We start from the raw sequence: 220348 nt of genomic DNA, 5'->3' as shown, positions 1-220348 counted from the left end.
TCGTCGTAGGTCATCGGGTCGTCGATGTCCCAGCCCGCCATGGTGTCGAGGAACAGCGCCAGGTCGGCGATGTTGCGCGCCATCGGCCCCTGCACCGACAGCGGCGACCACAGGTCTTCCTGCGCGCCGCGCGTGACGCGCCCCGGCGAGGGCCGCAGCCCCACCACGGAACAGTAGGTCGCGGGACGGCGCAACGACCCGCCATGATCGGACCCATGCGCCAGCCAGACCTCTCCGGTCGCGAGCGCCACCGCCCCGCCGCCGGTCGACCCACCGCAGGTGAGCGACGTGTTCCACGGATTGCGCGTGCGCCCGAACACCTCGTTGAAGGTCGAACCGCCGGCGCCGAATTCCGGCGTGTTGGACTTGGCGATGACGATGCCGCCGCGGCGTTCGATGCGCTCGACCACCGGGTGGCTGCGGTCGGGGACGTGGTCGGCGAAGATCGGGCTGCCGAAGGTGGTGCGCACGCCAGCCACCTCCGTCAGGTCCTTGATCGCAACCGGCAGGCCGCCGAGCCAGCCGGGTTCGCCCTCCGCCTCGCGCCGCTGCCCGCGCATCAGCGCCTTCGCGTGGTCGCGCGCGCGGTCGAGGCACAGCGTCGGCAGTGCGTTCACCTCCGGCTCCACGCGCGCGATCCGCGCGGCGGCGGCGTCGATGAGGTCGAGCGGCGTGATCTCCCGCGCGCGCAGCTTCGCCACGGCCTCGGTGGCGGTCAGGCGGATCAGGTCGTGGGTCATGCAGCGATGGCTCCGGCTGTCGGGCAGGTCACGGGACGGTTCCACGCAGGCGCCAGGCGACAGCTCGATGCCTTGCCAGCGGCGCCGCGCATCCCGCCATCGCATGCCTCCTGCGTGGTCGCGCCGGTTCCCTCGCGGGATGGCGCTGCGATAGCCTGCACCGGCCAGGAGCATCGCGCCATGTACACGCCAGCCGCCTTCCGCGAGGACGACCCCGCCATCCTGCACGCCGTGATGCGCGCGGCGCGCCTGGCGCTGCTGGTCAGCGCCGCGCCCGATGGCGGCGCGCCCGAGGCGACCCACCTGCCGCTGCTGATCGATCCTGACCAGGGCCCGCACGGCACGATCGTCGGCCACCTGGCCAAGGCGAACCCGCAATGGCGGTCGCTGGCGGCTGGTGCGGCGGCGCGCGCGATCTTCCCGGGGCCGGAGGCCTATGTCTCGCCCTCCAACTACGCCAGCAAGGCCGAGCATGGGCGCGTCGTGCCGACCTGGAACTACGTGGCGGTCCACGCCATCGGCCCGGTCGAGGTGATCGAGGACGCCGCGCGCCTGCATGCGCTGGTCAGCCGCCTGACCGACCACCACGAGACCCCGCGCGCGCAGCCCTGGGCCGTGGGCGACGCACCGGAGCCGTTCATCGCCGGGCAACTCAAGGGCATCGTCGGCATCGTGCTGCGGATCGAGACACTGATCGGCAAGCGCAAGCTCAGCCAGAACCGCAGCGCCGCGGACCGCGATGGTGTGGCGCGCGGGCTGGCGGCCAGCGACGATGCGGCCGACCGCGCGCTGGCGCAGGCGATGGCGGCCGAACCGAGCGACTGACGCCCTGCAGGGATGGGACGTTCGGTCGCGAAGCACCCTGCCCGGCCAGGCATACGCAGGCTGCGGCCCCTTGGATGCATCCTGCCGGCGACACACCCCGCGGCGGACGCGGGACGCGGCCGGGATCAGTCCTCGAGCCGCTTTTCGATCCGGGCCAGCGTGATGCGGATGCGGCGGACCATGTAGCCGATCTCGCCGATCGCGATCAGCGTCAGCGCAGACAACAGGCCGGCCGCTCCGTAGAGGATGCGCGGGCGGCTCCACTCCGGTCCGAGCACCGGCGTTCCCTGCAGCATGAGCACGAGGCAGGCGATCACGCCCGCGCCGCCGAACACCTGCAAGGCGCGGAAAAAGACCACCATCACGTCCCCCGGCGCGCCAGCGCCGCCTCCAGCGTGTTCTCGAGCAGGCAGGCGATCGTCATGGGACCCACGCCGCCCGGCACCGGCGTGATGGCACCCGCGACCGTCAGGGCCTCGGCATAGGCAACGTCACCGACCAGGCGCCCGTCCGCCAGGCGGTTGATGCCGACATCGACGACGACAGCGCCGGGGGCGATCCAGTCGCCGCGGACCATCTCCGCCCGCCCGACGGCCGCGACCAGCACCTCGGCGCGGCGGCATTCGGCGGCGATGTCGCGGGTGCGGGAATGTGCGACGGTCACGGTGCAATCGGCACCCAGCAGCAGCTGCGCCATGGGTCGGCCGACGATCTGCGACCGGCCCAGCACCACCGCGCGCGCGCCGCGCAGGTCGATGCCAGACTCTGCCAGGATGTGCATGACCCCGCGCGGCGTGCAGGGCACCAGGCCTGGCTGCCCCGCCGCGAGACGGCCGGCATTGATCGGATGGAAGCCGTCCACGTCCTTCGCCGGATCGACGGCGGCGATCGCGGCCTCGGCGCGGATCTGCGCGGGCAGTGGCAATTGCACCAGGATGCCGTCCACCGCCGGGTCGGCGTTCAGGCGCGCGATGGTGGCGAGCAGCGCGGCCTCGGTCGTGTCGGCGGGCAAATGGATGGTGGCGCTATCGAAGCCGGCCTCGGCCGCCGCGCGATCCTTGTTGCGGACATAGACGCCCGAGGCCGGGTCGTCGCCCACCCGCACCACGCGCAGGCCGGGTTGGAAGGACAGCGTGGCGACGCGTGCGGCCAGGCCCGCGCGCAACCGCGCGGCGATCGCCTTGCCATCCAGGATGCGCGCGGTCACGCCAGTGCCTCGAGCCGCGGGCCGAGCAGGCCGGCATCGCCGGCCACGTGCAGTGTCTTCTCGCGGCTGGTCGCGCCGTGGGCCACCTCGACCGCCGAGGCGGCGACACCGAGGGCCGCAGCCAACGTGGCGCAGGCGGCGCGGTTGGCGCGGCCATCCTCCGGCGCCTCGGTCACCGCCAGCGACAGCCGCGGCCCGTCCGCCGCCGCCTTGAGCCCACCGAGGCCCGGCCGGCGCGCCTTGGGCTGCACCTTCACGCGCACCGTCACGCCCGACGCATCAGCGCGCCAGAAGGCCATCAGAATCGATAGACGCCGAGGGCCGGCGCGATCGATGTCGCGAGCAGGATGCGCAGCGCCTGCAGCGCGATGATCAGCACCAGCGGCGACAGGTCGACCCCGCCCAGGTTCGGCAGGCGCTTGCGGATCGGCCGGAGCGCGGGTTCCGTCACGCGGTAGAAGAAATCCGCCACCGTCCAGACGAAACGGTTGCGGCTGTCGAGCACGTTGAAGGCCAGCAGCAGCGACAGGATCGCCGAGATGATCAGCGCCCAGACATACAGGCTGAGCGCCGTGTCGAGCAGCCAGAACAATGCTTGCATCGGTCCTCCGTGACCTTCCCTGCACCGGTCGCCGTGACCTTGCGCGCAACCTAGTGAGCGGCCCCCCGGCGGGCAAGGCGGCGGGGTTGCGTGATGGCGGGTTGACTTCGCGCGGGGGCTGGGGCACTCAGCCGGCCTCTCGCGGGTCGGGGCTGTAGCTCAGTTGGGAGAGCGCGTCGTTCGCAATGACGAGGTCAGGGGTTCGATTCCCCTCAGCTCCACCACCCGCGGGACTTTCCGAACATCAGGCTGACGACGAGCACGTCACGGCAGCAACGCGTACCCCGACGCGGCCAGGGACAGGAACACGCCGCCGGCCAAATGCAGCGCCGCCATCCCCCAGGACAGCGGTCGCCGCAGGTCCATCCACCAGCCCGGGGCGATGCCCTCCGCCACCAGCCGGCGGTCGGTCGGCAGCAACGCCGCGAAGACCACCCCCAGCACCAGCAGCCCCGTCGCCGGCGGTACCAGCAGCGCCGGCCAGGCCATCAGCGACGGCAGCACTGACAGCACGAGCAGCCGCGGCGCCACCGTCTCCGCGCGCGCCACGAGGCCCCACCAGGCACCGCCCACGAAGCTCGCGATCACCGCACCATAGGCCAGCCCGGCTTTCGCGATGATGTCGCGCCAGTCGGGCAGCAGCAGCAGGCCCGCGATCATCGCCACGGTCGGGATCAGCCCCGCGAGGCCAAGGTGGCGCGCCGCGCGCGGAAGGGTCGATTCGCTCATCGCTCCTTTCTGCGCGGCCGGGCCCGCCGCTGCCAAGCGATTACGCGCGGATCCAGGTCTCGGAGAAGGCCAGCATGGCGGTCGAAATCGACTGCCCCGCGATCTCGCGCGGGATCGGCGCGCCAGGCCGCACCTTGGCGTTCACCGTCACGCTCGCACTCGCGCAGCCCACGAACACGGATGGCATGTGGTGGGCGCCGGTGGCGGAGGTCGCCGGCGTCAGCGCGAAACAGAACGGCTTGCCCAGGCCCGACCAGGTCAGCGCCACCGTCAGGTCCGCCCCGCGCACCGTCTCGGAATAGGTGGTGATGGCATCGCCGCTGGTGCGCACGCTGTCCAGCTTCGCGTAGCGCAGGCCGGCCAGCCCCGGCAGGTTCCGCCAGGCGCCGAAATGGCTGACGTAGTCCGCCACCAGCCAGCGCGCGAGCGGCTCGTTGTCGGTCAGGCAGATGTTCTGCCCCTCGGCCAACTGCGGATCCAGCATCAGCACCAGCGCGTGCCCGCGCCCATGTGGGGAGAGCACGACGCGGAAGAAGGACGCCAGCGTGGTGAAGGGCCCCGCGGGGTCCTCCTTCAGCGAGATGCCCGGGTTCTCGCCCGACCATTCGACGGTGCCGGGGAAGATGTGCGTGTCGGCCATGGCGTGTCTCCTTCGGATTCGGCCCGCAGGGTGGGCCGCGCCGGCCGCGGGATCAACGGGCGGGCGGGACGATGATCCGCAGGTCCGGCGTGTCGCGGCCCGCCGCCGCTTCCGCCAGGTCGCGCACCAGGCGGTCGGCGATGCCGATGCGGTAGTGCTGCGGGTCCCAGTAGTTGGTGCCCTCGCGCGTGATGCTGCTCGGGAACATGAAGTCGGCCAGGATGGTGCCGGGCCGCGCACGGGCGATAGCCGCGATGTCGCGCCGGCAGGCGGCCCAGCGCCGTTCCTCGAGCGTGCCGGGCTGCGGCTGCAGCGAGACATGGTAGGGCACCAGGAACAGCAGCACGCGCGTCGAAGGCGGCAACGCGGCCAGGCGTTCGGCCAACAGCGCATGCTGCGGGAAGTCGAAGACCGGCGTGCCGGCAGGCGCGGGCTCGGATGGCGGCGGCACCAGCCCGGCGGCGGCGCGCGGCGCGTCGTAGCGCGCATCATCGGGCAGGAAATCCGCCCAGCCGTCGCGCCCGTAGCGCGGGCGCGCCAGGCCCAGCATGGCCAGCGCCTGCTTGCCGGCTTCCTCGGCGGCGAAGGGGTTCAGGATCTCGGCGTAGCCACGCCAGAGGTTCGCCCCATACATCCAGTCCGGAAAGGGCCGTGGCGTCAGGCGGCGCAGCGGGCCGCTCTCGCACCACACCATGTCGAGTCCCACCAGCACGGTGCGCGGCGCGGGGTGCGAGCGCGTGAACAGTGCGAGGATCTGCGACTGTTCCCACGCCGTGCCGCTGTTCATGGACAGGTTGGCGAAGCGCCCGCCGAAGGCTTGGTCCAGTTCCGGCGGGCGCAGCAGCCGTGCAGATGACGTGCCGATGACCACCGAATCGAAGCGCGGGTCGCGCGCCAGCATCGGGTAGGAAAAGCGCTGGTTGGTGGTGACCGTCTCGCGCGGCAGCGGCAGCCTCAGCGGCAGCATGCCCCAGGGGTCGACCAGCGCAATGAAGGCATAGACGACCACGACCAGCGTCGCGGCGGTGCCGAGCAGCCGCCGCACGAAGCGCGCCCAGCGCGCCGGGTCTTCAGAACTGGAAGTAGATGAACTCATTCGGGATCCGACCGCCGATCAGCAGCAGCATCAGGAACAGGACCACGCCCACCGCCGCGCCGACCACCGGCACCGGCCGCAGCCGCTCCAGCGCGGCCACCTGCGATGTCGGCCCGAGGACGGCGGCGATGCATCCCGCAACCATCGCGACAGTCTGCGTCGTGTCCATCACCACCGCCCCGCGCACCAGCGGCAGGCCCGCCAGCGCTTCGAACATGCGCGCGGCGGAGGGGAAGTCCGGCGCGCGGAACAGCACCCAGCCCGCCATGACGAACAGCAGCGTCAGCAGCCAGCCCGCCACCCAGGGCAGGCGCAGCCCAGCGCGGTTCCAGGCGCTGTTGATGGCGAGTGCGGCGCCATGCAGCCCGCCCCAAACCACGAAGGTCCAGGCTGCGCCGTGCCACAGCCCGGCGAGCAGCATGGTGACAACGACGTTGACCGCCTGGTGCGCCGCCCCGGCCCGGTTGCCGCCCAGCGGAATGTAGAGGTAGTCGCGCAGGAAGCGCGACAGCGTCATGTGCCAGCGACGCCAGAACTCGCGGATCGACGCCGCGCGATACGGCGCATCGAAGTTCACCGGCAGCCGCAGCCCGAACATCAGCGCGAGGCCCAGCGCCATGTCGGAATAGCCCGAGAAGTCGAAATAGATCTGCAGCGTATATGCCAGCGTACCGAGCCAGGCGTCGGAGGCCGCCAGCGCCTGCCCAGCCGCCGCACGGCCAAAGGCGGCATCGGCCACGGGGGCGAGCGTGTCCGCGATCGCGACCTTCTTCACCACGCCGATGGTGAACAGCACGAAGCCGCGTGCCAGGTTCTCGGCCATCTCGGGCCGGCGCGGGTCGAGCGCGAATTGCCAGATCACCTCGTTGTGGCGCACCAGCGGCCCGGCCACCAACTGCGGGAAGAAGCAGACGAACAGGAAGAAGTCCGACAGGTTGTACGTCTTGGCCTGGCCGCGCTTGAGGTCGACCAGGTAGGACACCTTCTGGAACACGTAGAAGGACACGCCGAGCGGCAGGATGATGCTCCAGGCATCGTGCCGCCCGCCCAGGATCCAGGCGACGTTGTCGGCGATGAAGTTGGCGTATTTCACCCAGGCCAGCACGCCAAGGTTCAGCACGATCCCGGCGTCAGCCCACCAGCCGCGCGGGTTGCCCGCATGCGCGCGCGCCAGCAGCCAGTTGATCAGCGTGAGGCCGACCAGCACCGGCACGAAGCGCAGGTCCCAGAAGGCGTAGAACACCAGCGATGCCAGGATCACCCACACCTGTCGCGCCAGGCGCGTGGGCGCGAGATACCACCCCAGCAGGGCGACCGGCAGCAGGCCGAGAATCAGCGCCTGGGAGTTGAACAGCATGGACCGTCAGCGCCCCGGGCCCTGGCCGCGATAGCAGGGGTTGCGCTGCGCGATGGTGCGCAGGTTGGCCGGCAGCGGTGCCATCTCGTTGCGCGCCATGCGTTCGCGCGCCGCGCGCGACCAGTCCGCCGGCGCGATCGACGGATTGTCGAAGGACCCGCGCACCTGCACCGGGATGTCGAGGGCGAAGAAATCCGTCGTGTCGGATTGGCTGCCAATGATGAGGTCGAGCGTCTGCCGATTCAGGTCGAAGGTCGCCAGCCCGCTGATCGTGCCGGTGCCTGCACGGATGCGTAGCGGGGCTGCCCGCCCGGCGCCGGCATTGATGTCCACCGCCGCCAGCAGGCAGCTGATCGGCGTGGTGCCCTGGGAGGTGCGGAACAGCGCCCGTACGTCGGTGGACGCCATCTCGATCACCTCGCGCGCGATGGTGCCGCCGGTCATGGAGACGACGGCGGAGATGCGCGCCTCGCGCGTCACGGCGTTCACGCTCGCGGCCTCGCCGCCCGCCACGATGTCGGCGGAGATCCGCCCTGCCACAGGCAGCGCGCGCAGGCCGAAGGCGCGGCGCAGCGTGTCGATGTCGCCCTCGCGCAACGTGATGTCCGCGCGCACGCGCGCGCCGCGCGGTGCCGGCAGCAATTCCGCCGATCCCGCCATGCGCGCGCCGAAGGCGGTCACGCGCGCCTCGTGCAGCGTCATGCGGCCGGGCGCGACCTCGAGCCGTGCATGCGCATCTGTGCCGCGCAGCCGCGCATAGGTCAGCTCGCGCGTCGAGGCCTCGATGTCGAACAGCGGGTCGGGCCGCTGCGGCACCACCAGCGGGATATCGGCATCGCCGCGGCCCTGCGCGCCGTCATCCGGGCCGAGCAAGCGGTTCACGTCAAGGCTCGCGACATGCACCCGTGCGACGATGCGATCGGGGCTGCCGGCACTGCCCTCGGCGAGTTCCAGCAGCGCCGCCCTGACGTCACTGCCATCCAGCGTGCCCGTCGCATCGCGCAGCCGCCACAGATCGCCCTGGCGCGTGAAATGGCCCGCCAGGTCCACCGGCACATCCGGGCCGGCATTCGCGCCGGCCCCCGCCATCGCCAGGATCGCATGCGGGTTGGAGGCCGCGAGGGTCAGCCTGCCATCCAGCCCATCGAAGTTCAGCGGATCGGTGCCGGTGCCCTCGAACAGCATCGCCGTATCGCGCGCCGTGGCGCGCAGGGTCATGGGGAAGGGCGTGGCCGCGTCGTGCAGTTGCGCGAAGCTGCCGAGGCCACCCTCCAGCACCACCGGCACGGCGTTGTAGCTGCCCTCGGCCCGAAGCGTCACGGGCGCGGCGGCGTCGGCGGCGCCGAAGCTCGCGGTGTCGAGCCGCGTCGTCAGCCGCGCACCGCTGGTGGTACGGAAAACAACCTCGCTGCCGGTCATGCGGAAGTCGAGGATCGTGGGCAGGTCGCGCGCCGGCGGTTCGGGCGCCGGCGGTGTCGCGGGCCGCGGGCCGAAATGCCAGTTGGCGCGACGATCGGCGGCGCGTTCCAGCAGCAGCGTGAAGCCATCGGCATGCAGCCGCCGCACCAGGACGGTGCCGCGCAGCAGGGCGGCCAGGTCGATCTCCGCCTCGGCGGTGGCGAGTTCCATCATCGCCGGCGCGCTGCCGCCCTCGATGTTGTCCAGCCGCACGCCGCGGACGACGATGGCGATGCTGCGCCCGGGCGTGACGCGCAGGCTCTCGATGGTCAGGCTGCGCCCGAGCGAGGCCGTGGCCCGCGCCGACGCCATCGCCGCCAGGTCGATCCGCGGCAGCGCCACGATGAGCGCCGCCGCCGCCAGCAGCGGGAGCGCCAGCACGACGCCGATGATCCACTTGACGCGACGGCCCATCCGCCCGTGCTCCCGACAAGGCCCCGGCACGACAACGCGCCGCATGCTGCCGCGTTGCCCCTGCCGGGCCGAGCCGCGCCATACACCAGCCAGCGGCGCGCGGCTATTCCGCGACCAGGTTCAGCCGGCGGATCAGCGTGGCCCAGCGCTCGCCCTCCCGCCTTGCGCGTGCGGCGAAGACCTCCGGCGGTTGCGGGTCGGCCGGGTCGGCGCCGACGCGCGCATAGGCGGCGCGGACGCGTTCGTCCGCCAGCGCGTCCTGCAGGGCTGCATTCAGCCGCGCGATCACCTCGGGCGGCGTGCGCGCCGGCACCGCCAGGCCGAAATAGGACGACGCCTCGAACCCCGGGATTGTCTCGCTCATGGGTGGCACGCCTGGCCATTCGGGACGCGGGCCGGGCGTGGTGACCGCCACCGCGCGCACACTCTCGGTGCGGCGCAGCGCCTCGCCTTCCGGCAGGCCGAGACAGCGCGCCTGCACCCGCCCCGCGATCAGGTCGGTCATGGCATTGGTGGTCTGGCGATAGGGCACGTGCACCATGTCAAGGTTCAGCCGCGCGCCGACATCCTCCATGATGAGGTGCGTGATGGCGCCCACGCCGGCCGAGGCGAAGTTGAACTTGCCGGGATTGGCGCGGATCCAGTCCACCACCTCGGTGAAGTTCCGCCCGGGGACGGAGTTGTGCACGATCAGCAGGTTCGAGGTGGTGCAGAACATGCCCACCGGCGTGAAATCCCGCGCGGAATCATAGCCGAGGTTGCGATACAGCAGCGCGTTCAGCCCGCTGTTGGTGCCGAGCGTCGCGACCAGCACGGTGTAGCCATCGGCCGGTGCGCGCGCGACCGCCTCGGCGGCGGTGTTGCCGGCCCCGCCCGGGCGGTTGTCGGGCAGCACCGGCTGGCCGAGGCGCTGTGCCAGCGCCTCGGCCGTCACGCGGGAGACGATGTCGGTCTGCCCGCCGCCGCCGAAGGGGATCACCAGGCGGATCGGCCGGTCGGGCCAATTGGCGCTGGCGATGCGCGGCGCGGCCAGCAGCGCGCCGCTGCCGATCAGCAGGGCGCGGCGCCGGGCGCTGACGTGGGCGATGGGCATGGCGGTCCTCCGGTGATTGTCGTTGTTGGCCGGGAGGCTAGCGCGACTTCGTCGCGCACGTCAGGGGCGGTGGCGGCACGGCCGCGGGCGTGGGCCCGCATGGCGCGCGACACGATGCAACATGCAGGGCGCGGCGCAGACGCGCAGGCTGCGCGCCGGTCGCGAAGCGCGCATCCCGCGCGACAGTCGACAGGCGCGCATCCTGCGCGACAGTCGACAGGCGCGCATCCTGCGCGACAGCCTCAACCGTTCGGCGGGCGCCCCCGCGCAACCTCCGCCACAAGGTCGTGCAGCGCCTGCGCCACCGCCTCCGCACGCTGGCGTGCATCTGGTGCGTCGCTTCTCAGCGCCGCCGCGCGCACCGGCGCGCCGAAGGCCACGCGCACCGGGTGCCGCCGCGGCAGGCGCGCATCGCGCGGCATCGCCTCGAAGGCGCCGGCGATATGCGCGGGGATCACCGTGACGTCGTCCATGCCGTCCAGAACCAGGCCGATGCCGGGCAGAAAGCGCTGCAACTGCCCATCGGGCGAGCGCCAGGATTCCGGAAACCACACCAGACCATCCTCGCGTGCGAGCACCGCCCGCGCCATCGCGATCGCCTGCGCCGGCGCGCGTTCCTCTACCGGAAACACCTGGAAGGTGCGGCTGAACCCGCGCGCGACGCGGTTCACGAACAGCCGCTCCGCCGCACCCGACCACCACAGACGCCGCGCCACGCCGAAGGGCAGCGCGGCCGCGACCAGCCCGGGGTCAAGGTCGCTGACATGGTTCGCCACGATGACGAAGGGCCCACTGCGCGGGACGGAGTCCGCGCCGGTCGCGCGCAGGTCGAACATCGCCCGCCCGATGCCGCGCGCAGCCGCCCATCCGGCCACGCGCAGCGGGAACACCAGCGGCGAGGGCGGCGTGGTGGCGGCGGCGACCTCGGCCGCGGCCAGCGCGGGGTCGCGCGGCGCGGGTGCGGGAGCGCCATCGCTCGCGCGTAGCAGCAGCGCGCGAATGGTCGTCATCTCCGCCATCTCGTCCTCGGTCAGGCGCAACCCGGTCCGGGCCTCGATCTCCATCGCGAGCGAGAGCCATTCCAAGCTGTCGATGCCCAGGTCGAGCGATGGGCTGGCATCGGGCGCGACCGGCTTGCCGGGATAGCGCGCCTTCAGGATCTCCCACACCGCCGCGGCGCCCGGCATCGCCACCAGCGCGGCATCCGATTCGTTCAAGGGCTGCGGCGCGGCGGCGGTGCGGCCGGCCAGCAGGTCGTCGTACAGCGCCGGCAGGCGGAAGCGCTGGATCTTGCCCAGGCGCGTGCGCGGCAACGCCTCGCGCGCCAGCACGTAGCCGGCCAGACGCTGGTAGGATGGCAGGTCCTGGGCAGCGGCGGTCAGTGCCACGCGCAGCACGTCCTCGGGCCTGGCAGCGCCGGCGCCGCGCAGCGCAGCCGCGTCGGGCAGCACGATCGCGACCAGCGCGCCGTCGCGCTCGAGCACCGCGATCTCGCCGATCGCGGGATCGGCGGCGTAGGCGGCCTCGACCTCCTCCGGCATCACGTTCTTGCCGCCGCCCAGCACGATCAGTTCCTTGCTGCGGCCGGTCACGTGCAGGAAGCCGTCGGTGTCGACGCGCCCCAGGTCGCCGGTGCGGAACCAGCCATCGGTGGTGAAGGCGGCCGCATTGGCCTCGGGATTGTCGCGATAGCCGTCGAAGACGTTCGGGCCGCGCAATTCGATCTCGCCGATGCCGAGCGCATCGGGCTGCGCGATGCGCACCTGCGTGCCCGCGGCGATCGGCCGGCCTTCCGATCCCACGCGCTGGGCGGCGGGCGTATTGCCGGTGAACAGGGATGCGGTCTCGGCCAGGCCGTAGCCGCTGGCCACGCGCCAGCCCAGCGCCTCGAGCATCCAGGTGCTCTCCGCATCCAACTTGGCACCGCCCGAGACCATCAGGCGCAGCTCCGGCGCCATCTGCGCATGCAGGGTGCCGAACAGTCGCCGGCCGACATCCATGCCACCCTTGCGCAGGGCGGTGGCCACTTCCAGCAGCCCGGCGAAGACCAGCGCCGCGGCCCGCCCGCGCGCGGCGATGCGCGCCTGCAACCCCGCCAGCAGCGCGACATACAGCCGCGGCACGCCGATCATGATGGTCGCGCGCCCGCCCTTGAGCGCCTGCACCAGCAGCGGGCCGGTCACCGCCTCGGGCAGGATGATGGTCGCCCGCGCGGCGATCGGCGTCATCAACCCGACAAGGAAGGGATAGACGTGGTGCAGCGGCAGCGGCACCAGCATGCGGTCGCCGGCGCCGATCAGCCCCTGCGCCAGCACGCCCTGCAGGTTCGCGGTCAGGTTAGCATGCGTCAGCGTGAACAGCTTGGGCGCGCCGGTGGTGCCCGAGGTCGCGACGATCAGCGCGGCATCGCCCGGGGCGGGATCGGGCAGCGGGCCGGGGGCGGCGGCGCGCAGCGCGTGCCAGCCATCGGCATCGGCCGGGCGGTCCACCAGCACCACGCGAAGGCCGTCGCGCCGCTGGAGTTCAGCGGCATGCGCGGCCGAGGCGAACAGCCAGCGGCAGCCGGCGCCGGCGATGATGGCCTCGGCGGCCGCGGTCTCGGTCAGGTCATCGATCGCCATGGGCAGCGCACCGGCGGCGGCGATCGCCAGGCGCACCACGATCCAGTCCGGTGAATTCGGTGCATGGATCGCGACCGCTTCGCCAGGCGCCAGGCCGGCGGCGCATAATCCGGTGGCGAGCAGCCGCACCTGCCCCGCGATCGCGGCGGCGGGCCAGGGGGTGGCGGCATCGCCCTGCATCGTCACGATGGCGGGCGCGTCGCCACGGGCTTCGAGGGCCGCGATCAGGCGCCCTGGCGTCCAGCACGGCGTCGGCTCCATCGCTCTCCCCTGGCCTGCGTCGTCGTGACTTACCGGCCGAAGCGCCCCGGAATCCAGCCCTTCGCGCAGCATGCCGACAGGGCGTCACAAATGATTCCTTGGAATCGCGGGCCCAATGGCTTACATAGCCGTCTGTCAGCTTTGTTTGGTCCTGCTGCGCTCTCTCCGGTCGTCTTCGAACGAGCCCCGAGCCCGCCGCCCGCTCCCTACAGAAGATTGATCCGGCGCACGGTACCGTGCGGCGGCGGCAACACGCATATACGGAACTTCTCCATGACGACCGGCACCATCAAGTGGTTCAACGCGACCAAGGGCTACGGCTTCATCCAGCCCGAGGACGGCTCCAAGGACGTCTTCCTGCACATCTCCGACGTCGAGCGTTCGGGGATCGGCACGCCGCAGGAAGGCGACAAGCTCGAGTTTGACCTGCAGAAGGGTCAGCAGGGCAAGACCTCGGCGACCAACCTCCGCCGCGCCTGAACGGGCCGGGCGGCGCCCCCGGGCGCCGCCACGATCCGCCACCGGGCCCAGCATGCCCCGGCCATCGGCCGGGCGCGACGCATGGGCCCGCCGGCCCCCGACGGGCCGGCACCCCGGCCGACACAGCGGGCGGTTGAACCGCCTGCCCAGGCCGCCATCCCCCGACAGGCGTGCGCTGCCCCAATGCGGGCTGCGCCACCCAAGAATCAACGAGACGACACAATGAATATCCATGACCAGGCCGCCCGGCGCACGACGCGTACGGCGCCGACCACCCCCGCGCCCAGCCAGGGTGCCCCCGAGCCGGGCGGGCTCTCCGCCGCCGAAATTCGCAGGATCGTCCTCGACATCCTGGGCTGACCGCGCGACACAGGCACCCCCACGACACAGGACAGCAGAAAGACACGATGCAAGGTCTGAAGCGCGACGATCACAATTCCCGCCGCGAAGCCGCGGAAAAGGCCCGCCAAGCGATGATGGAGCGCTTCCGCGCCCAGCCCCGCCCGGATGATCCCGTGGTGCAGGAACGCCTGGCCGCCCAGCGCGCGGTCGCCGAAGCCCGCGAGGCCCGCCGCCTGGCCCGCGAGGCCGAGCGCGCCGCGCAGTTGAAGGCCGAAGCCGAGGAAGCGGAGCGTCGCGCCATCGCCGAAGCTGCCCGCCAGGCCGAACTGGCCCGTGAGGCCGCAGAACAGGCGCGGCGCGATGCCGAGGCCGCCCGCGAGGCCGCCGCCGCCGCCATGGAGGCCGAGGAACGCGCCGCCCTCCTCGACGCCGAGAAGAAGGCCCGCGCCCTGGCGCTGGCTGCCGAGCAGAAGGCGCTGCGCGACGCCCGCTACGCCGCCCGCAAGGCGCGGCGCAAGTAACACCCCCGAACGGGCAGCGCCGGGCAGCCGGCGCTACCCGCCGCCGCAGGGGGCGATCATCATCACGACCGTGGCGGCGCGATGCGCCCGCCGCGCCACAGGAGCCCCCGATGGCCGACCATGACACTGCCGAGGCCGCCGCCGCGAAGCCGGCGGCGAGCATCGAGGACGACATCGCCTACCTGGCGAAGCGCCACCGTGTCTCGCCCGCCATCGTGCGCGAGATCATCCGCCGGTCCGGCGCGACCGAGCGGTCGTCGATCGAGCGCGAGATCGCCAAGGGCAAGGCACGGCGCTAGCCGAGCCCGCCATCGCGCCGCCCCGGATGCGGCGCGGATGGGTGTGACACGAGCGGCTCGCGCAGGTTCCCGGGCAGTGCATCCGGTTCGATGGCATCATGCGGCCGGATGCCGGCTCAGCCCGCGCGCCTATCCACAACCTGTGCCCGCGCGCCTCGCCGCGGCATCCGCCCGCGCGCCTCGCCGCGGCATCAGCCCGCGCGCCTCGCCGCGACGCGTCGCGCATGGCATCCTCCCTGCCGACCGGAGGATGACCATGGCCGAGACCAACCTGCAGATCCTGCTCAAGCGCCGCCCCGTGGGCGCGCCGGTGCCCGAGGATTTCGACATCGTCGAGACGCCGATCCCCGAACCCGGCGAAGGCCAGGTGCTGGTGCGCGCCCGCTTCCTCTCGCTTGACCCCTACATGCGCGGGCGCATGGCGGATGTGAAATCCTATGCGAAGCCGGTGGCGCTCGGCGCGGTGATGGAAGGACAGACGGCCGGCGAGGTCGTGGCCTCCCGCCACGCGGGCTTCGCGCCGGGCGACACGGTGCTGGGCGGCTTCGGCTGGCAGCGCTTCTCGGTGGTCGGGCCGGAACGGCTGTTCAAGGTGCCGGCCACTGATCCGCCGCTGTCGGCCAGCCTCGGCGTGCTGGGCATGCCCGGGCTGACCGCCTGGACGGGCCTCGAGGATATCGGCCAGCCCAAGGCCGGCGAGACCGTGGTGGTCTCGGCCGCGTCGGGTGCTGTCGGCCAGGTGGTCGGGCAGATCGCGAAGCTCCGCGGGGCCAAGGTGGTCGGCGTGGCCGGCGGCGCGAAGAAGTGCGACTTCGTCGTAAAGGAACTCGGCTTCGATGCCTGCCTCGATCATCACGGCGACCTCGATGCGCAGCTCGATGCCGCGGTGCCGGAAGGCATCGACGTCTATTGGGAGAATGTCGGCGGCAAGACGCAGGCGGCGGTGTTCCCGCGGCTGCGCGATTTCGGCCGCATGGTGATGTGCGGCATGATCGCGCAGTACAACGAGGCCCCAGGCGCGGATGCCGCCGGCGCGCCACCGGGCCCGAACCTCGGCCCCATCGTGCGCAAGCGGCTGCGCGTCCAGGGCTTCATCGTCTCCGATACAGGCTGGTCGCGCTACGGCACGTTCCGCGCCGAGGCCGAGGGCTGGATCCGTTCGGGGAAGCTGCGCTGGCGCGAGGATGTGGTGGACGGCCTCGCGAATGCGCCGCGCGCCTTCATCGGCCTGCTCAAGGGCGAGAACTTCGGCAAGCTGGTCGTGCGCGTCGACTGACCGCCGCGCCGCGCGCCGGAGCGATGTCCGCTCGCCCCGGCTCGCGGCAAGGCCTCCGGCCTTTCGCTGCGCGTGACTCTTCACCCGATTGGTTGAGGCCATCCGATCGGGAGCTGCCCTATTCCGCCGCGGCGGGCACCGCGGCGGTCGTGAAGCGCGGCGCCACGTTTTCCATGAACAGGCGGATCGAACGCGCGGCGACCTCCGCCGGCATGGGGCCGAGCCGGAAGGAACAGATCACGCCGCCCACGCCGGTCTGCTCGATCTCAGCCATGCGGGCGGCGACGGTCGCGGGCGACCCGGCGATCAGCGCCAGGTCGGGATTCACGCGCGCCGGCGGCACTGTCTCCTTTTTCATGATGATGCCCTGTTCGGCGTAGATGCGTTCGCGCAGCTTCTTGCGGTGCTCCTGCATCGCCTCGAAGGCGGGGACGCCGATGCGCCGCGCTTCCTCGTCCGTGTCGGCCACCACCACGTTCCGCCACACCCAGGATTCATCCATGCAGCGCGCGATGTGGGCCGCGCCGAAGCCGGCCTCCGCCATGGTGGCGCGATACGCCGCGAGGCGCTTTGCCGTGGTCTCGAGCGACTGCACGTTCATCAGGAAGGGCAGGCCGCGGCGCGCCAGGTGCAGCGCGCCATCCTCGGACGACGCGGCGCGAATCAGGTAGGGGTGCGGCTTCGTGTAGGGCGTGGGCCGCAGGCGCGGGACATTCAGCGTCCAGTGCTTGCCCTCGTGCCGGAACCCCTGCGGGCTGGTCCAGGCCTTGAGCATGATGCCCTCGGCTTCCTCGTAGCGTTCGCCGGCTTCCGCGTGGTCGATGCCGTAGCCCTGGTATTCATAGACGTTGTAGGCAGTGCCGCGGCCGAGCCCGACGATCACGCGGCCCTTCCCCAGGTTGTCGAGCAGCGACATCTGCTCCGCGAGGCGCATGGGGTGGTGCAGCGAGACCTGCGCCACCGCGAAGCCGACCTTGATGCGCTTCGTGGCCGCCAGGATCGCGGCGGCGAAGGTGACCGGGTCGACATAGGCGCAGTTGCCGTCGAAGTGGTGTTCGGCCAGCCAGATGACCTCGACGCCAAGCTCGTCGCAGAGCTTCGCCTCGGCCACGCAATCGGCAATCACCTCGGCATCGCGATCCGGGTCGCGGCTTTCGGGAAACAGGAAATTGCTGAATCGCAGCATTCGGCGTGCTCCGCGATGAAGGCCAAAGCCTAGCGGAACGGCACCGTGGTGCAACGGCCTTCCGCGGGACGCGCCGGACCGCACGAGCGGGGGGACGCGGAGCACGGCCCACTTGCGGGGCGCGCAGCAAGACCGCTTGCGCACCGCGCCGCGGGCGGGGCACCGTTGCTGCCGCAATGGCCCGGGAGACACCGCAGGTGACCACGCGTCGCATCCTGGTCGGCGGGGCGCTCGCGCTGCCGGCCCTCGCTGCCCGGGCCCAGGACCGGCCCATCCAGATCTACGTGGGCTTCGCGCCGGGCGGCAATATCGACTTGGCCGCGCGCATGGCGGCGCCGTTCCTCGAACGGCATCTGGGCGGCGGCACGCAGATCATCGTCGTGAACAAGCCCGGCGCGGGCGGGATGCTGATGTTGAACGACGTCGCGGCAGCCGCGCCGGATGGGCGGCACGTCGCGCTGGTGTCGTTTCCCGCCCTGGTGACCGCACTGTACGACAACACGCCGCGCTACCGGGTGGACAGCTTCGCCTATGTCGGGCTGCTGACGGACGAGCCCTATACGGTCTTCGTCGGCACCGACACGCCCTATCGCAGCCTGCGCGACCTGGTCGAGGCAGCGCGCGCACAGCCCGAGGCGATCAACATCGCCGGCGCGGGCGTGGGCAGCGCGCCACACCTGGCGCTGATGGCGATCGAGCGTGCCGCCGGCGTGCGCTTCACCTGGGTGCCGACGCAGGGTGCCGGCCAGGCGATGCAGCTGGTCCAGGGCGGGCACGTGGCGGGGTCGATCTCGACCGTGAGCCTGACCGTGCGCGCGCATATCCAGGGCACGCTGCGCGTGGTCGCGATCATGGAGCGCGATCGCTGGGACAAGGCACCGGACCTGCCCACGGGCGTCGAGCAGGGCGTGGATGTGCTGGTGGGATCGGCGCGCGGCTTCGCGCTGCCCGTGGCGACCCCCGCGCCGATCCTCGCGCGCTGGGAGGAAGCGGTGCGCCGCACCGCGAACGACCCCGAATTCCGCGCCCTCGCCGAGCGCGACTTCCTGATCGTGCGGCACATGGACCGGCCCACCATGACGCGCTTCGTGGAGGACCAGGCGCGCGCCTATGGCGATATCTGGCGCAGCAGCCCCTGGCGGCGGTGACTAGAGCGCGATCCGCTGACGCGGACACGCTCCAGTCCTTCTTGATCGGGCAATGTCATCCGCTTGCGAAGCGCTGCGTGCTTCAACGCAAGCGGATATTGCTTCAGGCGCGGAACATCCCGCCGCCATCCACGTCGACCACGGTGCCATTGACGTAGTGGCCGCGCGGCGAGGCCAGGAATACCGCCAGGTCGGCGATCTCGGCGGCCTCGATCGGGCGGCCAAAGGGCAGGCCGGTGAGGGTCTCAGCCCAGCGTTCCTCGTCGCCGAACTTCAACTTCGCGTTCACGCGCGCCTGGGTCAGCATCCGGTCGGTCTTCGTCACGGCAGGGTTGATGCCGACCACCTTCACGCCGGACGACTGCGCAGCCGCGCCGATGGCGGAGGTGAAGGCGATCAGCGCCGCATTGCCTGCGCCGCCGGCGATGTAGCCCGCGCGCGGCGCGCGGCCGGCCATGCCGATGATGTTGATGATGGCCCCCGCCTTCCGCGCTTCCATCGCGGGCAGATACAGCTGGCACATGTGGATGTAGCCCAGCACCTTGAGATCCCAGGCCTGCTTCCAGCGCGTCATCGGGATGTCCTGCAGCCGGCCCGAGGGAATCGCACCGGCGTTGTTCACCAGGATGTCGATGTCGGGGAAGGCGGCGTGCAGGCGTTCGCGTTCGTCGTCTTGCGAAAGGTCCGCCGCATGGGTCTCGACGCGCACCTGCGCGCGCGCGCGGACCTTGTCGGCCGCCGCCGCCAGGGCGGCGGGATCGCGCGCGGAGAGCACCACGTCGCAGCCCTCCGCCGCGAAGGATTCGGCGCAGGCGAGGCCGATGCCCTTCGAGCCGCCGGTCACCAGCACGCGCTTGCCGTGAAGCTGCATGTCCATGGTCAGATCACCAGTTCAATGAGGAAGGGTCCGGGCTGCGCAAACGACTGCGCCATCAGGTCGCCCACCTGATCCAGCGTCGTCGCCTGCGCCGCCGCCACGCCCATCGCCTCGGCCATCTTCACCCAGCCGATGTCGGGGTTGCCCAGGTCCAGCATGTTCATCGCCGTCGGCCCCGGATTGGCGCCGACGTTCTGATATTCGCCGAGCAGGATCTGGTACTTGCGGTTGGACAGGATGACGGTGGTGACCGGCAGCTTCTCGCGCGCCTGGGTCCACAGCGCCTGCACCGTGTACATCGCGCTGCCATCGGCCTGAAGGTTGATCACGCGCCGGCCGCCGCCGCCGATCGCCGCACCCGTGGCCAGCGGCAGGCCGCAGCCGATCGCACCACCCGTGATGTGCAGCCAGTCGTGCTTCGGCGCCGCGAAGGTCTCGCTGTAGAAGCCGCGCCCGAAGGAGACACTCTCGTCGGCGATGATCGCCTCCTCGGGCATCAGCGCCGCCACGGTGCGCGCCAGGCCCTCGGGCGTCGGTGCACCACGTGCGGCTTCCGGGCGCTTGCCGACATCCGGCATTGCGACGGCCTGCGCGCCCAGTTCGTCGCACAGCGCGCCGAGCGCCGCCTCGGGATCCTGTTCGTAGCGCGTCAGCACATGCACTTCCGCCGTCGCGGGATAATGCAGCGATGGCTTGCCCGGATAGGCGAAGAAGCCGACCGGCCCGCGGGAATTCACCAGGATGATGTGCTCGACCCACTCCAGCGCCTTGATCGCGACGTCGGCCGGATAGGGCACGCGCTCGAGCGGCAGGCGCCCCTGGCCGCGCTGCACGCGTCCGTTCGACCCTTCCGCCAGCAGCTTCGCACCGGTGGCCTTCGAGACGCGCCAGGCCAGCGCCTGCGCGCCTTCGCGCAGCGCCGTCCCGCCCAGCAGGATCAGCACGTTCTTCTTCTCGCGCAGGATGCGTGCGGCGTTGCGCACCGCCAGCGGGTCGGCCGCCTGCGGCACCGGCACGGGCAGCGGCGGGGCCACCACGCCACCATCGTCCCAGCACGTGTCCGACGGCAACACGAGCGTCGCGATCTGCCCCGGCGATGTGCGGGCGGCCTGCACCGCGGCCGCGGCATCCGCGCCGACATTCTCCGCCTTGGTCGAGGTGCGCAGCCAATGCGACACGCCGCGCGCCCAGCCTTCCGTATCCGCCGTCAGCGGCGCGTCGAAGGGCCGGTGGTAGGTCGCCTGGTCGCCCACGCAGTTCACGATGCCCGACCGTGCGCGCCGCGCATTGTGCAGGTTGGACAGCCCATTCGCCAGGCCGGGGCCGCAATGCAGCAGCGTGGCGGCCGGCTTGCCCTGCATGCGCCAGTAGCCGTCGGCCATGCCCGTGACGACATTCTCCTGCAGGCCGAGCACGCAGCGCATGCCGGGGATGCGGTCGAGTGCTGCGACGAAATGCATCTCGCTCGTGCCCGGATTGGCGAAGCAGACCTCCACGCCGCATCCCAGAAGTGTATGCACAAGGCTCTCGGCACCGTTCACCGCGTCTCTCCCGCAGATTGATGGACGGCGCACCCTGCGCGGGACCGCGCGCGTCGGCAAGGTCACGCCGGGGGCCGGTGTTGCCGTGGGGCCGCGCCTCCCGCATCCTGCCTGCGCATGGAACGAAGGGGTGCCTGGCCGTGACCCTGCTGCGCCCCGCGCTGGTCGGCTTCGCCGCAGGCGTACTGTCCGTATTGCTGTTCCACCAGGGCACGGTGGCGCTGCTGCACGCCGCGGGCCTGGTACCGAACGCGCCCTTCCGCCTGCACGCGGTGCCGCCGCTCGGCGTGCCGCAACTGGTCTCGATCGCATTCTGGGGCGGGGTCTGGGGCAGCGGGCTCGGGCTGTTCCTGGCGTCGAGCGGGCGCCGCTGGCCACCGATGCTGGCGGGGCTGGTGATGGGGGTGTGCTGCTCGCTGGTCGGCTTCACGGTGGTGGCGGCGCTGCGCGGGCAGCCGCTGCTGGGTGGCCTCGACCCCGGGCGCTGGTGGCGCAGCCTGCTGATCAACGGCGCCTTCGGCTGGGGCGTGGGGGTGCTGCTGCTGGCGGCGCGGCGCGTATTCCGGGGCTGAACCGCCTGCCAGATGACCTTGCCGCAATTCGGCCGCCATGCTTCTCAGAATAGTGAACGGCCAGCCAGGGGGGCGGCGCCAGGTTTTCAGGGGGACATCGCGATGATGTCGCGTCTCGCGGTTGCCTTCTTCGCGACGGGCTTCGCTGCGCTGCTCTGCCAGATCGTGTGGCAGCGCATGCTGGGCATCTTCGCGGGCTCGGACACGATTTCCGCTGCGCTGGTGGTGGGCGCCTTCCTGGCGGGGCTCGGCCTCGGGTCGATCATCGGCGCCAAGGTGGCCGACCGGCTGAGCCCCGCCCGGGCGCTGGCCGGTTTCGCGCTGGCGGAGATCGGCGTCGGGATCTTCGCCCTGCTGTCCAAGGTCTTCCTGTACGACTGGCTCGCCACCGACATGGCCGGGGTGGTCGATGCAGCGCCGGCGATCTTCGCGCTGTGCTTCGCCGGGCTGGTTCTGCCAACCACGCTGATGGGCGCCTCCCTGCCGCTGCTGGCGCGCGCGGTCGCGACCTCGCGCGAGAACATCGCCGAGCGCATCGGCACGTTGTACGGGCTGAACACCCTGGGTGCCGGGCTGGGCGCGCTGCTTGGCGGCTGGCTGCTGGTCGGGCACCTGGGCTTCGTGGGCGCGCTGTGGCTGGCGGCGGGCCTCGAATTCTTCGCCGCGGCGCTGTCGGTCACGCTGCTGCGGCAGTTGCGCGAAGCGCCCGCGCCGGTCGCCTCCGCCCGCGATACCGCCGATGACGCCCGCTACGGCAGCTTGCCGCTGTGGTGCCTGCTGGTCTTCCTGTCGGGCTACGTGATCGTCGCGCTCGAGATCGTCTGGGTCCGCATGATGGGCCAGGTCGGGCAGTACCACGCCTACCTGTTCCCCACCGTGCTCGGCATCTTCCTGCTGGCGGACGGGGCGGGCATGGCGCTGGCCTCGCGCATGCTGCGGCGGATCGAGGACCCGCGCCCGGCCTTCTTCATCACGCAATCGGCCGGCTTCGTGCTGGCCACCGTGCTGCTGCTGGCGCTGTGGTACGCGCTGCCGCTGTGGCCGCTGGCGGACTGGCTGTCGGTCGACCACAACCGCATGCGTGGCGAGCCGTTGCTGGTCGCGATCGGGCTGACCGCGCTGGTCGTCGCACCGCCGTCGTTCCTGATCGGCATGACATTCCCCTTCGTGCAGCGCGCGGTGCAGAGGGACCTGTCCAGCGTGGGCGCGCGTGTCGGCTGGGTGCAGCTGGCCAATATCGCGGGCAATGCGGCGGGGTCGATCCTGACCGGGCTGGTGACATTCCATGTGCTCGGCACGGCGGGCACGCTGAAGCTGCTGGCGGTGCTCTCGCTGCTGCTGGTCGGCTTCTGGCTGTGGCGCGCGGGCATGGCGAAGCGGCCGGTGGAAGCAGGCCTCGCGGTCGCCTGTGCCGTGCTGTTCTTCGTGGTGCCGGGCAATGCCGCCTTCTGGACGCGGATCCACCACGAACGCTCCGGCCAGGTCGCCGCCTGGGCCGAGGACCGTTCGGGCGTGGCCTATTTCCGCGACGAACGCGCAGGCGACCAGCGCGCCGACGGCCCCTTCTTCATCCAGGGCTTCAGCCAGGGGCGCATTCCCTTCCTACCGATCCACCAGTTCCTCGGCGCGGTCGGCCCGCTGATCCACCCGAACCCGCGCGACGTGCTGGTGATCGGCGTCGGCTCGGGCGGCACGCCCTGGGCCGCCGGCGTGCGCCCGGAAAGCCAGGTGCGCGCGATCGAACTGGTCGCGCCGGTGCTGACCGCGCTCGAGGAAGTGGGCCGGCGGCACCCCGGCAGCCCGATGGCGCAGATGTTCCGCGACCCGCGCTGGCGCCTGGAATACGGCGACGGCCGCCGCACGCTCGCCAAGGAAGACCGCCGCTACGACATCATCGAGGCCGACGCCATCCTGCCCGAGGCGTCCCATTCCGGGCTGCTCTACAGCGCCGAATTCCTCGAGCAGGTGCGCGAGCGCCTGGCCCCCGGCGGCATCTACGTGCAATGGGCGCCGTCGCAGCGCGCGGCCGAGACCTTCGCCTCGGTCTTCCCCCATACGCTGCTGCTGATGCCTGTCGCGGTCTTGATCGGGTCGAACGACCCCATCCCCTACGATGCCGAGCGACTGACCGCCGCGCTGGCGGCGCCCGCCACGGCCGAGCACCTGCGCCGCGGAAATCCGGGCTTCAGCGACTGGGGATCCCTGTTCGCCGCGCCGCCGATCGCCTGGACACCCGGCACGCCCCGGACAGAGGCTCCGCTCACCGACATCTTCCCGCGCGATGAATTCTACATGAACAACCCGGTCACCACGACCGACGTCTATGCCCGGCGCGTCACGCCGGCGATGGCCCACGCGCCGCGCCAGCCGCGCTGAACCGGGCCGCCGCGGGCGCGCGGCGCCGGCACACGGTTCCTTCACCCTTCCCCCGCTTTTCTGTCCGGCGGAGGAGGGTTGCACATGCTGTCCCGCCACGGCGCCGGGCGCGACCAGGGCGCCATGCCCTGGGCGCCGCAGGGCGGGCTGATCCGACGCACCATCGACACCGGCGCGCGCCTGCTGGGCGTGCGGCCATCGCCGCCGTCGCCGGGTGCCGCGCCACCCCCCACGCTACCCGCCACGGAGCCGGAGCCGCCCGTTGCACCTTCGGCGCCGCCCTTGCGTGCCTGCCATCGCCGTGCCTGGGCAGACCGGCTCTGGGGCGAGGGCATGGCTCTGCCCGGCGGCGCGCCGGAGGTGCTGCGCCTCGCGGCCCTGCTGCCGCTTTCGCCCGAGAGCACGCTGCTGCTCGCCGGCAACGGCGCCGCCGCGGCGGGGGATGTGGTGGCAGGCGGGCGCGGCTGCTTCGTCGCTGCCTTCGAACCCGGCGCGCCGGCGGGCGCGCGCCCGGCGCGGCGGCGCGTCACGACCGAACCCCTGGACCCCGCCGCGCCCGGCTTCCGCGCACGCTTCCACCACCACGCCCTGCTGTTGGAACCATTGCGTGCCGGGATTTCGCCCGACGGGCTGTTGGCGGCCACGGCGGCGGGGCTCAGGCCAGGCGGGCAGCTCGTGCTGATGGACCTGGTGGCGCGCGGCATGCCGGCCGGTGCGGCCGAGGCACGCTGGCTGGCCGCCGAAGGCCGCCCCGAACCGCCCGCCGAGGTCGCCCTCCCCGCCGCCCTGCAGAGAGCAGGCTTCGATATCCACGTGGTGGAGGATCTGGGGCGGCGCCACCGCGATGCGGTGCTGTCGAGCTGGCAGGCGCTGATGGTGGCGTTGCGCGACGAACCCACGCGCCCGGCGGCGCCCGAGGCCGCCGACCTGGTGGCCGAGGCGGAGGCCTGGCTGCTGCGCCTGCGGCTGATGCAGGAAGGCCGGCTGCGCCTGCTGCGCTGGCACGCCAGCATGACCCGCTGACGGCCTGTCCCGCGCGGCGCCGGGCCGCTAAAGCCCGGCGGCGTCCAGCACCTCGGCCACCGGGCCATCGGCCAGGATGCGCCCGCCTTCGAGCCGGATGGCGCGCGTGCACCACTTGCGCACGATGCCCATGTCGTGCGTCGCGATCAGCAAGATCTCGGCATCGGTCACCAGCTTGGACAGGCGCTGGTCCGCGCGCGCCATGAATTCGGCATCGCCGGCCAGGAACCATTCGTCCATCAGCAGGATCTCGGGCGTCATCGCTGTCGCCATGGCGAAGGACAGGCGCACGTTCATCCCCGCCGAATAGCCGCGGATCGGCACGTCGAAGAATTCGCCCAGGCCCGCGAAACCCTGCACCTCGTCGGCCAGCGCGCGGCCCGTGGCCTCGGTCAGGCCGCGATACAGGGCGCGCAGCACCACGTTCTCGCGCCCGGTCAGCAGCGGGTCCATGCCGGCGGCAGGGTCGATCAGGGATCCGATCTCGCCGGCCACGCGCAGGCTGCCGGCCACCGGTTCATAGACGCCGGCGATGGTGCGCAGCAGCGTGGTCTTGCCCGCGCCGTTCGGCCCGACCAGCGCCACGCGCTCGCCATTGCCGATGCCGAAAGTCAGGTCACGCAGCGCGGCCACCACGATGCGGTTGTCGTCGTCGCGCTTCAGCCGCCGCGGCGCGGACGCCAGGATGCGCTGCTTCAGGGACCGTGCGTTGTGGTGATAGAGCGGGAATTCGATGGCCATTCCCGCCGCCTCGATCGCGGCCATGGCGTCAGACCCAGAAGGCGATGCGCCCGCGGAAGCGGACGAAGAAGATCCAGGCCCCGGCGATCAGCGCGGCGGTCCAGGCGATCGCGAGCGCCCAGACGACGAAGCCCGCCCCGGTCCCCATGATGGGCCCGCGCACCGTCTCCATGATGGCGAAGACCGGGTTGATCGGCAGCCACGGCTGCCAATGACCGACCATCTCGGGCTTCCAGATCACCGGCGAGATGAAGAAGGCAATCTGCATGACCGAGCCCACGATGGGCGGGATGTCGCGGAAGCGCGCGCAGATCATGCCGAGGAAAATGGAGGCCGCGAAGGCGGCGACCGCGATCAGCACGAAGCCCGGGATCGCAGCCAGCGCCCACCAGGTCGGCGTGACGCCGAAGAATGCGAAGACCACGCCGATCAGCGGGAGGTTGTGCGCCGCGATCACCGCGTTGCGGAACACCACGCGCAGCGCATGCACCGAATAGGGCAGCGGCATCTGGCGGATCACGCCCTCGGCGCCGGTCAGGCTGGTGGTCGCGTCGGTGACGATCTGCGAGATGGTGTTCCACACGATGAGGCTGACCGCGAGCCAGGGGAGGTAGGCCGCCACGTCCATGCGGAACAGCTTGGCGTAAAGGATGCCGAGTGCAGCCAGCATCACGGCGGTGGACAGCGTCAGCCAGAAAGGACCAAGCACCGACCCGCGGTAGCGGTGCGTGATGTCGCTGCGCGCCAGGGCCCAGGCCAGGCGCCACCGCGCGAGGCCGCCCTGCAGGTCCTCGAGCGCGCGTTCGCGCCGCCGCGGGGCGGCAGCGTCGAATTCATGGATAGGGCTGGTGGCGTGGAGCATAGGCGCGGGCTTCTACACGCCCCGCGCCCGCGCAGGAAGGCCGGGGGCTATTTGCCGCCGAGCGCGTCGACCGGGCCACCGCCATAGGCCGCGCCATAGCCGACCGGCGCCGCGCCGCCGGCCCGCGACAGCCGCACCCGGTCCGACTGCGTGATGACCACGCGGTCGCCGACCGTCAGGCCCAGTTCGTTGGTCTGGATGACCGACCGCGTCTGCCCGTTGTCGTCGCGGATGATGAATTCCATGGCATTGCCGCGGGTGGCCCCTTCCTCGATGGCCGCGCCGGCCAGGCCGCCGGCCAGCGCGCCGACCACGCCGCCCACGGTGCGTGCGCGCCAGTCGCCGCCGATGGTGCTGCCGATCAGCCCGCCGCCGACCGCCCCCGCGCCGGCGCCGATACCGGTGCGGGTCCCGCTGACCGCGACCGGTCGCATACCCACGATGGTGCCGAAGGAGACATAGCCGGAACTACCCAGCGCACCGCGGTCCACCGTGGTGTTGGTGGCGGGCGCGCAGGCCGCGAGGCCGGCACCCAGGGCCAGGACGGCGCAGAGCGGCGCCAGGCGGCGGATTTGGGGCATGAAGGTCCTACTCCCTCGGATTCGCGCCGGGCGCGTGCATCGGATCAGGTCGCCGCGCCGTGGCCACAATATGGTGTATCATCGCTACACGTGGCGCCGGACGCGTTGCAAGCACCCCCAGATGCTGTGGGTTGCCCGCAATGCTTGACCCGGCGGCTCACGCGGGACTACGCAATCTTTCAGAGTTGGGCGTTGAACGCCTGGGTGGCGGACCGACAGGGTGGCACGGGAGGGGAATCCGGGCTGCCCATACCATGTCGGGCCGGGGGCCGGGCCGGTTGGAGACCAGGGGGAATGACCGGAACTCGCTTGCGCGGTGCCAGGATGGCCTTGGCCGTATGTGCGCTTGGCCTGATGGTCGTGGGCTGTGCCCAGACCAGCCAGCGCAGCGCCGGCAATGGGCCGTTCTACAATCGGCCGGACAGCCCGGCCCCGCCCGGACCGCCCGGCGATCCCTGGGGGCCCTGGATCCGCGACGCATCGCGCCGCTTCGACATCCCGGAACTCTGGATCCGCGAGGTGATGCGCCAGGAGAGCGGCGGGCGGGCCAACGCCACCTCCCACGCCGGCGCCATGGGCCTGATGCAGGTGATGCCCGGCACCTACCGGGAACTGCAGGCGCGTTACAACCTCGGCTCCGACCCCTACCACCCGTATGACAGCATCCAGGCCGGCACGGCGTATCTGCGCGAGATGTACGAGCTGTACGGCAACCCCGCCTTCCTGGCGGCCTACAATGCCGGCCCGCGCCGGCTCGAGGATTACCTCTGGGGCGGCCGCGGCCTGCCGAACGAAACCCGCAACTACGTCCAGCGCATCGGCCCGCGCATCCAGACCGCCGCGCCGAATCGCCGCGCGCCGGCCGAGGTCTATGCCGCCGCCGAGATGGGCCTGTACGTCCCGCCCGGGCCGCGCCCGGCCAGCAGTGGCACCATGATGGCGCTGCGCCAGCAGCGCGAGGCCGCGCCGCCCGTGCAGGTGGCCGCCGCGCCGCCGCCGCCGCCCGCCGCCCCGCGCGTGCAGGTCGCGAGCCTGGCCACCGCCGCGCTGGTGGCGCCGCCGGCCGCGCCGCCGGCCTTCATGCAGGGCATCGAGAACCCGACGCTGACGCCCTCCGCCCGCGCCGCGCTGGCCGAGGCCGCCCGCGAATCCGAGATGGAGCGCGCCCAGCAGGCCGCCGACGACGCCGCGCAGAGCCGTACGCCAGCCGTGGTCGCGGGCGCCCTGGCCGCACCCGAGCGCCGCGCGCCGGCGGGTTCGCCCTTCCGCAGCCTGGGCGGGATCGTCGGCACCGCGCAGGCGAGCACCCTGCCCCGTGCGCCCGCACCCGCACCCGCCCCTGCCGCGGCACCCGCTGCCGCCGCGGCCGCGGGCGGCAATCGCTGGTCGGTGCAGGTCGGCGCCTTCGCCTCCGAGAACCTCGCGCGGGTCTCCGCCAACCAGGCGCGAGACGTCGTGCAGACCATGGGCGCGCGCACCGCGGTCATGCCGGTCCGCCAGGGCAACACCACCCTGTACCGCGCCCGCGTCACGGGCCTGACGCGCAGCGCCGCCGAACAGGCCTGCTCGCGCATGCGGGCGCGCGGCGCCTGCACGGTGGTCGCGCCGGACGCCTGACGGGACGGCGCGGCATGACGGCGCGATGAAGCCTCGCGCCGTCATCGAAGCATGATGGCACGCCGGGACAGGCGTGCGGCATGTGTCGGTCTTCCCGACGGAGACCGGACATGGACGGGCTGGACATCGAGATCGAAGGCGACAGCGAACCGGCGGTGGCGCTCGCGCTGCTGAAGATCGTCATGCGCGCGGAAGGCAAGGACGCGGCGGGCGTCGATGGCGCCTGGATCCTGGCGACCCTTTCACGCTGCCTTGCCGCGGTGATGGGCGAAGCGCCGCCGGACGACGACGAAGACGCGCAGCACGACGATGACGATGACGATGACGACGCGGCGGAGTCGGACCCGCCCGCGCACGCCTGACCCCCCTTGCCGCCCTGGGCATGGGGCGCCACGCTGCCGGCAACACGACCGGAGGAAGCCCCATGCCCGCTGAAGGCGGCCAACCGCGCCCATTGCAGACCGCCTCGGGCTTTGCCGCGCTGGATGCCATGGTGCGTCCGCGATCCGTCGCCATCATCGGCGCGTCGGACGACGCGACACGGATCGGCGGGCGGCCGATCGCCTACATGCAGAAGCAGGGCTTCGCCGGCACCATCCTGCCGGTGAACCCGAACCGCGCGACGGTGCAGGGGCTGCCCGCCTTCAACGCGGTCAGTGCGCTGCCGCAGGCGCCGGATGTCGCGATCGTGGCGGTGCCGGGCGAATCCGCGGTGCAGGCGGTGGATGACCTGGGCGCGCGCGGTTGCCGTGCGGCGATCGTGTTCACCGCAGGCTTCGCGGAAGTGGACGAGGCCGGTGCGGCCATGCAGGACCGCCTGGTGGCCGCCGCCCGCAAGCACGGGATGCGGCTGCTGGGGCCAAACTGCCTCGGCCTGTTCAACGCGGCGATCAATTTCTACCCGATCTTCTCGCTGTCATTCGAACAGGGCTGGCCGATCCCCGGGAATATCGGCATCGCGTCGCAGTCGGGCGCGTATGGCACGCATGTCTTCGCTGTCTCGCGCATGCGGGGCATCGGCACGCCCGTGTGCATCACCACGGGCAACGAGGCCGATGTCTCGCTCGGAGAGGCCATCGGCTGGATGGCGCAGGCGCCGGAGGTCGAGGTGATCTGCGCCTATGCGGAAGGCATCCGCGAGAGCGCGCGCTTCACCGCCGCGCTCGACCTCGCGCGGCGCAACCGCAAGCCGGTGGTGCTGATGAAGGTCGGGCGCAGCGAGTTGGGCGGGCATGCGGCGAAGTCGCATACCGCGTCGATCGCCGGCGACGACACGATCACCCAGGCGGTGCTGGATGAATTCGGCGTGGTGCGCGCGTCCACGACCGAGCAGATGCTCGATATCGCCTATGCGGCGACGAAGCGGATCTATCCGGTGGGCAATTCGCTCGGCGTCATCACCGTGAGCGGCGGGGCCGGGGTGCTGATCTCGGATGCCGCCGATGCGGCCGGCGTGCCGATGCCGCCGCTGCCCGAGGCGTCGCAGGCGCATCTGCGGTCGCTGATTTCCTTCTGCGCGCCCCGTAACCCGGTGGACTGCACCGCGCAGGCGGTGAACCAGACCGAGTTGTTCCCGCAATTCCTCGAGACCACGGCCGAGGCCGGCTACGGGTCGATGATGATCTTCCTGACGCAGACGGCGGGGTCAACCACGCTCTCGCCCAAGCTGCGCCCTTACATGAAGGCCGCGCGGGAGAAATACGCCGACCGGCTCTGGGTGCTGTGCGGCATCGCCCCACCCGAGAAGGTCCGCGAATACGAAAGCGACGGCTTCCTGGTCTTCGAGGATCCGACGCGCGCGGTCGGCGTGATCGAGGCGATGGGCCGCTACGGCGCGGCCTTCGCAGCGCCGGCGCCGGACGACATCGTGGTGTCGGATGTCACGCTGCCCGAGACCACGCCGTCCGAAGCGGAAGGCAAGCGCATCCTGGCGCGCGCGGGCATTCCCGCGGTGCCGGAGAAGGCCTGCACTTCGGCCGACGAAGCGGTCGCCGCCGCGCAATCCATCGGCTTCCCGGTGGTCGCAAAAATCCTGTCGCCCGACATCCTGCACAAGAGCGAGATCGGCGGCGTGCTGCTCGACCTCGCGGATGCGGATGCGGTGCGCGCGGCGCATGCCACGCTGCTGCAGCGCGCCGCCGAACGCGCGCCGGGCGCGCGCATCGAGGGCGTGCTGATCGCGAAGCAGATCAAGGGCGCGGTCGAGATGGCGCTGGGCATCGCGCGCGACCCGGTCTTCGGGCCGGTGGCGATGGTGGGCCTGGGTGGCGTCTTCATCGAGATCCTGAAGGACGTGTCCTTCCGCCGCTGCCCCTTCGACGAGGCAACGGCGGAAGCGATGGTGCGATCGCTGAAGGGCTTCCCGCTGCTGGATGGCGCGCGCGGCCGGCCGAAGGCGGATGTGAAGGCGCTGGCCGGCGCGCTGGCGGCGCTGTCGCGCTTCGCGGCGGGTGCCGACGAACGCCTGCTGTCGGTGGACGTGAACCCGCTGCTGGTGCTGCCCGAAGGCCAGGGCGCCTTCGCAGCCGATGCGGTGATCGAGGTGGCGTCATGACGATCGACCACGACCACCTGCTGAACTACCCGATCCCGGAGATCCGACAGACCATCCGCTGGCAGGACACGGCGCTGTACAATTTCTCGATCGGCCTCGGGCAGGACCCGATGGACCAGGCGCAGCTCGACTTCCTCTACGAGCCGCGCCTGAAGGCGATGCCGTCCATGGCGGTGGTGCTGGGCTATCCGGGCTTCTGGATCCGCAACCCCGACACCGGGGTGGACTGGACGCAGGTTCTGCATGGCGAGCAGTCGATCATCCTGCACAAGCCGCTGCCGGCGGAGGGCGAGATCATCGGGCGGTCACGCATCACCTCGATTGTGGATCGCGGGCCGGGCAAGGGCGCGATGCTGTACAACGAACGCGTGGTGACCGATGCTCGCACTGGCGAGAAGCTCGCCACACTGGAAGGCACCACCTTCGCGCGCGGCGATGGCGGCTTCGGCGGGCCGACGGGGCCGATCAAGCGCCCGCATCCGGAACCAGATCGCGCGCCGGACCTGACGGTCGATCTCGCGACGCGGCCTGAGCAGGCGATCGTCTATCGCCTGAACGGCGACCACAACCCGCTGCATATCGACCCGGACGTCGCTGCCCAGGCCGGCTTCAAGCAGCCGATCCTGCACGGGCTGTGCACCTTCGGCGTGGTCTGCCACGGGCTGATGAAGGCGCTGTGCGGCTACGACCCGGCACGCTTCGGGCGGATGGACCTGCGCTTCTCCTCGCCGGTGTTCCCGGGCGAGACGATCCGCACCGAGATCTGGCACGAGGATGGCGGCGCGGCCTTCCGCGCGCGCGTCGTGGAACGCGACAAGGTCGTTGTGAGCAACGGCCTGTTCCGGTTCGCGGCATGACAGCCGCCGAGCGCGCCGCGCGCTTCGCCGCGCTGCATGAAGGCGGCTGCTTCGCGCTGCCCAATGCCTGGGATGCCGGCAGCGCGCGCGTGCTGGCGGCCTCCGGCGCGGTGGCGCTCGCCACGACCTCCGCCGGCATCGCGTGGTCCTTGGGGCGGCGCGACTACGCGGTCAGCCTGGCGGAATCGCTCGACAATGCGCGGGTGCTGATCGCGGCGACCGACCTGCCGGTCTCGGCGGACCTCGAGGACGGCTTCGGCCCCGCGCCGGAGGATTGCGCCGCCACCGTGCGCGCCGCCGCGCAGGCGGGCCTCGCCGGCTGCACCATCGAGGACACGACGCGCGACGCCGCATCGCCAATCCATGGCTTCGACGATGCGGTCGCGCGCATCCGCGCCGCGGCCGTCGCGGCACGCGCGCTGCCGCACCCCTTCGTCCTGACCGCACGGGCAGAGAACTTCCTGTTCGGCCGCCCGGACCTGGACGACACCATCCGCCGCCTGGTGGCCTTCGCCGAAGCTGGCGCGGATTGCCTCTATGCCCCTGCCCTGCCCGACATGGCGGCGATTCGTGCCGTGGTCTCGGCGGTCGCGCCGAAGCCGGTGAATGTCCTGCTCGGGCCACGCGCCGGGCTGGTGCCGCTGGCGGACCTCGCGGCGGCCGGTGTGCGCCGCGTGAGTGCGGGCGGGCTGATCGCGCGCGCGGCCTACCTGCACGCGATGGAGTTGGGGGCAGCCATGGTGGCGGGCGACCTGCCACGCCTGGCGACCGTGCCACCAGGCGCGGCACTGAACGCCGCGATGCGCGGCTGAACCGCGTGGTGCAGCGTCGGCGCGCGCGCAGCCTGGTCACTGCGCGCTGCGGCGGGGCGGGGCGGGCAGCGCCATGAGACCACCGCTGGTGCTGTATTCCGTCAATCTCGGGGGCTACGACGCCGGGCCGGTCTTGCATCCGGGGACCGACCGGGTCGATGAACGGGTGCTGTTCTCCGACGTGCCGATCGAACGGCTCGGATGGCGCAACGTGGTCGTGCCGCACCATTTCGAGGACACGAAGCGCACCGTCCAGTACCTCAAGACCCGTCCCGACCTGCTGTTCGGGGAGGAGGTCGCGACGGTCTGGGTCGATGGCAGCCTGCACGACATCCGCCTCGATGCCGAAGCGATGGATGGGCTTGTCGCGCCGCCCGGCGTGGTGGTGGCAGCACCGCCGCATCGCCGGCGCACCACCCTGCGTGCCGAGGCCAGGACCGTCGAGGCACTCGGTCTCGACACGCCGGCCGCGATACGTCGTGCCGTCGGGCTGCTCGACGCCATGGGGTTCCCGGACCAGAGCGGCCTGTCGGCGACGCTGTTCGTTTATCGCGACCTGCGCGATGCGCGGGTGCGTGCGGCGGACAGCGCCTGGCAGCGCATGATCCTGCGCGGGTCGCGGCGCGACCAATTGTCCTTCAACGCGGCCTATTGGTCGGCGGGACTGCGCACGCACGACATCCCGGTGCCTTGGGCGGCGCCGAACGCGCTCTTTACCCTGCTGCCGCATCGCCGCGCACGGAACCGCCGCGTCGGCGATGACGCGGCGCACCCCGCCTTCCTCCCCGTGCCGGATGCATTCGTCGACGAGGCCTGGACACATGCGGATGTTGCGATCCTGCGCGACCTGACGGTACCCGCGGCCGGGGACGGCACCCTTGCCTGGGGTGCGAGCCCGCCGGCCGACCCCGCCTTCTCGCTGCCGAGCCCTGCGCTGGCCGCCGCGCGCATGGCACTGAGCGCCGCCGCAAGCCGGGCAGCCTGCATCCGCGACGAGACCGACAGCCAAGGCATCCACGCGGCGTTGTGCCTGCGCGCGAACCCCGCGGCGGTGGTGCTGGCCGACCTCCCGGACGCCGCCGCGCGACGGCTGCGGCGCGCCTTCGGCGACCGCCTGCGCTCGGCGGCATCGCCCGGGCCGGCGGCCGATCTGGTATTGCTGGGCCAGCGCGATACCGGGGGTGTTGCGCGCGTCCCGCCCGCACCGGGGGCGAGCGTGCTGGTCGTGCTCCCGCCCGACGTTCCGCCCGGGCCGGGGCTGTGCGGCCTGGTCGCCGCGGGATGGCGCGAGGAAGCGCCGGCGGCCGGCTGGCTGCGGCGGCTCGCGCGCCCCTGAGACTGCCGGCGGTTGCGCGGGTAGCCTCTGCGCACACGACGCCATGGCGTGGGGTGCCATCGGATGTGCCGCCTGCCATGCCTGAGCCGCTTCTGCTTGCCTTGGCTCACGACTCCGCGGCCAGCCATTTGCGTTGGCAAGTGTCTTCACCCGGCCCGATGGTTCCATCCGATCCGGATCGGCTCGAGCGGCGTAGCGTGCGTCAGGTCATGCACCCCTCGGCCACGGCAGCGACGTTGGTCAGCAGGAGATCGGTCGTCCCGGCCGGCAGGGCAGCGCCGGGGTCGATCGGCGCGACGCCGTCCTTGCTGATCGCGAGCACCCGCCCGGCGGCCTGCAGCCGGCCGAGGAACTGCATCGGCTGCGTGCCTGCAGCGCGCAAATGCGCCCGGTTGAATTCCAGGACCATGAAGAAGGGCCGCGCCAGGACCGCCTGTGCACCGGCCACCAGGCGTTCCTCGTGGCCCTCGACATCGACCTTGATCGCAACCAGGCGCGGTTCGGGCCGCGCCTCGGCCATGAGGGTGTCGAGGGTGGTGACCTCGACCTCGATCTCGGCGTGGGACTGCGCCCCCGGGCCCTTGTAGCCTGCGTCGGACGCGCGGAAATCGAGCGACGAGGTGCCAGACCACTTTTCGTCGAGGTGCAGAGGCAGCCGGCCGCGATGATCGGACACCGCTGCCTCCCGGATGGCGAAGCGGTCGGCGTCGGGATGGCTCGCGACGGAACGGGCCAGCACCCGCGCGAGCGCCGGGTTGGGTTCCGCCAGCACGATCCTGCAGCCGGCGGCGATGCGCAGGGGCAGGCTCATCTCCCCGTGGTTGGCGCCAATGTCGAGGATCAGGTCCGGCGAGAAGCGATCGATCAACCCCATCCACAGGCGCAGGATGCGCGGCTGGGTCACGCCGCGCGCGCGGCGCAGCGCCTGCGCACGGTTGTCGCCGGCCAGCAGAAACATGGTCGCGCCGCTCGCCGCCAGGTCGATCCGATCCCGAGGGGCAGGCGGGGTCGGCTTGGTCGGGATCGACACCGCGGGCGGGTCCTCTGGAAATCGGCGAAGCGCCGTGCGAAGCACATGCGGGACCAAGACTGAGAGGACAGCCCGAAGCTGTCCAGCGGAGGGACGCGGGCGTGATCAACAAGATCGTACAATCCATGGCCGACGCCATGGCCGGCATCAAGGACGGATCGACCGTGCTGATCGGCGGCTTCGGCGCCGTGGGCCAGCCCGACGAGTTGATCGAGGCGCTGATCGAACAGGGTGCCAAGGACCTGGTCTGCGTCGCGAACAACGCGGGTAACGGGCGCGTGGGGCTGGCGAAGCTCATGGAGCTCGGTCGCGTGCGCAAGATCATCTGCTCCTTCCCGCGCTCCGCCGGGTCGGTGGTGTTCGAGGAACTGTACCGCGCCGGGAAGATCGAGCTCGAGATCGTGCCGCAGGGCACCATGGCCGAACGCATGCGCGCGGCGGGTGCGGGCGTACCGGCCTTCTTCACCGCGACGTCGGTCGGCACCATCCTGGCGAACGGCAAGGAGCACCGCGAGTTCGGCGGTCGCACCTATGTGATGGAGCACGCGCTGCGCGGCGACGTGGCGCTGGTGGAAGGCTGGGAGGGCGACCGCTGGGGCAACCTGACCTATCGCGCGAGCGGGCGGAACTTCAACCCGGTGATGGCGATGGCGGCGGACCTCACGATCGCGCAGGTCTCGCATATCCGAGAATTGGGTGAGATCGTCCCGGAGAACGTGCACACGCCGGGCATCTTCGTCAGCCGCGTCATCCAGGTGGATCGCGGGCCGGCTTGGGCGTAATCCATTCGATCGCCAGCGGGCGCGGGGTCGCGAGGGCCGAGCACCCGCAGGCGTGAACCGGATGGCACAGGATGGGCATCCATCCGATCGCCGCAGGGCGCAGGGCCGGGAGGCCCAAGCACCCGGAGGCGTGAATCGGATGGTCGAACGAAAGGAGGATTCCATGCAGGGCTTCGACCGCAAGGCCATGGCCGCGCGCCTGGCGCACGACATCCCCGAGGGCTGGTACGTCAACCTCGGCATCGGCATCCCGACCATGGTCGGCGACTATGTGCCTTTGGATCGCGAGGTGATTCTGCATTCCGAGAACGGCATCCTCGGCATGGGTCCCGCGCCGGCGCCGGACAAGGTGGACCCCTGGCTGGTGAACGCCGGCAAGCAGGCGGTCACGCTGCGTGCGGGCGGGTCGTACTGCCACCACGCGGATTCCTTCGCGATGATCCGCGGCGGGCATATCGACCTGTGCGTGCTCGGCGCCTTCGAGGTCGCGCAGAACGGCGACATCGCGAACTGGGCGACCAGCGAGAACGACACCGCGCCGGCCGTCGGTGGTGCGATGGACCTCGGCGCCGGGGCGAAGCGGCTCTGGGTCATCATGGAGCACACCACCAAGGATGGCCGCCCGAAGCTGGTGGAGCGCTGCGGCTACCCGCTGACCACGCCGTCGGCGGTGAAGCGCGTCTACACCAACCTCGGCGTCTTCGACGTGTCGCCCGACAAGGGCTTCGTCGTCGTGGACCTGGCGCCGGGGGTGTCGCTTGAGGATGCGCAAGCTGCGTCGGGTGCGGTGCTGCACACGCAGTGACGCGGCGGCACGACAGGGCACCGGGGGCATGAACCCCCGGGCATTTGAGAGGAAACGATGAGCGCAGCGATCGACGACCGCACCGAATCCATCCGCATGATCCGCGACAGCGCCGGCGCCGTCGCGCCGCGCGGTGGTGACAGCAAGCGCGTGCGCGCGCTGCGCTTCACGCCCACAGGCTTTGACCGCGCAGTCTTCGCAGAGATGGGTGCCCTGGGCTGGTTTGGCCTGGCGGTGCCGGAGGAAGCCGGCGGCGCCGGCCTGGGCATGAGCGAGGCGGTCGCCTTGGCGGAGGAACTCGGCGCAGGGCTGGCGCCGGAGCCGCTCGTGCCGGCGATGCTCTCCGGGCGGCTGCTTGCCGCGGGCGACGACGCCGCGCTGCTCGGCGGAGCCCTCACGGGCGAGAAGGTGGTACTGACCGCCTGGCAGGAACGCGCCGATACGCTCACCGTGCCAGGCACGCCGGATGCGCCGCGCGTCTTCATCCCGATGGCGGCGGGTGCGGACACCTTCCTGCTGCCGGTGCGCGAGGCGAACCGGATCGCGCTGCACGCCCTGCCCGCCGCGGGCGCGGATGTGACGATCGAGAAGGCGATGGATGGCGGGAACATCGGCACGTTGCGCGCCGACCTCTCGCGCGCCACACGCGTGGCCGACGATGTCGGCGCCGTCATCGAGCAGGCGCTGGACGAGGCCGCGCTCGCGACCTCCGGCCTGATGCTCGGCCTGATGGAGCGCGCCTTCGAGATGACGCTGGCCTACCTGAGGACGCGCCAGCAATTCGGCCGCATCATCGGCACCTTCCAGTCGCTGCAACACCGCGCGGCGGATCTGAAGGTGCATATCGCGCTGACGCGCGCCGCGGTGGAATCCGCCGCCGCGGTGCTGGATTCCGGCGCGACCGGCGCGGTGCGCCAGGCGGCGGTGTCCAAGGCGAAGCATCGCGCGGCGGAATCGGGGATGCTGGTGCTGCGCCAATGCATCCAGTTGCATGGCGGCATTGGCTACACGGATGAATACGATGTCGGGCTGTATCTGCGCCGCGGCATGGTCATCATGAACCAGTACGGGTCAGCCACGTTGCACCGGCGGCGATTCATGGCGCTGGCGCCGGAGGATGTGGAATGAGCGACGCCGCCAAAGTGCGCGAGGAGCTGGACGGCAACGTCCTGATCCTCACCATCGACTACCCGTCGCGCAAGAACGCGATCGGCCCCGGCGTGCGCCAGGCGCTGGAGGAAGCGATCGAGCGCGCGCACGAGGACAAGGCCGTGCGCGCCATCGTCATCACCGGCGCGGGCGGCACCTTCTGCGCCGGCGGCGACATCTCGAACATGAATGTCGGCACCGCGCTGGATGGGCGCGACCGGATGCGCCGCACGCATCGCCTGGTGCGGCTCATGGCGCGCGGTGCGAAGCCGCTGGTCGCGGCGGTGGAAGGCTGGGCGGCGGGGGCCGGCATGGCCGTGGCCTGTGCCTGCGACACCGTCGTTGCCGCCGAGGATGCCCGCTTCGTCGCAGGCTTTCACAAGATCGGCCTGATGTCGGACATGGGGTTGCCGTGGTTCCTGCCGCGCCGCGTGGGCGTGGGCCGCGCGCGACGCATCCTGTTCTACCATGAGGTCACGGGCGCGGCGGAAGGCGAGCGCATCGGCCTGGTGGATTTCGTCGCACCCCCGGGCAAAGCGCTGGAAGTCGCGCTCGAGAAGGCGCGCTTCCTCGCCGCCGAGGCCGCGGGGCCGATCGAACTGACGAAGAAGATCCTGTCCGAGGGCCTGGACGAAGCGCTCGCCGACGAGGCCACCTTCCAGGGCCTGCTGTTCACCACGCGCGATTTCCAGGAAGGCCGCGCGGCGTTCCTGGAAAAGCGCAAGCCGAACTTCGCCGGAGGCTGAACCGATGGTCGCCATCACCCCGAACGAACCGCAGGACCTGAACCTGCTGGATGACGAGACCTTCCGCACGCATGTGCGCCGCTGGATCGAATCCAACTACCCGGCCGAGCTCCGCAACCCGCCCAAGCGCCTGCATTGGGAAGAGAACAAGCCCTGGTACTTCAAGCTGGCCGAGAAGGGCTGGCTGTGTCCCGGCTGGCCGCGCCAGTTCGGCGGCCTGGGCCTGTCGCCGGCCAAGCAGATCATCTTCACCGAGGAGATCGAGCGCCACGGCTGCGCGCGCACCAACGACCACGGCATCGTCATGGTCGGCCCGCTGCTGATCAACCACGGCACGCCTGAGCAGCAGCAGGAATTCCTACCGAAGATCCTGTCCGGCGAGCACATCTGGTGCCAGGGCTATTCCGAACCCAATGCCGGGTCCGACCTGGCCGCGCTGCGCACCGAAGCCGTGCTGGATGGCGACACCTACGTGGTGAACGGCCAGAAGATTTGGACCACGCTGGCGATGGACGCCAACTGGTGCTTCCTGCTGGTGCGCACCGACAAGAATGCGAAGAAGCAGGAGGGAATCTCCTTCCTGCTGGTCGACATGGCGACGCCGGGCATCACGGTGAAGCCGATCATCAACCTCGAGTACCATGACGAATTCTGCGAGGTGTTCTTCGACAATGTCCGCGTGCCCGCGCGCAACCTGGTCGGTACGCCGAACCGTGGCTGGGACATGGCGAAGGCGCTGCTGTCCTTCGAGCGCATCTACCTCGGCTCGCCGCGGCTTTCGGCCTATGCCTTCGCGCGGCTGCGCCAGCTCGCGGAACGCATGGGCATGTGGGAGGAACCGGCCTTCCAGGAGAGCTACGGCCGGCTGCGGATGGACCTCGAGGACCTGAAGTCGCTGTATGGCTCCTTCGTGGACAAGCTGCGGCGCGGGGAAACGCTCGGCCCCGACGTGTCGATGCTGAAGCTGTTCCAGACGGAACTCTTCCAACGCATCACCGACACCATGCTGGAGATCGCCGGCGAGAATGCCGGGCTGCTGGAACCCATGGAGGGCAACCGCAACCTCAACCCGACCGGGCAATACATCCAGGCGCGCCCGGCGACGATCTATGGCGGGTCGAACGAGATCCAGCGGAACATCCTGAGCAAGAACGTGCTGGGGCTGCCCGGCTGATTTGACCACGGCGGTGGCGCGCGGGACCATCCGCGCGCCACCAGCCGCGGAACGCATCCATGACCGACCTCTGGCGCCTGTCCGCCACCGACCTCGCGGCCCGCATCCGCGCCCGCCAAGTCTCCGCCACCGAGGTCGCGCGCGACGCCCTCGCCCGCCTCGACGCCACGAACCCGCGCATCAACGCCGTGGTGGACCATCGGCCGGAGGACGTGCTGGCCCAGGCCACCGCCATCGACGCCGCCTTCGCGCGCAACGAGAACCCCGGCCCGCTCGCCGGCGTGCCCGTCACCATCAAGGTGAATGCCGACCAGCAGGGCTACGCCACCACCAACGGGCTGCGCTTGCAGAAGGACCTGGTCGCGCAACAGGACAGCCCGGTCGTGGCCAATTTGCGCAAGGCCGGCGCGGTGCTGCTCGGGCGCACCAATACGCCGGCTTTCTCGCTGCGCTGGTTCACCCGCAACACGCTGCACGGCCACACGCGCAACCCGCGCGATCCGTCGATCACGCCGGGCGGTTCGTCCGGCGGCGCGGCGGCCGCTGTCACCGCCGGCATCGGCGCCATCGCGCATGGCACCGATATCGGCGGCTCCGTGCGTTACCCGGCCTACGCCTGCGGCGTGCACGGGCTGCGGCCGACGCTCGGGCGCATCCCGGCCTGGAATGCATCTGGCGCGGAGCGCCATATCGGCGGGCAGCTCATGGCGGTCAGCGGGCCGATCGCGCGGACCATCGCCGATGTCGGGCTCGCCTTTGCCGCGATGTCCGCACGCGACATCCGCGACCCCTGGTGGGTCGGCGCGCCGCTGGACGGCCCGCCCGCGCCCAAGCGCGCCGCGCTGTGCCTCAACCCCGATGGCATGGCGGTGCAGCCCGCCGTCACCGACGCCCTGCGCGATGCCGCCCGCCGCCTCGAATCCGCCGGCTGGACAATCGAGGAAGCCGAGACCCCGCCGCTGCGCGAGCCCGCCGCGTTGCAGGCCATGCTGTGGCTGGCGGAATCCCGCCGCGGCATGAACGCCGCCCTGCATCACGAAGCCGACCCCGACGCCAGCTTCGTCTTCGCGCAGATGGAAGCGCTCTGCCCGCAGCCGGACCTCAACGCCTTCATGGATGGGCTGCAGAAGCGCGCCACCTTCGTGCGCCAGTGGATGGAATTCTTCGAACGCTTCCCGGTCGCAATCACCCCGGTCTCCGGCGAATTGCCGTTCCGCGACAACGAGGATGTCGAGAGCCCCGAAGCCTTCCGCCGCATCATCGACGCGCAACTCACGCAGGTGGGCCTGCCGCTGATGGGCCTGCCCGGCCTGACCGTGACCACCGGCCTGGTCGGCACGGTGCCGGTCGGCGTGCAGCTCCTGGCGGGGCGCTACCGCGAGGACCTGTTGCTGCAGGCCGGCGCCGTCATCGAGGCGGCCGGCACGCCGCCCTCGCCGGTCGACCCCGCCTAGGGTCGTTTCCGCTCGCCCTGGCTCGCGGCAGCGCCTCACACTCCTGCGTTCGCGAGCAGATTCCGATTAGACGATCCCGTCTGATCGGAATTTGCTCGCGCGCGTCAGTCGCGCCGCACCGGCGGCACGCTCCCGCCGCGCCCAGGCCCCGTCCAGGGGCCCTGCGGCGGTGGCTGCCCATAGCCGGGCGAGGGCTGCCCATACCCAGGCGGGGGCTGTCCATAGCCGGGTGGAGGCTGGCCATAGCCGGGCGGAGGCTGCCCGTATCCTGGGGGCGGGGCGCCATAGCCAGGCGGCGGCGCCCCTTGCCCCTGCTGCGGCGGCCAACCCTGCGGCGGTGCCTGCCAGCCCTGCTGCGGCGGAGGCTGCCATTGCGGCGGCTGCCAGCCCTGGGGCGGCGTACCCGGCTGCCATTGCGGGCCGCCCGCACCACCCAACGGGTCAGGGCCAAAGCGGTTCGGCCCGAGCGTTCCGCGCAGGAAGCCGGTCTCGATGAACAGCCACAGGGCGAAGCCGAGGACCACCAAGCCCGCCGCCAGCAGCACCAGGATCGCGGCCGGCGCGAGTTCCGGCGCGACCCCGTCGCGGCGCATCTCGTACATGCCCACCAGCACGCCGGCGAGCATCGCAAAGGCGATCACCCCGACGGCCGCACTCACGAGGTAGAAGGCACCGATCCACCAGCCCGTTCGGTTCCTGTCGTGCAGCCGCTTGATGGTGCCCGCGAGCATTGGCCAGAGCGACAGCAGCGATACCACGCCGCTGATCGGCGCCACCGACATCGCATCCGCCGGCACCGCATCGGCCATGACTTCCGGCGCCAGGCCCAACGCCAGGTCCAGCGCATTCGCCACGATGCTCGCCACGAAGATCGGCACCACGTAGCCAAGCCAGAACGTCTTGCGGCCGATCCGCCCGCGGAAGCTGAACCACTGCCCGATCGTCATGCACCCGACCCCGCCTGCGAAGCTCTTCAGACCACCATGGCCACGCACCGCCGCGCAAGCCCGTGGCATCTTGCCCGCGTAACCCTGGTTGCATACCGTCGCATCGGGAAACATGAGGCGGGCCGGGTGGCGCGCCGCGTCACCGCCGGGAGAGCACTTGATGATTCGCCGCAAGATCCTTGCCCTGTTCGCCGTCATGGGCGCTGCCGCCGTGTCGGCCTGCGCGCCGCAGACAGTGTATGTGCCGCAGCCCGTCGCGATTGCGCCGCAGCCGATGGCGCCAGTCTGCGACACGCGCTTCCAGGTGGTGAACAATTCGTCCCGGCCTGTCTTCTCGCTGCAGTACAGCCATGCCAGCCGCAACGACTGGGGCGTGGACCAGCTCGGCCAGGCCATGATCCCGGTCGGCGGCGTGTGGAACGCACGCGCGGCCAATGCCGGCCTGTACGATTTCCGCATCACCTGGAACGGTGGCGGGGCGGCGGAACTGCGCCGGGTCGACATCTGCCGGGCCAGCCGCATCGTGGTGACGAACCGCGGGCTTTACGCGCAGTAAGCCGCTCGCCGCCGCCGCTGCACCGATATAGCCTCCCCGCCGGGACCACCGGTGGGGAGGCTTTTTCATGTCCGATGAACGCCTGGGCATTCTCGAGCAGCGCCGCATCGAGGCCGCCTTCGCCAAGGGCATCTATGAGGAAATGGCCGCCGAGCTCGGCGCGGAACGCGCCAAGGCCATCCTGTCACGCGCCGTGGTCAAGCTGGCGAAATCCACCGCGGCCGAGATGGCGAAGGAAGGACCCGGCGGACAGCCCTCGCTCGAACACTTCATCGCCCTGCAGCCGCTCTGGACCAAAGGCGATGCGCTGCGGATCGACACGCTGCGCAAGGACGCGACGCATTACGACTTCAACGTCACGCGCTGCCGCTATGCCGAGATGTACAAGGCCATGGGCATCGCCGAACTCGGCGCCGTGCTGTCCTGCAACCGCGACGGCGCCTTCTGCGAGGGCTACGACCCGAAGCTGAAGCTCGAACGCACGCAGACCATCATGGGCGGGGCGACGCATTGCGACTTCCGCTACCGCATGGAGGAGTAGCGCGTCGTGTCCGGCTATGTCGCGACGGACGGCCAGGCCTATGAACGCAGCATGGGCCGCTGGAGCAGGCGGCTGGCGGAGCCCTTCCTGGATGCTCTCGCGCTGCCGCCCGGCGGTACGGTGCTCGACGCCGGCTGCGGCACCGGCGCGCTGGCCGACGCGATCGCCGCGCGCGACACCACCGCGCGCATCACCGGCGTGGACATCAGCGAGGCCTTCCTGGTCACCGCGCGCGCCCGCGTGCCGGGTGCGGCGTTCCGCACCGGCGACATCGCGCGGCTGCCCGATCCCGATGGCACCTACGACGCCGCCCTGTCGCTGCTGGTGCTGCAATTCGTGCCCGACCGCGCGGCGGCGGTGGCCGAGATGGCGCGCGTGACGAAGCCCGGCGGGCTGGTCGCAGCCGCGATGTGGGACTTCACCGGCGGCTTCGGCTTCCTGCGCGCCTTCGCCGATTCCGTCGCCGCCGCCGAACCCGATGGCGAGGCCTTCCGCACGCGCTACTGGGGTGATGCGGTGGGTTCGCCCGGGCGGCTCGCCGCGCTGTTGACGGCCGCGGGCCTGCACGCCGTGGCGGAGCGCGACATCATGATCCGCCAGCATTTCTCAGACTTCGCCGATTGGTGGGACCCTTGGCTGACCGGCCAGGGCATTGCAGGCGCCTTCGTGGCCACGCTGCCGCCGGACCGCCTCGCGCGGGTCGCGGCACTGGCACGCCGGGCCTACCAGGCGGGCGCGCCGGATGGCCCGCGGTCCTTCGTGGCGGTGGCACGGCTGGCGACGGGTCGCCGCGGGGCGTGACGGCGGCGGCGCGCCGCGCGATGATGGCCGCAAGAAACCACCGGAGGACGCCCATGACCCGCTTCACGCGCCGCACCGCGCTTGCGCTGCCGATTGCCATACCCGCTGCAGCATCCGCGCAGGAATGGCGCCCTGGCCAGCAGGCACGCATCGTCGTTCCCGCCGCGCCGGGTGGCACCACGGACATCATGGCGCGCCTGCTCGGCCAGTTCCTGCAGGCGCGCTGGGGCACGCCGGTGGTGGTCGAGAACCGCTCGGGTGGCGGCGGCACCATCGGCACGATGGAAGTCGTGCGCGCGGCCGCCGATGGCCGCCACATGCTGATGGGCAATATCGGCCCACAGGCGATCGGCTATTCGCTGTTCCGCAACCTGCAATACCGGCCCGACAGCCTGGCGCCGGTCGCCAACGTCATCCGCGGGCCGAACGTGCTGGTGGTGCATCCGTCGGTGCCGGCACGCACCGTGCCGGAATTCGTCACCTGGCTGAAGCAGCAGGATGGGCGGGCATCCTATGGCACCTCTGGGCTCGGCCAGTCGCCGCATCTGTCGGGCGTGTGGTTCAACCAGCTGACCGGCACGCGGTCCGAGGCGGTGCATTTCCGCGGCGCCGGGCCGCTGCTGATCGACCTGGTCGCGGGCAATGTCCAGTTCGCCTACGACAACCTGACCACCGCGATCGAACACATCCGCGGTGGCCGGCTGCGCCCGCTCGGCGTGACCAGCGCGGACCGTTCGCCGCAACTACCCGACCTGCCGGCGCTGCGCGAGACGATGCCCGAACTGGCCCCCTACGATGTCTCGACCTGGTTCGGCCTGTTCGTGCCCGCGGGCGTGGCGCCCGAGATCGTGCGCAGCATCAATGCGGATGTGCAGGCGCTGCTCGGCGCGCCGGACACCCAGGCACGCTTCGCACAGATGGGCGGCGTGCCGGCCCCCGGCAGTGCCGCCGACTTCGCCGCCTTCGTGCGCGCCGAAACGACGAAATGGGGCGAGGTGATCCGTCGCGAAGGCCTGCAGATGGATGCCACGTGATGGCGCGCGCCACACGCCGGGCGGCGCTGGCCGCCCCCCTTGCCGCACTGCCGCTGGCCGTGCGCGCGCAGTCCTGGCGGCCAGCCGGCCAGGTGCGCATCATCGTGCCCGCCGCGGCGGGCGGCACCACCGACATCATGGCGCGGCTGCTCGCGCAGTTCCTGCTGACTCGCTGGGGCACGCCGGTCGTGGTCGAGAACCGCGCCGGCGGCGGCGGCACCATCGGCACGCTCGAGATGGTGCGCGCGCGCCCGGACGGCACCACGCTGATGCTCGGCAATATCGGGCCGCAGGCGATCGCCTATGCGCTGTTCCGCAACCTGCCCTATCGCGCCGAACAGATCGCGCCGATCGCGGGCACCATCCGCGGACCGAACGTGCTGGTGGTGAACCCGAACGTGCCGGCGCGCACGGTGGCGGAACTGGCCGCCCTGCTGCGCGCGCGGCCGGGCGAGATCCCGTATGCATCCACCGGCGTGGGGCAGTCGACGCATCTCTCGCCCGTGCTGATGCTGCAACTGCTGAACGCGCAGGCGATCCACGTACCGCATCGCGGATCCGCGCCGGCACAGATCGAAATCCTGTCCGGCAACGTCGCCTTCCTGATCGACAACCTGACCGGCATCATCGGCCATATCCAGGCTGGGCGCGTGCGTGCGCTGGCGGTGACCAGCGCCGATCGCCACCCGCTGCTGCCCGACGTGCCGGCCATGCGCGAGACGATGCCCGAACTCGCGACCTACGACGTGAACACCTGGTTCGGCCTGTTCGGTCCCGCCGGCCTGCCGCCCGAGATCGTCACCAGCCTGAACGCCGAGGTGATGGCGCTGCTGGCCCTGCCCGACACTCAGCGCCGCTTCGCCGATCTGGGCGGCGTGGGCATGCCCGGCAATGCCGAGGCCTTCGCCGCTTTCGTACGCAGCGAGACCACGAAATGGGCTGAAGTGATCCGTCGCGAGGGTCTGCAGCTCGACGCCGGCTGATCACCCCCGTTGACGACGGCGCCATCGCGGCATGAGCCTGAGCGCCGCACCGACCCGGAGGCCTCGACCATGCGCCTGATCCCCGCCGCCGCAGCGGCCTTCATGCTGGCGGCCGCCACGCCCGCTGTCGCGCGCAGCTTCACCTGGTCCTTTGCGGCGGACATCCTCACGCTGGATCCGCATTCGTCGAACAACACCTTCACCAACGCTTTCCTCGACAACGTGTTCGAATCGCTGGTGCGTCACAATCCGCGGCTCGAACTGGAACCCTCGCTGGCAATGCGGTGGGAGGTGGTCTCGCCCACGGTGTGGCGCTTCCACCTGCGCGAAGGCGTGCGCTTCCACGGCGGCGAGACCTTCGGCGCCGAGGATGTCGTGTTTTCCTGGCAGCGCCTGAACACGCCCGGTGCGCTGGCGCGCGGCGTGCTGGGCGGCGTCATCAAGGAGGTGCGCCAGACCGGCCCGCTGACCGTCGAGATCGAGACGCAGCGCCCCTTCCCGATCCTGCTCAACGCGCTGACGCAGATGCACATCCTGGACAGCGGATGGGCGGCCGCGAACAACGCGACGGCGGCCACCAACCTTTCTCAGCGCGAGGAAGGGGCGGCGACGCGCACGCCCAATGGCACCGGCCCCTTCCGCATTCGATCACGCGAGGTCGAAGGCCCGACCGTGCTGGTGCCCTTCGAGGCCTGGTGGGACCGTCCGCAGCACAACCTGACGCAGGTGACTTTCCAGCCAATCCGCAACGCGGCCACGCGCACGGCGGCGTTGCTCGGCGGGCAGATCGACGCGCTGGTGGAACTGCCGATCCAGGACATCCCGCGCGTCGAGGCGAATGCCGGGCTGCAGGTGGTGCAGGGGCCGGAGCTGCGCACGATCTACCTCGGCTTCGACCATCATCGCGACGAGCTCGCCTATTCCGACGTCCGCGGGCGCAATCCGCTGAAGGACATCCGCGTGCGCCGCGCGATCTACCAGGCGATCGACGTCGAGGCGCTGCGGCGGTCGGTCATGCGCAACAATTCCTGGATCGCCGGCACCATGGCGAGCCCCTTCCTTTCGGGCGCGCCAGACGACATCAACACGCGCACCTTCCCGTTCGACCCGGAAGCGTCGCGCCGCCTGCTGGCGGAGGCGGGGTATCCGGACGGCTTCTCGATCGGCCTGGCCTGCCCAAATGATCGCTACGTCTATGACGAACGGCTGTGCATCGCGATCTCCGGCATGCTGCAGCGCGTCGGCATCCGCATCATCCCGCAGTTCGAGACGCTCAACGTCTGGTCGCGGCGCATCAATGCGTTGGACGTGTCGATGTTCATGCTGGGCCATGCGGGGCTGCCGCTGGCGGACAGCTATTCCACGCTGTCGGAGGTGCTGCGCACGCGCACCGACCGCACCGCGGGGCTGAACGTGGGCCGCTGGTCGAATGCGGAATTCGACGCGCTGGTGGATCGCGTGGCCGAGGAAGGCGACGAGACGCGCCGCCGCGCGCTGATCCGCGAGGCACTGCTGGTTGAAAAGCGCGAGGTCGCCCATGTGCCGCTGCACCAGCAGCCGGTGGTCTGGGCGGCGCGGCGGAATATCGAACTCGCGCAGTCGCCGGACAATCGGCTGAGGCTGCGCCATGTGCGGGTGAATTGAATGGCTGATCTTCTGGTTTCCGGCGGCACCGTCATCTCGATGGATGGGGCGCGCCGCGTCATTGCAGATGGCGCGGTAGCGGTGACGGGCGACACCATCGTCGCGGTCGGCCCGCGCGCCGAGGTCGAGGCCGCGCACGCCGCGCCGAAGCGCATCGATGCGCGCGGCAAGGCCATCCTGCCCGGTCTGATCGACGGCCACGCCCATGCCGGGCACGGCCTGGTCAAGACCATGGGCAGTGGCGATTCCGCCGCCTGGTCGGAAGCCTGCCGGATTATCTACACCCTCGCCTCGCCGCCGGAATTCTGGCGCGCGGAGGCAGCGCTGGCCGCGCTGGAACAACTGAAGTTCGGCATCACCACGTCGGTCATGTTGCTGGGCGGCGGCGATTCGATCGGCCGCGTGGACGACCCGGCGCATGGCGATGCGCATGTGGCGGGTGTGAACGCCATCGGCATCCGTCGCATCATGGTGCTGGGCCCGACGCGCCCGCCTTTCCCGCGCCCCTATCGCGGCGTGGACGGCACGGTGCGCGACGTGGCGTTCGAACAGCAGGCCGAAACCATCGCGACGCTGGTGGAGCGCCACCACGGCAAGGGTCGCATCACCTGCGCGACGCTGATGCCAGTCTATCGCGAGGCGACGCACGACCCGGCGAAGGTGGCGGAGATCGAGGAGCAGGGCCGCGTCATCCGCGACATCGGTACGCAGGCCGGTACGCTGTTCCACCAGGACGGCCACCGCAGCGGGTCGATCGAGATGGCCGACCGCATGTTCGGCCTGCTCGGCCCCGATGCCTGGCTGTCGCATTGCACCGACCTCACCGAGGAGGACATCGCGACGCTGGTGCGCACGGGAGCGTCGGTGGTGCACAACCCGTCCGCCATCGCCGCGGTGCGCGGGTTCTGCCCGGCGATTGCCATGATGGATGCGGGTGTCACGGTCATGCTGGGCAGCGACGGCACCGCGCCGGATCGTAGCACCGACATGTTCCGCCACATGTTCCAGGCCATGCGGTACCACCAGCGCGCCGCGCGGGATGAATCCCTGCTGCCGCCGGGCAAGGCGCTGGAGATGATCACCATCGACGCCGCGAAGGGCCTCGGCATGGCGGACCGCGTCGGCAGCCTGGAAGTCGGCAAGCAGGCCGACATCATCACCGTGGACCTGCACGCGCCGCACATGCTGCCGGCGAACATGCCGGTGCATCGCGTGGTGTACTTCGCCGGTGGCGGCGATGTGCGCGACGTGGTTGTGGCCGGCGATATCCTGATGCGCGACCGGGTGGTGCCGCATGTCGACGAGGCCGCGGTGCGCGAGGACGCGGATGGCGCGACCGCTGCGATGCTGGCGCAGGCCGGGCTCTCGGCGATGGTGGCGGAGGATCCTGGCTGGGGGCGGACGCGTCGCGGCTGAGGCTGCGCGATTCGCAGTAGGTGGCTGCGACCGCGTACGACAACGCTGGGCGCGAGGCCTGCGTGCCGGCAGGCCCAATCGCACCCACGCGGCCCGAAGGGCACGTTGAACCGGGCCGCGGTTCGGGCCACGCTGCGTCGCCTCGGGAGGAACGAGACATGACGCACCGTCGCACCCTTCTCGCGGCCTTCGCCGCCGCAGGCGTCGTCGCGCCGGCGCTGGCGCAGGCGGCCTGGCCGACGCGCCCGGTACGCATCATCCTGCCCGACACGCCCGGCAGCGGGAACGACACGACGGCGCGCTTGTTCAGCCCGCTGCTGGAAGGCGCGCTCGGCCAGCCCTTCGTGATCGACAACCGCGGCGGCGCAGGCGGACGCATCGGCGTCGAAGCCGCCTTCCGCAGTACGCCCGACGGCTATGCCTTCCTGCTCGGCAATGCCGGGTCGAACGGCATCAATGCGGCGATCTATCGCGACCTGCCCTATGACCTGACCACTGCCTTCGACCCCGTTTCGCTGCTCGTGACGGGGCCGAATGCGCTGATCGTGAACAGCCTCGTGCTGCCGGTGGCAAACGTGGCCGAACTGATCGCGGCGGTGCGTGCGCGGCCGGGCGGCTTCAACTATGCCTCGGCCGGCGTCGGCTCCTCGGCGCACATGAACATGGAGCTGTTCAAGTCGCAGGCCGGGCTCGATATCGTGCACGTGCCCTATCGCGGCGCGCCGCCGCTGGTGCAGGCGGTAATCGCCGGGGAAGCGCCGCTCGCCTTCGGCAACCTGGTGAACGTCATGCCCCAGGTACGCAGTGGTGAGGTGAAGCTGTTGGCGGTCACGTCGATGACACGCCTGCCCGACCTGCCGGACACGCCTACGGTGCACGAAAGCGGCCTGCCGGGCTTCGAGACGGTGGCCTGGAACGGGCTGCTGGCACCGAAGGGCACGCCCGCGCCGGTGCGCGACCGGCTACTTGCGGAACTGGAGAAGCTGCGCCCGAACGCGCAGCTGGCCGACCGCATCCGACTGCTCGGCGGCACGCTGGTGGTCTCGTCGCCGGCGGAATTCCAGCAGCGCATCGACAGCGACATCGCGCAGTGGAAGCGCCTCGCCGCCACCGCCAACATCACGGCGCAATAGGCATGCGCATCGCAGGCGTCGAATTCCTCGGCGTCAATGTCACGCCCAAGACCAACTGGTCCTTCCTGCTGGTGCGCAGCGCGTGCGGCCTCACGGGCCTCGGCGAATGCACGCTGGCGAACCAGGAGGCCCTGCTGGCGGCCGAGGCGGGACGCCTCGCCGCGATCGTGGTGGGCGAGGATGCACTGAACCGCAACCGCATCGCGCGGCTGATCCCGCATGCGCCGGGCGGGCTGGTGGCGCATAGCGTGATCTCGGCCTTCGAACAGGCGCTGTGGGACCTGGCAGGGCAGCAGGCGCAGCAGCCGATCCACACGCTGCTGGGTGGCGCGCTGCGTGACGTCGTGCCGCTCTATGCCAACATCAATCGCGGCGCCAACCCGCGCACGCCGGAGGGCTTCGCCGCCGCGGCCACGCGCGCGGTTGCCGATGGCTTCCGCGCCGTGAAGCTCGCGCCATTCGAACCTTTCATATGGGAGGATGCCGCCGACCCCGTGATGCGCGCCGCCTATGCCCAGGGCCTCGCGCGCATTGCCGCGGTGCGCGATGCGGTCGGGCCGGGCATCGATGTCATGGTCGACGCGCATTGGCGCTTCTCGCCCGGCGGTGCCGCGCGCCTGGTGCAGGATGTGGCGCCCTTCGCGCTGCTCTGGCTGGAATGCCCGGTCAGCGAGGCGAACCATGCCGCGATCTGCCGCCTGCGATCCATGGCGAATGACCGCGGCATGCGCCTGGCCGGTGCCGAGACGCTCGCCGGACTCGGCGCCTATCGCAGCGTCATCGAGGCCGGCTGCTACGACGTGCTGATGCCGGACATCAAATACGCCGGCGGGCACGAGGAGATCCGGCGCATCGCCGCGCTGGCGCAGACCGCGGGCATCGAGGTCGCACCGCACAACCCGACCGGGCCGGTGTGCCACGCGCATTCCGTGCATCTGTGCGCGACCATCCCGAACCTGCTGCCGCTCGAGGTGCAGTTCGGCGAGACGCAGCATTTCTTCACGCTGACATCCGGCCACGACCTGCGCTTCGACCGCGGCACGGCGGCGCTGCCTTCCGGGCCGGGCCTCGGCATCGGGCTGCTGGGGTCGACCGCACATATGCCCTGGCAGCCCATGCCGAAGCCCTGGCTCGACCCGAGGCTCGGCTGATGCCGATCTGGGTTGCCGCGACACTGCTGGCTGGGCTGTTCCAGACCTGGCGCACGGCGCTCCAGCAGCAGCTGCGCGGGCAACTCAGCGTCAATGCGGCCGCTGTCGTGCGCTACCTGTATGGCGTGCCGGTGGGCGTGCTGCTGGTGGTGCTGTACCTGACGTTCATCGGCGGCAGCCTCTCGGCACCAAGCTGGGACTACCTGTTGTTTTGCGCGCTGGGCGGACTCGGGCAGATCATCGGCACAAACCTGCTGATCATGTCCTTCGGGCATCGCGGATTCGCGGTGGGAACCGCCTATTCCAAAACCGAGGCGGTGCAGGCGGCGCTCATCGCGCTGGTGTTCCTGGGGGAGTCGTTCGGGTTGCTGTCGTGGGTCGGCATCGCGGTCTCGGTGGGCGGGACGCTGTATCTTTCGCTGGCGGGGCGCGTCGCATCGCTACGCGACGTCGCGGCCGCCACGGTGCAGCCGAGCGCGCTGTACGGCCTCGGCGCCGGGCTCGCCTTCGCATTATGCGCGCTCGCGATCCGCGCGGCGACGCAGGCGCTCGACGGGCCGGATGCCACGCTGCGCGCCCTCGAGACACTGGTGGTGATCAACACCATGCAGACGCTGATGCAGGGGTCGTGGCTGCTGGCGACGGAACGGAAATCCATCCCGGACCTGTTCCGCACCTGGCGGTCCTCGGCGCAGGTCGGCGCGCTGTCCGCCTGCGGGTCCGCCTGCTGGTTCACCGGATTCGCCTATGCGCCGGTCGCGTTGGTGCGCGCGGTGGGGCAGGTCGAGATCCTGTTCACGCTGCTGTTCAGCCGCTTCTTCCTGCGCGAGCGGATGAAGCGCACCGACGTGATCGGCGCGCTGGTGGTGGTCTCGGGCGTGGTGCTGGTGCTGCTGGGGCGCTGACCTGGCGCATCGACACCAGAACGGCCCGAGGCCTTTGCCTCGGGCCGGGAGCGCGAATGCGCGACCGCGCCCAGCCCGTCAGCCGCGCCCCGCGCAACAGTGCGGGGCGCGAAGGCAAGGCCGGCGGATGCCGGCCGCCCGACGTTTGAGAGCTTACTGCAAATTCACCGGCACCAGGTCCTGGAACCAGGACTGCGCCGAGGTGAAGCCCGTCACGCGCCGGCTCATCGCCCGCGGGTTCAGGTCATGCACGATGAACAGCCAGGGCGCCTGGTCGACCACGCGGGCATGCGCCTGCGCATAGGCGGCATTCGCCTCGGCCGGCGTGCGCGCCGCTTCCAGCCGCGCGAAGGCGGCCTCGAAGGCATCGTCGCTGAAGCCCGGCCAGTTGAAGCCGTTGGGCGGCGCGAAGGCGCGCAGGAAGTAGCGCGCCATGACCGACGGGTCGGAGGACGGCGAGGACGGGTTCAGCGACTGCACGTTCGCCACCACCGGCGCATTGGCCGCGCTGCGCGTCGCCACCAGCAGGTTCGACCAGTCGGTCACCTCGAAATCGACCTGCACGCCGCAGGCCTCGCGCAGGTTCTGCTGGAGGAACTCGTTCATCGGCAGCGGCAGCATCTGGCCCGAGCCCGAGGTCGAGATCATCACCCGGAAACGCAACGGCCGCTGCGCGTTGAAGCCGGCCTCAGCCAGCATGGCGCGGCCGCGCGCCGCGTCGAAGCGGTAGCGATGCTCCGGCGCACCGAAGGCCGGGTCGGACGGCTTCAGCCAGCCGACCGAGGGCTCCGCCGTGCCGTTGAGCAACTGCACCAACCCGTCACGATCGACGCAGTAATTCAGCGCTTGGCGCACGCGCACGTCGCGGAACGGCGTGTTCTCCCCATTCATCTGGAAGAACCACGGCCACACATGCGGATAGGAGCCGGTGGTGACGGTGAAACCGGCCGCGCGCAGCGACGCGATGGCATCGGGCGGCGGCACCTCGATCCAGTCCACCTGGCCGGAGCGCAGTGCGGCCAGGCGCGTATTCGCCTCCGGCATCGGCAGCAGCAGGATGCGGTCGAGCCGCGCGCGGCGTGCCGTGTCCCAGTAGCCGTCATGGCGTGAGAGTTCCGCCGATTGCCGCGGCACGAAGCGCGACAGGCGGAAGGGGCCAGTGCCGGCCGGCGGCAGGGCCGCGGTGCGCGCCCAGTCGCGCCCGGCGGTCTCGAAGGATTGCGGGGAGGTCATCAGCAGGTAGACGACCATGTAGGGGAAATAGGACGCCACGCGCGTGGTGGTCATCTCCACCGTCATGTCGTCGATCTTGCGGTAGCCGCCCAGGATCGTGACGCGGGCGCGGGAGATGCCGCTGCCGCCCGGTTCGAATTGCGGGCTGTCGTTGCGAAAGTAGCGGTCCATGTTCCAGATGACCGCGTCCGCGTTGAAGGGCGTACCGTCGTGGAAGGTCACGCCCTGGCGTAGGCGGAAGCGCCATATGCGCGGGTCGGTCGAATCCTGTTCCCAGGATTCCGCCAGGCCCGGGCGCAGCCCCGCGGGCTTGGACGGGTCCGACAGGTCCCACAGCGTCAGCGCCTCGAAGGACGGGTAGCCGAGGAAGCGCATGCCTTCGAAGCCGTTGTTCGGCATGCCCGTGGTGGTGGGCACGTCGGACGCCGTCATGGCGATGCGCAGCGTGCGCGGCTGTTGCGCCAACGCGGTGCCGGCGCCTGCCAGCAGCGTGGCGCCCAAGGCATAGGCGGTGAGTCGCCGGAGTCTGCTCATGATTTGGTCTCCCCGTTGCGCCGGCGGCGCGGCCGCCCGTCATCGGGGAGATGCTCAGCAAGAACCGCGCCCACTCCCCGCGGTCCAGGGGGCCGCAGCCCCCTGGTGGGGAAGCGCGAGGGGGCAAAGCCCCCTCGCTGTTACTGCAGGTCGACCCGCGTCAGGTCGACGAACCAGGACTGCACCGGCGTGAACCCGGTGACCCGCCGGCTCATCGCCCGCGGGTTGAGGTCGTGCACGATCCACAGCCAGGGCGGATTGTCGACCAGCCGTTCATGCGCCGTGCGGATCAGCACCGCCTGACGTGCCGGGTCGCGTTCCGTCTCGAGCGCCGCAAAGGCCGCGTCGAATTGTTCGTCGCGCCAGTGCCCGGCGTTCGATCCGCGCGGGGAGAAGTTCGACGACAGGAACCAGCGCGCCATCTGCGACGGGTCGGACGACACCAGCGAGATGTTCAGCGCGTCCGCGCGGAGCCATTGCGGCTGGTCGGGTGCCACGCGCAGGCCACCCAGCAGCGTGTTCCATTCCACGACCTCGAAGTTCACCCGCACGCCGCAATTCTCCTGCAGGGATTGCTGCAGGAACTCGTTCATCGGCAGCGGCAGCATCTGGCCGGAGCCGGAATTCGAAATGCCGATGCGGATGGTCAGCGGCCGGGCCGCCGTGTGCCCCGCCTCGGCCAGCAGTGCGCGGCCGCGCGCCGCGTCCAGCCGGTAGCGGTGCTGCGGGCTGCCGAAATTCGGGTCGTTCGGCTTGAAGAAGCCGACCGAGGGTTCCGCCGTGCCGTTCAGCAACTGCACCATGCTCGCGCGGTCGAAGCAGTAGTTCAGCGCCTGGCGCACGCGCACATCGGCCACCGCGCTGCCGTCGCGCCCCACCGCGAAGACCCAGGGCCAGACATGCGGGTAGGATCCCGTGACGATGTTGAAGCCGGCCTGACGCAGCGACGGGATGGCGTCGGGCGGCGGCACCTCGATCCAGTCCACCTGATTCGACCGCAGGGCCGCGAGGCGGGTGTTCGCCTCGGGCATCGGCAGCAGCACGATGCGGTCGAGCCGCGCGCGGCCTTCCGCGTTCCAGTAGCCGTCGTTGCGCGTGAGTTCCGCCGATTGCCGCGGCACGAAGCGCGACAGCCGGAACGGCCCTGTCCCCGCCGGCGGAAGTGCGGCCACGCGGCCCCAGTCGCGCCCGCCGGCCTCGAAGGATTGCGGCGAGGTGAGCATGATGTAGGTGACCAGGTACGGCCAGTAGGACACCGGCCGCGACGTGGTGAGCTCCACCGTGAAGTCATCCACCTTGCGGTAGGATTCCATCACCGGGATGCGCCCGCGCGTGATGGCGCTGCCGGTCGCGTCGAATTGCGGGCTGTCGTTGCGGAAATACCGGTCGAGGTTCCAGATCACCGCATCGGCGTTGAACGCCGTGCCGTCATGGAAGGTGACGCCGCGGCGCAGGTGGAAACGCCACACCTTGGGGTCGGCGGCGTCCTGTTCCCAGCGTTCCGCCAGGCCCGGGCGCAGCCCCGCCACCTGGTCGCCGCGGCTCAGGTCCCACAGCACCAGCGATTCGAACACCGGGTAGCCGAGGAAGCGCACCCCCTCGAACCCATTGTTGGGCATGCCGGTGGTGGTGGGGACGTCGGTCGCGGTCATGGCGATGCGCAGGGTGCGCGGCTGCTGCGCGAACGCGGTGCCCGCGCACAACGCAACGGCGCCGGCAATGATGCCGGTCGCCAGGCGTGAAGTCGGTTTCATCGGCCTCTCCCATTGCGCGGGCGCAGGACCCGCGAGGCAGAAGCCTAGCAAGGATCGCGCCTGCGCAAAGGCCTGGCGCTACTCCGGCCGGATGTTCTGTTCGCGAATGAGGCGGCCCCACATCTGCGTCTCCTCCGCCAGCGTGCGGCGCAGCGCGGCGTCGTCACCGGTGGTCAGCGCGACACCCTGTTCCGCCATGCGCGCGATCAACGCGGGGTCGGTGGTGGCATCGCGCAAAGCCGCGCCGGCGCGCGCGACGATCGGCGCGGGCAGGCCCGCGGGGCCGAACAGCCCTTGCCAGAACACGCCGTCGAAATCCGCCAGCGTATCCGCGAGCGGCGGCAAATCCGGCATGGCTGCCGCACGTTCCTTCGACGAGATCGCGAGCGCGCGCGTGGCGCCTTCGCGTACCGCCGGCAGCGCCTCCTGCACCGCGTTGAACATGCCCTGGATGCGCCCCGCGCGCAGGTCGAGCAGCGCCGGCGCGCCGCCGCGATAGGGCACGTGCACCACGTCGATCCCCGCGCGCGCGCGGAACAGTTCGAGGCACAGGTGGTTCACCGCGCCCGTGCCCGAGGAGCCGAAGTTCAGCTTCCCGGGATTGGCCTTCGCATAGGCGATCAGCTCGGCGGGCGTGGTCGCCGGCACCGAGGGATGCACGTGCAGCACGAAGGCGGTGCGGAACACCATGCCGATCGGCGTGAGGTCGCGCATCGGGTCGCGCGGCGTCAGCGCCGGTTGTAGCGCCGGGTTGATCGCCAGCGTCGAGGTCCCCATCAGCAGCGTGTAGCCATCCGGGCGCGCCTGCGCGACGGCGGTGTTCGCGACAGCGGTCGCGGCACCAGGGCGGTTCTCGAGGACCACGGTCTGGCCGAGCGCGCGGCCCATGCGTTCGCAGACCCCGCGCGAGGCGAAGTCGGTGACGCCCGCCGGCGGGTAGCCCAGCAGCACGGCGATGGATCGCGTCGGCCAGGCCTCCTGCGCACGCGCGACGGCAGGCAGGGCAAGCGGGGCGGCGAGCAGCGCTCGGCGGGTGGTCATGGCGGTCCTCCGGTTCGTTTTGCCCATCGTGGCGCCCGGCGCGCCGCGCAGCAACCGGGCGGCGCAACCATCCCGTCATGCAGCTGTCATCGGCGAGTCACGGGGCGCTGGTAATGCCGCCCTGCAAAAGTGGCGGGTGCGGGATGCTCGAAATCCAGGGACTGACGCGCCGCTTCGGCGCCAAGACGGCCGTGGACGATGTCAGTCTGTCGATCGTCCCGGGCCAGATGGTCGGCGTGATCGGACGCTCCGGCGCCGGAAAATCGACCCTGTTGCGCATGGTCAACCGGCTGACCGAGCCCTCCGCCGGGCGCGTGCTGTTCGACGGCACCGACGTGACCGCGCTGCGCGGCCAGGCGCTGCGCGACTGGCGCATGCGCTGCGCGATGATCTTCCAGCAGTTCAACCTGGTACAACGGCTCGATGTGCTGACCAACGTGCTGGTCGGGCGGCTGAACCGGCGGCCGATGCTGTCCTCCCTGCTGCGCATGTTCACCGCCGAGGAACGCGCCATGGCGCTCGCCGCGCTCGACCGCTTCGACCTGGCCGAGACGGCGTTGCAGCGCGCCGACACGCTGTCGGGTGGGCAGCAGCAGCGCGTGGCCATTGCCCGCGCGCTGCTGCAGGAACCGCGCATCATCCTGGCGGACGAACCGATCGCGAGCCTCGACCCGCGCAATGCCCGCACCGTGATGGACGCACTGCGCGCTGTAAACCGCGACGGCATCACGGTGCTGGTGAACCTGCACGACCTGACAACCGCGCGTGACTACTGCGACCGCATCGTGGCGCTGAACGCCGGGCGCGTGGTGTTCGACGGCGTGCCCGCCGCGCTGACCGCGCAGCGCATCCGCGAAGTCTATGGCGTCAGCGAGGCGGAATTCGCCGAGGAAGCCGCCGCCGCCGTCGGCGCCCCGCCGCCGCGCCTGGCCGTGCCCGCCTGATCCCCCCGAGAAGGAGAACCCCAATGATCACTCGCCGCACGCTTGCCGGCCTTGCCGCCGGCGCCACCCTGACGCCGGCGCTCGCCCGCGCACAGGCCGCCTGGAACCCCCGCCGCACGGAGACCTTCACCGAAGGCTTCCCCGCCGCCGGGCGCCGCCCCTGGGCGGAGCAGGTGCCGCAGTTGCGCGTGGGCCTGCTGGGCGGCGAGAACGAGGCCGACCGCATGGGTCGCTTCGGCCCCTATCGTGAATTGCTGGAACGCACCTTCGGCGTGCCCACGCGCCTGTTCCCCGCATCCGACTACGCCGGCGTGCTGCAGGCCTTCAGCGCGAAGCAGATCGAGGTCGCGGCGCTCGGCCCGTCGGGCTATGCCGGCGCCTGGCTCGACACCAATGGCGGCGTCGAGCCGCTGCTCACGGCGCAGGAGGCCGACGGCACCATCTCCTATGTCGCGGTGATGGTGGTGCGTGCGGATTCAGGCATCACCAGCCTCGAGCAGATGCGCGGCAAGTCGCTCGCCTGGGCCGACCCGAACTCGACCTCGGGCTACCTGATCCCGCGCTTCGCGTTGCGCCGCGGCGGGATCGCGGTGGACGGCACGGCGTATTTCTCGCGTACCGGCTTCGCCGGCGGGCATGAGCAGGGCGTCGTCGCGGTGCTGCAGCGCCAATACGACGCAGCCGTGACCTGGGCCTCGGGCCAGGGCGATGTGAACCAGGGCTTCACCCGCGGCAACCTGCGCGCCATGGTCGACAAGGGCATGCTGAATATGCGCGACCTGCGCATCATCTGGACGAGCGAGCCAATCGTGAACGGCCCGCATGCCGCGCGCACCGACCTGCCCACCGCCTTCAAGGAAGATTGGAAGCGCTTCCACCTGGCGCTGCCCACGGCGCATCCGGAGATCTACCGCCAGGTCGAACGCGGCTCGGGCACCGGCTACCGCGAAGTGCGGCATGCCGACTACGACCTGATCGTCGAGATCCGGCGCGAGGAAGCGGCAGCGCGCCGTCGCCGCAGCTGAGGCCGGCGCGATGATCCCCCGCCGCAGCCTCGCGCTGCTCCCCTTTGCGCCGATGCTGGCACACGCCCAGGTTCCGCCCGGCCGCCGCAGCACGCAGGATGCCGACGTGGTCATGCCGGAACCGGGCCGCCGCGCCTGGGCCGCGCAGGTGCCCGTCATCCGCTATGGCATCATGGGCGGCGAGAACGAGGCCGACCGCCTCGGTCGCTTCGAAGCCTATCGCGCATTGATCGAGCGCATCTTCCAGGTGCCCACGCGCCTGTTCCCGGCATCCGACTATGCCGGGGTCATGCAGGGGCTGTCCGCGAAGCAGCTGGAGCTCGCGGCACTGGGCCCTTCCGCCTATGCCGGCGCATGGATGGACACCGATGGCGGGATCGAGCCGATCACCATCACGCAGCAGGGCGATGGCTCCATTTCCTACGTGTCGGTGCTGGTGGTGCGCGCGGAGTCCGGCATCACCACGCTGGAGCAGATGCGCGGGCGATCGCTGGCCTGGGCGGATGCCAATTCCGCCTCGGGCTACCTGATCCCGCGCTTCCAGCTGCGCCGCGCGGGCATCGGCGTCGAGCCCGGGCAGTTCTTCGGCCGCACCGGCTTCGCCGGCGGTCACGAACAGGGCGTGATCGCGGTGCTGCAGCGCCAGTACGACGGCACCATGACGCATGCATCGACACTGGGCGACCCGGCGCAAGGCTACAGCCGTGGCAACCTGCGATCGATGGTCGACAAGGGCATGCTGCGCATGGCGGATGTCCGCATCGTCTGGACCAGCGAGCCGATCATGAACGGCCCGCTGGCGGTGCGTTCCGACCTGCCCGATGCCTTCAAGCGCGACATGCAGACCATGCAGCTCGCGCTGGCGAAAACGTATCCCGACATCGCGCGGCAGATCGCCCGTGGCGACACGCTCGGCGCGGTCGAGGCACGGCACGAGGACTACGCGCTGTTCGTGGAGATGCGGCGCGAGGAAGCGGCCGCACGTCGTCGCCGGTCGTGAACCCGGCCTACGCGACCGGCCTGCCCGCCGTGATCCGCGGCGAGGAGGCCTTCCTCGCCGCGCGCCGTGCGAAGCGGATGCAGGCGCTGCTGGGCGGCGCCATCCTGCTGGTGTGCCTGGTTGCCGCCGCCTGGGTCAGCGAGGCGCGTCCCGCCACCCTCTGGGCTGGGCTGCCGCGCATCGGCGAATACTTCGCGCGCATCCTGCCCGACCTGCGCTGGGCCAGCCTGTTCGCCAATGCGGAGACGGAAGGCTCGATCGCCTTCTGGATGTACCGTCTGCCCGAATGGACGGCGCTGATCCTCGAGACGGCGAACATGGCCGCGCTCGCGACGCTGATGGGATCCGTCTTCGCGCTGGCCTTCGCCTTCCCCGCCGCGCGCAACATCACGCCCTCGGGCTTCGTGTACCAGGCCACGCGCCGCCTGCTCGAGGCGCTGCGCACCGTGCCCGAGATCGTCTACGCGCTGATCTTCGTCTGGGCCTTCGGCATCGGCCCGCTCGCCGGCATCCTGGCCATCGCGCTGCACAGCGCGGGCGCCAACGGCAAGCTGTTTGCGGAAGCCATCGAGAATGCCGACCTGCGCCCCTGGGAAGCCGTGCGTGCCGCTGGCGGGTCCTGGGTGCAGGGCTGCCGCTACGCGATCCTGCCGCAGGTGCTGCCCAACATCCTGTCCTACGTGCTGCTGCGCTTCGAGGTGAACATCCGATCCGCCAGCGTGATCGGCTTCGTCGGCGCCGGCGGGGTGGGCGAGGAGCTCTATAAGGTGATCTCCTTCAACTACTACGAGGAGATCAGCGCCATCGTGCTGCTGATCATTCTGACCGTGTCGTGTGTGGACCTGCTGTCGGAACGCCTGCGCCACGCGGCGATCGGGCGGCTGGAGGCGGCAAGATGAACACCCCACGCGCCTCCGGCGTGATGAACGCCGACATCGCCACCTGGCGCGCGCGCATGCCCGCGGCCTTCGGTGCAACCCCCGCGCGTCGTGCGCTGCGCGCCGTCGGCTGGACGATCTTCGCCGTCTGGCTGGTCGGGTCGCTGTGGTGGTTCGACATCACGCCGCAGCGGCTCTGGGCCGGACTGTCGGGCCTCGGGACCATCATCGTGCTGATGGTGCCGCCCTCCCCCGGCGAGCAATGGGTCGAGATCCTGCAAGGCATGGCCGAGAGCGTGGCGATGGCCTTCCTCGGCACCTTCATGGCCGCCATCGTCGCCGTGCCGCTCGGCTTCCTCGGCGCGCGCAACATCGTCACCGCCACGCTCTGGCGCTTCTCGCTGCGCCGCGTGCTGGATGGCTTCCGCGGCGTGGACCAGCTGATCTGGGCGCTCGCCTATGTGCGCGCGGTGGGGCTCGGGCCGCTGGCCGGCGTGCTCGCCATCTTCACCGCCGATATCGCGGTGCTGGCGAAGCTCTATGCCGAAGCGATCGAGAACGCCGAGAAGAAGCAGGCCGAGGGCGTGGTCGCCGCCGGCGGCGGGCGCCTCGCATCCATCCGCTTCGGCATCCTGCCGCAGGTCGCGCCCGTCATGCTGGCGCAGGCGCTGTACTTCTTCGAGAGCAATACGCGATCGGCCACCATCCTCGGCGTGGTCGGCGCGGGCGGGATCGGCCTGCAGATCGCCGAACGCATCCGCGTGCGCCACTGGGACGAGGTCGCCTTCATCATCCTGCTGATGATCGCGACGGTGGCCGTGATCGACTTCATCTCGGGGCGCATCCGGCGGCGCCTGATCGGCGCGGTGCGCTGAGTGAGCGTTCGAGAGTGCGTCGTCTGGCGCATTCGCGATGACCGGTGCGGGCGGGGTGCCGGACGCGCCAAACGGACACCCAGGCGCGGCGAGCCTGCGTCACCGCACGCCGAAGATGTCCGCGTCCGGATCGGCCAGGCCCAGCAGCGCACGGCTGATCATCTGCGCCGCGATCATGCTGAAGGTGATGCCGTTGCCGCCATAGCCCATCGCCGCGTAGCAGCCCGGCATGTCCGGCACCGCGCCGATCGCCGGCAGCCCGGTGGCGCTCTGACCGAAGCATCCCGCCCAGGTGAAGTCGGGCGTCCAGTCCACCCATGGCATCAGCTTCGCCGCCTTGGCCTGCAGCCGCGCGACCTTGCGCGGGATCAGCCGGTCCCGGCGTTCGTCGTCGGAGAATTCCTCGTCCTCGCCACCCAGGATGATGCGCCCGTCCGGCGTGCTGCGAATGTAGAGGTATGGGTCCGCCGCTTCCCAGATCAACGAGCGACCCGGCCAGATGGCATCGGGCTGCGGCCGCGTGGCCAGCGCCCAGGTCGAGATGATGGAATACCCGCGTGGACGCAGCGCGGGGGAAATCTCGTAGCCTGTCGCATGCACCACGGCGCGTGCGCGGATGGTGCCACCCTCGGCCGTGGTCAGGCGCAGCCCGCCGCGGCGCGGCGCGATGTCGGTGATCTCGATCGGCGCGAAGGCCTGCGCGCCGCGCGCCAGCGCCGCACGCCACAGCCCGCGCGTGAGCCGCGCCGGATCGGCCTCCGCCGCACCCTGCGACACGATCGCGCCAGGCCGCGCAAGGCCGCTGAGCTCGAGCAGCGCATCACGCCCGATGTATTCCGACCGCAGCCCGATGCGCGCGCGCGCCTCGGCTTCCTCCCGCAGCGCGGTGGCGTTCAGCACATTGCCGGGCAGATAGATCGTGCGTCGTTCCTGCATGCCGCAGCGCAGGTTGAGATCCGCCACCCGTGCGCGCAGCTGGTCGACCGCCGCGGCCGACCGCCACCAGGCGCGCGCCGCGCGTTCGCGGCCGATCTTGCGCGACAGGATGGTCAGCGGCTGGTCGATCTCGAATTGCAGCAGCGCCGTGCTGGCGGGGGTGGAGCCGACCACGAGGCCACGCCGGTCGAACACCGCCACGCCGCGCCCCGCCTGCAACACGGCATCGGCGATAAGCGCGCCGGAAATGCCGCCGCCGATGATGGCGACATCGACGGACAGGCCGTCGGTTTCGACATGGGTCCGCGGCGCGGCTGCGCCATCGGCAAGCCAGACCGGTGTGCCGGTGCGCAGGTCGCGCGCCGTCGAAGGCTTTCGGGATGTTGCCATGACCAGGGCAACGCCGATCACGGGCAAGGGTTGCGCGCGATGCCCGCCGCCGCACCGCGCGGCGCGCGGCAGGGCGGGCACCAACGCCGTCTCGGAATGCGCCGCGCGGCGCATTCCGAGACGTCGGTCAGGTGCGCATCGTGATCGGCGTCAGGTCCTGGAACCAGGACTGCGCCTGCACGAAGCCCTGCACGCGTCGGCTCATCGCCCGCGGGTTCAGGTCGTGCGCGACGAACAGGAACAGCCGGTCGTCCACCGCCTTCGCATGCAGTTCCGCCAGCAATGCATCCTGCGCCGCCGGTTCGAAGGTGATGGAAAGCCGGTCCATGATGCCGTCATAGCCAGCGTCGCTGAAGAACCCCCAGTTGTTCGACGCCGGCGGCGCCATCTCGGTCTTGAGGAAGCGCACCAGCGCCGCGAACGGGTCGTGCACCGAATAGGACACGTTGATGGCGGTGATGCCGCGCGGGGCCAGCGCGCGCGCACCCTCGCGCCACAGGCCGAGCAACGCGTTCCATTCCACCACCTCGAAGTCGATCTCGATGCCGACCTCCTTGAGATTCTGCTGCACTGCCTCGTTCATCGGCAGCGGCTGCATCTGGCCCGAGCCCGAAGGCGAGATCGCGACCTTCGTGCGCAGCGGATTGCGCGAGGTAAAGCCTGCCTCGGTCAGCAGCCGCCGCGCGGCGGCCACGTCGGTGCGCACCGGGTCGGACGGGCGGCCATGCCAGGGGTGGCCAGGCGGCAGCAGCCCGGCGCCTTCCACCATCAGGTCGCCGAGCATGGACTTCATGCCCGAGCGGTCGACCGCCAGGTTCGCCGCGCGACGCACCCGGATGTCGCGCCAGGGCGATCCTTCGATCATGGAAAAATGCCAGGTCCAGGTGTGCGGGTAGGTGTTGGTCACGATCTGGAAGCCAGCCTGGCGCAGCGAGGGCACGGCGTCGGGCGGCGGTGCCTCGATGAAGTCCACCTGGTTCGATCGCAGCGCGGCGACGCGGGTATTGGCCTCGGGCAGCGGCAACAGGACCAGGCGTTCGTGCTTCGGGATGCGCGCCGCGTCCCAGTAGTCGGGGTTGCGCACCAGCACCGCGCGTTCGCGGATGCTGAAGGATTCCATCTTATAGGGCCCGGTGCCGACCGCGCGGTTCAGGAAGGTGTCCCAGTTGCGCCCCGCGGCCTCCCAGGCGCCGCGATGGGTGATGCCGATCCAGGTCAGGCCGAAGGGCACCAGGCTGTCGGGCGTGCGGGTCTCGACGATGAAGGTCTTCTCGCCCTCGGCGCGCCAGGACGCGATGGTGGGCATACGGATGCGCGCCTGCGCGGCGGCGCGGTTGTCGAAATACGGCGAGTCGTTGCGGAAGGCGCGGTCGAAGGAGAAGGCCACGTCCTCGGCGGTCATCACCTTGCCGTCGTGGAACTTCACGCCGTCGCGCAGCGTGATGATCCAGCGCTTCGAATCGGCCGGGTCGACGCGCCAGGCGGTGGCGAGGCCCGGGCGGATCACCGGCGGCTTGTCGAAGGACGACAGGTCCCACATGGCGAGCTGGTCGTAGAGCGTGATGCCCATGAAGCGATGCCCCTCGGCACCCTGGTCCGGCACGCCATTGGGCAGGGGCACCGCCGAGGCGGTCATGCCGACGCGTAGCGTGCCGCCGGGTGCGGCCTGCGCCAGGGCGATGTCGTAGGGCAGCGCGACGGCCGCGCCGAACGCGGCACCCCCGCCCAGGAGGTGGCGGCGGCTGAGGGAAGACGGCATCAACGAAAACTCCGCGAAGGATGGGCCCGACCCGGGCTTCTACGCGGGCACGACCGGCCCGTGGGGCGCCGGGCGTGAATTGGCGTGCGCATGGGCAGGAAAACTGTGGTCTGCCCAATATCCCTGCGCTGCGTGCACGAAAAAACCGCCCGCGGTGGCCCGGGGCGGTTCGTTCGGCGTCGTGCGGCGCGTGGTCAGTCGTCGCGGTCGCGCTGCGCGGCCTGAGACTGCGCCGCCAGGGCGCGCGCCATCTGGCTCAGCGCTTCCTGGTGCTTGTCGTTGTCGATCAGCGCGAAATTGCGCGCGAGTTCGAGGAACATGCGCTGACGCGTCGAGACCGGCTGGGCCTCCGCGCCGGGCTGCAGGCCCTCGAAGAAATAGGAGACGGGCACGTCGAGCACCTGAGCGATCTCGAACAGGCGGCCGGCGGAGATCCTGTTCAGCCCGCGCTCGTACTTGTGCGCCTGCTGGTAGGTCACGCCGATCATCTTCGCGAGCTGCTGCTGCGACAGGCCGAGCATCGTGCGGCGTTCCCGGATGCGGGCACCGACGTGATGGTCGACCAGGCTCGCGCGCTGGATCGAGGCGTCGTCATCCCCGAGCATCTCGGGGGCCGACATCTGGGGACTTGGGGTCAAGGTCATGGCGTCGTTGCCCACCCTAACGCGGAAAAGGTGTAACGGAAAACAAGTTTCTCTACTTATGCGCGTATCACACGATCGTCATCCGTCCCTATGGCTTTGCGCGAACGCTGCGCAGACGCGCCAGTTCGTGGCGCAGGCTCTCGACTTCGGCCTTCAGGGCGTCGACCTCAGGGGCCGGCGCGGGGCCGCCATCCTCGCGACGCCCAAAGGGGGCGAACAGGCTCATGGCGCGTTCCATCATCGCCATGTTCTGCTTGCCCAGTTCCTCAAGATTCCCGAAATTCGACGGGAAGGGTATGAAACCGCCCATGGTCTGTTCCATGGTCCGGCGCATCTGGTCCTGCTGCCGGCCGAAGGATGCCATCGCGAATTCCAGGTAGCGCGGCACCAGGCCCTGCAAATTGTCCCCGTAGTAGCCGATCAGCTGGCGCAGGAAGGCGGTGGGCAGCAGGGATTGCCCGACCTTGCTTTCTTCCTCGACGATGATCTGCGTCAGAACGGAACGCGTGATGTCGTCGCCGGTCTTGGCGTCGTAGACCACGAAGTCGCGTCCCTCGCGGACCATCTTCGCGAGGTCGTCGAGGGTCACGTAGGACGAAGCCTCGGTGTTATACAGCCGCCGGTTCGCGTACTTCTTCACCACGACGGGAGACGACGCCGCCTCCCCGCCCTTGGCCGCGCCAGCGGCCGTGCTGCCCGCCATCGACATACGTTTCGCCCTATCCTCAACGCGCAAGTCTAGCATGCACTGGACGCAACCGCGAAAGCCGCAAAGTGCAACGCAGCGTCCCGCCCACCATCCTGACCGTTCCGTCCGGCCCCGCCCAGCGCTATGGTCCGCCCCGCGAGGAACCCCGATGGAAGGCCCTGAGGATTTAGACCGCCTCGCGGAGGACTGGATCGCGCTGTGGCAAAGCGAGATCGCCGGGCTGGCGGCCGATCCGGAACTGGCCGAGCAATGGGCTGCCTGGGCTGCGCTCGGCGCGGCATGGATGCGTGCGGCCACCGCCATGGTGCCGCGCCATGGCGCCGCCGCGCATGACCGGGCCGCTGCGCCGGCGTGGCCCCCGCCCCCTGCCCCTGCACCTGGGCCTGGCGGGGATGCGGGCGCTGGCCGCGACCAGCAGCCTGGGCGCGACCCTGCCGACGACCGGCCCGGGCCTGCCGCCGAGCCCGGCCGCGCTGCCATGGCCGACCGCCTGGCCGAACTGGAACGCCGGCTGGCCGATCTCGAAGGCGGGCCAGGCGGAACGGGGGCGAATCCTCGCCGATCTCGCCGCCGGCGGCCACCGGCCTGAGGCACTGGCGCGCGCCGTCGTGGCGCGGCTGGCGCGGGCCGACCGCGCGCTGATCGCCGGCATGGCGGGCTATCGCCGCCACCCCTTCGCGCGCGAAGCGCCCGACCCGCCGGTCATCTGGACCGAGGGCGGCTCGCGGCTGCTCGACTTCGGCGGCGACGGGCCGGCGGTGCTGTTCGTGCCATCCCTGGTGAACCGCGCTTATGTGCTGGACCTGGTGCCGGAACGCTCCCTGATGCGGTGGCTGCCCGGGCAGGGCTTTCGCACTTTATTGCTGGACTGGGGCTGGCCGGGCGAGGCGGAGCGCCACTTCACCCTGACCGACTACGTTGCCGGGCGGCTGGAACGCGCGCTGGCGGCTGCGCCGGGACCGGTGGCGCTGGCGGGCTATTGCATGGGCGGGCTGCTCGCGATCGCGGCGGCGCTGCGCCGGCCGGACCGGGTGCGGTCGCTGGCGCTGCTTGCCACGCCCTGGGATTTCCACGCCGGGCCGGACGCGCCGCGCCGCGCGCGCACGGCGGCCGCGCTGGTGCCGGGGCTGGAGACGCTGATGGAACCCACCGGCGCGCTGCCGGTCGATACCATCCAGTCACTGTTCGCCATGCTCGACCCCTTCGGCGTGGCGCAGAAATTCCGCGCCTTCGCGCGGCTGAACCCGGACAGCGAGCGCGCCCGGCTGTTCGTGGCGCTCGAGGACTGGCTGAACGACGGCGTGCCCCTGCCCGCCCCGGTGGCGCGGCAATGCCTGGCAGGCTGGTACGGCCGCAACGAGCCGGGGCGGCTCGCCTGGCGGGTGGCCGGCCAGGTCGTGGACCCCGCCGCCTGGGCCGGCCCGGCCTTCGTGGCGATCCCCGAGCGCGACCGCATCGTGCCGCCGGCCAGCGCGGCCGCGGCGGCGGCGCGGCTGCGGGGCGCCACGACGCATATCGCCGCGGGCGGGCATATCGGCATGGTGGCCGGCGCCGGGGCGGAAAAGGCGCTCTGGCAGCCGCTGCTTGCATGGCTGCGCGGCTTGTAATCCGCCACCCCCAGGGCGCATGTTGCGCCGCAAAGCCCCAAGGGAGTTCCCCCAGTCATGACCGATATCGTCATCGCCTCGGCCGCCCGCACGCCGGTCGGTGCCTTCAATGGCGCCTTTGCCTCGATGCCCGCGCATGCGCTCGGCACCATCGCCATCAAGGCCGCGCTGGAGCGCGCCGGGATCGAGGGTGGCGACGTGGACGAGGTGATCCTCGGCCAGATCCTGTCGGCCGGCGCGGGGCAGAACCCGGCGCGCCAGGCCTCCGTCAACGCCGGCATCCCGGTCGAGCACACCGCCTTCGGCATCAACCAGCTGTGCGGATCCGGGCTGCGCGCGGTGGCGCTGGCGGCCCAGCAGATCGCGACTGGCGATGCGAAGATCGTCGTTGCCGGCGGGCAGGAGAGCATGACCCAGGCGCCGCACGCCCAGCAGCTGCGCGCCGGGCAGAAGATGGGCGACCTGGCGCTCATCGACACCATGCTGCGCGACGGGCTGATGGACGCCTTCCACGGCTACCACATGGGCAATACCGCCGAGAACGTGGCGCAGAAGTTCCAGATCACGCGCGACGAGCAGGACGAATTCGCCTTCAACTCCCAGCGCAAGGCCGGCGAGGCGATGAAGGCCGGCCGCTTCGCCGACGAGATCGCCGCGGTCACCGTGAAGGGCCGCAAGGGCGACGTGGTGGTCAGCAGCGACGAATACCCCAAGCCCGAGACGACCCGCGAAATCCTCGCCAAGCTGCGTGCAGCCTTCAACAAGGACGGCACCGTGACCGCGGGCAACGCATCCGGCATCAACGACGGCGCCGCGGCGCTGGTGGTGATGAGCGCGGACGAAGCGGCGAAGCGCGGAATCACGCCGATGGCGCGCATCGTCTCCTGGGCGACCGCGGGCGTTGATCCGTCGATCATGGGGACCGGGCCGATCCCGGCCTCGCGCAAGGCACTGGCCAAGGCCGGGTGGAAGCACGAGGAACTCGACCTGATCGAGGCCAACGAGGCCTTCGCGGCGCAGGCGATCGCGGTGAACAAGGACCTCGGCTGGGATACGTCGAAGGTGAACGTGAATGGCGGCGCGATCGCGCTGGGGCACCCGATCGGGGCCTCAGGCGCGCGGGTGCTGACCACCCTGCTGTTCGAGATGCAGAAGCGCGGCGCCAAGAAGGGGCTGGCGACGCTGTGCATCGGGGGCGGCATGGGTGTCGCGATGTGCGTCGAGCGGTGACGCTCGCTGCGTAGATCGATCGGCGAAGGTTGCGCCGGGAGGGCTCTGCGCTCCCGGACCCTCCCGCCAAAGGCCTAAAGGCGTCTTGACACCTTGATATTCTAGGTTTTTGGTCCTTTAGTGGTGCCGCGGGCTGAACGCATCGGCAGGGTGCGGCGGGTTGGTCATGCGTCCGGTCTGCAAGCGGATCGATACGCAGGTTAGGCGCGCCCCAGGGCAGCAGTAAGCGAGTCACGTCACAGCGAGGATGCCGGTGCCGCGCCGGATAGCGCCGCTGCCCCGCCCTCGGCCGGCGGCAATGACGGCAGCCCCCTGGTGTCGCGGGCATCTTCCCCTGGTCGGATGGAACCATCCGACCAGCATCTGTCGACGCGAGTCGTTCAGGCCTTCAGCAGCACCACCGTCTCGTGCGGCGCCACACCGGGCGGCGTGCGGGCGATCGCGACGGTCGCGAAGCCCGCCGCCTGCGCATCCCGCGCCCAGGCGGCGTCGTCGCGCAGGCGCAGGAAGAAGGCCGGGCCCTGGAAGGGGTCCTGGCCCGGCAGCACGACCCAGGACAGGCAGGCGAGCCCGCCGAGGGACGCATCCGGCACCTGGCGCACCAGCAGCCAGGCGCCGTCGTCGAGCGGCGCCTTCATGTGCTGCAGCCAGCGCCCTTCCAGCGCGGCCGGCGCGTCCAGGTCCTGCTGCACCAGCACCATCCCGCCCGGGCGCAGCACGCGGCGGAATTCGGCCAGGGTGGCGGCTTCGTCGGCGGGGTTGAGGAAGTAGCCGAGCGAGTTCCACATGTTCAGCACCAGGTCGATACTGGCCGTGGCGACCGGCAGGGCGCGCATGTCGGCGGCGGCGTAGCTGGCGCTGCCTTCGGTACGGGCGGTGCGCAGGTAGTCAGGCTGCAGGTCGAGGCCAGTGACCTCGAGGCCCTGCGCCGCCAGTGCGTTCGCGTGGCGCCCGGTGCCGCAGGGGATGTCGAGGATGCGCGGGCGGGCTGGCAGGTGTTCGGCGATGACGGTGCGGATCGTGTCGATGTCACGTTGCGTGCGTGCCGCGGGGTTGCCCGCGAAGCGGTCGGCCAGCGCCGCGTAGGCCGGGCCGAAATACTGCCGTGGCCAATCGGGATCGGGGCGCGCGGCGGCCAGGAAGGTCCTGTCGTCGCAGGACCAAAGGTGGCGGGCGCTGTCCGTGTCGGTCCTGCGGAAGTTGCTGGAGAGGTCTTCGAGCAACCGGTTCATAGCTGTTGAGTGTCCGCGGTCCAGGGGGCCGCAGCCCCCTGGCGGGTGGGTCCGGGAGGGCAGCGCCCTCCCGGCGCGTTCAGAACAGCAGCCCCTTCTTCAGCATCCCATGCACCCCCTTCTCCCCGTTCACCGTCTGGGTGACGTGGAAGTCCACCGCCAGCGAGCAGAACTGATAGGCGTCGGCGTCGGACAGGTTCGTGCGCGAGCAGATGAACGCGATCATCTCGCGCAGCGCCTGCTTCATCGCGAGGTCCAGGTCCTCGTTCATGCCCATGGTGATGTAGTGGGTGCGCGTCTCCGCGCGCGGGAATTTCAGCACCGGGTCCTTGGCGCCGCCCCCCTTCACCAGGGACAGGCGGAAATGCCCGGTCAGGCAGATTTCCAGCGCGTTGATGCAGACCTCGCCATCGCCCTGCACGCCGTGGCCGTCGCCGGCGGAGAACAGCGCGCCCTCGTTGAACACCGGCAGGTACAGCGTGCTGCCCTCGGTCAGTTCCTTGTTGTCGAGGTTGCCGCCGATGGCGCGCGGTTCCTTGGTGTTGATCATGCCCCAGTCGGCCGGGGGTGCGACGCCCATCACGCCGAAGAAGGGTGCCAACGGCAGGTCCATCCCGCCTTCCTTCGGGCCGAAGGGCAGCTTGCAGGTCATCGCGGCGCGGTCGACCGGGATGTGCAGGGTGCGGCGGTAGGGAAAATCTTCTGGCAGCGTGCCGAACAGGGGGCGGAAGCCGCAGAAGCCCCAGTCGGCGCCGAGTTCGATCTTCTCGATGTCGATGCGCAGCGCGTCGCCGGGCTCGGCGCCGCGCACCGCGACGGGGCCGGTGATGACGTGCGCGCCCAGGCGCGGGAGCTTCGCGTGGACCTCCCGCAGCACGGGGTGCACCGCCATCATCTTCTCCTGCGGCGGCATCACCTCCGGCCCGCCGGAGAGGCATTCCAGGATCACCACCTGGCCAGGGTCGATGGTGGCGACGGGCGGGAAGGACGCGTCGAAGGCGCCCCAGCGGATGGTGTCCAGCGATGCGGCAACGCGGGTGGGTTCGCTCATGCGGGGCTCCTTAATGTCCCGCCGATCCAAGCAGGAATGCTGCGCCGCGCAAACCGTCCAATGCCGGCTTGCGGCCCCGGGCAGGACCGGTAACGTCGAGGCAAAGCGCCGCCGCACGGTTCACCGGGACACCAGCCAGGGGGCTCCATGCATCCCACCACCCGCCGTGCCTTGTTCGGCGCCGGCGCGCTGCTCGCCGCCGCGCCCGCCTTTGCCCAGACCGCCCTGCCCGACCGGCCGCTGCGGATGATCCTGCCGGTCGGCCCCGGCGGGTTGACCGATGCGGTCGGGCGCATCCTGGCGGAGCAGATGGGCGCGGCGCTCGGGCGCACGGTGGTGTCGGAGAATGTCGCGGGCGCGGGCAGCACGCTCGGCGCGCTGGCGCTGCTGCGCGCGCCGGCCGACGGCATGACGCTGATGACGGCGACCAACAACCACCCGGTGATGAACCTGCTCTATCCGAGCTTCCAGCACGATCCCGCGACGGCCTTCGCGCCGGTCGCGCTGGCGGCGCGGCAGACCTTCATGCTGGTGGTGCACAAGGACGTGCCGGCCACCGACATGCCGGGGCTGATAGCCTGGCTGCGGCGCGAGGGGGCAGCGGTGAACCTCGGCGCCGGCACGCCCGGCACCACGAATGCGATGGCGGGAGAATTGCTCAAGGCCACGCTGAACCTCGATTTCACCATCGTGCCCTACCGGGCGATGGCGAATATCGTGCAGGACCTGATCACTGGCCGCACGCAGATGATGATCGACACGCCGACCGTGCTTCGGCCGCTGGTGGACTCCGGCGCGGTGCGCGCGCTGGCCACCACCGGGGCGCAGCGCGGCGCGCCGGATCCATCGTTGCCGACGATGATCGAGGGTGGCGTGCCGGGCTTCGACGTCAGCGCCTGGCAGATCATCTATGTGCGGGCGGATACGCCGGCGCCGGTGCTCGCCACGCTGCGCGCCGCCGCGCGGGATGCGCTGGCCAATCCCGCCACGGTGGAGCGCCTGGCGCGGATCGGCGTGGACACCTGGCCGGACACGTCGCCCGAGGCGGCGCAGGCGCATCTGCGCGCCGAGATCGAGCGCTGGGCGCCGCTCGCCGCGCGCATCCGCGCGGGGTGAGCGCGGCTATCCGGCACCGTCGAGCCGGGCGGCGAGCGCTGGGTCCACGCCCGTCACGCTGCGCTTGCCCGGCGGCGCGAAGCTGCCCAGAGCCGGCTTGCGCAGGCCGAGCCGCGCCAGCCCCTCGGCCAGCACGACGGCGGCGCTGACGCCCTCGATCACCGGCACCGGCACCCGGTCGGCAATGCGCGCGGGCATCCCCGCCATCACGGCGCCGATCAGCACGACGGATTCCGCGAGGTCCTCCTCGGCCAGTTGGCAGGCGGCGGTGGTGATGGCGCGCGCGCTGCCCTCGAGGTCGCCATAGACCGCGCTGGCATCGCTGCCGAGGGCGCGGATGCCGGCCAGGCGCGAGCCCAGCCCATAGCCTTCCACCATCTCGCGCATCACCGCGCCGGTGCGGGTGGAGGAGACCACCAGGCCGAAGCGTCCGCCCGTGAGGTTCGCCGCATGGATGGCGGATTCCGTCAGGCCCACAACCGGCACCGGGAGCATCTGCTTGATGGCGCGCAGGCCGCTGTCGATGGCGGCGGCGACGATGACGGCATCGCAGCCCTCGGCCTCGCGCGCGACCAAGGCCAGGCTGGCGTAGTCGCCGACCACCATCTCCATGCGGCTGCCGATCACCGCGGCGCCGAAGCCGGCGGTCACCGGCTTGATCTCGGTGCCCGGGGCGGCGGTGGCGCGCGCGGCGGCGGCCATCAGCGCGGTGATGCCCTCGGTGGTGTTGGGGTTGGCCAGCAGGATTCGCATCGCGGGGGTCCTCGTGGGCTGGTGCATGCGGCGTTCGCATCCGCTCCCGCCGCCTGCCCTGGCGCATTGATGTGCGAGCAGCCTAGCGCGTTCAGTTCATTCCGTCCGAACGCGATGCCGCGCTACAGCCAGCCCTTCCTGCGGAAATACAGCACCGGAAGGATGGCGCTGACCACCATCATGCACAGCGCGATCGGATAGCCCGCGGCCCAGTCGAGCTCCGGCATGAACTTGAAGTTCATGCCGTAGATGCTGGCGATCAGCGTGGGCGGCATCAGCGCGACCGAGGCCACGGTGAAGGTCTTGATGATGTTGTTCTGCTCCACGTTGATGACGCCGAGCACGGCATCGAGCAGGAACTGTGCCTTGGCATTGAGGAAGGTCGCGTGCTCGACCAGGGAGCGCACGTCGCGCACCAGCGTCTTGATCAGCGGCTGGTGTTCCTTGCGGACGGCAGAGGCCTTCTCGGCCCCCACGAAGGCGAGGATGCGATTGAGGCCGAGCAGGGTTTCCGAGGTGCGCGTGGTGACTTCGCCGACCTGGCCGAGCGTGATCAGCGTTTCCTTCATCTGGTCGCCGCGGCGGTTCGCCTTGGCGTCGGGCCGCGCAACGCGGAAGGTGCGCTGGGAGGCACGGTCCATGTCGGCGGCAACGCGTTCCAGGATGTCGGCCAGGCGATCCACGATCTGTTCGAACAGGTGCAGCATCACCGCATCGGGCGAGACCAGCAGCGTGGTGGGCTGCTTCTGCGCGCGCACGCCGAACACCGAGAAGGCCTTGGGCGTGGCGTAGCGCACCGTGACCAGCGTGGTGTTGGTCAGCACGAAGGAAATGGCGGTCGACCCGTATTCGCCGTTGTCCACGCCGTAGAGGAAGTTGGCGGTGAGAAACAGCGCGTCATCCTCCCGGTACAGGCGCGAGGAGCTCTCGATCTCCTGCATCTCCTCGCGGGTCGGGATCTCGAGGCGCAGCGCGTCCTGCACCGCCTTCTCCTCGGCCAGGGTGGGGTTCAGCAGGTCGATCCAGACCGCGCGGCGCAGGTTGTCGGGGTCGCAGGCCGCGGCGGCGGCGGCGCGCGCATCCTCGGGCAGGACGGCAGTGATGTCGGAGACGGCGCCCTCGCGCAGGCGGCAGCGGCCGTCCTCGACCGTCCAGGTCGTGAGCATGGCGGACCTCCGCGCGCTGAGGGTGACAGGGGTGCGGCCGGTTCTACCGGGTTGCGACGGGCGGCGCCACAGGCGCAGGCAGGGCATAGAGGCGGGCCACCGCCGGGAAGTCGGCGGCCTGCACGTGGCGCGGGCAGGGCTGTGTGCCGTCTGCCGTGCGCACGAGCTGGCAGCCGCGCAGGCCGGCGGCAGCAGCGGCGTCGAGCTCCTCCGCCACGTCGGACAGAAACAGGATGTCGGCGGGCGGGATGCCGAGCGTGGCGGCAATGGCGGCGTAGGATGCGGGGTCGCGCTTGGTGCCGACCGTGGTATCGAAGAAGCCGGCGAAGACCGGCGTCAGGTCGCCCGCGACGGAGTGGCCGAACAGCAGCTTCTGCGCCGGGACCGACCCGGAGGAATAGACCGCGAGTGTGACCCCCGCCTGCGCCCAGGCGCGCAGGCAGGACGCGACGTCGGGCCAGAGGTGGCCGTGCAGGCGGCCATCCTCGTAGCCGGCGCGCCAGATCAGGCCCTGCAGGGACTTCAGCGGCGTGACCTTGGCATCGGCCGCCATCCAGGCGCGCAGCGTGGCGCGTTGGTCCGGCCCAGGCACCTCGGCCAGGATGGCGGCGACCTGCGGGTCATCGCCCTGCGCATCAAGGAAGCCGTCCAGCGCGGCCGCCGCGAAGGGGAACAGCGTGTCCTTCACGAAGGCGATGGCGGTGGTGGTCCCCTCGATGTCGGTCAGGATGCATTCTGGGCGCGGCCGATTCACGCCCCCGGTGCTCGACGCCTGCGGCGCCTGAGCCTTTCGGCGATCGGACGCGCGGGCGCTCACGCCGCCTCGACCGTGACCGGGACGCGCGCGGCGATGTCGGACCCCGTGTAGTGCGGCGTCCAGCCGGTGGTGTCGGTGAAGACGCGCAGCGCCGTGACGTGCGGGACCTCGCCGGCATCGAACCAGTGCTTGGTGTTGGCGGGCACCGAGATCAGGTCACCGCGGGTGCAGTGCGCGTCGTAGATCCTGCCGTCCACATGCATGACGAAATTGCCCGCACCCTCGTGGAAGAAGCGGACCTCGTCCTCGGTGTGGATGTGCTCGGCGTTGAACTTGGCGCGGATCGCGTCCTTCTGCGGGTGGTCGGCGGTCAGTCGGATGACGTCGGCGGTGCCGGCCTTGCTCTCGCGCAGGAAGGCGTCGAGTTGCGGGCGATAGGCGGCGAGCACGGCGTCGGCCTCGGCGCCGGCGGGCAGGTCGGCGAGCGGCCAGCGTTCGAAGCGCACGCCGATCGGCTTGAGCGCCGCGGCGATGGCCACGGGGTCCTCGGTGCGCAGCGTCTCGGCGCCGGTGGCGGCGTCGCGGATGGTCAGCAGGCTCATGGCGTGCGTCTCCCGTCTTCGAGTTCACAGAGCAGCATGAATTCCAGCGCCTCGAGGCGCATCAGTGCGGCGTCCATGTCGGCACCCCAGACATAGACGCCGTGGCAGCGGATCAAGTAGCCCGGCGGGGCATCCGGTGTCGCGTCCCACAGCGCATCGAGGCCGGCCTGCATCCGCGCGATGTCCTGGTCGTTGTCGACCACGGGCAGGTCCGCCGCCGTGTCGTGCGTCGGACCACCGGGGAAGGCCTTGAGCAGTTCGTAGCCGGCCAGGCGGATGGCGGACCCCGCGCGGCGTGACAGCACCGTATTCGCGACGGAATGGCCGTGCAGCACGGCGCCGGCCCCGGGGAAGCGGCGGTAGATGCCGCAATGCAGGAGCGTTTCGTAGGAGGGCCTGGCACCCGGGTCGAGCGGCGCGCCGGCGGCATCCACCCGGATCACGTCGTCGGTACCGAGGAAGCCCTTGTGGCAGCCCGATCGCGTCACGGCGATGGTGCCATCGGCCAGGCGGGCGGAGAAATTCCCGGCCGTCGCGGGCACCCAGCCTTGCGCATCCATGCGCCGGCCGGCCGCGACGATGGCGGCGGCTGCCTCCGCGAAGGTCATGGCGACGATCCCCCCGGAACGGCAAGGCCCCGCCACGCAGCGCGCGACGGGGCCAGCCGGTCGGCCGAAGCGTGCGGCGTCAGGCCGCGGGGCGGCTGCCGGGCTGGGCCGGCTGCGCCTGCGCGGCGGTAGCCGTGCCCTGCTGCGGGCCCTGGATGTTGCCGGCCGGCGGCGTGGCCGGGGCCTGGGCTTCCATCGAGGCGTCCTTCTCGTCTTCCTTGATGTTCGCCTTGAACGACTTGATGCCCTTGGCCAGGTCGCCCATCAGGCCGCTGATCTTGCCGCTGCCGAACAGCAGCAGGATGACCAGCAGCACGACAAGCCAATGCCAGATGCTGAACGAACCCATGGCGACGCCTCGATCCCGTTATGGCCGCGCCCGGGGGCGCGGGTGTCTCCGTCTGAACGGGGCGCAACCTAGTGTCCCGGCGGCGCCCTTGCAATTCCACATGGGCCATCGTGGGCGCCGCCGCAACGGGTCTTGACATCGATCCGCACCCCGACCATCTCCCGCACCTGATCCGGGCCCCTCTGGCGGCCGCCTGCCCATGCGTGGGAGGCGTGCCGCGATGTCGGATCGCGTGGGAAATCGCGCGATCACGGCCCTCTCTGTGCCCGTGATGCGCGCCAGAGAGGAGGTTTTGGGGGATGGAATTCTTTTCGGCTGAATGGCTCGGCAAGCCCTTGTGGATGTGGAAGGGCTTCCTGGCCGTCGTGGTGGTGCTGCTCGCCTTCGACCTGGGCGTGCTGAACCGCAAGGACAAGGAAATGGGGATCGCCCAGAGCCTGTGGCTCTCGGCCTTCTACATCGGCTTCGCCACCCTGTACGGCGCGGGCATCTGGTGGGCGTACGAGGCTGGCGAGCTCACCACCAGCGACGGCACCCATGCCGGCGTGGCGTTCTTCACCGGCTTCTTCATCGAGAAGGCGCTGTCGATCGACAACGTCTTCGTCATCAGCCTGATCTTCACGTATTTCGCGATCCCGCGGATGTACCAGTACCGCGCGCTGGTGTGGGGCATCATCGGCGTGATCGTGCTGCGCGGCATCATGATCGCCCTGGGTGCGGCCCTGGTGCAGCAGTATTCCTGGGTGCTCTACATCTTCGGCGCCTTCCTGATCGCCACCGGCATCAAGATGCTGGTCGTGCCCGAGGGTGAGCAGGACATCTCGAAGAACCCGGTCGTGAAGTTCATGCGCCGCCACATGCGCGTGTCCGACAACCTGCACGGCCAGAAGTTCTTCGTGCGGGAGCCAGACCCGGTCTCGGGCAAGATGGTGCGCGTCGCCACGCCGCTGTTCCTGGCGCTGGTGGTGATCAACATCGCCGACCTGATCTTCGCGGTGGACAGCGTGCCGGCGATCTTCGCCATCACGACCGACACCTTCATCGTCTACACCGCGAACATCATGGCCATCCTGGGCCTGCGGGCGCTGTACTTCGCCCTGGCGGCGATGGTGCATCGCTTCCACTACCTGAAGTACGCGCTGGCCCTGGTGCTGGTGTTCATCGGCGGCAAGATCTTCTGGAACCAGATCGTGGGGAAGGTGGATCCGGCCATCTCGCTCGGCGTCACGCTGGCGATGATCCTGGGCGGCATCTTCTACTCGCTGTGGAAGACGCGGAAGGACACGCCGGTTCCGGTGGCGTGAGCGCGGCGGGGCGCGGCAGCGATGCCGCGCCCCAACCGGGCTATCGGGACGCCGAGATCACATGCGCCCGGATCCTGCCGGTCACACGGCCTTCGCCGAACCTGGCCGCGATTGCCCGCGCGGCCGCATCCGTAACCTCCGCCAATAGGCCGGCGCCGCGTGCCTCGATCTCGGCGCGCAGCGGGGTCCCCTGGCAATACCCCATGGCCGGCGCCCGGGCATCCCGGGCGATGCTGTAGCGCGCGACCTTCTCGGCCGCGATGGTGGAGAACCCGACGCGCCGCAGCCGATCCGCCAGAACCGCTACGTCGTGGTGGCCATGCGGGGTCCGCGCCAGGAACAGCGGCGGGTCGTTGGGAAACCATGCCCCCGCGGCCTGGGTCACCACCATGGCGAAGTCATTTTCTTCGAGGCGATCCCATACGTTGAACACGTAAAGCCCGCCGGGCTTGAGGACGCGGCGCGCCTCCGCGAAGGCGCCCTGCATTTCGGGAAAGAACATCACGCCGAACTGACAGGCGACGGCATCGTATGTGCCGTCCGGAAAGGGAAGGTCCTGGGCATTCGCCGGGGTCCAGGTCACGCGCGGCGATTCCAGCCGGGTCGCCGCGTGATCCAGCATGGCCGGATTGAGGTCCGTCGCGTTGATCCTGACGGCAGGCGGCAGCGTCGCATCGAGGGCGCGCGTCAGGATGCCGGTGCCGGCCGCGACCTCGAGGAGCCGGCCTTCCGACAGGCCCGCGAAGCGGTGGGACATGTCCTCCGCATAGGGCGCGAAGATCAGCGGCCCAAGCAAGGCATCGTAGAGCGCGGGAATCGATCCCTGGAACAGCCGATCGGCTTCCGTCTCTGGCCTCCGGGCAGCGCTGCGGACACGCTAGGCGTCTGCGATCGGAACCGGAAGCTCATTCGCGGAGGCTGGGCAGCGGCGTCACGCATCCAGCCGGATGTTCAGCCGGCGGATCATGCCGCCCCAGCGGTCGGTCTCCTGCGCCAGGAAAGCCGCGGCCTCGGCCGGCGTGCTCGCCATCACCTCGAAGCCCGCGCCTTCCAGCCGCGCCCGCGCCGCCGGGTCGCGCAGGCCGCGCTGCGTCTCGGCGGCCAGGCGCGCCACGCGATCGGCCGGCGTCGCGGCCGGCACAACCAGGATCTGCCAGCCGTAGGATTCCGCGTTCGCGACACCCTGTTCCGCCAGCGTCGGCACCGCCGGCGTGGGCGCGAAGCGCGCCGCCGAGGTGACGGCGATGGCGCGCATCTGCCCGCCCTGCACCTGCGGCAGCACCGCGGCCGTCGTCACCATCATGGCCTGGATGCGCCCGGCCACGAGGTCCACCGTCGCCTGCGGGAAGCCGCGATAGGCGACATGCAGCATGTCCGGCAGGCCGGTCCGCGCCGCGAGGTCGAGCATGCCGAGATGCCCGCCCGAACCCGACCCCACCGACCCGAAGGACACCCGCCCCGGATTGGCCCGCACATGCGCGAGGAAACCGGCCAGGTCGGTGACCGGCAGGTCGTTGTTCACCACCAGGAATTGCGGCCCGCGCACCAGCAGCGACACCGCCACCAGGTCGCGCACCGGGTCGTAGGGCAGGTTCGGATACAGCGCCGGCGCGGTGGACAGCGGCCCATTGATCGACAGGCCGATGACATGCCCGTCGGTCGCCTTGGCGATCGCGTCGGTGCCGATATTGCCGCCGGCGCCCGCACGGTTGTCGACCACCACGGGCTGGCCCAGCGCGCGGGCCAGGTGTTCGGACAGCACGCGGCCCGTCAGGTCGGGGCTCGATCCGCCGGGGAAGGGCACGACGAAGCGCAGCGGCCGGTCGGGCCAGGGGGCCTGGGCATGGGCAAGGCCCGGCAGCGTGAAGGCGGGCAGCACGGCGCCGAGGGCGCGGCGGGTCAGGGTCATGGCGGGTCCTCCGGCAGCGCGGCGGGCCTTGCCGTCGCGCGGGCAGTCGATTGGGGGCGCGGGATGAACCCGGCCCCGTGCGGCGTTTGCAGCATGGCACGGCCGGGTCGTCCAGCGGTGCCTGCACCTGCGACAGGCGGTCGCCGTGGCGCCGGATCGACGGGTAGCGGCGGATCGGCCCACCACAACCGTGGGCTGCTCCGACGCCGAATTCACCTTCATCTTTTGCTAAGTCCAGGGCATACATTCTGGACGGGTTCCCCCAGACGGAGCGCAACCCATGACTGCAATCCCCCGCCTCATGCTGCTGTGCGTCGCGTTGTTGTCCCTGCCAGGCTGCGCGACCCTGGCGATGAACGCCGCGCTGCGCGCCGCGCACCCGCAACCCGCCTGGAATGGCGAGGTGGCGGTGGCGACCGAACCGCCTGGCGGCCGCTGCACCGTGGCCCGCGGCGATCGCGTCATGGCCGAGGTGCCGGCCGCCCCTGCCTCGGTCCGCCTGGCGCGATCGTATGCCGAACTCGAAGTGCGCTGCGTCGCCGAGGGCTTCCTCGAAACCGCCGAGGTGCTGCGCCCGCGCGACGACCCGGCGGTGTTCCGCATGGCGCCGAACGGCGTGATCGGCGCGACGGCGACGGTTATCAGCCTCGCGTCCGCGCGGACCATGCGCTACCCGTCCGAGGTTACCGTGGCGATGGTGCCGGCAAGCTTCCCGAGCGAGGCCGCGCGCGAGCAGTTCTTCGCCACGCGCCGTGCCGCCGTGATGGCCGCGCGCGCCACCGAGATCGGCTTGGCGGAGGAACGCTGCCGGGCCGAGCGCGACACCACTTGCGATCCCTCGCTACTGGTGGCGCAGCGGCAGCAGGCGGAGGACCTCGCGCGGCTGGATGCCCTGCGGGGTGCGACGCAGGTGGGGGTGGCGACGGCCGCCCCGGCGGATGCGCTGCCCGACCCGCTGGCGGCGGCACCGGCACGCCCGCGGACTCTGCGCGTGGCCGACGCCGCGCCCTGACCCCTGACCCGCGGCGTGTCCCGCTGCCGGGATGCGCCGCTGCGGTCAGGTGCCCCGGCCCGCGGCAAGGGCCTCGGCCGGGCCCTGCTCTACTGCGCCTCCGCCACCAGCCGCCCGCCATGGATGAAACCGAAGGTCGGGAAGTTGGTCTGGCCGAGGTCGTTGGCCGGCGGATACCAGACGCGCACCAGCGACCAGTCGTTGCTGGGCGAGACATCCATCACCGGCTGGTCGCGTGCCACGCGGCCGCGGTTGCGCCCCGAAGCCCAGTTGGCGTGGTCCACGCGGATCTCGCGCGGGCCGACCACCCGGGTGACCACCGCAAGATGCCCGGACCGGTTGCGCTGCGTGCGCATGAACACCAGTACCGATCCCACGCGTGGCCGGCGGGAGCGGTCATAGCGGCCGGATTGCGCAGCGGCATCCCACCACTGCCAGGCATCCCCCTGCAGGTCGATGCCTGAACGCGCGCGGGCATAGGGCACGCAGGAGGTCTCGCCCCCCGCATAGCCAGGCACGCCTGTGCGCGGTGCGCTGCCGGAACTGCCACATGCTGCGAGTGCGAGCACACCCAGCATCGCGATCATGCGAAGCATGACCCCGAACCCCCTGATTCCCCTATATTCAGTTTAGCGGGAATTGGGGCGGAAGTTGAGCACGACGGAACGGCCGCACCCCATTCGGGGCGCGACCGTTGCATTCATGCACGTGCACCGGTCAGGCCAGCGTGGTCAGGTCCTGGAACCAGTGCTGCGCCGGCACGTAGCCGCGCACGTTCCGGCCCAGCGCCTTGGGGTTGGTGTCGTGCACCACGAAGACCCAGAGCGCCTCGTTCACCGCCTTCTCGTGCACGCGGCGCATGATCGCATCCTGCTCCGCCACGTCGAAGGATTGCATCGCGGCGTCGAGCATCCGGTCCATCTCGGCGTCCCGGTAATGGCCATAGTTCACGCCGACCGGGGCGATCTGGTTGGAATGGAAGAAGCGGATGAAGGCGTAGAGCGGGTCACTGGTCAGGTAGGCCACGTTGTTGGCGGTGATGTTGCCCGCGCGGCTGATCTCGCCGGCCGCGCCCTGGCGCCAGGCGGTGTAGAGCACTTCCAGTTCCACCACCTGGAATTCGACCTGGATGCCGACCTCGCGCCAGGCGGACTGGATGTATTCGTTCATCGGCATCGAGACCATCTGCCCCGACCCGCCGGTGGGCACGATGAAGCGCGTGCGCAGCGGGTTCTGAGGCGAGAAGCCGGCCTCGCGCACCAGGCGGCGCGCTGCGTCCAGGTCGGTCTTGATCTGGAATTCGGGCCGGCCGAACCAGGGGGATGACGGGTCCACCACGCCGACCGCGGGCTTGGCCAGGCCGTTCAGCAGCGCCACCACCTCGTCGCGGTTGATCGCCAGGTTGGCGGCGCGGCGCAGGCGCACATCGCGCCAGGGCGAACCCTCCAGCAGCGACAGGTGATAGTTCCACACATGCGGCGTGACGTTCTCGACGATGCGCGCGCCGGATTGCCGCAGGCGGGGCAGCAGGTCGGGAGCGGGGCTCTCGATCAGGTCTAGCTGGCCTGAAATGAGCGCGTTCGATCGCGTCGTCGTCTCGGGGGCCACCACCAGCATGATTCGGTCCACCTTGGGCATTCGCGTCGGGTCCCAGTAGGCCGTGTTGCGCACCAGTTCGGCGCGTTCGCGCGGGACAAGCCGGGCCAGGCGGAACGGGCCCGTGCCCGAGGGTTCGTTCGCGAAGCGCTCCCAGGAATTGCCCAGGCGCGCGTACTGCGCCGGCGAGGAGATCAGGAACCACAGCATCTGGTAGGGGAAGAAGCTGTCCACCGCGCGGGTGGTCACCTCGACCGTCATCGCATCCACGCGGCGGTAGGACGCGACGGAGGGCAGTCGCGGGCGGACCTGCGCGGCCTGGCGCTGGTCGAAATGCGGCGCCTGGTTGTTCAGCACCTTGTCGAAATTCCAGATCACCGCATCGGCGTCGAAGTCGGAGCCGTCGTGGAACTTCACGCCCGCGCGCAGGCGGAACACCCACTTGCGGCGGTCGGCGGGGTCGGATTCCCAGGAGGTGGCGAGGCCCGGCATCAGCTTGCCCGGCCGGTCGGCCACGTTCATTTCCCAGGCAACCAGCGGATCGTAGATGGTGTGGCCGGTGAACTGGTAGGCGCCGGCGCCACGGTCGGGCTGGCCGGTCGTCTGGGGGATGTCCGCCATCGAGATGCCGTAACGAAGCACGCGCTCGCCCGCGGTTTGGGCATGGGCGGTGCCGATCGCCTCCGGCATGAGCGGTGCGGCAAGGCCGGAAGCGCCCGCGCCCATGAGGGCGCGGCGCGAGAAGCGGGAAAGCGACATGGATGCGAAGCCCCGAGCGGTTGTGGTTGCGCCCGGGTTGGCAAGTCGCGTGCCGCGCGCGGGGCGCGGCACGCGGGGGCCGGTCAGGCCGGCGTGAACATCGGCACCGGGGCGCCGCCGTCTTCCGTGGCCTTGAACACCAGCTTCACCTTCTGGCCGATCTTCAGCGCATCGAGGTCGCAATCAACGATGTTGGTGAACATCCGCGGGCCTTCGTCGAGTTCGACATAGGCCGGCGCGTGGGGTTCCTTCGAGCGCATCACGGTGAAGGAGTAGATCGTCCCGGTCCCCTTCGCCTCGACCAGTTCCACGTTGTTGGACAGCGTGAAGGGCGAGCAGCCGCGCGGATACCAGAAGTGCTTGCCGGTATCCTTGCACAGGCCGATCAGGAAGCGGCCCTCGCGGGCGGCGTCCCAGAACGGCTTGGTGGTGGGGTCTTCCTTGGGCGCCGGGATGGCGCGGTTGGCAGCCTGCGTGGCCATCGTGATCACTCCCGCTCCATGATGAGGGTCGCACCGCCGTGGCGATGGCCGAGCAAGCCGCCCACGCCGTTCGCCAGCGCCAGCTTGCAGCCCTGGACCTGCACCTTCGGGTGCGCTTCGCCGCGCAGCTGGCGCACCGCCTCGATCACCTTGGTCATGCCGCCGCGGTTGGCCGGGTGGTTGTTGCACAGCCCGCCGCCATCGGTGTTGAAGGGCAGCTTGCCGACGCCGGAGATCAGGTTGCCGTCGGCGACGAAGGCGCCGCCCTTGCCCTTCTCGGCGAAGCCCAGATCTTCGATCTGCATCAGCACCGTGATGGTGAAGCTGTCGTAGATGGAGGCGTACTGGATGTCCTTGGGCGTGACCTTGGCTTCCGCGAAGGCGGTCGCGCCGGACTGCTTCACCGCCGAATAGGTCAGGTCGATGCCGCCGCCGGCCTGATTCTTGGTGGCCTCACCGCAGCCGAGCACCTTGACCAGCGGGCGCTTGAGCGACTTCGCGATTTCCGGCCGCGCCACGATCAGCGCGCCGCCGCCATCGGAGATGACGCAGCAATCGAGGCGGTGCAGCGGGTCCGCCACCATCGGCGAATTCACCACATCCTCGACCGTGACCACCTTCGGCAGCATGGCGTGCGGGTTGTGCTGCGCGTGCTGCGAGGCGGCGACCTTGATCCAGGCGAGCTGTTCCGAGGTCGTGCCGTATTCGTACATGTGGCGCGCGGCGACGTTGGCGTAGGAGGTGACGACGGTGCGCGCCATCGGGATCTCGAACGGATCGTCCGGAATATTGGGCGCCCAGGAGCGCGGCACGGTGCCCGTCGCCATGCCTTCGGCGCGGGGCCGGCCGGCCAGCGTGATGAGCGCGATGTTGCAGCGCCCTTCCTTGATGGCCTGTGCCGCGTGGCCAACGTGCATGACGTAGGAGCAGCCGCCCATGTCGGTGGAATCGACGTGGCGGAGCTTGGTCAGGCCCATGTAGTCGGCCTGGTTGATCGGCCCGAGGCCCGGCGCGGCGCCGGTGCAGAAGAAGCCGTCGATGTCGTCCTTGGACAGGCCGGCATCCTGCAGGGCGCCGAAGGCGACCTCAGCATGGAGTTGCGCGACCGACTGGCCCTCGGCCTTGCGCGTCGGGTGCTCGAAGGCCCCGACGATATAGGCTGCGCCGTTGATGCTCATGGCGGGGCTGTTTCCTCCTGCTTCGTGTGTGGGCGCAGGGAAGCAGCCGTGGCGGTGGCTGTCGAGGGGGCGGACGCGCGGGTTGGGGAACGGATCGCGCAGCGATCCGTGATCGCACGGCGCGACCGCGCCCAGACCATCAGCCGCGCCGGGCGCGCCAATGCGTGGCGCGCAGCAAGGGCCGCGGACGCGGCCCGCCCGCCGTCTGAGGGCCATGCAAAAAGTCTCCCGCCGGGCGCCGTGCAGGATGCATGGCGCCCGGCGGGTTTCGCTGCCGGCTGGGGGGCAATATCAGCGCGGCAGGAACTCGGCGAAGTATTCGTAGCTGTCGGCGTTCATCTGCGCCGCGGCGGGATCGTCCTTGGCCAGCGCTTCCGCGCCGCGGGGCTGGTAGGCGTGGTCGCGCGTGCCAAGCGCCAGGTGGCTCATCTCATGGATGACGATGCCGCCCTGGTTGTCCTGGCCGGTGCGCCCGGCGCTGAAGAAGGTCGGGCAGAAGCCCATGACCTCCCGCGCATTCCCGCCCCATCGGACATAGGCGAAGGTCGCGCCGCGGCAGGCGCGCGCATGGTTGCATTCATAGGCGACGCGGTTCTCGCGTTCGTCCAGGCCGCGGGAGATGGCGCGGAAGTTCTTGGCGATGGCGCCGGCCGGGTTGGTGCCGAAGAAGCGCGCGAGGTGCGGGCGGATCGCCTCCGGCTCCAGCGTCAGCGAGGCGATCGACGCGTTGGTCATCTGCCGGGCATCGCCGAAGGCGCGGCGGATGGTGGCGCGCTGTTCGCTGGTGCAGGCGCCGTCAGCGCTCAGCGCCGGGCCCTGGCGTTCCCCGCCCTTCACACCCTGTGCCGCGAGCGGCAGCGGGGCCAGCATCAGCGTAGCGAGGGCGGCGGCGGTGGCGAGGGTCTTGCGCATCGGTCTCTCTGCCTTCCGTGGATCGGGTGGCAGGGAGATGATGCGTGCGCCGGGCACCCCCGGCGCTGAAACGATTCAGGCGGCGACGGTGGTACGGGTGCGCTTTTCCTTGGCGTTCCGCAGCAACGCGATGCCGCGGTAGATGCCGTGCACCATCTTGGAATACGGCATCACCAGGAAGAAGGCGAAGACCAGGCCGAGGTGGATCGCGAGCATCACGCCCATCGCGCCGGTGTGGCGGATGGCCAGCAGCAGCAGCCCCGTCGCCGCGATCAGGAACAGCAGCCCGAGCATCGCGAATTCGCCGCCCATCACCTTGCGCGAGACGGGGCCGGGGTCGGTGATGATCTTGGTATGCATGAGCCCCGCCGCGCCGAGCATCATCAGCACGCCGCCCCAGGTGCCGAACTGCACGGGCAGCGAGAAGAAAGCGTGCGGCGACTTCCAGCCGAGGAAATGGTGGTAGATCGCGCCGGTGGTGGTGGCCGCGAAGCACAGCAGGAAGCCGTACAGCAGCGCCTGGTGGAAATGGCGGCGCCGCTGCGAGAAGCCCTCATCGAGGTCGTTGCAGCCATGCCCGCCGCCGCCGAGGTTGCGCAGCGTCAGGATGTCGACGGTCGCTTCCACGGCAGGCGCGGGCGCGAAGGACCCCCCCATGCCGCCAGTCGCGCGCCAGTAGCTCCGCGCGCCCATCGCCATGGCAAACACGCCGTAGCCGAAGGTGAGCGTCGCGAGCGACACCATCAGCCAATAGGGGATGATGCGGAAGAAGGCGCCGACGCCGGTCTGTGCCGAATACAGCACCGCCGGGTCCTGCAGCGCAGCCACCAGGATGAGCGTGATGGCGATGCCGAGCGACGCCGCCAGCGTGACCAGCGTGCCGTTGCGTTCAAAAGCGCGCCCCATCGGCGCCGGCCAGGCGTGCTGCGCGTAGGATTCGTGGCGGAGTTCCGCGAAGGTCGCTGGGATGTTGATGCCGAAGGCATGCGGCGGCGCGTACTGGCAGGCGTGGTAGCAACCCTTGCAGCCGTGACACAGGTTGGCGAGGTGCGTGAGGTCGGCCTCGGCGAAGGACCGGCGCATCGCCATGGCGGGAAACACCGCGCAGTAGCCTTCGCAATAGCGGCAGGCGTTGCAGATCTCCATCTGCCGCCGGGCTTCGGCGACGGTTTCCGATTCAGTTCCGGGCTGCACGCGCTGCTTCCTCCCCCGCGATGCGGCCGAAGACGGTGCCGATCGTCATGCCGAAGCCGGCGAGATATCCCTGGCCGAGGATGTTGCCGGACATGATCTCCCCGGACGCGAACATGTTCGCGCTGGGCTTGCCGTCGGCCATCATGACCCGCGCGCGCTCGTTCACCTTCACGCTCAGGAAGGTGAAGGTGATACCGGGCTTGAGCGGGTGGCAGTAGTAGGGTGGCGTGTCGATGCGCCGCGCCCAGTGGGATTTCGGCGGCTCGAGGCCCTCGGTGCGGCAATCGTCCAGCGTCTGCGCGCTGAAGGTGCCCGGGCGCACGGCGGCGTTGTAGTCGTCCACGACCTTCTGCAGCTTCGCCGCGTCCAGCCCGATCATGCCGGCGAGTTCCGCGATGCTGTCCGCGCGATACGGCGGAAATACCGGCGGCAGGTAGTTGAGCTGCGCCTGGCTGTCGTTGATCGCGAAGGCGACTTGCCCCGGCTGCTGCGCGATCAACCGCCCCCAGATGGCGTAGCGCTTCGGCCAGACATCCTGCCCCTCGTCGTAGAAGCGTTCGACGTTGCGGTTCACCACGATCGCGAAGGGCACGCAGTCGAGCCGCATGGCGAGGCCACCATCTTCCATCGGTGCGCGGGCGTCGTTCGCGACGGCATGGAACTGCGTGGGGTCGCCCACTTCCTGTACGCCGGAGGCCAGCATGTCCTTCAGGATGCGCCCCTGCGCATAGGGCGTGCCGCGGATCTGGAAATTGTCGGCGGCGTCGCCCCAGTATTTCCGCAGCCATTCGCGGTTGGCCTGGAAGCCGCCGGACGAGGCGACGAACGCCTTGAAGCGCAGCCGCGCAGGGAAGCCGCGGTGGGAGACGATGGCCTCGGTCGCGAAGCCGTCCTGGACTTCGATGTGCTGCACCTCGGTGTCGTACAGGATGACCACGCCGAGGCGTTCGGCGGTGCGATACAGCGCATTCACCAGCGCCTTGCCGCCGCCGAGGAAGAAGGCGTTGGTGCGGCTGAGCGACAGCGTGCCTGACAGCGAGGGCTGGAATACCACGCCGCATTGTTCGAGGAAGCCCGGCGCGTGCTGCGACGCACGGATGCACATGCGCGCCAGTGCCTCATCCGTCTTGCCGCCGGTCACGCGGTTCAGGTCGTCCCAGTATTCTTCTTCCAGGTAGCTGTCGGTCAGCACGCCGGTCGGGCCCGGGTGCAGCGCGCGCAGGTTGCGGGTGTGGCGCGAATTGCCGCCGCGCATGGACCGCGGCGCGTGTTCGGCGAGCACGACGGTCGCCCCCGCCTGGCGGGCGGTGATCGCGGCGCAAAGGGCGGCATTGCCGCCGCCGGCGACCAGCACGTCGAAGGTCTGGGTCAGGTCCGCCATGGCGGCGCGGCTCCCGTGGTTCAAGGCTATGTATACAGATGTATCCAGAGATGTCCAGGGCGTGCCATACTGCCCGCATGGACGGTTCCACCCCCGTGCGCGACCTCGGCGAGGCCGCCTATGCCCGCATCCGCGCCGCCATCCGCGACGGGTCGCTTGCACCTGGCGAACGGTTGACCGAGGTCGATCTGGCCACGCGCTTCGGCGTCTCACGCACGCCGGTGCGCCAGGCGATCGCGCGGCTCGAGGCCGAGGGACTGCTGACGCATGAGGCGCGCCGCGGCCTGGTGGTGACGCGCCCCGACCACCAGCAGGTGGTGGAACTGTACGTCATGCGCGAAGTGCTGGAAGGCGCCGCGGCGCGCCTGGCGGCCCAGCACGCAAGCGAGACCGAGATCGCCGCCATGGCCGAGATCGTCGGCGCCGAACCCGCCGCCTTCGGCGATGCCGCCGCGCTGGCGGAGGTGAACCAGCGGCTGCACGGGCTGCTGTATCTGGCGGCGCACAACCGGTACCTGCTGCGCAGCCTCGAGCAGCTCGCCGCCACCATGTCGCTGCTGCCGAGCCTGCTGACGCGCGACGGGCGCGCGCAGGCGGCGCATGCGGAACACCGCGCCATCCTGAAGGCAATCGGCAAGCGCGATGGCGACGCCGCCGAGGCCGCCGCACGCGCCCATGCCCGCGCGGCGCAGAAGCATCGCCTCGCCTGGATGGTCGGCACGCTCGGCGTGCCGCGCGCGACACCCGGTTGACAGGCCCCGCCGCGCGCCGAAGTCTGCCGCGCATGACATGCCTTCGCTTCGCCCTGCTGGGCCTGGTCCTGCTCGCCGCACCGGCGCGCACGCAGTCGCTGACCATGGCGGTGGAGGCCCCCTTCGGCCTCGATCCTCATTTCCTGTTCGCCGGGCCGAACATGGCCGCGGCGCGCCAAGTCTACGACAGCCTGATCAACCGCGACGCCGAGAGCCGCTTCGTGCCAGGCATCGTCGAGCGCTGGGAAGCGACAGGCCCGCAGGAATGGACCCTGCACCTGCGTCGCGGCGTGACCTTTCATGATGGCAGCCCCTTCACGGCGGAGGATGTCGCCTTCTCGATCGCGCGCGTGCCGAACGTGCCGAACAATCCCGGCCCCTATACCTCGAACCTGCGCACCATCGCGCGTGTCGAGGTGGTGGACCCGCACACCGTCCGCCTGCACACAGACCAGCCCAACCCGGTGCTGCCGGGGCAGCTGACCAACATCTTCGTGGTGTCGAAGCACGTGGCGGAATCGGCCACCACCGCCGACTTCAACGCCGGGCGCGCGGCGATCGGCACCGGGCCCTTCCGCGTCGAGCAGGCGCGCGGCACGGAAGGCATGAGTGTGTTGCGCAACGAGCGCTACTGGGGCGAGGCGCCGGCCTACCAGCGCGTGAACATCCGCGTCATCGGCAATGATTCCGCGCGGCTCGCGGCGCTGCTCAGCGGCGATGCCGACCTGGTCGAGAGCGTGCCGCCCACCGACGTGGAACGCCTGCAGCGCGATGCGCGCGTCAGCGTCTTCCGGCGCAATTCCGACCGCATCATGTACCTGCTGCCGAATGTCCGGCTCGACCAGTTCCCGCTGCTGACGGACACCGCCGGCACGCCACTGCCGCGCAACCCGCTGCGCGATATCCGCGTGCGGCAGGCGCTGTCGCTGGCCATCGATCGCCAGGCGCTGGCCGCACGCGCGCTCGACGGCCAGGCCGTCCCCACCGTGCAGATGGTGCCCGAGCAGTTCGGCGGCTTCGATGCGACCCTACCCCTGCCCGCCGCCGATCCCGTCCGCGCCCGCGCGCTGCTGGCCGAGGCCGGCTATCCCGATGGCTTCGGCATCACCATCGGATGTTCCAACAACCGTTATGTGAACGATGCGCGGGTCTGCCAGGCGCTGGGGCAGATGCTCACGCGCGCCGGCTTCCAGGCGCGCGTCGAAACCCAGCCCTGGAACGTGTTCTCGCCGCGCACCCAGTCGCATCGCAACGACCTGCCGCTGAGCCTCTATGGGCTGTCGCTGTCGTCGTCGCGCGATGCGTCCTACATCCTCGCCACGGCGGTGCACACGCGCATCCCGGAGCGCGCCTTCGGCCAGGGCAATCGCGGCGGGTTCTCGGATGCGCGCATCGATGCGCTGATCGATGGCGTGATCGGGCTGGGCGGCGAAGGACGCGAGGCCGAATTGCGCCGTGTGGCGCGCGAGGCCGGCGACGCGCTGCCCTTCATCCCGCTGTACAACCAGGTGGTGGTCGTGGCGGCGCGGCGCGGCATCACCTACGTGCCGCGCATGGACGAACAGATGGTGGCGCAGAACGCGCGGCCGGCGCCGCGCTGATCCGCCGCTACTTCACCGAGGAGAACGCGGTCGGCTGCAGGATCGCGCTGCTGACATTGGCCAGGATGGGGCCGTCCTTCTCGCTTTCGGCGCGCTTGGCGATCCATTCCGGATCGGCCTGGAAGGCATTCCACTTCGTCTCGCGCTCAGCCAGCGATTCCCAGGCCAGCAGGTAATGCAGGTCGAGGTTCGATTCGCCGATCACCGTGGTCCAGAAGCCCGCCTGGCGGATGCCGTGGCGCTGCCAGATCGGCAGCGTGGAATTCTGGAAACGATTGAGCAGCGCCGGCAGGCGGCCGGGCAGGCAGCGATAGATCCGCAGTTCGTGCAGCATGGTCGTTCTCCCGTGGTGGTTCAGCGCCCGGCCGGCAGCAGCCCGGCGCGGCGCAGGCCGGCGCGTTCGAATTCGTAGGACGCGGGCTGCGCCGCCTCGAAGGCCGCGGTGTCCAGGTACAGGCGCGGCAGGTTGAAGCGCTCCATGACGGCGCGCACGGCGTCTTCTTCCAGCGCGTCGCGGAAGGCGTCGTGCAGGCGCCGCACCACGGCGGGGTCCATGCCGCGCGGGCCGCCGATGCCGTAGGGACTGTCCACCACCAGGTCGATGCCGGCCTCGCGCAGCGTCGGCACATCGGGGAAGCGCGGCATGCGCGTGGCCCCCCACACGACCAGCAGACGGAAGCGCCCATCCGCCACCAGCGGCGCCCAGCCCGAGGCATCCGCCACCACATCCACCTGCTTGGACAGCAGCGCGGTGGTGAGTTCCCCGCCACCGCGATAGGGCACGTGGGTCAGTTCCACCCCGGCGCGCTGCATGATGTCGAGCATCGCCATGTGCTGCACCGATGTCGGCCCCAGCGTGCCGTAGGTCAGCCGCCCGGGTGCGGCGCGCGCGGCGGCCAGCACGTCGTCCAGCGTGCGCCACGGGCTGTCCGCGTTCACCACGATGCCGTGCACCGACCCGCTGAGCTGCACGATCCAGGTGAAGTCGGTCAGGGAATTGAAGGATGCGCGCTCATTCGCCAGGACGAAGCGGTGCACGCCGCCGAACAGCTGCGCCAGCGTGTAGCCGTCCGGCCGCGCATCCTTCAGTGCCGCGGCGCCGAGCGTGCCGGAGGCGCCAGGCCGATTCTCCGGCACCACCGGTTGGCCCAGGCGCCGCCCCGCGGCATCGGCGATGGCGCGCAGGAAGACATCGGCGGAGGCCCCCGGCGGCCAGGGAATGAACAGGCGGATCGGCCGGTCGGGGAAGGCGCCTTGCGCCAGCGCGGGCGCGGCCAGCAGCATCGGGGCCGCGAGCAATGCGCGGCGCGTGGCGGGTGCATCGGCCATTGGCGAAAATCCTCGGCGGTTGCGGCGATGCTCGCAGGCAGCGCCGCCGAGTCAAGCCGGGCTACAGGATGAACCAGCCGGCATTCGCCACGCCCGGGCCGGCGATCAGGATCTGCAGGTCCGCCACGCCGTCGCCGTTGTTGTCGCCCTGCGCACGCCACACGCCCGGTGATGCGGCAGTCACGCGCAACTGCCCCGCGCTGGCCGCGCCCGCCGCGCCCGCCGCGCCGAAGGCGGCGGTGCCGATGAAGGCGAAGGCATCGTTGGCCGGCGTCAGCGCATTCGCGTCGACGAAGGACAGGTCGACACGGTCGAGGCCGACGACGCTGAATTCGTTGATCCTGTCGCTCGCGGCCACGGTGCGGTCGGCGGCGGACAGCAGCCGGAAGCGATCCGCCCCGTTGCAACCGGTCATGGTGTCCGCACCCGCGCCGCCCACCGACGTGTCGATGCCGATGCCGCCCGAGAGCGAATCATCCCCCGCCCCGCCATTCAGGACGTTGTCCAGCGCATTGCCCACCAGGGTGTTCGCGAGCCCGTTGCCGGTCCCGGTGACCAGCGTGGACCCCTGCAGCACCAGCACCTCGACATTGGCGGCAAGCGTATGCGCCGTGCCATCCGTCGCGATCACGGTGTCTTGGCCCTGGTTCAGCCCTTCCACCACCACGTCGCCGGTGGTCACGATGTAGATGTTGCTGTCCGCGCCACCCACCAGCCGGTCGATCCCCGCCCCGCCATCGAGCGTATCGCCGCCGGTGAGCCCGGTCAGCGTATCGGCGCCGATGCCGCCGGTGATGGCGTTGGCGAGCGGATTGCCCTTCAGCGCCTGCGCTGTCGCGGCGGTGCCGGCGCAGCCCGTGGCGGAGGCGCCGCGGGACGGCGCCGGCCGTGGTGGGCAGTGCGCCGGCTACAGCAGGAACCACCCTGCCACCGGGCTTGCCGTGCTGAGGATGTCGATCGCCACATCCGCCGCGCCGTCGCCGTTGATGTCGCCCTCGGCGCGCCAGGTCCCGGCGCCATTGGCCGCCACGCGCCACTGCGCCGCACCTCCCGCGCCGCCGCCGGAGAAGGCCGCCGCGCCGATATAGACGAAGGCCTGGTTGCCGCCGGTGAACGCATCCGCATCGATGCTGCGCAGGTCCACCCGGTCGAGCCCGCCCGCGACCGTGCGCGCGAAGTCGAGGATGCGGTCAGGCGTCGCCACCGTGCTGTCGTCCGCGGCCAGCAGGCGGAACACGTCGTTGCCCGCGCCGCCCGAGAGCGTGTCAGCCCCCGCCCCGCCCACCAGCGTATCGGCGCCCTGCCCGCCCAGCAGGCTGTCGTTGCCAACGAGGCCCGACAGCTGGTTCGCGCCGGTATTGCCGACCAGCAGGTTGTCCAGCCCGTTGCCGGTGCCGCGCAGCAGCGTGGTGCCCTCCAGCACCAGCGCCTCGAGGTTCGCACCGAGCGCCGCGGCGGTGCCGGTGGTGGCCACCACCGTATCGTTGCCCTGGCCTGCGAATTCCACCACCACGTCGCCGGTGGTGGTGACGTAGCGGTCGTCGCCGATGCCGCCCGCCAGGCGGTCGATGCCCGCGCCGCCATCGAGCGTGTCCGCACCTGCCAAGCCGGACAGCGTATCGGTGCCCGCGCCGCCGGTCAGAGCATTGTCCAACGTGTTGCCGGTGAAGCGGTGGGCGATGGCGTTGGTCGCGGCCACCGCCTCGAAATGCGCGCCCAGCGTCAGCGTGGCGAAGGTGGTGCGCAGCGTGTCGAAGCCCTGGTTGGCGAGTTCCACCACCACGTCGCCGGGCTGGTCGAGGACATAGACATCATCGCCTGCGCCACCCAGCAGCTGGTCGATGCCGCCCAAGCCCGAGAGCGTGTCCGCGCCATCGCCACCCGCCAGCGTATCGGCGAAGGCGCCCCCGGTGATGGCGTTGTCCAGCGCATTGCCGGTGAAGCGATGCGTGGTGCCGCCGGCCGCCGCCACGTCATCGAGATGGGCGCCGATCACGTAGATCGCGCGCGCGGTCAGCACCAGGTCACGGCCCTGGTTCGCAGCCTCGATCGCGAGGTCGCCGGTATCCTCGAGCACATAGGTGTCGTTGCCCGCCCCGCCGACCATACGATCCGCCGCGGCGCCGCCCTGCAGCCAGTCATGGCCTTGCGCGCCGGCCAGTGTGTCGGCGCCGCCGCCGCCGAACAGGCTGTCATTCCCGGTGCCGCCGGTCAGCGCATCGGCCTGTCCGGAGCCCAGCACTGCCTCGATGCCGGCGCCGATGCTATCGCCCTGCGCATCGCCGCCGAGGCCGCTGCGCAGCGCCAGGTCGACGGTAACGGCGGAGAGCGATCCCGCGTAGGTCAGCGTATCCGCCCCGCCGCCGCCGGTGATGGTGTCGGCGTCGGCGCCGCCGTCCAGCAGGTCGGCGCCGGCGCCACCGCGCAGCACGTCGGCACCGATGCCGCCCCGCAGGGTGTTGGCGCCGGCCTGGGCCGTGACGGAGTCATCGCCGGCGCCACCGTCGAGCCAGTCGTTGCTGGTGCCGAAATCGCCGAAGGCCATCAGCGTGTCGGCGCCGTCGTTGCCCAGGATGGTCTCGGCCACCGTGTCGTTGGCGATGATGGCATCGGCGCCGGACCCGCCGGCCAGCGCCTCGAACCCCGCGGCGATGCTGTCGCCCTCGGCCTCGCCGCCGCGGGCCGAGAGGAAATACAGGTCGATCGACACGCCGGCGGTGTCGGCGGCGTAGGAGAGCCAGTCGGTGCCGGTGCTGCCGTCGAGCAGGTCAGTCCCGATGCCGCCGGCCAGCGTGTCGTCGCCCTCATGGCCCAGCAGCGTGTCGATGCCGTCCCCGCCCAGCAGGCTGTCGGCGCCGCCGAGGCCCTCGATCCGGTCGGCCCCGGCGCCGGGGCGCGCCGCGCCGGCGGTGTTGACCAGCGGGGCGATGGTGTCGTTGCCAGCCGTGCCGGTGATGTCGGTCATGGTCCGCCTCCGTTCCGGGGCGAAACTGGCGGCGAGGGGTTAACCGCGTGTGAAGCCGGGCGCGCGCCGCTCAAATGACAGGTCGGCGATCCCGGCGCAGTCTGCGCAGCGCACGAATCGCTGGAGCATGACGATGGACTTGCCGACCTACGAGACACTGGCGCTGGACGCCGCCGAGCCGCATGTGCTGGTGGTGCGGCTGAACAGGCCGCATGTGTCGAACGCGCTGAACACGCAGATGGGGCGCGACCTGCATGCGCTGTGGTCGCACCTGATCGCCGAACCGGGTGGGGTGCGCTGCGTGGTCTTCACCGCCGCCGGCGAGAAGGCCTTCTGCGGCGGCGGCGACCTCAAGGAACGCAACGGCATGACCGATGCGCAGTGGCGCCACCAGCACGAGATTTTTGAGCGCGCCTATTGGACGATGCTGGACTGCCCGATCCCGATCGTCGCGGCGGTCACCGGCCATGCCTATGCCGGAGGGCTGGAAATGGTGCTGGCGTCGGACTTCGCCTATGGCGTGGCGTCCGCGCGCTTCGCGTTGACGGAAGTGACCATCGGCATCATGCCGGGCGCGGGCGGGACGCAGACGCTGCCGCGCATCGTGGGCGAACGCCGCGCCAAGGAGATCATCCTGACCGGGCGGCCCTTCACGGCGGCGCAGGCACTGGATTGGGGCATCCTGAACCAGGTGTTCGACACGCGCGAGGCGCTGCACGAAGCGGCGATGGAGACCGCGCGAACCATCGCGCGCAACGCCCCGCTGTCGGTGCGCCAGGCCAAGCGGTCGATGCATTACGGGCTGCAGATGGACATCCGCACCGCGCTGCGGTTCGAGATCGAATGCTACAACCAGCTGGTCGGCACCGAGGACCGGCACGAGGGCATCGCGTCATTCAACGAGAAGCGCAAGCCGGTGTTCAAGGGGCGGTAGAGCGGACGCCGGCCGGGTGGAATCACCTGGTCGGGTGACGATGCCCGCGAACAGATCGGCGTTGCGCGCGCCGATGCGAGCGGCGGCGGCGCGAGTGCGGCGCCGACCGGCGCGGGCGCCCCGCCGGTCGCCGATGTCCCGACGCCGCCGGCTTGATCCAGGCGCGACGTCAGCGGGCCAGGTAGGCCCGTGCGGCGGCGATCTCCTGGCGCGAGGCATCGCCGGCGCCGGCAACGTCGATCAGGCTGGCATAGAGCCGCCGCGCTTCGTCGCGATTGCCGGCCGCATCGGCCGCACGGGCAGCGCCGTCAATAGCACGCAGGCGGCGCGGTTCGGTACGCTGCACCGCCTCGAATTCGGCCAGCGCCTGGGCGGGCAGGCCGGCCTCCAGCAGCGCCTCGGCGTACAATTCGCGCGCCGGCGCGAGCGGGCCGGGCGTGATGGCGTGCTTGTCGGTGCGCGCCTCGCGTTCCGCCGCCGCGCGCAGCGTCGCGAGCCCGGCCTCCCGCTGCCCGGCGGCGAAGGCCTGCCAGCCCGTGGCGGCCTCGCGCTGGATCGTCACCTGCTCGGCCCAGTAGGGGTCGCGGCCGGTCAGCGCCTCGGCGATGCGGGCGAGGGCCGCGATGTCGGCCGTCGCGTCCTGCGGACGGCCGACGCGCGACAGGCCGATGGCCCGGGCGAAATGGGTCAGGGCCTCGGTGAAGGCGGCGTTGGGCGCCGGGCGCGGCGTCAGCGCCGCGGCCTCGTCCCAGGCGCCGCGTTCCAACGCATAGCGCGCCGGCATCGCCGCCATCGCGAAGGCATAGGCGAGGCGCGCAGGCCCGTCGAAGCGCAGCGCCTGCGCCTCCTGCAGGGCCTGCGCGGCGGCGCCATCCTGCCCGGTCTGGAGATAGGCGTAGACCATGTAGTCGTAAGCATGCAGCGTGTCGTCGGCTTCCCGGGCGCGCGTCGCGAGTTCGGCGGAGCGGCGGTTGCTCGCGACCGAATCCTCCCAGCGGCCGATGCGCGTGTAGATGTGCGATGGCATGTGCAGCGCATGCGGCGCGTCCGCGGCCAGCGTGCCGTATCGGTCGGCCGCGCGCACGCCGCGCGCGGCCAGCGCCGGGTAGTCGTTCAGGTGAATCAGGTAGTGGACGATGCCGGGATGGTCGGGCTGGCGCACCAGTTCGCGTTCCAGCATCTCGGCACCACGCAGCTGGTCGGCGTAGCTGCGGTCGGCCGGCGAGGATGCGACGCCGAGCAGCAGCGCATAGAGGATGGTGGCCTCGGCATCATCGGGGAAGCGTTCGCGCAGCTGGCCCATGGCATCGCGATAGGCGACCAGGCGCGCGCGATGCCCAGGCGCATCGTCGCCGGCGAAGACGAGTGCCAGCGCGTCGATATACGCGGCCTCGCGCGGGGTGCGGGCACCGATGCGCTTCGCCTCCGCCAGCAGCGCGCGGCCATTGCGCAGGTTCTGCGGCGGCGGCGGACTGTATGGGTTGGTCAGCAGCGTCAGTGCCTCGCCCCAATAGGCCATGGTGCAGCCGGGATCGGCCTGGCGCACCTGGCGGAAGGCCTCGCCGGCGACCTGGTACCAGAAGGAATGCTGCAGCAGCATGGCGTGGTTGAAGTCGGCCTGCGCCGCCGCGTTGCACTGCACGGGGAAGTTCACCGTGCCGAGGGTGCGATGCGACGTCGATTGCGCGTCGGCCGCCCAGGGGACGAGGCAGGCGAGTGCGATGCCGCCGGAGAGAAGGATCCTGTCGAGGCTGCGATTGCGCATGGCTGGATCTCCCGTTGCGGGGCGCCGCGCGGACGGAGGACGGGACGCCCCTCGCGCGCCGCTCGCATCGCGGGAATGGTTGCGCCGGTCGGCGGCGCAGGGTCAAGGAAATGCAGGCCGACCGATGATTGCGAATGAAGATTCCCGCGCGCGTCAGTTCGCGCTGGCACCCGCCCGCGCGATGATCGGGCGCCACTTCTCGGTCTCGGCGCGGATCGTGGCGGTGAGTTCCTCGGGCGTGCTGGGTGCGGGTTCCAGCCCGTGCTTCGCCAGGTTCGATGCCACGTCGGGGTCGCGCATCGCCTCGTTCAGCGCGGCGTTGACGCGGTCCACGATGGGCCGCGGCAGGGCGCGCGGGCCCATCATGGCGTACCAGTTCGCGACCTCGTAGCCGGGCAGGTTCGCGGCTTCCGCCACGGTGGGCAGGTCGGGCAGCAGGGCGGATCGGCGTGGCGAGGGCACCGCCAGCGCGCGCAGGCGCCCGGCCTCGATATGCGGCAGCACGGTCGCCGCCGTGGCGACCGAGAAATCCACCTTGCCCGAGAGGATGTCGGTGATGAGCTGCCCGCCGCCGCGATAGGGCACATGGATGGTCTCGATCCCCGCCATCGAATCGAGCAGCGCGCCGCCGAGATGCCCCGCCCCGCCAACACCCGAGGAGCCGTAGGAGAGTTCGCCCGGCTTCGCCTTCGCCGCGGCGATCAGCTCGGCCAGCGTGCGCCATGGCTTCTCGGGCGCGACCACCAGGAAGTTCGTCACCTCGACCGACCGGCCGATGGCGGTGAGGTCGGTCATGACGTCGAAGGGCAGCCGCACCATCAGCGGGTTCATCACCAGCGAGGCGATGGTGCCCATCATCAGCGCGGTGCCGTCGGCCGGCGCATTGACGGTGGCTTCGGAGGCCAGGTTGCCGCCGGCGCCGGGGCGGTTCTCGACCACGATGGGCTGGCCGAGCAGCGTCTGCAGCTTCGCCCCGATGGTGCGGGTGGTGATGTCGGTGCCCCCGCCCGGGGCGAAGCCGACCAGTACGCGGATCGGCCGCGTGGGCTGCCACTGCGCGAGAGCGGGCGTGGCCAGGGGCAAAAGGGCGGTGGCGCCCAGCAGGCGGCGGGTGATCATGGCGTCGTCCTCCGGCCCTCGGGCGGGGCTTGCACACCAGCATAGAGCGGAACCGGGGCGCGTGAAGCCGCGCCGCATGGTTCAGCCGCCCAGCCCGCAGGCCGACAGGGCGGCGCGCATGTGCGGCGGTACCGGTGCCGTGGTCGCGAGCGGCGGGTCGAGCGGCAGGCCGATCGCGCGCGCCAGCAGGTGCAGCCCGCCGGGTTCGTCAGCGCCGTAGAACGGGTCGCCCAGGATCGGAAAGCCCGCCGCGGCGCAATGCACGCGCAGCTGGTGCGTACGGCCGGTGCGCGGCGCGAGTTCCAGCCAGGTGATGCCCGCGCCGCGGCCGAGCACGCGCCAGCGTGTCAGCGCAGGCTGGCCGTCGGGCGCGACCTCCATGCGCCAGCCGCGCGCCGCGCTGCTCGTCTTGCGCAGGGCGAGGTCGATGGTGCCGCTATCCGCCGCCGGGCCGCCGCGCACGCCCGCCCAATACGTTTTCTCGGCACGCCCCTCCGCGAAGATGCGCCCGAGCGCCCCCAGCGCCGGCTTGGTGCGGCCCAGCACCAGGCAGCCGGCGGTGTCGGTGTCGAGGCGATGCGCCGGCTGGGGCAGGTGGCGCTTGCCCATGCGCAGGGGTTCGAGCCAGTCATCGAGCGAGGCGCCGCCGCGCGGGCCGCGATGCACCGGCAGGCCGGCCGGCTTGTCCAGCACCAGCACATCGTCGCGCAGCAGCAGGATCCGATCGGCGATCGATGCAGGGAGCGCTTGGCGCGGGGGCGGCCGGCGTGGGACGCTGCGCTGCATCATGGCCTCACCTCCCCTGGTTATCTGTCTCGGCAACGTGGTGGCGGACCACACCTTCCGTGTCGAGGACGTACCCGCCCCGCCGGCCAAGATCGCCGCGCGGTCCTACAGCATCGGCCCTGGCGGCATGGCCGCCAATGCCGCGATCGCCGCCGTGCGCCTGGGCGGGCGCGCCGCCTTCTGGGGCCGGGTGGGCGATGACATGAACGGCGAACCCCTGGCCGCCGCGCTGGAAGCCGAGGGCGTGGACGTGACCGGGCTGCGGCGTGTGCCGGGCGGGCGCACGCCGGTCGGGGCGGTGCTGGTGGACCCGCGCGGGGAACGCACCATCGTCTCCTTCCGCGGATCGGGGCTGGGCACCGATGCGGCCTGGCTGCCGCTGGAGCGCATCCGCCAGGCCGGAGCGCTGTGCTGCGACCCGCGCTGGCCCGAGGGTGTCGCCGCCGCCGCCGCCGCCGCGCGTGAAGCGGGCGTGCCCGTGGTGCTGGATGGCGAACGCAGCGAGACGCGCATCCTGGTGGACCTGGTGCCGCGGGTCGACCACGCGATCTTCTCGGTGCCGGGGCTGGCTAATTTCCTGCCCGGGCGCGGACCGGAGGAAGGGCTGCGCCAGGCGCTGGCCTCCGGCCCGGTGAAGGTGGCGGCGGTGACGCAGGGCGAAAAGGGCGTGCTGTGGATGGCGGCCGGCGACGACAAGCCGACCCGCACGCCGGCCTTCGACGTGCTGGCCACCAACACCACCGGCGCGGGGGATGTTTTCCACGGCGCCTATGCGCTGGCGGTGGCGGAGGGGATGGACACGCCCCGCGCCATGCGTTTCGCGGCGGCGGCGGGTGCGCTGCGCGCGCGCGACGGTGCGACACCGACGCGCGCGATGGTCGAGGAGATGATGGCGGGCTGAGGCCCGGTCAGAGGTGCTTGGCGAAGAAGTCCAGCGTGCGGCTCTGCGCCAGGGCGGCGTCCTTGGCGGAATAGGACCCACGTTCGTCGCAGGCGAAGCCGTGGCCGGCGCCGGCATAGACATGGATTTCGACGCCCGGTTGGGCGGCGCGCACGGCCTCGACATCGCTCATCGGGATCGAGGCGTCGGTCTCGCCGAAATGCAGTTGGACGGGGCAGCGGGCGACCTCGTCCTTCGCCGCGGCCACGCCACCGCCATACCAGCCGGAGGAGGCGCTGAAGGCGGAGGTGCGCGTCGCGCCATGCCAGGCGACGGTGCCGCCCCAGCAATAGCCCACGATGCCGCGCTTCACCCCGCGCGGCAGGGCGGCGGCGGCGGCGAGGATGTCGAGCACGGTCAGCCCGGCGTCGATCTTCCCGCGCAGCTCGCGCCCCTGCGCCACGTCGGCGGCCTCGTAGCCGAGCTCGATGCCCGGGCCCACGCGGTCGAACAGGGCCGGGGCGATGACGGCGTAGCCCTCGGCAGCGAAGGCGTCGGCCACGTTGCGGATGTGGTGGTTCACGCCGAAGATCTCCTGCACCACGACCAGGGCGCGGTCGGCGTTCTGCGGGCCGGTGCGATAGGCGGCCAGGCGGTGGCCGTCGGCGGCGGTCAGCGAGATCATGGGCATGGGCGTTTCTCCTCGGGGGGCGTATCGTCGCTGGATGGCCGAGATCGTCAACCTGAACAAGGCCCGCAAGGCACGCGCGCAGGCGGAGAAGGCCGAACAGGCCGCCGCGAACCGGGCGAAGCACGGGCGGACCAAGGCGGAGAAGCAGAACGACGCGCGCGCCGAGGACCGCCGGCGCGCCATGCTGGACGGCGCGAAGCGCGAGGAATGATCCACCACATCCTTGCCGGCTTTCCGCCCTCCGTCTCGCCGTCGTCTCATGCGGTCGAGGCGGATGGCTTCGTCTTCCTGACCGGGCAGTTCCCGCGCGACATCGACGCACCGGACGCGCCGCTGCCCGAGGGCATCGCGCTGCAGACCGCGCGGACCATGGGCAACCTGGCCCGCGCACTCGGCGCGCTGGGGCTGGGCTTGCAGCACCTGGTTTCGGTGCGGGTCTACCTGACGCAGTTCGAGCGCGACTACGCGGCGATGAACCAAGCCTATGCCGCGGCGCTGCCCGCCGGCGGGCGGCCGGTGCGCACCTGCATCGGCGTCACCGCGCTGGTGCGCGGCGCGCTGATCGAGATCGAGGCGGTGGCGAAGCGGCCCTGAGCGGCGGCGCGTCGCCCGGAACGCGTTCTAGAACAGGCTGCGCGGGATGATGCCGCGTTCGCGCGCCTCGCGTTCGAGTTCATCGCGGAAATCCGGGTGCGCCAGGCCGATCAGCGCCTTCGCCCGTTCCGGCACCGACTTCCCCTTCAGGTTCACGATCCCGTACTCGGTCACCACGTACATCATGTCCGACCGCGGCGTGGTCACGATGTTGCCCGGTGTCAGCGCGGGCATGATGCGGGACTTGCGCACGCCGCGCCGTTCATAGGTCGACGCCAGGCAGATGAACGATTTCCCGCCCCTGGACGCATAGGCGCCGCGCACGAATTGCAGCTGCCCGCCGGTGCCGGAGATGTGGCGATGACCGTCGGATTCCGACGCTGCCTGGCCCTGCAGGTCCACCTGCGTCGTGTTGTTGATGGCCACCACCCGGTCGTTGCGCGCGATGATGTCGGGCAGGTTGGTGTCCTCGACCGGGCGGCACATGAAGTCGTCGTTGTCGCGCAGCGTGTCGTAGGTGGCGCGGCAGCCCAGCGAGAAGCTGTAGGTCACCAGCCCGCGATCGGTCGCCTTGCGGGCGCCGCTGACACGCCCAGCGCGGTAGAGTTCCACCAGGCCGTCATTCAGCATCTCGGTATGGATGCCGAGGTCCTTCACGCCGCTGTGCAGCAGCAGCGTGGTCACCGCATTGGGCATGCCGCCGATGCCGACCTGCAGGCAGGCGCCGTCCTCCACCTCGTTCGCGATCAGGCGCGCCACGGCACGGTCGACGTCGCTCGCCTCGGTGTTGGGGAGTTCGGGCATGGGGGCGTCCTCGCCCTCGATCAGGTAGTCCACGTGGGATCGGTGGACGCGCACCTGCGGCCCGACCACCGGGGGCATCTGCGGCGCGATCTCGAGCACCAGGACCGTCGCGCGTTCGATCACGGCAGGGTGCCAGATGCAGATCGGGCCGAGGTTGAAGTAGCCATCGGCGTCCATCGGCGCGGCCTTCATCACGGCGATGTCCACGCGGTCGATGAAGCGGCGGTAGTAGTCCGGGATCTCGCCGAGGTTGCACGGGATGTAGCTGACGCGCCCGGCATCGTGCTGCTTGCGGTCGTAGCCGGAGAAATGCCAGTTGAAGACACGGAAGATGCTGCTGTCGGGGTCGGCTTCGATCACCGCGCGCGGGCGCATCGACAGGCAGTTGCGGATGTTGACGTCGTGCAGTTCGCCGACGCGGGCGGCCAGCGCGCGGTCGAAGACATCGGGCTGGTTGAAGCCGGTCGTGTAGTCCAGCCAATGGCCGGGCCGCACCAGCGCGGCCGCCTGTTCGGGCGAAATCAGGCGCGGCGTCTTGCCGCCGGTGGTGGTGTGCATCTGGCCTCCCATGCCCCGTTCCGGGGTCGCCACGCTGTCTCCCAGAAAAGCGGCCGGGCGGAAAGCCTGGCCATGGCTGTCGAAATCGCCCCGGCCCGCGCGTCATGATGGCGGCGGCGATCAGGCCGCCCCGAACGGAGACCACGACGATGCAAGCGATGCTGATGATCTGGAGCGAGGAAGCGGCCTGGAATGCCATGCCGCCCGCGGCGCAGGCCGAGGCGATGGGCGCCTATCGCGCCTATGCCGAAGCGCTGCGCGAGGCCGGCGCGATGGTGGGCGGGGAGCGCCTGCTGCCGTCGGCCAGCGCCGCCACCGTCACGCTGCGCGACGGCGCGCCGCAGGTGCTGGACGGCCCCTATGCTGAGACGCGCGAACAGCTCGGCGGCTATTTCCTGATCGAGGTGCCGGACATGGAGGCGGCGATCCGCTGGGCGGCGCGCTGCCCCGGCGCAGCGCATGGCCGCATCGAGGTCCGTCAGGTCTGGCAGATGCCGGTCGCTGCGTGAACGCGCAGGCGGCGGCGGAACGAGCAGCGCGCCAGTCCTACGGACGGCTCCTTGCCTGGCTTGCTGCGCGCGGGGGCGACCTCGCGGCGGCGGAAGACGCGCTGGCTGATGCCTTCGCCGCCGCGCTGGTGCATTGGCCGGCGGCGGGCGTGCCGGACAGGCCGGAGGCCTGGCTGCTGACCACGGCGCGACGACGGCTGCTGGACCAGCACCGCCGCCGCGCCACCGCCCGCGCCGCCGCGCCCGACCTGCTGCACCAGGCCAGCCTGCCGCCAGATCCGCCGGCGGCCTTCCCCGACCATCGCCTGGCGCTGCTGCTGGCCTGTGCCGACCCGGCGGTCGACCCCGCCCTGCGCGCGCCGTTGATGCTGCAGGCCGTGCTCGGGCTCGATGCCGCGCGGATCGGTTCGGCCTTCCTGGTGGCGCCGGCGGCGATGGGCCAGCGCCTGGTGCGCGCCAAGCGCCGGCTGCGGGAGGCCGGTGCGCGCTTCGCGCTGCCCGAACCCGAGCACGTCGCGGACCGCCTGCCGGACGTGCTCGCCGCGATCTACGCGGCCTACGCCGCCGGTGCGGCGGATGGCGGCGATGCCGGCGCCCTCGCGGAGGAGGCGGAATGGCTGGCGCGGCTGCTCGCGGGCCTGGCGCCGCTGCAGCCCGAGGCGCTGGGTCTGGCAGCGCTGCTGCTGCACCTGCAGGCGCGCCGCGCAGCCGGGCGCGATGCGGCGGGGGGATACGTGCCGCTCTCGGCGCAGGACCCCAGGCGCTGGGATGGCGCGCGCCAGCACGAGGCCGAGTCGCTGCTCGCGCGCGCCGCACGCCTGGGCGCGCCGGGGCGCTACCAGTGGGAGGCGGCGATCGCCTCGGCCCATGCGGCGCGCGCGCGGCTTGGCCACACGCCCTGGGGGGAGATCCTGCTGATCTACAACGCGCTGCTGGCCGCGACGGGGTCGCCGGTCGTGGCGGTGAACCGCGCGGTCGCGCTGGCCGAGGTGCAGGGCGCGGCCGCCGGGCTGGCCGCGTTGCGCAGGGCGGGCCGCGATGCGCGGCTGGCCGGCTACCAGCCCTATTGGGCGGCGCTGGCCGCTTTGGCGGACCGCGCGGGTGAGGCCGAGGCTGCGTTGCAGGCGCGCCGCCGCGCCGCAGGGCTCGCGACCGACCCGGCGGTGCGCGCCTTCCTGCTGCGGCCGGATGCCGGGGTGTCACGCTGAGACTGCCGCGGCGCGGGGCACCATGCGGTTCAACGATCCGCCGCGCGCGCCGGCCGAAGGGGCGCATCGGCGGCCAGGTCCGTCACGCCGCTGACACGGGCTTGCCTTGCGCCATGGCACTCCGCCGGGTTAGGGCTAGGTGATGGAAGGCCCCGCCTCCGACGACCACCGGCCGATGCCGGAAATCCCCCTGGCCGATCTCGTCGCCGCCGTGCGCGCCTTGAGGCGTGCCTCGGTGCTGGTGGTGGGCGATGCGATGCTGGACCGCTACGTCTATGGCGCGGTGCGGCGCATCAGCCCCGAAGCGCCGGTGCCGGTGCTGGCGGTCGAGCGCGAGGTCGCGATGCCCGGCGGTGCGGGCAACGTGGTCCGCAACCTGACGGCCGTGGGGGCCGCGGTCGCCTTCGTCTCGGTGGTCGGCGACGACCAGGCGGGCAGCGACCTCACGGGCCTGATCGGCGGCCAGCCGGGCGTGGAGCCCTGGCTGCTGGTGCAGGGCGGGCGGCACACCACGACGAAAACGCGCTTCATCGCGAGCGGCCAGCACCTGATGCGCGCCGACCAGGAGGTGGTGCAGCCGATCCATCCGCGCCTGGCGGACCGCATGGTCAAGATCGCCGGGGACGCGGTGGCCGCCACAGCCATCCTGGTGTTGTCGGACTACGGCAAGGGCGTGCTGGACGGCACCACGGCGAAGCGCCTGATCGACGCCGCCCACGCCGCCGGCCGGCGCGTGGTGGTGGACCCCAAGGGGCGCGACTACGCGCGCTATGCGGGGGCGGACATCGTCACGCCGAACCGCGGCGAACTGGCCGAAGCGACCGGCATGCCGGTCGACAGCGAGGAGGCGATCCTGGCCGCGATGCGCGCGCTGCAGGCCGCGCACGGCTTCGGGTCGGTTCTGGTCACGCGCAGCGAGGACGGCATGACCCTGCTGCAGGGCGACCGCGTGCATCATTTCCCGGCCGAGGCCGAGGAAGTGCACGATGTCTCCGGCGCCGGGGATACCGTGGTCGCCACGCTCGCCGCCGGACTCGCCTGCGGGCTCGAGCTGCCGGTCGCGGCGCGGCTGTCGAACATCGCGGCCGGCATCGTGGTGAGCAAGGTCGGCACAGCCGTGGCGCGCGAGGAGGAGTTGCTCGAGGCGCTGACGCCCGAACGCGGTGCGCTGCGCAAGGTGATGTCGCGCTCCGCCGCGCTGGAGCAGGTGGAACGCTGGCGCCGCCGCGGCTGGCGCGTGGGCTTCACCAATGGCTGCTTCGACCTGCTGCATCCGGGCCATGTGCATCTGCTGGAACAGGCCAGGTCCTGGTGCGACCGCCTGGTGGTGGGGCTGAACACCGATGCCTCGGTGAAGCGGCTGAAGGGCGCGGCGCGGCCGATCCAGGCCGAGGCGGCGCGCGCGGCGGTGCTGGCATCGCTGGCCACCGTCGATTGCGTGACGCTGTTCGACGAGGACACGCCGGTCGAACTGATCCGCACCCTGCGGCCCGAGGTGCTGGTGAAAGGCGCCGACTACACGGTGGAGCAGGTTGTGGGCGGCGACATCGTGCTCGACTACGGCGGCCAGGTGCGGCTCGCGCAGTTGCTGCCCGGCAATTCCACGACGGCAACGGTGGCGCGCATCCGCGGCTGAGCGGCGCGCCGGGCGGTTCGGGCCCTACAGCGCGCGCAGGATGTCGGTGAAGCGTGGCGGGCTGGCGGCGGTCGCCCCGCGCGGCAGGGTCGCACCGGGAAGGCCGGCCTGCGCGGCCACCCGCAGGTCCCGCGGCGTGATGCCGAATTCGCGGCGGAAGGCACGGCTGAACGACGACGGGTCGTAGAAGCCGAGGCTTTCGGCGATGCGGCCGATGTCGCGCCGTTCGGCCGGGTTGGCGATGGCGCGCCCGGCCTGGCGCAGGCGCTCGCCCTGGATGTAGCGCGCCACGCCGCCGAGGGGCGCGAAGATCCGATAGAGTTGCGAGCGCGACACCTCGCCCATCTGGCACAGCCGCCGCGGCCCGAGCGTCGGCGAGGCGAGGTTGCGCCGGATGATCGCTTTGAGCCGGGCGAGCCGCGTGTGTTCGATGTGCTCCGCCGCGGCGTAGAGCGGCCCCGCCGCGCCGGTGACGCAGGCGCGGATCATCGCGCGCGTCGCTTCCGCGGCATGCGGCAGGTCGGCCTCGCTCATGCGCGGCAGTTGCTCCGCGAGTTGCAGGACATGCTCCCCGAGCAGCCGGCCGAGCGCACCCTCGAGGGGCGCATGCAGCGCCGCATCGACGCGCGCGCCGAGTTCCGGGAACAGGTCGCGCGAAACGAAGAGCGCGATCCAGTCCATGTCCTCGCGGCGCCCCTCGATGGGTTCGTGCAGGGAGAACAGGTAGGGGCTGCCGGCGGGCGCGCTGCCGCCGCCGGAGCCGGTACGCAGCACCTGTTCGCCGCGGCGCGCGACGCTGATCACCCAATGGTCGATCGAATCCCGGCGGATCTGCTGCGCGGTGCGGCGCCAGGTCACGCCCGGCGTCGCGACGCGGCTCAGCGCCATGCCGCCGAGCGACCAGACCCGGTGAGAGGCGGCGAAGCCGCGACCCGTGGCGAGCGGCGCGATCATCTCGACCACCGAGGCGCATTGCGCGCGCCAGCCCTCGAACTGCCGTTCGGCCGGCAGGTCATGGGTCGAGAAGACTGCCGGCTCCAGTAGGCGTGGCGAGGCCGTCACCGCCGATCCGGCGCCGACGCCGGACCATGCAGGCCGGTCACGCTTGCTCCCGTCCATTCTTCATTCCCGCTGCCAGGGTTCCCGTTACCATGGGGACCGGCGCCACAGATACCAATTCGCGGTGCTGCCCGCCTGGATGATGAGGCCGATCGAGGTGGCCGGTATCCCGCCCACGCGCAGGCGCAGATGGGGCGCCAGGATCGGCGCGAGCCCTTCGGTGCGCTGCCGGTCGATGGGCAGGATGTCGATGTCGTTGTCGAGCACGCCATCCCCGGGACGGTCGTCGATCGGCGCCATGCGGTGCCCGCGCGGCCAGGCGCACCCGGCGCGGCGCGGCCGTCAGCGGGGCCTTGGGCAGGGCGGCGGCCTGCCGCTGCGCGCGCTGCGCCACGAGCAGCTTCACGTGGCGCGTCGTCAGCGGCACGTCGCGCAGCAGCTTGCTGAGCCGGTCGGGGTGTGGCTGCCCGCCCGGGTCGGCCGGCGTGGCGACCCGCTGGCCTGCCGCCTCGCTCGCGACAGGACGGAAGCGAGCGGTGAGCCACGGCACCGCCGCCATCGAGGAAATTGCGCCGGGCGCACCCGCATCGCCTTGCGGGAGCGCCGCCACCGCCGGGGCATGATCGGACCGAATACCGCCAAGGATCCTGCCCCGCCTGGCCCGCCACAGCCCCGGCCGAGCCGGACGTTCGTTCGGTCCCGCACCAACCGCCTGCAATCGCGCCCGTCAACGCGCCGCCAGCGCCACCCCCAGCAGCAGCGTCAGCAGCAGCAATGCGAGCCCCGCCACCGGCCAGGCGCGCAGCACGGCTTCGGCGCGCGCCAGCGTATCGCCGGTGCGCGCCGCCACGCCCCGCAGGTGCCGCGCGAGCACGATGATGTCCCCCTGCGGGGGTTCCGGCAGCAGCCCCCCCCAGCGTGCCAGCACCAGCACCAGCGCTGCACCCGCCAGCACCGGGACCAGCGCCTTCAGCAGAGCGCCGGGGGCCAGCACCTCGGCCAGCGCGCCGGGAAACAGCATCCAGGGCAGCAGCACGGATGCCGCCGCCAGCGCCAGCCAGGGCAGCAGCACGGGGCGGGGCGACCGTGCCACGGCATCGGGCGCAAAGGACAGGCGCCGGACGAAATGCAGCATCAGCAGCGTCGATCCGGCCGCCGAGACCGCCGCCAGCAGCCCCACCACCCCGCTGCCCAGTTCGGCCTTCACCGCTTCCTTTGCCAGCCATCCGCCTGTCAGCGGCAGGCCGCCGAAGCCCAGCGCCAGCACCACGGCGGGCACGAGCACCAGCACGCGCGCCGCGCCGCCGCTCGCCGCGGCCACGCCCACCGCGAGGAACAGCGCGCCCTTCGCCAGCACGTGGTGCAGCGCGTAGAAGGCCACCGCCACCGGCGTGGCCGCCAGGCCACCGATGAGCCCCATGCCGAAGGCCGCCGCCACCACGCCCATCTGCGACACGGAGGAATACGCCAGCACCGCCTTCGGATTGCGCTGCGCCACACCGAGCGCGACACCCCAGAAGGCGGTGACGAAGCCGATGACGACCAGCGCCTCCCCCCAGCCCGCCGGCGTCGCGCCGACCGGCAGGAATCGCAGCAGGCCGATCACGCCCGCCTTGATGATGGCGCCGCTCAGCACCGCGGAGGCTGGCATGGGTGCCGCCGGATGCGCGATGGGCAGCCAGACATGCAGCGGCACCAGCCCCGCCTTGAGGCCGAAGCCCGCGACCAGCAACGCGATGGTCACGTCGCGCAGCGGCGATGCGCCGATGGCGGGCAGCACATCGGCGATGGCAAGGCTCTCGCCGGGCGACGAGGCCGCCAGGAGCGCGAAGGCGGCGAGCAGCGCGGCCTCCCCCAGCACCGCGAGCAGCACATACAGCGCGCCGGCGCGCACGGCCTGCGCGCTGCGGTCGTGCATCACCAGGCCCCAGGCCGGCAGGCTGGCCAGTGCGAAGGCCAGGTAGAATCCAATCAGGTCCGCCGCGACGAAAACGCCAAGGCTGCCCGCCAGCGTCGCCAGCCACCAGGCCGCGAAGCGCGTGAAGCCCGGCCCCGCGAGGTACGCCCGCGCATAGACCCCCGCCGCGCACCACAGCAGCGATGCCGCACCGAGCAGCAAGGCCCCCGGCGCATCGAGCGCGACGCCGAGCCGCAGCCGCGCATCCAGCACCAGCATGGCATCCGGCGTGGCCAGCGCGGCACAGGCGAGGCCCGGCAGCGGCGCCGCCCAGATCAGCCCCGCCGCGCGGTCGCGCCACCCCGGCACCGCCATGGCCGCCAGCAGCAGCAGCGGCACCAGCGGTGCGGCCAGCAGCAGCAGCGCGGTCATGGCGCGAGGTCCAGCCGGCCGACCTGCACCAACCCGAAAGCGGCCAGCGGCAGCAGCCCCAGCACCACCGAGACCACCGCCAGCGCCAGCACGATCTTCTCGCGCTTGTCGGGCCGGCGCAGCGCCGGCTGCGTGCCATCGCCGGTCAGCGCGCCGGCCATCACGCGATAGACATAGCCGCCGGTCAGCAGCCCGCCACCCAGGATGACCAGCGCCCACCACCATTGCCCGGCCTCGATGGCGGAGGTCAGCAGCAGCCACTTCGCCGCGAAGCCGCCCGAGGGCGGCACGCCCATCAGCGACAGCCCCGCTAGGCCGAAGGCCAGCACCGGCACGGGCAGCAGCCGTGCGGCGCCAGCCAGCCCAGCGATGCGGTCCTGCCCGATGCGCACCGCGATCAGCCCGGCCGCGAGGAACATCGCCGCCTTGGCGAAGGCGTGGCTGACCGCCTGCAGCACGCCGCCGGTCCAGGCCTTTGCGGCGTAGGCCTCGTGGCCCGGGGCGGCGACCAGCAGCGGGAACATCAGGAACAGGTAGCCGATCTGCGCGACGGTGGAATACGCCACCAGCAGCTTCAGCCGTTCCTGCCGCAGTGCCGCTACCGAGCCCAGCAGGATGGCCGCCGCGCCGAGCGCGCCCAGCACCTGCGCCGCCGCCGGTGCCGCCAGCCCCGGCATGACGCCGAACCACAGCCGCACCAGGATGACGAAGGACCCCTTCACCACCAGCGCCGACAGGATCGCGCTGGCCGCCGGCGGCGCGCCGGCATGGGCGGGCGGCAGCCACAGATGCAGCGGCAACAGCGCGGTCTTGGCCAGCAGCCCCGCCGTCATCAACGCGACGGCGACATAGGTGGGCAGTTCCGCGCGCGCGAGGTCGGACAGCAGCACCACGTCGAGCGTGCCATAGGCGCCATAGATGAAGCCGATGCCGAGCAGGTACAGCACCGACCCCAGCAGCGCGAACATCAGGTAGCGCAGCGCGGCTTCGAGCGTCGCGCGCGTGCCGGACAGGCACACCAAGGGCATGGCGGCGAAGGTCAGCAGTTCCAGCGCGACGTACAGCGTGAACAGGTCGGTTGCGACCACGGCCAGGTTGATCGCGCCCCACAGCGCCAGCAGCAGGGGCCAGAAGGCGAAGGCGGTTCGGGCTTCGGGCGCGCCGGCCGCGGTGCCGAAATCGGCGCGCGCGAACAGCGCGACGGCAGTAACCACGAGCGCCGCCGTCACCAGCATCGCCGCCGCCAGACCATCCGCACGAAACGCCAGGCCGAGCGGCGGCGCCCAATGGCCGAGCAGGTGGACGAGCGGCGCGCCCGACGCCTGCACCGCCGCCGCCGTGCCGATGGCCAGCGCGATGCCGACCGGCAGCAGCGCCAGCGTGATGCGCTCCGCCCCCCGCGCACCCGCCGGCAGCGCCAGCACCATGCCGAGCACTGGCAGCATCACCGCCAGCATGGGCAGCGCGCCCCAGGCGGTCATGGCGCGTCCGTCGTGCCGTCTCGCGCCTGGTCCGCGGCGGCGATGCGCACCACCAACGCCACCGCCAGCGTGGTCGCGGCGAAGGCCACGACGATGCCGGTCAGGATGATGGCCTGCGGCACCGGGTCGGCCGCGAAGCCCGCGCCGGCGCCGCGCCGCGCCACCGTGCCGAAGACCAGGAAGATGCCCCCGCCCATCAGGTTGAAGGCGAGGATGCGCAGGAGCGGATCGGTCCGCACCAGCAGCCCGAACAGGCCGATGCCGACCAATGCCGCGCCGAGCAGGCCATACAGCGTGGTCATGCGCGGCGCTCCGGCGGGCCCAGCACCAGCAGCGCGAGCGCCGCCGCGATGGAGGCGGTCAGCGCGACCTCCACCACCATGATGATGGGCAGCGCGAGGCCGGGCGGATAGGCGAGGAAGGCGCCCTGCGTCAGCCAGCCCAGCAGGCCGACGGTGATGAACAGCGTCGGCCCCGCGGCGACGGCGATGCGCAGCGAGCGCGAGCGCACCGATGGCGGCGATGCGCGCCCCGCCATCCAGGCCAGCATCCACATCGCCGCCAGGATCGCCGCCGCCTGGAATTTCCCGCCCGGCGCGTCCTTGCCGATCCAGAGCACATGCACCGCGACCAGGATGCCGAGCGGCGGCAGCAGCCGCGCCAGAAGCGCGAGCGGCCCGTCGCCCACCACCGGCTGCGCCGGCCCTGGCACGCCGCCCCAACCGCCCTCGGGCGCGAGCGACCAGGCGGCGATCACGGCCACCACCAGCACCGCGGATTCCAGCAGCGTGTCGAGCCCGCGGAAGGACATCAGCACCGCCGCGACCGGGTTGCCGAGGCCGGTCGTGCCCAGGTTCGCGGCGACAGAAGGCGCCAGGGTCGGCGCCGGATCCGGCAACAGCAGCATGGCGGCGGCGAGCGCCACGGCGACGCCGCCGCAGCCCAGCGCGATCGCCGCGGTCATCGCGCGGCCGGGCGGGCGGTCCGTCGTGACGGGGTGCCGCGCGACGCGTGACGCCGCGCCAAGCAGCAGCGCGCCCGATAGGCCGGCGCCGATCGCCGCCTCGGTCAGCGCCACATCCATCGCCCCGAGCCTCACCCACGCGAAGGCCAGCAGCAACCCGTAGGCGATGAACAGCGCCACCGCGGTGAAGCCGCCGCGCGCCGCGACGGTGGCGAGCGCCACGGCCAGGATGGCGGCGGCGATCAGCGCATCGGCGATCATTGCCGCCGCGCCAGGCGTGCGAGCAGCGGCCCGGCCGCCGCGCTGGACACCAGCACCAGCAGCCACACTGCAATGAGCCGCGCCGGGCCGCCCACCGCCTCCGCCCGCGGCAGCAGCCCGAGCACAATGAGGCCGAGGCCGAGATGGTCCGCCTTGGTCAGCGCATGCAGGCGGGACGACGCATCGGGGAAGCGCAGCAGCCCTGCGGTGCCGGCGGCGAAGAACACCAGCCCGAGCAGAATCGCGACCAGCGAGAAAGCATCCAACGCCAGGGTCATCGCGCGTCGTCCCCGCCCGGCGCGGCGCGCGCCATGGCGATGGTGGCGAAGGCCGCCAGCAGCGCGAGCACCAGCGCCGCATCGACGAAGGCCGGCGTGGCGGTGGCGACACCCGCGAGCAGCAGCGCGGCGATGCCGCCGGTGCCGAGCAGCTGCGCCGCCATGATGCGGTCCACCAGGCCCGGCCCCCGCAGCACGCGCGCCAGACCCGCGACCACGCTGGCCAGCACCAGCCCGGCGGCGACCAGGAGCAGGTCAGGCATCGGCGCCGATGGCGCGGGCGAAGCGCGTTTCCTCGGCCGTCATGGCGGAGGCGATGGAAGGGTCGATGCTGAGCGCGTGGATGATCACGCTCTCACCCGCTTCGCCAGCCGGCAGCGTGCCCGGCAGCAGGCTGGCATAGGCGAGGAAGGCATCGCGCGCCGGGCCGGGCGGCAGGCGCGGGGTCCAGGCGACCTCACCCGGGGTCGGGGCCCGGCGGGGATCGAGCGCGAGGCGCGCGACGTCGATGCCCGCGCGCAGCGCCTGCCAGGGGAAGCGCAGCAGCAGCACGGCAAGGGCCGCAGGCCGTGGCCGGTGCAGCCCCGGCGGCGCCAGCACCAGGGAGCACCATGTCGCCGCCGCTGCGGTCAGTATGCCCAGAGCGAGGTCCACGCCGCCGGTGATCGCCGCCCAGGCCAGCAGCAGCAGCGCGAAGCGGATCGCGCCCGCCGCCATGTCAGGGCGCCGGCTCGGACTTCGGCGTGCGTCCGCCGAAGACCGTGACATACAGCGTGGGCAGGAAGACCAGCGTCAGCAGCGTGGCCACCATCAGGCCACCCATGATGGCGAAGGCCATCGGTCCCCAGAACACCGTGGGCGCGATCGGGATCAGCCCCAGCACAGTGGAGACCGCGGTCAGCAGCATCGGCCGCAGGCGCGAGGATGCCGCCGCGATGACCGCACTCCGGACATCGTGCCCGGCCTGCCGGTCGCTCTCGATCTGCATGATCAGGATGATGGCGTTCTTCGCGATCATGCCGAGCAGCGACAGGATGCCGAGGATGGCGACGAAGCCGAGCGGCCGGTTGAACACCAACAGCGCCAGCACCACGCCGATGATGCCGAGCGGCAGCAGCGCCAGCACCAGGCCGAAGCGGCGGAACGACCCGAGCTGGAACATCAGCAACGTGAACATTAGCAGCAGCATCACCGGTACCACCGCCAGCACGCTGGCCTGGCTGGTGGCGCTTTCCTCCGCGATGCCGCCGAGGTCGACGCGGTAGGGGGCTTCGAGCCTTGCGTTCAGCGCGACGATCTGCGGTGCCAGCTGCGCGGTGACGCTGTCGGGCAATACGCCCGGGTTCACGTCGGCGCGCACGGTCAGCGTCGGCACGCGGTCGCGCCGCCAGATCAGCGGGAATTCCTGCCCGTAGTCGAAGGTGGCGAACTGCGTGATCGGCACCGTGCGCCCGCCCGGCAGCGGCACCTGGATGGCGCGCAGCGCATCGAGCGACAGGCGGTCCTCCGCCGTCGCGCGCGCCACCACGGGGATCAGGTAGATGTCGTCGCGCAGCTGCGTGACCGTGGTGCCGGTGACCGCCGCGTTGATCGCCGCCGCCACCTGCGCCGAGGACAGGCCGAGAAGGCGCGCCTGGTCCTGGTCCACCCGCACGCGCATCTGGCGCGCCGGTTCCATCCAGTCGAAATGGACATGGCGCGCGCCCCGGGCGGCGGCCATCAGCGCCGCGACTTCCTGCGCGATGTCGCGCACGCGCTCGACGTCGGGGCCGTTCACCCGGTACTGCAGCGGCCAGCCGACCGGCGGGCCGAGCTCGAGCGGATAGACGCGCGACACCGCGGCGGGGAACTGCTCGGCGAGCAGCGTCTCAAGCCGGCGGTGCAGGCGTTCGCGCCCGGGCAGGTCCTTCGCCACCACCACCGCCTGCGAGAAGAACGGCAGCGCGAGTTGCACGTTAAGCGGCAGGTAGAAGCGGATCGCGCCGCGCCCGACATAGGTGGACCAGCGCGCCACGTCGGGGTCGGCCGCGAGCGCGGCATCGAGGCGCTGCGCCACCTGTTCGCTGGCGAAGATCGAGGCGTTCTGCGGCAGCGTCACCTCGACCAGCAATTCGGTGCGGTCCGACGACGGGAAGAACTGCCGCGGCACGAAGGGCATGGCGAGCACGGCCACGACGAACATCGCGGCGGTGAAGCCGATGGTCGCCCATTTCCAGCGCATCGCGAGGCCGAGAAAGGCGGTGTAGCCGCGCAGGATGGCGCCCTGCTTCACGGGTTCCGCCGAGGCCTTCGGCGCCTTCAGGATCGCCATGCCGAGCAGCGGGGCGAAGATGACGGCGACGAACCACGAGACGATCAGCGCGATGCCCACCACCGCGAAGATCGAGAAGGTGTATTCGCCCGCCGAGGATTTCGCGAAGCCGATCGGCACGAAGCCGGCGATGGTGACCAGCGTGCCGATCAGCATGGAAGAGGCGAGCGTGGAATAGGCGAAGGTCGCCGCCTTGGCCTTGGTGTCGCCGGCCGCCAGGCGCCGGATCATGGCGTCGATGGTGGTCATGGCGTCGTCGACCAGCAGCGTCAGCGCGATGATCAGCGCGCCCAGCGAGATGCGCTGCAGGTCGATCCCCGCCAGCAGCATCAGCGGGAAGACGATGGCGAGCGTCAGCGGGATGGACATCGCCACGATCGCGCCGGCCCGCAGGCCGAGCGCGATGAAGGACACCACCATGATGATCAGGATCGCCTGCCAGAGGCTCTCCATGAAGTCGCCGATCGCCTCGTCGACCGTCTGGGCCTGGTCGGCGACCAGGATGGGTTCGATGCCGACCGGCAGGGCGGCGCGGATGCGCGCCATCTCGGCCTGGATGTTGCGCCCCAGCGCGAGGATGTCGCCCGATTCACGCATCGCGATCGCAACGCCGATGGCCGGCTGCCCGTTCACACGGAACATGGGCTGCGGCGGGTCGGCAGTGCCGCGGCGTACCTCCGCGAGGTCGCCCAGACGGAAGATCCGGTCGCCGATGACGAAGTTCACGGCGAGGATGTCGGCCTCGGTCTCGAAGGCGCCGGAGACGCGCACCACGATGCGTTCGTCCCCGGTCTCGATCACACCGGCGGGGCGCACCAGGTTCTGCGCCTGCAGCGCCGCGACCAGCGCGCCGTAGTTCAGGCCGAGCCCCGCGAGACGTTCGGTCGAGAATTCGATGAAGATGCGTTCGTCCTGTGCGCCCAGGATCTCGACCTTCGAGACATCGGGCACGCGCAGCAGGCGTGAGCGCGCGTCCTCGACGAAGTCGCGCAGTTCACGCTGGCTGAAGCCATCCGCGGTGAAGCCGTAGATGATGCCGAAGGTGTCGCCGAAATCGTCATTGAAGAAGGGGCCGAGCACGCCCTGGGGCAGGGTATGGCGCATGTCGGCCACGCGCCGGCGCACCTGGTACCACATGTCGGCCACCACGGCGGGCGGCGTGCTGCCCTTCAGGTCGACGAAGATCGTGGTCTGGCCGGCGACGGTGTAGGAGCGCACGCGGTCGAGGTTCGGCGTCTCCTGCAGCGTGCGTTCCAGCCGTTCCGTCACCTGGAGGATCGTCTCCTCGATCGTCGCACCGGGCCAGGCGGCGGCGACGATCATGGTGCGGAAGGTGAAGGCCGGGTCCTCGTTGCGGCCGAGCTTCACGAAGGCGAAGGCGCCCGCGACCAGGGCCACGATCATGAAGTAGATGACGATCGACCGGTTGGTGATCGACCACTGGGAAAGATTGGGGCCGATCATCGTGCGGCACCCCGGCAGCGTGGCGTCATCGCCCCGCCCCCAGGAGGCGCACCTTCTGGCCCGCGCGCAGCGCCTGCACGCCGGCTGTCACGATGATTTCGCCGGGTTCCAGCCCCTGTCCGACCACCACGTGGCCGGCGTCGTGGCGCACCAGTTCCACGCTACGCAGCGCCACCGTCTCGGTGCGCGGGTCGACCACCCAGACCGCCGGCTGGCGGTCGGCGCGCGCCAACGCCGAGGCCGGGATGGCGAAGCCCGCGGTGGCCCCGAGCGTCATGCGCCCCGTCACGGTGGACCCCAGGCGCATCGCCGCGGGCGGGTTCGCGAGGCCCACGCGCACCTGGAACGTGCCGGTCACCGCATCGGCGCGCGGCGCCACTTCCCGCACGCGGCCGGTCGCGCGCACCGCGGGATCGGAAGTCAGCGAAACGTCGATCACCGGGTTGGCGGGCGCCTGGTCCTTCAGCGCGGGCGGCACGTCGAACACTGCGTCGCGGCCTTCGTCGCGCGCCACCTGCACGATCATGCGGCCGGGCTGCACGACCTCCCCGGGCTCCGCGCCGCGCTGGGTGACACGGCCATCCACGTCGCTCACGAGTTCGGTGTAGGACAGGCGCGTCTCGGCGATGCCGACCTGCGCCTGCGCCGCATCCACCGCCGCTTGCGCGGTCTGGCGCGCCTGCGCGGCCTGGTCGTAGCGCACGCGGGTGGTCCAGCCGTCGCGCAGCAATTCGGATTGCCGCCAGTAGTTGTTCGCGGCCTCGGTCAATTGCCCGCGCGCGGCCGTCAGCGTGGCGCGGGCGGCGCGCAGGTTGTTTTCCTCGTTGTCGCGGTTGAGCCGCGCGACCACCTGGCCCGCACGTACGGCATCGCCGACATTCACCAGGCGTTCGACCATGCGGCCGTCGATGCGGAACGCCAGGTTCACCTCGGTCTCGGCCTGCACGGTGCCAGTCAGGGAGACCACCTCCCCCCCCGTGCTGCGTTCGACCGTCGCGACACGGACCGGGCGGATCTCGGGAGCGGCGGGCGGCGGGCCGCTGTCGCAGGCCGCGATCAGGCCGAGCACCATCGCAAGGGCCGTGGTGGCGCGCGGCAGGGTCCGTGGCTGCGTCATGGCATCGGGGCTCGCTCGGTCGATCGTGTCCGCTGGATCATGGCACATGCCGCGCGGCGACGGAGGCCGCAAGTGTGGCAGCGCGAAACCGCACCGCCGGCACTGGGCTGTGCATCCCGGCGCTGCCCAGCGCGTCCCAGCCTCACCGCGGCTGTGGGAGTGCTTCCGCCACACGGTCGAGGATGTAGGGGAAGAACGGGTTCGAGGTGACGCGCGCGAAACTGTCGAGGCCGATCACCAGCGCACCGCGCTCGCCGCGCAGCGCCAGCGCGCCCAGGCGCAAGCCGAAATCGTCGTCCAGCGCGGGCTGCGCACCATACAGCCCGTCCTCCGGCGGGAAGGGCAGCGCGACATGCGACAGGGAGAAGACATCGCGCGGCCAGGACAGGCCGAGCGGCTGGACCGTGGCCTCGGTGCCACCCGCCGGCACGCTGCGCGCCGCCACCAGGCCGGCGCCATCCGTGCCGATTACGGTCAGCGCATAGCGCCGCGGCGCGGGCGGCACGATGCGGTCGAGTGCGGCATCGGCGCCGGGCACGAACAGCGGCCCGAAGCGGATGTCGCGGTTGAGGTCGAACAGCACCACCTCGTGCTCGCCGGCGGGCAGGCGGTCGTACAGCGCCGCGAGCACCGCCGGCGTCGAGACGGTGGCATCCACCACCGACTGGAAGGTGAGCAGCGGCGGCAGCGCGCCGAGCCGCCCGGCCGCGGCCAGCCGGTCGATCTGGGTCTGCAGCACCGCGGTCAGGCGATGCGTCTGGCGCGCCGCGTTGACCGGGAAGGAATTGTACTTGAACGGGTTGAATTCGGGTTGGATGTCGAGCCAGGCGGTCTTGGCGAAGCGCGGCAGCAACGCCGGCAGGCCTGCGATTCCGGCGAAGCGCGCGAAGGCCGTGACACCCACCATGGGCGAGAGCAGCACGATGCGGTCCGCCTGCGGCAGGCGTGGGTCCTCGATGGCATCCAGCGCATGCTTGAGCGCGAGCGCCCCGCCGTTGGAATAGCCCACCAGGTGCAGCGGGCCGTCGGGCAGGCGGGCGCGGGCGGTGCGCACCGCAAGCCGCGTCGCGGCCATCCAGTCCTCCCATTCCGCATCGGTCAGGCCCGCGGGCACGCTGCCATGGCCGGGCATGCGGATGCCGATCGCGAGGAAGCCGCGCGCGCGATACGCCTCGGCCAGGTGGCGCAGGCTGAAGGGCGCGTCGGTCAGGCCGTGCAGGAAGACCGCCACGCCGTTCGGCGCGCCCACCGGTTCCAGCATGAAGGAGCGGTTCCAGTCCCGTGCGAAGCGCGGCGCATGCATCGGGCTGCCGGCGAAGTAGCGGTTGACCGGGACGCGCTCGGCCGGGTCGAGCGCGTCGGTCACCCGCCGGCGGACCGTGTCCATCACCGCTTGCTCCGCGGCCATCCAGGCGGACCAGTCGGCGGTGTCGACCACGCGGCGGTGCATCTCCTCCGGCACCACGGTGTGCCAGGGGCCGAGCGGCGGGCCGCTCTGCACGTCGTGGATGCGCAGCGCCAGGCCGATGGCGACGACCCCCAGCAGCAGCGCCGCGGCACGCAGCAGCCAGCGTCGTGTGGTGGCAAGCATGGCGGAACCCTTCCTACGGACGGCCATGGTAGGCGCTTGCGGCGGCGTGTCATGCCGCCCGGCGCTGGCGCTGCGTCCCGGTGGCGGGCGCCGGGTGCCGCGGCGCGTGGCGAGGGCCTTGCGCGCGGCCGCGCCGCCCACCAGGGTGACGCCGGTATCCGCCCGGAGCCGTCCCCGCCCATGATCGTCGACAGTGGAACGCGCATCCTGCTCGGCCTGTGCGCCGCCGTGCTGGTGGCGGCCGCACTCCAGGCCGGGCAGACCATCTTCGCGCCCATCGTCTTTGCGCTGTTCGTGATCGGGCTGGTCTGGCCGCTGCAGCGCGCGGTGCAGGCGCGCATCCCGGCGGGGCTGGCGATGCTCGGCACCATCCTGGTGGCCTGCGCGGTGGTGGCCGTGATGATCCTGTCGATCGCCTGGGCCTTCGGGCGTGTGGCGCAGTGGGTGATCGCCAATGCCGGGCAGTTCCAGGCGCTGTATGCCGCGAAGGTGGCCTGGCTGGAGTCGCGCGGGGTCGAGGGGGCGGGGCTGCTCGCGGAACAATTCGATTCGCGCTGGCTGGTGCGGGTGGCGCAGGGCGTGCTGGCGCAGTTGCAGGGCGTGATCAGCTTCGTGGTGGTCACTGCGGTCTTTGTGATCCTGGGGCTGCTCGAGGTCGGCCAGGTGGCGTCGCAGCTCGAACGCATGGGCAGGCCGGCGGCGCGGCGCGTGCTGGCAGGGCTGGTGGCGAGCGCGTCGAAGCTGCGCGTCTACATGATGGTGCGCACCGTCGCGAGCGTCCTGACCGGCGTGCTGGTCTGGGCCTTCGCGCGGTACATGGGGCTGGATCTCGCGGCGGAATGGGGCGTGATCGCCTTCGTGCTGAACTACATCCCCTTCATCGGGCCGCTGGTCGCGACGGTGTTCCCGACCATGGTGGGGCTGCTGCAATTCGGGTCCTGGCAGGCGGTGGTGACGATCTTCGCGGTGCTACAGGTGATCCAGTTCCTGATCGGGTCGTATCTCGAGCCGCGGCTGACCGGGAATTACCTGGCGGTCTCCCCCTTCATGGTGCTGGTGGCGGTGTTCCTGGGCGCCTTCCTGTGGGGGATTCCGGGTGCGTTCATCGGCGTGCCCGTGCTGATCGCCACACTGACGCTGTGCGAGCAGTTCGAGGGCGGGCGCTGGGTGGCGAACCTGCTGTCGGGGCGGGCGGCCGGCGATCAGCGCTGAGGCGGCATGCCCGCGATCGAGCGCGTCACGTCCGCTGCCGCGGCCTGCACCAGCGGTCCGAAGGCCGCCGCGACCTCCGGCGTGAGGCGCACGGTGGGCCCCGAGACCGAGATGCCGGCGATGGGTTCGCCATATTCGTTGAAGATGGCGGCGGCGACGCAGCGCATGCCGGGATTGCGTTCCTCGTTGTCGAGCGCCCAGCCGCGCGCGCGGGTCTCGGCGAGTTCCGCCGCCAGCGCCGCGGCGTCGGTCAGGGTCTGCGGCGTGAAGCGCGCCAGCCCGCGCGCGACAAGGCGCGCGACGCGATCGGGCCGCCATTGCGCCAGGATCGCCTTGCCGATCCCGGATGCGTGGATCGGGCTGCGCGTGCCGGGACGGAAGAAGGCGCGGATGGGTTCGTGCGTCTCGACCTGGCTGACGAACACCACGCTGTCCTCGTCGGCAATGGCGAGGTTGGCGGTCTCCCCGCAGCGATCGACCAGCGCCTGCATGTTGTCGCGGCCGCGCTCGGCGATCTTGCGCCGGCGCAGGAAGGCGGAGCCGATGCGGAAGCTCTCGACGCCCACGTGCCAGAGCTGGCCGCCGGTCTCGAACTCCACCATCCCGTGGCGTTGCAGCGTGGCCAGGATTCGGTAGCAGGTCGAGGGCGGCAGCGCGGCGGCCTCAGCCACCTCGGTCAACGACAGCCCGTTCGCGCCGGCGACCAGGTCGAGCAGCGCGATGGCGCGGTCGAGCGACTGTACGCCAGATTCGGCCGGCTGGACGGCGATGCGCGGGCGGCCACGCTGGCGTTTTTCAGGGCTGCGGTCGGGCATGGCGAGCCTGCGGAAAATGCAAAACACCCGATGGATCAGATGCTTGCGATTAATTTCCGCATTATGAAAAAGTTTTTCGGAAAAATTGCAAGTACGGCCTGCCGCGCGGTATCTCCGCACCGTCCAGGCAAGAAGGAATCACGACCATGGCGCGGATGCGGGCTGTCGATGCGGCGGTGCTGGTGCTCGAGCGCGAGGGCGTGAATTGCGCCTTCGGCGTGCCGGGCGCGGCGATCAACCCCTTCTATTCGGCGCTGCGCGCGCGCGGGTCGATCCGCCACATCCTCGCGCGCCATGTCGAGGGTGCGAGCCACATGGCAGACGGCTACACGCGGGCCAAGGCGGGCAATATCGGCGTGTGCATCGGCACCTCGGGCCCCGCGGGCACCGACATGATCACCGGCCTGTACACCGCGCAGGCGGACAGCCTGCCGATCCTGTGCATCACCGGCCAGGCGCCGCGCGCCAAGCTGCACAAGGAGGATTTCCAGGCGGTCGACATCGAGACCATCGCCAAGCCCGTGACCAAGTGGGCGGTGACGGTGCGCGAGCCCGCCCTGGTGCCGATGGTCTTCCAACAAGCCTTCCACGTCATGCGCTCCGGCCGCCCCGGCCCGGTGCTGATCGACATGCCGGTCGATGTGCAGCTGGGCGAGATCGAGTTCGACATCGACACCTACGAACCGCTGGTTCCCTACAAGCCGCGCGCAACGCGCAAGCAGGTCGAGCGCGCGTTGGAGATGCTGAACGCCGCGGAACGCCCGCTGATCATCGCCGGTGGTGGCGTGATCAACGCCGATGCATCGGACCAGCTGGTCGCCTTCGCCGAGATCGCCGGCATTCCCGTGATCCCGACGCTGATGGGCTGGGGCGCCATTCCCGACGATCATCCGCTGATGGCCGGCATGGTCGGGCTACAGACCAGCCACCGCTACGGCAACGCGACCTTCCTGAGATCCGACTTCGCGCTGGGCATCGGTAACCGCTGGGCCAACCGCCACACGGGGTCGATCGACATCTACACGCAGGGGCGCAAGTTCGTGCATGTGGACATCGAACCGACGCAGATCGGGCGCGTCTTCGGCCCCGATTTCGGCATCGTCTCGGACGCCGGCGCGGCGCTCGACTTGTTCTTGGAAGTCGCGACGGAATGGAAGCGCGACGGGAAGCTCGCGGACCGGTCGGCCTGGGCGGCGGAATGCGCGCATCGCAAGGCGAACATGCTGCGCCAGACGCATTACGACCAGGTGCCGCTGAAGCCGCAGCGCATCTATGCCGAGATGGTCGAGCAGTTCGGCCGCGACGCCTGCTACGTCACCACCATCGGGCTCAGCCAGATCGCGGGCGCGCAGTTCCTGCGGGTGTACAAGCCGCGCAACTGGATCAATTGCGGCCAGGCCGGGCCGCTCGGCTGGACGCTGCCGGCCGCGCTGGGCGTGCGCGCGGCGGATCCGGACCGCAGGATCGTCGCGCTGTCGGGCGACTACGACTTCCAGTTCCTGATCGAGGAGCTGGCCGTCGGCGCGCAGCACAAGCTGCCCTTCCTGCAGATCGTGGTGAACAACTCCTACCTCGGCCTGATCCGCCAGTCGCAGCGCGGCTTCCAGATGGATTTCGAGGTCTCGCTGGCCTTCGAGAACATCAACGGCGCCGACGACCCCGATGCCGTGCCCGGCTACGGCGTGGACCACGTGGCCGTCGCCGAAGGGCTCGGCTGCAAGGCGATCCGCGTGAAGTCCCCCAACGAGTTCAAGGAGGCCTTCGCCCGCGCCGAGGCGCTGATGGAGGAACACCAGGTGCCGGTGGTGCTGGAATTCATCCTCGAGCGCGTGACCAACATCGCGATGGGCACGGAGATCACCAACGTGAACGAGTTCGAGGAGATCCTGTGCCTCGATCCTTCGCTCACGCCGGAGAATGGCTGGACGCCGGCCGGTGCGCGCTCGCTGCAGGATCACCTGAGCGAGTAGCGCGCATCAGGGCCAGGCGACTTCCGGCGGCAGCGACATCAGGATCGCTTCCACGTTGCCGCCGGTGCGCAGGCCGAACAGCGTGCCGCGGTCGTGGATCAGGTTGAACTCCACGTATCGGCCACGGCGGACCAGCTGGGCCTGGCGTTCCTCGGCGGTCCAGGCTTCGTGCATGCGGCGGCGCACGATGGGCGGATAGGCTTCCAGGAAAGCCATGCCGACATCCCGGGTAAATTCGAAATCGGCGTCGATGCCACGGCCCGGCGTGCGGTCGCCGAGCCAGTCGTAGAAGATGCCCCCCAGGCCGCGCGGTTCGTTGCGGTGCGGCAGGAAGAAATATTCGTCACACCATTTCTTGAAGCGCGGGTAGTAGGTCGGGTCGGCCTTGTCGCAGGCGGCCTTGTAGGCGGCATGGAACCCGGCCGCGTCCTCGGCCGCCTCGGCGCTGTCGGGGAACATGGGTGTCAGGTCCCCGCCGCCGCCGAACCAGGCGTTGGTGGTCACGATGAATCGCGTGTTCATGTGCACCGCGGGCACGCGCGGATTGCGCAGATGCGCCACCAGCGAGATGCCGGTCGCGAGGAAGCGCGGATCACCCTCGGCACCCGGGATCTGCTTGCGAAACTCCGGGCTGAATTCCCCGAACACGGTCGAGACATTGACGCCGACCTTCTCGAACACCCGCCCGCGCATGACCGACATGACGCCGCCGCCGCCTTCGGGGCGGTCCCAGGCTGTGCGCTCGAAGCGGCCGGGCGGCAGGTCCCGGTGCGGGCCGGCGGCGAGTTCGTCCTCGATCGTTTCGAAGGTGGCGCAGATGCGGTCGCGGAGCGTCTCGAACCAGCCGCGCGCCGGCCCGACCATCGGATGATCGGCTGGGGCGGTGGCCCGCGGCGCGAGGGTTGTCTCATCGTTCATGTAACGCTCCTAGAATCTGCATGGGCGGTGCATGGACACCCCGCGCGACGCCCCCTTATAAGGGCCGCCGCGCAGGAGGGGCAGCGTGCGGGTTCGCGCGCGCCCCAGACGCGAGGCGGGTGCCTCAGGCGGCCCCCATGCAAGTGTGATGCGGCCGGCCGCGCCCTGTCATCCCGGGGTGGGTCGGCGGAAAAGGATGGTGTGGAATGGCGGAAGGTGCTGGCGCCACCGCGTCCGACGGGACGCCGCGGCGCGATTTTCTCACCCTGGTGACGACCGCCTTCGTGGGCGTCGGCGTGGGCGCAATCGCCTGGCCGTTCATCGCTTCCCTGCAGCCGGCGCGCGACGTGCTCGCGCTCGCCAGCACCGAGGTGGACCTGGCGCCGATCGCCGAGGGTTCGGCGGTGACGGTGATGTGGCGCGGCAAGCCGGTCTTCGTGCGCAGCCGCACGCCGGCCGAGGTGCAGGAAGCCCGGGCCGTGCCGATGTCCCAACTGCCCGACCCGGCGACCGACCAGTCGCGCGTCGAGAAGGACAAGTGGCTGGTGGTGGTCGGCGTCTGCACGCATCTGGGCTGCGTGCCGCTCGGCCAGAAGCCAACCGATCCGCGCGGGGATTACGGCGGGTGGTTCTGCCCCTGCCATGGCAGCCACTACGATACATCCGGCCGAATCCGTAAGGGACCCGCACCGCGGAACCTTGCAATTCCCCAATATGCCTTCACGTCCGACACCAAGATCAAGATCGGCTGAGGACCGCGAACATGGCCACCGGGCTGCACGACAGCGACTTCAAGAACCCCGTCATCCGCTGGGTCGACCAGCGCATGCCCATCTTCACAATGATGCAGAAGGAGTACGGGACCTTCCCGACTCCCCGGAATTTCAACTACTTCTGGAATTTCGGCGCGCTCGCCATGGTCAACCTGATGATCATGATCGCGACCGGCATCTTCCTCGCGATGCACTACACGCCGCACACCAGCTACGCCTTCGATTCGGTCGAACGCATCATGCGCGACGTGAACTTCGGCTGGCTGATCCGCTATGTGCACATGAACGGCGCCTCGATGTTCTTCATCGTGGTGTTCATCCACATCTGGCGCGGCATGTACTACGGCTCCTACAAGGCGCCGCGCGAGCTGCTCTGGATGCTGGGCGTGGTCATCTTCCTGCTGATGATGGCAACGGCGTTCATGGGGTACGTGCTGCCCTGGGGCCAGATGTCCTTCTGGGGTGCGACCGTCATCACCAACCTGTTCAGCGCCTTCCCGCTGGTGGGTGACTGGATCGTGACGCTGCTGTGGGGCGGCTTCAGCGTGGACAACCCCACGCTCAACCGCTTCTTCTCGCTGCACTACCTGCTGCCCTTCGTGATCGTGGGCGTGGTGTTCCTGCACGTAGTGGCGCTGCACATCACGGGGTCGAACAACCCGCTCGGCGTCGAGCCGAAGGGCCCGCAGGACACCCTGCCCTTCCACCCGTACTACACGGCGAAGGACAGCTTCGGCCTGGTGATCTACCTGATCGTGTTCGCCTCGCTGGTGTTCTTCGCGCCGAACTTCCTGGGTCACCCGGACAACTACATCCCGGCCGACCCGCTGGTGACGCCCGCGCACATCGTGCCGGAATGGTACTTCCTGCCCTTCTACGCGATCCTGCGCGCGGTGCCGGACAAGCTCGGCGGCGTGCTGCTGATGTTCGGGTCGATCCTGGTGCTGTTCGTGCTGCCCTGGCTCGACAGCTCGCCGGTGCGCTCCATGCGCTTCCGCCCGATCGCGCGCATCGCCTTCCTGCTGTGGACGGTGTGTTTCTTCGTCCTGATGTACTGCGGCGGGATGCCGGCCGAGGAACCCTACGTGACGGTCAGCCGCATCGCGACCGCCTACTACTTCGGCTACTTCCTGGTGATCCTGCCGCTGCTGGGCCGGCTGGAGCGTCCGCTCCCGCTCCCCGAGAGCATCGCCCGCGCGGTGCTGGGCGGCGGCGGGCCGATGCCCGCCGGCGCCGTGGCGAAGCCGATGGACAAGGCTTGAGAGCCATGAGGACCACGATGTTCCGGACTGCCCTCGGCGCCGTCGCCCTGATCGGCGCCCTGGCCACCGCCACCCCCGCCCGTGCGGCGGGTGAGGCGATCGCCATCCCGAACCATCCCTTCTCCTTCGACGGGATCTTCGGCACCTATGACCGCGCCAGCGCGCAGCGCGGCTTCCAGGTCTACAAGGAAGTCTGCGCCAACTGCCATGCGATGCGGCTGCTGTCGTACCGCAACCTGCGTGCCCTTGGCCTCTCGGAGGAGCAGGTCGCGGCGATCGCCTCGCAGGTGGAAGTGCGCGATGGCCCGAACGACGAAGGCCAGATGTTCGATCGGCCGGGCCGCCCGTCCGACCGCTTCCGCAGCCCCTTCCCGAATCCGCAGGCCGCGCGGGCCGCCAACAACGGCGCCTATCCGCCCGACCTGTCGGTGATCGCGAAGGCGCGCAATGGCGGCGCCGACTACCTCTATGCGCTGCTGACCGGCTACGCCGACCCGCCCCCGGGCATGACGCTTGGCGACGGCATGAACTACAATCGCTACTTCCCCGGTCATCAGATCGCGATGGCCGCGCCGCTTAACCCCGACCAGGTGGAATTCGCCGACGGCACCCCCGGCACGGTCGAGAACATGGCGCGCGACGTCACCACCTTCCTGCAATGGGCCGCTGAGCCCGAGCTCGAGGAACGTCGCGCGATGGGCATCAAGATCATCCTGTTCCTGACGATCCTGGGCGGGCTGGTTTATGCGGTGAAGCGGCGCATCTGGGCCGACGTGCACTGATACGACCGCGCACAGGCGGTACGAGGACACGGCCCGGGGTTCCGCCCCGGGCCGTTTTTCGTTTCAGCGCCCGGCACCTGCCATGCCTCCGGTCGCGACGAGCGTCGCGGGGTCGGGACGCCACCGCCCGGTGACGGCGGCGGTCTGGCGCGTAGCCGTCCGGCTCGCCTCGCCCGGGGGTGCCGCCAGCCGTGTCAGGCCCCGGCCAGCGTCAGGCCCTCGATGCGCACGGTCGGGCTGTCGGTGCCGCGGCGGAAGGTCAGGTCGTTGGCCGGCGTCATGTTCAGGAAGATGTCGCGCAGATTCCCGGCGATGGTGACCTCGCTGACCGCTTCGGCCAGTTCGCCCTTGCGGATCATGAAGCCGGCGGCGCCGCGGCTGTAGTCCCCCGTCACGCCGTTCACGCCCATGCCGATCAGGTCGGTCACGAACAGACCCTCCGTGATGTCGGCCATGAGCGCAGCCGGCGTGAGCGTGCCGGGTTCCAGCCAGAGGTTCGTCGCCGACGGGCCAGGCGGGCCGCCGGTGCCGCGGCTGGCATGGCCGGTGGACACCAGGCCGAGCTGCCGCGCGCTGCGCCAGTCGAGCAGCCAGGTGGTCAGCACGCCGTCATCGACGATGGCGCGGCCATGGCCGGGCATCCCCTCCCCGTCGAAGGGGCGCGAACGCAGGCCGCGCGGACGCAGCGGGTCGTCGCGCACGGTCAGGCCGGCGGCGAGCACGCGCTCGTTCATCCGGTCCTTCAGGAACGACGTGCCGCGCGCCACCGCTGCGCCGTTGATGGCGCCGGACAGATGCCCAAGCAGGCTGCCGGCGACGCGCGCATCGAATACCACCGGGATGCGCGCGGTCTTCGGCCGGGTCGGGTTCAGCCGGCGCACCGCCTGTTCCGCCGCGCGCCGGCCGATCGCGACCGGGTCATCCAGGTCCGCCAGGTGCACGGTGGAGGACCAGTCGTAGTCGCGTTCCATCCGCGTGCCGCTGCCCGCCAGCGCGGTGGCCGAGATCGAATGCGAGGTGCGCACATAGGCGCCGGCGAAGCCGTTCGAGGCGGCCAGCGCGATCTCGGTGCGGCCCCAGCCGGCGTCCGCGCCCTCGCTGTTGGTCACGCCGGGCACGGCCAGCGCGGCTTCCTCGGCGAGCGCGGCGCGTTCCAGCAAAGCCTCGGCCGAGGGCTCGGCCGTGTCGTACATGTCGAGGTCACGCGGCGGCGTCGCCAAAAGGTCCGGAAGGCCCGCGTAGGGGTCTTCGGGCACCACGCGCGCCATGGCCACCGCGCGTTCGGCAAGGGCGGCGAAGCCCCGCGGGTCCGGGTCGGTCGAGGCAACGATGGCCTGGCGCTGGCCCACGAAGACGCGCAGGCCGATGTCGATGCCCTCGGACCGCTCGAGCTGCTCGATCTGCCGCATGCGCCGCTTCACAGACAGCGAGGCGGAGGCAACCAGCAACGCATCGGCGGCGTCGGCGCCGGCGCGGCGTGCGGCGGCGATGAGGTCGGAGAGTACAGTGAGGCGGTCCATCGGGGGGATCCTCGCAAAGCGAGAAGGAAGGTCGGGGGAGGGAACTCCCCCGAGCCCCCTCCTTTTTCTGGGACTTGGGGACTGACGGCGGAGGTCAGGCGGCCAGCTTTTCCATGATGGCGTCCACGCCCGGCACATGCTCGGCCGGGCCCATGGCCGCCAGGGTGGGACGGGCGCGAAACATCTGCGCGGCCGCCTGCTGCACCTGCTCCACCGTGACGGCGGCGATCTTGGCCTTCGTCTCCTCGACCGGGATGACGCGGCCAAAGACCTGGAGCTGGCGGGCCAGCTGCTCGCAGCGGCTGCCGGTGGATTCGAGCGACATCAGCAGCGAGGCGCGCAGCTGCGCCTTGGCGCGGGCCAGCTCGTCCTCGGTCACGTCGCGCTGCACGGCGCGCAGCGCCTCGAGCGTCACGGGCATCAGCTCGCCGGCTTCCTTCTCCCCGGTGCCGGCGTAGATCTGGAACAGCCCGCCATCGCGGAAGGGCGAGGCGAAGGAATAGATCGAATAGACCAGGCCGCGCTTCTCGCGGATTTCCTGGAACAGGCGCGACGACATGCCGCCCCCCAGCAGCGTGGAGAGCAGCTGCGTCGGGTAGTGCATCGGGTCGCCATGCTTCACCGAAGGGAAGCCCAGCACGATGTGCACCTGGTCGAGTTCGCGGGTCTCGCGGAACTCCCCGCCGCCATAGCGCGCGGCCTCCGGCATGGCGGCGGCCGTGGCGGGCAGGTCGGCGAAATGCGTGCGCACCAGGTCGAGCAGCGTGTCGTGCTCCAGCGCACCGGCGGCGGCCACCACCATCGCGTTCGGCCCGTAGTGGCTGCGCATGTAGCCCATCAGCGCATCGCGGCTCATGGCCTTGATGGTGGCCTCGGTGCCGAGCACGGGGCGGCCCATGGCCTGCGACGGGTAGGCGGTTTCCTGGAAATGATCGAAGACGATGTCGTCGGGCGTGTCGTTGGCCTGGCCGATCTCCTGCAGGATCACGCCGCGCTCGCGTTCCAGTTCCTCGGGGATGAAGGTGGAATGCGTCAGGATGTCGCCGATCACGTCCACCGCCAGCGCGGTGTCCTCCTTCAGGACCTTGGCGTAGAAGGCGGTCTGCTCGCGCGCGGTATAGGCGTTCAGGTGGCCGCCGACATTCTCGACCTCCCGCGCGATGGCGGCGGCGTCGCGCCGCGCGGTGCCCTTGAAGGCCATGTGTTCCAGGAAATGCGAGACGCCGTTCACCTCCGGCGCCTCGTGCCGCGTCCCAACGCCGATATAGGCGCCGACCGACACGGTCTCGACGCGCGGCATGGTCTCGGAGACGACGGTCAGGCCGTTGGGCAGGCGGGTGACGCGGACGGCATCGGTCTGGGACAAGGGCGGCAGGTCCTCGGGCAAGGTCGGGGGAAGCGCCTATGTAGTGCGTTCGGGGCCGTTGCGCACCTCGTCCGCCGCTTCAGCCCTCGCCGCCTCGATCCAGCTCTCGATGCGCAGGTTCCGTTCGGGCGGGGGCAAAGCCGTATCGCCCGCCGCGCGCAGGACGTCGGCATTCTCCTGCCGGGTTCTGCGCATGGCCGCGAGTGTCGCGACGAGGCCCAGGCCGCCGAGCGCGACCGTCACGCCGGCCATCACCACGATCTGATGGGAATCAAGGCCCTGCATCACGAAATCGCCGGATAGCGACCCGAGGCCGCGGACGGTCGCGCGGATATCCGTCAGCGTCAGCGCGAATACGCCAAAAAGCGCCGTCAGGCTGTAGAGATACGTGCGCAGCGGGGAGGCCTTGCCCAACCTCAGCCGGAAGATCGTTCGGTTGTGCCGGACGGCAGCGTCGAGCGCCGCCTCCTCGCGCGCCGCGGGCGGTACGGTGGTGATCGCGTTCGCCGCCTCAGCGACGAGGAAGCCCGGCGTGTGCGCAGGCGACCCGATGGCGGTCTTTGGGGGGGCAGCCACGGGCTAGCTCGTTGGCCCGCCGTCACGGGGCCGCGGCAGGGAGCGCAGCGCCGCGCGGGACTGGCGGATGTTGCCGTATTCGAGCCCAACGAGCACCGCAGTGGCGAGCGCCACGAAGAGGACAACGATGAGGTCCGCGGCATCCGGCGGGTCCGCGGCCGGGCGCGCGATCATGTAGAGGAGGACCACGCCACTGCCGAGCGCCAACCAGCCCGGAAGCCGAAGCCGCGCCGCCTCGATCGCGGCAGCGAGGTCGAGCGCGAGTTCCAGGACGTTCAGCCGTTCAGCCGCGGAGGCCTCCGCGGCGACGCTGGACGCGTCCTGCCGTGCTTCCCCGCTCGGGGCATTACCGTCGGCAGTATCCGCCTGCTGCATCGCACCGCCCATGGCGCCTACGATAAGGCGAGGCGCCTCGGCGTGTCATTCATGACGGCGTGTCCGCGCCGGGATCGTCAGGCGGCATTGCGCCTGGCATGGGCGCGCACCGCAGCCTCGATGGTGCCGAGGTCGCCCGGCAGCACGTCGAAGCGTTCCTCGCGCTGGTACAGGTCGGCCAGGCGGGCGGGCAGCGGCGGGCGGATGCCGGTGGCCCGTTCCACCGCATCGGGGAACTTCGCCGGATGCGCGGTGGCGGCGACGATCACCGGGATGGCGGCATCCTCCGGCGCCAGGGCGCGGGCGGCAGCGGTGCCGACGGCGGTATGCGGGTCGGCGAGGTACTGCCCGGTGGTCCACAGATGCCGGATTTCCGACAGCGTGCCGGCATCGTCCAGTGTGAAGCCGCGGAACAAGGCGGTCGCCTCGCGCCAGGCGGCGTCGGGCACCGGCATTCGGCCCTCGGCGCGGAAGCGGGTCATGGTGTCCGCCGTGGCGGCGCCGTCGCGGCCCAGCAATTCGAACAGCAGGCGCTCGAAATTCGACGACACCTGGATGTCCATCGACGGGCTCAGCGAGGGTTCGACCGGCTGGGCGGACATGTCGTTGGACGCCAGGAAGCGTGCCAGGATGTCGTTGCGGTTGGACCCGATGATGAAGTGGCTGATCGGCAGACCCATCCGCCGCGCCACCCAGGCCGCCAGCACATTTCCAAAATTGCCGGTGGGCACGCTGACCGCCACCTCGCGGTCCGGCGCGCCGAGCGCCAGGGCCGCCGCGGCGTAGTAGGGCACCTGGGCCGCGATGCGCGCCCAGTTGATGGAATTGACCGCCGAGAGCCGCATCTCGGTGCGGAAGGGCGCGTCGTTGAACATCGCCTTCACCAGGTCCTGGCAGGCGTCGAAATCGCCCTTCACGGCGATGTTGCGCACGTTTGGCGCCAGCACCGAGGTCATCTGCCGGCGCTGCACCTCGCTGGTGCGGCCCTCGGGATGCAGGATGACGATGTCGATCGCGCTGCGGTCGCGGCAGGCCTCGATGGCGGCGGAGCCGGTGTCGCCGCTGGTCGCGCCGACGATGGTCACGCGTTCGCCGCGCTTGTCCAGCACGTGGTCGAACATGCGGCCGAGCAGTTGCAGCGCCATGTCCTTGAAGGCCAGCGTCGGGCCGTGGAACAGTTCCAGCGCGAAGCAGCGGTGATCCAGTTGCACCAGCGGCACCACCGCCGGATGGCCGAAGCCGCCATACGCTTCGTCGCACATCGCCCGCAGCGGCATCTCGCCGGCGCCGAACAGCGCCAGGATGCGCGCTGCGAGCGCCGGATAGGGTAGGCCGCGCATCGCCCGCCATTCGGCGGCGCTGAGCACCGGCCAGGTCTCCGGCACGAACAGCCCGCCATCCTCGGCGAGGCCCGCCAGCAATACGGCTTCGAAATCGCGCGGGGCGGCCTGCCCGCGGGTGGAGATGTAGCGCATGGGGCGAGGCATACCGGTTTGCCGCCCGTCCGGCGAGGGGCGCCCTGGCCCGAGTTTGCCGGAAATGGATATCGCTTTTGCGTTGCGCCAGGCGCCGTGGGACCTATCCTTGCCGCCTCATCTTCGCGGTCCGGACCGGACAGCCGCACGCCCCCAAGGAACCACCATGCGCCGCACCTTCCTGAAGCTGGTTGCCCCGTTGACGCTCACCCTGTCGCTGGGCGCCTGCGTCTCCGCCGAACGCTACGAGGAGCTGGAGCGCGCGCAGCAGCAGCTCCAGGCGCGCTACAATGCGGACGAGGCGACCATCCAGATGCTGCAGGGCCGCCTGCGCGTGACGATGAACGACCGGATCCTGTTCCCCTCCGGCGGTTACCGCATCAACGAACGCGCGCGCGAACACCTGCTGAAGATGGTGCCGACGCTCCAGGGCCTGCGGAACACGCGCGTCATCGTCGAGGGCTATACCGACACCACGCCGGTCGGCGCCGACATGCGCCGCGAAGGCATCACCACCAACCTCGACCTGTCCTCGCGCCGTGCCGATACGGTGGCCGATGTGCTGATCCGCGGCGGCGTGCCGCGGTCGATCGTGTCCGCCGATGGGCGGGGCGAGGCCAATCCGATCGCATCGAACAGCACGCCTGAAGGTCGCGCCCAGAACCGGCGGATCGAGGTGACGCTGGTCGGGCCGGGGAACTGACGCGGGCCACCCCGCCCCGTTGCCATCGGACCGCCGGGGGGCGGCCGGGGGCGGGGCGGCGGGGCGGGCGTGCGCATCTTCAGCGCGACGCCGTGTGCCGCCCGGCGGATCGCGCGCTATCCTCCCACCGGGGGAGGACCGTTCATGACCACCGCACACGCTCCGGCCTGGGAGGTCCGCCTGCTGGACCTGCCCTCCGGCCTGCTCGAGATCTTCACCATGGGGGCGGGGCATCCGCTGGTGCTGCTGCCCTCGCTGGGCCGCGGGCAGGAGGACTTTGATGGAATCGCGCCGCTGCTGGTCGCTGGCGGGCTGCGCCTGGTCCGCCCGGAACCGCGCGGCATCGGCCGGTCGGACCCGCTGCGCGCGGGATCGACCCTGCACGACATGGCCGCCGACGTGATCGCAGCGATGGAGGCGGAGCGCACCGGCCCGGCCATCGTCGCCGGCCACGCGGCGGGCAACTGGGTGGCGCGCATCGTCACCCACACTCGGCCGGACCTGGTGGCCGGCTGCGCCATGCTGGCGGCTGTCACGGGCACTACGGTGGTGCCCGAGATCAGCGCCGCCATCGCCGGCAGCTTCGACACCGACCTGCCGGCGGCCGAGCGGCTGGAACACCTGCGCCGCGGCTATTTCGCGCCAGGCAATGACGCCTCGGTCTGGCTGGAGGGCTGGCACAAGGATGTCGCGCTGGCGCAGCGCGCGGCGCGCAGCGCGACCACCGACCGCGCCTGGCTGCGTGCCGCCGAGAACCGCCCGCTGCTCTATATTGCGGCAGCCGAGGACGCCATCGCCGCGCCACCCTCCGAGGGCGAATTGCGCGAGGCGCTTGGCCCGCATGTGACGCGGGTGGTGATCGAACGCGCTGGCCACGCCCTGCTACCCGAACAGCCTGAGGCCACCGCTGCCGCACTGATCGGCTTCGCGAGGACGCTGTTCAGCGCAGCTTGATGTCGATGCGCACCAGGTCGCCGCGGTAGATCCCGTCGGCAACCAGCAGCAGCACGCCGCGCGCATCCACCGCCGCGCGGCGCACATGCGCGATGGGGGCGTTCAGCGGAATTTGCAGCGCGGCAGCGGTCTCGACATCCGCGCTGCCGATGGTCAGCACCTGGCGCGCATCGGCCACCCGCACGCCGGGGATGCCGGCGACCAGCTTCAGCGCGGTGCGGCTGCGGAGGTCGTCGTCCGACACCTTGGGGCGCAGGCGTTCATCCAGGTACACGTCGGCCAGCAGGAAGGGCGCGCCGTCGCGCCAGTGGCGGCGGCGGATATGCGTGTAGCGCGCTGCGGCACGGCCGAGATCGACCGGCGGCAGGTCGGCCGCCTCGATGCCGGGCGCCTCGCCGAGGATCTCGATCTCCGCACCCTCGCGCGATCGCAGCAGGCCGGACCAGTCGGTCTCGACCTCGCACCACAGGCGGTTCGCCGCGGGCGTGGCGCGCACGAAGGTGCCGCGGGCGCGGAAGCGTTCGATCAGCCCGTCGGCTTCGAGTTGGTCGAGCGCCTGGCGGATGGTGGCACGCGCCACGCCGCATTCGGCGGCCAATTCATCGACGGTGGGAATCCGCGCGCCGGGCCGCCAGGCGCCCTGGTCGATCCGCCGCCTGAACAGCGTGGCGAGCTGGATGTAGCGCGCCACCGCGCTGCGGCTGAAATCGACGGCGACGCCGGAGCCGTCTCCGCTCGCCCTGGCTCCCTTCAACGTCGCCGGCCCCTTGTGTTGGCGAGCATCCCTATCCGCCGAAACGACCCGGTCCGAGCGGGTGATGCTCTAGGCGGCGGCATTGACGAAGGGGCGCCCGGCGCGGAAAGCCTCGATGTCGTCGATGATGCGCGCCACCAGCGCGGCGCGCGTCTCGATGGTCAGCGAGGCGGAATGTGGCGCCAGCACCACATTGTCGAGCGCGAGGAAGCGCGCGTCCAGGCCGGGTTCGCGCGCGAAGACGTCGAGCCCCGCGCCGGCAATGCCCCGCGATTCCAGCGCATCGAGCAACGCGGCTTCATCCACCACCGATCCGCGCGCGATGTTCACCAGCACGCCGCGCGGGCCGAGCGCGGCGAGCACGCCGGCATCGACCATGCGGTCGGTGCCCGCGCCGCCGGGTGTGGCCAGGATCAGCACGTCGGAGCGTTCCGCCAGCGCGCGCAGATCGGCAATGTAAGGCCAGGGCTGGTCCGGCCTCGCCCGCGGCCCGGTCCAGGCGACATCCATGCCGAGCCCGGCGCAACGCCGCGCGATGGCCTGGCCGATCCGCCCCAGGCCGACGATGCCCGCTGCCTTGCGATGGAGGCTGATGCCCAGCCCCATGCGTTCGGAATTCCAGCGCCCGGCGCGCACGAAGCGGTCGGCTTCCGCGACGCGCCGCGCGGCGGCGTACATCAGGCCGATCGCGGCATCGGCCACGTCCTCGGTCATCACGTCGGGCGTATAGGCCACGGCGATGCCACGGCGTGCGGCGGCGGGCAGGTCGATGCGCTCGAGCCCCGCGCCCTGCGAGGACAGCAGGCCGAGGTCCGGCAGCCGCGCGAACTGCGCTTCCCCCGCGCCGGCCAGCGCCATCGTGACGGCGACGCGGATGCCGGGATGCGTGGCCTCGGCCGGCTTGTCCTCGACCAGGGTGTAGCGGGCCGCCAGCGCGGCGCGCAGGTCGGCCGGGATGGTGGAGAGCAGCAGGATGGTCTCGGTCATTCGGCACGGATCCCGGCGGCTTCGATCACTTGCTTCCAGCGCGCGCTCTCGGCGGCGATGGTGGCGGCGAGTTCCTCGGGCGTGGAAGGTGTCGCTTCCTCGCCGAGCGCCTCCATCCGCGCGCGATACGCGGGGTCGTTCAGGATGCCGGTGATCGCCGCGTTCAGCCGCGCAATGGCCGGCGCCGGCGTGCCCGCGGTGGTCGCGATGTAGTTGAACGGCGCGGCGTCGAAGCCCGGCAGTGTCTCGGCGAGCGCCGGCAGGTCCGGCGCCAGCGCCGAACGCTGCGGCGTGGTCACGCCCAGCGCGCGCAGATTCCCCACCCGCGCCGGCGGCAGCAGGATGGACAGCGTGTCGAGCGCCATGCTGACCGTGCCGCCCAGCAGGTCCGTCAGCGCCGGCCCGGTGCCGCGATAGGGCACATGCGTGATGTCGACCTGCGCCATGAACTTCAGCAATTCACCCGCGAGATGCGATGACGAGCCGATGCCCGAGGACGCGAAGGACAGCCGCCCCGGCTGCGCCTTCGCCAGCGCGATGAGGTCCGCGACATCGCGCGCCGGGATCGACGGATGCACCGCGAACAGGTTCGGCGCGCGCTTGTAGCCCGACACCGGCGCGAAATCCCGCACCGGGTCGTAGGGCACGGAGCGCATCAGCCAGGGATTGATGATCTGCGGCCCCGGCGTGCCGTAGAGCAGCGTCAGCCCATCGGGTGCGGCGCGCGCCACCGCCTGCGCACCGATGGTCGCCCCGCCGCCGGGCCGGTTGTCCACCACCACCGGCTGGCCGAGCGCCACGCCCAGCGGTTCGGCCAGCATGCGCGCGGAGGCATCGGCCGACCCGCCGGCCGCGAAGGGCACGACCATGCGCAGCGGGCGGCTGGGATAGGCCGGCTGCGCCAGCGCGGGCAGCGGCAACGCAGCGGTGGCCGCGAGAAGCGTGCGGCGATGCAGTCTCATTCGATGGTGATCCTCTGGGCTTCGATCACGCCGCGCCAGCGGGCGATCTCCTCCTGAACCATGGCCCCCAGCGCGGCCGGCGTGCCGCCGAGCGGCTCGGCGCCGAGCGATTCGAAGCGTGCCCGGATGGCGGGGTCCGCCAGCACGCGGTCCACGGCGGCGTTCAGTGCGGCGATCGCCTCGGGCGGCGTGCGCGACGCCACCACCAGGTAGTTGAACGACGCGTCATGGAAGCCCGGCACCGTCGCCGCGATGGGCGGCAGTTCGGGTGCCGCCGCCGCGGGGTCGCGCGTGCTGACGGCGAGTGCGCGCAGGCGGCCCTCGCGCACCAACGGCAGCAGCGCGGCCGCGGTATCCATCACCATGTCCACGCGCCCCGCCATCAGGTCCTGCACGCCCGGCGCGGTGCCGCGATAGGGCACGTGCAGCAACTCGATGCCCGCCAATTGCGCGAACAACGCGCCCGCCAGGTGCGCCGACGACCCGATGCCCGAACTCGCATAGGTGATCGCGCCCGGCCGCGCCTTCGCCAACGCGATCAGGCCCGCCAGGTCGCGCGCGGGGAAATCCGGCCGCACAACGAGCAGCTTCGGCGCGCGCATCAGCGCGACGACGGGCGCGAAGTCCGCCATCGCGTCATAGGGGATATTCCGCATCATCAGCGGATTCAGGATCTGGATCGGCGGCGGGCAATACAGCAACGTCAGCCCATCCGCCGGGCCGCGCGCCACCATGATGGCGGCGACGGTGCCGGTGCCGCCGGGGCGGTTCTCGACGATGACCGGCTGGCCGAGGATCGCGCCCATCGGTTCTGCGATGATGCGCGCCAGCGTATCCGCCGTGCCGCCGGGCGCGAGGGGGACGATGATGCGCAGTGGTCGCGCCGGCTGCCAGGCCTGCGCGGCGGCAGGGCCGGCGGCGAGCGCGGCGGCGAAGAAGGCCCGGCGATGCATGGCGCTATTCCAGCCGCATGCCGGTGGCGCGCACGACTTCGCCCCAGCTGTCGTAGGCGCTGCGGATGAAGGTGGCGAATTCCTCCGGCGAACTGCCGACGATGCGCCCGCCCTGGTCGCGCAGCACGCGGCGCGTATCGGCATCCTCCAGCGCCGCTTTGGTGGCGGCGTACAGGATCGCGACGCGATCGGCCGGGATGCCGGCGGGGCCGAGCACGCCGTACCAAGTCTCGCTGATGAAGCCAGGCACGCCGGCCTCGACCGCGGTCGGGACATCCGGCAGCAGGTCGAGCCGTTGTGGCGAGGTGACCGCCAGCGCCGGCACCGTGCCCGCGCGCACATGCGCGAGCAGCGCCGGCACGTCGGCAGCCAGCACGTTGATGCGCCCGGCCAGCAATTCTGTCACCGCCGGCGCAGCGCCGCGGAAGGGCACATGCGTGAGGTCGATGCCCGCGCGCAGCTTGAACAGCTCGCCCGCCAGGTGCAGCGACGAGCCGATGCCCGCCGAGCCATAGGTCAGCTGACCGGGCCGTGCCTTGGCCATGGCGACCAGCTCCGCCAGGTTGCGCGGCCCGAGGCCCGGCGCGGTGGCGACGATCTGCGGCACGCCCAGCACCTGCGTGATCGGCGAGAGATCCCGCCGCGGGTCATAGGGCATGTTCGGCTGCAGATGCGGCAGGATCACCATCGCCCCGCTGCTGGCGAGCACCAGCGTCTGCCCATCCGGGCGCGACTTCGCCACATGGTCGACACCGATCAGCCCGGCCGCGCCGGCGCGCGCCTCGACGATCACGGGCTTGCCGAGGCGTTCGCCCATGACGCGCCCGATGGTGCGCGCGATCAGGTCGGCCGGGCCGCCGGCGGCGAAGGGCACCACCAGGCGCACCGGCTGGTCGGGGAAGGCCTGCGCCTGCGCGCGGCCGGCCAGCGCCGGCAGCGCGAGGGCGGTGAGAGCGGTCCTTCTGCGGATCATCATTCTGTCTTTCCTCCCGTTATCGTTGGTTCAGGCTGGGGGCGGCTGGTCGAACAATCCTTCCTGCGGCGCGCTCAGTTGCGGCGTAGCATTGTCGGGCAAGGGAATCTCGTGCGCGTTCAGCGTCATCGCGACCATCGAGTAGTAGCCGACCAGCGCCGTCAGCTCGACCACGCCCTTGACGCCGAAGCGCCCCGTCACCTGCGCGTGCAACGTGGCGGGCACGGTGCCGTCGCGCAGCAGCAGGCGGGCGTAGTCATAGACCAGCGCGTCGTCGGGCTGGGTGAAGCGCGGTGGCGCGCCGTCACGGATGGCGGCGATGATGTCGGCTTCCAAGCCGGCATCGGCGGCGGCCTGCGCGTGGACCGTCCATTCCACCTGCGCCGACCAGCGCCGCCCGGTCACGATGATGGCGAGTTCCGACATTCGCTTGCCGAGCGACGTGCCGAAGCGCAGCGACTCCCCCAGCGCCGACCAGGCGCGCGCGAGGTCCGGCGCATGGATCGCCGCGCGCAGCGGCCCCACCACCCGCCCGCGCGGGCCGGAGACGACGCGGTCCCAGACCTCCCGCTGCGCGTCGCTGTCCAGGTCGTCGCGCGTCGATGGCAGCGGGATGCGCGGCATCTCAGCCATCCACCACCGGCGTGGCCAGCATCGACGGGCGTTCGCGGAAGCGCGCCTGCCAGGCGGCGAAGCGCGGCGCGCGGTCGCGCCAGCCGAGGTCGGCGAAGCGGAAATCCATGTAGTCGCCGGCGATGGCGAAAGTGATCTGCGCGATGCCGACGGGTGTCGCGGCGATAGCGTCGATCTCGGCATCGATGGCGCGCAGCGCGGAATCGGCCTTGGTCGCGAAGGCCTCCAGCAGCGCTGCCGGCGGTGCCTCCTTCGCGCGTTCGCTGCGCCACAGGATCAGCAGGTCGAGGAAGCCGGTCGCCAGGGCATGGCGCCGCAATTCGGTGAAGCGCGCCGGCCCCGCCGCCGGGACCATCCGCCCGCCGCCACCCAGGCTGTCGAGGTATTCGATGATGACCGCGCTGTCGTACAGCACCGTGCCGTCCTCCAGCACCAGCGTCGGGATCTTGCCGAGCGGATTGTCCGGCAGCAGCTCCGGCGCGACCTTGTCCATCGCGACAACGGTACGGACGGTGGTGATGCGATCCACGACACCGAGTTCATGTGCGGCGACCATCACCTTCCGCACGAAGGGCGACCGCGGCGACCAGTGCAGCTTCATCTTCCCCAACGCATCCCCCTTGTTTCATTAGGTCATATGTATGACTTTAGCGCGGGCGTCGCGCACGTCCAGGGAGGAAGGAACGGCCACACGGATGCCGATCACCTATGACGCCGTGAAGGCGCTCTCGGCGCAGCTCTACGACTGGTCGCTACGACGCGTGCCGCCGGATACGCTGGGCGGGCTCGAAGCCGCGCTGGCGACCGAGACGCAGGATGGTGCGCGCCAGGTGCTTCGCATGATGCTGGGCAGCGCCCGCAAGGCCGAGGCCGAGGACCGCTTCGTCTGCTCCGATGCCGGCGTGCCGGTCTATCACGTCACCATCGGCACCGCGGCGCGCCTCGACGGCGACATCAAGGCCGCCATCAGCGACGGCTTCGACGCATTGGTGGAACGCATCAGCCCGCCTTTGCTCAAGCACGTGACGAACCCGCTGACCAACGAACGCGGCCACAAGGGCCGCGACATGCCGCTGGTGACCTGGGATGTCGCCGGCGGCGCAGATTGGGTGGAGATTTTGTGCCAGCCCAAGGCGCTCGGTTCGGGCCGCTGGGCGGCGCTGGAGACCTTCTCCTTCCCCACCCTCGCGCAGATCGAGGAATACGTGATGAAGGTGGTGATGCAGGCGGGGTCGCAGCATTGCCCGCCGGTCATCATCGGCGTGGGCATCGGCGGCAGTTTCGATGTGGCGGCGCGCATCGCCTCCAAGGCGACGATGCGCGCCATCGGCACCACCAACCCCGAACCCATGCTGGCGTCGATGGAAGCGCGCCTGCTGCGCGCGGTGAATGCGACCGGCTTCGGCCCGATGGGCACGGGGGGCGATACCACAGCGCTGGCGGTGCATGTCGATTACGCGTCCGGCCATGGCTACACGCCGGTCGCGGTGTGCTTCAACTGCTGGATCAACCGCCGCACGCGCGCGCGCATCCACAACGACGGCAGCGTGGAGCGCATGGAATGAGCGCACCCCAAGACCAGAAGCAGGGCACCGCTGGTCTGAATCGGCCGCGCCCTGCTGACATCCGAACGCTGCGCTTCCCGCTCACGCGCGACGACGCCCGCAGGCTGCGCGCCGGCGACATGATCCTGGCGGATGGCGAGATCGTCATCACCGCGGGCCTGCCCACCGTGCAGCGCCTGGTCGCCTGCGCCGAAGAAGCGCGCGACCCGCCCATCGCGCTGGACGGCGGATCGCTGTTCCACCTCGGATCCTACAGCCAGGATACCGCCGATGGCGGGCTCGAGATCCTTTACATGAACCCGACCACCAGCACGCGATTCAACCCGCTGATGCCGCGGCTGATCCGCCACTTCGGCTTGACCGCGGTGGGCGGCAAGGGCGGGCTGGACGCCGGCTGCGTGGAGGCGATGCGCGAGGTGGGCTGCGTCTACCTGTCCTTCCTGGGCGGCGGCGCGCCGCTGCATTCCGCGGCGATCAAGGCAGTGCGCGAAGTGGCGTATCCCGACCTGGTCGCGCACTACCGTCTGGTGAGGCTGGCCGTGGAAGGACTTGGGCCGCTGACCGTCGGCATCGACGCCCATGGCAACAGTCTGTTCGACGCGCTGCAGCAGCAAGCCGCCGACCGGATGCCGGATATCCTCGCTCGCCTCGACGCCGATCGCGCCGCATCGTGAAGGACGCCGCCATGCCCGACACCCCCTGGCCGCCAGGCATCGAACCTGTGGTACCGGTGCCCGGCTACCCGAACACCTGGACGCATACGCCGGCACGCGCACCCTTCCCGCGTGCCGCGGGCGCGACCGAAGCCGCGGCACCCACGGCGCTGCACCACAAGCTGCCGGATGGCGAAGCGAACCTCGCCGAACGCACCAAGGGCCGGCCTGCAATCGGCCAGCTCATGGAGATTTCCGGTCGTATCCTCGACGAGGACGGCCGCCCCGTCGCGGGCGCCATCGTGGAACTGTGGCAGGCGAACGCCGCCGGCCGCTACGCGCATGCCATCGACACCAGCGCCGCGCCGCTCGACCCCAACTTCGAAGGCCATGGCCGCATCCGCAGCGACGCCGATGGGCGCTACGCGTTCTTCACCGTGAAGCCAGGCGCCTATGCCGTGCCGGTGCAGGAAACCTGGTGGCGCCCGCCGCACCTTCATTTCTCGGTCTTCGGCCCGTCCTGCCTGTCGCGCCTGGTGACGCAGATGTATTTCCCCGGCGACCCGCTGAACGAGATCGACCGCATCCTGCAATCCATCCCCGATCCAGCGGCGCGCGAACGTATGGTGGCGCGGATGCTGCCGCCGTCCTCGGTTGGGTCCGTCCACCTCGGCTTCGTGCACGACATCGTGCTGCGCGGCCGCTTCGCGACGCCGGAGGGCTGAGATGCTGCCGACGTCCCAGCAGACCATCGGCCCCTTCTTCCCGCGCGGCTTCATCGGCCCGGCCGACAACGACCTCACGCGCATCAGCGCCGATGCCACGCCGACCACGCAAGGCGAGGCCATCATCCTGCGCGGCACGGTCACGCGCGTGGGCGGCGTGCCCTGCGTCAACGCCATCCTGGAGATGTGGCAGGCCGATGCGGCGGGACGCTTCAATGCCGACCCTTCCTTCCTGGGCTGGGGCCGCACCTTCACCGATGCCGAGGGGCACTACGCCTTCCGCACCATCATCCCGGGCGGCTTCACCGACGCGACGGGCGCGCGCGCGCCGCACGCCAACATCACGGTGATGGGTGCCGGGCTGATGCGCCGCGTGCTGACGACGGTCTTCTTCCCCGGCTCCGACACCGCGCAGGATCCGGTCATGGCGGCGGTGCCGACCGCGCTGCGCCCGCTGCTGGTCGCCGAACCCGCGCGGCGCGAGAAGGGCGTGCGCTGCTTCCGCTTTGACATCCGCCTGCGCGGCGAGAACGAGACGCCTTTCTTCGACCTGTAGAGCAGGTCCCGGTCGGAGGACGTCCTCCGATCGGGTACAGATGCATGCCTACGGGCACGGCCGCGATCCGAGGCGAGCGGCGACGTCGCCGACGCTAGAGCCGTTTTCGTTCGCCCTGGGTCACTGTAACGACTCTAGCCCATTGTTTTCGCGAGCATCTTCACCCGACCAACTGATTCCATCTGGTTGGGATCTGCTCTACCCCGTCGTCGCCCAGGCGATCCGCCCGACGGTGCCGCAGGCCGTGCAGTCCGGCTTCCAGGCCGCATGCTCCACCCCGCAAGCGCCGCAGCGCCAGCGCGGCGCGCCCTGCGCATTCGCCGCCGCCCGCAGCCACTTCGCCTGCGCCGCGCGCGCATCGGCAGTGTCGCCGTGCTCGACCTCCTCGAGTTCCGCCAGCATCAGGAAGGCACGGCGGTCGGCGCTGCGGGCCGCCACCAGCGCATCGAGTTCGGTCCGCGCGCGCCCGGTCAGCCCGGCATCGATCGCCGCGCGCGCCATCAGCAGGCGGCTTTCCGGATGTTCGCGATTGCGGTGCACAAGGTCCTCGACTGCCTTCACGCGTGCCAGGCGGTCCTTCTCGCCGGCCAGCCAGGCAGCGCCGATATCGGGGTGCGGCGCGGCCACCCAGGCCTGTTCCAGCACGCTGCGCGCCCGTCGCCCGCCGCCCGCCTCGCCGAGCCTCTTCGCATGGGCCAGCGCACCCGGCGCGAAGGCGGCGTCGGCTGCGAAGGCCTGCTTCTCGAATTCCGCGGCGCGCGCGGGGTCTTCCTCCTGCAGGGAGGCCGCCAGGGCCAGTGCGGCGCGCGGGCCGTCGGGCACGGCGAGTGCGAGCGCCTCGCGCCAATCCTGCATGCGCAGCGCCAGCACCTGGCGTTCCTCGCGCAGCCAGGCGGCACCCGGCTGCGCGGCTTCCGCTTCCTTCGCGAGGCGCTGCGCCGCTGCCCAGTCCTGGCGCTGCATCGCCTGGCGCAGCAGCCCGCGAAGACCGAGAAAACGCGCCTCCGGCCGTTCGGTCAGCGCCTTGAAGGCGATGGCGGCGGCGTCCTCGCGCCCGGCCAGGCGCTCGGCCTCGGCGGCCAGCAGCAGCGTCTGGGGCGTGTCGCCCAGTAGCACGCGGGCGCGGCGCACCTCGGTGCGCGCGGTCTCGGCGGTGCCGGCGGCGAGTGCCACCAGCGCGCGCGTCACGGCGGCATCGCCGTCGGCACGGCGCTGCGCGCGGCGCGCGGCGCGCTGCCGGCGCGGCATCTCGGCCATCCAGCGCAGCCCACCGAGGAAGGCCTGCACCACGACGAACACGAGCGCGAGCCCCATCACCGCGATCGGGAAGGTGATGCCGATCCAGGTCTCGCCGACCTCGATCTCGACGGTGCCTCCCACACGCGCGAGCCACAGCGCGAGTGCCGTGACCGCGGCGAGGCCCGCCAGCAGAAGAAGTGCCCGACGCATCCGTTCAGCCGTTGCCGAGCACGGCGAGGGCGGCGCGCGCGGCGGACAGCGCGCGCGCCTGCTCGGCCCAGGGGCGCATCGCCTCCTGCGCCTGGGCCGGCAGGCGGGTCAGCCGCGCCAGCGCGCCGTCGAGGTCCCCGGCATCGAGCGCGCGGCGTGCGCGTTCGATCTCCGCCGCGGCGGCATCGCCCCAGACAACTTCCTGCCCGCGGCGCACCGTGACCAGGCCCGACAGGCGCGTCACCGCGGAATCCAGCACGCCCTGGCCGTCGCGCGAGGCCTCGCTGGCCGCCCGCGCGGCACGTGCGGCGTCCTCGAAGGACAGGCGCAGCGCCGGTTCGGTGGGTGGCGCGGCTTCGGCGAAGCGCACCAGCGCCGGCGGGGCGCTGGGGAAGGCGACCAGCGCCGGACCGAGCGCCTGCCCGGCATCGAGCTTCTGGCGCAGCGTATCGAGTGCCGCGAGCCGTGCCGCACGGGCCTCCAGCGCCGCGATACGCGCCTGTGCGGCTTCGAGTGCCGCGATCCGCGCGACCAGCGCCGATTCCGCGCCCGTCACGCGCTGTTCCAGCGTGCCGGCGGCGGCGGCGAGGCGTTCGCCCTCGGCACGTTCCGCCGCGGCCAGGCGCTCGGCGAGGCTGCGAGCGAGGTCCTCGACCCGGCGGATGCCCTCCGCGTCGGCGGCCTGCTGCCGCGCGGCGATGGCGTCGAGCCGTTCCGACAGGCGTTCGGCACGCGTGGACAGCCCCTCGGCCGCGGCGCGCGGCGCATAGGCCTGCGGGTCCAGCACCGGGCGCGCCTCGACCGCGGCGATCTGCGCGGCCAGTGCTTCAAGGCGTTCGGCCAGCGGGCGCAGGTCGGGCGGCGGCGGCAGGGCGGCGATGCGCGCCTCGATCGGCGCGAGGTCGATGGGTGGGCGCGACTCGATGGCGGCGATGCGCTGTTCGACAGGCGCGAGGTCCGGGATGCGGCGCTGCTCGGCGGCGGCGACGCGCGCGGGGAGCGATTCCAGCGTGGCGATGCGCGCTTCCAGCGCGGCCACCGCCGCCGCCGTCGGATTCGGCCGCGGCGCCGGGCGCGGCGTGAGCCACAGCCAGGCCGCGGCCACCACCAGCACCGCCCCGCCCGCGGCGAGCGGAATCGCGGCGGGGTCCAGCAGGCGGCGGGGTGGTGGCGGCGGCGTGGGTGAGTCGGTCATGCCCGTCCTCGTGCATCAGCGGCGGGAGGTATAGCAACCGGCACGCCCGCTGGCGCCAGCCGCCGCGGTTCAAGCCGGTGGCGCACCGAGCAGCGCGGGCAGCAGCGTCGGGTCGGGCCGCGCCGGCATCTCGACGGCAGCGAAGCGCAGCGGCTTAAGGGCCTCCGCGATGCGGGGGCTGAGCACCAGCGCGCGCATCGCCCGGGTGGCGTCAGCGAGACCGGCCCGGCGCAGCAGCGTGGCGGTGATGCGCGCGCCGCGTGGCGAGGTGACCAGCATGGCGGCCACGCGCCCCTCGGTGATCGCGGCGCGGGCTGGATCGGGCAGCGCGGTGGCGGGTGCGGCGGCATAGACGACGCGGCGGATGACGCGGAAGCCCCGCGCCCGCAGCGCCGCGGCCAGGTCGGCGCCATAGCCGCGCCCGACCGCGAGCAGCAGCGGCCCGGCGGCCGGGTCGAGCCGCGCGGCGGCCAGCGTGGCGAGGGCCGCGGCATCGCCCTCGGCGGCCGTGACATGGGCGAAGCCGCGGGCGCGTGCTTCGGCCGCGGTGCCCTCGCCGACCGCCAGCACGGGCAGCGGCGTCGGCGGCAGGGCGCGCGCGGCAGCGCGGCTGGCGAGCAGCAGGGCCTGGGCTTGCGGCAGCGCGGCGGGCGGGCTGTCGCGCAGCACCAGCGCGGGCGCGAGCACCGGCTGCCAGCCGAGCGCGACGAGCGCCGCCGCGGTCTCGGCATCGCCGGGCGCAGGCCGCGTGACGAGGACGGCGCGACCAGGCATCACCTGCTGCCCGGCCTGGGCACGGGTGGTGTCATCGCGCGCCGTCCGTCATGGTCGTGCGGCGCACCGACTGCGGGCTGGGACTGTCGCGGCGATCCGGCCGGTGCCCGCGCGCACCCGCCACGGCGGCACGCGGCCGGCGCGGCGGCGGGCCTAGGCAAACAGGTCCGCCGGGCTGTCGCGCCGCAGCGCCTGGCCGAGCTCATCGCCCAGGCGGATCGCGTCCTTAGCGTCGCCTTCCTCGGTGCGGCGCAGCAGGAAGGATCCGTCGGCACGCGCCACCAGTCCGGTCAGGCGCAGGCGCCCATTTTCGAGCATCCGGGCATGGCCGCCGATCGGCGTGCGGCAGGAGCCATCCAGCGCAGCGAGCAGCGCGCGCTCGGCGGAGGAGACGGCGCGCGCCTCGGGATCCTCGATGGCGGCCAGCAATTCGTGCAGTTCCGTGTCGTCGGCACGCACCGTCACGCCGACGATGCCCTGGCCGGCGGCGGGGACCATGATCTCGGCGTCGATCGCGACACTGCCCGGGGGGTCGAGTTCCATCCGACGCAGCCCGGCCAGCGCCAGCAGCGTGGCGGCGGCCTCGCCTTCCGCCAGCTTGCGCAGGCGCGTCTGCACGTTGCCGCGAAACATGACCACGTTCAGGTCGGGGCGGCGGTGCAACAGCTGCGACTGGCGGCGCACCGAGGATGTGCCGATGACGGACCCGCGCGGCAGCGCGGCGAAGGGGTCGGAAGGGTCGGCGGCGGGCAGCGCGGGGCCAGGCAGCAGGCAGTCGCGCGCATCCTCGCGCTTCAGCGTGCAGGCCAGCACGATGCCGGGCGGCATCTCGGTCTCGAGGTCCTTGAGCGAATGCACCGCGAAATCGACGCGGCGATCGAGAAGGGCCTCGTGGATTTCCTTGGCGAACAGGCCCTTGCCGCCGATTTCGGCCAGCAGGCGATCCTGGATCTTGTCGCCCGAGGTCTCGATGCGCTGTTCCTCGAAGGCATTGGCGTCGCGCAGCACCGGGCAGAACCGGGTGATGCGGGCCAGGAAGTCGCGCGTCTGCCACAGCGCCAGCGGGGAGGCACGGGTGCCGACGCGGAGCGGAAGGGAACGGCGCGGCGCGGCGGGATGGGCAAGGGACATGCCTCTGTCATAGAACCCCGGCCATGGGTGCGGAAGCTACGATCACGCTGCGAGGGCCGGTACTGGGGCTCGAGAGCAGCTGCGACGAGACGGCGGCCGCGGTGCTGGCACCCGACGGCACCATCCTGGCCGAGGGCGTGCTGTCGCAGGAGGCCGAGCACGCGACCTTCGGCGGCGTGGTGCCGGAGATCGCGGCACGCGCGCACCTGGCGGCGCTGCCGGGGCTGGCGGAGCGCGTGATGGCGCGGGCGGGGGTCGGGTATGGCGACCTCGGCGCCGTAGCCGCGACCTCCGGCCCCGGGCTGATCGGCGGGCTGATCGTGGGCAGCGGCTTTGGCAAGGGTGTCGCGATCGCGCGCGGGTTGCCCTTCGTGGCGGTGAACCACCTGGAGGCGCATGCGCTGACGGCACGGCTGCCGGGGTTGCTGCCCGAAGGCGCGCCGGCCTTCGCGTACCTGCTGCTGCTGGTCTCGGGCGGTCATTGCCAATGCGTGGCGGTGGAGGGGCTGGGGCGGTATCGGCGGCTCGGCACCACGCTGGACGATGCGGTGGGCGAGGCCTTCGACAAGGCGGCCAAGCTGATGGGCCTGCCCTGGCCAGGCGGGCCGCATCTGGAGCGGCTGGCGGCGACCGGCGATGCGCGCGCGGTGGCGCTGCCCCGGCCGCTGTTCGGGCGGCCGGGCTGCGATTTCTCCTTCAGCGGTTTGAAGACCGCGGTGGCGCGGGCGGTGACGCAGGGTGCACGGCATGCGGATGTCGCGGCTTCGTTCCAGGCGTCCGTCGCAGCGGTGCTGGCGGACCGCGCACGGCATGCGCTGGCGATGATGCCGGGGGCGACAGCCTTGGTGGTGGCCGGCGGCGTGGCGGCGAACCAGGCAGTGCGCGCCGCGCTGGCCGGTGCAGCGGCGCAGGCCGGGGTGCCGATGCTGGCGCCGCCACTGCGGCTGTGCACGGACAATGCGGTGATGGTGGCCTGGGCGGGCATCGAGCGGCTGCGCGCGGGGCTGACCGACGGGCTGGACCACGCGCCGCGGCCGCGCTGGCCACTGGCCGAACTGGCGCGCGGCTAGAGCCGCCTTGGTTCGAGCCGAGGCCTCCGGCCGCTTGCGTTCGCGCGCATCGCAACCCGATCGAATGGGTCCGGCTGATCGGGGTCTGCGCTAGATCACCCTGTCGAACGCGACCAAGGCGCGCTGCGACAGTCGGTACAGTTGCGCCGGGCGCCGCCGTTCCGCCGTGGCCGGGCTGCGGGCATCGGGCAGTTCCTCGATGATGCGCAGCTCGTTGATCTTGCGGCGGAAGGCGCTGTCGTTGAGCGGTTCGCCCATCACTGTCTCGTAGACCGATTTCAGCATCGGCAGCGTGAAGGTCTCCGGCAGCAGGAACGCCGGCAGGGTGGACCAGGCGGATTTGCCGCGCAGGCGCGCCAGCGCGGCGGCCAGGATGGCGTCGTGGTCGAAGGGCAGCGGCGGGACCTCCCCGACCGTCAGCACCGCGATGTCGGGCGCGGCGCGCGCCAGCGCTGCTTCCGGCACAAGCGCATAATGCGCGACCGAGAGCGACCAGCCGCGCGGGTCGCGGTCCGGCCCGGCAAAGCTCATGAGCTGTTCCAGGAACAGGCCGGTCAGGCCGGTCTTCTCGGCCAGGATGCGCGTGGCCGCCGCCAGGGTGCCGCTGTCCTGGTCGGGCCGCACATAGCCACCGACCAGGGCGAGCCGCCCGGCATGGGGCGGCTTGGCGCGGGGCTGCAGCAGCGTCGCCAGCGCGCCGTCGCGCAGCGTGAACAGCACGGTGTCGACGGTGACGATGGGGCGCTTCTCGGGGCCGGCCATGGCGGAGCGAGCATGGCGGCGCGCGCCACGCCATGCAATTCGCATTTTTCAATTTGCATTTTGTGAATTGCAATTCTATCTTCCTGCCATCGGCACGGCAGACCCGCCGGGCCACAGACCGCAGGAGGCCCCCATGGCCACCATCCGCCGCTTCGGTCCCTATGCCCTGGTTCGCGCCGAAGCCTCCGCGTTCCTGGCCGTGCATCGCGGCGGGACCCTGGTGCAGTCGGGCCGCGGCATCGCCGCCTGGTACGCCACACGCGGCGCAACCTCGCTGGTCGAGGTGCCGGCGGACGACCGCGACCACGTCATCGCGCTCTCGGCCGCCACGCGGGACTTCCAGCAGGTCAGCGTCCAGGGCATCGCCACCTGGCGCGCCGCCGAGCCGCTGCTGCTGGCCGACCGCATCGACTTCTCGATCGACCCGATGACCGGGCTGCACAACGCGGAACCCGTCGCACAGGTGGAATCGCTGATCGACGGCCTGCTGCGCGTGGCGGTCGAACGCTTCGTTGCGGCGCGCGACATCGCCGCCGTGCTGGCCGAGGGCGTCGGCGCGCTGCACGACGCGGTGGCGCAGGACCTGGTCCAGACCACCCGGCTGGCCGCCATCGGCGTCGAGTTGGCAGGGGTGCGGCTCGCCAACCTCACCCCCTCCCCGGAACTGGTCCGCGCGCTGCGCCAGCCAACCATCGAACGGCTTCAGCAGGGTGCGGACGAGGCCACCTTCGCGCGGCGCGCCGCCGCGGTGGAGAAGGAGGCGGCGATCGCGCAGAACGAGACCCGCGCCCGCATCCGGCTCGAGGAGGAACGCGCCGCGCTGATCGCCCGCGAACGCGATAACGAGCGTGCCCGCGCCGAGGCCGCCGCCGAAGCGAGCCGGATCGCCGCGACATCCGCCGCCGACACGCAAGAGATCGCCGCCGCTGCCGCTGCTCGCGCCCGCGCCATCGAGGCCGCGGCCGAGGCGGACGCCACGCGCGCGCTGGACGAGGCCCGCCTGGTCGGCGAGCGCGCCCGCGCCGAGATCGCGGCCGGCATGCCCGAGGTGGTGGTGATTGCCGAGGCGCTGCGCCATGGCCTGGGTGCCGCGCGGATCGGCACGCTCAACCTCGGCCCCGACCTGGTGGCGCAACTCGGCGGCGCCCTGGCCGGCGCGATGGCCGCGCCGCGCGGGTCGTGAGTGGGAGGCGGCGATGGCCCTGCTCAGCCCCCGCGCGGTGCTGGTGCGGCGCGAGACCGAACTCGACCGCGTCCGCGCCAGCCATCCGAGCCTCGCTTCCGCGCGCTTCGTGCTGGAGCGGCGCGGCCTCTCGATCGATGACGTCGAGGCGGCGCATCGCGACTTCGCCGAGGTGGTGCGCCAGGTCCGCGCCGCCATCCCGCCCGACTGGCGCCAGGCCGGCATCAGTCGGGCGGAGGTCGAGCGCTTCGTCTTCGGGCCGGAGGACATCGTGCTCGCCGTCGGCCCGGACGGGCTGGTGGCGAATGTCGCGAAGTATCTCGATGGTCAGGTGGTGATCGGGGTGAACCCGCAGCCCGGCCGAAATGCCGGGGTGCTGGTGCGCTTCGCGGCGCGCGACGCGGCCGACGCGCTGCGCGCGGCGGCGGCGGGCGCCATCCCGCTGGAACAGCGCGTGATGGCCGAGGCGCGGATGGATGACGGCGAAAGCCTGCTGGCGCTCAACGAGATCTTCGTCGGTCATCGCAGCCACCAGTCGGCGCGCTACACGATCGCGGCGAATGGCGCGCGGGAGAGGCAATCCTCCTCCGGCTTGATCGTCACGACCGGGACGGGAGCGACGGGCTGGGCGGCCTCCATCCTGCGCGCCACCGGGCGTCGGATGGAGCTGCCGCCGACGCTGCCGCGGCTCGGCTTCCTGGTGCGGGAAGCCTGGCCGGGGCCGGCGACCGGCACCGACCTGGTGGCCGGGCTGCTGGAAAGCGAGCCGCTGCTGGTGACCTCGGAAATGGATGAGGGCGGCACGATCTTCGCCGATGGCATCGAGACCGACCGCCTCGCCTTCGGCTGGGGGCGCCAGGTGCACATTGCGCCGGCGGCGCGGCGACTGAGGCTGGCCGTGCCGGGATGACGCGGTTGCATGCAGCGCAGTACCGGGCGATGACCGCGCCCGCATGAACTACCGCCACGCCTTCCACGCCGGCAACCACGCCGATTGCCTGAAGCACGCGCTGCTGCTGCTACTGATGGACGCGCTGCGGCGCAAGCCGGCGCCCTTCGCGGTGCTGGATACGCATGCAGGGCGCGGGTTGTACGACCTCACGGCCGATGAAGCCGCACGTACCGGAGAGGCCGCGCGCGGGGCGCTGCGTCTGGCGGATATCGCCGATGGGCCGCTCGCCCCCTTCGTCACGGCGCTGCGCCTCCAGGGGTTTCCGGGGCGCTACCCCGGATCCCCCGCTCTAGTGCGCGCGGCCCTGCGGGCGGACGACCGGCTGGCCTGCTGTGAACTGCATCCGGAGGACCACGCCGCACTGCGCGCGGTGTTCGCGCGCGACCCCCAGGTGGCGGTGCACAGGCGCGACGCCTGGGAGGCGCTCCGCGCGCTGACGCCCTTTCCCGAGCGGCGCGGCCTGGTGCTGATCGACCCGCCCTTCGAGCAGGAGGCGGAATTCGCCCGCTTGGTGGCCGGCATCGCCGAGGTGAATCGCCGCTTCCGCGCCGGCATCGTGGCGGCCTGGTATCCTGTGAAGCATCGCGCACCGGTGCGCGACTTCCACGACGCGCTGCGCGCGACCGGCGTACGGGACATGGTGGCGGCCGAACTGTGGCTGCGCGAACCGACCGACCCGCGCCGCCTGAACGGCAGCGGACTGCTGGTGGTGAACCCGCCCTTCGGCTTCGAAGCAACGGCGCAGGTGGTGCTCGAGGCGCTGCTGCCGCGGCTGGGCGCCGAACCGGGCGCCGGTGTCGCGGTCAGCCGCGTGGCGCCGGAGTGAACGCCCGGCCGGGCCACCGCCGCACGCCGGCGCGGTGGACAGGGCCGGCTGCATCGCCGAGGCTGCCAACGCCATCAGGACCACGAGGGAGACCGCGGGCGTCACGCCCCGACCGCATGCCGCAGTGACATCCCGCATCGCCATCCTCGGCGCCGGTGCCTGGGGCACGGCGCTCGCCATCCAGGCTGCGCGTGCCGGCCGGTCGGCCGTGCTGTGGGCGCGTGACGCGGGGCGCGCGGCCGAGATCGGCGCGCTGCGCGAGAATCGCCGCTACCTGCCAGGCATGCCCCTGCCGGAGGCGGTGGACGTCACGGCCGATGCCGCCGAGGCGCTGCACGGCGCGGCGCTGGCGCTGCTGGTGGTGCCTGCGCAGGCGCTGCGCGGCGTGGTCGCCAGCCTGCCGCCCGCGCCCGTGCCGCTGCTGCTGTGCTGCAAGGGCGTCGAGGCCGGCAGCCTGGCCCTGCCGCTCGAGGTGCTGGGCGCGGTGCGGCCGGGTGCTGCGGCCGGCGTGCTGTCGGGGCCGAACTTCGCGCATGAGGTGGCCCGCGGGCTGCCGGCCGCCGCGGTGGTGGCGGCAACCGACCCGGCGCTGCGCGACTCCGCCGTGGCGCTGCTCGGCTCGCCGGGGTTCCGCCTCTATGGCGGCGAGGACCCGGTCGGGGCGGAGGTCGGCGGTGCGGCCAAGAACGTGATCGCGATCGCCGCCGGTGCGGTGATCGGTGCCGGGCTGGGCGAGAACGCGCGCGCCGCGCTGGTGACGCGCGGGCTGGCCGAGTTGTCGCGCCTGGCGGTGGCGTTGGGCGGACGGGCCGAGACGGCGGCCGGGCTGACCGGGCTGGGCGACCTGATGCTGACCTGCGCGGGCCCGGGCAGCCGGAACATGTCGCTGGGCCTGGCGCTGGGCCGGGGCGAGTCGCTGGCCGAGGTGCTGGCCGCGCGCACCGCCGTGACCGAGGGCGTCACGACGGCGCCAGCGCTGGTCGCGCGGGCAGGGACGGTGGGTGTCGAATTGCCGATCTGCGCGGCGGTGGCCGATCTGGTGGCCGAGCGGATCACGGTCCGGGAGGCGATGGCGCTGCTCCTGGCGCGCCCCCTGCGCGCGGAGTAGCGCCGTCGCCGGTCAGCTAGCCCGCGAGAGTTCGGTTTCGTGCAGGTTGCGCACCGCGGCCACGTAGCCGGACTGGGTGCCGGTCACCAGCGCCTCGTTCAACTGGCGCAGCAGGCGCTCGAGGTCGTCGGTGCGGCAGAGTTCCAGCGTGCCCATGCCGGCACGATGCGTGGCGCGGTAGGAACCGTCGCGCAGGCGATCGATCTCGATGGTGCTCGAGCCACCGGCAACCGGGCGCAGCGTGATGATCACGTCGTCCGGGGACGGGGTCGGTTCGATCTCTGCCATGGGCGTCGTGTCCTTCTAGGGGGAAGGTGGACACGGCGCCGCCCTGTGGCGGCGTCCGTCCAGGCAGGCCACGTCGGAGGTGACGCGAACGCTGCCAGGATCGTGATTTTAGCCAGATCGCGGATTCGGGACAGCGACCAATGGTAGCGTTGCGTAACGGCAGCGCACGGGCCCGAGCCAACGTTCCGCCGAGCAGGACGCCCGCAACCAGGTGCTTCAGATGAAAAATCCGATGTTTATGAAAGACTTGGTGGCGAACCCGGCCAGTCGCGGGACATCTCACCTGCAATCAAGACGAGCAATGTGGGCTAAAATTTAGACAAATCACGCGATCGTGAAAATGGATGACCGGGACCGTATGGTGGCGCAGGCGGGGGGCCACGGCGCACCGTGGCCCCCCGCCTGACCGGATCAGGCCAGACGGGCCGTCGCAAGGGACCCCGCGCGGTCCGCGAGGCGCGCCCGGATGGTCTCGAGCGCCACATCGCCGCCCGCGAGCACCGGCGCGCAGGCCGCCGTCGCGTAGCGGCCGTTTCCGCGCATCGCCTCGAAATCCACCACCAGGGCCGCGACCTTGGCGTTGTCGAAGAGATGGCGGTTGCCGTCGTCGAAGTAGGTCTCGGTCACCGCGCCCTCGCTGACCACCAGGCCGTGGTTCTGCAGTTCCACGTGGAAGTAGGTGACCTGGCGGACCCAGAGCTCCTGGAGGATCGAGGTGCCATTCACCAGCAGGCGTGCCGGCACCAGGCGACCATCGAGGAAGATGGCGTGCTCGGGGCTGACGCGCAGGTCGCGGAAGGGCACGCCATCGGCCAGGGCACCGGCCTTGATCAGGATCGGTGCGGCCGCGGCCTTGTTGTGCTGGCGCGCCACGTTCACCTCGGTGCGGCCGACCCAGACCAGCGGCTGCAGCGGCGCGCCGCCATGGGCCGCCACCACCAGGTCACCGGCGCGCAGTTGCTCGACCGGCACTTCCCCGCGGGCGGTCGCGATGCGCGTGCCCTCGGCGAAGCAGGTGATGACGTCGTCATTCGGGTTGAAGCCGAAGACGGTCAGCGTGTCCGGCCCGTCGCCGCCCGGATTGCTGTTGATGAACAGCGTCGAGCCTGGCTCGCTACCTTCGACCGTCGTCCAGGGATCGTCGTTGCCGCCGGTCCAGCCCTGCAGGTCCAGCGTGTCGCTGCCGCCGCCGAGCACGATCGTGTCGTCCCCGTCGCCGTCCTGCCAGCTGAAGCTGTCATCGCCGGTGCCGAGGTCGATGCTGTCCTCGCCCGCACCCGCCAGCACCGTGTCGTTGCCGGCGCCCGAACTGATCGTCTCGTTCGCACCGCTGTCGACGATGCTGTCGTCGCCGCTGCCGGTGATGACCTGCTCGAAGCCGACGATCGAGTCGGCGCCGATGCCCGTGCCGATGGCGGAGTTGCCGGTCAGGTTCAGCGTCACCGCATCCGTGGAGCCGCTGTAGTCGAGCGAGTCCACCCCGTCGCCGCCGATCAGCGTGTCATTGCCGAGCGAGCCCACCACGGTGTCGTTGTCGGTGCCGCCGTCCAGCGTCTCGCCGCCGGTGCCGCCGGACAGGCTGTCGTTGCCGGCGCCGCCGAAGATGCTGTCGGTGCCGCCGCCGCCGCTGACGGTGTCGTTGCCGGCGCCGCCATCAACGGTGTTATCGCCGCTGCCGCCGGCCAGGCTGTCGTTGTTGGCACTGCCGAGGATGTTCTCGACGCCGTTCAGCGAGTCGCTGCCCGCACCGCCGGTGGCGGAGCCATTGCCGTTGCCGTCGATGGCGACGGTCACGCCCGCGGTCGCACCGGCGTAGGAGGCCCAGTCGCTGCCCGAGCCGCCGATCAGCGTGTCATTGCCGCCACCGCCGGTCAGCGTGTCGTTGCCGCCTGCGCCGTCGAAGACGTTGTCGCCGCCGCCGGCCGACCCGGTGATGTTGTCGCCGCCGGCGCCGCCAGTGACGTTCTCGATGCCGGTCAGGCTGTCGGAGCCCGCATCCGTGCCGATCCCGGTGCCGTTGCCTGCGTCGTTGAGCGTGACCACCACGCCGCCCGTGGCGCCGGTGTAGTCCGCGGTGTCTATGTCGGCGCCGCCGATCAGGCTGTCATTGCCGCCGCCGCCGTTCAGCGTGTCGTTGCCGGCGCCGCCGTCCAGCGTGTCATTCGCGGTGCCCGCGCCGCCCTGCAGGTTGTTCGCCCCGGTGGTGCCGAGGATGGTGTCGGCGCCCGAACCGCCGATCGCGTTCTCGAAGCCCGAGACGGTCTCCGTGCCGGCGCCGCCCGTAGCCGTGCCGGTTTGGAGGTTGACGCTCACCCCGTTGGCGATGCCGGTGTAGTCGATCCAGTCGTTACCATCGCCACCCACCAGGCTGTCGGTGCCGAGCGAGGCGCGGATGGTGTCGTCGTCGGCGCCGCCGTCGATCGTCTCGTTGGTCGCCCCGCCGGAGAGCAGATCGTTGCCGGTGCCGCCGAGGATGGTGTCGATACCGTTGTTGCCGGCGATCGTGTCGTTGCCGTCGCCGCCGTCGAGGAAGTCGCGGTCACCGGTTTCGGTGCCGCTGCTGCCGAAGATGGAGTCGTCGCCGGCCTCACCGAAGGCGCTGTCGCCGAGGTTCGTGACGATGGTGTCGTTGCCAGCGCCGCCGAAGATCTGGTTGTCGGACGTGGTGCTGCCGGTCAGGCTGTCATTGCCCGAGCCGCCGCGCAGGTTCTCGAAGGTGTTGCCCGCGAAGCTGTCACCCTGCGCATCGCCGCCCGAGGCGGCGCCGGTCGCGAGCACGACGGTGACGCCGGCCGTGTCGGTGGCGTAGGAGAGTTCGTCGGTGCCGCCGCTAGCGACGAAGGTGTCGGCGCCCGCGCCGCCTTCCAGCGTATCGTTGCCCGCACCGCCGTCGAGCAGATCGGTGCCCGCCCCGCCGCGCAGGACATCGTTGCCGCCATTGCCAAGGATTCTGTCGTTGTCGTCGCCGCCGAGGATGCTGTCGCCGCCGCCGGCACCCACGATGGTGTCGTTGCCGGCGCCGCCGTCGAGCGTGTCGGCTTCGTTCCCCTCGGTTCCGTCGCCATCGCCGAACAGGCTGTCCGCGCCGTCACCACCCGCAATTGAGTCCAGGCCGTTGCCGCCGCGGAGCACGTCGTTGCCGGTGCCGCCATCGAGGGTGTCGTTCCCGGCCTCGCCGAGGAGGCTGTCATTGTCGGCGCCGCCGATCAGACGGTCATTGTCGTCGCCGCCCAGCAGCGTGTCGTTGCCGGTGCCGCCGTCGAGCGTGTCACTGCCGTCATCGCCATTGAGCCGATCGGCTCCACCATTGCCCGCGAGAAAGTTCGCGACTTCGTCGCCCACCAGGCTGTCAGCGCCGCTGCCGCCGACGATGTTCTCGAAGTTCAGCACGTAGTCGCGCGTGGTGTTGCCGCCCGGCTGCGCATCGCTGCCTGCGCCATTACTGTCGCTCGAGGCGCGCGGCGTGCCGGCACTCAGATTGATCGTCACGCCGGCCGTGTCGTTAGCGTAGGAGACGGTGTCGTTACCGGTGCCGCCGTCCATCGAGTCGGTGCCGAGGCCGCCCTCGATCCAGTCGTTCTCGGTGCCGCCGACCAGGGTGTCGTTGCTGGCGCCGCCGAGGATGGTGTCGTTGCCGGCCTCGCCGCGCAGCGAGTCATTGCCGCCATTGCCGACCAGGGAGTCGTTGCCGCCCTGCGCGCCGGCGGGCGAATCGCCGAGGGTGTTGCTGCCGTCAAACGTATCGTTGCCCGTCGACGGGCCGCCAGCAGACCAGGACATACTCACTCTCCTCCGAAGACGATCGCGCCGGGCAGCGCCACGGGCGGAATGGGATGGAAAAAGCGGCGACCGCGCGCGCACATCGGCGGCGGGGCGAAGGGTTCGAAGCGAGACGTTGGCGCGGCTTGGATGAAGCGCGCCGCTAGCGCGATGGACCCGGACGGTTGGCCTGGTCGGCCAGGCTTCCCGGCGGAGGCGGAGGATGCGCTTCGCCGGGCCGGCTGGCGCGGCGCGCGCGCTGCCGCACAGGTCGCGCGCGGCGACGACTGCGGCGCCGGTTGGCCGACAGCGGGAGCATCAGCGCCAGGCTGCGCTGCCGGTGCCGCGGTGGCGGCGTCGCGAAGGTCGATCTCGTGCCCCGCCCGCAGCAAGGCGGCGAGGCGCCGGGCCAGCCGCGCCGCTGACCCGCGCGACTCCACCCGCGCGGCAGCGCCGCGGAGCGAAGGAGCGAAGGCCGCCACATTAAACATATTTTAGAGAACAATCCTGGGAAATGAGACGAGCGAAGTCCTAGCGCAGCCCGAGCCCGCCGCAAATCAGTACGCCGTTCACGTTTGCGTTGAAATGGGGCAATTTCTGGTGCAAATGCCAATTTTTTGCACGCAACAGTTGCAGCCGCCGAGCATCTACCGACAGCCGCGCGTCGCGGATTTCAACACGCCCTGCGACAGGCGAGTCCAAACCGCCATGCCGCACCCGCAACTTATGCCAGATCATGGTTCATTGGCCATAAGGGCGGAACGTTTCCGCCTCGCGCCGTGCGTGCGGGGCGCCGGGCGACTCCGGACCGATTCACGACGGCGCGAGCGCGACGGGACAAAGCTCACATTTTTGTGATACATCCCAACGCCCGGCGCGGAGGCCGCCGACCTACTCCGCCGCCAGCGCCGCCCCTGCCGCGATCGGCGCCAGCGGCATCGCCAGCGATACGCCCGCGCCGAGCAACAGCAGGAACGGCGCCGGCGACAGGCCCGAGGCCGCCGCCTCGATCGCCGCGGCGCCGAAGATCACCGCCGGGATCGCCAGCGGCAGCACCAGCAGCGGCAGCAGAACCGACCCCCGCCGAGCCCCCAGCGTCAACGCCGCGCCCACGGTGCCGAGCAGCGACAGCAGCACGGTGGCCAGCGCCAGCGCCGCGACAGCCGCGCCCCAGGCCTCGACCGGCAGGTTCAGCAGCGCGGCCGCCACCGGAGTCGCGGCCAACAGCGGCAGCCCGGTGGTGATCCAGTGCCCCAGCGCCTTCGCCGCCGCGATTCCGCCGCGCGGCAGCCCCGACAGCAGCAACTGGTCGAGCGTCCCGTCCTCGGCATCCGCGCCGAACAGGCGGTCGAGCGGCAGTAGCGCGGCCAGCAGGGCGGCGGCGAACAGCGCACCAGGGGCCAGCCGCGCCAGCAATTCGGGCGCAGGGCCGACGCCGAAGGGGAACAGCGCGCTGACCAGCACGAAGAACAGCACCGCGGCCAGCGTATCGGCCGGGTGGCGCAGCGCGAGGCGGATCTCGCGGCCCAGCAGCGCGGCGAAGGCCCTCACAGCCGCAGGTCCCGCGCGTCATCGAGCGGCAAGGGGATATGCGTGGCCGCCACCACGACGCCGCCGGCCGCGCGATGCGCCGCCAGCAGCGGCCGCAGCCGTTCGACCGAGGCCGCATCCACGCCTGTGGTCGGTTCGTCCAGCAGCCACAGCGGCACCGGTGCCAGCGCGAGGCGCGCGAGTGCCAGCCGCCGCTTCTGCCCGGACGAGAGCACCCGCGCCGGCAGGTCGGCCAGCGGTGCGAGCGCCAGGGCCGCCAACGCCGGCCCAACCGCGCCGCCCTGCAGGCGGGCGAAGAATTCCAGGTTCTCGGTGACGGTGAGCGCGGGCTTCAGCGCATCCTGGTGGGACAGGTAGCGCATCCGCCGGGCATGCGCGGCGGCATCGTCGGAGATGTCGTTGCCGCGCCACAGCACCGCGCCCTCGGTGGGCGGCAGCAGCCCGGCCAGCATCCGCAACAGGGTGGACTTCCCCGCGCCGTTGGCGCCGGTCAGCAGCAGCGCCTCCCCGGGGGCCAGCGCGAAGGACAGGCCGGCGAAGACGGCGCGGTCGCCGCGCAGGCAGGCGAGGTCGCGCGCTTCCAGGATCGCCGCGCCGTCATCCGCCAAGATCCGCCCCCCATCCATGGACCGCTGCCGGCCGCCATGCTTTAAAACCGCCCGATTGTGCGGCCGCGAAGGCCGCCTGCATCGAGGAAGGGCATCGCAACCATGCGGATGATCGGGCAGGACAGCCTGAAGACCCGCCGTACGCTCAACGTGGACGGCAAGACCTATCACTACTTCAGCCTGCCCGAGGCCGCCAGGAGCATCGGCGACGTCACCCGCCTGCCCTACAGCCTCAAGGTGCTGCTCGAGAACGTGCTGCGCTTCGAGGATGGGCGCTCCTACACCATCGACGACGCGAAGAAGATCGCCGAGTGGGTGCAGACGGGCCGCTCCACCAAGGAAGTGCCGTTCCGCCCCGCCCGCATTCTGCTGCAAGACTTCACCGGCGTGCCCGCCGTGGTGGACCTGGCCGCGATGCGCGACGCGCTGCTGAAGCTGCAGGGCGACCCGCGGAAGGTGAACCCGCTGGTGCCGGTGGACCTGGTCATCGACCATTCGGTGATGGTGGACTACTCGGGGTCCGCCGCCGCGCTGCAGAAGAACGTGGATGTCGAATTCGAGCGCAACGGCGAGCGCTATGAATTCCTCCGCTGGGGCCAGGAGGCCTTCAACAATTTCCGCGTTGTGCCGCCGGGCACGGGCATCTGCCACCAGGTGAACCTGGAATACCTGGCACAGGTCGTATGGACCGCGACCGACACTGGCGAGGTCTTCGCTTTCCCGGATTCCTGCTACGGCACCGACAGCCACACCACCATGGTGAATGGCCTGGGCGTGCTGGGTTGGGGCGTGGGCGGGATCGAGGCCGAGGCTGCGATGCTCGGCCAGCCGATCGCAATGCTCATTCCCGACGTGATCGGCTTCAAGCTGACCGGGTCGGTGCGCGAGGGTGTGACCGCCACCGACCTGGTGCTGACGGTCACGCAGATGCTCCGCAAGAAGGGCGTGGTCGGCAAGTTCGTCGAGTTCTACGGCCCGGGCCTGGCGCACCTGCCGCTGGCCGACCGCGCGACCATCGGCAACATGGCCCCCGAATACGGTGCGACCTGCGGCTTCTTCCCGGTCGATGACACCACGCTGGAATACCTGCGCCTGTCCGGGCGCGACCAGCACCGCATCAACCTGGTGCGCGAATACGCCAAGGCGCAGGGCATGTTCCGCGAGGCGGACAGCCCCGACCCGGTCTTCACCGATACGCTGGAGCTCGACCTGTCGACGGTGGAACCGTCCATGGCCGGGCCGAAGCGTCCGCAGGACCGCGTGGCGCTGTCCAATGCCGGCGCGGCGTTCCTGAAGGACCTCGCGGCCGGGACCATGGGCGTGCCGGGCGAGAAGGCCGACCTGCGCGTGCCGGTGGCCGGGGCGAACTACGACCTCGGCCATGGCGACGTGGTGATCGCGGCGATCACGTCGTGCACCAATACGTCGAACCCGTACGTGCTGGTGGCGGCGGGGCTGGTGGCGAAGAAGGCGCATGAGAAGGGGCTGACCACGAAGCCGTGGGTCAAGACCTCGCTCGCGCCGGGCTCGCAAGTGGTGACGGACTACCTGAACAAGGCGGGGCTGACGCCGCACCTCGATGCGCTGGGCTTCCAGACCGTCGGCTATGGCTGCACCACCTGCATCGGCAATTCCGGCCCGCTGCCCGAGCCGATCGTGGACGCGATCGAGACCAACAAGCTGGTCGGCGTGTCGGTGCTCTCGGGCAACCGCAACTTCGAAGGGCGCGTGCATGCCAATGTGCGCGCGAACTACCTGGCCTCCCCGCCGCTGGTGGTGGCGTACGCGCTGGCCGGCACCATCCGCCGCGACCTGACCAAGGAACCGATCGGCATGGGCCGCGATGGCCAGCCGGTGTACCTCAAGGACATCTGGCCGACGCAGAAGGAGGTGAACGACACCGTCCACGCCGTCGTCACGCGCGAGATGTTCCAGGAACGCTACGGCGACGTGTTCAAGGGCCCGGCGCAGTGGCAGGCGATCCGCGTCGATGCGGACAGCGACACCTATCGCTGGAATTCCGGTTCCACCTACGTGCAAAACCCTCCGTACTTCGAGGGCATGACCATGGACCCGAAGCCGACCGGCGACGTGAAGGGCGCGCGGCTGCTGGCCCTGCTGGCCGACAGCATCACGACCGACCACATCTCCCCGGCGGGCAACATCCGCAAGGCGTCGCCGGCGGGTGAATACCTGCTGGAACACCAGGTGCGCCAGGACGACTTCAACTCCTACGGCGCGCGGCGCGGCAACCATGAAGTCATGATGCGCGGCACCTTCGCCAACATTCGCATCAGGAACGAGATGGTGCCGGGTGTCGAAGGCGGCGTGTCCAAGCATTACCCGTCGGGCGACGTGGCGCCGATCTACACGGTGGCGATGCGCTACAAGAAGGAAGGCGTGCCGCTGGTGGTGATCGGCGGCAAGGAATACGGCACCGGTTCGTCGCGCGATTGGGCGGCGAAGGGGACCTTCCTGCTGGGCGTGAAGGCGGTGATCGCGGAGAGCTTCGAGCGCATCCACCGGTCGAACCTGGTGGGCATGGGCGTGCTGCCGCTGGTCTTCAAGGACGGCGAGAGCCGCCTGACGCTGGGGCTGAAGGGCGACGAGACCATCGACATCCTGGGCGTGGAGAAGCTGTCGCCCCGCATGATGATGGACGTGGTGATCACCCGCGCCGACGGCACGCAGGTGAAGACGCAGGTGATGTGCCGCGTCGATACCGCGGACGAAGTCGAGTACTATCGCAACGGCGGCATCCTGCACTACGTGCTGCGCGGGATGGCGAAGGCGGCGTAAGCCGGCCAACGCCGCGGCGTTTCAGGGAAGGGCGCGGTCCGCAGGGGCCGCGCCATTTTCGTTGTCGGGATCCCGGATTGCGTCCCGCGCCGCCTCCAGCAGCGTGATGTGCTCCCGCAGGCTGCCCACCACCTGCCGCACGTAGTAGAAGCCGAAGCGCGGATTCTGCAGATACAGCTGCGTCAGCTCGTCGTAGCTGAGTTCCAGCGCCTCGACCTCGGTCTCGCAGATGCCGGTGTTGGTGCGCCGCCGGTCGTCGGCGAAGATCGCGATGTCGCCGAAGAAGCCGCCCGGCGCCACCACGCGGCCAGTCTCGGCATAGCGGAAGGCGCCGCGCAGCAGGTAATACGCGGTCTCCGCCGGATCGCCGCGGCGGAACAGCACCATGCCCGCCGGCAGCACGATGCGCCGGGTGAAGGGGCGCAGCCAGTCGGCCACGAAATCGCCCGCGGCGGCATCGCGCACACGCGCGACCAAGCGGCGCATTTCGATCAGCCGCTGCAGGTTCAGTGGCAGTAGCACCAGGTGCAGGAACAGCACGTTCCACAGCAGTGCCAGCGCGCCGAAGGCGATGAACAGCAGGTTCGCCACGATCGCCACGACGCGCAGCGGAATCATGGTCCGCATGCGCTGCGCCATGATGGTCGCGATGGCCGCTGCATAGCCGATGGCGGTCACCGCGATCTCGCCGGTGGTCACGGCGCTGCCGCCGTGCCTCAGTCCACCCTGATGCCCGCCGCGCGGATCACCGCGCCCCAGCGTGCGCGCTCGCGCGCCACCACGCCGTCCATCTCCGCCGGCGTCGATGTCCAGACATCGATGCCGAGCCGTGCGAGGCGCGCCTGCGTCTCCGGCGCCGCGAGCACGTCACGCAGCGCGCGCGACAGCCGATCGATGCGGTCGGAAGGCGTGCGCGCAGGCACCTGCAGCCCCTGCCAGTTCTCCACGACGAAATCCGGCACACCCGCTTCCGCCGCCGTCGGCACCTCCGGCGCGCCCGACCACCGCGCGGCCGAGGTCGCGAACAGCATCCGCACGCGCCCGGCCTGCACCTGGCCAAGCCAAGCCGGCGGGCTGTCCAGCGCCATGTCGATCCGCCCGGCCAGCAGGTCGGTCACCACCGGCGGCGTACCGCGATAGGGCACATGCGTGATGTCGAGCCCCGCCTGCCGGCGCAGCAGCTCCATGCCCACATGGCTAGGCAGCCCATTGCCGGCGCTGCCATAGGTCATCGCACCCGGCCGCGCCCGTGCCGCAGCGGCCAACGTGGCGAAATCCGCTGGCCCGTCGGCGCGCACGAACAGGCCGAGCGGCGAGCGCCCGATCAACCCGACCGAGGCGAAATCCTCCGGCTTCCAGGGCAGCTGCGCATAGAGGTTCGGGCTGAAGGCGGCGAGCCCGGTCGACACCAGGATCAGCGTCAGCCCATCCGGTTCGGCGCGCGCCACCGCCTCGGCGGCGATGTTGCCGCCGGCGCCGGCACGGTTCTCGACCACCATGGGCTGGCCGAGCACCGCGCCCAGCGCCGGCGCCAGCGCGCGCGCCAGCGCATCCAGGGTGCCGCCGCCCGGCGGGAAGGGCACGACGGCGCGCAGCGGCCGGTCCGGCCAGGGCGCCTGGCCGCGTGCTGCGCCCGGCGCGGCGGCGACGATGAGGCCCGCCGCGACCATGCGTCGGCGGCGCAGGTAATGGATGGCGGCGTGGGTGCGGCGCGGCGGAACGGGGCGCGGCATGTGCACAACCATGGCGTATCTCTCCTGACATCAGGGGATGCGGGGCTGTGCTTCGCGCAATTTGGTTGGTTGGGCTTACGAAGCGCGCCGATCATGCCCGTGGCCGACCGCGGCTGTCCATCGCGAAGCGCGCGGCGCGCCGTCAGCCCGCTGGGGCGAACTCCCGGAACAGCGCTTCCTGCAGGGCCTTCAGCGCCTCGTCCGCGCGCCCGTCGGGCCGGTTCGTCGCGACCACCACAGCGAAGTCCCGCGACGGCTGCACCATCACCATCGCCAGGTTCATGCTGTTGGACCCGGTGTGCAGCATCACCTCGCCCCGGCTGAAGGGCATCTCGATGAAGCCCCAGCCCAGGCCATAGGCGCCGCCCGAAGGCGTACCCGGCGCCGCATCCGGGCGCGCCGGCATCTCGACCACGCGGGTGTGCAGCCGGCGCAGCGTCTCGCCCCCCACCAGTGCCGGGCCGCGCCGCCCCGCGCCCGCGTGCCAGCCGGCCCAGGCGGCGAAATCCAGGATCGACAGATGCGCCGCCCCGGCCGGGCCATATACCGCGGGCACGTCGCCATTCGGCCCCGCCAGCATCGCGAGCAGCGACCCGTCCGGCCGCACCACGTGGCCGAGCGGCGCATCGACGCGCCCCATGGTCGATTGCGGCCCGATGCCCGCGCCGGCCAGGCCGAGCGGACCGGCGATGCGCGCCAGCACCAGTTCCTCCCACGTCGCGCCCGCCGCGGCCTCGAGCATCGCGCCCGCGATCATGTAGCCGAGGTTCGCGTAGGCGAAGCGCGTCCCCGGCGCCGAGGCGAGCGGCCGCGTCCGCAATTGCCCGATCACCCAGCGCCGCATCGCGTCGAGGTTCAGAGAATCCTCGCCATAGGCCGCGAGCAGCACGCGGATGATGGCGTCGTCGTCGGGCGATACGCCGCCGGTGTGCGAGAGCAACTGCGCCAGCGTCACTCCCGCCAGGCCGGAATCCATGCCCGCGCGCAGGTCGGGGAAGGCCTCACCCACGCTGCTGTCCCAGCGGATGCGCCCGGCCTCGACCAGGATGCCGGCGAGCAAAGCGGTGAAGGCCTTGGTGCACGACCCGATGTGGAACCGGTCGGTCAGCGTGACCGGGATGTCGGCGCCGGCGCGCCGCGTGCCCACCGCCCCCGCGGCGACGACGCGCCCCTGAAGCACCACCGCGCCCGCCACCGCCGGCAGGCCGAAGCGCGCGAGGGTGGGGCGCAGCGTGGCATCGAGGCTGGCCGGCGGCGGCTGCGCCACGGCCTGCGTGGTGGCGAGCAGCGCCGCCGTGCCGATCATCGTCGTCCTGCGTCGCATCGTCGCCTGTCCTGCACCGTGCCCGCGCACTCTGGTCCGCGCGCGGGCGGCGCGGCAACACGCGCCGACTCAGCCGCGCTCGGCCAGCCAGCCGCGCAGCAGCAGCGCCGCACCCGCCCCGCACATCGCCGCCATCCCCCAGAATACACCGCCACCCATTGCTGCGTAGCCCCACCCCGCGGCCAGCGTCGCCACCATCATCACCGCCCCGATCCCCGCCGCGAGCAGCGTCTGCGCGGTGCCCGCCACCTGCGCCGGGATCGCGTGCTGCATCACCCGCATGGTGGCCAGGTGCATCGCCCCGAAGGTCAATGCGTGCAGCGCCTGCGCCACCACCAGCGCAGTCAGGTCCACGCTCTGCGCCGTGATGCCCCAGCGCAGCAGGCCGGCGCCGGCCGCCACCAGCGCCAACCCCCGCGCGCCAAGGCGTTCGGCCAGCGGCCGGCCCCAGGCGAATAGCGCCACCTCCGCCACCACCGACCAGGCCCAGAGCAGGCCGATCACGCTCGGTGCCACGCCGGTGCGTTCCCAATGGATCGACCCGAAGGCGTAATACGCCGCGTGGCTACCCTGGATCAGCGCCGAGACCACCAGCACGCGGCGGAAGGCGGGCAGCGCCCATACGGCGCGAAAGGCGCCGCCCCGCCGGCGCGTCGGGGCATCGCTCACCGGCAGCCGCAGCGCGGCAAGCGCGGCGGCAAACAGCGCGCCCGCCAGCAGCCACGCCACGCTGGCGGCCCCGGCGCGTTCCGCCACCCACCCTGCCGCGCCAGCTGCGACAATGAAGGCCGCCGAGCCGACCGCGCGCACCCGCGCGTAATCCCAGGATTCGGCCCGGGCGGCGCGCAGCGCCATGGCATCGCCGAGCGGCACGACGCAGGCGAAGGCGACCGCGAAGACCAGATTCGCCGCCAGCAGCCCGGCGAAGCCGCCAGCCACGCCGTACAGCATCGCTGCACAGGCCGCGACCAGCGCGCCGGCCGCCATCACCGCGCGCGGCCGGCCCAGCGCATCGGCCAGCCGCCCGCCCAGCGGCCCCGACACCAGCCGCACCGCCCCGCCAAGCGCCAGGATGGTCGCGACCTCTGCCGCGCCCAGCCCGGCGGCCGCCATCAGTGGCGGGATGAAGGGCAGCAGCACGCCCACGGCGGCGAACTGGGCGCCGAACAGCAGCGCGAAGCGCGGCGCCGCCCCGGAAATTCTCTGATCTGGGGCAGGGCTTCTTTCCACGATCGGACCATCCCGGCAGCGCATGAGGCCGCCGTGTGACTGTGCCGGGACGCGCCCAACGGAGGAAGCCCATGCCCGCGACCCACAGGATCGTGCCCGATGGCGAGGATCTCTTTGCCCTTGCGCGGATCGACGACAGGCGCGTGGCGTACGACGCCGCGCTGCTGGCGCAGGCCAACGGGCCTGGCGCGGTGGAGACGCCGGGCGGCGGCGTGGCGTAGCAAGCCCCCGCCCAGCCGCCCGCACGCCTGGCCGAGGACCAGTTCCAGACGTCGCGCTCCGCGTTGATTGCCGCCGGGCGCATGGCGTTGCCCGATGGCGGCACGGACCGTGCGCCCGAGATCGCGCTGCCGGAACGCCACCTCGCCGCCGTGTTCAAGGACGCGATCGCCGAGCACGGCCCGCGGGTGCGGCGGGAGACGCTGGCCGACCTCGCGGTCGCCTTTGCAACGCTGAGCGACTTCTTCGCTGGCGCGATGGTGCTGCTGCATGCCTGCTCGGGGCCTGGTGGTCGGCGCCGAGGCGTCGCAAGCTGGGCGCCCGCCGTGGCAGCACTTCTCGATGCGCGCAATCGCGTCGGCCTTCAGTTCCTCGGCGCCTGGCTCTCGGCGGCGCAGCAACTCAACAGCGGCGATGCGGGCGTGCTGGACGGGGTCTGCGCGGAGCCCTTCGATTCCTGGATCCGTGGCTGCGTGCTGTTGGGTGTCGGCGTCATCGTGATCCTGCTGCCGCACAAGCAGGTGGTCGTGCTCAACCTGGGCGGCGAAGGGTCGGGGCTGTCCAGCGTGGGCATCCTCGATGGCTTCTCCGCGACGGCGATCTGCGGCGCGCTGCTCGGCCTGGGCGAACGCATCCTGCCGCGGGTGATCTCGGGCGAGGCGGACCGCGTCCTGCGGCAATTCGGCGCCGATCGCGCGGCACCTGCGCCCGCACCAGCACCTGCCGGCGGGGCCCCGGCGGCCGTTGCGCCGCCCTAGGTGGCCAGCGCCCCACCGAGGCCCGCGCAACCACCCGCGACGCCGCAACCGGACCAGGCGGCGACCGGCGCGGACGGCATCAGGGGCAAGCGCCGGGCGTCGCCGCCGAAATAGACGCGGCCGGCGCGCCATGCCCGCGCGCCGTCCTGCCATGGACAAGTGGCGCGCCCCATGCGACGGAAGCCCGCTCCTCATTGCGGAACGCCTGCGCGCCATGTTCGAACCTCGGGTCCGCGCCGTCCTCGGCCCTACCAATACCGGCAAGACTCATCTCGCGATCGAGCGATTGCTCGCGCATGCGTCCGGCATCATCGGCTTCCCGCTGCGCCTGCTGGCGCGCGAGAACTACGACCGCATGGTCGCGCAGAAGGGCGAGAAGCACGTCGCGCTGATCACCGGCGAGGAAAAGATCGTCCCGCCCGAGGCGAAGTGGTTCGCCTGCACGGTGGAGGCCATGCCGCTCGACCGTCCGGTGGAATTCCTCGCGGTGGACGAGATCCAGCTCTGTGCGGACCCCGACCGCGGGCATGTCTTCACCGATCGGCTGCTGCATGCCCGCGGCATGGTCGAGACCATGTTCCTCGGTGCGGAGACCATTGCGCCGCTGCTGCGCCGACTGGTGCCGCGCGCCGAGATCGAGACGCGCCCGCGCCTGTCGCAACTCACCTACGCCGGCCCGGCGAAGCTGACGCGCCTGCCCGCCCGTTCCGCCATCGTCGCGTTCAGCGCGAACGAGGTCTACGCGATTGCCGAGGCCGTGCGCCGCCGCCGCGGCGGCTGCGCAGTGGTGATGGGCCGGCTGTCCCCGCGCACGCGCAATGCGCAGGTCGCGCTGTACCAGAACCGCGAGGTGGATTTCCTGGTCGCCACCGACGCGATCGGCATGGGCCTGAACATGGATGTCGACCATGTCGCCTTCGCCGCGCTGCAAAAGTTCGACGGCCAGCAGCCGCGGCCGCTGACCGCGCAGGAAGTCGCGCAGATCGCCGGGCGCGCCGGGCGCGGCATGAAGGACGGGTCCTTCGGCACCACGGCCGAATGCGCGCCCATGCCCGAGGAGATCGTGGAGGCGGTGGAGACCCATGCCTTCGAGCCGATCCAGCAGCTCGCCTGGCGCAATTCCGACCTCGATTTCACCAGCATCGACGGGCTGCTCGGCAGCCTCGCGGCCTCGCCGCCGCAGGCGGGGCTTGCCAAGGGCCACGACGCGGTGGACCACATCACGCTGGAAGCCCTGTCGCGCGTGCCGGAGGTGCGCGACCTGGCCGACACCGCGTCGCGCGTGCGGCTGCTGTGGGAAGCCTGCCAGGTGCCGGATTTCCGCAAGCTGGCCGATGACAGCCACACGACGCTCTGCACCAAGCTGTTCACGCACCTGGCGCGCGACGGGCGCCTGCCGCGGGACTGGGTGGTGGGTGCGCTGGCGGTGCTGGAACGCACCGATGGCGACCTCGATACGCTGATGGCGCGGATCACCGCGATCCGGGTCTGGGCCTATATCGCCGCGCGCAACGACTGGGTCGACGACGCGCCGGGCCTGCAGGCCGATGCGCGCCGCGCCGAGGACATGGTCAGTGACGCGCTGCACGAGACGCTGACCGCGCGCTTCGTGGACCGCCGCGCCGCCCACCTGATCCGCAAGATGGACGACACCGAGGAGGAACTCCTCTCCGCCGTGACCCGCCGCGGCGAGGTGGTGGTCGAGGGCCATCCGGTCGGCACCGTGAAGGGCTTCGCATTCGAACCCGATTCCGCGACGGTCGAGGAGGAGGAACGCCGCGTCGTGCTGCGCGCCGCCCGCCGTGCGCTGGCCGCCGAGATCCCGCGCCGCGTGGCGATGCTGGAAGCGGCGAAGGACGACGCCTTCGCCATCACCGCCAACCACCGCATCACCTGGGCCTATTCGCATGCGCCCAACATGCCCGCGGGCCTGGGCGACATCGCCGAGGTCGCGAAGCTCAAGCCCGGCCCGGAACCTTCCAAGCCGCAGGTCGAGGTGCTGGCCAGCGAATACCTGGACGGCGCGCAGCGCGAACGCATCCGCGAACGCCTGGCCACTTGGCTCGATGCGCTCATCAAGCGCGAACTGGGCGCGGTCTTCGCCGCCGAGGGCAAGGCCTCGGAGGACAACACGCTGCGTGGCCCTGCCTTCCGCCTGCGGGAGGAACTCGGCCTGGCGATGGGCCGCACCGACCCCGACATCCGCCCCGACCTGCGCCAGAAGCTGAAGGGCATCGGCATCCGGGCCGGCCGCTACGCACTGTTCGTGCCCGAGGCGATGAAGCCCAAGGCCATGGCGCTGCGTGCGCAGCTGTGGTCGCTGCTGCGCGGAATCGAGACGCCGAAGCTGCCTGGCGGCGGGCTGATCGCCGTGCCGGCGCGCGAGGACTGGCCGCGCGGCTTCGCCGAGACCATGGGCTGGCTGCCGGCCGGGCCGGTGCTGCTGCGCCTCGATGTGGCGGAACGCATCGCCGGGGAGATCGGCCACCTGACGCGCCGCGCGCCGGCCATGCTGCCGGGTGACCTGGCCAGCCGGCTCGGCGTGAAGGGCGATGTGCTGGGCCCCGTTCTGGACGCGATGGGCTTCCGCCTGATCCCGACCGAGGTGCTGGAGGAAAAGCAGTTCGGCCCGCCCTGCCCCGCGCGCATCGCTCATGCCCGACCGGCGCGCCCCGAGCATCATCGCGGCCCGCGGCGCGACGGCCCGCCACGCGGGGAAGCCCGCGATGGCGAACCACGTGGCGAACGGCGGGACGGCGAGAACCGCGGCCCGCGGCGGGACGGCCAGAACCGCGGTCCGCGGCGCGACGACCGCCGCGCCCCGCGGACGGACCAGCCGGCGGCCGATGCGCCGGCTGCCGAGGGGGCCGTGCCCGCCGAGGCCGGCGCCGAGGCTCCGCGCCCGCCGCGCCAGGACCCCCGTCCGCCCCGTCAGGACAACCGCCCGCCGCGCGACCAGAACCGCCAGGGCAAGGGCGGCGGCTACCAGGGCGATCGCGACCGCGGCCCACGTCGCCCGCGCGAGGATCGCCCGGCCCTGCCCTCCATGCCGCGCCCGGACAGCCCCTTCGCGGTGCTGGCCAGCCTGCTCAAGAAGGACTGACGCGGCCCCGTGGCGGAGACGGAGCGCGAGGCCCAGCGCCTCGACCTCTGGCTCTGGTGCGCCAGGCTGCGCAAGACGCGCGCCGATTGCGCCCGCCTGGTCGAAGCCGGGGCGGTGCGCATCAACCGCCAGCCCACCGACAAGGCGCATGCCCGGGTGCGGCCGGGCGACGTGCTCACCATCGCGCAGGGCCAGGGCGAGCGTGGGCGGATCCTGGTCTGGCGCGTGCTGGCTCTGGCCGCCCGGCGCGGGCCGCCGCCCGAGGCCCGCACGCTGTTCGAGGAAATGCCGGACGAATGAGCAACCGCCTGCACCCGCCCATCTCTGCCGGGACACCGCCGGGCCCCGTGGCGCGCCGGCGGGCGCAAGCCCGGCCCGGCATTCACGCCGCCGCCATGTGCGGCGCCGCGCCGAGCCATGTGCCGGGGGTGGCTTGCGGCCTGGCGGCCGCGCGGCCATTTTGCAGGCGCCGCAACGCCTTGAGCCTGGGGACCGACCGCCCGTGACCTATGTCGTCACCGAGAACTGCATCAAGTGCAAGTACATGGACTGCGTGGAGGTCTGTCCGGTGGACTGCTTCTACGTCGGCGAGAACATGCTGGTCATCCATCCGGATGAATGCATCGACTGCGGCGTCTGCGAACCCGAATGCCCCGCCGAGGCCATCGTGCCCGACAGCGACGACAAGGGGACGGCGTGGCTCGAGTTGAACCGCACCTATGCGGCGCAATGGCCGAACATCACCCGCAAGGGCGATGCACCGGCCGATGCGGATGAATGGAAGGACAAGCCAGGCAAGAAGGAGCTGTTCAGCCCCAATCCGGGCTGAGCATTCCTTCACGCCCGTCCTGCGGGGTGACGGGCGGCTATCTTTCTGCTATTGTTTCAGACAGATGGCCGGGTTGTACCGTGGCAGCGCCCTGGTGGTGCGCCCGGCCGCGGCCCGCTGGATCAGCGTCGCGGCCCCGGCTGAGGGCAGTGCGGCGGGAATTGGGAGCAGACCGGTCATGAAGGCATCCGCCCGCGCCAAGGCGCAGAGCAGGTCCCGCGCCACGGCCAAGGCCAAGCCCGCCACCAAGGCCAAGGCCGCCGCGAAGCCGGCGGCGAAGTCGAAGCCGAAGGTCGCCGCGAAGCCGAAGGCGGTGGCCAAGGCGGCGAAGTCGCCCACGCGCAAGGCGGCAGCCCCGAAGCCCACCACCAAGGCCAAGCCGGCCACCAAGCCGAAGGCCGCCGCGCCGAAGCCGGCCCCCAAGGCAAAGCCCGTCGCCGCGAAGACGAAGACGACCACCACCGCCAAGACCGCGCCGAAGCCCATGGCGAAGCCCGCCCCGGCCCCGAAGGCGGCAGCATCGAAAGCAGCAGCACCGGCCATGAAGCGCGAGACCGTGGCCCCCGCCACCAAGGCAGAGGCTCCCAAGCCCGCCGCCACCGCGGCCCAGGCGCCGGCGCCCAAGGCTGCCGCACCGGCGGCGAAGGCCCCGGCGGCGAAGGCCCCAGCGGCGAAAGCCGCGACCGCGGCGCCGAAGCCGGCCGCGACCGCCCCCGCGCGGCCTGCCGTCGTGCCCGCACATACGGAAGGCATCGCGACCACCACCCCGCGCCCGGAGATGCCGCGCGCCCCCGCCCCGCCGCCGCCCATGGCGCGTGGGGCACCGGTCTCGCTGCCGCCGCCGACCCATCGGCCGAGCGCCTCGCCGCTTGCCTCGGCGGCCGCCAGCCGCGCCGCGCCGCGCCCAAAGGAGGACTTCAAGGCCGGCGACCACGTGGTCTACCCGACCCATGGCGTGGGCCAGGTCCAGGGCATCGAGACGGTCGAGGCGGCAGGCTATTCCCTGTCGGTCATCGTGGTGACCTTCGAGGAAAACCGCATGACGCTGCGCGTGCCGGTAAACAAGGCGGCGTCGTCCGGACTGCGCAAGCTGGCGGTGGGCGCGGCCATGCAGCAGGCGCTCGATACGCTGAAGGGCCGCGCGCGCATCAAGCGCACCATGTGGTCGCGCCGCGCCCAGGAATACGAGGCGAAGATCAATTCCGGCGACCCGATCCAGATCGCCGAGGTGGTGCGCGACCTGCACCGCAATGCCGGCCAGCCGGACCAGTCCTTCTCGGAACGGCAGATCTACGAGCAGGCGCTGGATCGCCTGGCAGCGGAGGTCGCGGCGATCGACAAGTCGGACAAGCCGGCGGCGATCGAGAAGCTGCTCACCTACCTCGGCAAGGCCGAAAAGGGCCCGCGCGAGGACAAGGCCGATAAGGCCGACGCGCTGGACGATTCGGGGCAGTAGCGCCCCCGCGCCCGACGCGGTTCAGCCGCGCCGGGCCGCACGTTCGGCACGGATGGTCGCCTCGATCGCGACCAGTTCGTCCCAGTTCTCGATCACCTGCGCCTTGTCGGGCGCGGTGGGGCGCAGGTCCGCCGCACCCGCCACCGGGGTGTCGGCCGGCAGGCCGAGCAGCGCTGCGATGCCGGCTTGCGCCGCCGGCGCCAGGCGCTGCCCATCGATGAAGTCGGGGTACCGCAGTTCCAGGAGGCGGGGATGGCGGCGGAAGGTGCGGCGGACAAAGTCGCGCGCGTCCAGGATGGCGCGGATTTCGCGGGCGGCGCGCCTGGGTTCTGCCACCAGGCGCAGCGCGGCGTCCGGTTCCGCCAGCGCGGTGCGACGGTGCCAGCCGCGGTGCTCGGCGATCAGCGTGCTGGCATGGCATTCGGCCGGGCTGTCGCGCACCAGGTGGATGATGGGCAGGTTGCGCGCGCGCAGCACCGCGGCGATCAGGCTGCCCCCGCCCGGCGGTGGCCAGGCCCAGGCACCGGAGAAGCCGCCCAGGTTGTTGTACATGACGTCGAAATGGAGGATCGGGCGGTCGCTGCGCGCCAGCATCTCGTCCAGGAAGGCCCCGAGCAGCGCGTGCATATGTGCGGATCGGAAGTCGAATTCCGGATGCCGCGCGAACCAGCCGGCCAGGAAGGTTGGAAAGAGCCGGCGCGGCTCGCCGGGCTGGAAGCATTCGGCGACGCTGCGCACCAGCGTCCCGGCATTCAGGCAGCCGCACAGGAACTTGGTCCCGCTGCGCTGGGTCGCGATGGTGACGATGATCTGGCGGTCCATCGCGTCCCGATAGCGCGCTTCGGTCCGGCCAGGAACCGGATGAAGCCCAAAGGAAAGGCCCCGGGGATTACTCCCCGGGGCCCTGGCCGTTCCGCTTTCGCGGGGCCGTTTATTCCTGCCTGTTGCCGATCAGCGAGAGCAGCAGCTGGAACAGGTTCACGAAGTTGAGGTACAGCCCCAGCGCGTCCATCACCGAGCGCTTGCCGGCCTCGTCGGTGCCTTCGGCGTAGGCGTAGGCGACGTAGTCCGACTTGATGCGCTGCGTGTCATAGGCGGTGAGGCCCACGAAGACGACCACGCCGATGATGCTGATGGCGAAGGCCAGCGCCGACGACGCCAGGAAGATGTTGACCAGCGACGCGATGATGATGCCGATCAGGCCCATCATCATGAAGCTGCCCATGCGCGTCAGGTCGGCCTTCGTGGTGTAGCCGTACAGGCTGATGCCCGCGAACATCGCCGAGGTGATGAAGAAGGTCGTGGCGATGGACTGGCCGGTGTAACGCAGGAAGATGTTCGACAGGCTTGCGCCCATGGCGGCCGCGAACAGCCAGAACAGCAGCTGCGCCGTGCCCTTGCTCATGCGGTTGATGCCGAACGAGAAGACCAGCACGAAGGCCAGCGGCGAGAGCATCGCAACCCAGCCCAGGATGGTCGGCGAGACGACGCGCGCGCCCGAGGCGGTGCGGCCGACCGACCAGAACAGCTGCATCAGCTCCGGCGTGGAGGCGATGACATACGCCACGATGCCGGTCAGCAGCAGCCCCGAGGCCATCCAGTTGTAGACCCGGAGCATGTAGGACCGCAGCCCGGCATCGACGGCGGCCGCGTCGGCGGCCGCAGTGCGACCCCAGCCAGGCGCACCCGTCGTGAATCGAGTGTCGGGACCAAAGGCCATGACGACTTGAACTCCTTGTAGGGGGAGGATTCCCCGCGGACGCTGAATATGGAGATTTCTTCATCAGGATCAACGGGGGAATGCGTCGATCCGCAACGGTCGTCCGGGGCGGCGGGCGGCGGCCGCCCCGCGATTTCTGAGTGTCGGCCCGACAGGTCCGGCACCTACCCGCCCGCCGCCCAGGGCAACCAGCATCAGTGTCCTGAAGTGGCTGGCCGGGCCGGGGGTGCGGGCCGGCGCAGGAGGGGGGTGAGAATGCGCCAAAGGGCGCATTCTCACGCAGCCACTCAGCGCTCGGCGGGTTCGACCGACAGGGCGGTCGCCTCGGCGATCGCGACGTTCACGCGCTGGCCCGGCTGGATCGTGCGGATGAAGGCCTGCATCTCCGGCGAGCGGACGGCGACGGTGCGGCGCACCCCGCGCGAGGAGGTGAAGGTCACCGTGTTCGCGGTGGTGTCGACCGAGTTGATCGTCACGGTGTCGCGCACGGTGGTGACCACCGCGCCGGCAGGGCGGTCGCCGGCGGGGGCGCGGGCAGCGCCGATGTCGACCTCGGCCGGCAGGGTGGTGCCGCGCGGCGTCAGCTGGACGGCCACGGCTTCCTCGAAGCGGATGCGCACGCGGTCGCCGCGGCGGATGCGGGCGAAGTTCTGCACCTCGGGGCCCGCGACCACGGTCACGGTGCGGTTGGCCGGCGTGCGGATCGCCACCTGGCGCGTGCGGGCGTTCACGCTCTGCACCACGCCCACGGCCTCGCTGGCGGTGGAGACGACGGCGGGCGGCGGCGGCGTGACGGGCTGCGGCGGCGGGGTCGGCGCGCAGGCGCCGAGCGCGGCAAGCGGCAGAACGACGAGCGCAGCGAGCGACAGCCGCGAACGGGGGGTCTGGGACATGGCGATTTCCTTCGTGGGGCGGATAACGTCCGGCGCCCTAGGGTAACAGACCCGTGCGCCGGGCAGAAGCGCCGGCGCTATTCGTTCCGCAGGAACGGCGCAGGGCGCGCGCGCAGCGCCAGTGCCGTCCCCGCATAGCCGAAAGCGAGCGTCAGCGCCGTGCAGGCCAGTACCACCGCGGCCAGCGTGCCGGGCAGGAACACCCAGTCCGCGCCCAGGATGTAGCGCACGACGCCCCAGGCCGCTGCCGTGCCCGCCACGGCCGCGATGACGCCGGCGGTGGCCCCCAACAGGCCGAATTCGACCAGGAAGGCGCGGCGGATCTGCCGGCGTGTTGCGCCCACGGTCTTGAGCACCACGGCATCGCGCACGCGCCGCCGCTGCCCCGCCGCCACCGCGCCCGCCAGCACCAGCGCGCCGGCGGCGAGCGTCAGCGACGCTGTCGCGGACAGCGCCGTGCCGATGCGCCCCAACAGCACCGCCACCTGTTCCAGCGCATCGCGCACGCGGATGCCCGAGACGTTCGGGAAGGCCTCGCTTATCGCGCGCAGCACGGCGCCCTCATTGGCGGTGGCCGAACGCAGGGTCGCGATGTGGGTATGCGGCGCGGCTTCCAGCATGCCCGGCGAGGCGACCAGCACGAAGTTCAGCCCGAGCCCGCGCCATTCGATGTCGCGCAGGTTGGCGATGCGCAGCGGGATGTCGCGGCCGAGCACGTTGACCGTGATGCTGTCCCCGATGCCCACGCCCCAGCCACGGGCGAGGTTGGCATCGAAGGAGACCAGCGGCTCCCCGCTGTAGTCCGCCGCCCACCACTGGCCCTGCACCAGGCGCGTGCCCTCGGGCGGGGTCGCGGCATAGGTGAGGCCGCGGTCGCCACGCAGCGCCCAGGCGGTCTCGGGCGTGGTGCGGACCTGGTCGGCCGGCACGCCATTCACGGCGACGATGCGCGCGCGCAGGGACGGCACGCGCTTGATCTCGCTGACCGTGGGCTGCGCGGCGGCCACGCGGTCGAAGTCGCGCGCCTGGTCGGACTGGATGTCGATGAAATAGAAGTTCGGCGCGGCGTCGGGCAGTTGCTCGGCGATCTGGCGGCGCAGGTTGCCCTCGATCAGCGCCACCGCCGCCAGCGTGGTCAACCCGATGCCGAGCGACACCAGGATGAGCGGGGTCGGCGCACCGGGACGGTGCAGGTTGGCCAGGCCCAGGCGAAGCGCCGGGCGCCGCACGCCGCGGAAGGCGCGCGCGCCGCGCATCAGCGCAAAGGCGCCGAGCCGGAACACCAGCAGCGTACCGACCGCGCCGCCCACGAAGGAGATCGCGAAGAAGCGGTTCTCCGCCGTCGCGATGATCAGCGCGGCCAGCGCCAGCCCCGCCGCCACGGTCGCCGCCACCAGCGCGATTCGCGGACGCGCGCCCGAGGGCTGCAGCGCGTCGCGGAACAGCGCCGCGCCGGGGATCTCCATGGCGCGGCCGAGCGGCCACAGCGCGAAGGCCAGCGCCGTCAGCAGCCCATACACCGCCGCCAGCGCCAGCGGCACCGGATACACCCCCATGCGCGGCGGGATCGGCAGCGCATCCGCCAAGGCCCAGGCGCCCAGCATGGTCAGCCCGAAGCCCGCCGCCAGGCCGATGGCGATGCCCAGGCAGGCCAGCGCCAGCACCTGCATCAGGTAGGTCGTGAAGATCACCCCCGGCCCGGCGCCGAGGCAGCGCAGCGTCGCGATGGTGCGCGCCCGCTGGTCGAGCCACGACCGCACGCCGGTCGCGACACCGATGCCGCCGACCAGCAGCGCCGTGAGGCTCGCGAGCGTCAAGAAGAAGGCGGCGCGGTCGACGAAGCGGTTGACCGACGGCGCGGCGGCATCGGCGGTGCGGATCCGCCAGCCATTCTGCGGAAAGGCGGCCCGGAGTTCGTTCGCGAAGGCCTGGCGCGTCGTGCCCTCGGGCAGGGCGATGCGCATTTCCCAATTCGCCAGCGACCCGGGCTGGATCAAGCCGGTGGCCGGCAGATCGGCCAGCGGGATCATGGCGCGCGGGCCGAAGATGGCCGGGGAGGCGACCTTGTCGGGTTCGGCCAGGATCACGCCGCGCAGGCGGAAGGTGGCATCGCCCAGGCGGATGGTCGCGCCGGGCGCGATGCCCAGGCGGTCGGCGACGATGCGCTCCACCACCACCTCCCCGGGCATGAGCATGCCGGGCGGGTCGAGCTGCAGGGCGCCGAACAGCGGGTAGGCCTCGTCGACGGCCTTGAGTTCGACCAGCGTGCGCTCGCCATCCGGGGCCACGGCCATCGCGCGCATCTGCGTAATGCGGGAGATCCGAGCGCCGCGCGCGGTGATCCAATCCGCCAGCGCCGGCGGCAGTGCGCCCTGCTGGGACGCGACCTCGACTTCCCCGCCCAGGATGCGCGCTCCGTCGGCGGTGATGCCGGCCTCCACGCCCGCGCGCAGCGTGCCGACCGCAGTGATGGCGGCGACACCGAGGGCCAGGCACGCCAGCACGATGCGCAGCCCCTTCACGCCGCCGCGCAAATCACGGCGCGCGAAGCGCCAGGCGAGGCCCAAGGTCTTCATCTCAGCGCGCGCCGTCGCTGACGATCTTGCCGTCCTCGATGCGCACCTGGCGCTCGCAGCGTTCGGCCAGCAGCGGGTCGTGGGTGATCAGCAGCAGCGTCGTGCCGAACTGTTCGCGCAAGCCGAACAACAGGTCCATCACATGCCCGCCGGTGCCGCGGTCGAGGTTGCCGGTGGGTTCGTCCGCCAGCAGCAGCTTGGGTTCGGCCACGAAGGCGCGCGCCAGGGCCACGCGCTGCTGCTCACCGCCCGAAAGCTGGCCGGGGTAGTGCGTCAGGCGATGGCCGAGGCCCACGCTGCGCAGTGCCGCTTCCGCGCGGTCGAAGGCATCGGCACGGCCGGCGAATTCCAGCGGCACCGCCACGTTCTCGATCGCAGTCATGGTCGGCACCAGGTGGAAGGACTGGAACACGATCCCGACATTGTCGCGGCGGAACACCGCGAGCTGGTCCTCGTTCATGCGGATCAGGTCCTGGCCCGCCACCGACAGCGTGCCGCCGGTCGGCCGGTCGAGCCCCGCCAGGAGCATCAGCAGCGACGTCTTGCCCGACCCGGACGGGCCGACGATCCCGACCGCCTCCCCGGTGCGCACCGCCAGGTCCACGCCGCGCAGGATATTGATCTCGCCGGCCTGGGCCCTCACCTGGAAGGACAGGTTGAGGGCCTGGATCAACGGCGATCCGGCGGGCGTCCCGGCAGCGACCGGGGCGGTATGTGGAAGGGCATCCATGGGCGTTCTGGTTCCGCGGCTTCCGGCCCGATATGGGCGCCGCGACGCGATCCGCCAACTTTTCACTGGTATCGGAATGTTGCCGTTGCTGGCCGCGACGCCCGCGTCGGCGCGCGAGATCCGCGTGATGATGCTGGGGGATTCGATCACCGCCGCTTATGGGCTGGCCCGCGGGCAGGGCTTGCCGGCGCGGCTCGAGGCCGCGCTGCGCGAGCGCGGGCGCGATGTGCGGGTGATCGATGCCGGCGTTTCGGGCGACACCACGGCGGGCGGCCGCGCGCGGTTGGCCTGGGCGCTGGCGGACCGGCCGGATGCGGTGATCGTGGCGCTGGGCGGCAATGACGGGCTGCGCGGCATCGAACCGCGCGCCAGCGCCGCGAACCTGAACGCCATCCTGGATGCGCTCAAGCAGCGCAACCTGCCGGCGATGCTGGCGGGAATGCTGGCACCGCCGAACCTCGGCGCCGATTATGGGCGGGACTTCGCAGCGACCTTCACCAGCATCGCTCAGGCGCGGCCGGAGGTCGTGTTCTACCCCTTCCTGCTGGATGGCGTGGCCGGCGACCCGGCGATGAACCAGCCGGACAGGATTCATCCCAATGAGGCTGGCGTCGCGGAACTGGTCCGTCGCATGCTGCCGGCCGTCGAATCGCTGCTGGCGCGGGTGCCCACCGGCTGACGCGTCCAGGCAAGGAGGGGGCCCCATGCTGCGCCTGTTCGTCGCCCTGGCCCTTCCCCCCGAGATCAGGTCCGAGGTCGCGGGCCTGGCGGGTGGCATCCCCGGGGCGAAATGGGTTCCGCCGGACAACTACCACCTGACGCTGCGCTTCATCGGCGAGATCGAGAACTGGCGCGCGCAGGAGGTGGACGACGCGCTGGCGATGATCCGCGGCCATGCCTTCGACCTCTCGCTGCGCGGGGTCGGCACCTTCGACAAGGCCGGGCGCATCCAGTCGCTGTGGGTGGGTGCCGAGCGCAACGACACGCTCACGCACCTGCAGGGCAAGATCGAGACGGCGCTGCAGCGCGTCGGCCTGCCGCCGGAACGCAAGCGCTTCTCCCCGCATGTGACGCTCGCGCGGGTCGATCGCGCGCCGCTCGACAAGGTCGTGGCCTATGTCCAGGCACACAACCTGTTCCGCGCCACGCCGGTCAGCGTGCAGCATTTCACGCTGTTCTCCTCTCGCCTGGGCAAGGAGGCGTCGGTCTATACGCCCGAGGTGGAGTACGACCTGGCGGCACGCGCGGCGGCGTGACCGGCGCGCTTGCCGCGGGACCCGCACCGCTGTAAGCGACGAATCGTGGCTCGGCTGTCCCGCCCCTTCGCGCGACTGATCGCCTTCCTTCTGCTGTTGCAGGTGGTGGTCGCGCCGGCGCATTGCCTGGCGATGGCCGCCGCCCCCGCTGGCTTCGAGGCGGTGATCTGCGCAGCCGACGGCACCCGCACCGTGATGATCGGACCCGACGGGCAGGAGCTGCCTGCGCATGACGGCGCGGCGGGCGCCTGCGTGGTGTGCCACGCGCTGCCGCAGGCGGCGATGACATCCGCGCCGGACGTGCCGATGCCGGCCTGGCTGGCCGGGGCGGTGGCGTTCCCGCCGGCCACGCGCGACAGCCTGCCGCCGGGCGCGCGCGCGCCACCCTACCGGCCGACCGGACCGCCCACCCTCTCCTGAGGCCGCCCCGCGAGGGGACGGCCGCCTGTGCGCCTGCCGTCCAGCCGCCTCCGGAGAGTACCCTTCGTGTTCAACACCATGTTCGCGCCGCGCATCGCGGCCGTCCTTGCATGCGGAGCAGTGCTGCCCGCCGCTGCCCAGACCCCCGGCCCCGTGGCCTTTCCGGACGGCACCGTGCCGCCGATGATCGTCACCGCGCCGCCGCTGCTCGAACGCGACCAGGTCGGCGAGTTGCGCGGCTACCAGGCGCTGACATCGTCGAGCGCCACGCGCACCTCGACCCCGCTGAACCAGATCCCGCAATCGGTCACGGTCATCCCGCGGCAGCTCATCGAGGACCAGGGCGACCGCACCGTGGCGGATGCGCTGCGCAACGCCGCCGGCGTGGTGCCCGAGAGCCCGCTGTTCCTGAACCAGAACCTCAACACCTTCGTGCGCGGCTTCTCGGCCGAGATCTACCGCGACGGCATGCAGAGCTACTTCGATGCCGGCTTCGCGCAGTCGCTGCTCGGCATCGAGCGCATCGAGGTGATCCGCGGCCCATCGAGCACGCTGTTCGGCGGCGGGCTCGGCGGCGGGCATGGCGGCGTCGTGAACTTCGTCTCGCGCCTGCCGGGTGTCGCGAATTCCTACGAGATGGGCGTCACCTTCGGCCCCTATGGCTACGCCAACCCGTACATGGACCTGAACCAGGTGGCGGGCACCACGGCCAATGGCGGTGTGCAGGTCTCGGCCCGGTTGCAGGCGGAATACCTGTCCACGCGCTCCTACATCGAGAACGTGCTGCTCAGCGGCTACCAGGTGATTCCGGCGGTGACGGTGCGCACGGAGAACACCTCCGTCACGGTGCAGGCCTTCACCTCCGAACGCAGGGCCAACGACTATCCGGGCCTGCCGCCGGAGCTCACGGGCGGGGCGTCGAACTTCGGCATCGACCCCTACCGCAATGCCAACGGCGGCAACGTCCCGCGCACCGTCACGCAGCGCAACGGCGGGCGGCTGTTCTTCGAGCACCGCTTCGACGACGTGTTCACGCTGCGCCTGGCGGCGCAGATGGCGTCGAGCAACCTCGAGCAGCCGGCACAGTTCCCCTTCGGCCCGCCGGTGGTCGGCAACACCACCTATGCGCGCTTCAATGGCTACCTGCAGCAGGACCTGTCGCAGGTGACGGTGCTGCCCACGCTCGAGGCGCGCTTCACCACCGGCCCGGTGCGCCACACCGTGCTGGCCGGCCTCGAGGGCGACCGGGTGTGGGACGAGGGCGGGATCGCCTTTGCCTTCTCCGACATCTACGACTTCGCGCAGCCGACCGACGCCACCTTCGTGCGGCCGCAGCGCGCGCCGCCGACGCGCAATGTCTACACCACACTGGCGGCCTTCCTGCAGGAACAGGCGACGCTGTGGGACCGCGTGCACATCCTGGCCGCGGCGCGCGTGACGCAGTTGCAGATCAGCTCCACACCCGATGCCGGCGGCGGCTTCGATTCCACCACCACGCGCTGGACGCCGCGGGTGGGCATCGCGGTCGATGTGCTGCCGTGGCTGACACCCTATGCCGGCTGGGGCCAGGGGCTGCGTTCGCCATCGGGCTACGCCTTCCTCGTCAACGAACCGAAGCCTGAGACCAGCGAGCAATGGGAGGTCGGCGTCCGCGCCCGACTGGGCGAGACGCTGTCCGCCTCGGTCGCGTATTTCGACATCGAGCGCACCAACGTGCCGGTGGCGGACCCCGCCTTCTTCGGCCTGGCGCGCCAGACCGGGCAGCAGCGCTCGCGCGGCGTCGAGGTCGAGATGCTGTGGCAGCCCGACCAAAACTTCGCCCTGCTGGCCAACTACGCCTACACCAATGCCGAGATCACGCAGGACAACCTGCTGGCCCCCGGCACGCCGTTGCGCGCGGTGCCGCGCAACCTGGCGCGCGCCTGGGGCATCTACCGCTTCCGCGACATCGGGCCGGAATGGCTGCAGGGCCTGTCGATCGGCGGCGGCGTGACGGTCGCCTCCGGCGCACCGGCCAACGACACCGACACGGTGCGCACCAAGGGCTACACCACCTTCGACGCGCAGATCGCCTACCAGACCGGGCCGGTCCGCGTGGCGCTGGTGGGGCGCAACATCGGCAACGCGACCTACACGACGCCGTTCAACTACTTCAACAACTCGGTCACGCCGGGCGCGCCGACCGAGGTGTTCCTCACCGCCAGCCTGAGGTTCTGAACCATGAGCACGACCGACGCATCGCGCCGCGCGGCGCTGGCGGCCCTGCTGGCCCTGGGAGCCGCGCGCGGCGCATCGGCGCAGCACGCGCAGGATGCAACCGACGCGACGCTGATGGCCCGCCTGGCGCCGGCGCGCGGGCCGGAGGACATCGCCTTCCTGCTCTATCCCGGCTGCACCGCGCTCGACTTCGTCGGCCCGCACAACATGCTTCGCGGACTGATGGGCGCCACGGTGCGGCTGGTGGCGAAGACGCGCGATCCGATCGTCACCGACACAAACCTCGCGGTACTGCCCGACACCACCTTCGCCGACTGCCCGGAGACGCTGACGCTGATCTGCGTCCCCGGCGGGTCCGAGGGCACGCTGGCGGCGATGCAGGATGCCGAGACGATGGCGTTCCTCGCCGCCCGCGGCCGGCGCGCGACCTGGGTGACGGGCGTGTGCACCGGCACGCTGCTGCTCGGCGCCGCGGGGCTGTTGCGCGGCTATCGCGCCACGTCGCACTGGCTGACGCGCGATGTGCTCCCGACCTTCGGCGCCATCCCGGTGAACGAACGCGTGGTGATCGACCGCAATCGCGCGACGGGCGGCGGCGTGACGGCCGGCATCGATTTCGGCCTGTCGATGGTCGCCGCCCTGCGCGACGACTTCTACGCCAAGGCCGTCCAGCTGGTCGCGGAATACGCGCCCGAACCACCCTTCGACGCGGGCACGCCGGCCAGCGCCCCGCCCGAGGCGACGCAGATCATCACCCGCATGTTCGACCCCTTCCTCGACCGCATCCGCCGCGCCGCCGACGAAGCCGCGCAACGCATGCCGACCTGACCCCACCCCGACAGGAGACCATGACCATGAACCGATCCGCCCTGATCCTCGCGATCGCCCTTGCGCTGCCCACGCTTCCCGCCGCGGCGCATGTCAGCATCGACCCTGCGCAGGCCGCGCCGCACGCCTATGTGCGCGCCGCGCTGCGCGTACCGCATGGCTGCGGCGATGCCGCCACCACGCGCATCACCGTCCGCCTCCCGGAAGGCGTGACCGCCGCGCGGCCGATGCCCAAGCCCGGCTGGACCCTCGTGACCACCCCGCGCGAGGGTGCGCCCGAGCCCACCGGCCACGGCGCGGTGCGCGACCTCGGCACCGTCACCTGGGAAGGCGGCCGCCTGCCCAACGAGCACTACGACGAGTTCGTGCTGCGCTTCCGCGTGCCGAATACGCCCGACGCCACGCTGTGGTTCGCGGTGCGCCAGGATTGCGAGGGCGGTGCCTCGGTGAACTGGGCGGAGATTCCCGCCGAAGGCCGGCGCCTGTCGGATTATCCTCACCCCGCCGCCGCGATGCGGCTCACTCCGCGCTGACCCAGGAGGACGTGATGATGGACTTCCCGAAGGCGGCGGCGCTGGCCGCGCTGCTGGTGATGGCGCCGCCGCTGGCGCGCGCCTGCGATACCGAGGCGATGAACGCCGAACTCACCGCCGTGTGCCGCGCCGCGCTGGCGCCCGCGCTGGACTGGGCGGGCGCGGCGCGCGCCACGGCCACGGCAAACGAAGCGGCGGCGCTTGACCGCGCCATCGCGATCGCCAACGAGGCCTGCACAACCGGCGACCCGCAGGCCGGCGCCCGCGAGGCATCGCGCATCGCCCGCCTGGCCGGGCGCATCGAGGCGCGGAGCGGATCGGCCGAGCCGATCTGGCCCGACCGCCTGGCCGCACGCTGAGGAGCATCGCCATGACCCACACGACCCGCCGCGGCGCGATCGCCGCCGCCTGCGCACTGCTGGCGATGCCCGCCGTCGCGCATGACTACACCGCCGGTGACCTCGCGATCGTGCACCCCTGGACGCGCGCCGCCGGCGCCAATGCGAACGGCGCCGCCTTCATGCGCCTGCGCAACACCGGGGCGCGGCCCGACCGGCTGATCTCGGCCAGCACGCCCTTCGCGCGCGTGGTCGAACTGCACACGGTGGTGCGGGAGGGCGACGTGATGCGCATGCGTCCGGTCACCGATATCGCCGTGGCGCCGGGCGAGACGGTCGAACTACGGCCTGGCGGCTTCCACGTCATGCTGATCGGCCTCACGGGGCCGATGGCACAGGGCGGCCGCGTGCCGCTCACGCTGCGTTTCGAACGCGCCGGCGAGGTGCAAGTGGAACTCGCGGTCGAGGCCGCCGGCGCGCGCGGTTCAGGCCACCACCACTGATCAGTCGAAGGGCTGGGAGGCGGCGTTCACCGTCGCCTCCGACCGCCACAGCGACACCGCGAATCCGGCCACCACCGAGAAGTTCCACTCGTTGCGGAACAGCGGACTGTCGGCATTGGTCGCGCCCGAGAAATTCTCGACGCGTCCGCCCGCCACGACCGAGAAGCGTTCGCTCAGCGGCAGCCGGTAGGAGACCGACAGCCGCGACCCGATGTAGCCGGCCTGCGCGTTGTAGGCCGGCCGGTCGGGCCGCGCGAATTGCGGCGCCACGTCGTAGAAGTAGTCCGCATAGCGGTCGGTGCCGAACACGACGCCTGCCGAGACGCGCAACCGCGCGAAGGGCGACAGGAAGTGCATGTGCTCGTAGGCGATGTCGGGCGCGAAGGTGAAGCCGCGGAAGGACACCGAGGACCAGTCGGTGGAGAACACAGCGCGGATCGGGGTGTCGAGCACGATGCGCTGCGGCGCCGCCTCGTCCTCCCCGCGCCACAGCGTGAAGCGCAGGTTGGGGCCCAGTTCGCCCAGCCATTCGAGATCCGGCATGCCCTGCCGCGCCGTCACGTCATCCGACGACGCATTCACCCCGCCCGAGGCGCTGACCGACAATTCGATCCCGTCCGCCAGGCTGGTGCGGGCGCGTAGCCCGCCATCGTCGGCGCGGAACACGTTGCCGCGGTAGATGATGTACGGGACCGCCAGGCCCCGCCAGCGGTTCTGGTCGGATGCGGGGTAAGCCGGCAGCCAGCCGCCGCCGCCGGCGATGCCGGCCTCGAAGACCGGCAGTTGCTGGGCCTGCGCCGGCACGGTGGCGAGGGCGAGGAGCAGCAGGGGGGCGATGCGTGGGGTCATGGGCGTTGCGCCACCAGAAGCACATTCGGCAGGGGCGTGCCAGCCCAGCAGGGCGTGATCGTCACGGCGAAGCCGGCGGCCTGCAGCGGGGCCGCGATCGCGGCGACCGGGCGCGGCGCCACCATGCCCGCCAGGCCGCGGTCGCCGCCGAGGCGCCGTCGGATGCGCTCCATCCCGAAGCCGATCGCGCTGCGCCAGCCGCGGTCGGGGTCGAAGGCGCGGACCAGGATGCGGCGCGGCGCCGCGTCCATGATGCGCAGGAGCAGCGCGTCCTGCGCCTGGGGCGGAAGCTGCAGCAGCACGTCGATCAGCAGCACGGTGTCGGCCGGCGGCATGGATTCGAGCGTGGCGAGGTCGGCGGCGTCGAAGGCCGCCGGCAGGTCCCGCGCCGCATCCCGCGCCAGGGCAACCTTGCGGGCATCGATGTCGATCCCGTGCAGTGCAGTTGCGGCATCCGCCAGCAGCAGCGCGATGCCGAGCTGCCCGCGGCCGCAGCCGAGGTCCAGCACCCGCCCGAAGCCCTGCGCCGCGCCAAGCGCGAGAAGCGCCGCCACGGCCGGGTCACTCCGAAGCTTGCCCCGGATGAAGCCGCGTGCCGAGCGCGAGGCGCCGCGATAGCGGTCCGCGACCTGCGCGGCGAGATCCAGCATCGGCGCCTCAGAGGTCCTTCAGCACCGCCCAGAGGTCGTTCTTCGCCTCGAAGCCGATGCCGGGCAGGTCGGGCATGCGGATGCGCCCATCCACCACCGGTGTGTTGGTGGCGAAGCCGCCAAAGGGGGCGAAGACCTCGGGGTAGGATTCGTTGCCGCCGAGGCCGAGGCCCACCGCGATGTTGAGCGCGAACTGGTGCCCGCCGTGGGGGACGCAGCGACGCGCCGACCAGCCGTGCTGTTCCAGCATCTCCAGCGTTCGAAGGTATTCCACCAGGCCGTAGGAGAGGGCGGGGTCGAATTGCAGCACGTCGCGGTCCGGCCGCAGCCCGCCATGGCGGATCAGGTTGCGGGCATCGAGCATGGAGAACAGGTTCTCGCCGGTCGCGAGTGGCGGCGCGTAGTGCTCGGCCAGCGTCGCGTGCGTGGCGTAGTCCAGCGGGTCGAGCGGTTCCTCGTACCAGCGCAGGGCGAAGGGCTGCAGCGCGGCGCCATAGGCCAGCGCGGCATGCAGGCCGAACCGGCCGTTCACGTCGACGGCCAGGCGCGAGCCGTCATTGCCGAGCAGCTTCAGCACCGCCTCGATCCGCGCGACATCCTCGCGCAGCGCGTCCTTGATGGGCGTGCCCGGCGCACCGCCGATCTTCATCTTCACCGTAGTGTAGCCGAGGCCGAGGTAGCGCTTCATTTCCTCGACCAGCGCATCCACACCCTTGCCCGGGTAGTAGTAGCCGCCGGCGGCGTAGACCCAGGCGGCGTCATCGGCCTCGCCGCCGCGGAAGCGGTCGGCCAGCAGGCGCCACAGCGGCTTGCCTTCCAGCTTCGCCGCGGCGTCCCACAGCGCCATGTCGAGCACGCCGACCGCGACCGACCGGTCGCCATGCCCGCCGGGCTTCTCGTTGCGCATCATGGCGGACCAGGCGGCGGCGACGTTGAGCGTACCGTCGGCGGCGGTCAGCACCGCGGCGTCGCAGGCTTCCAGGCGCGGCACGAAGCGTTCCGCCAACAACCCCGGCTGGGCGTAGCGGCCGTTGGAATTGAAGCCGTAGCCTGTCGCGCTGCGCCCCGCGCCGTCCTCGATGGTGATGGCGACCACACTCGCGGTCATCTTGGAGAAATCGATGTAGGCGTTGGCGATGGCGCTGCTGATGGGCACGACGCCGTGGCGGATAGAGGCGATGCGCATGGGGCGTCCCCGGCTTGTTCGGCGCGCTTCCTAGCGGCCGGCCGGTTGGCGCGCAAACCGTGGCGGGCCTAGCATCGCCGCTTCATCGCCCGGGAGTGGCTCTCATGACATCACGACGCCTGTTGCTGGGCCTGGCCGCCACCACCGCGCTGGCCGGCCCCGCGGTTGCGCAGGGCGAATGGCCCCAGCGCAGCATCCGCATGATCTCGCCCTTCCCGCCCGGGGGGGCTGCCGACCTGCTGGCCCGCGCGCTGGCCGAGGAGCTGACGCCCATCCTGCGGCAATCGGTGGTGGTCGAGAACCGCACCGGCGCCGGCGGTTCGGTCGGCACCGAGGCCGCCGTGCGCAGCCCGCCCGATGGCTACACCATGGTGATGGGCAGCACCGGCCCCATGGCGATCAACCCCGCGCTGATCCGCCTGTCCTACGACCCCGAGCGCGACCTGGTCCCGGTGGTGCCGGTGGCGGCGGTGGCCTCGGTGCTTGTGGTGCATCCCTCGGTGCAGGCGCGCACGCTGCCCGAGTTGCTCGCGCTGGCCCGCGCCGAACCGGGTAAGCTGAACTACGGGTCGTCCGGCATCGGATCGGCGCAGCACCTGTTCATGGAATTGCTGAAGCAGCAGGCGAATGTGGACATCACGCATATCCCCTATCGCGGCACGGGCCCGGCCATGGTCGACACCGTCGGCGGTCGGCTGACCATGATGTTCGACACCACGCCGACCGCCCTGCCGCATATCCGCGACGGCCGCGTGCGCGCGCTCGCGGTCACGGCCGGGCGGCGCGACCCGGCGCTACCCGACGTGCCGACCATCGGAGAGACCCTGCCGGGCTACGAGGCGTTGGGCTGGTACGGTATCCTGGCCCCCACCGGAACGCCGGCTGCGGCGGTCGAGCGCATGAGCCGCGAGGTGAACGCGCTGCTCCGGCGCCCGGACTTCATCGCCAAGCTGGCGACGCAGGGGGTCGAGCCGCTGCCCGGCACGCCGGCCGAATTCACGGAGCTGATCGCCCGCGACCGGGCGCGCTGGGGCGGCGTGATCCGGACCGGCAATATCCGCGTCGACTGACAGCTTTTCGCGAAGGTTCGGCAACAGCACACCCGGCCATCCATAACAGGATACCGACCTGCGCGGCCTTCTGGGTGGGTACGCCCGTGCCGGACGTCGCAACTCGGCGAGAGGCGACTTTCACGACAGGCCGTGACCCGGCTGCTCCGGCGTTGCTTCTGCTGCGCCGCAGCATCTAGGCTTGGGTATGCCCGCTCCGTTGCCCGTCACCGTCACCGCCGGCGCCCATGGGCCCTGGCGCGTCACCGACATCCGCCCCTGCTTGGGCGCCACGCTGCCGCCCGCGGCCAGGCTGCGCGTCGAGGATGGCGACGCCACGCCCGATGACGGCGCCTGGCGCCTGCGCGGCGTGACCAGCAACCTGCGCTACACGGCGGAGGCGGAGCGCGCGACGCTGGCCGGCGTGCAGCAGGGGCTCGGCCGCCCGCAGGCCAGCAGGGCCGCGCTGATCCCGATCCGCAAGTCGGCCGCCTGGTGGGACATGGCGCAGGATGCGCGCCGCGCGGTGCTGGAGGAGGAATCGCGGCACATCGCGATCGGCCTCGAATACCTGCCGGGTGTCGCGCGACGGCTGATCCATTCGCGCGACCTGGGCGAACCCTTCGACTTCCTCACCTGGTTCGAATTCGCCCCGGAGCACGAGGCAGGGTTCGACACGCTGCTGTCCCGCCTGCGCGCAACGAAGGAATGGGGCTTCGTCGAGCGCGAGGTGGAGATCAGGCTCGCACGGGACTGAGGGGTCAGACCGCGCGGGCGGCGCGCAACGCTGCGATCTCGTCGGCCGTGAAGCCGAATTCCGCCAGCACTTCGTCCGTGTGCTGGCCGCGTTCGGGGGTCGGGTTGCGCGCACAGCCCACGCCGGCGATCTGCATCGGCGCGCGCACCACGTTCAGCGCGCCGAGCCGCGGGTGCTGCACCGTCATCTCGATGCCCAGGTGCTTCACCTGCTCGTCGGCAAACACCTGGTCCATGGCGTAGACCGGGCCGCAGGGCACGCCGTCCTTGTTGAACTTCGCGACCCAGTTGGCGGCCGTGTCGGTCTGCGTGACGGCCTCGATGATGGCGTTGACCTTCACGCGGTTCTGGCTGCGCAGCTTGTCGGTGGCGATGTCGGGGTCGGCGGCCTGCGCCTCAATGCCCAGCACCTTCACGATGCGATCCCACATCACCTGGCCGCCGCCGGCGATATTGATGACGCCGTCGGAGGTGCGGAACAGCCCGGTCGGGATGGTGGTGGGGTGGTCGTTGCCGGCCTGCTTCGGCACCTCGCGCTTCATGGTCCAGCGCGTCGCCTGGAAATCCATCATCGCGACCATGGCTTCGAGCAGGGAGACATGCACCCAGCGCCCCTTGCCGGTGACCTCGCGTTCCAGCAGCGCCACCATGATGCCGAGCGCGCAATACAGCCCGGCGGTGAGGTCCGCGACCGGAATGCCGGCACGCACGGGGCCTTGGCCGGGCAGGCCGGTGACCGACATCAGCCCGCCCATGCCCTGCGCGATCTGGTCGAAGCCTGGGCGCTTCGCATAGGGCCCGTCCTGCCCGAAGCCGGAGATCGACCCCAGCACGATGCGCGGGTTGATCGCGGCCAGGCTGTCATAGTCCACACCCAGGCGCGTCTTGACGTCGGGTCGGTAGTTCTCGACCACCACATCGGCGCGGGCGACCATGCGGCGGAAGGCGGCCAGGCCCTCGGGCGACTTCAGGTTCAGCGTCATGCCGCGCTTGTTGCGATGGACATGCTGGAAGTCAGGCCCGTCGCGCTCGCCGCCCAGGCCCTTGCCGGTATCGACCTCGTCCGTCGCCTCGATCTTGATGACGTTCGCACCCCAGTCGGCGAGCTGGCGCACGCAGGTGGGGCCTGAGCGCACGCGCGTCAGGTCGAGCACGGTGAAGCGGGCAAGCGGCATGGTCATGGCGGGTGACTCCTCGGCTCCGCCTGTGGTGGCATCGGGCCCGCGCTTCGGCAAGGGACCGGCTTGACGCCGCCGCCCGACCGGCTACGCCTTGCGCCGCACACACCGGGACGGAGCGCCATGAGCGACGACATTCTGCACGAGGTCCGCGAGGGCGGCATCGCCTGGACCACCTTCAACCGCCCCCAGGCGCGCAACGCGATGCTGTTTCCGATGTACCAGCGCATCCAGGAACTGGCGGAACAGATCAGCGAGGACCCGTCGATCCGCGTCTGGGTGCTGACCGGCGCCGGCGGCAAGGCCTTCGCCTCGGGCACCGACATCAGCCAGTTCCGCGAGTTCAAGACCGCCGACGATGCGCTGGCCTACGAGGCACGGATCGACAAGGTCCTGGGCGCGCTCGAGAACTGCAACAAGCCGATCATCGCCGCCATCGCGGGTGCCTGCACGGGCGGCGGCCTGGGCATCGCAGGGTGCTGCGACATCCGCATCTGCGATGCGTCGGCGCGCTTCGGCCTGCCGATCGCGAAGACGTTGGGGAACATCCTCAACATGAACAACTTCGCGCGCTTCTACGCGCTGGTCGGCCCGGCGGCGATCGCCGAGATGATCATGACCTCGCGCCTGTTCTCCTCGGCCGAGGCGAAGCATATCGGGCTGGTCTCGGAAGTGCTGGACACGCCGGATGCGGTGGCTGCGCGCGCGCTGGAACTGGCCACCAGCATGTCCACCCTGGCGCCGCTGACGCTCAAGGCGACCAAGATCGCGCTGCGCCGCCTGCGCCATGCGGTCGGCGAGGTCGAGGGCGACGACCTGGTGACCATGTGCTTCACCAGCGCCGACTTCCAGGAAGGCGTCGATGCCTTCCTGAACAAGCGCGCCCCACAGTTCCAGGGCAAGTAGGCGCGTCAATCCTCCGGCGGCGGGTCGGGCGCTTCGGCGCCACCGCCGCCGCCGCCGCCGAGCGGCAGCAGACCGCCCGCGCCGAGCACCAGCGTGGGCGGCACCTTGCCCGGCGAGCTCGCCAGCGCCTGCAGCACGCGCAGCGCATGCAGTTCGGGGTTGCCCTTCAGCAGGCGCGCGGCATTCGCGAGCGAACGCAGCGCCGCCTGTTCGCCGCGCGCACGCTCCAGCGCGACCAGGCCCTCGCGCCTGGCGCGCTCCAACTCGGTCACCATCCGGCGAACTTCGGCGGGCAGCACCAGGTCGCGCAGCGCCACGCGCTCCACCACGATGCCGATGCGATCGAGCGCGGCCTGCACGGGGGGCAGGAACTCCGCCTCCAGCGCGCCGCGGTCGGCCAGCACGGCGTCGAGCCCGCGCGAGAGCACCGGCGCGCGGATCGCGAGTTGCACGCCGGTGTGCAACACCTCGGTCCAGCGCCCGCCGGTTTCCTCCTGCGCGCGCTTCGGGTCGGCGATCCGGTATTCCACCACCACGCCAAGCTTCACCGGGAAGCCGTCCGCGGTCAGCACGTCCTGCGCCGGCAGGATGTGCACCTGGCGCGCGGTCAGGATGCGCGTCACGTCGCGCCCCATGATGCCATGCCAGTGGCGCCCGGGTTCGAGCATCCGCTCGAACCGCCCGTTGACGTAGAGGAGCCCCGCCTCCCACGGCCAGATGGTGATGCGGAACTGCAGCACGGTGCGCAGCGCGGCCAGCGCGAGCGCTGCGCAGGCGAGCAGTGCGAAGATCCCGATCAGTGTCGTCGTCATCGGCCAGGGATAGCGCGTTCCGCATCCGTTCGGAATGGACCCGACCGCGCCCCCGGCGCCGCGGTGCCACCACGGGGGCCCGAAGCCCGCAAGGCGGCGGCGCCGCTGCCCGAAGGCCGGCGCCGGGGGGTTGGCGTGACGGGATCGAACCGCCGTTTCCAGGATAGGGCCGGCATGCATCCCGCAGGCCGGTCCCGGACAGGGACCGCGCGGCCACGGCTGGCCCGGGCCGATTGGGCCGATGCAGGCGGCGGGCTGTCAAGCGCAGGCAGCTTGCCCGGCGGCGGCGCTGGTCCGGAGGCGTCGCTGTATGCCCTGCCTCACGTCGACGTCTCTAGCGGCTTGTTTTCGCGAGCATCTTCATCCGATCAGGCGATTCCGTCGGATCGGGATCTGCACTAGGTTGCCGCAACCACAGCCGGAGCGACCCGCATGTTCCCCCGCCGCACGCTGTTCGCCGCCACCCTCGCCGCGCCTGCCGTTGCGCGGGCGCAGGGCGCCTTCCCGAACCGGCCGATCCGCGTCGTGGTGCCCTTCGCCGCGGGCGGGATCATCGACGTGGTGGCGCGCATCGTGGCCGAGCCGCTGAGCCGGCGCATCGGCCAGACGCTGGTGATCGAGAACACGCCCGGCGCGGGCAGCACGATCGGCGCGCGCACGGTCGCAAGGGCACCCGCCGATGGCCACACCCTGCTGCTGAACGGCGCGGCGCACAGCGTGATCCCGGCGCTGTTCCCCGACGCCGGGGTGGACCCGGTGACGGATTTCGCGCCCATCGCGCTGCTGGGCGAACAGCCCTTCGTGGCGGCGGTGCACCCTTCGGTGCCTGCCACCGACGTGCCGTCGCTGCTGGCGTGGCTGCGGTCCAAGCGTGGCGAGGCGACCTTCGCCACCACGGGCATCGGCGCCGCATCGCACCTGGCGGGCGAATTGCTGAAGAAGCTCGCCGGCGTGGATTTCACCATCGTGCAGTATCGCGGCACGCCGGCCGCGGTGACGGACTTCATCGCAGGGCGCGTGGAATTCATGATCGACAGCCAGACCCTGCTGGCCCCCATGATGCAGGATGGACGCGCGCGCGGCATCGCGGTGACGACCGCGCGGCGGTCGCGCATGCTGCCCGACCTGCCGACCTTCCAGGAGGCGGGTGTCGCGGGGTACGAATCCTCCTCCTGGCAGGCGCTCTATGCGCCGATGGCGACGCCGTCGGCGGTGCTGGGCGCGCTCACCGCGGCCACGCTGGAGGTCCTGGCAGACCCCGCCGTGCAGGCGCGCTATGCGGAACGCGGCGTGGAGCCGCGGCCGGGCGATGCCGCCGCCTTGCGCAACTTCCTGAAGGCCGAGATGGAGCGATGGCTGCCGATATTGCGCGCCACCGGCGCACGCGCAGGCTAGCCTTACCGCAGGTTGCCTTGGCCTGTTTCAACGCCTCTAACTGCTTGTTTTCGTGAGTATCTTCGACCGACCGGCTGATTCCATCCGATCGGGATCCGCGCCGGCCGATTGGCGTTGCGTTCGCGCCAGCGAAGGCGCATAAGTTTTTGGTCATCTCGTCCGGTCCGCGTGTCGGACCCGCTCTCCGTGCCTTTTCTATGGTTGAGCCTCAGCGAAGGATGGCCCGGCGGCGCTTGCGCTGGCCGGCATCACCACTTGGCAATCGTGCCTGGTGGCAATGACTCAACCGGAGACATCGGCATGAGCATCGGTACCGTGAAGTGGTTCAACGCGACCAAGGGCTACGGCTTCATTCAGCCGGAGGACGGCTCGAAGGACGTGTTCGTCCACATCAGCGACGTGCAGCGCGCCGGCCTGAACGGCCTGAACGAAGGCGACAAGGTCGAGTTCGAGCTGCAGCGCGGCCAGCAGGGCAAGGTTTCGGCGGGCAATCTCCGCCTCGCCTGACCCGGCCAGGGGCGGCCTTCGGGCCGCCCTTTTCCTTTTCTGACATCCGGAGAATCGCCGTGGCGCGACCGCCCAACTATGGCCAACAGCGTGCCGAGGTGAGCCGGAGCAAGCAGGCCAAGAAGGAAGCCAAGCAGCGCGAACGCGACGAAGCGGTCGCGAAGCGCAAGGCCGCCGGCTTGGACCCTGAGCCCGACACCGACGCCGACAGCACCGCCGACAAGCCGCATCGCGGCTGACGCGCTGCATTGCCCGCGCGCGGCCCGGCATTCGGTGCACGGGCGCACGCGGCGCAGTTTCCAGGACACGCGCCCCAGCGGCGCTTCCGAATCCCGCGCGCTTCGGCGCAGCGGAGGAGAGACCGACATGGCCGCCAAACCCGGCAGCAAATCCGCCTTCGTCCTGTTCGACGTATTCTATGAGGACGGCAGCCGCCGTTCCAACCGCAAGGTGCCGGCCGAGATCCTCGGCGGGCTCGATGGTGACGAACCCGCGCGCAAGGTCATCCAGGAACAGGACAACGAGATCGCCAAGGCGTCGGGCAAGCCGCCGCTCGCGATCTCCCAGCTCGTGCGCGTCGGCGGCAAGAAGAAGTAGCGCGCGGCGCCGCTATTCGGCGGCGCGCGCCTGGTTCGTCACCAGCGGCACGATCCCGGGCAGGGCCGAACCCTCCCACAGCTGCGCCAGCAGCGCCTTGGCCTGAGCGGCGCCGATCGCGTCGGACGTCAGTTCCAGGAACTTGTCGGACAGGTCGCGGTCGGTCAGCGGCGCGTCGGGGTCGCCCTTGCGCGTATGCTGGTGGCGGTTGAGCACGCGGCCATCCTTCAGCCGGATCTCGACCTTGGCCGAGCGCTTCGATGGGAAGGCGGCGGCGCATTCCGCATCGATCGCGACCGAGATGCGCGGCATCAGCGCACGGACCGCCGGATCGACCAGGCGGGCCGGTTCAAAGGCCGCAAGACGCACGCCGCCATACAGCAGCATGGTCGCGACCGTGAACTGGGTCGAGAAGCGGCAATCCTGCTCGGTCCGTGCATCCGGGCGGTCGCAGACATCCTTGGTCGCCTTGTAGCCGCCGACGGCGATCGAGACGACGTCCTCGGCCTTGAAGCCGTGCTCCAGATGCAGGTCCCGCACCGCATCGAGTGCCGCGAAGATATGCCCGCAGCAGCCATGGTTCTTCACCGTCATGTCGGTGACGGCGTAGGGTTTGCCAATCCCGGCCAGCGCCTTGTCCCACTTGCCGGTGTCCTCGCTGGTCGCGGCGGCGAAGCCGGCCGGGCCGTGCAGGACATCGAGCGCGCCGGTCATGCCACGCGACGCAGCCATGGCGGCGAGCGCGCCGGCCTCGGCCGCGTGGCCCGGATGCAGCGGCTTCGACATGCCCTCCCCGCGGAAGGCTTGCTGCAGGCCGCCGGCCATGGTGGCGGCGGTGGCGATGGCGTGCGCGGTGCGCTCGGCGTCGCAGTCGAGCAGGACGGCGACTGCGGCGGCGGCGCCGAAGGTCCCGACCGTGCCGGTGGTGTGCCAGAAATCGTAGTGCGAGGGCTGCACGGCCACGCCGATGCGGCACGACACCTCGTAGCCCGCGACGATGGAGCGCAGCAGCGCCTCCATGCCCGTGTTGTGGGACTGCGCGGCGGCGAGTGCGGCGGCAATGGTTGGGCAGCCCGGGTGATAGACGGCGTAGCGGTAGATGTCGTCGAACTCGACCGTGTGGGAGGCGGTGCCGTTCACCAGCGCGGCATGGCGCAGCGGCACGCGCCGGCCGGTCACGTAGCAGACGGCGCCGCCGCCGCCGCGCGTCTCGTCCTCGAGCGCCTCGGCCATGAGCGTGGCCGGCGCGCGCGAGCAGCCGGGCAGGGTCGCGGCGAACCAATCGACCAGCACGCGCCGTGCGTGGTGCGCGACATCGGTGGGGAGGTCGCGCGTCCGCCAGGAGGCGGCGTGGTCGGCGAGGATGATCAGCGGGTTGGTCATGACATGCTGCTCACGCGTTGCCGCGGAGCACCTCCTTGTTGATCACCACGTCGGGGTCGAGCTGTCCCTTGAAGTGCGAAAAGATACTCTCGGCGCAAGACAGGCCCATGCGGCGGGTCGATTGCTCGGTCGCCGCGGCGGAATGGGGCGACACCACCACATTCGGGAAATCCAGGAAGGGCAGCTTCGTCGTGACGGGTTCTTCCCAGAACACGTCGAGGCCCACTGCACCTAGGTGGCCGGACTTCAGCGCGGCGGTCAGCGCGCCTTCATCCACCAGCGTGCCGCGCGCGGTGTTGATGTAGGTCGCACCCGGCTTCATCGCAGCCAGGAAGGCGGCGTTCACCAGGCCGCGCGTCTCGGTGTTGGACGGGCAATGCGTGGTGACCACGTCGGCCTGCGCGAGACCCTCGTGCAGCACCTTCACCGGCGTGAAGCCCGCGCCCTTGATGGTGTTCTGCGGGATGTAGGGGTCGTGCACGAGCACGTTCATGTCGAAGGCCTTGCACAACCGCGCGACGCGCCCGCCGATCCGCCCGAACCCCACCACCAGCACGGTCTGCCCGGCCAGGTCGAAGGTGCGCATCGCGGGCTTGGGACCCCAGTCGAGCGCCTTGGTGTTGGCGTTGTAGTCCACGGTGCGCCGCGCGGTGGTGAGCATGAGCATCATCGCGTGCTCGGCGACCGACAGCGCATTGGCGTCGGGGGTGACGGTCAGCGGGATGCCGCGCTCGGTCAGGGCCTCGACATCCACCGCGTCGTAGCCCACGCCGTGGCGCGCGCAGATCGACAGCAGCGGGGCATTCGCCAGGAAGGCGCGGTCGATCTTTGTCGCGCGCACGATGATGGCGTCCGCGGTCTTCATCGGCTCGGCCAGCGTCTGCGGCGTGACGGGGTCGAGCATGGTGATGGTGTAGCCGGGTTCGGCGCGCAGGCGCTCCATCGCGTCCGGGTGCAGCGGGCGGAGGCAGACGATGTGCGGCATGCGTGCCTTCCCGTTACAGCTGATGGTGCGCGGAGGGTCCGAGGATGGCTTCCCGCATCCGGTTCTGGATGATGGACCCGTCGCGCGGCGGCAGCACGAGCTTCTTGCTGGCGGCGTCGATCTTCGCGACCGCGAAGAACGGGCCGTCACCCGAATGAATCGCGGCGCGCAGTGCGGGCACCTCATCCGGCTTTGTCACGAACATGGTGCGCTGGAAGCCCGCCCCCTTGGCCATGGTCACCAGGTCCACGCCGTGGCGCGTCGCGGTCTCCTGCATGCCGGTCTCGCCGTAGTGCTCGTTGTCCTGCACTATGATCGACAGGTTCTTCGGCGCCTTCACCGCGATGGTGGCGAGCGCGCCGATGCCCATCAGCATCTCCCCGTCACCGGTCAACACCAGCACGGGGCGCGAAGGCTGCGCCAGCGCAAGGCCCAGGCCAATCATCGCCGCCCCGCCCATCGCGCCCCACAGCGGCAGGTTCAGCGGATGGTCGCCCACCGCCGTGATGTCCCAGGCCGGCGCGCCGAGGCCGGCGATCACTGCCAGCTCCCCGCGATCGGCCAGCAGCGCGGCGGTGAGTTCACGCCGGTCGAGCTTTCCGGATGACGCCAGCATCGTCTCAGTCCTTGCCGAAGGTCTTGGCGCCGATGACGCGCTGGCCGATCAGGGTCGCGGTCGGGCGGAAGGTGTTGAAGGCCATGCGGATGGTCGCATCCACGGTGGCGGCGATGTCCTCGGGCGTATCGGCGCGGCGCACCACGGTGCCCATGGCTTCCAGCACGGGCTGCGTGGCTTCGCCCATCGGCACCTGGGCCGGGTTGAACTCGCCGAAATCGCCGCGCATCGTAACCAGCATCGGCATCGGGCAGCGATGGATCTGCGACAGCGAGAGCATGTTGATGCAGTTGCCCACGCCGGAGGACTGCATCAGCAGGATGGCCTTGTCGCCGCCCAGCCAGGCGCCCTGCATCAGGGCGATGCCTTCTTCCTCGGTGGTCAGCGTGGTGACCACGATCTCGTTGTCGGCCAGGCAGCGTTTGATCAGGCGCGAATGCCCGGCATCCGGCACCAGGCAGACCTGGCGGATGCCATGCTTCTTGAGCAGGTCGTAGATCTGGTCGGGCCAGGATGCGGTGGCATCCGGGGCCTTGTCGATCGCGTCGGCGTCCATGCGTTTCCTCGGTATTTCCGGCGGCGCATCCTAGGGCCACGCGCCGGGCTGGCAAGCCGCCCCCAGGGCGTGGCATCAAGCCTGCCATGCCTTTCGCGCAGAGCATCGCCGGCACGCGTTACGTCTTCGACGACCTGAAGACGCTGTTGGCGCGCGCCACGCCGTTCCGGTCGGGCGATGCGCTGGCCGGCGTCGCGGCGGCATCCGCGGCGGAGCGTGTGGCAGCGCAGCGCGCCCTGGCCGACCTGCCGCTCGTGCATTTCCTGAGTGAGGCGGTGATCCCCTACGAAGCGGACGAGGTCACGCGCCTGATCCTCGACCGCCACGACGCCGCCGCCTTCGCGCCGCTGCGCAGCCTGACGGTGGGCGGCTTCCGCGACTGGCTGCTGGCGGCGGAGCCCGACGCGGTCACGGCCGTCGCGCCCGGCTTGACGCCGGAGATGGTGGCGGCGGTGTCGAAGACCATGCGCGTGGCGGACCTGATGCAGGTGGCGGCGAAATGCCGCGTGGTCACGCGCTTCCGCAACACCATAGGCCTGCCGGGAACGCTGTCCATCCGGCTGCAGCCGAACCACCCGACAGACGACCCGCGCGGCGTCGCAGCCGCCGTGCTGGACGGGCTGCTGCTGGGCGCCGGTGATGCGGTGATCGGCGTGAACCCGGCGACCGACAATGTCGAGGCGGTGATCGGACTGCTGCGGATGCTCGACACCGTGCGTGAACGCTTCGACATCCCGACCCAGACCTGCGTTCTGTCCCACGTCACCACCACGATGCTGGCGATGCAGCGCGGCGCGCCGGTGGACCTGGTGTTCCAGTCGATCGGCGGGACCGAGGGCGTGAACACATCCTTCGGCGTGACACTGGCGCTGTTGCGCGAGGCGCGGGAGGCCGCGCTGGCGCTGGGCCGCGGCACGCTTGGTGACAACGTCATGTACTTCGAGACCGGCCAGGGCAGCGCGTTGTCGGCGGACGCGCATCACGGCGTGGACCAGCAGACGATCGAGGCGCGCGCCTATGCCGTGGCGCGCGAATTCGCGCCGCTGCTGGTCAATTCCGTGGTCGGCTTCATCGGCCCGGAATACCTGTTCGACGGCAAGCAGATCCTGCGCGCGGGGCTCGAGGACCATTTCTGCGGCAAGCTGCTCGGCCTGCCGATGGGCGTCGATGTCTGCTACACCAACCACGCCGAGGCCGACCAGGACGACATGGACGCGCTGCTGGCCTGCCTGGCGGTGGCCGGCGTGACCTATGTGATGGGCGTGCCCGGGGCGGACGACGTGATGCTGGCCTATCAATCCACCTCCTTCCATGACGGGCTCACGGCGCGCGCGATGCTCGGCAAGCGGGCGGCGCCGGAATTCGAGGATTGGCTCGCGCGGATGGGCATTGGCGCCGATCACGACCGCATTCCCGCACGGCTGTCGCCGGCGCTGATCGGTCTCGCGTGAGCGCGCCGGCGCTCTGGCGCGACCTGCGCCGCTTCACCGATGCGCGTGTGGGGCTCGGGCGCGTCGGCACGGCGCAGCCGACGGCGGCGCATCTCGACTTCCAGGAGGCGCATGCGCGGGCGCGGGATGCCGTGTGGTCGTTGCTCGACATCCCGGCGTTGGAAGTGGCGATCGCGCGGCCGGTGCTGCGCGTGTGCAGTGCCGCGGCGGATCGGCGCGAGTACCTGCTGCGGCCCGACCTCGGGCGGCGGCTGGCGCAGGATTGCGTGCTGCCTGCCGCGCCCGGCTGCATCGCCCTGGTCGTGGCGGACGGGCTGTGCGCGACGGGCGTGCAGCGCCACGCGCCAGGCGTGCTGGAACTCCTGGTCCCGGCCTTGCCCCTGCCGGCCGGGCCGTTGGTGGTGGCGCAGCAGGCGCGCGTGGCGATCGGCGACGAGATCGGCGAGGCGATGGGCGCCGCGGCCGTGGTGGTGCTGATCGGCGAGCGGCCGGGCCTGTCGGCGACAGACAGTCTCGGCCTCTACATCACCTGGGCGCCGCGGCGCGGGCGTACCGACGCAGAGCGCAACTGCATCAGCAATGTGCGGCCCGGCGGCATGTCGTATGCCGATGCTGCGGCCAAGGCCGCCTGGTTGTTGCGCGCGGCGGCCGCGCTCGGCGCGACCGGCGTGGCGCTGAAGGACGAGATGCCAGCCACCGCCCTTCCTGCACCATGACGATTCGCATCACCGCCCGCATCGCCATCGAGGAGGACGAGCTGCAGGAGGACTTCCTGCGCGCCTCCGGCCCCGGCGGGCAGAACGTCAACAAGCTCGAGACCGCGGTGCAGCTGCGCTTCGACGCCATGGCCTCGCCCAACCTGCCGACCACGATGAAGGAACGCCTGGTCGCGCTGGCGGGGCGGCGCATCACCAAGGACGGCGTGCTGGTCATCACCGCGCAGCGCCACCGCACGCGGGAGCGCAACCGGGAAGACGCGCTGGAACGACTGGTCGCGCTGCTGCGCGAAGCCGCCACGCCACCGCCCCCGCCACGGCGGGCCACCAAGCCGACCCGTGCGGCAAAGGCGCGGCGCGTGGACGAGAAGACGCGCCGTGGTGCGACCAAACGCCTGCGCAGCACGCGCCCGGACGACTAGCCGCGTGTCCGCTCACCGCAACGCTTTTCGAATATTCTCGAAAGCACCATTCCCCGACCAGGCGCTTCCACCTGACCGGGGACTGCGCTAGCCGAGCATCTGGCCGCCATCGACCACGATGGTCTGACCCGTCACCCAGCGTGCCAGGGGCGAGGCGAGGAACAACGCGACATCCGCCACTTCCTCCGGCACGCCGAGCCGGCCGAAGGGAATGCTGGCCAGGATGCGCTCGTACAGCGCGGGGTCCTCGGTGCGCCGCGTCTCCCACGTCCCGCCGGGGAACTCGATCGACCCTGGCGCGATGGCGTTCACGCGCACGCCGTCCGCCGCGTACATGGAAGCCTGCGAGGCGGTGTAGTTGATCACCAGCGCCTTGACCGCGGCATAGGCGGGCGAGCGCCGCGTCGACGCCAGCCCCGAGATCGAGGTCGTGTTGACGATGCACCCGCGCGAGTCGCGCAGATGCGGCAGCGCCGCGTTCGAGGCGCGCACCGTCGCCATCACGTCGATGTCGAGGCTGCGCTTCCAGGACTCCTCGGTATCCGGCATGCCGAAGCCCGAGGCGTTGTTGACCAGCACGTCGATCCCGCCCAGGGCCTTCGCCGCGGCAGCCACCCAGGCGGCGACCTGCGCGGCATCCCCGAGGTCGGTCGGCACGACATGCGCCACGCCCTCCGCCTGCAGGGCCGCCAGGCCATCCGCCCCACGCGCGCAGGCCGAGACCTTCGCGCCGGCACGCGCGAAGCCCAGCGCGATCGCCCGCCCGATGCCGCGGCTGCCGCCCGCCACCAACACGCGCCGTCCCGCAAAATCGAATTCCATCACAACCATCCCTTGACCGGTCGGCGGGTATCCTGGCGCCGGCGCGCGCCGCAGGCCAGACGCAGGTTGCCGCAGGCACAGAATGACGGCATCAAGCAGCCGGGGCGCAACAGGGGAGACGGGCTCGGTGGTCCAGGCGCTGTTCATTCACCAGAACTTCCCGGGCCAGTACCGGCACCTCGCACCGATCATCTCGCGCCGGAAGGGCGCGCGGGTGATCGGCCTCGGCGAACGCGCCAACCAGTCGCCGCCGGGCCCGCAGCACCTGCGCTACCCCGCACCCGAAGGCGCGGGCGAGAAGACGCACCGCTACCTCCGCCCCGTCGAAGCCGCGGTGCGCCGCGGCCAGGCGGTGGCGCGCGCGCTGATGGGCCTGAAGCAGAAGGGCTTCGTGCCCGACATCATCTGCTGCCATCCCGGCTGGGGCGAAGGGCTGTACCTGCGCGACGTCTTCCCCGACACGAAGCTGCTGCAGTACTGCGAGTTCTACTATCGATCGACGGGCGGAGACGTAGGGTTCGACCCCACGCAGGAGGTCACGCTCGACGAGGCCGCGCGCGTGCGCACGCTGAACATGACGCAGTTGCAGTCGCTCGAAGGGACGGATTGGAGCGTTTCCCCCACGCTGTGGCAGCGCAGCCGCTATCCGGATTACATCCAGGCGCGCACGTCGGTGGTGCATGAAGGGGTCGACGCCAACTTCGCCACGCCGAACGGGGCGTCCACCGTGAAGCTGCCGGACGGGCACACGGTGACCAAGGGGCAGGAGGTGGTGACCTTCGTCTCGCGCAACCTCGAACCCTATCGCGGCTTCGACGTCTTCATGCGCGCCCTGCCCGAGATCCTCGCGCGCCGCCCGAACGCGCATGCCGTGATCGTGGGTGGCGATGAACGCGGCTATGGCCGCCTGCCCGCCGACGGCAAGTCGTGGAAGGCGACCATGATGGCCGAGGTCGGCGACAAGCTCGACATGGCGCGTGTGCACTTCACCGGGCGCATTCCGCATGAGGGCCTGGTGGCGCTGTTCCGCATCAGCAGCGCCCATGTCTACTATACTTATCCCTTCGTGCTCTCGTGGTCGCTGGTCGAGGCGATGGGCTGCGAGGCGTTGATCATCGGATCGGACACGCCGCCGCTGGCGGAGGTGATGCGCCACGAGCACAACGGCCTGATGCTGCCCTTCTTCGACCACCAGCGCATGGCGGACGCTGTGGTGGATGCGATCGCCAACCCCGACCGCTACGTGCCGCTGCGCAAGCAGGCGCGCCGCACCATGCTGGAACGCTTCGACCTGCACGCGCTGTGCCTGCCGCGCCAGGTGAAGCTGTTCGACGCGGTGCTGGAGGGCCGTCCGGGCAGCAGCGCCGTGCCCCTGCCGGAGTCGGTGTCATGACCTTCGTGCCGATGGCCGAGATCCGCCGCGGCGGCATACTGGAAAGCCTGCATCACGGCGTGGCCGTGGTGGCGGATGCGGACGGACGCATCCTGCAGTCCTGGGGCGATCCGTCCTTCGTGACCTTCCCGCGATCGTCCCTGAAGCCCTTCCAGGCGATCCCGTTGGTCGAAAGCGGCGCGGCGGATGCGGCGGGGCTGACCGAGGAACACCTGGCGCTCGCCTGTGCATCCCACAGCGCGGAGGATTTCCAGGTCGCGCTGGTGCGCGGCTGGCTGGAACGGCTGGGGCTGACCGACGCCGCCCTGGTCTGCGGGCCGGACCTGCCACGCGCGCAGTCCGACCAGATCGCGGTGATCCGCGGCGGCGGCGACCGCTCGCGTGTGTTCCACAATTGCTCGGGCAAGCATTGCGGCTTCCTGACGCTGACGAAGCACATTGGCGCGTCCGTCGGCGGATACGCGGACCCGGCGCATCCGGCGCAGCGCCTGTATCTGGAAGCGTTCAGCGAATTGCTCGGCGAGGATGCGGCGCGCCTGCCGCGCGGCGTGGATGGTTGCGGGCTGCCGGCGCTCGCGCTGCCGATGGCGACCATGGCGCGCGGCGCCGCACGCTGGGCGGCGGCACGTGTCGCGACCGATGCACGCCGCACCGCGATCCGCCGCCTGCAATCGGCCATTCGCGCCTACCCCGACCATCTGTCCGGTCGTGGCTCCTCGACGGGGAAAATCGTCCGCGCCAGCCAGGGCCGCGTGCTGCTGAAGGGTGGCGCGGAGGGCTACGTGGTCGGCTTCGTGCCTGAGGAAGGGCTCGGCATCGCGGTCAAGCTGGCGGATGGCACGGCGCGGGCGAAAATGGGCGTCTTCGCGGCGCTGCTGGGCCGGCTCGGCCTGGTGGATGCGGCGGAGTCGCTCACGCAGGACATCGAAGGCGCCATCAACGACAGCAACGGCCGCCCGGTCGGCGAGGTCCGCGTCACCCTGCCGGCGTAGCCGCCAGCATCCGCCGGAACAGCGGTACCGCGGCGACCAGGTCCGCCACCGCCACGCATTCATGCGGTGTATGTGCCGTGGCGATGGTGCCAGGACCCATCACGATGCAGGGGGCCAGGTCCTGCAATTCGCTGGCGTCGGTGCCGTAGGGGGCGGTGCGCGCGGCCTGGCCGGTCTCGCGCACCGCCAGCGCCACCAGCGGATGGTCGGCCGGCAGTTCGGGCGGCGTGCCTTCGCGCTTTTCGGTGAGCGTCACGCCGGTGCGCGCGGCAGCGTCCTTCACCGCGGCTTCGATCGGCGCGTAGTCCACGTTGCGGCTGCGGCGGAACTTGATGCGCACGGTCGCCTTCGCGACTGTCACGTTCACCGCAGTGCCGTGGTTGTCGATGACCAGGTTGAAATCGCTGAAAGGCGGATCGTAGCCGGCATCGTGATAGGCCGGGTCGTGGCGAAGGCGTTCGAACACCGCCTTCATCTCTGCCAGGAACGGGATCAGCGCCCAGTTCGCATTGGTGCCCTGCCCGGTCGACGAATGCGCCTGCACGCCCGTCGCGACGGCGGTGTATTCGATATGGCTGCGATGCCCGCGCACCGGCAGCAGCCCCGTCGGTTCCGCCACCACGATCCCGCGCAGGCCCAGCGCGCGCGCGGCATCCGATGCGGCGATGGCGCGTGCGCCCTGCTTGCTGGTTTCCTCATCCGTGGTGATCAGCAGGGTCGCCGGCACGCTCTCGGGCAGGCCCCGCGCTGCCACGATGCAGGCGGCGACCGGCCCCTTCATGTCCACGCTGCCCAGGCCATGCAGCACGCCATCGACCACGCGCGGCGACCACGGATCGGTCCAGCCTGTATCAGGCACCGTATCCATGTGACCGGACAGCGCCAGGCCACCTTTCGGCCCGCGATGGGCCACCAGAGCGCGCTTGGCCACGCCGTTGGCATCCGCGTAGTCCACGCGGGCGATGTCGAAGCCCGTCAGCTCGGCCTCGATGCGTTCGGCGAGCGGCAGGTTGGACACGGAGGACCGGCTGTCGATCGCGACAAGGTCGGCGGCGAGGCGCAGGACGGCATCGGCATCGTTCATGGCCTCAGCATCCCTTGCCGCGCGCGGCCGGGCAAGCGAGGCTGCGCCGCCATGACCGACATCGCCTATCTCGACCCCCGCACGGGGCGCACCTATCCGCTGGACACGCCGCGCTGGTGCGGCGATGACCAGGCACCGCTGCTGCTCACGCCGCTGCCCGGCATCACGCGCGATGCAATCCGCACCGAGGATCGTTCGCTGTGGCGGTACGCCGCGGCGCTGCCCTTCATCCCCGACGACCCCATCACCATGGGCGAGGGCTGCACGCCGCTGGTGCCGCGCGTGATCGGCGGTGCCTCAGCCTTGTTGAAATGCGAGTGGTTCGCGCCGACCGGATCGTTCAAGGACCGCGGCGCTTCGGTGATGCTGTCGCTGCTGCGCGCACAGGGCGTGACGGAGGTGCTGGAGGACTCCTCCGGCAATGGCGGCGCCGCGGTCTCGGCCTATGCGGCCGCCGGTGGCATGGCGGCCACCATCTTCGTGCCCGCGAGCACATCCCCCGCCAAGACCGTGCAGTCGCGCGCATCCGGCGCCACCATCCGCCTCATCCCCGGCAGCCGGCAGGATTGCGCCGATGCCGCGCTGGCCGAGGCCGCCAACATCTTCTACGCCAGCCACAACTGGCACCCGTTCTTTCTGCACGGCACCAAGACGCTGGCCTATGAACTGTGGGAGGACCTGGGCTTCACCGTGCCCGACAATGTCATCGTGCCCTGCGGCGCGGGATCGAACGTGCTGGGCTGCGGTATCGGCTTCGACGAATTGCTGCGCGCCGGCGAGATCACGCGCCTGCCGCGCATCTTCGCCGCGCAGCCGGCGAACTGCGCACCCATCGCGCGGGAATTCCTCGGCCTGCCCGCGGTGGCCGCACAGCCCACCATCGCGGAGGGCACCGCCATCGCGCAGCCGCTGCGCAGCGTCGAATGCGGCGAGGTACTGACGCGCTCCGGCGGCGGCGCGGTGATGCTGACCGAAGACGAGATCGCCGCCGCGACGCTCGAACTCGCCCGCACGGGGATCTACGTCGAACCGACCTGCGCCCAGGCAGCCGCGGCCTTCGCGCGGTTGCTGGAAGCCGGCACCATCCGCGCGGACGAGACCACCGTGGTCGTGCTCACCGGCACCGGCCTGAAATCCACGCCGCGCATCGCCGAGATGTTGGGAGTGACCATCTGATGCCCGGACCGCGCATCGCCATCCTCGGCTTCTCGATCGAGTGCAACCGCTTCGCGCCCCCAGCGCGCCGCGCCGATTTCGACGGCCGCTGCTACCTGGAAGGCGCCGACATCCTGGCCGAGGCCGCGAAGCCCGCCCCGCGCGCGCCGGCCGAACTCTCCGGCTTTATCGACGGCATGAACGCGACCGGCGATTGGACGCCGCTACCCGTCATGATCGCCGCCGCCGAACCGAATGGCCCGGTGAACCAGGACGATTTCAACGCCATGATGGCGACCTGGCGCGCAGGGCTCACGGCGCTGCGTGGCCAGGTGGACGGCGTGTATTCCATCATGCACGGCGCCGGCCTGGCCGAGCATGACCACGACCCGGAAGGCACGCTGCAGTCGCTGGTGCGCGAGGTCCTCGGCGACATCCCCTTCGTGTGTTCCTACGACCTGCACGCGAACGTGTCGGGCCGCATGGTCGCGACAGTCGATGCCTTCGTCGGCTACCGCACCAACCCGCATCTCGACATGCATGAGCGCGGCGCGGAATGCGCGCAACTGCTGCGTCGGCTGCTGGCCGGCGAGCGCTTCCACCGCGCCCATCGCCGCCTGCCCATCGTCTCCCCGCAGACCGCGCTGCTGACGGCGCAGGGACCCTATGCGGAGGTGATCGACCTCGGCCAGGAAATGGCGGCGAAGGACGCGCGCATCGCCAATGTCTCGGTGATGGCGGGCTTCTCCTATGGCGATACGCCGTTCAACGGGCTGTCGGTCATCGTCACCGCCACCGACCCCGATGCGGCCGAGGCGCTGGCACAGACCCTGGCCGAGGCCGCCTGGGACCGCCGCGCGCGCTTCGTCGCCAACCTGACCTCGCTCGACGACGCGGTGCGGTTGGCGAAGGAAAGCCCGGTGCCGCTCGCCTTCGCCGATGTGGCCGACAATCCCGGCGGCGGCGGCCGTGGCAACACCATGTGGATCCTGGACGCTTTCCACCGCGCCGGCGTGCAGGATGCGATCATCGGCATCATCGCCGATGCGCCACTCGCCGCCGAGGCCCATGCGCTCGGTGTCGGCGCACACTTCACCGCGCGCTTCAACCGCGCCGTCGCGGCTGATGATGCCTTCTCCAAGCCCTTCGCGGCGGTGGCCGAAATCCGCGCCCTGTCCGACGGCAAGGTCACGGGCCGGCGCGGCATCTTCGCAGGGCGGACCGTGCTGCTCGGCCGCACCGCCTGGCTGCAGATCGGCGGCATCGCGGTGGTGGTGATCGAAGGGCGCACGCAATGCGCCGACCCGGTCTTCCTGGAACATCTCGGCCTCGACATCGGCAAGGCGCGTGCGGTGGTGGTGAAGTCGCGCGGCCATTTCCGCGGCGGCTTCGACGAGTTCTTCCAGCACGAGCAGATCGTGGAAGTGGATTGCCCCGGCCTTACCTCCCCGAACCTCGCCACCTTCCCCTGGAAGCACCTGCCGCGCCCGGTGCTGCCGATGGACCCGCAGGCGCGCTGGCCCTGACGCCCGGCGCGCGGTAAGCGTGCCGCTACCCCGACCCGGAGACGCGCCATGCGCCCCCTGCTGCTTGCCCTGTCGCTGACGCTCGCGCTGCCGGGTGCGGCCGCCGCCAACAGTGCCTTCTGCACCGCGCTCCATCAGGCGGTGCAGGCGGCGCAGTCGCGCTTCGACTGGATGCCGCGCACCGGGCGCAACATCCCGGGCTCGATCGAGGAACGCCACGGCACGCTCCAGACCCCAGGCGGCGGGCCGCGCGGCGTGTTCTACGCCGTGATGGCGCGTCACGACGCCCGCCAGCCGCCCGACCCGACGCAGGACCGCTTCCGCGCCCTGCAGCACGAAATCGGCGCCTGCCTCACCGACGCCTCCTTCCAGGGCGTGACGGAAGGGCAGGGCGGCGCGCAGGCATCGTGGACCACGCCATACGCCGTGGTCGGCCTGCGCCGCGCCGCTGGCGGGCGGGAAGTGCCGGATTCCATCGTCGAACTCTCGATCGCCTCGCGCTGGTAGACCGCCATGACGCTGGATGACCTGCCCACGCCCTGCCTTGTGCTCGACCTGGCGATCCTGAAGCGCAACCTGGCGCATATGGCAGCCGCGGTGGCGCGGCATCCGGGCCTGGTGCTGCGCCCGCACATGAAGACCGCGAAGTCGATCGCGGTGGCGGACCTTGCCGCGCCCGGCAAGGGGCCGATCACCGTCAGCACCGTGGCCGAGGCGCGCTACTTCGCCAGCGGCGGCTTCCACGACCAGATCTACGCCGTGGGCATCACGCCGGCGAAGCTGGATGCCATCGCCGCACTGAACGCGCAGGGCGGCGACGTGAAGGTCATCACCGACGATGCCGATGTCGCGGCGGCCATCGCCGCCCATCCGGGGCCGCTGCGCGCGCTGGTCGAAGTCGATTGCGGCGAGGGCCGCGGCGGCGTTGCTCCCGATTCCAACCTGCTGACCGAGATCGCTGGGCGCCTCGGTGCGCGCTGCGCCGGCATCATGACCCATGCCGGGCATTCCTATGCCGAACGGTCCCGGCAGGGCCTGGAAGCGATCGCCGAGGCCGAACACCGCGGCGCCGTCACCGCCGCCGCCCGCCTGCGCGCCATGGGTGCCACGGTGGATGTCGTCTCGCTGGGGTCATCCCCAACGGCGCTGTACGGCCGCGACATGGGCGGCGTGACCGACGTGCGCGCCGGCGTCTACATGTTCGGCGACCTGTTCCAGGGCCAGATCGGCACGCATGGGCTGGACGACATCGCCGTCACGGTGCTGACCGCCGTCACCGGGCGCAAGCCCGACCGCAACGCCGTGCTCGTGGATGCCGGCGCCATCGCTCTGTCGAAGGACCGCAGCACCGAAAAGGCACCGAAGGACTATGGCTTCGGCCTGATGCTCGACATCGACGGCCGGCCGTCCTTCGGCGACGCGATCGTGGTGCGCACCCACCAGGAGCATGGCGAGGTGCGCGGCGAACATCCGCTGCCCTTCGACACCCTGCCGATCGGCGCCCTGGTGCGCGTCGCGCCCAACCACACCTGTCTCACCGTCGCAGCCCATGACCGCTACCACCTGGTCGATGGCGGACGGGACGTGATCGCCACCTGGGACCGCGTCAACGGCTGGTGACGTCGCGCCGCGATTCCGGTTGAATTCCCCCCCGGCCGGGCCGAAATCATGGCCTGTCCGAACGGGAGGGACTCACGGGCATGCGGGTGGTTCTGGCTCAGCCGCGCGGCTTCTGCGCCGGCGTTGTCCGCGCGGTCGAAATCGTCGAACGCGCGCTGCAGAAATACGGCCCGCCCGTGTATGTCCGGCACGAGATCGTGCACAACCGCCACGTCGTCGAGGACCTGCGCGCCCGCGGCGCCGTCTTCGTCAAGGAGGTCGAGGAAATTCCGGTCGGCGCCGTCGCCGTCTTCTCCGCCCATGGCGTGGCCCGCAAGGTCGAGGGCGAGGCGGCGCTGCGCCAGCTGGATGTGCTCGACGCCACCTGCCCGCTGGTCACCAAGGTCCACAACGAAGGCCGGCGCTACGCCGCGCAGGGCCGCGCCGTGGTGCTGGTGGGCCATGCGGGCCATCCGGAGGTGATCGGCACCATGGGCCAGATCGACGCGCCGGTGCACCTGGTCGCGACCGCGGCCGAGGTGGAGGCGCTGCCCTTGCCGCGCGACACGCCCGTCTCCTTCATCACCCAGACCACGCTGTCGGTCGACGACACGCGCGGGGTGATCGCCGCCATTCGTGCACGCTTCGACGACGTGACCGGGCCCGATACGCGCGACATCTGCTACGCCACGCAGAACCGCCAGACCGCCGTGCGCGAACTGGCGCGCATCGCGCCGGTGGTGCTGGTGGTGGGCGCGGCGAATTCGTCGAACTCCAACCGCCTGCGGGAAATCGCCGCGGAATGCGGGGCGCGCGCGTATCTCATTGCGGATGCCGCGGCGCTGGACCCGGCCTGGGTCGACGGCGCGACGGCCGTGGGCGTGACCGCCGGCGCCTCCGCACCCGAACGCCTGGTGGAAGACCTGGTGGCGCGGCTGCGCAGCCTCGGCGCGGCATCGGTGGAAGCGCTGCCCGGCATCGTCGAGGACGTGACCTTCCGCCTTCCCGCGAGCCTCGCCGCAGAGTAGGGAAACGCAGCCCGGCCAACGGGCATCCCGCCGGAGAGACACGTTCATGCTGACCCGCCGCCGCCTTGCTGCCCTGCCGCTGCTGGCCGCCCAGACCATCGCCCCCTTGGCCGCCCGCGCGCAGGACTGGACCCCTACCCGCCCGATCCGCATCGTGGTCGGCTTCGCCGCCGGAGGCGCGACCGATATCAGCACCCGCACCATCGCGCCCAAGCTGCAGTCGCTGCTCGGCCAGCCGATCGTGGTGGACAACCGCCCCGGCGCGGGCGGGAACCTCGCGACCGAGACGGTGGTGCGCGCCGCCCCAGACGGCAGCACGCTGCTGATGGGCACGATCGGCGCGCTCGCGATCAATCCGACGCTGTATCGCAGCCTGCCGTTCAATCCGCAGACCGACCTCACGCCCATCGCCATGGCGGGCAGCGTGCTGAACGTGCTGGTGGTGCCGGTGGACCGCCCCTGGCAGACCGTGGCGGACCTGGTGGCGGCGGCGCGCGCGCGGCCGGACACGCTGTCCTATGGCTCGTCGGGTGTGGGCGGCGCGGGGCATCTGGCGGGCGCGCTGCTCGACCAGATGGCGGGCATCCGCACCATCCATGTGCCCTATCGCGGCGGCGGGCCGCTGATGACCGACCTGCTGTCGGGCAAGACCGACTTCGCCTTCTCCACCGCGCCGACAGCATTGCCGCAGGTCGAAGGTGGGCGGCTGCGCGCGCTCGCGGTCGTCACGCCGCAGCGGTCCGCCATGCTGCCGAACCTGCCCACCGTGGCCGAGACGCTCCCGGGCTACGAGGTCGCGAACTGGTACGCGCTGGTCGGGCCGAAGGGCCTGCCGGCCAGTATCGTCGCGCGGTTCAACACGGCGATGCGCGACACGATGGCCGATGCCGAGGTCCGCGCCCACCTCGCGCGCCACGGGGTCGAACCCCTGCCCGGCAGTGCCGAGGACCTGGCACGCTTCATCCGCGTCGAGACCGACAAATGGGCGCCCATCGTGCGCGCCAGCGGCGCGACGGTCGACTGATCAGCGCAGCGCCGCGACCAGCAGCGCCGCGCCGGGCGCAAGACCGGCAACCGACCCCAGCACGACCCATTGGGCATGGCGCGCGGACCCCAGCGCCAGCGCATAGGCCGCCTTGGCCACGATGTTGCTCGCCACCGCCACAGCGACCGCCTGCGCCGCGACCGCCTCGCTGATCGTGGCGGGCGCGAGCGCCGGGACGGACAGCGTGATGGCGTCCACATCCGTCAGCCCGGTCACCGCGGCGATCAGCAGGACGGCGCCGCCACCAAGCCGCTCCGCACCGAACTTCGCCGCAGCGCCGACGCCCGCAAGCAGCAGCGCCATGCGGAGCACCGCCCCGATCTCGAAGGGGTTGCCGGGATCGGCCGGGCCATCCGCAACGCTCGCGCGCCGTCGTGCGAGCAGAAGCGCCACGACGCCCATGCCCGCCGCCGCGGCGACCAGCGCCGGGCCGAGCAGCCGCCCCGTCGCCGGCGCAACCAGCAGCGCCAGCCCTGCCGTGCGCAGGCAGGACACCGCGCCTGCCACCAGCGATCCCGCCGCCAGCCCGGCCGCCGGCCCGCCCTTCGCCGCCGCCGACGCGTTCGACAGCGTGACGGCGGTGGACGACACCAGCCCCCCTGCCGCCCCCGCCAAAAGCAACCCGCGATGCCCACCGCCCAGCTTGACGCCGAGGTAGCCGAGGAACGACACCCCCGCGAGCAGGATCGCCAGCATCCAGACCTGGTGCGGGTTGACGCCCGCCAGCCAGCTGATCGGCGCATCCGGCACCAACGGCAGCGCCACCAGCGTCATCGACAGCAGCAGGATGGCGGAGCGCAGCTCGACCCAGGTGATGCGCGCCATCAGCCCATGCAGGCTCTCGCGCGCCGCGAGCACGGCGGTCATCGCAACCGCGGCGGCGCCGGCGGCGGGCGCCTCGCCGGCCACGGCCAGCGCGCCCAGCGCATAGGTGCCGATCGCCGCCACCTGGCTGGTGGCGCTGAAGCGGCCCTCGGCATCGGCCTCGCGCAGGGCGAAGGGCAGCAGCGCGGCCATCAGCGCGAACAGGCCGGCGGAGAGCAGCACCGCGCCGCCAATGGGCCCGAGCGGGGTGGCCACCGCCGCCACCACGCCGCCCGACAGGCCGACCAGCGCGAAGGTGCGCACGCCGGCGGTGCGGCGGCCGGCGGCTTCGTCGCGTTCGCGCCAATGGCGCTCGGCGCCCACCAGCAGACCGATCGCGAGAGCGACCGCTAGGCGGCGGATGAGATCCTCGCCGTGCAGGTCGGCCCCGGTCACGTGCGCGCAGTCTCCATGTGGCGCATTTCGCGCCCTGCACGCCGCCCACACAAGCGCGCAGCACGCATGGCTTGCGTGCCCCGCCCCGGCGCGCCCATATCCTGCCCATGGATCTCGACTTCACCGAGGCGGAGCTGCACCGCTATTCGCGTCACATCCTGCTCGAGGAGGTCGGCGCGATCGGCCAGGCGAAGCTGCGCGCCGCGCGGGTGCTGGTGGTCGGCGCCGGAGGGCTCGGTTCACCGCTCACGCTCTATCTCGCGGCGGCGGGGGTCGGCACGCTGGGCCTGGTCGACGACGACACGCTCGAATTATCGAACCTGCAGCGCCAGGTTGCGCACACCACCGCGCGCATCGGCCGCAACAAGGCCGAGAGCGCGGCCGAGACGCTGCGCGCCCTAAACCCCGAGACGCGCATCGATATCCACGCGCGGCGCATGGATGCCGAGGCCGCGCGCGACCTGATCCCGCGCTACGACATCGTCTGCGACGGCACCGACAATTTCGCCACGCGTTTCCTGCTGGGCGACGCCTGCCACCTGCTGGGCCGCCCGCTGGTCAGCGCGGCGGTGCTGCGCTTCGAAGGCCAGCTCAGCGTCTTCGCCGGGCATGACGGCGCGCATCCCTGCCACCGCTGCCTGCATCCCGAACCGCCGCCGCCGGGCCTGGTGCCGACCTGTTCGGAAGCCGGCGTGCTGGGTGCGGTCACCGGCGTGATGGGCACGCTGCAGGCGACCGAGGTGCTGAAGCTGATCCTGGGCATCGGCGACCCGCTGATGGGCCGGCTGCTGCTGTGGGATGCGCTGGATGCCCGCTTCCGCACCGTGCGGCTCAAGCGTGACCCGGGCTGCGCGCTGTGCGGCGACCACGCCACGATCCGCGACCTTGCCGCGCACGACGGCGCGGCCGCGCCGGTCTGCGCGGCGTGACGGTGCACGGCAGCGCGGCGCGCGGCGATGGGTGGCAGGCGCAAGCCGAGCACCGCGTGCGTGCCGGCGAGGCCGCTCGGCCATGACGCCGCTCGGCATCCTTCTCGAATCCGGCAGCCATCCGCGGGCACATTATGCGCTGGTGGTGGCCGCGGGCGCGGCTGCGCTGGGGCGCGAGGTCGTGCTGTTCGCGACCAACACCGGCTGCCTGATGCTGGCGGACCCCTGCCCGCTGCTGGCTGATCCGCGCGAGGGCACCCTCGTCGCGCGCGGTGTCGCCGGCATCGCGACGCTGCGCGAGGCCTGCGTCGAGATGGGCGTGCGCATGATCGCCTGCGAAGCCGGGCTGCGCGCCGAGGACCTGGCGGCGATGCCGCTGCTGCCGGGTGTGGAGGTGGCGGGCATCGCGACCTTCCTCGGCGCGGTCGGGGCCGGGCAGGTCGTCACGCTCTAGCATCGCTTGACCCCGCCCCGCCCGGGGGAGGACAGAGGGGCCATGACAGCCCTGCGCCGGATCGGATTCGCGATGGTCGCGCTGCTTGGCGCCACACCGGCGTGGGCGCAGACGACCGCGCCGGGCAGCCTGCCGCCGCCGGTGCGACCCGGTGCGCCGGCCGCGCCCAGCGCCCCGGCCGCACCAACGCCGCCACGCCCGGCAACCCCTGCGCCGACGCCGCCACGCCAGGCAGCGCCCGCCCCGACGCCGCGCCAGGCGACGCCCCCAGCGACGGCGCCGCGCCCGCCAGCCACCGCGCAGCGCCCGCCGGCCTCGACCGCGCCCGTGGTGCGCCCCCCAGCCAGGCCCGATGGGCGCGCACCGGGCGCCACCGCCCGCCAGGGCCAGCCGAACCAGCGCGGCCGCACGGCCGCCGGCGCCGCTGCCGGGGCTGCCGCCGGGGCGGCCGGCGCCGCGGGCGCGACCCGCACGCCCGAACCCACGCCCGCCCCGGCACCGCCGCCGGATCCGCAGCCCTCGGTCGGTTCGGTCACCAACCTGCCGCTGCCGCGCTTCGCGGCGCTGCGCTCGGACGAGGTGAACCTGCGGGCCGGCCCCGGAACGCGGTTTCCGATCGAATGGACCTACCAGCGGCGCGAATTGCCGGTGGAGATCACCCGCGAATTCGAGCTGTGGCGCCGCATCCGCGACCCCGAGGGCACCGAGGGCTGGGTCCATCAATCTACGCTGATGGGCCGGCGCAGCGCGATCGTGCGCGGCGCGCCGAGCAGCGAGACCGCGCTGCGCCGCCGCCCCGAGGCCGACAGCCCGCCGGTCGCGCGCCTGCGTCCCGGCGTGGTGGTGCGCCTGCGCCAGTGCGAACTGCGCAGCGCCTGGTGCGAGGCGCAGGCCGGCGAATACCGCGGCTACATCCTGCGCTCGGAGGTCTGGGGTGTCTCGGCCGATGAGGAAGTGAAATAGCGCGCGCTGGACCATCCGGCGCGCACCGGCCTAACCTTCTGCCATGCCAGACGATCGCCCGATCCCCGCCATCCACGACATGGGCGGCATCGCCCGCTTCCACTGCACGCCGGTCGAGCACGACGAGGCGCCGCCCGACGCCTTCGGCAAAAAGGTGGATGCGCTGCGCCAGCTGCTCGCGCAGAAGAAGCTGATGACGGTGGACGAGCTCCGCCGTGGCATCGAGAGCATCCCGGAGGCGGAGTATTTCGCGCTCGGCTACTACGAGCGCTGGCTGCGGTCGATCACCGCGCTGATGGTCGAGAAGGGCATCGTGGAGAAGGACATCCTGCCATGAGCGACGCCCCGATCTTCGCCCCCGGCGCGCAGGTGCGCGTGAAGGACGACTGGCCGGAGCGCCGCGGCCCCTGCCACATCCGCACGCCGCACTACATCCGCGGCCGCACCGGCACGGTGGTGCGCCCGCTCGGTGCCTTCGCGAACCCCGAGGACCTCGCCTTCGCCCGACCCGCCCCGAAGCGCACCCTGTATCATGTCCTGTTCGAGCAGCCGCCGATCTGGAACGAGGGCAAGCCGGGCGATACCGTGATGGTCGAGGTCTTCGAACACTGGCTCGAGAGGGCATAGCCATGGCCGCACCGCCGCGCCCCGACAGCCTTGCCTTGCTCGACCGCCTGGTGGCGGCGCTCGAGGCCAAGGGCATCGTCACCGAGGCCGAGATCGCCGCGCGCCAGGCCAGCACCGACAAGGCCAGCCCCGAGACCGGCGCGCGCATGGTCGCGAAGGCCTGGACCGACCCGGCCTACCGCGAATTGCTGCTGACCGACGGCAAGGCCGCCGCCGAGGCCATGGGCGTGTCCATGGCCGGCGCGCCACCGCTCGGCGTGCTCGAGAACACGCCGACGCGGCACCACCTGGTGGTCTGCACGCTGTGCTCCTGCTACCCGCGTGCAGTGCTGGGCTATCCGCCGAACTGGTACAAGTCGTTCGAGTATCGGTCGCGCGCCGTCCGTGAACCGCGGACGGTGCTTGCGGAATGGGGGCTGAACCTGCCCGACAGCGTCGAGACCCGCGTGGTGGACAGCACCGCCGACTACCGCTGGATGGTGCTGCCGATGCGCCCGCCCGCGACCGAGGGCTGGGACGAAGCGCGGCTCGCGTCGATCGTCACGCGGGATTGTCTGGTGGGGGTGGCGGTTCCGACACCGTAGCGGGCGGATCGTCGCCGACCTTCACAGTGACATCCACGTGCAGGCCGGCGAAGGCGTCGGCCGTGCCGATGTAGCCACCGCCGACCGGCACCGCCTGTTCGGGTGTGCGAGTCGAGCCCACGCGGATCAGGTTCTCGCCCGCGACCAGCCCGTTGGTGGGGTCGTATTCCACCCAGCCCGCGCCAGGCACGTAGACCGAGCACCAAGCATGCGTGGCGCCGCCGCCGACCACGCCCTCGGTCCCCGCCGAGTCATACAGGTAGCCGGTGACGAAGCGCGCGGCGAGGCCGAGCGCGCGCGCCGCCTCCATCATCAGCAGGGTGAAGTCTCGGCAGGCGCCGCGGCCAGTCTCGAGCGTGACCACCGGGCTGTTGGTGCCCTCCGCGTCGCGCCCTTCGTAGCTGAACTCGTCGCGGATCGCGCGCGTCATGGCTTCGAGCATCGGCAAGGTGCGCGTCTGACCACCCGGATCGAGGAAGCGACGCGCCCAGGCATCGACGCGCCGCTGCGGGTCGGGCAGCAGGCGGACGCGGAAATGCTCGAGGTCCGGCGCTTCCTCCGCGCCGTAGGAGAAGGGGAAGATCTCGACGGAGGGGTCGAGCGTGGCGCGCGGCAGCGCCGGCCCGGCAGGAAAGTGTTCGAGATCGAGCGTGGAGACGATCTCTAGGTGATCGGTCGTGGCACCCTCGGCCCAGTCGAGCAGGCATACCGAATTGCCGAAGACGTCATGGGCCCATCGCGTGGCCTCCGGCGCCGGGCTGATCGTCATGGTGGCGTCGTGCAGGCGCAGGTCGTGGCTGTCGCGCGGGCGCACCATCAGCCGGTGCTGAGACAGCCCCACCGGCGCGCTGTAGTCGTAGCGCGTGGTGTGGCGGATGCGAACGCGGGCCATGCGGCGATACCTCGGGATGGTCTGTGTGGCACCATAACCCGGAATCACCGCGAGGGTTTCGCGGGTTACACCCCGCCGTAGATGAACACCGGCATGGGCTGGGTGTCGTCGACCACCGCCTTCACGCCCGGCACGTTCTCGGCCAGCACGCGCAGCGCGCGCTGCACCGCGTCCGACCGGCGGAAGCCGTGGAAGGTCACGGTGCCGTCCTTGACCTCGACCATGGTGTAGAAGGTGTCGGTCCAGGGTTCCTTCTTCATCGCTGCCATCACGGCGCGGCGCACGCGCTCGTCCGACAGTTCCGCATCCTGGTGCGGCGGCGCGACCAGCGCGCGCAGCAGGTCGGCGCGACTGACGATGCCGCGCAGGCGATCGCCCTCGGTCACCACGACGCGGCGGATGTTCTGCTTCTCCATCATCTGCGCAATGTGCGCGGCGGTGGTGTCCGGCGCCACGGTCACAACCTTTTCGGTCATCAGGTCCTTCGCCGTCACGCCATGCGTGCGCGCGAAGCGCTCCGCCTGGCTGGCCGGATCGGCGAACAGTGCGCCGAACCAGGAGGACGGCTTGTCTTCCTCGCCCGCCAGGCGACGGACCAGGTCGGCCTCGGTGACGATGCCGAGCACCTTGCTGTCCTTGTCCACCACCGGCACGGCGGAAATGCCGCGATCGGCGAGCAGGCGCGCCATGGCCATCACGGGCGTCTCGGGCGGCACGGTCACGACGTCGGGGGTCATCAGGTCGCGGGCGAGCAGGCCAGTCATGGATGCGGTCCTCCGGGATCGATACGCGACGGATAGCGCCGCGGTTGCACCCATGCCTTGCGCCAGATCAACGGCGCGGGCTTCAAAGCGGCGCCGCGGGCGGCTATCTACGAAGCCGCGACCAAGAAACACAGAGGAACACACATGTCCGGGATCACACGCCGCCAGACCCTCGCCGCCGCGGCCGGCACACTGGCACTGCCGGGCGTTGCACGCGCCCAGGCGCAGCAGCAACTCGCCATCGCGACCGGCACGACGGGCGGCGTCTACTATCCGCTCGGTGGTGCGCTCGCGAACTATCTCTCGCGCGGCATCGCGGGCATGAGCGCCACGGTGGAAGTCACCGGCGGGTCGGTTGCCAACCTGCAGCTGCTGGGGGCGAACCGCGTCGGCATGGTGCTGACGCAGGTCGATGCGGCAGTGGACGCGATCCGCGGCAATGACCGCTTCCGCGGCCGGCCGGTGCCGGTGCGCGCCATCTCGGTGCTGTACACCAACCGCATGCAGGTGGTGACGGTGGCATCGACCGGCATCCGCACCATGGCGGACCTGAAGGGCAAGCGCGTGTCCACCGGCGCGCCGGGTTCGGCGACCGAGATCATGGCCTTCCGCCTGATCGAGGCCGCGGGCCTCAACCGCGAGACCGATTTCCGCGCGCGCGAACGCCTCTCGCCGGCCGAGAGCACCAATGCGATCAAGGACGGCAAGCTGGATGCGTATTTCTTCGTCTCCGGCGTGCCGACCAGCGCGATCACCGACCTCGGTGCCACGCCCGGCGTGCAGCTGGTGATGATCGACCACGACCAGTTCGTGCCCGCGATCGTCGAGAAATACGGCCCGGTCTATTTCGCCGAAACCATCCCGGCCGGCACCTATCCCGGCCAGACCGCGCCCAACAAGCAGATGTCGGTCGCGAACATCGTGGCCGTGCGCGAGGACATGCCCGCGGCGCTGGTCACGCAGATCCTGCAGATCATGTGGGGCAACCGCGAGGACTGGGCGCGGGTGCATTCCGCCGCGCGCGACTTCAACCTGGAAGGGCAGAAGTCGGCCGCGGCCGGCGTGCCCTGGCACACGGCGGCCGAGGCCTTCTGGAAGGCGCAGGGCGCGACGCTCGCCTGAGGCGGCACCGCAGCGGCACTTCATGCGGGAGCGGTCCATGCGGGCCGCTCCCGAACTGCATTGACGGCAACCAGCATTTTCGAGCCAGGCAGGATGGCCTGGCGAATCGGAAAATGCGGCAGAACAAGCGGCTGGACCCGCTTCACCGCGATCGGCGCGGGGATGCGGTTCCAGCGCCGGAGCACCGCCCGTGACCAGCACGCACCACCTCCCGCCCGAGGCCGCCGCCGCGGCACTCGACGACGCCACCGCCGCGCGCGTCGAGGCGCTGATCGAGGAGGAGGAGGGCGCGCAGAACCGCTTCTCCGGCTGGCTCGGCTATGTCGCGACCATGCTCGCGCTCGCGATGTCGCTGTTCCACCTCTGGGCAGCGTGGGACATCGTGCCGACCACGACGCTGCGCTTCGTGCATGTCGGCTTCGCGCTGGTGCTGAGCTTCGTGCTGTTCCCGATGCTGCGGCGGCACCGCAACCGGCTGATGCCTTGGGACGTGGTCCTCGCGGCCGCGTCGATCTACGTCATCTACTACCTGATCGCCGGCGGCGATGATCTGCAGGACCGCGCCATCTTCCCCGACCCGATGGACATCGCGGTGGGGTGGATGCTGATCGCGCTGGTGCTGGAAGCGACGCGCCGTGCGACGGGGCCGGTGATGCCGGCGGTGGCGATCTTCTTCCTGCTGTACGGCTTCTTCGGCAACCACCTGCCGGCACCCTGGCAACACCAGGGCTACGATTCCGAACGCATGATCCCGCATATCTCGATCGGGCTCGATGGCATCTTCGGCACGGCGGTGGATGTCTCGGCGACGCTGATCGTGCTGTTCACCATCTATGGCGCCATCCTGCAGGCCTCGGGCGCGGGGAAGTTCTTCGTGGACTTCTCCTTCGCCGCCACGGGCGGCAAGGCGGCGAGCGCGGGGCGGACCGTGGTACTGTCGTCGTTCCTCCTGGGCGGGCCGTCCGGGTCGGGGGTCGCCACCACCGTCACGCTCGGTACCGTCGCCTGGCCGATGATGAAGAAGGTCGGCTACCGGCCCGACGATGCCGGCGGGCTGCTCGCGGCCGGAGGTCTTGGCGCGATCATCTCGCCGCCGGTGCTGGGTGCGGCGGCCTTCCTGATCGCCGAGTACCTGAAGCTCGGATATCTGGATGTGCTGAAGATGGCGGTGATCCCGACCATCCTCTACTACGCCTCGCTGTTGTTCATGGTGGAACTCGACCAGAAGCGCATCCGCGCGCAACGCGGCGGGATGGACAGCGCCGAGGGCATCAAGGTCGACCCCATCCCGGTGCTGCTGCGCCGCTACGGC

At 71.3% G+C, this 220348-nt stretch carries 221 protein-coding genes and 1 tRNA gene (2 of these 222 cut by a window edge); 109 read left to right on the top strand and 113 right to left on the bottom strand.

Features of this window, described 5'->3' with window-relative positions; translation table 11 throughout:
* Window positions 1-740, bottom strand: partial view of an amidase gene (locus tag MWM08_RS03825; RefSeq protein ID WP_244458151.1) — the 5' portion only. It extends 715 nt beyond the left edge of the window; the window shows 740 of its 1455 coding nt (coding positions 1-740); the start codon lies at window positions 738-740; its stop codon lies beyond the left edge, outside the window.
* A gap of 180 nt (window positions 741-920) precedes the next feature.
* Between MWM08_RS03825 and MWM08_RS03820 the strand changes: the two genes are divergently transcribed.
* Entirely contained in the window at window positions 921-1565 is a 645-nt protein-coding gene (locus MWM08_RS03820; RefSeq protein WP_244458150.1) for an FMN-binding negative transcriptional regulator, read from the top strand.
* A gap of 125 nt (window positions 1566-1690) precedes the next feature.
* On the opposite strand, the gene MWM08_RS03815 is transcribed toward MWM08_RS03820, so the two are convergent.
* From MWM08_RS03815 to MWM08_RS03800, 4 genes are read right to left on the bottom strand one after another with little or no spacing between them, the layout of a single operon-like run.
* On the bottom strand, window positions 1691-1927 hold the full coding sequence (locus tag MWM08_RS03815) for a hypothetical protein (RefSeq protein WP_244458149.1): 237 nt from the start codon (window positions 1925-1927) through the stop codon (window positions 1691-1693).
* Complete coding sequence (gene folD, locus MWM08_RS03810; RefSeq protein WP_244458148.1) at window positions 1927-2772, bottom strand: bifunctional methylenetetrahydrofolate dehydrogenase/methenyltetrahydrofolate cyclohydrolase FolD; 846 nt, start codon at window positions 2770-2772, stop codon at window positions 1927-1929. The genes MWM08_RS03815 and folD overlap by 1 nt, the downstream gene beginning before the upstream one ends.
* Window positions 2769-3071: a DUF167 domain-containing protein gene (locus tag MWM08_RS03805; RefSeq protein ID WP_244458147.1), complete on the bottom strand. Its 303-nt coding sequence runs from the start codon at window positions 3069-3071 to the stop codon at window positions 2769-2771. The genes folD and MWM08_RS03805 overlap by 4 nt, the downstream gene beginning before the upstream one ends.
* The gene (locus tag MWM08_RS03800) at window positions 3071-3373 is read right to left on the bottom strand and encodes a YggT family protein (RefSeq protein WP_244458146.1); all 303 of its coding nucleotides are present in this window, start codon (window positions 3371-3373) and stop codon (window positions 3071-3073) included. The genes MWM08_RS03805 and MWM08_RS03800 overlap by 1 nt, the downstream gene beginning before the upstream one ends.
* A gap of 148 nt (window positions 3374-3521) precedes the next feature.
* On the opposite strand from MWM08_RS03800, the gene MWM08_RS03795 reads away from it, so the two are divergent.
* A tRNA-Ala gene (locus MWM08_RS03795) sits at window positions 3522-3597 on the top strand.
* A 40-nt stretch (window positions 3598-3637) separates the two neighbouring features.
* Here the strand turns inward: MWM08_RS03795 and MWM08_RS03790 are convergent.
* The 7 genes from MWM08_RS03790 to MWM08_RS03760 form a co-directional block, all read right to left on the bottom strand.
* Entirely contained in the window at window positions 3638-4102 is a 465-nt protein-coding gene (locus MWM08_RS03790; protein ID WP_244458145.1) for a DUF3429 domain-containing protein, read from the bottom strand.
* Between the two features lie 40 nt (window positions 4103-4142).
* A complete protein-coding gene (locus MWM08_RS03785) occupies window positions 4143-4742 on the bottom strand; it encodes a hypothetical protein (protein WP_244458144.1) in 600 nt (199 codons plus the stop codon).
* A 52-nt stretch (window positions 4743-4794) separates the two neighbouring features.
* A complete protein-coding gene (locus MWM08_RS03780) occupies window positions 4795-5838 on the bottom strand; it encodes a hypothetical protein (RefSeq protein WP_244458143.1) in 1044 nt (347 codons plus the stop codon).
* Entirely contained in the window at window positions 5813-7195 is a 1383-nt protein-coding gene (locus MWM08_RS03775; RefSeq protein ID WP_244458142.1) for an MBOAT family O-acyltransferase, read from the bottom strand. The genes MWM08_RS03780 and MWM08_RS03775 overlap by 26 nt, the downstream gene beginning before the upstream one ends.
* Before the next feature lie 6 nt (window positions 7196-7201).
* Complete coding sequence (locus tag MWM08_RS03770) at window positions 7202-9067, bottom strand: AsmA family protein (protein ID WP_244458141.1); 1866 nt, start codon at window positions 9065-9067, stop codon at window positions 7202-7204.
* 103 nt (window positions 9068-9170) lie between these two features.
* Entirely contained in the window at window positions 9171-10160 is a 990-nt protein-coding gene (locus MWM08_RS03765) for a Bug family tripartite tricarboxylate transporter substrate binding protein (protein WP_244458140.1), read from the bottom strand.
* 242 nt (window positions 10161-10402) lie between these two features.
* Window positions 10403-13042 (bottom strand): AMP-binding protein, encoded by a 2640-nt coding sequence (locus MWM08_RS03760; protein ID WP_244458139.1) that lies wholly within the window; start codon window positions 13040-13042, stop codon window positions 10403-10405.
* Between the two features lie 273 nt (window positions 13043-13315).
* On the opposite strand from MWM08_RS03760, the gene MWM08_RS03755 reads away from it, so the two are divergent.
* The 5 genes from MWM08_RS03755 to MWM08_RS03735 all read left to right on the top strand — a co-directional run bounded on the left by MWM08_RS03755 (window position 13316) and on the right by MWM08_RS03735 (window position 15960).
* Window positions 13316-13522 (top strand): cold-shock protein, encoded by a 207-nt coding sequence (locus MWM08_RS03755; protein WP_244458138.1) that lies wholly within the window; start codon window positions 13316-13318, stop codon window positions 13520-13522.
* A 222-nt stretch (window positions 13523-13744) separates the two neighbouring features.
* Window positions 13745-13882, top strand: coding sequence for a hypothetical protein (locus tag MWM08_RS03750; protein ID WP_244458137.1), 138 nt, complete (start codon window positions 13745-13747; stop codon window positions 13880-13882).
* A 47-nt stretch (window positions 13883-13929) separates the two neighbouring features.
* A complete protein-coding gene (locus MWM08_RS03745; RefSeq protein ID WP_244458136.1) occupies window positions 13930-14385 on the top strand; it encodes a DUF6481 family protein in 456 nt (151 codons plus the stop codon).
* Between the two features lie 110 nt (window positions 14386-14495).
* A complete protein-coding gene (locus MWM08_RS03740; protein WP_244458135.1) occupies window positions 14496-14684 on the top strand; it encodes a hypothetical protein in 189 nt (62 codons plus the stop codon).
* Between the two features lie 256 nt (window positions 14685-14940).
* A complete protein-coding gene (locus tag MWM08_RS03735; protein WP_244458134.1) occupies window positions 14941-15960 on the top strand; it encodes an NADP-dependent oxidoreductase in 1020 nt (339 codons plus the stop codon).
* Window positions 15961-16078: 118 nt separating this feature from the next.
* Here the strand turns inward: MWM08_RS03735 and MWM08_RS03730 are convergent, their stop codons facing one another.
* Window positions 16079-17146, bottom strand: a complete 1068-nt coding sequence (locus MWM08_RS03730; RefSeq protein ID WP_244458133.1) for an LLM class flavin-dependent oxidoreductase — start codon at window positions 17144-17146, stop codon at window positions 16079-16081.
* A gap of 197 nt (window positions 17147-17343) precedes the next feature.
* Between MWM08_RS03730 and MWM08_RS03725 the strand changes: the two genes are divergently transcribed.
* The gene (locus tag MWM08_RS03725; protein ID WP_244458132.1) at window positions 17344-18294 is read left to right on the top strand and encodes a tripartite tricarboxylate transporter substrate binding protein; all 951 of its coding nucleotides are present in this window, start codon (window positions 17344-17346) and stop codon (window positions 18292-18294) included.
* Window positions 18295-18397: 103 nt separating this feature from the next.
* On the opposite strand, the gene MWM08_RS03720 is transcribed toward MWM08_RS03725, so the two are convergent.
* Window positions 18398-19171, bottom strand: coding sequence for a short-chain dehydrogenase/reductase (locus MWM08_RS03720; RefSeq protein ID WP_244458131.1), 774 nt, complete (start codon window positions 19169-19171; stop codon window positions 18398-18400).
* A gap of 2 nt (window positions 19172-19173) precedes the next feature.
* Window positions 19174-20712: an acetolactate synthase large subunit gene (locus MWM08_RS03715; protein ID WP_244458130.1), complete on the bottom strand. Its 1539-nt coding sequence runs from the start codon at window positions 20710-20712 to the stop codon at window positions 19174-19176.
* A gap of 140 nt (window positions 20713-20852) precedes the next feature.
* On the opposite strand from MWM08_RS03715, the gene MWM08_RS03710 reads away from it, so the two are divergent.
* The 3 genes from MWM08_RS03710 to MWM08_RS03700 all read left to right on the top strand — a co-directional run bounded on the left by MWM08_RS03710 (window position 20853) and on the right by MWM08_RS03700 (window position 24683).
* Window positions 20853-21284 carry a hypothetical protein gene (locus MWM08_RS03710; protein ID WP_244458129.1) on the top strand — a complete coding sequence of 144 codons (432 nt, stop codon included), beginning with the start codon at window positions 20853-20855 and terminating at the stop codon, window positions 21282-21284.
* A gap of 102 nt (window positions 21285-21386) precedes the next feature.
* Window positions 21387-23660 carry a fused MFS/spermidine synthase gene (locus MWM08_RS03705; RefSeq protein WP_244458128.1) on the top strand — a complete coding sequence of 758 codons (2274 nt, stop codon included), beginning with the start codon at window positions 21387-21389 and terminating at the stop codon, window positions 23658-23660.
* A gap of 84 nt (window positions 23661-23744) precedes the next feature.
* Window positions 23745-24683, top strand: coding sequence for a hypothetical protein (locus MWM08_RS03700; protein ID WP_244458127.1), 939 nt, complete (start codon window positions 23745-23747; stop codon window positions 24681-24683).
* A 27-nt stretch (window positions 24684-24710) separates the two neighbouring features.
* Here MWM08_RS03700 and MWM08_RS03695 read toward each other — a convergent pair whose 3' ends face one another.
* The 3 genes from MWM08_RS03695 to MWM08_RS03685 are packed head-to-tail and all read right to left on the bottom strand — an operon-like array spanning window position 24711 to window position 26867.
* The gene (locus MWM08_RS03695) at window positions 24711-25424 is read right to left on the bottom strand and encodes an ABC transporter ATP-binding protein (protein WP_341482853.1); all 714 of its coding nucleotides are present in this window, start codon (window positions 25422-25424) and stop codon (window positions 24711-24713) included.
* A 28-nt stretch (window positions 25425-25452) separates the two neighbouring features.
* Window positions 25453-26286, bottom strand: a complete 834-nt coding sequence (locus MWM08_RS03690; RefSeq protein WP_244458125.1) for an ABC transporter permease — start codon at window positions 26284-26286, stop codon at window positions 25453-25455.
* A gap of 47 nt (window positions 26287-26333) precedes the next feature.
* Entirely contained in the window at window positions 26334-26867 is a 534-nt protein-coding gene (locus tag MWM08_RS03685) for a glycine zipper 2TM domain-containing protein (protein WP_244458124.1), read from the bottom strand.
* A gap of 294 nt (window positions 26868-27161) precedes the next feature.
* On the opposite strand from MWM08_RS03685, the gene MWM08_RS03680 reads away from it, so the two are divergent.
* The 6 genes from MWM08_RS03680 (at window position 27162) to MWM08_RS03655 (ending at window position 34043) form a co-directional block, all read left to right on the top strand.
* Window positions 27162-28484 carry a lytic transglycosylase domain-containing protein gene (locus MWM08_RS03680; RefSeq protein WP_244458123.1) on the top strand — a complete coding sequence of 441 codons (1323 nt, stop codon included), beginning with the start codon at window positions 27162-27164 and terminating at the stop codon, window positions 28482-28484.
* A gap of 110 nt (window positions 28485-28594) precedes the next feature.
* Window positions 28595-28846: a hypothetical protein gene (locus MWM08_RS03675; RefSeq protein WP_244458122.1), complete on the top strand. Its 252-nt coding sequence runs from the start codon at window positions 28595-28597 to the stop codon at window positions 28844-28846.
* Between the two features lie 62 nt (window positions 28847-28908).
* A complete protein-coding gene (locus MWM08_RS03670; RefSeq protein WP_244458121.1) occupies window positions 28909-31038 on the top strand; it encodes an acetate--CoA ligase family protein in 2130 nt (709 codons plus the stop codon).
* The gene (locus MWM08_RS03665; protein WP_244458120.1) at window positions 31035-31895 is read left to right on the top strand and encodes a MaoC family dehydratase; all 861 of its coding nucleotides are present in this window, start codon (window positions 31035-31037) and stop codon (window positions 31893-31895) included. Before MWM08_RS03670 ends, MWM08_RS03665 begins: the two co-directional genes overlap by 4 nt.
* A complete protein-coding gene (locus MWM08_RS03660; RefSeq protein ID WP_244458119.1) occupies window positions 31892-32707 on the top strand; it encodes an isocitrate lyase/PEP mutase family protein in 816 nt (271 codons plus the stop codon). The genes MWM08_RS03665 and MWM08_RS03660 overlap by 4 nt, the downstream gene beginning before the upstream one ends.
* Window positions 32708-32780: 73 nt before the next feature.
* Window positions 32781-34043 carry a hypothetical protein gene (locus MWM08_RS03655; protein ID WP_244458118.1) on the top strand — a complete coding sequence of 421 codons (1263 nt, stop codon included), beginning with the start codon at window positions 32781-32783 and terminating at the stop codon, window positions 34041-34043.
* Window positions 34044-34245: 202 nt separating this feature from the next.
* Here MWM08_RS03655 and MWM08_RS03650 read toward each other — a convergent pair whose 3' ends face one another.
* Window positions 34246-35073 carry an FkbM family methyltransferase gene (locus MWM08_RS03650; RefSeq protein ID WP_244458117.1) on the bottom strand — a complete coding sequence of 276 codons (828 nt, stop codon included), beginning with the start codon at window positions 35071-35073 and terminating at the stop codon, window positions 34246-34248.
* A gap of 101 nt (window positions 35074-35174) precedes the next feature.
* Between MWM08_RS03650 and MWM08_RS03645 the strand changes: the two genes are divergently transcribed.
* The 6 genes from MWM08_RS03645 (at window position 35175) to MWM08_RS03620 (ending at window position 41183) form a co-directional block, all read left to right on the top strand.
* Window positions 35175-35855 (top strand): 3-oxoacid CoA-transferase subunit A, encoded by a 681-nt coding sequence (locus tag MWM08_RS03645; RefSeq protein ID WP_244458116.1) that lies wholly within the window; start codon window positions 35175-35177, stop codon window positions 35853-35855.
* Between the two features lie 139 nt (window positions 35856-35994).
* Window positions 35995-36660 carry a 3-oxoacid CoA-transferase subunit B gene (locus tag MWM08_RS03640; RefSeq protein WP_244458115.1) on the top strand — a complete coding sequence of 222 codons (666 nt, stop codon included), beginning with the start codon at window positions 35995-35997 and terminating at the stop codon, window positions 36658-36660.
* Between the two features lie 57 nt (window positions 36661-36717).
* A complete protein-coding gene (locus MWM08_RS03635) occupies window positions 36718-37788 on the top strand; it encodes an acyl-CoA dehydrogenase family protein (protein WP_244458114.1) in 1071 nt (356 codons plus the stop codon).
* Window positions 37785-38555 carry an enoyl-CoA hydratase/isomerase family protein gene (locus MWM08_RS03630; RefSeq protein ID WP_244458113.1) on the top strand — a complete coding sequence of 257 codons (771 nt, stop codon included), beginning with the start codon at window positions 37785-37787 and terminating at the stop codon, window positions 38553-38555. The genes MWM08_RS03635 and MWM08_RS03630 overlap by 4 nt, the downstream gene beginning before the upstream one ends.
* A gap of 4 nt (window positions 38556-38559) precedes the next feature.
* On the top strand, window positions 38560-39729 hold the full coding sequence (locus MWM08_RS03625) for an acyl-CoA dehydrogenase family protein (RefSeq protein ID WP_244458112.1): 1170 nt from the start codon (window positions 38560-38562) through the stop codon (window positions 39727-39729).
* A 59-nt stretch (window positions 39730-39788) separates the two neighbouring features.
* The gene (locus MWM08_RS03620; protein ID WP_244458111.1) at window positions 39789-41183 is read left to right on the top strand and encodes an amidase family protein; all 1395 of its coding nucleotides are present in this window, start codon (window positions 39789-39791) and stop codon (window positions 41181-41183) included.
* Between the two features lie 104 nt (window positions 41184-41287).
* On the opposite strand, the gene MWM08_RS03615 is transcribed toward MWM08_RS03620, so the two are convergent.
* Window positions 41288-42130, bottom strand: coding sequence for a DUF805 domain-containing protein (locus MWM08_RS03615; RefSeq protein ID WP_244458110.1), 843 nt, complete (start codon window positions 42128-42130; stop codon window positions 41288-41290).
* Window positions 42131-42290: 160 nt separating this feature from the next.
* On the opposite strand from MWM08_RS03615, the gene MWM08_RS03610 reads away from it, so the two are divergent.
* The 10 genes from MWM08_RS03610 to MWM08_RS03565 all read left to right on the top strand — a co-directional run bounded on the left by MWM08_RS03610 (window position 42291) and on the right by MWM08_RS03565 (window position 52294).
* The gene (locus tag MWM08_RS03610) at window positions 42291-42686 is read left to right on the top strand and encodes a hypothetical protein (protein WP_244458109.1); all 396 of its coding nucleotides are present in this window, start codon (window positions 42291-42293) and stop codon (window positions 42684-42686) included.
* 67 nt (window positions 42687-42753) lie between these two features.
* The gene (locus MWM08_RS03605; protein WP_244458108.1) at window positions 42754-43227 is read left to right on the top strand and encodes an L-2-amino-thiazoline-4-carboxylic acid hydrolase; all 474 of its coding nucleotides are present in this window, start codon (window positions 42754-42756) and stop codon (window positions 43225-43227) included.
* 6 nt (window positions 43228-43233) lie between these two features.
* The gene (locus MWM08_RS03600; RefSeq protein WP_244458107.1) at window positions 43234-44028 is read left to right on the top strand and encodes a class I SAM-dependent methyltransferase; all 795 of its coding nucleotides are present in this window, start codon (window positions 43234-43236) and stop codon (window positions 44026-44028) included.
* A gap of 53 nt (window positions 44029-44081) precedes the next feature.
* Window positions 44082-45062 carry a Bug family tripartite tricarboxylate transporter substrate binding protein gene (locus MWM08_RS03595; RefSeq protein ID WP_244458106.1) on the top strand — a complete coding sequence of 327 codons (981 nt, stop codon included), beginning with the start codon at window positions 44082-44084 and terminating at the stop codon, window positions 45060-45062.
* Window positions 45062-46045, top strand: coding sequence for a Bug family tripartite tricarboxylate transporter substrate binding protein (locus MWM08_RS03590; protein ID WP_244458105.1), 984 nt, complete (start codon window positions 45062-45064; stop codon window positions 46043-46045). Before MWM08_RS03595 ends, MWM08_RS03590 begins: the two co-directional genes overlap by 1 nt.
* Window positions 46046-46114: 69 nt before the next feature.
* Complete coding sequence (locus tag MWM08_RS03585; RefSeq protein WP_244458104.1) at window positions 46115-47689, top strand: ABC transporter substrate-binding protein; 1575 nt, start codon at window positions 46115-46117, stop codon at window positions 47687-47689.
* Window positions 47690-49105 (top strand): amidohydrolase family protein, encoded by a 1416-nt coding sequence (locus MWM08_RS03580; protein WP_244458103.1) that lies wholly within the window; start codon window positions 47690-47692, stop codon window positions 49103-49105. It begins immediately after the preceding gene.
* A 158-nt stretch (window positions 49106-49263) separates the two neighbouring features.
* Window positions 49264-50238: a Bug family tripartite tricarboxylate transporter substrate binding protein gene (locus MWM08_RS03575; protein WP_244458102.1), complete on the top strand. Its 975-nt coding sequence runs from the start codon at window positions 49264-49266 to the stop codon at window positions 50236-50238.
* A 2-nt stretch (window positions 50239-50240) separates the two neighbouring features.
* Window positions 50241-51389: a mandelate racemase/muconate lactonizing enzyme family protein gene (locus MWM08_RS03570; RefSeq protein WP_244458101.1), complete on the top strand. Its 1149-nt coding sequence runs from the start codon at window positions 50241-50243 to the stop codon at window positions 51387-51389.
* Window positions 51389-52294 carry an EamA family transporter gene (locus tag MWM08_RS03565; RefSeq protein ID WP_244458100.1) on the top strand — a complete coding sequence of 302 codons (906 nt, stop codon included), beginning with the start codon at window positions 51389-51391 and terminating at the stop codon, window positions 52292-52294. Before MWM08_RS03570 ends, MWM08_RS03565 begins: the two co-directional genes overlap by 1 nt.
* 153 nt (window positions 52295-52447) lie before the next feature.
* Here MWM08_RS03565 and MWM08_RS03560 read toward each other — a convergent pair whose 3' ends face one another.
* The 3 genes from MWM08_RS03560 to MWM08_RS03550 all read right to left on the bottom strand — a co-directional run bounded on the left by MWM08_RS03560 (window position 52448) and on the right by MWM08_RS03550 (window position 56856).
* Window positions 52448-54061 carry an ABC transporter substrate-binding protein gene (locus MWM08_RS03560; RefSeq protein ID WP_244458099.1) on the bottom strand — a complete coding sequence of 538 codons (1614 nt, stop codon included), beginning with the start codon at window positions 54059-54061 and terminating at the stop codon, window positions 52448-52450.
* Between the two features lie 140 nt (window positions 54062-54201).
* Window positions 54202-55815 (bottom strand): ABC transporter substrate-binding protein, encoded by a 1614-nt coding sequence (locus tag MWM08_RS03555; protein ID WP_244458098.1) that lies wholly within the window; start codon window positions 55813-55815, stop codon window positions 54202-54204.
* 78 nt (window positions 55816-55893) lie between these two features.
* Window positions 55894-56856, bottom strand: a complete 963-nt coding sequence (locus MWM08_RS03550; protein WP_244458097.1) for a Bug family tripartite tricarboxylate transporter substrate binding protein — start codon at window positions 56854-56856, stop codon at window positions 55894-55896.
* 143 nt (window positions 56857-56999) lie between these two features.
* On the opposite strand from MWM08_RS03550, the gene phnC reads away from it, so the two are divergent.
* From phnC to phnE (MWM08_RS03525), 5 genes are read left to right on the top strand one after another with little or no spacing between them, the layout of a single operon-like run.
* Complete coding sequence (gene phnC, locus MWM08_RS03545; RefSeq protein ID WP_244458096.1) at window positions 57000-57800, top strand: phosphonate ABC transporter ATP-binding protein; 801 nt, start codon at window positions 57000-57002, stop codon at window positions 57798-57800.
* A gap of 23 nt (window positions 57801-57823) precedes the next feature.
* Complete coding sequence (phnD, locus tag MWM08_RS03540; protein ID WP_244458095.1) at window positions 57824-58825, top strand: phosphate/phosphite/phosphonate ABC transporter substrate-binding protein; 1002 nt, start codon at window positions 57824-57826, stop codon at window positions 58823-58825.
* A 10-nt stretch (window positions 58826-58835) separates the two neighbouring features.
* The gene (phnD, locus tag MWM08_RS03535) at window positions 58836-59825 is read left to right on the top strand and encodes a phosphate/phosphite/phosphonate ABC transporter substrate-binding protein (RefSeq protein WP_244458094.1); all 990 of its coding nucleotides are present in this window, start codon (window positions 58836-58838) and stop codon (window positions 59823-59825) included.
* Window positions 59822-60724, top strand: coding sequence for a phosphonate ABC transporter, permease protein PhnE (gene phnE, locus MWM08_RS03530; RefSeq protein ID WP_244458093.1), 903 nt, complete (start codon window positions 59822-59824; stop codon window positions 60722-60724). The genes phnD (MWM08_RS03535) and phnE (MWM08_RS03530) overlap by 4 nt, the downstream gene beginning before the upstream one ends.
* Window positions 60721-61578 (top strand): phosphonate ABC transporter, permease protein PhnE, encoded by an 858-nt coding sequence (phnE, locus tag MWM08_RS03525; RefSeq protein ID WP_244458092.1) that lies wholly within the window; start codon window positions 60721-60723, stop codon window positions 61576-61578. Before phnE (MWM08_RS03530) ends, phnE (MWM08_RS03525) begins: the two co-directional genes overlap by 4 nt.
* A 99-nt stretch (window positions 61579-61677) precedes the next feature.
* Here phnE (MWM08_RS03525) and MWM08_RS03520 read toward each other — a convergent pair whose 3' ends face one another.
* From MWM08_RS03520 to phaR, 4 genes are all read right to left on the bottom strand, one after another.
* Window positions 61678-62904: an NAD(P)/FAD-dependent oxidoreductase gene (locus tag MWM08_RS03520; protein ID WP_244458091.1), complete on the bottom strand. Its 1227-nt coding sequence runs from the start codon at window positions 62902-62904 to the stop codon at window positions 61678-61680.
* Window positions 62905-63031: 127 nt separating this feature from the next.
* A complete protein-coding gene (locus tag MWM08_RS03515) occupies window positions 63032-64663 on the bottom strand; it encodes an ABC transporter substrate-binding protein (RefSeq protein WP_244458090.1) in 1632 nt (543 codons plus the stop codon).
* A gap of 194 nt (window positions 64664-64857) precedes the next feature.
* Entirely contained in the window at window positions 64858-65322 is a 465-nt protein-coding gene (locus tag MWM08_RS03510) for a helix-turn-helix domain-containing protein (RefSeq protein WP_423816010.1), read from the bottom strand.
* A 73-nt stretch (window positions 65323-65395) separates the two neighbouring features.
* Window positions 65396-66010 (bottom strand): polyhydroxyalkanoate synthesis repressor PhaR, encoded by a 615-nt coding sequence (gene phaR / locus MWM08_RS03505; RefSeq protein WP_244458089.1) that lies wholly within the window; start codon window positions 66008-66010, stop codon window positions 65396-65398.
* A gap of 320 nt (window positions 66011-66330) precedes the next feature.
* On the opposite strand from phaR, the gene MWM08_RS03500 reads away from it, so the two are divergent.
* Together MWM08_RS03500 and MWM08_RS03495 are read left to right on the top strand one after the other, a co-directional pair.
* Window positions 66331-67623 carry an alpha/beta fold hydrolase gene (locus tag MWM08_RS03500; protein ID WP_244458088.1) on the top strand — a complete coding sequence of 431 codons (1293 nt, stop codon included), beginning with the start codon at window positions 66331-66333 and terminating at the stop codon, window positions 67621-67623.
* Window positions 67624-67680: 57 nt separating this feature from the next.
* Window positions 67681-68853, top strand: a complete 1173-nt coding sequence (locus MWM08_RS03495) for an acetyl-CoA C-acetyltransferase (RefSeq protein WP_244458087.1) — start codon at window positions 67681-67683, stop codon at window positions 68851-68853.
* Window positions 68854-69233: 380 nt separating this feature from the next.
* Here the strand turns inward: MWM08_RS03495 and MWM08_RS03490 are convergent, their stop codons facing one another.
* Complete coding sequence (locus MWM08_RS03490) at window positions 69234-70085, bottom strand: class I SAM-dependent methyltransferase (RefSeq protein WP_244458086.1); 852 nt, start codon at window positions 70083-70085, stop codon at window positions 69234-69236.
* A gap of 79 nt (window positions 70086-70164) precedes the next feature.
* Entirely contained in the window at window positions 70165-71136 is a 972-nt protein-coding gene (locus tag MWM08_RS03485; protein ID WP_244458085.1) for an acetamidase/formamidase family protein, read from the bottom strand.
* A gap of 147 nt (window positions 71137-71283) precedes the next feature.
* Between MWM08_RS03485 and MWM08_RS03480 the strand changes: the two genes are divergently transcribed.
* Window positions 71284-72252, top strand: a complete 969-nt coding sequence (locus MWM08_RS03480) for a Bug family tripartite tricarboxylate transporter substrate binding protein (protein ID WP_244458084.1) — start codon at window positions 71284-71286, stop codon at window positions 72250-72252.
* A 6-nt stretch (window positions 72253-72258) separates the two neighbouring features.
* Here the strand turns inward: MWM08_RS03480 and MWM08_RS03475 are convergent, their stop codons facing one another.
* The 6 genes from MWM08_RS03475 to MWM08_RS03450 all read right to left on the bottom strand — a co-directional run bounded on the left by MWM08_RS03475 (window position 72259) and on the right by MWM08_RS03450 (window position 76487).
* Window positions 72259-73005 carry an aspartate/glutamate racemase family protein gene (locus MWM08_RS03475; protein WP_244458083.1) on the bottom strand — a complete coding sequence of 249 codons (747 nt, stop codon included), beginning with the start codon at window positions 73003-73005 and terminating at the stop codon, window positions 72259-72261.
* Between the two features lie 122 nt (window positions 73006-73127).
* Window positions 73128-74171: a magnesium/cobalt transporter CorA gene (gene corA, locus MWM08_RS03470; protein ID WP_244458082.1), complete on the bottom strand. Its 1044-nt coding sequence runs from the start codon at window positions 74169-74171 to the stop codon at window positions 73128-73130.
* Window positions 74172-74214: 43 nt separating this feature from the next.
* The gene (mtnC, locus tag MWM08_RS03465) at window positions 74215-74925 is read right to left on the bottom strand and encodes an acireductone synthase (protein WP_244458081.1); all 711 of its coding nucleotides are present in this window, start codon (window positions 74923-74925) and stop codon (window positions 74215-74217) included.
* 59 nt (window positions 74926-74984) lie between these two features.
* Window positions 74985-75530, bottom strand: a complete 546-nt coding sequence (locus tag MWM08_RS03460) for a 1,2-dihydroxy-3-keto-5-methylthiopentene dioxygenase (RefSeq protein WP_244458080.1) — start codon at window positions 75528-75530, stop codon at window positions 74985-74987.
* Window positions 75527-76138 carry a methylthioribulose 1-phosphate dehydratase gene (locus tag MWM08_RS03455; protein ID WP_244458079.1) on the bottom strand — a complete coding sequence of 204 codons (612 nt, stop codon included), beginning with the start codon at window positions 76136-76138 and terminating at the stop codon, window positions 75527-75529. The genes MWM08_RS03460 and MWM08_RS03455 overlap by 4 nt, the downstream gene beginning before the upstream one ends.
* Window positions 76139-76217: 79 nt before the next feature.
* Entirely contained in the window at window positions 76218-76487 is a 270-nt protein-coding gene (locus MWM08_RS03450; protein ID WP_244458078.1) for a twin-arginine translocase TatA/TatE family subunit, read from the bottom strand.
* A 299-nt stretch (window positions 76488-76786) separates the two neighbouring features.
* Here MWM08_RS03450 and MWM08_RS03445 point away from each other — a divergent pair, with 299 nt between their 5' ends.
* Window positions 76787-77791 (top strand): TerC family protein, encoded by a 1005-nt coding sequence (locus MWM08_RS03445; protein ID WP_244458077.1) that lies wholly within the window; start codon window positions 76787-76789, stop codon window positions 77789-77791.
* A 40-nt stretch (window positions 77792-77831) separates the two neighbouring features.
* Here MWM08_RS03445 and MWM08_RS03440 read toward each other — a convergent pair whose 3' ends face one another.
* Both MWM08_RS03440 and MWM08_RS03435 read right to left on the bottom strand, forming a co-directional pair.
* The gene (locus MWM08_RS03440) at window positions 77832-78548 is read right to left on the bottom strand and encodes a class I SAM-dependent methyltransferase (RefSeq protein WP_244458076.1); all 717 of its coding nucleotides are present in this window, start codon (window positions 78546-78548) and stop codon (window positions 77832-77834) included.
* A gap of 174 nt (window positions 78549-78722) precedes the next feature.
* On the bottom strand, window positions 78723-79700 hold the full coding sequence (locus MWM08_RS03435) for a Bug family tripartite tricarboxylate transporter substrate binding protein (protein WP_244458075.1): 978 nt from the start codon (window positions 79698-79700) through the stop codon (window positions 78723-78725).
* Between the two features lie 280 nt (window positions 79701-79980).
* Between MWM08_RS03435 and MWM08_RS03430 the strand changes: the two genes are divergently transcribed.
* Window positions 79981-80712 carry a hypothetical protein gene (locus MWM08_RS03430; protein WP_244458074.1) on the top strand — a complete coding sequence of 244 codons (732 nt, stop codon included), beginning with the start codon at window positions 79981-79983 and terminating at the stop codon, window positions 80710-80712.
* Window positions 80713-80801: 89 nt separating this feature from the next.
* Here MWM08_RS03430 and MWM08_RS03425 read toward each other — a convergent pair whose 3' ends face one another.
* The 7 genes from MWM08_RS03425 to tcuA all read right to left on the bottom strand — a co-directional run bounded on the left by MWM08_RS03425 (window position 80802) and on the right by tcuA (window position 88214).
* Window positions 80802-81308, bottom strand: coding sequence for a CHAP domain-containing protein (locus tag MWM08_RS03425; RefSeq protein WP_244458073.1), 507 nt, complete (start codon window positions 81306-81308; stop codon window positions 80802-80804).
* Window positions 81309-81429: 121 nt separating this feature from the next.
* Window positions 81430-83067 carry an ABC transporter substrate-binding protein gene (locus tag MWM08_RS03420; RefSeq protein WP_244458072.1) on the bottom strand — a complete coding sequence of 546 codons (1638 nt, stop codon included), beginning with the start codon at window positions 83065-83067 and terminating at the stop codon, window positions 81430-81432.
* Between the two features lie 83 nt (window positions 83068-83150).
* Window positions 83151-83549 (bottom strand): Zn-ribbon domain-containing OB-fold protein, encoded by a 399-nt coding sequence (locus MWM08_RS03415; RefSeq protein ID WP_244458071.1) that lies wholly within the window; start codon window positions 83547-83549, stop codon window positions 83151-83153.
* A gap of 5 nt (window positions 83550-83554) precedes the next feature.
* The gene (locus tag MWM08_RS03410) at window positions 83555-84727 is read right to left on the bottom strand and encodes a thiolase domain-containing protein (RefSeq protein ID WP_244458070.1); all 1173 of its coding nucleotides are present in this window, start codon (window positions 84725-84727) and stop codon (window positions 83555-83557) included.
* A 291-nt stretch (window positions 84728-85018) separates the two neighbouring features.
* On the bottom strand, window positions 85019-85639 hold the full coding sequence (locus tag MWM08_RS03405; protein ID WP_244458069.1) for a M35 family metalloendopeptidase: 621 nt from the start codon (window positions 85637-85639) through the stop codon (window positions 85019-85021).
* 75 nt (window positions 85640-85714) lie between these two features.
* Entirely contained in the window at window positions 85715-86833 is a 1119-nt protein-coding gene (tcuB, locus tag MWM08_RS03400) for a tricarballylate utilization 4Fe-4S protein TcuB (RefSeq protein WP_244458068.1), read from the bottom strand.
* The gene (tcuA, locus tag MWM08_RS03395; RefSeq protein WP_244458067.1) at window positions 86817-88214 is read right to left on the bottom strand and encodes an FAD-dependent tricarballylate dehydrogenase TcuA; all 1398 of its coding nucleotides are present in this window, start codon (window positions 88212-88214) and stop codon (window positions 86817-86819) included. Before tcuA ends, tcuB begins: the two co-directional genes overlap by 17 nt.
* Before the next feature lie 77 nt (window positions 88215-88291).
* Here tcuA and MWM08_RS03390 point away from each other — a divergent pair, with 77 nt between their 5' ends.
* Together MWM08_RS03390 and MWM08_RS03385 are read left to right on the top strand one after the other, a co-directional pair.
* Window positions 88292-88966, top strand: coding sequence for a GntR family transcriptional regulator (locus MWM08_RS03390; RefSeq protein WP_244458066.1), 675 nt, complete (start codon window positions 88292-88294; stop codon window positions 88964-88966).
* A 32-nt stretch (window positions 88967-88998) separates the two neighbouring features.
* Entirely contained in the window at window positions 88999-90567 is a 1569-nt protein-coding gene (locus MWM08_RS03385; RefSeq protein ID WP_244458065.1) for an ABC transporter substrate-binding protein, read from the top strand.
* A gap of 7 nt (window positions 90568-90574) precedes the next feature.
* Here the strand turns inward: MWM08_RS03385 and MWM08_RS03380 are convergent, their stop codons facing one another.
* The 4 genes from MWM08_RS03380 to MWM08_RS03360 all read right to left on the bottom strand — a co-directional run bounded on the left by MWM08_RS03380 (window position 90575) and on the right by MWM08_RS03360 (window position 94861).
* On the bottom strand, window positions 90575-90901 hold the full coding sequence (locus MWM08_RS03380; protein ID WP_244458064.1) for an NIPSNAP family protein: 327 nt from the start codon (window positions 90899-90901) through the stop codon (window positions 90575-90577).
* A 20-nt stretch (window positions 90902-90921) separates the two neighbouring features.
* Complete coding sequence (locus MWM08_RS03375) at window positions 90922-91896, bottom strand: tripartite tricarboxylate transporter substrate binding protein (protein WP_244458063.1); 975 nt, start codon at window positions 91894-91896, stop codon at window positions 90922-90924.
* 61 nt (window positions 91897-91957) lie between these two features.
* Window positions 91958-92719: a calcium-binding protein gene (locus MWM08_RS26405; protein WP_279323245.1), complete on the bottom strand. Its 762-nt coding sequence runs from the start codon at window positions 92717-92719 to the stop codon at window positions 91958-91960.
* Between the two features lie 84 nt (window positions 92720-92803).
* Complete coding sequence (locus tag MWM08_RS03360; RefSeq protein ID WP_244458062.1) at window positions 92804-94861, bottom strand: beta strand repeat-containing protein; 2058 nt, start codon at window positions 94859-94861, stop codon at window positions 92804-92806.
* A gap of 127 nt (window positions 94862-94988) precedes the next feature.
* Between MWM08_RS03360 and MWM08_RS03355 the strand changes: the two genes are divergently transcribed.
* Window positions 94989-95795 (top strand): enoyl-CoA hydratase/isomerase family protein, encoded by an 807-nt coding sequence (locus MWM08_RS03355; protein WP_244458061.1) that lies wholly within the window; start codon window positions 94989-94991, stop codon window positions 95793-95795.
* Between the two features lie 169 nt (window positions 95796-95964).
* Here MWM08_RS03355 and MWM08_RS03350 read toward each other — a convergent pair whose 3' ends face one another.
* The 3 genes from MWM08_RS03350 to MWM08_RS03340 form a co-directional block, all read right to left on the bottom strand.
* The gene (locus MWM08_RS03350; protein WP_244458060.1) at window positions 95965-97560 is read right to left on the bottom strand and encodes a tetratricopeptide repeat protein; all 1596 of its coding nucleotides are present in this window, start codon (window positions 97558-97560) and stop codon (window positions 95965-95967) included.
* 153 nt (window positions 97561-97713) lie between these two features.
* Entirely contained in the window at window positions 97714-98679 is a 966-nt protein-coding gene (locus tag MWM08_RS03345; RefSeq protein ID WP_244458059.1) for a Bug family tripartite tricarboxylate transporter substrate binding protein, read from the bottom strand.
* Between the two features lie 81 nt (window positions 98680-98760).
* Window positions 98761-99468, bottom strand: a complete 708-nt coding sequence (locus tag MWM08_RS03340; RefSeq protein ID WP_244458058.1) for an RluA family pseudouridine synthase — start codon at window positions 99466-99468, stop codon at window positions 98761-98763.
* On the opposite strand from MWM08_RS03340, the gene MWM08_RS03335 reads away from it, so the two are divergent.
* Window positions 99467-100366 (top strand): PfkB family carbohydrate kinase, encoded by a 900-nt coding sequence (locus MWM08_RS03335; RefSeq protein WP_244458057.1) that lies wholly within the window; start codon window positions 99467-99469, stop codon window positions 100364-100366. The two genes, MWM08_RS03340 and MWM08_RS03335, sit on opposite strands and share 2 nt — an antisense overlap.
* 7 nt (window positions 100367-100373) lie before the next feature.
* Here MWM08_RS03335 and MWM08_RS03330 read toward each other — a convergent pair whose 3' ends face one another.
* Window positions 100374-101030 carry a dienelactone hydrolase family protein gene (locus MWM08_RS03330; RefSeq protein WP_423816063.1) on the bottom strand — a complete coding sequence of 219 codons (657 nt, stop codon included), beginning with the start codon at window positions 101028-101030 and terminating at the stop codon, window positions 100374-100376.
* Between the two features lie 40 nt (window positions 101031-101070).
* Between MWM08_RS03330 and MWM08_RS03325 the strand changes: the two genes are divergently transcribed.
* Window positions 101071-101247, top strand: a complete 177-nt coding sequence (locus MWM08_RS03325; RefSeq protein WP_244458055.1) for a DUF4169 family protein — start codon at window positions 101071-101073, stop codon at window positions 101245-101247.
* Window positions 101244-101630, top strand: coding sequence for a RidA family protein (locus MWM08_RS03320; RefSeq protein WP_244458054.1), 387 nt, complete (start codon window positions 101244-101246; stop codon window positions 101628-101630). The genes MWM08_RS03325 and MWM08_RS03320 overlap by 4 nt, the downstream gene beginning before the upstream one ends.
* Window positions 101631-101657: 27 nt before the next feature.
* Here MWM08_RS03320 and MWM08_RS03315 read toward each other — a convergent pair whose 3' ends face one another.
* On the bottom strand, window positions 101658-102992 hold the full coding sequence (locus MWM08_RS03315) for an acetyl-CoA hydrolase/transferase family protein (protein WP_244458053.1): 1335 nt from the start codon (window positions 102990-102992) through the stop codon (window positions 101658-101660).
* 149 nt (window positions 102993-103141) lie between these two features.
* On the opposite strand from MWM08_RS03315, the gene MWM08_RS03310 reads away from it, so the two are divergent.
* The 3 genes from MWM08_RS03310 to rfaE1 all read left to right on the top strand — a co-directional run bounded on the left by MWM08_RS03310 (window position 103142) and on the right by rfaE1 (window position 106345).
* Window positions 103142-103501, top strand: a complete 360-nt coding sequence (locus MWM08_RS03310) for a YciI family protein (RefSeq protein ID WP_244458052.1) — start codon at window positions 103142-103144, stop codon at window positions 103499-103501.
* Window positions 103498-104709 (top strand): DUF6596 domain-containing protein, encoded by a 1212-nt coding sequence (locus tag MWM08_RS03305; protein ID WP_244458051.1) that lies wholly within the window; start codon window positions 103498-103500, stop codon window positions 104707-104709. The genes MWM08_RS03310 and MWM08_RS03305 overlap by 4 nt, the downstream gene beginning before the upstream one ends.
* Window positions 104710-104884: 175 nt before the next feature.
* On the top strand, window positions 104885-106345 hold the full coding sequence (gene rfaE1 / locus MWM08_RS03300; protein WP_244458050.1) for a D-glycero-beta-D-manno-heptose-7-phosphate kinase: 1461 nt from the start codon (window positions 104885-104887) through the stop codon (window positions 106343-106345).
* A gap of 24 nt (window positions 106346-106369) precedes the next feature.
* On the opposite strand, the gene MWM08_RS03295 is transcribed toward rfaE1, so the two are convergent.
* The 12 genes from MWM08_RS03295 to MWM08_RS03240 form a co-directional block, all read right to left on the bottom strand.
* On the bottom strand, window positions 106370-107464 hold the full coding sequence (locus MWM08_RS03295; RefSeq protein WP_244458049.1) for a helix-turn-helix domain-containing protein: 1095 nt from the start codon (window positions 107462-107464) through the stop codon (window positions 106370-106372).
* 27 nt (window positions 107465-107491) lie between these two features.
* On the bottom strand, window positions 107492-107704 hold the full coding sequence (locus MWM08_RS03290) for a hypothetical protein (RefSeq protein ID WP_244458048.1): 213 nt from the start codon (window positions 107702-107704) through the stop codon (window positions 107492-107494).
* A 427-nt stretch (window positions 107705-108131) separates the two neighbouring features.
* Window positions 108132-109733, bottom strand: a complete 1602-nt coding sequence (locus MWM08_RS03285; RefSeq protein ID WP_244458047.1) for a complex I subunit 5 family protein — start codon at window positions 109731-109733, stop codon at window positions 108132-108134.
* The gene (locus tag MWM08_RS03280) at window positions 109730-111214 is read right to left on the bottom strand and encodes a complex I subunit 5 family protein (RefSeq protein ID WP_244458046.1); all 1485 of its coding nucleotides are present in this window, start codon (window positions 111212-111214) and stop codon (window positions 109730-109732) included. Before MWM08_RS03280 ends, MWM08_RS03285 begins: the two co-directional genes overlap by 4 nt.
* A complete protein-coding gene (locus MWM08_RS03275) occupies window positions 111211-111516 on the bottom strand; it encodes an NADH-quinone oxidoreductase subunit K (RefSeq protein WP_244458045.1) in 306 nt (101 codons plus the stop codon). The genes MWM08_RS03280 and MWM08_RS03275 overlap by 4 nt, the downstream gene beginning before the upstream one ends.
* The gene (locus MWM08_RS03270; RefSeq protein ID WP_244458044.1) at window positions 111513-112439 is read right to left on the bottom strand and encodes a Na(+)/H(+) antiporter subunit B; all 927 of its coding nucleotides are present in this window, start codon (window positions 112437-112439) and stop codon (window positions 111513-111515) included. The genes MWM08_RS03275 and MWM08_RS03270 overlap by 4 nt, the downstream gene beginning before the upstream one ends.
* A complete protein-coding gene (locus MWM08_RS03265) occupies window positions 112436-112717 on the bottom strand; it encodes a monovalent cation/H(+) antiporter subunit G (protein ID WP_244458043.1) in 282 nt (93 codons plus the stop codon). Before MWM08_RS03265 ends, MWM08_RS03270 begins: the two co-directional genes overlap by 4 nt.
* Window positions 112714-112980, bottom strand: a complete 267-nt coding sequence (locus MWM08_RS03260; protein ID WP_244458042.1) for an MrpF/PhaF family protein — start codon at window positions 112978-112980, stop codon at window positions 112714-112716. Before MWM08_RS03260 ends, MWM08_RS03265 begins: the two co-directional genes overlap by 4 nt.
* A complete protein-coding gene (locus MWM08_RS03255) occupies window positions 112973-113434 on the bottom strand; it encodes a Na+/H+ antiporter subunit E (protein ID WP_244458041.1) in 462 nt (153 codons plus the stop codon). Before MWM08_RS03255 ends, MWM08_RS03260 begins: the two co-directional genes overlap by 8 nt.
* Before the next feature lies 1 nt (window position 113435).
* A complete protein-coding gene (locus tag MWM08_RS03250) occupies window positions 113436-116492 on the bottom strand; it encodes an efflux RND transporter permease subunit (protein ID WP_244458040.1) in 3057 nt (1018 codons plus the stop codon).
* A gap of 25 nt (window positions 116493-116517) precedes the next feature.
* Window positions 116518-117609 carry an efflux RND transporter periplasmic adaptor subunit gene (locus MWM08_RS03245; protein ID WP_244458039.1) on the bottom strand — a complete coding sequence of 364 codons (1092 nt, stop codon included), beginning with the start codon at window positions 117607-117609 and terminating at the stop codon, window positions 116518-116520.
* Between the two features lie 142 nt (window positions 117610-117751).
* Entirely contained in the window at window positions 117752-119200 is a 1449-nt protein-coding gene (locus tag MWM08_RS03240; RefSeq protein WP_244458038.1) for an alpha/beta hydrolase, read from the bottom strand.
* Window positions 119201-119380: 180 nt separating this feature from the next.
* On the opposite strand from MWM08_RS03240, the gene MWM08_RS03235 reads away from it, so the two are divergent.
* Window positions 119381-120412 (top strand): AI-2E family transporter, encoded by a 1032-nt coding sequence (locus MWM08_RS03235; protein WP_244458037.1) that lies wholly within the window; start codon window positions 119381-119383, stop codon window positions 120410-120412.
* On the opposite strand, the gene bhcR is transcribed toward MWM08_RS03235, so the two are convergent.
* Entirely contained in the window at window positions 120403-121227 is an 825-nt protein-coding gene (gene bhcR, locus MWM08_RS03230) for an HTH-type transcriptional regulator BhcR (protein WP_244458036.1), read from the bottom strand. The genes MWM08_RS03235 and bhcR overlap by 10 nt on opposite strands.
* A 146-nt stretch (window positions 121228-121373) precedes the next feature.
* Between bhcR and gcl the strand changes: the two genes are divergently transcribed.
* The gene (gcl, locus tag MWM08_RS03225) at window positions 121374-123197 is read left to right on the top strand and encodes a glyoxylate carboligase (protein WP_244458035.1); all 1824 of its coding nucleotides are present in this window, start codon (window positions 121374-121376) and stop codon (window positions 123195-123197) included.
* A 6-nt stretch (window positions 123198-123203) separates the two neighbouring features.
* Here the strand turns inward: gcl and hemF are convergent, their stop codons facing one another.
* Complete coding sequence (hemF, locus tag MWM08_RS03220; protein WP_244460051.1) at window positions 123204-124061, bottom strand: oxygen-dependent coproporphyrinogen oxidase; 858 nt, start codon at window positions 124059-124061, stop codon at window positions 123204-123206.
* Between the two features lie 260 nt (window positions 124062-124321).
* On the opposite strand from hemF, the gene petA reads away from it, so the two are divergent.
* From petA to MWM08_RS03205, 3 genes are read left to right on the top strand one after another with little or no spacing between them, the layout of a single operon-like run.
* Entirely contained in the window at window positions 124322-124867 is a 546-nt protein-coding gene (gene petA, locus MWM08_RS03215; RefSeq protein WP_244458034.1) for a ubiquinol-cytochrome c reductase iron-sulfur subunit, read from the top strand.
* A gap of 11 nt (window positions 124868-124878) precedes the next feature.
* On the top strand, window positions 124879-126150 hold the full coding sequence (locus MWM08_RS03210; RefSeq protein WP_244458033.1) for a cytochrome b: 1272 nt from the start codon (window positions 124879-124881) through the stop codon (window positions 126148-126150).
* A 17-nt stretch (window positions 126151-126167) separates the two neighbouring features.
* Window positions 126168-126932 (top strand): cytochrome c1, encoded by a 765-nt coding sequence (locus tag MWM08_RS03205; RefSeq protein ID WP_244458032.1) that lies wholly within the window; start codon window positions 126168-126170, stop codon window positions 126930-126932.
* Between the two features lie 194 nt (window positions 126933-127126).
* Here MWM08_RS03205 and MWM08_RS03200 read toward each other — a convergent pair whose 3' ends face one another.
* The 5 genes from MWM08_RS03200 to thrC form a co-directional block, all read right to left on the bottom strand.
* Window positions 127127-128452 (bottom strand): TldD/PmbA family protein, encoded by a 1326-nt coding sequence (locus MWM08_RS03200; RefSeq protein WP_244458031.1) that lies wholly within the window; start codon window positions 128450-128452, stop codon window positions 127127-127129.
* 94 nt (window positions 128453-128546) lie between these two features.
* Window positions 128547-129818, bottom strand: coding sequence for a M16 family metallopeptidase (locus tag MWM08_RS03195; RefSeq protein ID WP_255751384.1), 1272 nt, complete (start codon window positions 129816-129818; stop codon window positions 128547-128549).
* Window positions 129819-129854: 36 nt separating this feature from the next.
* Window positions 129855-130394, bottom strand: a complete 540-nt coding sequence (locus MWM08_RS03190; RefSeq protein WP_244458030.1) for a hypothetical protein — start codon at window positions 130392-130394, stop codon at window positions 129855-129857.
* Window positions 130395-130397: 3 nt separating this feature from the next.
* Window positions 130398-130781, bottom strand: a complete 384-nt coding sequence (locus tag MWM08_RS03185; protein ID WP_244458029.1) for a hypothetical protein — start codon at window positions 130779-130781, stop codon at window positions 130398-130400.
* Between the two features lie 65 nt (window positions 130782-130846).
* Entirely contained in the window at window positions 130847-132244 is a 1398-nt protein-coding gene (thrC, locus tag MWM08_RS03180; protein WP_244458028.1) for a threonine synthase, read from the bottom strand.
* 166 nt (window positions 132245-132410) lie between these two features.
* Here thrC and MWM08_RS03175 point away from each other — a divergent pair, with 166 nt between their 5' ends.
* Window positions 132411-132947: an OmpA/MotB family protein gene (locus MWM08_RS03175; protein ID WP_244458027.1), complete on the top strand. Its 537-nt coding sequence runs from the start codon at window positions 132411-132413 to the stop codon at window positions 132945-132947.
* A 144-nt stretch (window positions 132948-133091) separates the two neighbouring features.
* A complete protein-coding gene (locus MWM08_RS03170; protein ID WP_244458026.1) occupies window positions 133092-133901 on the top strand; it encodes an alpha/beta fold hydrolase in 810 nt (269 codons plus the stop codon).
* On the opposite strand, the gene MWM08_RS03165 is transcribed toward MWM08_RS03170, so the two are convergent.
* From MWM08_RS03165 to MWM08_RS03135, 7 genes are all read right to left on the bottom strand, one after another.
* Window positions 133888-134655, bottom strand: coding sequence for a GntR family transcriptional regulator (locus MWM08_RS03165; RefSeq protein ID WP_244458025.1), 768 nt, complete (start codon window positions 134653-134655; stop codon window positions 133888-133890). The two genes, MWM08_RS03170 and MWM08_RS03165, sit on opposite strands and share 14 nt — an antisense overlap.
* A 69-nt stretch (window positions 134656-134724) precedes the next feature.
* On the bottom strand, window positions 134725-135642 hold the full coding sequence (locus MWM08_RS03160) for a 2-hydroxyacid dehydrogenase (protein ID WP_244458024.1): 918 nt from the start codon (window positions 135640-135642) through the stop codon (window positions 134725-134727).
* Window positions 135639-136604, bottom strand: a complete 966-nt coding sequence (locus MWM08_RS03155; RefSeq protein ID WP_244458023.1) for a Bug family tripartite tricarboxylate transporter substrate binding protein — start codon at window positions 136602-136604, stop codon at window positions 135639-135641. Before MWM08_RS03155 ends, MWM08_RS03160 begins: the two co-directional genes overlap by 4 nt.
* Entirely contained in the window at window positions 136601-137557 is a 957-nt protein-coding gene (locus MWM08_RS03150; protein ID WP_244458022.1) for a tripartite tricarboxylate transporter substrate-binding protein, read from the bottom strand. The genes MWM08_RS03155 and MWM08_RS03150 overlap by 4 nt, the downstream gene beginning before the upstream one ends.
* 4 nt (window positions 137558-137561) lie before the next feature.
* The gene (locus tag MWM08_RS03145) at window positions 137562-138533 is read right to left on the bottom strand and encodes a Bug family tripartite tricarboxylate transporter substrate binding protein (protein WP_244458021.1); all 972 of its coding nucleotides are present in this window, start codon (window positions 138531-138533) and stop codon (window positions 137562-137564) included.
* A 27-nt stretch (window positions 138534-138560) separates the two neighbouring features.
* On the bottom strand, window positions 138561-139154 hold the full coding sequence (locus MWM08_RS03140) for a carboxymuconolactone decarboxylase family protein (RefSeq protein WP_244458020.1): 594 nt from the start codon (window positions 139152-139154) through the stop codon (window positions 138561-138563).
* A 1-nt stretch (window position 139155) separates the two neighbouring features.
* Window positions 139156-139764: a glutathione S-transferase family protein gene (locus MWM08_RS03135; RefSeq protein ID WP_244458019.1), complete on the bottom strand. Its 609-nt coding sequence runs from the start codon at window positions 139762-139764 to the stop codon at window positions 139156-139158.
* 94 nt (window positions 139765-139858) lie between these two features.
* On the opposite strand from MWM08_RS03135, the gene MWM08_RS03130 reads away from it, so the two are divergent.
* Genes MWM08_RS03130 through pcaG form a run of 4 tightly spaced genes read left to right on the top strand, consistent with a single transcriptional unit; the run spans window position 139859 to window position 142662 of the window.
* Window positions 139859-140728: a fumarate hydratase gene (locus MWM08_RS03130; RefSeq protein WP_244458018.1), complete on the top strand. Its 870-nt coding sequence runs from the start codon at window positions 139859-139861 to the stop codon at window positions 140726-140728.
* Complete coding sequence (locus tag MWM08_RS03125; RefSeq protein ID WP_244458017.1) at window positions 140725-141402, top strand: fumarate hydratase C-terminal domain-containing protein; 678 nt, start codon at window positions 140725-140727, stop codon at window positions 141400-141402. Before MWM08_RS03130 ends, MWM08_RS03125 begins: the two co-directional genes overlap by 4 nt.
* An 11-nt stretch (window positions 141403-141413) precedes the next feature.
* A complete protein-coding gene (locus tag MWM08_RS03120) occupies window positions 141414-142106 on the top strand; it encodes a dioxygenase family protein (RefSeq protein WP_244458016.1) in 693 nt (230 codons plus the stop codon).
* Window position 142107: 1 nt separating this feature from the next.
* Window positions 142108-142662: a protocatechuate 3,4-dioxygenase subunit alpha gene (gene pcaG / locus MWM08_RS03115; protein WP_244458015.1), complete on the top strand. Its 555-nt coding sequence runs from the start codon at window positions 142108-142110 to the stop codon at window positions 142660-142662.
* Window positions 142663-142860: 198 nt separating this feature from the next.
* Here the strand turns inward: pcaG and MWM08_RS03110 are convergent, their stop codons facing one another.
* The 4 genes from MWM08_RS03110 to hemC all read right to left on the bottom strand — a co-directional run bounded on the left by MWM08_RS03110 (window position 142861) and on the right by hemC (window position 147211).
* Window positions 142861-144111, bottom strand: a complete 1251-nt coding sequence (locus tag MWM08_RS03110) for a heme biosynthesis HemY N-terminal domain-containing protein (protein WP_244458014.1) — start codon at window positions 144109-144111, stop codon at window positions 142861-142863.
* Between the two features lie 4 nt (window positions 144112-144115).
* Complete coding sequence (locus tag MWM08_RS03105; protein ID WP_244458013.1) at window positions 144116-145306, bottom strand: hypothetical protein; 1191 nt, start codon at window positions 145304-145306, stop codon at window positions 144116-144118.
* 69 nt (window positions 145307-145375) lie between these two features.
* Window positions 145376-146080: a uroporphyrinogen-III synthase gene (locus MWM08_RS03100; RefSeq protein WP_244458012.1), complete on the bottom strand. Its 705-nt coding sequence runs from the start codon at window positions 146078-146080 to the stop codon at window positions 145376-145378.
* Between the two features lie 153 nt (window positions 146081-146233).
* Window positions 146234-147211: a hydroxymethylbilane synthase gene (gene hemC, locus MWM08_RS03095; RefSeq protein WP_244458011.1), complete on the bottom strand. Its 978-nt coding sequence runs from the start codon at window positions 147209-147211 to the stop codon at window positions 146234-146236.
* Window positions 147212-147234: 23 nt separating this feature from the next.
* Here hemC and tsaD point away from each other — a divergent pair, with 23 nt between their 5' ends.
* The gene (tsaD, locus tag MWM08_RS03090; RefSeq protein ID WP_244458010.1) at window positions 147235-148281 is read left to right on the top strand and encodes a tRNA (adenosine(37)-N6)-threonylcarbamoyltransferase complex transferase subunit TsaD; all 1047 of its coding nucleotides are present in this window, start codon (window positions 147235-147237) and stop codon (window positions 148279-148281) included.
* 90 nt (window positions 148282-148371) lie between these two features.
* On the opposite strand, the gene MWM08_RS03085 is transcribed toward tsaD, so the two are convergent.
* A complete protein-coding gene (locus MWM08_RS03085) occupies window positions 148372-149043 on the bottom strand; it encodes an NUDIX hydrolase (protein ID WP_244458009.1) in 672 nt (223 codons plus the stop codon).
* A 133-nt stretch (window positions 149044-149176) separates the two neighbouring features.
* Here MWM08_RS03085 and MWM08_RS03080 point away from each other — a divergent pair, with 133 nt between their 5' ends.
* The 4 genes from MWM08_RS03080 (at window position 149177) to MWM08_RS03065 (ending at window position 153112) form a co-directional block, all read left to right on the top strand.
* Window positions 149177-150226, top strand: a complete 1050-nt coding sequence (locus tag MWM08_RS03080; RefSeq protein WP_244458008.1) for an SPFH domain-containing protein — start codon at window positions 149177-149179, stop codon at window positions 150224-150226.
* A gap of 13 nt (window positions 150227-150239) precedes the next feature.
* Window positions 150240-151136 carry a diacylglycerol kinase catalytic domain-containing protein gene (locus MWM08_RS03075; RefSeq protein ID WP_244458007.1) on the top strand — a complete coding sequence of 299 codons (897 nt, stop codon included), beginning with the start codon at window positions 150240-150242 and terminating at the stop codon, window positions 151134-151136.
* A gap of 43 nt (window positions 151137-151179) precedes the next feature.
* The gene (locus tag MWM08_RS03070) at window positions 151180-152004 is read left to right on the top strand and encodes a 23S rRNA (adenine(2030)-N(6))-methyltransferase RlmJ (RefSeq protein ID WP_244458006.1); all 825 of its coding nucleotides are present in this window, start codon (window positions 151180-151182) and stop codon (window positions 152002-152004) included.
* A 124-nt stretch (window positions 152005-152128) separates the two neighbouring features.
* Window positions 152129-153112, top strand: coding sequence for an NAD(P)H-dependent glycerol-3-phosphate dehydrogenase (locus MWM08_RS03065; protein WP_244458005.1), 984 nt, complete (start codon window positions 152129-152131; stop codon window positions 153110-153112).
* Between the two features lie 12 nt (window positions 153113-153124).
* Here the strand turns inward: MWM08_RS03065 and MWM08_RS03060 are convergent, their stop codons facing one another.
* From MWM08_RS03060 to ccmA, 5 genes are all read right to left on the bottom strand, one after another.
* Window positions 153125-153400 carry a hypothetical protein gene (locus MWM08_RS03060; RefSeq protein WP_244458004.1) on the bottom strand — a complete coding sequence of 92 codons (276 nt, stop codon included), beginning with the start codon at window positions 153398-153400 and terminating at the stop codon, window positions 153125-153127.
* 411 nt (window positions 153401-153811) lie between these two features.
* Complete coding sequence (locus tag MWM08_RS03055; protein ID WP_244458003.1) at window positions 153812-157261, bottom strand: Hint domain-containing protein; 3450 nt, start codon at window positions 157259-157261, stop codon at window positions 153812-153814.
* A 429-nt stretch (window positions 157262-157690) separates the two neighbouring features.
* Window positions 157691-157897: a hypothetical protein gene (locus MWM08_RS03050; RefSeq protein ID WP_244458002.1), complete on the bottom strand. Its 207-nt coding sequence runs from the start codon at window positions 157895-157897 to the stop codon at window positions 157691-157693.
* A 153-nt stretch (window positions 157898-158050) separates the two neighbouring features.
* Window positions 158051-158710, bottom strand: coding sequence for a heme exporter protein CcmB (ccmB, locus tag MWM08_RS03045; RefSeq protein ID WP_244458001.1), 660 nt, complete (start codon window positions 158708-158710; stop codon window positions 158051-158053).
* Window positions 158707-159318 (bottom strand): heme ABC exporter ATP-binding protein CcmA, encoded by a 612-nt coding sequence (ccmA, locus tag MWM08_RS03040; RefSeq protein ID WP_244458000.1) that lies wholly within the window; start codon window positions 159316-159318, stop codon window positions 158707-158709. The genes ccmB and ccmA overlap by 4 nt, the downstream gene beginning before the upstream one ends.
* Before the next feature lie 102 nt (window positions 159319-159420).
* On the opposite strand from ccmA, the gene acnA reads away from it, so the two are divergent.
* Window positions 159421-162117 carry an aconitate hydratase AcnA gene (gene acnA, locus MWM08_RS03035; protein WP_244457999.1) on the top strand — a complete coding sequence of 899 codons (2697 nt, stop codon included), beginning with the start codon at window positions 159421-159423 and terminating at the stop codon, window positions 162115-162117.
* Window positions 162118-162138: 21 nt separating this feature from the next.
* On the opposite strand, the gene MWM08_RS03030 is transcribed toward acnA, so the two are convergent.
* The 4 genes from MWM08_RS03030 to MWM08_RS03015 form a co-directional block, all read right to left on the bottom strand.
* Complete coding sequence (locus MWM08_RS03030; RefSeq protein WP_244457998.1) at window positions 162139-162816, bottom strand: Crp/Fnr family transcriptional regulator; 678 nt, start codon at window positions 162814-162816, stop codon at window positions 162139-162141.
* A gap of 17 nt (window positions 162817-162833) precedes the next feature.
* Window positions 162834-163850, bottom strand: coding sequence for a Bug family tripartite tricarboxylate transporter substrate binding protein (locus MWM08_RS03025; protein WP_244457997.1), 1017 nt, complete (start codon window positions 163848-163850; stop codon window positions 162834-162836).
* A gap of 142 nt (window positions 163851-163992) precedes the next feature.
* Window positions 163993-165174, bottom strand: coding sequence for a serine hydrolase domain-containing protein (locus MWM08_RS03020; protein ID WP_244457996.1), 1182 nt, complete (start codon window positions 165172-165174; stop codon window positions 163993-163995).
* A 69-nt stretch (window positions 165175-165243) separates the two neighbouring features.
* A complete protein-coding gene (locus tag MWM08_RS03015) occupies window positions 165244-166404 on the bottom strand; it encodes an MFS transporter (RefSeq protein ID WP_244457995.1) in 1161 nt (386 codons plus the stop codon).
* A gap of 71 nt (window positions 166405-166475) precedes the next feature.
* Here MWM08_RS03015 and MWM08_RS03010 point away from each other — a divergent pair, with 71 nt between their 5' ends.
* The 5 genes from MWM08_RS03010 (at window position 166476) to fdxA (ending at window position 171313) form a co-directional block, all read left to right on the top strand.
* Window positions 166476-166625: a hypothetical protein gene (locus MWM08_RS03010; protein WP_244457994.1), complete on the top strand. Its 150-nt coding sequence runs from the start codon at window positions 166476-166478 to the stop codon at window positions 166623-166625.
* 81 nt (window positions 166626-166706) lie between these two features.
* The gene (locus MWM08_RS03005) at window positions 166707-167381 is read left to right on the top strand and encodes a hypothetical protein (RefSeq protein ID WP_244457993.1); all 675 of its coding nucleotides are present in this window, start codon (window positions 166707-166709) and stop codon (window positions 167379-167381) included.
* A gap of 214 nt (window positions 167382-167595) precedes the next feature.
* Window positions 167596-170484, top strand: coding sequence for a helicase-related protein (locus MWM08_RS03000; protein WP_244457992.1), 2889 nt, complete (start codon window positions 167596-167598; stop codon window positions 170482-170484).
* 9 nt (window positions 170485-170493) lie between these two features.
* On the top strand, window positions 170494-170784 hold the full coding sequence (locus MWM08_RS02995; RefSeq protein WP_244457991.1) for an RNA-binding S4 domain-containing protein: 291 nt from the start codon (window positions 170494-170496) through the stop codon (window positions 170782-170784).
* Window positions 170785-170986: 202 nt separating this feature from the next.
* Entirely contained in the window at window positions 170987-171313 is a 327-nt protein-coding gene (gene fdxA / locus MWM08_RS02990; protein ID WP_244457990.1) for a ferredoxin FdxA, read from the top strand.
* A gap of 48 nt (window positions 171314-171361) precedes the next feature.
* Here the strand turns inward: fdxA and MWM08_RS26400 are convergent, their stop codons facing one another.
* Complete coding sequence (locus tag MWM08_RS26400; protein ID WP_279323228.1) at window positions 171362-172234, bottom strand: hypothetical protein; 873 nt, start codon at window positions 172232-172234, stop codon at window positions 171362-171364.
* Window positions 172235-172247: 13 nt separating this feature from the next.
* Between MWM08_RS26400 and MWM08_RS02975 the strand changes: the two genes are divergently transcribed.
* The gene (locus tag MWM08_RS02975) at window positions 172248-172769 is read left to right on the top strand and encodes a CarD family transcriptional regulator (RefSeq protein ID WP_244460049.1); all 522 of its coding nucleotides are present in this window, start codon (window positions 172248-172250) and stop codon (window positions 172767-172769) included.
* Between the two features lie 21 nt (window positions 172770-172790).
* Here MWM08_RS02975 and MWM08_RS02970 read toward each other — a convergent pair whose 3' ends face one another.
* The 5 genes from MWM08_RS02970 to MWM08_RS02950 all read right to left on the bottom strand — a co-directional run bounded on the left by MWM08_RS02970 (window position 172791) and on the right by MWM08_RS02950 (window position 178631).
* Window positions 172791-173591 (bottom strand): hypothetical protein, encoded by an 801-nt coding sequence (locus MWM08_RS02970; protein WP_244457988.1) that lies wholly within the window; start codon window positions 173589-173591, stop codon window positions 172791-172793.
* A 109-nt stretch (window positions 173592-173700) separates the two neighbouring features.
* Window positions 173701-174489 carry a Bax inhibitor-1/YccA family protein gene (locus MWM08_RS02965; RefSeq protein ID WP_244457987.1) on the bottom strand — a complete coding sequence of 263 codons (789 nt, stop codon included), beginning with the start codon at window positions 174487-174489 and terminating at the stop codon, window positions 173701-173703.
* Between the two features lie 287 nt (window positions 174490-174776).
* Window positions 174777-175382: a hypothetical protein gene (locus MWM08_RS02960; RefSeq protein ID WP_244457986.1), complete on the bottom strand. Its 606-nt coding sequence runs from the start codon at window positions 175380-175382 to the stop codon at window positions 174777-174779.
* A 77-nt stretch (window positions 175383-175459) separates the two neighbouring features.
* Window positions 175460-177958 carry an ABC transporter permease gene (locus MWM08_RS02955; protein ID WP_244457985.1) on the bottom strand — a complete coding sequence of 833 codons (2499 nt, stop codon included), beginning with the start codon at window positions 177956-177958 and terminating at the stop codon, window positions 175460-175462.
* Window position 177959: 1 nt separating this feature from the next.
* Window positions 177960-178631: an ABC transporter ATP-binding protein gene (locus MWM08_RS02950; RefSeq protein WP_244457984.1), complete on the bottom strand. Its 672-nt coding sequence runs from the start codon at window positions 178629-178631 to the stop codon at window positions 177960-177962.
* 133 nt (window positions 178632-178764) lie between these two features.
* Here MWM08_RS02950 and MWM08_RS02945 point away from each other — a divergent pair, with 133 nt between their 5' ends.
* The 8 genes from MWM08_RS02945 (at window position 178765) to MWM08_RS02910 (ending at window position 184783) form a co-directional block, all read left to right on the top strand.
* Complete coding sequence (locus tag MWM08_RS02945) at window positions 178765-179367, top strand: arylesterase (protein ID WP_244457983.1); 603 nt, start codon at window positions 178765-178767, stop codon at window positions 179365-179367.
* A gap of 25 nt (window positions 179368-179392) precedes the next feature.
* Entirely contained in the window at window positions 179393-179944 is a 552-nt protein-coding gene (thpR, locus tag MWM08_RS02940) for an RNA 2',3'-cyclic phosphodiesterase (protein ID WP_244457982.1), read from the top strand.
* Window positions 179945-179989: 45 nt separating this feature from the next.
* The gene (locus tag MWM08_RS02935; protein WP_244457981.1) at window positions 179990-180364 is read left to right on the top strand and encodes a DUF2946 family protein; all 375 of its coding nucleotides are present in this window, start codon (window positions 179990-179992) and stop codon (window positions 180362-180364) included.
* A 66-nt stretch (window positions 180365-180430) separates the two neighbouring features.
* Window positions 180431-182581 carry a TonB-dependent siderophore receptor gene (locus MWM08_RS02930; protein WP_244457980.1) on the top strand — a complete coding sequence of 717 codons (2151 nt, stop codon included), beginning with the start codon at window positions 180431-180433 and terminating at the stop codon, window positions 182579-182581.
* 3 nt (window positions 182582-182584) lie between these two features.
* On the top strand, window positions 182585-183409 hold the full coding sequence (locus tag MWM08_RS02925) for a DJ-1/PfpI family protein (RefSeq protein ID WP_244457979.1): 825 nt from the start codon (window positions 182585-182587) through the stop codon (window positions 183407-183409).
* A gap of 26 nt (window positions 183410-183435) precedes the next feature.
* Complete coding sequence (locus tag MWM08_RS02920; RefSeq protein ID WP_244457978.1) at window positions 183436-183942, top strand: YcnI family copper-binding membrane protein; 507 nt, start codon at window positions 183436-183438, stop codon at window positions 183940-183942.
* 14 nt (window positions 183943-183956) lie between these two features.
* Window positions 183957-184301: a hypothetical protein gene (locus MWM08_RS02915; RefSeq protein WP_244457977.1), complete on the top strand. Its 345-nt coding sequence runs from the start codon at window positions 183957-183959 to the stop codon at window positions 184299-184301.
* An 11-nt stretch (window positions 184302-184312) separates the two neighbouring features.
* Window positions 184313-184783 carry a copper chaperone PCu(A)C gene (locus MWM08_RS02910; RefSeq protein WP_244457976.1) on the top strand — a complete coding sequence of 157 codons (471 nt, stop codon included), beginning with the start codon at window positions 184313-184315 and terminating at the stop codon, window positions 184781-184783.
* On the opposite strand, the gene MWM08_RS02905 is transcribed toward MWM08_RS02910, so the two are convergent.
* Genes MWM08_RS02905 through MWM08_RS02895 form a run of 3 tightly spaced genes read right to left on the bottom strand, consistent with a single transcriptional unit; the run spans window position 184784 to window position 187468 of the window.
* A complete protein-coding gene (locus MWM08_RS02905; protein ID WP_244457975.1) occupies window positions 184784-185632 on the bottom strand; it encodes a MipA/OmpV family protein in 849 nt (282 codons plus the stop codon). It abuts the gene before it with no gap.
* Window positions 185629-186282 carry a class I SAM-dependent methyltransferase gene (locus tag MWM08_RS02900; protein ID WP_244457974.1) on the bottom strand — a complete coding sequence of 218 codons (654 nt, stop codon included), beginning with the start codon at window positions 186280-186282 and terminating at the stop codon, window positions 185629-185631. Before MWM08_RS02900 ends, MWM08_RS02905 begins: the two co-directional genes overlap by 4 nt.
* Window positions 186283-186289: 7 nt before the next feature.
* Window positions 186290-187468, bottom strand: a complete 1179-nt coding sequence (locus tag MWM08_RS02895) for an enolase C-terminal domain-like protein (protein WP_244457973.1) — start codon at window positions 187466-187468, stop codon at window positions 186290-186292.
* Window positions 187469-187572: 104 nt separating this feature from the next.
* On the opposite strand from MWM08_RS02895, the gene MWM08_RS02890 reads away from it, so the two are divergent.
* Both MWM08_RS02890 and MWM08_RS02885 read left to right on the top strand, forming a co-directional pair.
* The gene (locus MWM08_RS02890; RefSeq protein ID WP_244457972.1) at window positions 187573-188538 is read left to right on the top strand and encodes a Bug family tripartite tricarboxylate transporter substrate binding protein; all 966 of its coding nucleotides are present in this window, start codon (window positions 187573-187575) and stop codon (window positions 188536-188538) included.
* A gap of 199 nt (window positions 188539-188737) precedes the next feature.
* Window positions 188738-189274: a chlorite dismutase family protein gene (locus MWM08_RS02885; RefSeq protein WP_244457971.1), complete on the top strand. Its 537-nt coding sequence runs from the start codon at window positions 188738-188740 to the stop codon at window positions 189272-189274.
* A gap of 4 nt (window positions 189275-189278) precedes the next feature.
* Here MWM08_RS02885 and MWM08_RS02880 read toward each other — a convergent pair whose 3' ends face one another.
* On the bottom strand, window positions 189279-190454 hold the full coding sequence (locus tag MWM08_RS02880; protein ID WP_244457970.1) for a CaiB/BaiF CoA transferase family protein: 1176 nt from the start codon (window positions 190452-190454) through the stop codon (window positions 189279-189281).
* A 120-nt stretch (window positions 190455-190574) separates the two neighbouring features.
* On the opposite strand from MWM08_RS02880, the gene MWM08_RS02875 reads away from it, so the two are divergent.
* A complete protein-coding gene (locus MWM08_RS02875) occupies window positions 190575-191357 on the top strand; it encodes an enoyl-CoA hydratase/isomerase family protein (RefSeq protein WP_244457969.1) in 783 nt (260 codons plus the stop codon).
* A 5-nt stretch (window positions 191358-191362) separates the two neighbouring features.
* On the opposite strand, the gene MWM08_RS02870 is transcribed toward MWM08_RS02875, so the two are convergent.
* On the bottom strand, window positions 191363-192169 hold the full coding sequence (locus MWM08_RS02870; protein WP_244457968.1) for a slipin family protein: 807 nt from the start codon (window positions 192167-192169) through the stop codon (window positions 191363-191365).
* A 432-nt stretch (window positions 192170-192601) separates the two neighbouring features.
* On the opposite strand from MWM08_RS02870, the gene MWM08_RS02865 reads away from it, so the two are divergent.
* The 4 genes from MWM08_RS02865 to MWM08_RS02850 all read left to right on the top strand — a co-directional run bounded on the left by MWM08_RS02865 (window position 192602) and on the right by MWM08_RS02850 (window position 194668).
* A complete protein-coding gene (locus MWM08_RS02865; RefSeq protein ID WP_244457967.1) occupies window positions 192602-193564 on the top strand; it encodes a Bug family tripartite tricarboxylate transporter substrate binding protein in 963 nt (320 codons plus the stop codon).
* 300 nt (window positions 193565-193864) lie between these two features.
* Complete coding sequence (locus tag MWM08_RS02860; RefSeq protein ID WP_137126977.1) at window positions 193865-194071, top strand: cold-shock protein; 207 nt, start codon at window positions 193865-193867, stop codon at window positions 194069-194071.
* Between the two features lie 59 nt (window positions 194072-194130).
* On the top strand, window positions 194131-194310 hold the full coding sequence (locus tag MWM08_RS02855) for a hypothetical protein (RefSeq protein ID WP_244457966.1): 180 nt from the start codon (window positions 194131-194133) through the stop codon (window positions 194308-194310).
* Between the two features lie 127 nt (window positions 194311-194437).
* Window positions 194438-194668 (top strand): hypothetical protein, encoded by a 231-nt coding sequence (locus tag MWM08_RS02850; protein WP_198369552.1) that lies wholly within the window; start codon window positions 194438-194440, stop codon window positions 194666-194668.
* 12 nt (window positions 194669-194680) lie between these two features.
* Here MWM08_RS02850 and MWM08_RS02845 read toward each other — a convergent pair whose 3' ends face one another.
* From MWM08_RS02845 to MWM08_RS02830, 4 genes are read right to left on the bottom strand one after another with little or no spacing between them, the layout of a single operon-like run.
* Window positions 194681-196051: an MmgE/PrpD family protein gene (locus MWM08_RS02845; RefSeq protein WP_244457965.1), complete on the bottom strand. Its 1371-nt coding sequence runs from the start codon at window positions 196049-196051 to the stop codon at window positions 194681-194683.
* 10 nt (window positions 196052-196061) lie between these two features.
* Window positions 196062-197036 carry a hydroxyacid dehydrogenase gene (locus MWM08_RS02840; RefSeq protein ID WP_244457964.1) on the bottom strand — a complete coding sequence of 325 codons (975 nt, stop codon included), beginning with the start codon at window positions 197034-197036 and terminating at the stop codon, window positions 196062-196064.
* 13 nt (window positions 197037-197049) lie between these two features.
* On the bottom strand, window positions 197050-197652 hold the full coding sequence (locus MWM08_RS02835) for a thiamine pyrophosphate-dependent enzyme (protein WP_244457963.1): 603 nt from the start codon (window positions 197650-197652) through the stop codon (window positions 197050-197052).
* A gap of 4 nt (window positions 197653-197656) precedes the next feature.
* A complete protein-coding gene (locus MWM08_RS02830) occupies window positions 197657-198208 on the bottom strand; it encodes a thiamine pyrophosphate-binding protein (RefSeq protein WP_244457962.1) in 552 nt (183 codons plus the stop codon).
* A gap of 86 nt (window positions 198209-198294) precedes the next feature.
* Here MWM08_RS02830 and MWM08_RS02825 point away from each other — a divergent pair, with 86 nt between their 5' ends.
* Genes MWM08_RS02825 through arfB form a run of 3 tightly spaced genes read left to right on the top strand, consistent with a single transcriptional unit; the run spans window position 198295 to window position 200797 of the window.
* Complete coding sequence (locus MWM08_RS02825; RefSeq protein WP_244457961.1) at window positions 198295-199659, top strand: ethanolamine ammonia-lyase subunit EutB; 1365 nt, start codon at window positions 198295-198297, stop codon at window positions 199657-199659.
* Window positions 199656-200375, top strand: a complete 720-nt coding sequence (gene eutC / locus MWM08_RS02820) for an ethanolamine ammonia-lyase subunit EutC (protein WP_244457960.1) — start codon at window positions 199656-199658, stop codon at window positions 200373-200375. The genes MWM08_RS02825 and eutC overlap by 4 nt, the downstream gene beginning before the upstream one ends.
* A complete protein-coding gene (arfB, locus tag MWM08_RS02815) occupies window positions 200372-200797 on the top strand; it encodes an alternative ribosome rescue aminoacyl-tRNA hydrolase ArfB (protein WP_244457959.1) in 426 nt (141 codons plus the stop codon). Before eutC ends, arfB begins: the two co-directional genes overlap by 4 nt.
* A gap of 87 nt (window positions 200798-200884) precedes the next feature.
* Here the strand turns inward: arfB and MWM08_RS02810 are convergent, their stop codons facing one another.
* Window positions 200885-201619 (bottom strand): SDR family NAD(P)-dependent oxidoreductase, encoded by a 735-nt coding sequence (locus tag MWM08_RS02810; RefSeq protein WP_244457958.1) that lies wholly within the window; start codon window positions 201617-201619, stop codon window positions 200885-200887.
* 127 nt (window positions 201620-201746) lie between these two features.
* Here MWM08_RS02810 and MWM08_RS02805 point away from each other — a divergent pair, with 127 nt between their 5' ends.
* Together MWM08_RS02805 and MWM08_RS02800 are read left to right on the top strand one after the other, a co-directional pair.
* Entirely contained in the window at window positions 201747-203012 is a 1266-nt protein-coding gene (locus tag MWM08_RS02805; RefSeq protein ID WP_244457957.1) for a glycosyltransferase family 4 protein, read from the top strand.
* Entirely contained in the window at window positions 203009-204004 is a 996-nt protein-coding gene (locus MWM08_RS02800; RefSeq protein WP_244457956.1) for an asparaginase, read from the top strand. Before MWM08_RS02805 ends, MWM08_RS02800 begins: the two co-directional genes overlap by 4 nt.
* On the opposite strand, the gene MWM08_RS02795 is transcribed toward MWM08_RS02800, so the two are convergent.
* Window positions 203988-205088 (bottom strand): M20/M25/M40 family metallo-hydrolase, encoded by a 1101-nt coding sequence (locus tag MWM08_RS02795; RefSeq protein ID WP_244457955.1) that lies wholly within the window; start codon window positions 205086-205088, stop codon window positions 203988-203990. The two genes, MWM08_RS02800 and MWM08_RS02795, sit on opposite strands and share 17 nt — an antisense overlap.
* A 51-nt stretch (window positions 205089-205139) precedes the next feature.
* Between MWM08_RS02795 and MWM08_RS02790 the strand changes: the two genes are divergently transcribed.
* The 6 genes from MWM08_RS02790 to MWM08_RS02765 all read left to right on the top strand — a co-directional run bounded on the left by MWM08_RS02790 (window position 205140) and on the right by MWM08_RS02765 (window position 211420).
* A complete protein-coding gene (locus MWM08_RS02790) occupies window positions 205140-206264 on the top strand; it encodes a pyridoxal-phosphate dependent enzyme (RefSeq protein ID WP_244457954.1) in 1125 nt (374 codons plus the stop codon).
* Entirely contained in the window at window positions 206264-207769 is a 1506-nt protein-coding gene (locus MWM08_RS02785; protein WP_244457953.1) for a M81 family metallopeptidase, read from the top strand. Before MWM08_RS02790 ends, MWM08_RS02785 begins: the two co-directional genes overlap by 1 nt.
* A gap of 48 nt (window positions 207770-207817) precedes the next feature.
* On the top strand, window positions 207818-208276 hold the full coding sequence (locus MWM08_RS02780) for a hypothetical protein (RefSeq protein ID WP_244457952.1): 459 nt from the start codon (window positions 207818-207820) through the stop codon (window positions 208274-208276).
* A gap of 6 nt (window positions 208277-208282) precedes the next feature.
* Window positions 208283-209389, top strand: a complete 1107-nt coding sequence (locus MWM08_RS02775) for an alanine racemase (RefSeq protein ID WP_244457951.1) — start codon at window positions 208283-208285, stop codon at window positions 209387-209389.
* An 80-nt stretch (window positions 209390-209469) separates the two neighbouring features.
* On the top strand, window positions 209470-210396 hold the full coding sequence (ispH, locus tag MWM08_RS02770) for a 4-hydroxy-3-methylbut-2-enyl diphosphate reductase (protein WP_244457950.1): 927 nt from the start codon (window positions 209470-209472) through the stop codon (window positions 210394-210396).
* 46 nt (window positions 210397-210442) lie between these two features.
* Complete coding sequence (locus MWM08_RS02765; RefSeq protein ID WP_244457949.1) at window positions 210443-211420, top strand: Bug family tripartite tricarboxylate transporter substrate binding protein; 978 nt, start codon at window positions 210443-210445, stop codon at window positions 211418-211420.
* Here MWM08_RS02765 and MWM08_RS02760 read toward each other — a convergent pair whose 3' ends face one another.
* Window positions 211421-212701, bottom strand: a complete 1281-nt coding sequence (locus tag MWM08_RS02760; protein WP_244457948.1) for an MgtC/SapB family protein — start codon at window positions 212699-212701, stop codon at window positions 211421-211423. It lies immediately after the preceding gene.
* A gap of 107 nt (window positions 212702-212808) precedes the next feature.
* Here MWM08_RS02760 and MWM08_RS02755 point away from each other — a divergent pair, with 107 nt between their 5' ends.
* The 6 genes from MWM08_RS02755 (at window position 212809) to MWM08_RS02730 (ending at window position 216258) form a co-directional block, all read left to right on the top strand.
* A complete protein-coding gene (locus MWM08_RS02755; RefSeq protein ID WP_244457947.1) occupies window positions 212809-213630 on the top strand; it encodes a HesA/MoeB/ThiF family protein in 822 nt (273 codons plus the stop codon).
* Window positions 213631-213712: 82 nt separating this feature from the next.
* Window positions 213713-214084: a DsrE/DsrF/DrsH-like family protein gene (locus MWM08_RS02750; RefSeq protein ID WP_244457946.1), complete on the top strand. Its 372-nt coding sequence runs from the start codon at window positions 213713-213715 to the stop codon at window positions 214082-214084.
* A 42-nt stretch (window positions 214085-214126) separates the two neighbouring features.
* The gene (locus MWM08_RS02745) at window positions 214127-215047 is read left to right on the top strand and encodes an SH3 domain-containing protein (RefSeq protein ID WP_244457945.1); all 921 of its coding nucleotides are present in this window, start codon (window positions 214127-214129) and stop codon (window positions 215045-215047) included.
* A gap of 43 nt (window positions 215048-215090) precedes the next feature.
* A complete protein-coding gene (locus MWM08_RS02740; protein WP_244457944.1) occupies window positions 215091-215384 on the top strand; it encodes an SH3-like domain-containing protein in 294 nt (97 codons plus the stop codon).
* Window positions 215381-215674, top strand: coding sequence for an SH3-like domain-containing protein (locus MWM08_RS02735; RefSeq protein WP_244457943.1), 294 nt, complete (start codon window positions 215381-215383; stop codon window positions 215672-215674). The genes MWM08_RS02740 and MWM08_RS02735 overlap by 4 nt, the downstream gene beginning before the upstream one ends.
* A 2-nt stretch (window positions 215675-215676) precedes the next feature.
* Window positions 215677-216258 carry a nitrile hydratase subunit alpha gene (locus MWM08_RS02730; protein ID WP_244457942.1) on the top strand — a complete coding sequence of 194 codons (582 nt, stop codon included), beginning with the start codon at window positions 215677-215679 and terminating at the stop codon, window positions 216256-216258.
* Here MWM08_RS02730 and MWM08_RS02725 read toward each other — a convergent pair.
* Window positions 216215-217150: a transglutaminase family protein gene (locus MWM08_RS02725; RefSeq protein WP_244457941.1), complete on the bottom strand. Its 936-nt coding sequence runs from the start codon at window positions 217148-217150 to the stop codon at window positions 216215-216217. The two genes, MWM08_RS02730 and MWM08_RS02725, sit on opposite strands and share 44 nt — an antisense overlap.
* Window positions 217151-217215: 65 nt before the next feature.
* Window positions 217216-217914, bottom strand: coding sequence for a CBS domain-containing protein (locus MWM08_RS02720; protein ID WP_244457940.1), 699 nt, complete (start codon window positions 217912-217914; stop codon window positions 217216-217218).
* Between the two features lie 144 nt (window positions 217915-218058).
* Here MWM08_RS02720 and MWM08_RS02715 point away from each other — a divergent pair, with 144 nt between their 5' ends.
* Together MWM08_RS02715 and MWM08_RS02710 are read left to right on the top strand one after the other, a co-directional pair.
* Window positions 218059-219036 (top strand): TAXI family TRAP transporter solute-binding subunit, encoded by a 978-nt coding sequence (locus MWM08_RS02715; RefSeq protein ID WP_244457939.1) that lies wholly within the window; start codon window positions 218059-218061, stop codon window positions 219034-219036.
* A gap of 190 nt (window positions 219037-219226) precedes the next feature.
* Window positions 219227-220348, top strand: the 5' portion of a protein-coding gene (locus tag MWM08_RS02710) for a TRAP transporter permease (protein WP_244457938.1). Its footprint extends 894 nt past the window's final position; only the first 1122 of its 2016 coding nucleotides appear in the window; the start codon lies at window positions 219227-219229; its stop codon lies off the right edge, out of view.

The organism is Roseomonas fluvialis, assembly GCF_022846615.1.
Taxonomy (GTDB): Bacteria; Pseudomonadota; Alphaproteobacteria; order Acetobacterales; family Acetobacteraceae; genus Neoroseomonas; species Neoroseomonas fluvialis.
This window is presented reverse-complemented; position numbering and strand designations above follow the sequence as displayed.

Bases quoted from the DNA above. Each gene is read 5' to 3' on its own strand.
- MWM08_RS02895 (WP_244457973.1), bottom strand. From the start codon at position 187,468: ATGCGCATCGCCTCTATCCGCCACGGCGTCGTGCCCATCAGCAGCGCC.
- phaR (WP_244458089.1), bottom strand. From the start codon at position 66,010: ATGGCGGGCAGCACGGCCGCTGGCGCGGCCAAGGGCGGGGAGGCGGCG.
- MWM08_RS03700 (WP_244458127.1), top strand. From the start codon at position 23,745: ATGCTGTCCCGCCACGGCGCCGGGCGCGACCAGGGCGCCATGCCCTGG.
- MWM08_RS03435 (WP_244458075.1), bottom strand. From the start codon at position 79,700: ATGACCCTGACCCGCCGCGCCCTCGGCGCCGTGCTGCCCGCCTTCACG.
- MWM08_RS03155 (WP_244458023.1), bottom strand. From the start codon at position 136,604: ATGAGACTGCATCGCCGCACGCTTCTCGCGGCCACCGCTGCGTTGCCG.
- MWM08_RS02965 (WP_244457987.1), bottom strand. From the start codon at position 174,489: ATGGCCTTTGGTCCCGACACTCGATTCACGACGGGTGCGCCTGGCTGG.
- MWM08_RS03360 (WP_244458062.1), bottom strand. From the start codon at position 94,861: ATGACCGACATCACCGGCACGGCTGGCAACGACACCATCGCCCCGCTG.
- rfaE1 (WP_244458050.1), top strand. From the start codon at position 104,885: ATGCCGGAAATCCCCCTGGCCGATCTCGTCGCCGCCGTGCGCGCCTTG.
- MWM08_RS03255 (WP_244458041.1), bottom strand. From the start codon at position 113,434: ATGGCGGCGGGCGCGATCCGCTTCGCGCTGCTGCTGCTGGCCTGGGCG.
- MWM08_RS03420 (WP_244458072.1), bottom strand. From the start codon at position 83,067: ATGTCGCTTTCCCGCTTCTCGCGCCGCGCCCTCATGGGCGCGGGCGCT.
- MWM08_RS03750 (WP_244458137.1), top strand. From the start codon at position 13,745: ATGAATATCCATGACCAGGCCGCCCGGCGCACGACGCGTACGGCGCCG.
- MWM08_RS03415 (WP_244458071.1), bottom strand. From the start codon at position 83,549: ATGGCCACGCAGGCTGCCAACCGCGCCATCCCGGCGCCCAAGGAAGAC.
- MWM08_RS03280 (WP_244458046.1), bottom strand. From the start codon at position 111,214: ATGACCGCCTGGGGCGCGCTGCCCATGCTGGCGGTGATGCTGCCAGTG.
- MWM08_RS03455 (WP_244458079.1), bottom strand. From the start codon at position 76,138: ATGACCTTCGCGGAGGCAGCCGCCGCCATCGTCGCGGCCGGCCGGCGC.
- MWM08_RS03275 (WP_244458045.1), bottom strand. From the start codon at position 111,516: ATGACCACGCTGTATGGCCTGCTCGGCGCGGCATTGGTCGGCATCGGC.
- MWM08_RS02735 (WP_244457943.1), top strand. From the start codon at position 215,381: ATGAGCGACGCCCCGATCTTCGCCCCCGGCGCGCAGGTGCGCGTGAAG.
- MWM08_RS03500 (WP_244458088.1), top strand. From the start codon at position 66,331: ATGGCGCCGCCGCGCATGACCGGGCCGCTGCGCCGGCGTGGCCCCCGC.
- MWM08_RS03820 (WP_244458150.1), top strand. From the start codon at position 921: ATGTACACGCCAGCCGCCTTCCGCGAGGACGACCCCGCCATCCTGCAC.
- MWM08_RS03635 (WP_244458114.1), top strand. From the start codon at position 36,718: ATGAGCGCAGCGATCGACGACCGCACCGAATCCATCCGCATGATCCGC.
- MWM08_RS03160 (WP_244458024.1), bottom strand. From the start codon at position 135,642: ATGACCGAGACCATCCTGCTGCTCTCCACCATCCCGGCCGACCTGCGC.
- MWM08_RS03135 (WP_244458019.1), bottom strand. From the start codon at position 139,764: ATGAAGCTGCACTGGTCGCCGCGGTCGCCCTTCGTGCGGAAGGTGATG.
- MWM08_RS03595 (WP_244458106.1), top strand. From the start codon at position 44,082: ATGACCCGCTTCACGCGCCGCACCGCGCTTGCGCTGCCGATTGCCATA.
- MWM08_RS03775 (WP_244458142.1), bottom strand. From the start codon at position 7,195: ATGCTGTTCAACTCCCAGGCGCTGATTCTCGGCCTGCTGCCGGTCGCC.
- MWM08_RS03260 (WP_244458042.1), bottom strand. From the start codon at position 112,980: ATGCCTGACCTGCTCCTGGTCGCCGCCGGGCTGGTGCTGGCCAGCGTG.
- hemC (WP_244458011.1), bottom strand. From the start codon at position 147,211: ATGTCCCTTGCCCATCCCGCCGCGCCGCGCCGTTCCCTTCCGCTCCGC.
- MWM08_RS03445 (WP_244458077.1), top strand. From the start codon at position 76,787: ATGGAATTCTTTTCGGCTGAATGGCTCGGCAAGCCCTTGTGGATGTGG.
- MWM08_RS03290 (WP_244458048.1), bottom strand. From the start codon at position 107,704: ATGGCGCCGATCGACGACCGTCCCGGGGATGGCGTGCTCGACAACGAC.
- MWM08_RS03630 (WP_244458113.1), top strand. From the start codon at position 37,785: ATGAGCGACGCCGCCAAAGTGCGCGAGGAGCTGGACGGCAACGTCCTG.
- MWM08_RS03770 (WP_244458141.1), bottom strand. From the start codon at position 9,067: ATGGGCCGTCGCGTCAAGTGGATCATCGGCGTCGTGCTGGCGCTCCCG.
- MWM08_RS02785 (WP_244457953.1), top strand. From the start codon at position 206,264: ATGCCCGGACCGCGCATCGCCATCCTCGGCTTCTCGATCGAGTGCAAC.
- MWM08_RS03390 (WP_244458066.1), top strand. From the start codon at position 88,292: ATGGACGGTTCCACCCCCGTGCGCGACCTCGGCGAGGCCGCCTATGCC.
- MWM08_RS03375 (WP_244458063.1), bottom strand. From the start codon at position 91,896: ATGGCCGATGCACCCGCCACGCGCCGCGCATTGCTCGCGGCCCCGATG.
- MWM08_RS02775 (WP_244457951.1), top strand. From the start codon at position 208,283: ATGACGCTGGATGACCTGCCCACGCCCTGCCTTGTGCTCGACCTGGCG.
- MWM08_RS02960 (WP_244457986.1), bottom strand. From the start codon at position 175,382: ATGTCCCAGACCCCCCGTTCGCGGCTGTCGCTCGCTGCGCTCGTCGTT.
- MWM08_RS03240 (WP_244458038.1), bottom strand. From the start codon at position 119,200: ATGCTTGCCACCACACGACGCTGGCTGCTGCGTGCCGCGGCGCTGCTG.
- pcaG (WP_244458015.1), top strand. From the start codon at position 142,108: ATGCTGCCGACGTCCCAGCAGACCATCGGCCCCTTCTTCCCGCGCGGC.
- MWM08_RS03175 (WP_244458027.1), top strand. From the start codon at position 132,411: ATGCGCCGCACCTTCCTGAAGCTGGTTGCCCCGTTGACGCTCACCCTG.
- MWM08_RS03380 (WP_244458064.1), bottom strand. From the start codon at position 90,901: ATGCTGCACGAACTGCGGATCTATCGCTGCCTGCCCGGCCGCCTGCCG.
- MWM08_RS03670 (WP_244458121.1), top strand. From the start codon at position 28,909: ATGCCCGCTGAAGGCGGCCAACCGCGCCCATTGCAGACCGCCTCGGGC.
- MWM08_RS03355 (WP_244458061.1), top strand. From the start codon at position 94,989: ATGACGATGGACTTGCCGACCTACGAGACACTGGCGCTGGACGCCGCC.
- MWM08_RS03385 (WP_244458065.1), top strand. From the start codon at position 88,999: ATGACATGCCTTCGCTTCGCCCTGCTGGGCCTGGTCCTGCTCGCCGCA.
- MWM08_RS03110 (WP_244458014.1), bottom strand. From the start codon at position 144,111: ATGCGTCGGGCACTTCTTCTGCTGGCGGGCCTCGCCGCGGTCACGGCA.
- MWM08_RS03780 (WP_244458143.1), bottom strand. From the start codon at position 5,838: ATGAGTTCATCTACTTCCAGTTCTGAAGACCCGGCGCGCTGGGCGCGC.
- hemF (WP_244460051.1), bottom strand. From the start codon at position 124,061: ATGGTCGGGCCGGCGCGCGGCTGGTTCGAGACGCTCCGCGACCGCATC.
- MWM08_RS02795 (WP_244457955.1), bottom strand. From the start codon at position 205,088: ATGAACGATGCCGATGCCGTCCTGCGCCTCGCCGCCGACCTTGTCGCG.
- MWM08_RS03060 (WP_244458004.1), bottom strand. From the start codon at position 153,400: ATGGCAGAGATCGAACCGACCCCGTCCCCGGACGACGTGATCATCACG.
- MWM08_RS03575 (WP_244458102.1), top strand. From the start codon at position 49,264: ATGACGCACCGTCGCACCCTTCTCGCGGCCTTCGCCGCCGCAGGCGTC.
- MWM08_RS02890 (WP_244457972.1), top strand. From the start codon at position 187,573: ATGACATCACGACGCCTGTTGCTGGGCCTGGCCGCCACCACCGCGCTG.
- phnD (WP_244458094.1), top strand. From the start codon at position 58,836: ATGATCCCCCGCCGCAGCCTCGCGCTGCTCCCCTTTGCGCCGATGCTG.
- MWM08_RS03695 (WP_341482853.1), bottom strand. From the start codon at position 25,424: ATGGCCATCGAATTCCCGCTCTATCACCACAACGCACGGTCCCTGAAG.
- MWM08_RS03340 (WP_244458058.1), bottom strand. From the start codon at position 99,468: ATGATGCAGCGCAGCGTCCCACGCCGGCCGCCCCCGCGCCAAGCGCTC.
- MWM08_RS03460 (WP_244458080.1), bottom strand. From the start codon at position 75,530: ATGAGCCTGCTGACCATCCGCGACGCCGCCACCGGCGCCGAGACGCTG.
- MWM08_RS03730 (WP_244458133.1), bottom strand. From the start codon at position 17,146: ATGCTGCGATTCAGCAATTTCCTGTTTCCCGAAAGCCGCGACCCGGAT.
- MWM08_RS03585 (WP_244458104.1), top strand. From the start codon at position 46,115: ATGCGCCTGATCCCCGCCGCCGCAGCGGCCTTCATGCTGGCGGCCGCC.
- MWM08_RS02810 (WP_244457958.1), bottom strand. From the start codon at position 201,619: ATGGAATTCGATTTTGCGGGACGGCGCGTGTTGGTGGCGGGCGGCAGC.
- MWM08_RS02715 (WP_244457939.1), top strand. From the start codon at position 218,059: ATGTCCGGGATCACACGCCGCCAGACCCTCGCCGCCGCGGCCGGCACA.
- MWM08_RS03685 (WP_244458124.1), bottom strand. From the start codon at position 26,867: ATGCCCCAAATCCGCCGCCTGGCGCCGCTCTGCGCCGTCCTGGCCCTG.
- MWM08_RS03185 (WP_244458029.1), bottom strand. From the start codon at position 130,781: ATGGGCGGTGCGATGCAGCAGGCGGATACTGCCGACGGTAATGCCCCG.
- MWM08_RS02845 (WP_244457965.1), bottom strand. From the start codon at position 196,051: ATGACCAACCCGCTGATCATCCTCGCCGACCACGCCGCCTCCTGGCGG.
- MWM08_RS03335 (WP_244458057.1), top strand. From the start codon at position 99,467: ATGGCCTCACCTCCCCTGGTTATCTGTCTCGGCAACGTGGTGGCGGAC.
- MWM08_RS03265 (WP_244458043.1), bottom strand. From the start codon at position 112,717: ATGACCCTGGCGTTGGATGCTTTCTCGCTGGTCGCGATTCTGCTCGGG.
- MWM08_RS03235 (WP_244458037.1), top strand. From the start codon at position 119,381: ATGATCGTCGACAGTGGAACGCGCATCCTGCTCGGCCTGTGCGCCGCC.
- MWM08_RS03145 (WP_244458021.1), bottom strand. From the start codon at position 138,533: ATGATGATCCGCAGAAGGACCGCTCTCACCGCCCTCGCGCTGCCGGCG.
- MWM08_RS03210 (WP_244458033.1), top strand. From the start codon at position 124,879: ATGGCCACCGGGCTGCACGACAGCGACTTCAAGAACCCCGTCATCCGC.
- MWM08_RS03790 (WP_244458145.1), bottom strand. From the start codon at position 4,102: ATGAGCGAATCGACCCTTCCGCGCGCGGCGCGCCACCTTGGCCTCGCG.
- MWM08_RS03625 (WP_244458112.1), top strand. From the start codon at position 38,560: ATGGTCGCCATCACCCCGAACGAACCGCAGGACCTGAACCTGCTGGAT.
- MWM08_RS03785 (WP_244458144.1), bottom strand. From the start codon at position 4,742: ATGGCCGACACGCACATCTTCCCCGGCACCGTCGAATGGTCGGGCGAG.
- corA (WP_244458082.1), bottom strand. From the start codon at position 74,171: ATGCTCACGACCTGGACGGTCGAGGACGGCCGCTGCCGCCTGCGCGAG.
- MWM08_RS03450 (WP_244458078.1), bottom strand. From the start codon at position 76,487: ATGGGTTCGTTCAGCATCTGGCATTGGCTTGTCGTGCTGCTGGTCATC.
- MWM08_RS02880 (WP_244457970.1), bottom strand. From the start codon at position 190,454: ATGACCATGCCGCTTGCCCGCTTCACCGTGCTCGACCTGACGCGCGTG.
- MWM08_RS03430 (WP_244458074.1), top strand. From the start codon at position 79,981: ATGACTGCAATCCCCCGCCTCATGCTGCTGTGCGTCGCGTTGTTGTCC.
- MWM08_RS03740 (WP_244458135.1), top strand. From the start codon at position 14,496: ATGGCCGACCATGACACTGCCGAGGCCGCCGCCGCGAAGCCGGCGGCG.
- MWM08_RS02790 (WP_244457954.1), top strand. From the start codon at position 205,140: ATGACCGACATCGCCTATCTCGACCCCCGCACGGGGCGCACCTATCCG.
- MWM08_RS02870 (WP_244457968.1), bottom strand. From the start codon at position 192,169: ATGACGACGACACTGATCGGGATCTTCGCACTGCTCGCCTGCGCAGCG.
- MWM08_RS02915 (WP_244457977.1), top strand. From the start codon at position 183,957: ATGATGGACTTCCCGAAGGCGGCGGCGCTGGCCGCGCTGCTGGTGATG.
- MWM08_RS02905 (WP_244457975.1), bottom strand. From the start codon at position 185,632: ATGACCCCACGCATCGCCCCCCTGCTGCTCCTCGCCCTCGCCACCGTG.
- MWM08_RS03050 (WP_244458002.1), bottom strand. From the start codon at position 157,897: ATGATCTGGCATAAGTTGCGGGTGCGGCATGGCGGTTTGGACTCGCCT.
- MWM08_RS03085 (WP_244458009.1), bottom strand. From the start codon at position 149,043: ATGGCCGGCCCCGAGAAGCGCCCCATCGTCACCGTCGACACCGTGCTG.
- MWM08_RS02955 (WP_244457985.1), bottom strand. From the start codon at position 177,958: ATGAAGACCTTGGGCCTCGCCTGGCGCTTCGCGCGCCGTGATTTGCGC.
- MWM08_RS03125 (WP_244458017.1), top strand. From the start codon at position 140,725: ATGAGCGCACCCCAAGACCAGAAGCAGGGCACCGCTGGTCTGAATCGG.
- MWM08_RS03680 (WP_244458123.1), top strand. From the start codon at position 27,162: ATGACCGGAACTCGCTTGCGCGGTGCCAGGATGGCCTTGGCCGTATGT.
- MWM08_RS03570 (WP_244458101.1), top strand. From the start codon at position 50,241: ATGCGCATCGCAGGCGTCGAATTCCTCGGCGTCAATGTCACGCCCAAG.
- MWM08_RS02970 (WP_244457988.1), bottom strand. From the start codon at position 173,591: ATGGACCGCCAGATCATCGTCACCATCGCGACCCAGCGCAGCGGGACC.
- MWM08_RS03295 (WP_244458049.1), bottom strand. From the start codon at position 107,464: ATGGACGGGAGCAAGCGTGACCGGCCTGCATGGTCCGGCGTCGGCGCC.
- MWM08_RS03330 (WP_423816063.1), bottom strand. From the start codon at position 101,030: ATGATCTCGCTGACCGCCGCCGACGGCCACCGCCTGGCCGCCTATCGC.
- MWM08_RS03605 (WP_244458108.1), top strand. From the start codon at position 42,754: ATGTCCGATGAACGCCTGGGCATTCTCGAGCAGCGCCGCATCGAGGCC.
- MWM08_RS02865 (WP_244457967.1), top strand. From the start codon at position 192,602: ATGTTCCCCCGCCGCACGCTGTTCGCCGCCACCCTCGCCGCGCCTGCC.
- arfB (WP_244457959.1), top strand. From the start codon at position 200,372: ATGACGATTCGCATCACCGCCCGCATCGCCATCGAGGAGGACGAGCTG.
- MWM08_RS02900 (WP_244457974.1), bottom strand. From the start codon at position 186,282: ATGCTGGATCTCGCCGCGCAGGTCGCGGACCGCTATCGCGGCGCCTCG.
- MWM08_RS03550 (WP_244458097.1), bottom strand. From the start codon at position 56,856: ATGACCACCCGCCGAGCGCTGCTCGCCGCCCCGCTTGCCCTGCCTGCC.
- bhcR (WP_244458036.1), bottom strand. From the start codon at position 121,227: ATGCCCGACCGCAGCCCTGAAAAACGCCAGCGTGGCCGCCCGCGCATC.
- MWM08_RS03590 (WP_244458105.1), top strand. From the start codon at position 45,062: ATGGCGCGCGCCACACGCCGGGCGGCGCTGGCCGCCCCCCTTGCCGCA.
- MWM08_RS03720 (WP_244458131.1), bottom strand. From the start codon at position 19,171: ATGGACATGCAGCTTCACGGCAAGCGCGTGCTGGTGACCGGCGGCTCG.
- phnE (WP_244458092.1), top strand. From the start codon at position 60,721: ATGAACACCCCACGCGCCTCCGGCGTGATGAACGCCGACATCGCCACC.
- thrC (WP_244458028.1), bottom strand. From the start codon at position 132,244: ATGCGCTACATCTCCACCCGCGGGCAGGCCGCCCCGCGCGATTTCGAA.
- MWM08_RS03555 (WP_244458098.1), bottom strand. From the start codon at position 55,815: ATGAAACCGACTTCACGCCTGGCGACCGGCATCATTGCCGGCGCCGTT.
- gcl (WP_244458035.1), top strand. From the start codon at position 121,374: ATGGCGCGGATGCGGGCTGTCGATGCGGCGGTGCTGGTGCTCGAGCGC.
- MWM08_RS03615 (WP_244458110.1), bottom strand. From the start codon at position 42,130: ATGACGATCGGGCAGTGGTTCAGCTTCCGCGGGCGGATCGGCCGCAAG.
- MWM08_RS03735 (WP_244458134.1), top strand. From the start codon at position 14,941: ATGGCCGAGACCAACCTGCAGATCCTGCTCAAGCGCCGCCCCGTGGGC.
- tcuA (WP_244458067.1), bottom strand. From the start codon at position 88,214: ATGGCGGACCTGACCCAGACCTTCGACGTGCTGGTCGCCGGCGGCGGC.
- MWM08_RS03765 (WP_244458140.1), bottom strand. From the start codon at position 10,160: ATGCCCATCGCCCACGTCAGCGCCCGGCGCCGCGCCCTGCTGATCGGC.
- MWM08_RS03285 (WP_244458047.1), bottom strand. From the start codon at position 109,733: ATGACCGCGCTGCTGCTGCTGGCCGCACCGCTGGTGCCGCTGCTGCTG.
- MWM08_RS03760 (WP_244458139.1), bottom strand. From the start codon at position 13,042: ATGGAGCCGACGCCGTGCTGGACGCCAGGGCGCCTGATCGCGGCCCTC.
- MWM08_RS03425 (WP_244458073.1), bottom strand. From the start codon at position 81,308: ATGCTTCGCATGATCGCGATGCTGGGTGTGCTCGCACTCGCAGCATGT.
- MWM08_RS03515 (WP_244458090.1), bottom strand. From the start codon at position 64,663: ATGCCGTCTTCCCTCAGCCGCCGCCACCTCCTGGGCGGGGGTGCCGCG.
- MWM08_RS03250 (WP_244458040.1), bottom strand. From the start codon at position 116,492: ATGATCGGCCCCAATCTTTCCCAGTGGTCGATCACCAACCGGTCGATC.
- MWM08_RS03345 (WP_244458059.1), bottom strand. From the start codon at position 98,679: ATGATCACCCGCCGCCTGCTGGGCGCCACCGCCCTTTTGCCCCTGGCC.
- MWM08_RS02730 (WP_244457942.1), top strand. From the start codon at position 215,677: ATGGCCGCACCGCCGCGCCCCGACAGCCTTGCCTTGCTCGACCGCCTG.
- MWM08_RS03660 (WP_244458119.1), top strand. From the start codon at position 31,892: ATGACAGCCGCCGAGCGCGCCGCGCGCTTCGCCGCGCTGCATGAAGGC.
- MWM08_RS03120 (WP_244458016.1), top strand. From the start codon at position 141,414: ATGCCCGACACCCCCTGGCCGCCAGGCATCGAACCTGTGGTACCGGTG.
- MWM08_RS03655 (WP_244458118.1), top strand. From the start codon at position 32,781: ATGAGACCACCGCTGGTGCTGTATTCCGTCAATCTCGGGGGCTACGAC.
- MWM08_RS02925 (WP_244457979.1), top strand. From the start codon at position 182,585: ATGAGCACGACCGACGCATCGCGCCGCGCGGCGCTGGCGGCCCTGCTG.
- MWM08_RS02825 (WP_244457961.1), top strand. From the start codon at position 198,295: ATGCCTTTCGCGCAGAGCATCGCCGGCACGCGTTACGTCTTCGACGAC.
- MWM08_RS03140 (WP_244458020.1), bottom strand. From the start codon at position 139,154: ATGCCGCGCATCCCGCTGCCATCGACGCGCGACGACCTGGACAGCGAC.
- MWM08_RS03475 (WP_244458083.1), bottom strand. From the start codon at position 73,005: ATGCGAATCCTGCTGGCCAACCCCAACACCACCGAGGGCATCACCGCG.
- MWM08_RS03020 (WP_244457996.1), bottom strand. From the start codon at position 165,174: ATGCGACGCAGGACGACGATGATCGGCACGGCGGCGCTGCTCGCCACC.
- MWM08_RS03745 (WP_244458136.1), top strand. From the start codon at position 13,930: ATGCAAGGTCTGAAGCGCGACGATCACAATTCCCGCCGCGAAGCCGCG.
- MWM08_RS03320 (WP_244458054.1), top strand. From the start codon at position 101,244: ATGATCCACCACATCCTTGCCGGCTTTCCGCCCTCCGTCTCGCCGTCG.
- MWM08_RS03440 (WP_244458076.1), bottom strand. From the start codon at position 78,548: ATGTCCCACCGCTTCGCGGGCCTGTCGGAAGGCCGGCTCCTCGAGGTC.
- MWM08_RS03520 (WP_244458091.1), bottom strand. From the start codon at position 62,904: ATGGCAACATCCCGAAAGCCTTCGACGGCGCGCGACCTGCGCACCGGC.
- MWM08_RS03410 (WP_244458070.1), bottom strand. From the start codon at position 84,727: ATGAGCATCAACGGCGCAGCCTATATCGTCGGGGCCTTCGAGCACCCG.
- MWM08_RS03815 (WP_244458149.1), bottom strand. From the start codon at position 1,927: ATGGTGGTCTTTTTCCGCGCCTTGCAGGTGTTCGGCGGCGCGGGCGTG.
- MWM08_RS02765 (WP_244457949.1), top strand. From the start codon at position 210,443: ATGCTGACCCGCCGCCGCCTTGCTGCCCTGCCGCTGCTGGCCGCCCAG.
- MWM08_RS03150 (WP_244458022.1), bottom strand. From the start codon at position 137,557: ATGCATCGCCGGGCCTTCTTCGCCGCCGCGCTCGCCGCCGGCCCTGCC.
- MWM08_RS03485 (WP_244458085.1), bottom strand. From the start codon at position 71,136: ATGAGCGAACCCACCCGCGTTGCCGCATCGCTGGACACCATCCGCTGG.
- MWM08_RS03560 (WP_244458099.1), bottom strand. From the start codon at position 54,061: ATGAGCAGACTCCGGCGACTCACCGCCTATGCCTTGGGCGCCACGCTG.
- MWM08_RS03025 (WP_244457997.1), bottom strand. From the start codon at position 163,850: ATGCCGCGCCCCGTTCCGCCGCGCCGCACCCACGCCGCCATCCATTAC.
- MWM08_RS03105 (WP_244458013.1), bottom strand. From the start codon at position 145,306: ATGACCGACTCACCCACGCCGCCGCCACCACCCCGCCGCCTGCTGGAC.
- MWM08_RS02750 (WP_244457946.1), top strand. From the start codon at position 213,713: ATGACGCCGCTCGGCATCCTTCTCGAATCCGGCAGCCATCCGCGGGCA.
- MWM08_RS02830 (WP_244457962.1), bottom strand. From the start codon at position 198,208: ATGGACGCCGACGCGATCGACAAGGCCCCGGATGCCACCGCATCCTGG.
- MWM08_RS02780 (WP_244457952.1), top strand. From the start codon at position 207,818: ATGCGCCCCCTGCTGCTTGCCCTGTCGCTGACGCTCGCGCTGCCGGGT.
- MWM08_RS03245 (WP_244458039.1), bottom strand. From the start codon at position 117,609: ATGACGCAGCCACGGACCCTGCCGCGCGCCACCACGGCCCTTGCGATG.
- MWM08_RS02850 (WP_198369552.1), top strand. From the start codon at position 194,438: ATGGCCGCCAAACCCGGCAGCAAATCCGCCTTCGTCCTGTTCGACGTA.
- MWM08_RS02745 (WP_244457945.1), top strand. From the start codon at position 214,127: ATGACAGCCCTGCGCCGGATCGGATTCGCGATGGTCGCGCTGCTTGGC.
- ispH (WP_244457950.1), top strand. From the start codon at position 209,470: ATGCGGGTGGTTCTGGCTCAGCCGCGCGGCTTCTGCGCCGGCGTTGTC.
- petA (WP_244458034.1), top strand. From the start codon at position 124,322: ATGGCGGAAGGTGCTGGCGCCACCGCGTCCGACGGGACGCCGCGGCGC.
- MWM08_RS03705 (WP_244458128.1), top strand. From the start codon at position 21,387: ATGATGTCGCGTCTCGCGGTTGCCTTCTTCGCGACGGGCTTCGCTGCG.
- MWM08_RS03580 (WP_244458103.1), top strand. From the start codon at position 47,690: ATGGCTGATCTTCTGGTTTCCGGCGGCACCGTCATCTCGATGGATGGG.
- MWM08_RS02910 (WP_244457976.1), top strand. From the start codon at position 184,313: ATGACCCACACGACCCGCCGCGGCGCGATCGCCGCCGCCTGCGCACTG.
- MWM08_RS03620 (WP_244458111.1), top strand. From the start codon at position 39,789: ATGACCGACCTCTGGCGCCTGTCCGCCACCGACCTCGCGGCCCGCATC.
- MWM08_RS03200 (WP_244458031.1), bottom strand. From the start codon at position 128,452: ATGGACCGCCTCACTGTACTCTCCGACCTCATCGCCGCCGCACGCCGC.
- MWM08_RS02755 (WP_244457947.1), top strand. From the start codon at position 212,809: ATGGATCTCGACTTCACCGAGGCGGAGCTGCACCGCTATTCGCGTCAC.
- MWM08_RS03665 (WP_244458120.1), top strand. From the start codon at position 31,035: ATGACGATCGACCACGACCACCTGCTGAACTACCCGATCCCGGAGATC.
- MWM08_RS02740 (WP_244457944.1), top strand. From the start codon at position 215,091: ATGCCAGACGATCGCCCGATCCCCGCCATCCACGACATGGGCGGCATC.
- MWM08_RS03800 (WP_244458146.1), bottom strand. From the start codon at position 3,373: ATGCAAGCATTGTTCTGGCTGCTCGACACGGCGCTCAGCCTGTATGTC.
- MWM08_RS02920 (WP_244457978.1), top strand. From the start codon at position 183,436: ATGAACCGATCCGCCCTGATCCTCGCGATCGCCCTTGCGCTGCCCACG.
- MWM08_RS03170 (WP_244458026.1), top strand. From the start codon at position 133,092: ATGACCACCGCACACGCTCCGGCCTGGGAGGTCCGCCTGCTGGACCTG.
- MWM08_RS02945 (WP_244457983.1), top strand. From the start codon at position 178,765: ATGTTGCCGTTGCTGGCCGCGACGCCCGCGTCGGCGCGCGAGATCCGC.
- MWM08_RS03480 (WP_244458084.1), top strand. From the start codon at position 71,284: ATGCATCCCACCACCCGCCGTGCCTTGTTCGGCGCCGGCGCGCTGCTC.
- MWM08_RS03640 (WP_244458115.1), top strand. From the start codon at position 35,995: ATGGTCGAACGAAAGGAGGATTCCATGCAGGGCTTCGACCGCAAGGCC.
- MWM08_RS03490 (WP_244458086.1), bottom strand. From the start codon at position 70,085: ATGAACCGGTTGCTCGAAGACCTCTCCAGCAACTTCCGCAGGACCGAC.
- MWM08_RS03075 (WP_244458007.1), top strand. From the start codon at position 150,240: ATGGCCCTGCTCAGCCCCCGCGCGGTGCTGGTGCGGCGCGAGACCGAA.
- MWM08_RS02875 (WP_244457969.1), top strand. From the start codon at position 190,575: ATGAGCGACGACATTCTGCACGAGGTCCGCGAGGGCGGCATCGCCTGG.
- MWM08_RS03010 (WP_244457994.1), top strand. From the start codon at position 166,476: ATGCCCGCGACCCACAGGATCGTGCCCGATGGCGAGGATCTCTTTGCC.
- MWM08_RS03130 (WP_244458018.1), top strand. From the start codon at position 139,859: ATGCCGATCACCTATGACGCCGTGAAGGCGCTCTCGGCGCAGCTCTAC.
- phnC (WP_244458096.1), top strand. From the start codon at position 57,000: ATGCTCGAAATCCAGGGACTGACGCGCCGCTTCGGCGCCAAGACGGCC.
- MWM08_RS02860 (WP_137126977.1), top strand. From the start codon at position 193,865: ATGAGCATCGGTACCGTGAAGTGGTTCAACGCGACCAAGGGCTACGGC.
- MWM08_RS03005 (WP_244457993.1), top strand. From the start codon at position 166,707: ATGGCGTTGCCCGATGGCGGCACGGACCGTGCGCCCGAGATCGCGCTG.
- MWM08_RS03100 (WP_244458012.1), bottom strand. From the start codon at position 146,080: ATGCCTGGTCGCGCCGTCCTCGTCACGCGGCCTGCGCCCGGCGATGCC.
- MWM08_RS03610 (WP_244458109.1), top strand. From the start codon at position 42,291: ATGATTCGCCGCAAGATCCTTGCCCTGTTCGCCGTCATGGGCGCTGCC.
- MWM08_RS03755 (WP_244458138.1), top strand. From the start codon at position 13,316: ATGACGACCGGCACCATCAAGTGGTTCAACGCGACCAAGGGCTACGGC.
- MWM08_RS02840 (WP_244457964.1), bottom strand. From the start codon at position 197,036: ATGCCGCACATCGTCTGCCTCCGCCCGCTGCACCCGGACGCGATGGAG.
- tsaD (WP_244458010.1), top strand. From the start codon at position 147,235: ATGGGTGCGGAAGCTACGATCACGCTGCGAGGGCCGGTACTGGGGCTC.
- MWM08_RS03675 (WP_244458122.1), top strand. From the start codon at position 28,595: ATGGACGGGCTGGACATCGAGATCGAAGGCGACAGCGAACCGGCGGTG.
- MWM08_RS02720 (WP_244457940.1), bottom strand. From the start codon at position 217,914: ATGACTGGCCTGCTCGCCCGCGACCTGATGACCCCCGACGTCGTGACC.
- acnA (WP_244457999.1), top strand. From the start codon at position 159,421: ATGCGGATGATCGGGCAGGACAGCCTGAAGACCCGCCGTACGCTCAAC.
- MWM08_RS03495 (WP_244458087.1), top strand. From the start codon at position 67,681: ATGACCGATATCGTCATCGCCTCGGCCGCCCGCACGCCGGTCGGTGCC.
- MWM08_RS03805 (WP_244458147.1), bottom strand. From the start codon at position 3,071: ATGGCCTTCTGGCGCGCTGATGCGTCGGGCGTGACGGTGCGCGTGAAG.
- phnD (WP_244458095.1), top strand. From the start codon at position 57,824: ATGATCACTCGCCGCACGCTTGCCGGCCTTGCCGCCGGCGCCACCCTG.
- MWM08_RS03315 (WP_244458053.1), bottom strand. From the start codon at position 102,992: ATGCACACCACCACCGGCGGCAAGACGCCGCGCCTGATTTCGCCCGAA.
- MWM08_RS03690 (WP_244458125.1), bottom strand. From the start codon at position 26,286: ATGCTCCACGCCACCAGCCCTATCCATGAATTCGACGCTGCCGCCCCG.
- thpR (WP_244457982.1), top strand. From the start codon at position 179,393: ATGCTGCGCCTGTTCGTCGCCCTGGCCCTTCCCCCCGAGATCAGGTCC.
- MWM08_RS03310 (WP_244458052.1), top strand. From the start codon at position 103,142: ATGCAAGCGATGCTGATGATCTGGAGCGAGGAAGCGGCCTGGAATGCC.
- MWM08_RS03270 (WP_244458044.1), bottom strand. From the start codon at position 112,439: ATGATCGCCGATGCGCTGATCGCCGCCGCCATCCTGGCCGTGGCGCTC.
- MWM08_RS02835 (WP_244457963.1), bottom strand. From the start codon at position 197,652: ATGCTGGCGTCATCCGGAAAGCTCGACCGGCGTGAACTCACCGCCGCG.
- MWM08_RS02725 (WP_244457941.1), bottom strand. From the start codon at position 217,150: ATGGCCCGCGTTCGCATCCGCCACACCACGCGCTACGACTACAGCGCG.
- MWM08_RS03070 (WP_244458006.1), top strand. From the start codon at position 151,180: ATGAACTACCGCCACGCCTTCCACGCCGGCAACCACGCCGATTGCCTG.
- MWM08_RS03325 (WP_244458055.1), top strand. From the start codon at position 101,071: ATGGCCGAGATCGTCAACCTGAACAAGGCCCGCAAGGCACGCGCGCAG.
- MWM08_RS02800 (WP_244457956.1), top strand. From the start codon at position 203,009: ATGACCTTCGTGCCGATGGCCGAGATCCGCCGCGGCGGCATACTGGAA.
- MWM08_RS03205 (WP_244458032.1), top strand. From the start codon at position 126,168: ATGTTCCGGACTGCCCTCGGCGCCGTCGCCCTGATCGGCGCCCTGGCC.
- MWM08_RS03080 (WP_244458008.1), top strand. From the start codon at position 149,177: ATGGCCACCATCCGCCGCTTCGGTCCCTATGCCCTGGTTCGCGCCGAA.
- MWM08_RS03565 (WP_244458100.1), top strand. From the start codon at position 51,389: ATGCCGATCTGGGTTGCCGCGACACTGCTGGCTGGGCTGTTCCAGACC.
- MWM08_RS03000 (WP_244457992.1), top strand. From the start codon at position 167,596: ATGTTCGAACCTCGGGTCCGCGCCGTCCTCGGCCCTACCAATACCGGC.
- MWM08_RS03350 (WP_244458060.1), bottom strand. From the start codon at position 97,560: ATGCGCAATCGCAGCCTCGACAGGATCCTTCTCTCCGGCGGCATCGCA.
- MWM08_RS03405 (WP_244458069.1), bottom strand. From the start codon at position 85,639: ATGCGCAAGACCCTCGCCACCGCCGCCGCCCTCGCTACGCTGATGCTG.